Source organism: Klebsiella sp. K5-45, from assembly GCF_030128605.1.
Taxonomy (GTDB): domain Bacteria; phylum Pseudomonadota; class Gammaproteobacteria; order Enterobacterales; family Enterobacteriaceae; genus Klebsiella; species Klebsiella quasipneumoniae.
Window position 1 is genome coordinate 56536 of record NZ_JAKUZW010000010.1, and the last position, 218230, is coordinate 274765.

The 218230-nt window shown below is 59.1% G+C and carries 180 protein-coding genes, 1 tRNA gene, 1 other RNA gene, 4 pseudogenes and 1 riboswitch (1 of these 187 cut by a window edge); of the genes and pseudogenes, 76 read left to right on the plus strand and 110 right to left on the minus strand.

Annotated elements, in window-relative coordinates:
- On the plus strand, positions 1 to 301 hold the end of the coding sequence (gene feoB, locus MKS11_RS20685) for a Fe(2+) transporter permease subunit FeoB (protein WP_064178583.1). It extends 2018 nt beyond the left edge of the window; the window shows 301 of its 2319 coding nt (coding positions 2019-2319); its start codon lies beyond the left edge, outside the window; it ends in the stop codon at positions 299 to 301.
- A gap of 9 nt (positions 302 to 310) precedes the next feature.
- Complete coding sequence (gene feoC / locus MKS11_RS20690; protein WP_004202151.1) at positions 311 to 550, plus strand: [Fe-S]-dependent transcriptional repressor FeoC; 240 nt, start codon at positions 311 to 313, stop codon at positions 548 to 550.
- Between the two features lie 87 nt (positions 551 to 637).
- Here the strand turns inward: feoC and MKS11_RS20695 are convergent, their stop codons facing one another.
- Both MKS11_RS20695 and bioH read right to left on the minus strand, forming a co-directional pair.
- Positions 638 to 907 (minus strand): YdgH/BhsA/McbA-like domain containing protein, encoded by a 270-nt coding sequence (locus MKS11_RS20695; RefSeq protein WP_004202149.1) that lies wholly within the window; start codon positions 905 to 907, stop codon positions 638 to 640.
- A 120-nt stretch (positions 908 to 1027) separates the two neighbouring features.
- Entirely contained in the window at positions 1028 to 1801 is a 774-nt protein-coding gene (gene bioH, locus MKS11_RS20700) for a pimeloyl-ACP methyl ester esterase BioH (protein WP_004202147.1), read from the minus strand.
- Between the two features lie 39 nt (positions 1802 to 1840).
- On the opposite strand from bioH, the gene gntX reads away from it, so the two are divergent.
- The 3 genes from gntX (at position 1841) to gntT (ending at position 4802) form a co-directional block, all read left to right on the plus strand.
- Positions 1841 to 2515: a DNA utilization protein GntX gene (gntX, locus tag MKS11_RS20705; RefSeq protein ID WP_048295667.1), complete on the plus strand. Its 675-nt coding sequence runs from the start codon at positions 1841 to 1843 to the stop codon at positions 2513 to 2515.
- A 58-nt stretch (positions 2516 to 2573) separates the two neighbouring features.
- Positions 2574 to 3149 (plus strand): Fe-S biogenesis protein NfuA, encoded by a 576-nt coding sequence (nfuA, locus tag MKS11_RS20710; RefSeq protein ID WP_004202143.1) that lies wholly within the window; start codon positions 2574 to 2576, stop codon positions 3147 to 3149.
- A 336-nt stretch (positions 3150 to 3485) separates the two neighbouring features.
- Complete coding sequence (gntT, locus tag MKS11_RS20715; RefSeq protein ID WP_004202142.1) at positions 3486 to 4802, plus strand: gluconate transporter; 1317 nt, start codon at positions 3486 to 3488, stop codon at positions 4800 to 4802.
- A 102-nt stretch (positions 4803 to 4904) separates the two neighbouring features.
- Here gntT and malQ read toward each other — a convergent pair whose 3' ends face one another.
- Both malQ and malP read right to left on the minus strand, forming a co-directional pair.
- Positions 4905 to 6998 (minus strand): 4-alpha-glucanotransferase, encoded by a 2094-nt coding sequence (gene malQ / locus MKS11_RS20720; protein ID WP_049116360.1) that lies wholly within the window; start codon positions 6996 to 6998, stop codon positions 4905 to 4907.
- Positions 6999 to 7008: 10 nt separating this feature from the next.
- The gene (malP, locus tag MKS11_RS20725) at positions 7009 to 9399 is read right to left on the minus strand and encodes a maltodextrin phosphorylase (RefSeq protein WP_004202140.1); all 2391 of its coding nucleotides are present in this window, start codon (positions 9397 to 9399) and stop codon (positions 7009 to 7011) included.
- A 624-nt stretch (positions 9400 to 10023) separates the two neighbouring features.
- Between malP and malT the strand changes: the two genes are divergently transcribed.
- The gene (gene malT / locus MKS11_RS20730) at positions 10024 to 12729 is read left to right on the plus strand and encodes an HTH-type transcriptional regulator MalT (RefSeq protein ID WP_004202139.1); all 2706 of its coding nucleotides are present in this window, start codon (positions 10024 to 10026) and stop codon (positions 12727 to 12729) included.
- 15 nt (positions 12730 to 12744) lie between these two features.
- On the opposite strand, the gene MKS11_RS20735 is transcribed toward malT, so the two are convergent.
- The 3 genes from MKS11_RS20735 to glpE are packed head-to-tail and all read right to left on the minus strand — an operon-like array spanning position 12745 to position 14763.
- The gene (locus MKS11_RS20735) at positions 12745 to 13503 is read right to left on the minus strand and encodes a DeoR/GlpR family transcriptional regulator (RefSeq protein WP_032456686.1); all 759 of its coding nucleotides are present in this window, start codon (positions 13501 to 13503) and stop codon (positions 12745 to 12747) included.
- Positions 13504 to 13552: 49 nt separating this feature from the next.
- Positions 13553 to 14383 carry a rhomboid family intramembrane serine protease GlpG gene (glpG, locus tag MKS11_RS20740; protein WP_017899968.1) on the minus strand — a complete coding sequence of 277 codons (831 nt, stop codon included), beginning with the start codon at positions 14381 to 14383 and terminating at the stop codon, positions 13553 to 13555.
- A 50-nt stretch (positions 14384 to 14433) separates the two neighbouring features.
- The gene (gene glpE / locus MKS11_RS20745) at positions 14434 to 14763 is read right to left on the minus strand and encodes a thiosulfate sulfurtransferase GlpE (protein WP_004202138.1); all 330 of its coding nucleotides are present in this window, start codon (positions 14761 to 14763) and stop codon (positions 14434 to 14436) included.
- A gap of 204 nt (positions 14764 to 14967) precedes the next feature.
- On the opposite strand from glpE, the gene glpD reads away from it, so the two are divergent.
- The gene (gene glpD, locus MKS11_RS20750) at positions 14968 to 16476 is read left to right on the plus strand and encodes a glycerol-3-phosphate dehydrogenase (RefSeq protein WP_004202136.1); all 1509 of its coding nucleotides are present in this window, start codon (positions 14968 to 14970) and stop codon (positions 16474 to 16476) included.
- A gap of 89 nt (positions 16477 to 16565) precedes the next feature.
- Here the strand turns inward: glpD and glgP are convergent, their stop codons facing one another.
- The 6 genes from glgP to asd form a co-directional block, all read right to left on the minus strand.
- Positions 16566 to 19013: a glycogen phosphorylase gene (glgP, locus tag MKS11_RS20755; protein WP_284109679.1), complete on the minus strand. Its 2448-nt coding sequence runs from the start codon at positions 19011 to 19013 to the stop codon at positions 16566 to 16568.
- A 17-nt stretch (positions 19014 to 19030) separates the two neighbouring features.
- Positions 19031 to 20464, minus strand: a complete 1434-nt coding sequence (gene glgA / locus MKS11_RS20760; RefSeq protein ID WP_004202133.1) for a glycogen synthase GlgA — start codon at positions 20462 to 20464, stop codon at positions 19031 to 19033.
- Positions 20464 to 21759: a glucose-1-phosphate adenylyltransferase gene (gene glgC / locus MKS11_RS20765; protein WP_284109680.1), complete on the minus strand. Its 1296-nt coding sequence runs from the start codon at positions 21757 to 21759 to the stop codon at positions 20464 to 20466. Before glgC ends, glgA begins: the two co-directional genes overlap by 1 nt.
- A gap of 79 nt (positions 21760 to 21838) precedes the next feature.
- Positions 21839 to 23815 (minus strand): glycogen debranching protein GlgX, encoded by a 1977-nt coding sequence (gene glgX, locus MKS11_RS20770; protein ID WP_065697487.1) that lies wholly within the window; start codon positions 23813 to 23815, stop codon positions 21839 to 21841.
- Entirely contained in the window at positions 23812 to 25998 is a 2187-nt protein-coding gene (glgB, locus tag MKS11_RS20775) for a 1,4-alpha-glucan branching enzyme (RefSeq protein ID WP_004202131.1), read from the minus strand. Before glgB ends, glgX begins: the two co-directional genes overlap by 4 nt.
- 236 nt (positions 25999 to 26234) lie before the next feature.
- Positions 26235 to 27341: an aspartate-semialdehyde dehydrogenase gene (asd, locus tag MKS11_RS20780; RefSeq protein WP_049093784.1), complete on the minus strand. Its 1107-nt coding sequence runs from the start codon at positions 27339 to 27341 to the stop codon at positions 26235 to 26237.
- A 103-nt stretch (positions 27342 to 27444) separates the two neighbouring features.
- Here asd and MKS11_RS20785 point away from each other — a divergent pair.
- A pseudogene (locus MKS11_RS20785) lies at positions 27445 to 27807 on the plus strand (hypothetical protein).
- Here the strand turns inward: MKS11_RS20785 and gntU are convergent.
- The 5 genes from gntU to MKS11_RS20810 all read right to left on the minus strand — a co-directional run bounded on the left by gntU (position 27804) and on the right by MKS11_RS20810 (position 32944).
- Positions 27804 to 29144 (minus strand): gluconate transporter, encoded by a 1341-nt coding sequence (gene gntU / locus MKS11_RS20790; protein ID WP_032454241.1) that lies wholly within the window; start codon positions 29142 to 29144, stop codon positions 27804 to 27806. The pseudogene MKS11_RS20785 and the gene gntU overlap by 4 nt on opposite strands.
- Positions 29144 to 29674: a gluconokinase gene (gntK, locus tag MKS11_RS20795; RefSeq protein WP_004202126.1), complete on the minus strand. Its 531-nt coding sequence runs from the start codon at positions 29672 to 29674 to the stop codon at positions 29144 to 29146. Before gntK ends, gntU begins: the two co-directional genes overlap by 1 nt.
- A 180-nt stretch (positions 29675 to 29854) precedes the next feature.
- Entirely contained in the window at positions 29855 to 30850 is a 996-nt protein-coding gene (gene gntR, locus MKS11_RS20800; RefSeq protein ID WP_002920777.1) for a gluconate operon transcriptional repressor GntR, read from the minus strand.
- 239 nt (positions 30851 to 31089) lie between these two features.
- Positions 31090 to 31785, minus strand: coding sequence for a pirin family protein (locus MKS11_RS20805; protein ID WP_002920779.1), 696 nt, complete (start codon positions 31783 to 31785; stop codon positions 31090 to 31092).
- 121 nt (positions 31786 to 31906) lie between these two features.
- Positions 31907 to 32944, minus strand: a complete 1038-nt coding sequence (locus tag MKS11_RS20810; protein WP_049004487.1) for an oxidoreductase — start codon at positions 32942 to 32944, stop codon at positions 31907 to 31909.
- A gap of 264 nt (positions 32945 to 33208) precedes the next feature.
- Between MKS11_RS20810 and MKS11_RS20815 the strand changes: the two genes are divergently transcribed.
- Positions 33209 to 33850 (plus strand): polymer-forming cytoskeletal protein, encoded by a 642-nt coding sequence (locus tag MKS11_RS20815; RefSeq protein ID WP_101865664.1) that lies wholly within the window; start codon positions 33209 to 33211, stop codon positions 33848 to 33850.
- Positions 33851 to 34090: 240 nt separating this feature from the next.
- Positions 34091 to 34567, plus strand: coding sequence for an N-acetyltransferase (gene yhhY, locus MKS11_RS20820; protein WP_072140523.1), 477 nt, complete (start codon positions 34091 to 34093; stop codon positions 34565 to 34567).
- A gap of 89 nt (positions 34568 to 34656) precedes the next feature.
- Here yhhY and ggt read toward each other — a convergent pair whose 3' ends face one another.
- Positions 34657 to 36399: a gamma-glutamyltransferase gene (ggt, locus tag MKS11_RS20825; protein ID WP_087771808.1), complete on the minus strand. Its 1743-nt coding sequence runs from the start codon at positions 36397 to 36399 to the stop codon at positions 34657 to 34659.
- A gap of 123 nt (positions 36400 to 36522) precedes the next feature.
- Between ggt and MKS11_RS20830 the strand changes: the two genes are divergently transcribed.
- Positions 36523 to 36843 carry a DUF2756 family protein gene (locus MKS11_RS20830; RefSeq protein ID WP_004202118.1) on the plus strand — a complete coding sequence of 107 codons (321 nt, stop codon included), beginning with the start codon at positions 36523 to 36525 and terminating at the stop codon, positions 36841 to 36843.
- 24 nt (positions 36844 to 36867) lie between these two features.
- On the opposite strand, the gene ugpQ is transcribed toward MKS11_RS20830, so the two are convergent.
- The 12 genes from ugpQ to livK form a co-directional block, all read right to left on the minus strand.
- Positions 36868 to 37608 (minus strand): glycerophosphodiester phosphodiesterase, encoded by a 741-nt coding sequence (gene ugpQ / locus MKS11_RS20835; RefSeq protein WP_004202117.1) that lies wholly within the window; start codon positions 37606 to 37608, stop codon positions 36868 to 36870.
- On the minus strand, positions 37605 to 38675 hold the full coding sequence (locus MKS11_RS20840) for a sn-glycerol-3-phosphate import ATP-binding protein UgpC (protein ID WP_284109681.1): 1071 nt from the start codon (positions 38673 to 38675) through the stop codon (positions 37605 to 37607). The genes ugpQ and MKS11_RS20840 overlap by 4 nt, the downstream gene beginning before the upstream one ends.
- 1 nt (position 38676) lies before the next feature.
- The gene (gene ugpE / locus MKS11_RS20845; RefSeq protein WP_004202115.1) at positions 38677 to 39522 is read right to left on the minus strand and encodes a sn-glycerol-3-phosphate ABC transporter permease UgpE; all 846 of its coding nucleotides are present in this window, start codon (positions 39520 to 39522) and stop codon (positions 38677 to 38679) included.
- On the minus strand, positions 39519 to 40406 hold the full coding sequence (gene ugpA / locus MKS11_RS20850; RefSeq protein WP_004202113.1) for a sn-glycerol-3-phosphate ABC transporter permease UgpA: 888 nt from the start codon (positions 40404 to 40406) through the stop codon (positions 39519 to 39521). Before ugpA ends, ugpE begins: the two co-directional genes overlap by 4 nt.
- A 106-nt stretch (positions 40407 to 40512) precedes the next feature.
- The gene (gene ugpB, locus MKS11_RS20855) at positions 40513 to 41829 is read right to left on the minus strand and encodes a sn-glycerol-3-phosphate ABC transporter substrate-binding protein UgpB (protein WP_004174008.1); all 1317 of its coding nucleotides are present in this window, start codon (positions 41827 to 41829) and stop codon (positions 40513 to 40515) included.
- A gap of 291 nt (positions 41830 to 42120) precedes the next feature.
- A complete protein-coding gene (locus MKS11_RS20860) occupies positions 42121 to 42489 on the minus strand; it encodes a type II toxin-antitoxin system death-on-curing family toxin (protein WP_002920800.1) in 369 nt (122 codons plus the stop codon).
- On the minus strand, positions 42486 to 42707 hold the full coding sequence (locus MKS11_RS20865) for a type II toxin-antitoxin system Phd/YefM family antitoxin (RefSeq protein WP_048295677.1): 222 nt from the start codon (positions 42705 to 42707) through the stop codon (positions 42486 to 42488). The genes MKS11_RS20860 and MKS11_RS20865 overlap by 4 nt, the downstream gene beginning before the upstream one ends.
- 163 nt (positions 42708 to 42870) lie before the next feature.
- The gene (livF, locus tag MKS11_RS20870) at positions 42871 to 43584 is read right to left on the minus strand and encodes a high-affinity branched-chain amino acid ABC transporter ATP-binding protein LivF (protein ID WP_004145133.1); all 714 of its coding nucleotides are present in this window, start codon (positions 43582 to 43584) and stop codon (positions 42871 to 42873) included.
- A 1-nt stretch (position 43585) separates the two neighbouring features.
- A complete protein-coding gene (gene livG / locus MKS11_RS20875; RefSeq protein ID WP_008806972.1) occupies positions 43586 to 44353 on the minus strand; it encodes a high-affinity branched-chain amino acid ABC transporter ATP-binding protein LivG in 768 nt (255 codons plus the stop codon).
- Entirely contained in the window at positions 44350 to 45627 is a 1278-nt protein-coding gene (gene livM / locus MKS11_RS20880) for a branched chain amino acid ABC transporter permease LivM (protein ID WP_008806971.1), read from the minus strand. Before livM ends, livG begins: the two co-directional genes overlap by 4 nt.
- Positions 45624 to 46550 carry a high-affinity branched-chain amino acid ABC transporter permease LivH gene (gene livH, locus MKS11_RS20885; RefSeq protein ID WP_012540389.1) on the minus strand — a complete coding sequence of 309 codons (927 nt, stop codon included), beginning with the start codon at positions 46548 to 46550 and terminating at the stop codon, positions 45624 to 45626. The genes livM and livH overlap by 4 nt, the downstream gene beginning before the upstream one ends.
- A 61-nt stretch (positions 46551 to 46611) precedes the next feature.
- On the minus strand, positions 46612 to 47721 hold the full coding sequence (gene livK / locus MKS11_RS20890) for a high-affinity branched-chain amino acid ABC transporter substrate-binding protein LivK (RefSeq protein ID WP_002920808.1): 1110 nt from the start codon (positions 47719 to 47721) through the stop codon (positions 46612 to 46614).
- Positions 47722 to 48144: 423 nt separating this feature from the next.
- Here livK and panM point away from each other — a divergent pair, with 423 nt between their 5' ends.
- From panM to MKS11_RS20905, 3 genes are all read left to right on the plus strand, one after another.
- Entirely contained in the window at positions 48145 to 48528 is a 384-nt protein-coding gene (panM, locus tag MKS11_RS20895; protein WP_048295678.1) for an aspartate 1-decarboxylase autocleavage activator PanM, read from the plus strand.
- A gap of 312 nt (positions 48529 to 48840) precedes the next feature.
- Entirely contained in the window at positions 48841 to 49383 is a 543-nt protein-coding gene (locus tag MKS11_RS20900) for a LemA family protein (protein WP_043522571.1), read from the plus strand.
- 3 nt (positions 49384 to 49386) lie between these two features.
- Complete coding sequence (locus tag MKS11_RS20905; RefSeq protein ID WP_043522569.1) at positions 49387 to 51432, plus strand: DUF2207 domain-containing protein; 2046 nt, start codon at positions 49387 to 49389, stop codon at positions 51430 to 51432.
- Positions 51433 to 51872: 440 nt separating this feature from the next.
- On the opposite strand, the gene livJ is transcribed toward MKS11_RS20905, so the two are convergent.
- From livJ to MKS11_RS20920, 3 genes are all read right to left on the minus strand, one after another.
- Entirely contained in the window at positions 51873 to 52976 is a 1104-nt protein-coding gene (livJ, locus tag MKS11_RS20910) for a branched chain amino acid ABC transporter substrate-binding protein LivJ (protein WP_002920812.1), read from the minus strand.
- A gap of 257 nt (positions 52977 to 53233) precedes the next feature.
- Positions 53234 to 54478 (minus strand): aromatic amino acid transport family protein, encoded by a 1245-nt coding sequence (locus tag MKS11_RS20915; RefSeq protein WP_017899980.1) that lies wholly within the window; start codon positions 54476 to 54478, stop codon positions 53234 to 53236.
- 147 nt (positions 54479 to 54625) lie between these two features.
- Positions 54626 to 55891 (minus strand): 4-aminobutyrate--2-oxoglutarate transaminase, encoded by a 1266-nt coding sequence (locus MKS11_RS20920; RefSeq protein WP_004202103.1) that lies wholly within the window; start codon positions 55889 to 55891, stop codon positions 54626 to 54628.
- A 118-nt stretch (positions 55892 to 56009) separates the two neighbouring features.
- Between MKS11_RS20920 and MKS11_RS20925 the strand changes: the two genes are divergently transcribed.
- Complete coding sequence (locus MKS11_RS20925) at positions 56010 to 57533, plus strand: PLP-dependent aminotransferase family protein (protein ID WP_284109683.1); 1524 nt, start codon at positions 56010 to 56012, stop codon at positions 57531 to 57533.
- Positions 57534 to 57578: 45 nt separating this feature from the next.
- Here MKS11_RS20925 and rpoH read toward each other — a convergent pair whose 3' ends face one another.
- From rpoH to ftsY, 4 genes are all read right to left on the minus strand, one after another.
- The gene (gene rpoH, locus MKS11_RS20930; RefSeq protein ID WP_002920815.1) at positions 57579 to 58433 is read right to left on the minus strand and encodes an RNA polymerase sigma factor RpoH; all 855 of its coding nucleotides are present in this window, start codon (positions 58431 to 58433) and stop codon (positions 57579 to 57581) included.
- A 268-nt stretch (positions 58434 to 58701) separates the two neighbouring features.
- Entirely contained in the window at positions 58702 to 59754 is a 1053-nt protein-coding gene (gene ftsX, locus MKS11_RS20935) for a permease-like cell division protein FtsX (protein ID WP_040178039.1), read from the minus strand.
- Positions 59747 to 60415 carry a cell division ATP-binding protein FtsE gene (gene ftsE / locus MKS11_RS20940; protein ID WP_004202097.1) on the minus strand — a complete coding sequence of 223 codons (669 nt, stop codon included), beginning with the start codon at positions 60413 to 60415 and terminating at the stop codon, positions 59747 to 59749. The genes ftsX and ftsE overlap by 8 nt, the downstream gene beginning before the upstream one ends.
- Positions 60416 to 60417: 2 nt before the next feature.
- Complete coding sequence (gene ftsY, locus MKS11_RS20945) at positions 60418 to 61941, minus strand: signal recognition particle-docking protein FtsY (protein ID WP_101865612.1); 1524 nt, start codon at positions 61939 to 61941, stop codon at positions 60418 to 60420.
- A 182-nt stretch (positions 61942 to 62123) separates the two neighbouring features.
- On the opposite strand from ftsY, the gene rsmD reads away from it, so the two are divergent.
- Together rsmD and MKS11_RS20955 are read left to right on the plus strand one after the other, a co-directional pair.
- Entirely contained in the window at positions 62124 to 62720 is a 597-nt protein-coding gene (gene rsmD, locus MKS11_RS20950) for a 16S rRNA (guanine(966)-N(2))-methyltransferase (RefSeq protein ID WP_017899982.1), read from the plus strand.
- Complete coding sequence (locus tag MKS11_RS20955) at positions 62710 to 62985, plus strand: DUF1145 family protein (protein WP_004202092.1); 276 nt, start codon at positions 62710 to 62712, stop codon at positions 62983 to 62985. The genes rsmD and MKS11_RS20955 overlap by 11 nt, the downstream gene beginning before the upstream one ends.
- A 13-nt stretch (positions 62986 to 62998) precedes the next feature.
- Here MKS11_RS20955 and MKS11_RS20960 read toward each other — a convergent pair whose 3' ends face one another.
- On the minus strand, positions 62999 to 63349 hold the full coding sequence (locus tag MKS11_RS20960) for a DUF2500 domain-containing protein (RefSeq protein WP_023291234.1): 351 nt from the start codon (positions 63347 to 63349) through the stop codon (positions 62999 to 63001).
- 150 nt (positions 63350 to 63499) lie between these two features.
- Between MKS11_RS20960 and MKS11_RS20965 the strand changes: the two genes are divergently transcribed.
- Together MKS11_RS20965 and zntA are read left to right on the plus strand one after the other, a co-directional pair.
- Complete coding sequence (locus MKS11_RS20965) at positions 63500 to 64126, plus strand: lysoplasmalogenase (protein WP_004202090.1); 627 nt, start codon at positions 63500 to 63502, stop codon at positions 64124 to 64126.
- 78 nt (positions 64127 to 64204) lie between these two features.
- Complete coding sequence (zntA, locus tag MKS11_RS20970) at positions 64205 to 66415, plus strand: Zn(II)/Cd(II)/Pb(II) translocating P-type ATPase ZntA (RefSeq protein WP_032456694.1); 2211 nt, start codon at positions 64205 to 64207, stop codon at positions 66413 to 66415.
- A gap of 103 nt (positions 66416 to 66518) precedes the next feature.
- Here zntA and tusA read toward each other — a convergent pair whose 3' ends face one another.
- Positions 66519 to 66764, minus strand: a complete 246-nt coding sequence (gene tusA, locus MKS11_RS20975; RefSeq protein WP_002920858.1) for a sulfurtransferase TusA — start codon at positions 66762 to 66764, stop codon at positions 66519 to 66521.
- A 206-nt stretch (positions 66765 to 66970) separates the two neighbouring features.
- Between tusA and MKS11_RS20980 the strand changes: the two genes are divergently transcribed.
- Positions 66971 to 67636, plus strand: a complete 666-nt coding sequence (locus tag MKS11_RS20980; RefSeq protein ID WP_004202088.1) for a 7-cyano-7-deazaguanine/7-aminomethyl-7-deazaguanine transporter — start codon at positions 66971 to 66973, stop codon at positions 67634 to 67636.
- 73 nt (positions 67637 to 67709) lie between these two features.
- Positions 67710 to 68267, plus strand: coding sequence for a DcrB family lipoprotein (locus MKS11_RS20985; RefSeq protein ID WP_064187418.1), 558 nt, complete (start codon positions 67710 to 67712; stop codon positions 68265 to 68267).
- Here the strand turns inward: MKS11_RS20985 and MKS11_RS20990 are convergent, their stop codons facing one another.
- Positions 68268 to 69488 carry an MFS transporter gene (locus MKS11_RS20990; RefSeq protein ID WP_087771805.1) on the minus strand — a complete coding sequence of 407 codons (1221 nt, stop codon included), beginning with the start codon at positions 69486 to 69488 and terminating at the stop codon, positions 68268 to 68270.
- 133 nt (positions 69489 to 69621) lie between these two features.
- Here MKS11_RS20990 and MKS11_RS20995 point away from each other — a divergent pair, with 133 nt between their 5' ends.
- Positions 69622 to 70671, plus strand: a complete 1050-nt coding sequence (locus MKS11_RS20995; RefSeq protein ID WP_004202085.1) for an AI-2E family transporter — start codon at positions 69622 to 69624, stop codon at positions 70669 to 70671.
- Here the strand turns inward: MKS11_RS20995 and arnF are convergent.
- From arnF to MKS11_RS21035, 8 genes are all read right to left on the minus strand, one after another.
- Positions 70668 to 71048, minus strand: coding sequence for a 4-amino-4-deoxy-L-arabinose-phosphoundecaprenol flippase subunit ArnF (gene arnF, locus MKS11_RS21000; protein WP_004202084.1), 381 nt, complete (start codon positions 71046 to 71048; stop codon positions 70668 to 70670). The two genes, MKS11_RS20995 and arnF, sit on opposite strands and share 4 nt — an antisense overlap.
- On the minus strand, positions 71048 to 71386 hold the full coding sequence (gene arnE, locus MKS11_RS21005) for a 4-amino-4-deoxy-L-arabinose-phosphoundecaprenol flippase subunit ArnE (protein ID WP_004202083.1): 339 nt from the start codon (positions 71384 to 71386) through the stop codon (positions 71048 to 71050). The genes arnF and arnE overlap by 1 nt, the downstream gene beginning before the upstream one ends.
- Positions 71383 to 73038 carry a lipid IV(A) 4-amino-4-deoxy-L-arabinosyltransferase gene (gene arnT / locus MKS11_RS21010; protein ID WP_004202082.1) on the minus strand — a complete coding sequence of 552 codons (1656 nt, stop codon included), beginning with the start codon at positions 73036 to 73038 and terminating at the stop codon, positions 71383 to 71385. Before arnT ends, arnE begins: the two co-directional genes overlap by 4 nt.
- On the minus strand, positions 73038 to 73940 hold the full coding sequence (gene arnD, locus MKS11_RS21015; RefSeq protein ID WP_004202080.1) for a 4-deoxy-4-formamido-L-arabinose-phosphoundecaprenol deformylase: 903 nt from the start codon (positions 73938 to 73940) through the stop codon (positions 73038 to 73040). Before arnD ends, arnT begins: the two co-directional genes overlap by 1 nt.
- Positions 73937 to 75922 (minus strand): bifunctional UDP-4-amino-4-deoxy-L-arabinose formyltransferase/UDP-glucuronic acid oxidase ArnA, encoded by a 1986-nt coding sequence (gene arnA / locus MKS11_RS21020; RefSeq protein ID WP_284109684.1) that lies wholly within the window; start codon positions 75920 to 75922, stop codon positions 73937 to 73939. Before arnA ends, arnD begins: the two co-directional genes overlap by 4 nt.
- Positions 75919 to 76902: an undecaprenyl-phosphate 4-deoxy-4-formamido-L-arabinose transferase gene (arnC, locus tag MKS11_RS21025; protein ID WP_004202077.1), complete on the minus strand. Its 984-nt coding sequence runs from the start codon at positions 76900 to 76902 to the stop codon at positions 75919 to 75921. Before arnC ends, arnA begins: the two co-directional genes overlap by 4 nt.
- A gap of 1 nt (position 76903) precedes the next feature.
- Positions 76904 to 78043 carry a UDP-4-amino-4-deoxy-L-arabinose aminotransferase gene (gene arnB / locus MKS11_RS21030; protein WP_004202075.1) on the minus strand — a complete coding sequence of 380 codons (1140 nt, stop codon included), beginning with the start codon at positions 78041 to 78043 and terminating at the stop codon, positions 76904 to 76906.
- Positions 78044 to 78439: 396 nt separating this feature from the next.
- Positions 78440 to 78946 (minus strand): phenolic acid decarboxylase, encoded by a 507-nt coding sequence (locus MKS11_RS21035; protein WP_012540376.1) that lies wholly within the window; start codon positions 78944 to 78946, stop codon positions 78440 to 78442.
- Between the two features lie 97 nt (positions 78947 to 79043).
- On the opposite strand from MKS11_RS21035, the gene MKS11_RS21040 reads away from it, so the two are divergent.
- The 8 genes from MKS11_RS21040 to MKS11_RS21075 all read left to right on the plus strand — a co-directional run bounded on the left by MKS11_RS21040 (position 79044) and on the right by MKS11_RS21075 (position 86672).
- A complete protein-coding gene (locus tag MKS11_RS21040; RefSeq protein ID WP_017899988.1) occupies positions 79044 to 79904 on the plus strand; it encodes a LysR family transcriptional regulator in 861 nt (286 codons plus the stop codon).
- Between the two features lie 137 nt (positions 79905 to 80041).
- Positions 80042 to 81610, plus strand: a complete 1569-nt coding sequence (nikA, locus tag MKS11_RS21045; protein WP_032456700.1) for a nickel ABC transporter substrate-binding protein — start codon at positions 80042 to 80044, stop codon at positions 81608 to 81610.
- Positions 81610 to 82554, plus strand: coding sequence for a nickel ABC transporter permease subunit NikB (nikB, locus tag MKS11_RS21050; RefSeq protein WP_004202070.1), 945 nt, complete (start codon positions 81610 to 81612; stop codon positions 82552 to 82554). Before nikA ends, nikB begins: the two co-directional genes overlap by 1 nt.
- On the plus strand, positions 82551 to 83384 hold the full coding sequence (gene nikC, locus MKS11_RS21055) for a nickel ABC transporter permease subunit NikC (protein WP_004202068.1): 834 nt from the start codon (positions 82551 to 82553) through the stop codon (positions 83382 to 83384). Before nikB ends, nikC begins: the two co-directional genes overlap by 4 nt.
- Entirely contained in the window at positions 83384 to 84148 is a 765-nt protein-coding gene (nikD, locus tag MKS11_RS21060) for a nickel import ATP-binding protein NikD (protein ID WP_032456701.1), read from the plus strand. The genes nikC and nikD overlap by 1 nt, the downstream gene beginning before the upstream one ends.
- Positions 84145 to 84936, plus strand: coding sequence for a nickel import ATP-binding protein NikE (nikE, locus tag MKS11_RS21065; RefSeq protein ID WP_087771804.1), 792 nt, complete (start codon positions 84145 to 84147; stop codon positions 84934 to 84936). Before nikD ends, nikE begins: the two co-directional genes overlap by 4 nt.
- Complete coding sequence (nikR, locus tag MKS11_RS21070) at positions 84924 to 85322, plus strand: nickel-responsive transcriptional regulator NikR (protein ID WP_004202063.1); 399 nt, start codon at positions 84924 to 84926, stop codon at positions 85320 to 85322. The genes nikE and nikR overlap by 13 nt, the downstream gene beginning before the upstream one ends.
- Positions 85323 to 85420: 98 nt before the next feature.
- Positions 85421 to 85602: riboswitch (M-box (ykoK) riboswitch) on the plus strand.
- Between the two features lie 56 nt (positions 85603 to 85658).
- On the plus strand, positions 85659 to 86672 hold the full coding sequence (locus MKS11_RS21075; RefSeq protein ID WP_087771803.1) for a magnesium transporter: 1014 nt from the start codon (positions 85659 to 85661) through the stop codon (positions 86670 to 86672).
- A gap of 39 nt (positions 86673 to 86711) precedes the next feature.
- Here the strand turns inward: MKS11_RS21075 and MKS11_RS21080 are convergent, their stop codons facing one another.
- Complete coding sequence (locus tag MKS11_RS21080; RefSeq protein ID WP_004204939.1) at positions 86712 to 87905, minus strand: NAD(P)/FAD-dependent oxidoreductase; 1194 nt, start codon at positions 87903 to 87905, stop codon at positions 86712 to 86714.
- 229 nt (positions 87906 to 88134) lie between these two features.
- On the opposite strand from MKS11_RS21080, the gene pitA reads away from it, so the two are divergent.
- On the plus strand, positions 88135 to 89631 hold the full coding sequence (gene pitA, locus MKS11_RS21085) for an inorganic phosphate transporter PitA (RefSeq protein WP_004204940.1): 1497 nt from the start codon (positions 88135 to 88137) through the stop codon (positions 89629 to 89631).
- 58 nt (positions 89632 to 89689) lie between these two features.
- Here pitA and uspB read toward each other — a convergent pair whose 3' ends face one another.
- Entirely contained in the window at positions 89690 to 90025 is a 336-nt protein-coding gene (gene uspB, locus MKS11_RS21090) for a universal stress protein UspB (RefSeq protein ID WP_002921203.1), read from the minus strand.
- A gap of 382 nt (positions 90026 to 90407) precedes the next feature.
- Here uspB and uspA point away from each other — a divergent pair, with 382 nt between their 5' ends.
- Both uspA and dtpB read left to right on the plus strand, forming a co-directional pair.
- Positions 90408 to 90845, plus strand: coding sequence for a universal stress protein UspA (uspA, locus tag MKS11_RS21095; RefSeq protein ID WP_004145166.1), 438 nt, complete (start codon positions 90408 to 90410; stop codon positions 90843 to 90845).
- A gap of 255 nt (positions 90846 to 91100) precedes the next feature.
- Positions 91101 to 92573 (plus strand): dipeptide/tripeptide permease DtpB, encoded by a 1473-nt coding sequence (gene dtpB, locus MKS11_RS21100; protein WP_004204941.1) that lies wholly within the window; start codon positions 91101 to 91103, stop codon positions 92571 to 92573.
- A gap of 145 nt (positions 92574 to 92718) precedes the next feature.
- On the opposite strand, the gene rsmJ is transcribed toward dtpB, so the two are convergent.
- The 3 genes from rsmJ to MKS11_RS21115 form a co-directional block, all read right to left on the minus strand.
- The gene (rsmJ, locus tag MKS11_RS21105) at positions 92719 to 93471 is read right to left on the minus strand and encodes a 16S rRNA (guanine(1516)-N(2))-methyltransferase RsmJ (RefSeq protein ID WP_087771802.1); all 753 of its coding nucleotides are present in this window, start codon (positions 93469 to 93471) and stop codon (positions 92719 to 92721) included.
- 7 nt (positions 93472 to 93478) lie between these two features.
- The gene (gene prlC, locus MKS11_RS21110; protein WP_023291276.1) at positions 93479 to 95521 is read right to left on the minus strand and encodes an oligopeptidase A; all 2043 of its coding nucleotides are present in this window, start codon (positions 95519 to 95521) and stop codon (positions 93479 to 93481) included.
- Between the two features lie 182 nt (positions 95522 to 95703).
- A complete protein-coding gene (locus MKS11_RS21115; protein ID WP_087771800.1) occupies positions 95704 to 96975 on the minus strand; it encodes a phosphatase PAP2 family protein in 1272 nt (423 codons plus the stop codon).
- A gap of 193 nt (positions 96976 to 97168) precedes the next feature.
- On the opposite strand from MKS11_RS21115, the gene MKS11_RS21120 reads away from it, so the two are divergent.
- Together MKS11_RS21120 and gorA are read left to right on the plus strand one after the other, a co-directional pair.
- Positions 97169 to 98011 (plus strand): 23S rRNA (adenine(2030)-N(6))-methyltransferase RlmJ, encoded by an 843-nt coding sequence (locus tag MKS11_RS21120; RefSeq protein WP_004204945.1) that lies wholly within the window; start codon positions 97169 to 97171, stop codon positions 98009 to 98011.
- Between the two features lie 72 nt (positions 98012 to 98083).
- Positions 98084 to 99436: a glutathione-disulfide reductase gene (gene gorA, locus MKS11_RS21125; protein ID WP_057212748.1), complete on the plus strand. Its 1353-nt coding sequence runs from the start codon at positions 98084 to 98086 to the stop codon at positions 99434 to 99436.
- Positions 99437 to 99489: 53 nt separating this feature from the next.
- On the opposite strand, the gene MKS11_RS21130 is transcribed toward gorA, so the two are convergent.
- Entirely contained in the window at positions 99490 to 100113 is a 624-nt protein-coding gene (locus MKS11_RS21130; protein WP_048295868.1) for a glutathione S-transferase family protein, read from the minus strand.
- Between the two features lie 126 nt (positions 100114 to 100239).
- On the opposite strand from MKS11_RS21130, the gene MKS11_RS21135 reads away from it, so the two are divergent.
- The 3 genes from MKS11_RS21135 to MKS11_RS21145 all read left to right on the plus strand — a co-directional run bounded on the left by MKS11_RS21135 (position 100240) and on the right by MKS11_RS21145 (position 103880).
- On the plus strand, positions 100240 to 101388 hold the full coding sequence (locus MKS11_RS21135; RefSeq protein ID WP_064187411.1) for an iron-containing alcohol dehydrogenase: 1149 nt from the start codon (positions 100240 to 100242) through the stop codon (positions 101386 to 101388).
- A gap of 239 nt (positions 101389 to 101627) precedes the next feature.
- Positions 101628 to 103280, plus strand: coding sequence for an alpha,alpha-trehalase (locus tag MKS11_RS21140; RefSeq protein WP_017899998.1), 1653 nt, complete (start codon positions 101628 to 101630; stop codon positions 103278 to 103280).
- 66 nt (positions 103281 to 103346) lie between these two features.
- Complete coding sequence (locus MKS11_RS21145) at positions 103347 to 103880, plus strand: GNAT family N-acetyltransferase (protein ID WP_017899999.1); 534 nt, start codon at positions 103347 to 103349, stop codon at positions 103878 to 103880.
- 34 nt (positions 103881 to 103914) lie between these two features.
- Here MKS11_RS21145 and MKS11_RS21150 read toward each other — a convergent pair whose 3' ends face one another.
- A complete protein-coding gene (locus MKS11_RS21150; RefSeq protein WP_087771799.1) occupies positions 103915 to 104673 on the minus strand; it encodes an SDR family NAD(P)-dependent oxidoreductase in 759 nt (252 codons plus the stop codon).
- A gap of 119 nt (positions 104674 to 104792) precedes the next feature.
- Between MKS11_RS21150 and MKS11_RS21155 the strand changes: the two genes are divergently transcribed.
- From MKS11_RS21155 to MKS11_RS21165, 3 genes are all read left to right on the plus strand, one after another.
- Complete coding sequence (locus tag MKS11_RS21155) at positions 104793 to 105692, plus strand: LysR family transcriptional regulator (RefSeq protein WP_087771798.1); 900 nt, start codon at positions 104793 to 104795, stop codon at positions 105690 to 105692.
- A 106-nt stretch (positions 105693 to 105798) separates the two neighbouring features.
- Positions 105799 to 106830 (plus strand): inner membrane protein YhjD, encoded by a 1032-nt coding sequence (gene yhjD, locus MKS11_RS21160; protein ID WP_004204960.1) that lies wholly within the window; start codon positions 105799 to 105801, stop codon positions 106828 to 106830.
- Positions 106831 to 107101: 271 nt separating this feature from the next.
- Positions 107102 to 108424: an MFS transporter gene (locus tag MKS11_RS21165; RefSeq protein ID WP_284109685.1), complete on the plus strand. Its 1323-nt coding sequence runs from the start codon at positions 107102 to 107104 to the stop codon at positions 108422 to 108424.
- A gap of 37 nt (positions 108425 to 108461) precedes the next feature.
- Here MKS11_RS21165 and MKS11_RS21170 read toward each other — a convergent pair whose 3' ends face one another.
- Positions 108462 to 110513, minus strand: a complete 2052-nt coding sequence (locus tag MKS11_RS21170; protein WP_064151012.1) for an AsmA family protein — start codon at positions 110511 to 110513, stop codon at positions 108462 to 108464.
- 194 nt (positions 110514 to 110707) lie between these two features.
- Between MKS11_RS21170 and MKS11_RS21175 the strand changes: the two genes are divergently transcribed.
- Positions 110708 to 111637 carry a sugar kinase gene (locus tag MKS11_RS21175; RefSeq protein WP_049093435.1) on the plus strand — a complete coding sequence of 310 codons (930 nt, stop codon included), beginning with the start codon at positions 110708 to 110710 and terminating at the stop codon, positions 111635 to 111637.
- 54 nt (positions 111638 to 111691) lie between these two features.
- Here the strand turns inward: MKS11_RS21175 and MKS11_RS21180 are convergent, their stop codons facing one another.
- From MKS11_RS21180 to bcsR, 9 genes are all read right to left on the minus strand, one after another.
- Positions 111692 to 113203, minus strand: coding sequence for a pitrilysin family protein (locus MKS11_RS21180; protein WP_004204964.1), 1512 nt, complete (start codon positions 113201 to 113203; stop codon positions 111692 to 111694).
- A 219-nt stretch (positions 113204 to 113422) separates the two neighbouring features.
- Positions 113423 to 114709, minus strand: coding sequence for a dicarboxylate/amino acid:cation symporter (locus MKS11_RS21185; protein ID WP_004204966.1), 1287 nt, complete (start codon positions 114707 to 114709; stop codon positions 113423 to 113425).
- 156 nt (positions 114710 to 114865) lie between these two features.
- On the minus strand, positions 114866 to 116872 hold the full coding sequence (gene hmsP, locus MKS11_RS21190) for a biofilm formation regulator HmsP (RefSeq protein WP_017900004.1): 2007 nt from the start codon (positions 116870 to 116872) through the stop codon (positions 114866 to 114868).
- 243 nt (positions 116873 to 117115) lie between these two features.
- Positions 117116 to 120595, minus strand: a complete 3480-nt coding sequence (gene bcsC / locus MKS11_RS21195) for a cellulose synthase complex outer membrane protein BcsC (protein WP_087771797.1) — start codon at positions 120593 to 120595, stop codon at positions 117116 to 117118.
- A complete protein-coding gene (gene bcsZ, locus MKS11_RS21200) occupies positions 120577 to 121686 on the minus strand; it encodes a cellulose synthase complex periplasmic endoglucanase BcsZ (protein ID WP_065697474.1) in 1110 nt (369 codons plus the stop codon). The genes bcsC and bcsZ overlap by 19 nt, the downstream gene beginning before the upstream one ends.
- Positions 121687 to 121689: 3 nt before the next feature.
- Positions 121690 to 124035: a cellulose biosynthesis cyclic di-GMP-binding regulatory protein BcsB gene (gene bcsB / locus MKS11_RS21205; protein WP_087771815.1), complete on the minus strand. Its 2346-nt coding sequence runs from the start codon at positions 124033 to 124035 to the stop codon at positions 121690 to 121692.
- Between the two features lie 10 nt (positions 124036 to 124045).
- A complete protein-coding gene (gene bcsA, locus MKS11_RS21210; protein ID WP_004204973.1) occupies positions 124046 to 126664 on the minus strand; it encodes a UDP-forming cellulose synthase catalytic subunit in 2619 nt (872 codons plus the stop codon).
- The gene (bcsQ, locus tag MKS11_RS21215; protein ID WP_004204974.1) at positions 126661 to 127392 is read right to left on the minus strand and encodes a cellulose biosynthesis protein BcsQ; all 732 of its coding nucleotides are present in this window, start codon (positions 127390 to 127392) and stop codon (positions 126661 to 126663) included. Before bcsQ ends, bcsA (MKS11_RS21210) begins: the two co-directional genes overlap by 4 nt.
- An 11-nt stretch (positions 127393 to 127403) precedes the next feature.
- Positions 127404 to 127592 (minus strand): cellulose biosynthesis protein BcsR, encoded by a 189-nt coding sequence (gene bcsR, locus MKS11_RS21220; protein ID WP_002921513.1) that lies wholly within the window; start codon positions 127590 to 127592, stop codon positions 127404 to 127406.
- A 169-nt stretch (positions 127593 to 127761) separates the two neighbouring features.
- Between bcsR and bcsE the strand changes: the two genes are divergently transcribed.
- From bcsE to bcsG, 3 genes are read left to right on the plus strand one after another with little or no spacing between them, the layout of a single operon-like run.
- Positions 127762 to 129315 carry a cellulose biosynthesis protein BcsE gene (gene bcsE, locus MKS11_RS21225; protein ID WP_017900009.1) on the plus strand — a complete coding sequence of 518 codons (1554 nt, stop codon included), beginning with the start codon at positions 127762 to 127764 and terminating at the stop codon, positions 129313 to 129315.
- Positions 129315 to 129512, plus strand: coding sequence for a cellulose biosynthesis protein BcsF (gene bcsF, locus MKS11_RS21230; RefSeq protein WP_004204976.1), 198 nt, complete (start codon positions 129315 to 129317; stop codon positions 129510 to 129512). Before bcsE ends, bcsF begins: the two co-directional genes overlap by 1 nt.
- Positions 129509 to 131185: a cellulose biosynthesis protein BcsG gene (gene bcsG, locus MKS11_RS21235; protein WP_004204977.1), complete on the plus strand. Its 1677-nt coding sequence runs from the start codon at positions 129509 to 129511 to the stop codon at positions 131183 to 131185. Before bcsF ends, bcsG begins: the two co-directional genes overlap by 4 nt.
- A 105-nt stretch (positions 131186 to 131290) precedes the next feature.
- On the opposite strand, the gene MKS11_RS21240 is transcribed toward bcsG, so the two are convergent.
- From MKS11_RS21240 to MKS11_RS21330, 19 genes and pseudogenes are all read right to left on the minus strand, one after another.
- On the minus strand, positions 131291 to 132292 hold the full coding sequence (locus MKS11_RS21240) for a glycosyl hydrolase family 8 (RefSeq protein WP_017900010.1): 1002 nt from the start codon (positions 132290 to 132292) through the stop codon (positions 131291 to 131293).
- An 11-nt stretch (positions 132293 to 132303) separates the two neighbouring features.
- Positions 132304 to 132780, minus strand: coding sequence for a cellulose biosynthesis protein BcsD (gene bcsD, locus MKS11_RS21245; protein WP_004204979.1), 477 nt, complete (start codon positions 132778 to 132780; stop codon positions 132304 to 132306).
- Positions 132780 to 136702: pseudogene (locus MKS11_RS21250) on the minus strand (cellulose synthase subunit BcsC-related outer membrane protein). Before MKS11_RS21250 ends, bcsD begins: the two are co-directional and overlap by 1 nt.
- Positions 136699 to 139134 (minus strand): cellulose biosynthesis cyclic di-GMP-binding regulatory protein BcsB, encoded by a 2436-nt coding sequence (bcsB, locus tag MKS11_RS21255; RefSeq protein WP_017900012.1) that lies wholly within the window; start codon positions 139132 to 139134, stop codon positions 136699 to 136701. Before bcsB (MKS11_RS21255) ends, MKS11_RS21250 begins: the two are co-directional and overlap by 4 nt.
- Positions 139131 to 141242, minus strand: coding sequence for a UDP-forming cellulose synthase catalytic subunit (bcsA, locus tag MKS11_RS21260; RefSeq protein WP_004204982.1), 2112 nt, complete (start codon positions 141240 to 141242; stop codon positions 139131 to 139133). The genes bcsB (MKS11_RS21255) and bcsA (MKS11_RS21260) overlap by 4 nt, the downstream gene beginning before the upstream one ends.
- A 19-nt stretch (positions 141243 to 141261) precedes the next feature.
- Positions 141262 to 142054, minus strand: a pseudogene (locus MKS11_RS21265) (cellulose synthase operon protein YhjQ/BcsQ).
- Between the two features lies 1 nt (position 142055).
- Positions 142056 to 142580, minus strand: a complete 525-nt coding sequence (locus MKS11_RS21270; protein WP_043522504.1) for a cellulose biosynthesis protein BcsO — start codon at positions 142578 to 142580, stop codon at positions 142056 to 142058.
- Between the two features lie 316 nt (positions 142581 to 142896).
- Positions 142897 to 143076 (minus strand): annotated as a pseudogene (locus tag MKS11_RS21275) (hypothetical protein).
- Positions 143077 to 143094: 18 nt separating this feature from the next.
- Entirely contained in the window at positions 143095 to 144108 is a 1014-nt protein-coding gene (gene dppF, locus MKS11_RS21280; protein ID WP_004204985.1) for a dipeptide ABC transporter ATP-binding subunit DppF, read from the minus strand.
- Positions 144105 to 145088: a dipeptide ABC transporter ATP-binding protein gene (gene dppD / locus MKS11_RS21285; RefSeq protein WP_087771088.1), complete on the minus strand. Its 984-nt coding sequence runs from the start codon at positions 145086 to 145088 to the stop codon at positions 144105 to 144107. Before dppD ends, dppF begins: the two co-directional genes overlap by 4 nt.
- 10 nt (positions 145089 to 145098) lie before the next feature.
- Positions 145099 to 146001 carry a dipeptide ABC transporter permease DppC gene (gene dppC / locus MKS11_RS21290; RefSeq protein ID WP_004204988.1) on the minus strand — a complete coding sequence of 301 codons (903 nt, stop codon included), beginning with the start codon at positions 145999 to 146001 and terminating at the stop codon, positions 145099 to 145101.
- A 9-nt stretch (positions 146002 to 146010) separates the two neighbouring features.
- Positions 146011 to 147030 carry a dipeptide ABC transporter permease DppB gene (gene dppB, locus MKS11_RS21295; RefSeq protein ID WP_002921786.1) on the minus strand — a complete coding sequence of 340 codons (1020 nt, stop codon included), beginning with the start codon at positions 147028 to 147030 and terminating at the stop codon, positions 146011 to 146013.
- Between the two features lie 134 nt (positions 147031 to 147164).
- Positions 147165 to 148772: a dipeptide ABC transporter periplasmic-binding protein DppA gene (dppA, locus tag MKS11_RS21300; RefSeq protein WP_017900014.1), complete on the minus strand. Its 1608-nt coding sequence runs from the start codon at positions 148770 to 148772 to the stop codon at positions 147165 to 147167.
- An 828-nt stretch (positions 148773 to 149600) separates the two neighbouring features.
- Positions 149601 to 149733: non-coding RNA, RtT sRNA (locus MKS11_RS21305), on the minus strand.
- Between the two features lie 34 nt (positions 149734 to 149767).
- Positions 149768 to 149844: transfer RNA gene (locus tag MKS11_RS21310), tRNA-Pro, on the minus strand.
- Between the two features lie 119 nt (positions 149845 to 149963).
- The gene (locus MKS11_RS21315) at positions 149964 to 151358 is read right to left on the minus strand and encodes an ankyrin repeat domain-containing protein (protein WP_049093594.1); all 1395 of its coding nucleotides are present in this window, start codon (positions 151356 to 151358) and stop codon (positions 149964 to 149966) included.
- A 192-nt stretch (positions 151359 to 151550) separates the two neighbouring features.
- Complete coding sequence (gene eptB / locus MKS11_RS21320; protein ID WP_048295705.1) at positions 151551 to 153224, minus strand: kdo(2)-lipid A phosphoethanolamine 7''-transferase; 1674 nt, start codon at positions 153222 to 153224, stop codon at positions 151551 to 151553.
- 242 nt (positions 153225 to 153466) lie between these two features.
- Complete coding sequence (locus MKS11_RS21325) at positions 153467 to 154672, minus strand: MFS transporter (RefSeq protein ID WP_004204995.1); 1206 nt, start codon at positions 154670 to 154672, stop codon at positions 153467 to 153469.
- Between the two features lie 241 nt (positions 154673 to 154913).
- Positions 154914 to 155495, minus strand: coding sequence for an autotransporter outer membrane beta-barrel domain-containing protein (locus MKS11_RS21330; protein WP_072140522.1), 582 nt, complete (start codon positions 155493 to 155495; stop codon positions 154914 to 154916).
- A gap of 205 nt (positions 155496 to 155700) precedes the next feature.
- Between MKS11_RS21330 and tag the strand changes: the two genes are divergently transcribed.
- Together tag and MKS11_RS21340 are read left to right on the plus strand one after the other, a co-directional pair.
- Positions 155701 to 156282: a DNA-3-methyladenine glycosylase I gene (tag, locus tag MKS11_RS21335; protein WP_004204998.1), complete on the plus strand. Its 582-nt coding sequence runs from the start codon at positions 155701 to 155703 to the stop codon at positions 156280 to 156282.
- Positions 156260 to 156700 (plus strand): N-acetyltransferase, encoded by a 441-nt coding sequence (locus MKS11_RS21340; protein WP_087771087.1) that lies wholly within the window; start codon positions 156260 to 156262, stop codon positions 156698 to 156700. The genes tag and MKS11_RS21340 overlap by 23 nt, the downstream gene beginning before the upstream one ends.
- Here MKS11_RS21340 and MKS11_RS21345 read toward each other — a convergent pair.
- Positions 156669 to 158999 (minus strand): molybdopterin guanine dinucleotide-containing S/N-oxide reductase, encoded by a 2331-nt coding sequence (locus MKS11_RS21345; RefSeq protein ID WP_048326017.1) that lies wholly within the window; start codon positions 158997 to 158999, stop codon positions 156669 to 156671. The genes MKS11_RS21340 and MKS11_RS21345 overlap by 32 nt on opposite strands.
- Before the next feature lie 166 nt (positions 159000 to 159165).
- On the opposite strand from MKS11_RS21345, the gene MKS11_RS21350 reads away from it, so the two are divergent.
- The 6 genes from MKS11_RS21350 to ghrB all read left to right on the plus strand — a co-directional run bounded on the left by MKS11_RS21350 (position 159166) and on the right by ghrB (position 165129).
- The gene (locus MKS11_RS21350; RefSeq protein WP_002921917.1) at positions 159166 to 159828 is read left to right on the plus strand and encodes an OmpA family lipoprotein; all 663 of its coding nucleotides are present in this window, start codon (positions 159166 to 159168) and stop codon (positions 159826 to 159828) included.
- Between the two features lie 103 nt (positions 159829 to 159931).
- A complete protein-coding gene (locus tag MKS11_RS21355; RefSeq protein ID WP_004205002.1) occupies positions 159932 to 160948 on the plus strand; it encodes a LacI family DNA-binding transcriptional regulator in 1017 nt (338 codons plus the stop codon).
- 111 nt (positions 160949 to 161059) lie between these two features.
- Positions 161060 to 161809, plus strand: coding sequence for a sugar phosphate isomerase/epimerase (locus tag MKS11_RS21360; protein WP_087771086.1), 750 nt, complete (start codon positions 161060 to 161062; stop codon positions 161807 to 161809).
- 3 nt (positions 161810 to 161812) lie between these two features.
- A complete protein-coding gene (locus tag MKS11_RS21365; RefSeq protein WP_032456719.1) occupies positions 161813 to 162748 on the plus strand; it encodes a sugar kinase in 936 nt (311 codons plus the stop codon).
- A gap of 104 nt (positions 162749 to 162852) precedes the next feature.
- Positions 162853 to 164133, plus strand: coding sequence for an MFS transporter (locus MKS11_RS21370; RefSeq protein WP_004205006.1), 1281 nt, complete (start codon positions 162853 to 162855; stop codon positions 164131 to 164133).
- Between the two features lie 24 nt (positions 164134 to 164157).
- Positions 164158 to 165129: a glyoxylate/hydroxypyruvate reductase GhrB gene (ghrB, locus tag MKS11_RS21375; protein ID WP_017900020.1), complete on the plus strand. Its 972-nt coding sequence runs from the start codon at positions 164158 to 164160 to the stop codon at positions 165127 to 165129.
- Between the two features lie 109 nt (positions 165130 to 165238).
- On the opposite strand, the gene MKS11_RS21380 is transcribed toward ghrB, so the two are convergent.
- Positions 165239 to 165949, minus strand: a complete 711-nt coding sequence (locus MKS11_RS21380) for a DUF3053 domain-containing protein (protein WP_087771085.1) — start codon at positions 165947 to 165949, stop codon at positions 165239 to 165241.
- 440 nt (positions 165950 to 166389) lie between these two features.
- Here MKS11_RS21380 and MKS11_RS21385 point away from each other — a divergent pair, with 440 nt between their 5' ends.
- The 3 genes from MKS11_RS21385 (at position 166390) to cspA (ending at position 168744) form a co-directional block, all read left to right on the plus strand.
- Positions 166390 to 167745, plus strand: a complete 1356-nt coding sequence (locus MKS11_RS21385; protein WP_017900021.1) for an MFS transporter — start codon at positions 166390 to 166392, stop codon at positions 167743 to 167745.
- Positions 167746 to 167989: 244 nt separating this feature from the next.
- A complete protein-coding gene (locus MKS11_RS21390) occupies positions 167990 to 168280 on the plus strand; it encodes an HTH-type transcriptional regulator (RefSeq protein WP_004205010.1) in 291 nt (96 codons plus the stop codon).
- A 251-nt stretch (positions 168281 to 168531) separates the two neighbouring features.
- A complete protein-coding gene (gene cspA / locus MKS11_RS21395) occupies positions 168532 to 168744 on the plus strand; it encodes an RNA chaperone/antiterminator CspA (protein WP_000014594.1) in 213 nt (70 codons plus the stop codon).
- Between the two features lie 98 nt (positions 168745 to 168842).
- Here the strand turns inward: cspA and MKS11_RS21400 are convergent, their stop codons facing one another.
- The 5 genes from MKS11_RS21400 to MKS11_RS21420 all read right to left on the minus strand — a co-directional run bounded on the left by MKS11_RS21400 (position 168843) and on the right by MKS11_RS21420 (position 174659).
- The gene (locus MKS11_RS21400) at positions 168843 to 170462 is read right to left on the minus strand and encodes an ATP-binding cassette domain-containing protein (protein WP_087771084.1); all 1620 of its coding nucleotides are present in this window, start codon (positions 170460 to 170462) and stop codon (positions 168843 to 168845) included.
- 301 nt (positions 170463 to 170763) lie between these two features.
- Complete coding sequence (gene hokA / locus MKS11_RS21405) at positions 170764 to 170916, minus strand: type I toxin-antitoxin system toxin HokA (RefSeq protein ID WP_004205012.1); 153 nt, start codon at positions 170914 to 170916, stop codon at positions 170764 to 170766.
- 325 nt (positions 170917 to 171241) lie between these two features.
- A complete protein-coding gene (glyS, locus tag MKS11_RS21410) occupies positions 171242 to 173311 on the minus strand; it encodes a glycine--tRNA ligase subunit beta (RefSeq protein WP_004205013.1) in 2070 nt (689 codons plus the stop codon).
- Between the two features lie 9 nt (positions 173312 to 173320).
- The gene (glyQ, locus tag MKS11_RS21415; RefSeq protein WP_004205014.1) at positions 173321 to 174232 is read right to left on the minus strand and encodes a glycine--tRNA ligase subunit alpha; all 912 of its coding nucleotides are present in this window, start codon (positions 174230 to 174232) and stop codon (positions 173321 to 173323) included.
- Between the two features lie 127 nt (positions 174233 to 174359).
- Complete coding sequence (locus tag MKS11_RS21420) at positions 174360 to 174659, minus strand: YsaB family lipoprotein (RefSeq protein WP_025999219.1); 300 nt, start codon at positions 174657 to 174659, stop codon at positions 174360 to 174362.
- Between the two features lie 179 nt (positions 174660 to 174838).
- Between MKS11_RS21420 and MKS11_RS21425 the strand changes: the two genes are divergently transcribed.
- Positions 174839 to 175834 (plus strand): acyltransferase, encoded by a 996-nt coding sequence (locus MKS11_RS21425; RefSeq protein ID WP_004205016.1) that lies wholly within the window; start codon positions 174839 to 174841, stop codon positions 175832 to 175834.
- A gap of 28 nt (positions 175835 to 175862) precedes the next feature.
- Here MKS11_RS21425 and yiaB read toward each other — a convergent pair whose 3' ends face one another.
- The 3 genes from yiaB to xylA form a co-directional block, all read right to left on the minus strand.
- Complete coding sequence (gene yiaB, locus MKS11_RS21430; protein WP_004205017.1) at positions 175863 to 176234, minus strand: inner membrane protein YiaB; 372 nt, start codon at positions 176232 to 176234, stop codon at positions 175863 to 175865.
- Between the two features lie 166 nt (positions 176235 to 176400).
- Positions 176401 to 177855 carry a xylulokinase gene (xylB, locus tag MKS11_RS21435; RefSeq protein ID WP_004205018.1) on the minus strand — a complete coding sequence of 485 codons (1455 nt, stop codon included), beginning with the start codon at positions 177853 to 177855 and terminating at the stop codon, positions 176401 to 176403.
- A 92-nt stretch (positions 177856 to 177947) separates the two neighbouring features.
- Positions 177948 to 179270, minus strand: coding sequence for a xylose isomerase (gene xylA, locus MKS11_RS21440; protein ID WP_004205019.1), 1323 nt, complete (start codon positions 179268 to 179270; stop codon positions 177948 to 177950).
- Positions 179271 to 179765: 495 nt separating this feature from the next.
- On the opposite strand from xylA, the gene xylF reads away from it, so the two are divergent.
- The 4 genes from xylF (at position 179766) to xylR (ending at position 184937) form a co-directional block, all read left to right on the plus strand.
- Positions 179766 to 180761 carry a D-xylose ABC transporter substrate-binding protein gene (gene xylF, locus MKS11_RS21445; RefSeq protein WP_017900027.1) on the plus strand — a complete coding sequence of 332 codons (996 nt, stop codon included), beginning with the start codon at positions 179766 to 179768 and terminating at the stop codon, positions 180759 to 180761.
- A 63-nt stretch (positions 180762 to 180824) separates the two neighbouring features.
- Positions 180825 to 182366 (plus strand): xylose ABC transporter ATP-binding protein, encoded by a 1542-nt coding sequence (locus MKS11_RS21450; protein ID WP_087771083.1) that lies wholly within the window; start codon positions 180825 to 180827, stop codon positions 182364 to 182366.
- Positions 182344 to 183525, plus strand: coding sequence for a xylose ABC transporter permease XylH (gene xylH / locus MKS11_RS21455; RefSeq protein WP_048326030.1), 1182 nt, complete (start codon positions 182344 to 182346; stop codon positions 183523 to 183525). The genes MKS11_RS21450 and xylH overlap by 23 nt, the downstream gene beginning before the upstream one ends.
- 233 nt (positions 183526 to 183758) lie before the next feature.
- Complete coding sequence (gene xylR, locus MKS11_RS21460; protein WP_049004410.1) at positions 183759 to 184937, plus strand: D-xylose utilization transcriptional activator XylR; 1179 nt, start codon at positions 183759 to 183761, stop codon at positions 184935 to 184937.
- 61 nt (positions 184938 to 184998) lie between these two features.
- On the opposite strand, the gene MKS11_RS21465 is transcribed toward xylR, so the two are convergent.
- Entirely contained in the window at positions 184999 to 185817 is an 819-nt protein-coding gene (locus MKS11_RS21465; protein WP_017900030.1) for a protein bax, read from the minus strand.
- A gap of 313 nt (positions 185818 to 186130) precedes the next feature.
- Here MKS11_RS21465 and MKS11_RS21470 point away from each other — a divergent pair, with 313 nt between their 5' ends.
- Positions 186131 to 188164: an alpha-amylase gene (locus MKS11_RS21470; protein ID WP_017900031.1), complete on the plus strand. Its 2034-nt coding sequence runs from the start codon at positions 186131 to 186133 to the stop codon at positions 188162 to 188164.
- Positions 188165 to 188331: 167 nt separating this feature from the next.
- Positions 188332 to 189588 carry a valine--pyruvate transaminase gene (gene avtA / locus MKS11_RS21475; RefSeq protein ID WP_087771082.1) on the plus strand — a complete coding sequence of 419 codons (1257 nt, stop codon included), beginning with the start codon at positions 188332 to 188334 and terminating at the stop codon, positions 189586 to 189588.
- A gap of 42 nt (positions 189589 to 189630) precedes the next feature.
- On the opposite strand, the gene MKS11_RS21480 is transcribed toward avtA, so the two are convergent.
- Both MKS11_RS21480 and MKS11_RS21485 read right to left on the minus strand, forming a co-directional pair.
- Positions 189631 to 190116, minus strand: coding sequence for a 4Fe-4S dicluster domain-containing protein (locus MKS11_RS21480; protein ID WP_284109686.1), 486 nt, complete (start codon positions 190114 to 190116; stop codon positions 189631 to 189633).
- 110 nt (positions 190117 to 190226) lie between these two features.
- On the minus strand, positions 190227 to 191042 hold the full coding sequence (locus MKS11_RS21485; RefSeq protein ID WP_004205028.1) for a helix-turn-helix domain-containing protein: 816 nt from the start codon (positions 191040 to 191042) through the stop codon (positions 190227 to 190229).
- A 251-nt stretch (positions 191043 to 191293) separates the two neighbouring features.
- Here MKS11_RS21485 and MKS11_RS21490 point away from each other — a divergent pair, with 251 nt between their 5' ends.
- Positions 191294 to 192694: an MFS transporter gene (locus tag MKS11_RS21490; RefSeq protein WP_087771081.1), complete on the plus strand. Its 1401-nt coding sequence runs from the start codon at positions 191294 to 191296 to the stop codon at positions 192692 to 192694.
- Positions 192695 to 192703: 9 nt separating this feature from the next.
- Complete coding sequence (locus MKS11_RS21495) at positions 192704 to 194653, plus strand: glycoside hydrolase family 127 protein (RefSeq protein WP_049115155.1); 1950 nt, start codon at positions 192704 to 192706, stop codon at positions 194651 to 194653.
- A 74-nt stretch (positions 194654 to 194727) separates the two neighbouring features.
- On the opposite strand, the gene selB is transcribed toward MKS11_RS21495, so the two are convergent.
- From selB to MKS11_RS21520, 5 genes are all read right to left on the minus strand, one after another.
- On the minus strand, positions 194728 to 196569 hold the full coding sequence (selB, locus tag MKS11_RS21500) for a selenocysteine-specific translation elongation factor (RefSeq protein WP_087771080.1): 1842 nt from the start codon (positions 196567 to 196569) through the stop codon (positions 194728 to 194730).
- Positions 196566 to 197954 (minus strand): L-seryl-tRNA(Sec) selenium transferase, encoded by a 1389-nt coding sequence (gene selA, locus MKS11_RS21505; protein WP_053809871.1) that lies wholly within the window; start codon positions 197952 to 197954, stop codon positions 196566 to 196568. Before selA ends, selB begins: the two co-directional genes overlap by 4 nt.
- Positions 197955 to 198059: 105 nt before the next feature.
- On the minus strand, positions 198060 to 198668 hold the full coding sequence (locus MKS11_RS21510; RefSeq protein WP_017900037.1) for a glutathione S-transferase: 609 nt from the start codon (positions 198666 to 198668) through the stop codon (positions 198060 to 198062).
- A gap of 92 nt (positions 198669 to 198760) precedes the next feature.
- The gene (locus MKS11_RS21515; RefSeq protein WP_004205034.1) at positions 198761 to 199897 is read right to left on the minus strand and encodes an HlyD family secretion protein; all 1137 of its coding nucleotides are present in this window, start codon (positions 199895 to 199897) and stop codon (positions 198761 to 198763) included.
- Between the two features lie 3 nt (positions 199898 to 199900).
- Positions 199901 to 200269: a DUF3302 domain-containing protein gene (locus MKS11_RS21520; RefSeq protein ID WP_004205035.1), complete on the minus strand. Its 369-nt coding sequence runs from the start codon at positions 200267 to 200269 to the stop codon at positions 199901 to 199903.
- Positions 200270 to 200807: 538 nt separating this feature from the next.
- Here MKS11_RS21520 and mtlA point away from each other — a divergent pair.
- The 3 genes from mtlA to mtlR all read left to right on the plus strand — a co-directional run bounded on the left by mtlA (position 200808) and on the right by mtlR (position 204562).
- Positions 200808 to 202715: a PTS mannitol transporter subunit IICBA gene (mtlA, locus tag MKS11_RS21525; protein WP_017900038.1), complete on the plus strand. Its 1908-nt coding sequence runs from the start codon at positions 200808 to 200810 to the stop codon at positions 202713 to 202715.
- 102 nt (positions 202716 to 202817) lie between these two features.
- Positions 202818 to 203966, plus strand: a complete 1149-nt coding sequence (gene mtlD / locus MKS11_RS21530) for a mannitol-1-phosphate 5-dehydrogenase (protein WP_004205038.1) — start codon at positions 202818 to 202820, stop codon at positions 203964 to 203966.
- A complete protein-coding gene (gene mtlR / locus MKS11_RS21535) occupies positions 203966 to 204562 on the plus strand; it encodes a mannitol operon repressor MtlR (protein ID WP_025999221.1) in 597 nt (198 codons plus the stop codon). Before mtlD ends, mtlR begins: the two co-directional genes overlap by 1 nt.
- Here the strand turns inward: mtlR and MKS11_RS21540 are convergent.
- Positions 204551 to 204775 (minus strand): hypothetical protein, encoded by a 225-nt coding sequence (locus MKS11_RS21540; RefSeq protein ID WP_002922402.1) that lies wholly within the window; start codon positions 204773 to 204775, stop codon positions 204551 to 204553. The genes mtlR and MKS11_RS21540 overlap by 12 nt on opposite strands.
- A 272-nt stretch (positions 204776 to 205047) precedes the next feature.
- On the opposite strand from MKS11_RS21540, the gene MKS11_RS21545 reads away from it, so the two are divergent.
- The 5 genes from MKS11_RS21545 (at position 205048) to trmL (ending at position 210025) form a co-directional block, all read left to right on the plus strand.
- Positions 205048 to 205410 (plus strand): YibL family ribosome-associated protein, encoded by a 363-nt coding sequence (locus MKS11_RS21545; protein ID WP_002922410.1) that lies wholly within the window; start codon positions 205048 to 205050, stop codon positions 205408 to 205410.
- Positions 205411 to 205693: 283 nt separating this feature from the next.
- Positions 205694 to 207349: an L-lactate permease gene (gene lldP / locus MKS11_RS21550; RefSeq protein ID WP_004205040.1), complete on the plus strand. Its 1656-nt coding sequence runs from the start codon at positions 205694 to 205696 to the stop codon at positions 207347 to 207349.
- Entirely contained in the window at positions 207346 to 208119 is a 774-nt protein-coding gene (lldR, locus tag MKS11_RS21555) for a transcriptional regulator LldR (protein WP_004205041.1), read from the plus strand. Before lldP ends, lldR begins: the two co-directional genes overlap by 4 nt.
- Positions 208119 to 209303 carry an FMN-dependent L-lactate dehydrogenase LldD gene (gene lldD / locus MKS11_RS21560; protein ID WP_284109687.1) on the plus strand — a complete coding sequence of 395 codons (1185 nt, stop codon included), beginning with the start codon at positions 208119 to 208121 and terminating at the stop codon, positions 209301 to 209303. The genes lldR and lldD overlap by 1 nt, the downstream gene beginning before the upstream one ends.
- Before the next feature lie 248 nt (positions 209304 to 209551).
- Positions 209552 to 210025, plus strand: a complete 474-nt coding sequence (gene trmL, locus MKS11_RS21565; RefSeq protein ID WP_004205043.1) for a tRNA (uridine(34)/cytosine(34)/5-carboxymethylaminomethyluridine(34)-2'-O)-methyltransferase TrmL — start codon at positions 209552 to 209554, stop codon at positions 210023 to 210025.
- Positions 210026 to 210126: 101 nt separating this feature from the next.
- Here the strand turns inward: trmL and cysE are convergent, their stop codons facing one another.
- The 5 genes from cysE to MKS11_RS21590 form a co-directional block, all read right to left on the minus strand.
- Entirely contained in the window at positions 210127 to 210948 is an 822-nt protein-coding gene (cysE, locus tag MKS11_RS21570; protein WP_002922426.1) for a serine O-acetyltransferase, read from the minus strand.
- 73 nt (positions 210949 to 211021) lie between these two features.
- Positions 211022 to 212041 carry an NAD(P)H-dependent glycerol-3-phosphate dehydrogenase gene (gpsA, locus tag MKS11_RS21575; RefSeq protein WP_004205045.1) on the minus strand — a complete coding sequence of 340 codons (1020 nt, stop codon included), beginning with the start codon at positions 212039 to 212041 and terminating at the stop codon, positions 211022 to 211024.
- Positions 212041 to 212508 carry a protein-export chaperone SecB gene (secB, locus tag MKS11_RS21580; protein WP_002922428.1) on the minus strand — a complete coding sequence of 156 codons (468 nt, stop codon included), beginning with the start codon at positions 212506 to 212508 and terminating at the stop codon, positions 212041 to 212043. Before secB ends, gpsA begins: the two co-directional genes overlap by 1 nt.
- Before the next feature lie 60 nt (positions 212509 to 212568).
- Positions 212569 to 212820, minus strand: a complete 252-nt coding sequence (grxC, locus tag MKS11_RS21585; RefSeq protein ID WP_002922429.1) for a glutaredoxin 3 — start codon at positions 212818 to 212820, stop codon at positions 212569 to 212571.
- A 104-nt stretch (positions 212821 to 212924) separates the two neighbouring features.
- On the minus strand, positions 212925 to 213356 hold the full coding sequence (locus tag MKS11_RS21590; RefSeq protein ID WP_004205046.1) for a rhodanese-like domain-containing protein: 432 nt from the start codon (positions 213354 to 213356) through the stop codon (positions 212925 to 212927).
- Between the two features lie 245 nt (positions 213357 to 213601).
- On the opposite strand from MKS11_RS21590, the gene gpmM reads away from it, so the two are divergent.
- The 3 genes from gpmM to MKS11_RS21605 are packed head-to-tail and all read left to right on the plus strand — an operon-like array spanning position 213602 to position 217387.
- On the plus strand, positions 213602 to 215146 hold the full coding sequence (gpmM, locus tag MKS11_RS21595; protein WP_048293892.1) for a 2,3-bisphosphoglycerate-independent phosphoglycerate mutase: 1545 nt from the start codon (positions 213602 to 213604) through the stop codon (positions 215144 to 215146).
- A gap of 9 nt (positions 215147 to 215155) precedes the next feature.
- A complete protein-coding gene (envC, locus tag MKS11_RS21600) occupies positions 215156 to 216427 on the plus strand; it encodes a murein hydrolase activator EnvC (RefSeq protein ID WP_004205048.1) in 1272 nt (423 codons plus the stop codon).
- A gap of 3 nt (positions 216428 to 216430) precedes the next feature.
- Positions 216431 to 217387 carry a divergent polysaccharide deacetylase family protein gene (locus MKS11_RS21605; protein ID WP_087771079.1) on the plus strand — a complete coding sequence of 319 codons (957 nt, stop codon included), beginning with the start codon at positions 216431 to 216433 and terminating at the stop codon, positions 217385 to 217387.
- A gap of 5 nt (positions 217388 to 217392) precedes the next feature.
- Here the strand turns inward: MKS11_RS21605 and MKS11_RS21610 are convergent, their stop codons facing one another.
- Positions 217393 to 218130: a glycosyltransferase family 2 protein gene (locus MKS11_RS21610; protein ID WP_284109688.1), complete on the minus strand. Its 738-nt coding sequence runs from the start codon at positions 218128 to 218130 to the stop codon at positions 217393 to 217395.
- Between the last annotated feature and the right edge of the window lie 100 nt (positions 218131 to 218230).

Here is a 218230-nt window from a genome sequence, read left to right on the forward strand (position 1 = left end):
CTACATCCCCTGCATCTCGGTGATGGGCGCCATCGCCCGCGAATCGAGCCGCGGCTGGATGACCTTCTCCATTCTGTGGGGGCTGAATATCGCCTATTCGCTCTCGACGCTCTACTACCAGACCGTCAGCTTTAGCGACCATCCGCGCTACAGCCTGGCGTGTATCCTGGCGGTGGTATTGTTCAACGTAGTGCTCTTCGGTCTGCTGCGTCGGGCGCGCAGCCGGGTTGACGTCTCGCTGCTGGCCACCCGGAAAACGCCGACCTCCTGCTGTTCCAGCCCGGCTGGCGATTGCCACTAAGGAGGAGCGGTGGCGTCGTTAATGGAAGTCCGCGATATGCTGGCCCTGCAGGGCCGCATGGAGGCGAAACAGCTCAGCGCCCGCCTGCGGACGCCTCAGCCGCTGATTGACGCCATGCTCGAACGCATGGAAGCCATGGGCAAGGTGGTACGGATCAGCGAAACGAGCGAGGGCTGCCTCTCCGGCAGCTGTAAAAGCTGTCCTGAAGGGAAAGCGGCGTGCCAGCAGGAGTGGTGGGCGCTGCGATGAAGGGAGTAAGGCCAGCCAGCGCCATGAGGTAAAACGAGTGTGACAGCAGAGAAAAACGGGCCAACAGGCCCGTTTTTTATGACTGGATTATTTATACACGTCAGCGTTAGCGTGAACGGTTTTTTCGTTTTTCTGCCCGGCAATCACCACAAAGTATTTTCCACCCAGCTCATCAGCTTTTTTCGACAGATCGCGTCGGGCGTCCATCGGCGAGGTCGTCCTTGAGGTCGTGATGCTGCCGACCTTGGTCAGATTCATCTTCGCCACGTCCTCTTTTTGGATCTCTTTCGCTGCGAATGCGCCAAAAGACAGACAGCCAATCACCAGAGATGCAACCATTCCTGTAACAAGTTTCATAGCCTCTACTCTCCATTAGGTTGTTATTGTAGGTCACGATGGCGGAATGAAATAATCAACCACCGTAACAACCTAAGTATTGCTGTGAATGGCCCTTTTACCATGGCGCGGCAAAAAAAATTACCCCAGCCGTTTTTTCAGCGCCATCAGCGGCTCGCAAAAGGCCGCGGGATGGGAAACAAATGGCGCATGCGCTGCCTTGTCAAAGAGAATTGACTCGCTTTCCGGCCATAGCTTATCCAGCAGCGGGACAATCTTGCGCGGCACCAACCCGTCCAGTCGACCGTACAGCCGCAGAAACGGCATCGGCAGCCCGACCAGCGCCTGGCGCAGATCGACGGTTCTGAGGATCTCCAGACCGCCGTTCAGCGCCTCAGCGGAAGGCATCGGCAGCGAGAGCACCGCCTGCTTTAACGCCCGCGCATCCTGACGGGCGCTCTCCGTGCCCATGGTTTGCAATGCGAGGAACCGCTCGACGGTGCGCTGGAAATCCTCGCTCAGCTGCTGCTGAAATCCAGCCAGCACCTCCGGCTTGATGCCGGGCCAGTCCTCATGAGCCGCGAAACAGGGGGAAGAGGCAACCGTTACCAGCGCCTGCACCCGTTGCGGACGCATAATCGCGACCTGGCTGGCCACCAGCCCGCCCAGGCTCCAGCCCAGCCACACCGCCTGAGGCGGAGCCTGCTCCAGCACCCGCTGCGCCATCGCCTCCAGCGACATCGCCCCAAACCCGCCGCTACGGCCATAGCCAGGCAGGTCCACCAGGTGAAGGGTAAAATGCGAAGCCAGCTGCGGCGTGATGCAATCCCAGACCTGAGCGTTCAGTCCCCAACCGTGCAGCAGCACAAGATGACAATCACCTTCGCCGATTGTTTGCCACCAGATGTCGTTCATCCGTTACCGTTCTCTTTTTTACTGGACAGAAGGCCAAATATGCTAACAGCACACAGCTTATGCTGGCTATGCCAAATGCCGCTGGCGGTCGCCCGCTGGGGGATCTGCTCTCGCTGCAGCCGCGCCCTGCTCGCCTGCCCCCCGCTCTGCCCGCAGTGCGGCCTGCCGGCGGCAATGTCCCGGCATCCCTGCGGCCGCTGCCTGCAAAAGCCGCCGCCCTGGCATCGAATGGTGGCGGTCAATGACTATCGTTCGCCGCTGAGCGACCTGGTGCGGCAGCTGAAGTTTCACCATCGTCCGGAACTGGGCCCCGCCCTGGCGCGCCTGCTGCTGCTGCGCCTTAAACAGCGCGACGATTTGCCGCCGGTAGACGCGCTGGTCGGCGTGCCGCTGTGGCATCGCCGCCGCTGGCGCCGGGGTTATAATCAGTGCGATGAGCTGTGCCGACCGTTGGCCCGCTGGCGTGGGTGCGTCTGGCGTCGCGACGGCCTGACGCGCCAGCGAGCGGGCGCCGTGCAGCATTCGCTCAATGCCCGCCTGCGCAGGCAGAACCTGAAAAATGCCTTTCAGCTTGAATTTGCCGTCCAGGGACTCCATATCGCTCTGGTGGATGATGTCGTCACGACCGGCAGCACCGTCGCCGAGATATCCCGCCTGCTTTTGCGAAACGGCGCCGCGACGGTTCAGGTATGGTGTATATGCCGTACCTTGTAGACCCCCGCTGATGGGCGTATTATAACCCAGTAAAATAGTCAACTATTAGGCCAACGCTATGATCCGTATTTCCGATGCTGCACAAGCGCACTTTGCCAAACTGCTGGCAAATCAGGAAGAAGGGACGCAAATTCGCGTATTTGTGATTAATCCCGGCACCCCAAACGCTGAGTGCGGCGTATCCTACTGCCCACCGGATGCGGTGGAAGACACCGACACGGCGCTGAAATTTGAACAGCTGACCGCCTATGTCGATGAGCTCAGCGCGCCCTATCTGGAAGACGCTGAAATTGATTTCGTCACCGACCAGCTTGGCTCGCAGCTGACCCTGAAAGCGCCGAACGCCAAAATGCGCAAAGTCGCTGACGATGCCCCGCTGATGGAGCGCGTCGAGTATCTGCTGCAGTCGCAGATTAACCCGCAGCTGGCCGGCCACGGCGGTCGCGTGTCGCTGATGGAGATCACCGACGACGGTCTGGCTATCCTGCAGTTCGGCGGCGGATGCAATGGCTGCTCGATGGTCGACGTAACCCTGAAAGAAGGTATTGAAAAACAGCTGCTGAACGAGTTTCCGGAGCTGAAAGGGGTTCGCGATCTGACCGAGCACCAGCGCGGCGAGCACTCCTACTACTAAGCCTTTCCTCCGGCGGCACCCTGTCGCCGGCTCTCCTTGCTCCTTTCTGTGTTACCGCGCAACATCTCCCACTAAACGACCGGCAAAAACCGGGGAAAGAGTATGACTTAAGTCTCATATTTAACATTTTCCCCGGTCAGGTGATTCTCAACCCTCACATGTTACCCGTATCATCCACTTCAGGCACCACCGGCAAAAAAATAGCCAGCTATCCTTTCTCTGGGTAAGGATAATGCAAGCGTTTACGGTGCCAGACTATTTTGCTCCCTGACGGAGCGGATGCTCTACAGGTTCAAACTTTGACGTTACCCATAACAAATTAAGGCCAGGTAAATCATGCCATTAGTCATCGTTGCTATCGGGGTTGCCCTGTTATTGCTGTTAATGATCCGTTTCAAAATGAACGGCTTCATTGCGCTGGTTCTGGTGGCGCTCGCCGTCGGATTAATGCAGGGTATGCCACTGGATAAAGTGATCGTTTCCATCAAAAACGGCGTTGGCGGCACCCTTGGCAGCCTCGCGCTGATCATGGGCTTCGGCGCTATGCTCGGTAAGCTGCTGGCAGACTGCGGCGGCGCTCAGCGTATCGCCACCACGCTTATCAATAAGTTCGGTAAGAAGCATATTCAATGGGCGGTGGTCCTGACCGGCTTCACCGTCGGTTTCGCCCTGTTCTATGAAGTGGGCTTCGTACTGATGCTGCCGCTGGTGTTTACCATCGCCGCCTCGGCCCGTATTCCGCTGCTGTACGTCGGCGTACCGATGGCTGCCGCGCTCTCCGTCACCCATGGCTTCCTGCCGCCGCACCCGGGTCCGACCGCGATCGCCACCATCTTCCACGCCGATATGGGTAAAACGCTGCTCTACGGCACCATTCTGGCTATCCCGACGGTTATTCTCGCCGGCCCGGTTTTCGCCCGTTTCCTGAAAGGCATTGATAAGCCGATCCCGGAAGGCCTGCATAACCCGAAAGTGTTCACTGAAGAAGAGATGCCTGGCTTTGGCGTCAGCGTCTGGACCTCGCTGGTTCCGGTGATCCTGATGGCGATGCGCGCCGTGGCCGAGATGATCCTGCCGAAGGGCCACGCCTTCCTGCCGATTGCCGAATTCTTCGGCGACCCGGTCATGGCCACCCTGATTGCGGTACTGATCGCCCTGTTCACCTTCGGTTTGAACCGCGGCCGCTCCATGGAGCAGATCAACGACACCCTGACCTCTTCTATTAAAATCATCGCCATGATGCTGTTGATCATCGGCGGCGGCGGCGCCTTCAAACAGGTGCTGGTGGATAGCGGCATGGATAAATACATCGCTTCTATCATGCACGAATCGAATATGTCTCCGCTGTTTATGGCATGGTCCATCGCCGCGGTACTGCGTATCGCGCTGGGTTCGGCGACCGTTGCCGCCATCACCGCGGGCGGGATCGCCGCGCCGCTGATCGCCACCACCGGTGTCAGCCCGGAGCTGATGGTTATCGCGGTCGGCTCCGGCAGCGTTATCTTCTCCCACGTGAACGATCCGGGCTTCTGGCTGTTCAAAGAGTACTTTAACCTGACCATCGGCGAGACCATCAGGTCCTGGTCGGTACTGGAAACCATTATCTCTGTCTGCGGCCTGGTAGGCTGTCTGCTGCTGGGGATGGTGGTGTAAGGCCACTCCCGCTACAGAAAAAGGCCGGTCCGCATGATGCGGACCGGCCTTTTTTATCGGACATCCTCTTCGCCGCGCAGAGGAGCGCGCGGCGGGGTGTCATCAGGAGGCGGCTTTTTTGCTCGCCGCCTTGCGCCGTTTATCCAGATCCTTAATCAGCTTATTGACCTGTTCATCGGCAAACATCTGCTCAAGGGTGACGGAAAGCTTCCGGCGCCAGTTCGGGTACTCGGTGCTGGTGCCCGGAATATTGACCGGCGACGCCATCTCCAGCCAGTCTTCCGGCTGCAGGCCCAGCAGGGCGCTGTTGCTGTCGGCAATATAACGTTGCATCCCCCGGTTGAGGATCCCCGTCATGCTCATCAGGGAGGCCTTATGACCGGCACGCTTGGGCAGACAGCCGTACTTATGCAGCGCATCCAGCAGCCCTTGTTTCGCCAGCTCACGGTCCTGGTACAGCCCGCGCAGCACCACCTCATCAGGATAGAGACCCAGCGCTTTACCTAACGTCAGATCGCCGCTTTCCCAGTAGCCGCGGAGGGTGGGCAGGTCGTGCGTCGTCGCCACAGCCATTGATTGCTCCGGGTACAGCGCAGGCGCGCGGAACGTTTTCTCTGCATCGCTCTCAAAATAGAGCACCTTATAAGAATAGACGCCGCTGTTGCGTAACTTGCTGACGATCTCCACCGGTACCGTGCCCAGATCTTCGCCGATCACCATGCAGCGATGACGCTGGCTTTCCAGCGCCAGAAGCGACAGCAGATCGTCGACGGGATACTGAACGTAAGCGCCATGGTCGGCGGTTTCACCATAGGGGATCCACCACAGACGCAGCACCGACATCACGTGATCGATGCGCAACGCGCCGCAGTTCTGCATATTGGCGCGCAGCAGGTCGATAAACGGCTCATAGGCGCGAGCGGCAATAATATGCGGATCCATCGGCGGCAGGCCCCAGTTCTGGCCCAGCGGACCCAGAATATCCGGCGGCGCGCCCACGGACGCTTTCAGGCAGTACAGCTCACGGTCGCACCAGGTCTCCGAGCCGCCTTCGGCGACGCCCACCGCCAGATCGCGGTAGAGGCCGATCGGCATCCCATCGCGCTGGCTGGTTTCCCAGCAGGCGGCAAACTGGCTCCAGGCCAGCCACTGCAGCCAGAGATAGAAACTGACGTCGTCCTCATGCTCGACGCAGAAGGCTTTCACCTCCGGGCTGTCGATATCCTGAAAGGCCTTCGGCCAGGCCGGCCAGCCCCAACGCAGCGGGTCCTGTTGAACCTGCCAGGCGTGCAGCGCATCGAAAGCGGCCTGCCAGTAAAGGCTTTCCCCTTCACGCAGAACAAACTCGCGGAACGCCGTCATCTGCTCATCTTCACGACGAGAGAATCGTTTCCACGCCATACGCAGCGCGGTCATTTTCAGCGTGGTGACCGCGGTATAGTCCACATCATCCGTTTGCCGCGCCGCCTGCAAGGCCTGCTGCGTCGCTGCGGACTGCCACCACGCCTGCGCCTCTTCGCTATGCTGGAAATCGTCAACCGCATTGACGTCGATGTAGATAACGTTCAGCCAGCGACGTGAAGAAGGGCTATAGGGGCTGGCGCTCTCCGGGTTCGCCGGATAGAGGGCATGGATCGGGTTGAGACCAATAAACGACCCGCCGCGGCGGGCGATTTCCGGCAGCATGGCGCGCAGATCGCCAAAATCGCCGATCCCCCAGTTTTTCTCCGAACGCAGGGTATACAGCTGCACGCAGGTGCCCCACAGCTTTTTCCCCTCTTTCAGCGGCTGCGGCTCATAGCAGCGGGCCGGAGCGACGATGGTCCGGCAGTGCCAGCGCTCCCCCTCCTGGGTGAGCGTCAGGGAGTGATACCCCTCCGGCAGTTTGGCCGGCAGCGGCAGCGTCTCGCCGCCGCGGGTTTTACCCTGATACTGCTTACCGTCCTCAGTGGTCAGGATCCACTGATACTCACCGCGTCCTGCCACCGGCAGCGACATTTTTTTGCCGTGGGTGAAGATCTTCACGTTCGGCAGCGGGTTAACCGCCACTTTCGTGGCGGCGGTTGAGCGATGCATCGCATCCAGTAGACGCTGTTTGGTGACAGCCGCGATAGACTGCGGCTTGCCGTGCGCGTTGATATAGCTGGGGCTGATGCCCGCCGCCAGCGCGGCATTATCGAGGCGTTTACTCTCCATAGGCCTTCCTTTAGCGTTTCGCCTGCCAGATACGTTGCTGATAATCGCGGATCGAGCGGTCGGAGCTGAACATGCCGCAGCGCGCGGTGTTGAGAATTGTCGCGCGGGTCCAGGCCTCCTGGTCGCGATACAGCTCATCTACCCGTTTTTGCGCCGCCACGTAGGCTTCGAAATCGGCCAACACCAGATACGGGTCGCCGCCCTGCAGCAGGCTGTGCAGCATCTGGTCGAAGGCATGCTTGTCGCCGTTGCTATAGGTGCCGTTCTCCAGCTCCTTAAGCACCGCATCAAGCAGTTTGTCTTTTTTACGCCATTTCAGCGGATCGTAGCCTTTCGCTTTCAGGGCTTTCACTTCTTCTACCGTGTGGCCGAAGATAAAGATGTTCTCTTCACCGACCTGCTCGGCGATTTCCACGTTGGCGCCATCCAGCGTCCCGACGGTCAGCGCGCCATTCAGCGCCAGTTTCATGTTGCCGGTGCCAGAGGCTTCTTTGCCCGCGGTGGAGATCTGCTCGGAGATATCTGCCGCCGGGATCAGTTTTTCCGCAGCCGAAACACAGTAGTCCGGCAGGAAGACCACTTTCAGCTTATCGCCGACTTTCGGGTCGTTGTTGATCGCTTCCGCTACCTTGTTGATGGCGAAAATAATATTCTTCGCCAGATAGTAGCCCGGCGCCGCTTTCGCGCCGAACAGGAAGACGCGCGGTACGCGATCGGCCTGCGGGTTTTCGCGGATCTCTTTGTACAGCGCAAGGATATGCAGCAGGTTGAGGTGCTGACGCTTGTACTCGTGCAGACGTTTGATCTGAATGTCGAAAATCGCCTGCGGGTTGATCTCAATCCCGGTACGCTGCTTCACAAACTCGGCCAGATGAACTTTGTTGGCCTGCTTAATATCGCGATAGGTCTGACGGAATGCCGCATCGTCAGCGTATTTTTCCAGATTGATCAGCTGGTCAAGGTCATTGGCCCACTCTTTTTTCAGCGTCTCATCCAGCAGCGTGGCCAGCGCCGGGTTGCACTGCTTGATCCAGCGGCGCGGTGTGATGCCGTTGGTCACGTTATGGAATTTGTTCGGCCACAGCTGGTTATATTCCGGGAACAGATCTTTCACCACCAGGTCCGAGTGCAGCGCCGCTACGCCGTTGACGGCAAAACCGCCCACCACGCACATGTTGGCCATCCGCACCTGCTTGTTATGCACCACCGCCAGTTTCGCCCAGACCTGCTTATCGCCCGGCCAGGTTTTGTCCACCAGCAGTTTAAAGCGGTCGTTAATCTCTTTAATGATCTGCATATGGCGCGGCAGCAGCGCTTTCACCAGCTTCTCATCCCAGCACTCCAGCGCTTCCGGCATCAGGGTATGGTTGGTGTAAGCAAAGGTTTTGCTGGTGATCGCCCAGGCGTCATCCCAGCTCAGCTGGTGCTCGTCGATCAGCACGCGCAGCAGCTCCGGGATGGCGATGGTCGGGTGCGTATCGTTCAGCTGGATCACTTCGTAATCCGCCAGCTCGGCCAGCTTGCGGCCTGCCAGATGATGACGACGCAGGATATCGGCCACTGAGCAAGCGCACTGGAAGTACTGCTGCATCAGGCGCAGTTTTTTACCGGCCTGATGGTTGTCGTTCGGGTACAGCACCTTGGTCAGTTTTTCCGCGTCGATGCCCTGCTGCTCGGCGCGCAGGAAATCGCCGTCGTTGAATTTGGTCAGGTTAAACGGATGAGCATGTTTGGCCTGCCACAGACGCAGCGGCTGGGCGACGTTGTTGCGATAGCCTAGCACCGGCAGGTCCCAGGCTTCGCCGGTAATGACGAACGCCGGCTGCCACTCGCCGTTTTTACTGACTTTGCCGCCGATACCGACCTGGACATCCAGCGCGTCGTTATGGCGGAACCACGGGTAGCTGCTGCGGCCCCAGTCGTCCGGAGCTTCCTTCTGCTGGCCGTCGTCAAAGGACTGGCGGAACAGACCATACTGGTAATTGAGGCCGTAACCGGTCGCCGACTGCCCCACGGTCGCCATGGAGTCGAGGAAGCAGGCTGCCAGACGGCCCAGGCCGCCGTTACCCAGCGCCGGGTCGGTCTCTTCTTCCAGCAGATCGGTGAGGTTGACGTCATAGCCTTTCAGCGCGTCGCTCACGCCCTCGTACCAGCCCAGGTTGAGCAGGTTGTTGCCGGTCAGGCGGCCAATCAGAAACTCCATCGAGATGTAGTTAACGTGACGCTGTCCTTGCGCTGGTTTTGCCACCGGCTGCGCCGACAGAAGTTCCGCCAGCGCTCCGCTGACGGCGCGCCACCATTGACGCTGCGTCATCTCGGAAGCGGACTGTAAACCAAAACGCTGCCACTGACGCGTCAGTGCAGCCTGAAACTGAGCTTTGTTAAATGAAGTCTGTGACATAATGAGATCCGGGTCCTTTACTAAAACGATGGCGCTAGTGTGCCGACCTCCCGATTCATCGTCCTCATCCCGACGGGGATTAGACAGGGAGGAGTGCCGGGGATGAGCGAAAAGTGTGATCCTGACCACTATAGTGTGGGTGAGAAGGCCAAAATATGCTGTAAAAATCACCGCAGTATGACAGTCGAGATGCCATTTCTGCCGACCAAAAATTTGTTACAGGCCAATACGCGGCAAAAATTTTCCCGCCCTTCGCAGGGTTATTAAAAAAATAAATAGAGACCTCCGGGAAAATAAGCACATTTCATCACATTAACCCGCAAAAAAGATTACTTCTAAGAAATCACTGACAATAATTTAATAAAAACAAACAACTACTTCAGACATAAAATTAATCTCTCCCCGCTCCGCTCACCACCGGCTAAAAACCGCTGATGACGAGTCCTGCCTGCGATTTTTCCCCATTCGCAACCAATGTCGAAATTTGTGACATAGAGCAAATTCAAGAGCATAAACTTCGGACATAACTTGCAATAAATTTCATAATCACCGACCTTATTAGATATTAATTACGAAGCGCAAAAAAAATCGCAACCTCTCTCTTGCACAGCGAAATGTAGAACTATGTTGATTCCGTCCAAATTAAGTCGTCCGGTCCGCCTTGAACACACCGTGGTTCGTGAGCGTTTACTGGCGAAACTTTCCGGCGCGAACAATTATCGTCTCGTGCTGATCACCAGTCCTGCCGGGTACGGTAAAACAACGCTCATTTCTCAGTGGGCCGCAGGTAAAAACGATCTTGGGTGGTTTTCGCTGGACGAAGGCGACAACCAGCAGGAGCGTTTTGCCAGTTATCTGATCGCGGCGATCCAGCAGGCCACCGGCAACCACTGCGCGGCCAGTGAAGCGATGGTGCAAAAGCGCCAGTACGCCAGCCTCTCCTCTCTTTTTGCACAGCTGTTTATTGAACTCGCCGACTGGCAGCGCCCGCTGTACCTCGTCATTGATGATTACCATCTGATCAATAATCCGGTGATCCATGACGCGATGCGCTTTTTCCTCCGCCATCAGCCGGAGAATATGACCCTCGTGGTCCTGTCGCGGAACCTGCCGCAGCTGGGGATTGCCAACCTGCGCGTCCGCGATCAGCTGCTGGAGATTGGCAGCCAGCAGCTGGCCTTTACCCACCAGGAAGCGAAACAATTTTTCGACTGCCGTCTGACGTCGCCTATCGAAGCCGACGACAGCAGCCGGCTGTGCGACGACGTCGCCGGGTGGGCCACCGCGCTGCAGCTCATCGCCCTCTCCGCCCGCCAGAATAACTCCTCCGCCCAACACTCCGCCCGCCGACTCGCCGGGATTAACGCCAGCCATCTGTCGGATTATCTGGTGGATGAAGTGCTGGATAACGTCGACGCCCGCACGCGCAACTTTTTGCTGAAGAGTTCGCTGCTGCGCTCAATGAACGACGCGTTAATCGTTCGCGTCACCGGCGAAGAGAATGGCCAGATGCAGCTGGAGGAGATCGAACGTCAGGGGCTGTTCCTGCAGCGGATGGATGATTCCGGCGAATGGTTCCGCTATCACCCGCTGTTTGGCAGTTTCCTGCGCCAGCGCTGTCAGTGGGAGCTGGCGGTTGAACTGCCGGAGATCCACCGCGCCGCGGCGGAAAGCTGGATGGCGCAAGGCTTCCCCAGCGAGGCTATCCACCATGCGCTGGCGGCCGGCGATGCCAAAATGCTGCGCGATATCTTGCTCAATCACGCCTGGGGCATGTTTAACCATAGCGAACTGGGCCTGCTGGAGCAGTCGCTGTCGGCGCTGCCCTGGTCAAATCTGCTGGAAAATCCGCGCCTGATCCTGCTGCAGGCCTGGCTGATGCAGAGCCAGCATCGCTACAGCGAAGTCAACACCCTGCTGGCGCGCGCCGAGCAGGAGATGAGCGTCGAAATGGATACCGCGATGCATGGCGATTTCAACGCCCTGCGCGCGCAGGTGGCGATTAACGACGGCGACCAGGACGAGGCGGAACGTCTGTCGATGGTGGCCCTGGAAGAGCTGCCGCTGGCCAACTATTACAGCCGCATCGTCGCCACCTCGGTACATGGCGAAGTCCTCCACTGTAAGGGTAAACTGACCAAATCTCTCGCCGTGATGCAGCAGACCGAACAGATGGCCCGCCGTCACGACGTGTGGCATTACGCCCTGTGGAGCATCATTCAGCAAAGCGAAATTCTGTTCGCCCAGGGCTTCCTGCAGGCCGCCTGGGAGAGCCAGGAGAAAGCCTTCCAGCTGGTACGCGAACAGCATCTTGAGCAGCTGCCGATGCATGAGTTCCTGTTGCGCATCCGCTCTCAGCTGCTGTGGGCATGGGCGCGCCTCGACGAAGCTGAAGCCTGCGCCCGTCAGGGGATGGAGGTCCTCTCAACTTATCAACCACAGCAGCAGCTACAGTGCCTGGCGCTCATGGTGCAATGCTCGCTGGCGCGCGGCGATCTGGATAATGCCCGCAGCCACCTGAACCGACTGGAGAACCTGCTCGGTAATGGTCACTATCACAGCGACTGGGTCTCCAACGCCGACAAGGTGCGGGTGATCTACTGGCAGATGACCGGCGATAAAACCGCGGCGGCCAACTGGCTGCGCCAGACGCCGAAGCCGGAATTCGCCAATAACCACTTCCTGCAGAGCCAATGGCGCAATATTGCCCGCGCGCAGATCCTGCTGGGCGATTTCGAACCCGCGGAAATGGTGCTGGAAGAGCTGAACGAAAATGCGCGTTCGCTGCGTTTGATGAGCGATCTCAACCGCAACCTGCTGCTGCTCAACCAGCTGTACTGGCAGGCAGGACGCAAGAGCGAAGCGCAGAAAGCCCTGCTGGAAGCCCTGACGCTCGCCAACCGCACCGGCTTTATCAACCACTTTGTGATTGAAGGCGAGGCGATGGCCCAGCAGCTGCGCCAGCTGATCCAGCTGAACACCCTGCCGGAGCTGGAGCAACACCGCGCCCAGCGTATTCTGCGCGACATTAACCAACATCATCGCCACAAATTCGCCCACTTTGACGAAGGGTTCGTCGAGCGGCTGCTGAATCACCCGGAGGTGCCGGAGCTTATCCGCACCAGCCCGCTGACCCAGCGCGAATGGCAGGTGCTTGGCTTAATCTATTCCGGCTACAGCAACGAGCAGATTGCCGGCGAGCTTGACGTGGCGGCCACCACCATCAAGACCCACATTCGCAATCTGTATCAGAAACTGGGCGTCGCCCACCGTCAGGACGCGGTGCAGCATGCCCAGCAGCTGCTTAAGATGATGGGATACGGCGTCTGACGACGCCGTTGTCGTTTAGCACAGCTCGAGCTGGAGGTTGTTATCGGTAATGACCTTCAGCACGCCCGTCGGGGGCAGCACGTCGGTATAGACCGCATCGACCATGCTGATGCTTCCCATGTTGACCATCGCGTTACGGCCAAACTTAGTATGGTCCACCACCAGCATCACGTGGCGTGAATTCTCAATGATCGCGCGCTTGGTGCGCACTTCATGATAATCAAACTCCAGCAGCGAGCCATCGCTGTCGACGCCGCTGATGCCGAGAATGCCGAAGTCGAGACGGAACTGCGAGATAAAATCGAGGGTAGCTTCTCCGATGATCCCGCCGTCGCGGCTGCGCAGTTCGCCGCCGGCAAGAATAATGCGGAAGTCCTCTTTCACCATCAGCGTGTTGGCGACGTTAAGGTTATTGGTCACAATCCGCAGATCGTTGTGATCGAGCAGGGCGTGCGCCACCGCTTCCGGCGTGGTGCCGATATCGATAAACAGCGTCGCCCCGTCCGGGATCTCGCTGGCCACCCGCCGGGCGATACGCTCTTTCTCCGCCGTCTGGGTCGCTTTGCGATCGTGCCAGGAGGTGTTCACCGAGCTGGAGGGCAGCGCCGCGCCGCCGTGGTGGCGGAGGATCATTTTCTGTTCGGCTAAATCGTTCAGGTCGCGGCGGATGGTCTGCGGGCTGACCGCAAACTGCTCAACCAGCTCTTCCGTGCTGACGTAACCCTGTTTTTTTACCAGCTCGATAATGGCGTCATGACGTTGTGTTTGTTTCATGAAATATCCCTGGAAAAATGTCGCCTACCCGACCCCTGTCGGTAAGTCTTTATGCGCGTTTTCGCCCATGCAAGGTATCGACAAACGCCATCGCCAGACCGGTCGCCAGACCAGCCACGTGCGCGCCGTTGGCGATCGCCATGCCGAAAACATCAAACCAGCCAGCAATTAACCACACTAAAGAGAAGAGTATTAACCCGCGCTGCAGATAAATACCGCTCTGCGGATCGCGCTCGCCCCGCAGCCAGACATAGCCCATCAGCGCGTAGACCACGCCCGACAGGCCGCCAAACCACGGGCCGCTAAACTGGTGCTGCACAAAGCCGCTCAGTAGGGCGCTGATGACGGTGATCACCACCAGCTTGCCGCTGCCGATGCGCTTTTCCACCGCGCCGCCGAGATACCACCACCATAGCAGGTTGAAGAGAATATGCATCAGCGAGAAATGCATGAAAGCATGGCTGAAATAGCGCCAGGCTTCGAACTGCAGCGAAGGATCGTAGGGCCAGGCCAGCCAAATCATCACCGGCTGATCGCCCACCAGATTTTGCAGGATGAACACCGCGATGCAGATTAGCAGAATCGCCCAGGTGAACGGGCCGGCGTTATGCCGCAGCGTGGCAAAGAAAGGAAAGCGCTGATAGCGCAACCCGCTATTGGTCTGTCCGGACTGCCAGCTCGCCGCCAGATAGCGCGGGTCCGCCGGGTTTTCGAGAAAACGCGCCAGCTCAGCCCTGACGCGCCCGGCCTGGCTCTCATCAGCCAACCAGACGTCGCTCTGGGTGTGCTGCTGGATAGTCAGGATAATCCCCTGCGTCGCCATATAATCGACAAACGCCTGGGCCACGCGCGGGTTGGCAAAAGAGGTAATCATTAACATGCAGCGAATCGCTTATTCCACACAAAGGGAGATAGTATACCTGCCAGTCGTTAAAACGTCCCGTGCGCCACTTCCGCCGGGAAATGGCGATGCCAGGCGTCGAACCCGCCGTCAACGCTGTAGACCTTATCAAACCCCTGCTGCAGCAGATATTGCGCGGCGCCCTTGCTGCTGTTGCCGTGATAGCACATCACCATCACCGCCGTGTCAAAGTCGTGGTCACGCATAAACGCGCCCAGCGTATCGTTGGTCAGATGAAACGCGCCCGGCGTATGGCCCATCGCATAGCTTTGCGGATCGCGGATATCGACCAAAACCGCCGTCTGCTGATGCAGTTTCTGGTGCGCTTCTTCAACGTTGATACATTCAAACTGTTCCATGGTTCTCTTCTCTTACTCGTCATGACGGGCGATGGCCGGCCCAATTTTACCCTGTAGTGTACCGTCAGGCGGTAAAGAAACGCCAATATGTTACACCCATCACTCCAAAATGTTTTTTTGATGTTACCAAAAGCGCGTTTGTTTGCTATAGTGAGCGATATCGAGCATTTGTGAGCTTAAACGAAAGTGTGAGAGGGTAAGAACGTGGAAACCAAAGATCTGATTGTGATAGGCGGAGGCATCAACGGTGCCGGTATCGCGGCAGATGCCGCCGGGCGTGGTTTATCCGTACTGATGCTGGAAGCGCGCGATCTCGCCTGCGCCACCTCCAGCGCCAGTTCCAAACTGATCCACGGCGGGCTACGCTACCTCGAACACTATGAGTTCCGCCTGGTCAGCGAAGCGCTGGCCGAACGCGAAGTGCTGTTAAAAATGGCCCCGCATATCGCCTTCCCGATGCGCTTTCGTCTCCCGCATCGCCCGCATCTGCGTCCGGCATGGATGATCCGTATCGGCTTGTTTATGTACGATCATCTGGGCAAACGCACCAGCCTGCCGGGATCCACCGGTTTGCGTTTTGGCGCAGAATCGGTACTTAAGCCGGAAATTGTGCGCGGTTTCGAATATTCCGACTGCTGGGTCGACGATGCCCGCCTGGTGCTGGCCAACGCGCAGATGGTCGTCCGCAAAGGCGGCGAAGTACGCACCCGCACTCGCGCCATCTCGGCAAAACGAGAGAATGGCCTGTGGGTGGTGGAAGCGGAAGATATTGATAGCGGCGAGAAGTTTACCTGGAAGGCGCGCGGTCTGGTCAATGCCACCGGTCCATGGGTCAAACAGTTCTTCGACGAAGGGATGCATCTGCGCTCGCCTTACGGTATCCGCCTGATTAAGGGCAGCCACATCGTGGTGCCGCGGGTACATACCCAGAAGCAGGCCTACATTCTGCAAAACGAAGATAAACGTATTGTGTTTGTTATCCCGTGGATGGATGAGTTCTCCATCATCGGCACGACGGACGTCGAGTATAAGGGCGATCCGAAAGCGGTGGCCATTGATGATAAAGAGATTAACTACCTGCTGAACGTCTATAACGCGCACTTTAAAAAGACCCTCAGCCGGGACGATATCGTCTGGACCTACTCCGGCGTCCGTCCGCTGTGCGACGACGAGTCGGATTCGCCGCAGGCGATCACCCGCGACTACACGCTGGATATTCACGATGAGAACGGCCAGGCGCCGCTGCTCTCTGTCTTCGGCGGGAAGCTGACCACCTATCGCAAACTGGCAGAGCACGCGCTGGAAAAACTGACCCCCTATTACAAAGGGATCGGCCCGGCATGGACCAAAACCGCGGTGCTCCCCGGCGGCGATATTGGCGGCGACCGCGACGACTACGCGGCAAAACTGCGCCGTCGCTTCCCGTTCATCAGCGAATCACTGGCCCGCCATTATGCCCGCACCTACGGGAGCAACAGCGAGTGGATCCTGAAGGAAGCCAGCGCCCTGAGCGATCTGGGAGAAGATTTTGGCCATGAGTTTTATGAAGCCGAGCTGAAGTATCTGGTTGAGCATGAATGGGTGCGCAGCCTGGATGACGCTATCTGGCGCCGTACCAAACAGGGCATGTGGCTGAATGGCGAGCAGCAGGCGCGCATCAGCGAATGGCTGGCGCAGCATGCGGGAAAGTCTGAGCTGTCGTTAGCGTCGTAACGCTGCCCGGCGGAAACGCCTGAGGCCAGGTTCAACCGCAATAATGAAACAACGGGGCCAAATGGCCCCGTTGTGTTGCGTTGACTGGCTTACAGCCTTACCGGGTCGATATGCCAGATATATTTCGCGTACTCCTGGATCGTCCGGTCGGAAGAGAAGTAGCCCATGTTGGCAATATTCAGCATCGCCTTATAGGCCCACTCTTCCGGATGTTGATACAGCTCGTCGACGCGATCCTGGCAGTCCACATAGCTGCGATAGTCCGCCAGCACCTGGTAGTGGTCGCCAAAGTTAATCAGCGAATCCAGCAGGTCGCGGTAGCGCCCCGGTTCTGACGGGCTGAAAACGCCGGTACCGATCTGCGTCAGCGCCTGGTGAAGCTCTTCATCCTGTTCGTAGTATTCGCGTGGTTTATAGCCGCTGCGACGCAGCTCCTCCACCTCTTCCGCGGTGTTACCAAAGATAAAGATATTCTCTTCGCCCACGTGCTCCTGCATCTCCACGTTCGCCCCGTCGAGGGTGCCGATAGTCAGCGCGCCGTTAAGGGCAAACTTCATATTACTGGTGCCGGAAGCTTCCGTGCCTGCGAGGGAGATCTGTTCCGACAGGTCTGCTGCCGGAATGATCAGCTGCGCCAGGCTGACGCTGTAGTTGGGGATAAAGACCACCTTCAGCTTGTCGCCAATCTGCGGATCGTTATTGATTACCGCTGCCACATCGTTGATCAGGTGAATAATATGCTTGGCCATGTAGTAGGCTGAAGCCGCCTTACCGGCGAAAATATTCACCCGCGGCACCCACTCGGCCTGCGGATCGGCTTTGATCCGGTTATAGCGGGTAATAACGTGCAGCACATTCATCAGCTGGCGTTTGTACTCGTGAATGCGTTTGATCTGCACATCAAACAGCGCCTTCGGATTCACCACCACATTGAGCTGCTGCGCAATATAGCTGGCCAGCCGCTGTTTGTTTTCCAGTTTAGCCTGACGCACCGCCTGGTTGACCGTCGGATAGTCGATATGCTGCTTCAGCTCGTCAAGCTGGCTCAGATCGGTCCGCCAGGTGCGGCCGATATGCTCATCCAGCACTTTCGACAGCGGCGGGTTGGCCAGCGCCAGCCAGCGGCGCGGCGTGACGCCGTTGGTCACGTTGGTAAAGCGCATCGGGAAAATTTTAGCGAATTCGGCAAACAGCGACTCCACCATCAACCGGGAATGGAGCTCCGACACCCCGTTGACTTTGTGGCTGACCACCACCGCCAGCCAGGCCATCCGCACGCGACGGCCGTTGGACTCGTCAATGATCGAGGTACGGCTGAGCAGCGCGGTATCGTTGGGATACTGCTCCTGCAGAGTCTTGAGAAAGTAGTCGTTAATCTCAAAGATAATCTGCAGATGGCGCGGGAGAATTTTACCCAGCATATCCACCGGCCAGGTCTCGAGCGCTTCGCTCATCAGGGTATGGTTAGTATAGGAGAAGACCTGGCAGGTCACCTCGAACGCCTCGTCCCAGCTGAATTTATGCTCATCGATAAGCAGGCGCATCAGCTCCGGTATCGATAGCACCGGGTGGGTATCATTCAGATGAATGGCAATCTTGTCCGCCAGGTTGTCATAGGTCTTATGCAACATGTAATGGCGGCTCAGGATATCCTGCACCGTGGCCGAGACGAGGAAATACTCCTGGCGCAGGCGCAGCTCGCGGCCGGAGTAGGTTGAGTCGTCCGGATAGAGCACGCGGGAGACGTTTTCGGAGTGGTTCTTATCCTCGACCGCGGCGAAATAGTCACCCTGGTTGAACTTACCGAGGTTTATTTCGCTACTGGCCTGTGCGCTCCACAGACGCAGCGTGTTGGTGGCGTCAGTGTCAAAGCCGGGGATAATCTGGTCGTAGGCTTCAGCGATGATCTCTTCCGTCTCAATCCAACGGGTTTTCTTCCCCTCCTGCTGAATGCGGCCGCCGAAGCGCACTTTATAGCGGGTATTGTGGCGCTCAAACTCCCACGGGTTACCGTACTCCAGCCAATAGTCAGGGGACTCTTTTTGCCGGCCATCGACGATATTCTGTTTAAACATCCCGTAGTCGTAGCGGATCCCATAGCCGCGTCCCGGCAGGCCTAGCGCCGCCAGGGAGTCAAGGAAGCAGGCCGCCAGGCGGCCCAGACCGCCGTTGCCAAGCCCGGGGTCGTTCTCTTCATCGATCAGCTCTTCGAGATCGAGCCCCATCTCCGCCAGCGCGCTGCTCACATCGTCATAGATGCCGAGCGACAGCAGGGCATTCGAGAGGGTACGGCCGATCAGGAACTCCATCGACAGATAGTATACCTGGCGCACTTCCTGCGAGAGCTGCGCGCGGTTGGAGCACAGCCAGCGCTCCACCATGCGATCGCGAACGGCAAACAGCGTGGCGTTAAGCCATTCATGCTTGTTGGCGATGGCCGGATCTTTGCCGATGATAAACATCAGCTTATAGGCAATAGAATGCTTTAACGCCTCAACGCTCAGCGTCGGTGATGCATAGCTAAAGGGTACATTCATAACAATGACTCCAGTGGTTACATCAAGCGTTGATAAAGTTCGCGATAGGAGTTCGCGGCAACCTGCCAGCTAAAATCCATATTCATCGCCTGACGCTGCACATAGCGCCAGAGCGACGGGCGCGACCAGAGGACAAAGGCGCGACGAATAGCGCGCAGCAATGACAGCGCATTGCTGTCCTCAAAGACAAAACCTGTCGCCAGACCATCGGCAAGGTTCTCCAGCGAACTGTCTGAGACCGTGTCCGCCAGACCGCCGGTGCGGCGCACCAGCGGCAGCGTACCGTACTTCAGACCGTACAGCTGGGTCAGGCCGCAGGGTTCAAAGCGGCTCGGGACCAGAATGACGTCGGCGCCCCCCATAATGCGGTGGGAGAAGGCCTCATGGTAGCCAATCTGCACGCCCACTTTGCCTGGATGTTCGGCGGCGGCGGCGAGGAACCCTTCCTGCAGCACCGGATCGCCGGCGCCCAGCAGCGCCAGCTGGCCGCCCTGCTCAAGCAGGCCCGGCAGCGCTTCGAGCACCAGATCCAGCCCTTTCTGGCTGGTGAGACGGCTGACGACAGCAAACAGCGGCGCTTTATCATCGACCTTCAGGCCCATGGCGATCTGCAGCTGACGCTTGTTCTCCGCCTTCTCCTCCAGCGTGTCGCGATCGTAGCGCATCGGCAGCAGGAGGTCGTTTTGCGGGCTCCAGATACCGTCGTCAACGCCGTTGAGAATTCCCGACAGCCGTCCTTCATGATGGCGCTGACGCAGCAGCCCCTCCATGCCGTAGGCGTACTGCGGCTCGGTGATCTCGCGCGCGTAGGTCGGGCTCACCGCCGTAATATGATCGGCGTAGTAAAGACCGGCCTTCAGAAACGAGATCTGGCCGTTAAACTCGAGGCCATGCATGTTGTAAAACGACCACGGCAGTTCGATATCATTCATATGCCAGGAGTAAAACATCCCCTGATACGCCAGGTTATGCACGGTAAAGACCGATTTAGCCGGGCGGCCGCGCGCCGCCAGGTAGGCCGGCGTCAGGCCGGCGTGCCAGTCGTGGGCATGGACCACATCCGGACGCCAGAATGGATCCAGTCCGCTGGCCATTTCGCTTCCCACCCAGCCCAGCAGCGCGAAGCGCAGAACGTTGTCGGTATAAGCGTGCTGGTTGGTATCGTGGTAAGGGCTCCCCGGCCGGTCATAGAGATGCGGGGCGTCTATCAGATAGATCCCCACGCCGTTAAAGTGGCCGTACAGCAGCGTGATCCGCCCGGCGAACGTATCCCGGCGGGTCACCACCTGGGCATCCACCACGCCGCGGCGGATATCAGGAAACGCCGGCAACAGCACGCGCGTATCGATACCCTCCGCGATTTGCGCCGCCGGCAGCGCGCCGATGACGTCCGCCAGACCGCCCGTCTTTAACAGCGGGAACATCTCAGAACATACATGTAAGACCTGCATTAGCGCTCCTGTTTGTGCCCCAATTTCCGCAGCATGTCGCGGGTCACCAGCACGATACCTTCCTCTGAGCGATAGAAGCGGCGTGCATCCTCTTCCGCGTTCTCACCAATCACCATACCTTCCGGGATGACGCAGGCGCGGTCAATCACGCAGCGACGCAGGCGGCATGAGCGCCCCACCCAGACATCTGGCAACAAAACTGCCGAATCAATGTTACAGAATGAGTTCACCCGCACGCGCGGGAACAGCACCGACTGCACCACCACCGACCCGGAGATAATGCCCCCCCCGGAAACCAGCGAGTTCAGGGTCATGCCGTGGCTACCGGAGCGGTCCTGCACGAACTTCGCCGGCGGCAGCGATTCCATATGGGTACGGATCGGCCAGTTCTGGTCGTACATATCCAGCTCCGGCGTGACTGACGCCAGATCGAGGTTGGCCTTCCAGTAGGCTTCCAGCGTCCCCACGTCGCGCCAGTACGGCTCGGCGTTCGGGTCGGACTGCACGCAGGAGAGCGGGAAAGGATGTGCATAAGCCATGCCAGCTTCAGTGATCTTCGGAATGATGTCTTTGCCGAAATCATGGCTGGAGTTCTCGTTGCGATCGTCTTCTTCCAGCAGCTCATAAAGATAGGCGGCGTCAAAGACATAAATGCCCATGCTGGCCAGCGATTTGGTCGGGTCGGTCGGCATCGCCGGCGGGTTGGCGGGTTTCTCGACAAACTCAATGATCTTTTCGTTTTCGTCGACCGCCATGACGCCGAAGGCGGATGCCTCTTCAATGGGCACCGGCATGCAGGCCACGGTGCAACGCGCCCCTTTTTCGACATGGTCGATCAGCATGCGCGAGTAGTCCTGCTTATAAATATGGTCGCCCGCGAGGATCACCACGTACTCGGCCTTGTAGCGGCTGATGATATCCAGGTTCTGCGTCACCGCATCCGCCGTGCCGCGATACCAGTTTTCGCCGTGTACGCGCTGTTGAGCCGGCAGCAGATCGACAAACTCGTTAATCTCTTCGCTGAAGAAAGACCAGCCGCGCTGGATGTGCTGCACCAGCGTATGCGACTGATACTGGGTAATAACGCCGATGCGGCGGATCCCTGAGTTAATGCAGTTAGATAATGCGAAATCGATAATACGGAACTTGCCGCCGAAGTGAACGGCAGGTTTCGCACGCTTAATGGTGAGATCCTTAAGCCGGGTGCCACGGCCGCCCGCGAGGATCAACGCCACGGATTTGATGGGTAATTGACGCGCCAGCATCAGCGGATCGTTTTTTTCAAGCCTAACCATGATTAACTCCTTTTTACACCCCCGCTTTCCTGCTCATCCCGCCGCGCCGCCGCCACGGGTTTACCGGAAGCTTCAGGGCTTACGACCTTTGAAATACGCACACTCCGTGCGCGGGCCCATGCCAGACAGCCATGATGACCGGATTATCCTCTCCGGCGAATGGAGGAACGGCGCGCCATTCCCCCTCGGGTAAAACCATATCGACCACCTCTGCGGTGGCGTTCAGCGTGAGCAGCCAGCGATCCGACAACTGGATTTGCATACACGCTGCCCCCTGCTGCCACTCCCCGGCAGTCAGCGGCTGGGCATTGCGATTAAGCCAACGGACGCTGCCATCCCCCTCCTGCCACCAGCGGTTGCGGGTGAGCGCCGGAATGCGCCGGCGCAGGTGGATCAGCGCCGCGGTAAAGGCGGTTAATCCCGGGTTCGCCTGGCGCCAGTCCAGCCACGTCAGGGCATTGTCCTGGCAGTAAGCATTATTGTTGCCGTGCTGGCTGTGGCCTTGCTCATCGCCCGCCAGCAGCATCGGCGTCCCCTGAGCCAGCAGCAGCGTCGTCAGCAGCGCATGCACGCTGGCGCGTCGCCGTTCAATCACCGCAAAATTAGCTTCTAATCCTTCTATACCATGATTGTTGCTGTAGTTATTGTTAGTCCCATCGCGATTCTCCTCCCCGTTTGCCTCATTGTGTTTCTGATTGAAACAAACGCAGTCGCGCAGCGTGAATCCATCGTGGGCCGTCACCAGGTTGACCGTCGCCGATGGCGGCTTGCCATCACGGGCAAAGAGATCGCTGGAGGCCGCGAAGCGTTGCGCGAAATCCCCCAGGGAGACGTTTTGCTGCAGCCAGAAGCGGCGGGCGCTATCGCGAAAATGGTCGTTCCACTCGGCGAACAGCGGGGGAAAATTGCCCACCTGGTAGCCCCCCGGGCCGATATCCCAGGGTTCGGCGATCAGTTTCACCTGCGACAGCACGCTGTCGTGGCGGATAGCCTCGAACAGTGGCGCATCCTGGCGGAATTCCGGCGTCCGCCCCATCACTGAGGCGAGATCGAAGCGAAAACCGTCGACATGGCACTCATCCACCCAGAAGCGCAAACACTGGCGCGCCAGTTCCACTACCCCCGGGTGGCTGAGATTGAGCGTATTCCCGCACCCGGTCCAGTTGTGATAATCGCCATCTTCCCTTACCCAATAATAGCTACGGTTGTCGATTCCGCGCAGGGAGACGGTGGGACCTTCAAGATCGATTTCCGCGCTATGGTTGAGCACGATATCCAGAATCACTTCGATACCGGCGGCGTGCAGCGCTTTAACCGCATCGCGAAACTCATCCAGGGCGCGCGTCGGATCGCTGGCATAGCGCGGATCCAGCGCGAACCATGCCAGCGGGTTGTAGCCCCAGTAGTTACTCAACCCCATCCGCTGCAGTCGCGGCTCGCTGGCGAACTGCGCCACCGGCAACAGCTCAAGGGCGCTAATGCCCAGCGATTTGAAGTAAGCGATCATTACCGGGTGGCCCAGCGCCTTATAAGTTCCGCGAATGGCTTCCGGCAGCTGCGGATTAAGCAGGGTGAGCCCTTTCACGTGCGCCTCATAAATCACCGTTTCCCCCCACGGGGTACGCGGCGGTTGATCGCCCAGCCAGTCGTAATGCAGATCCACGACCTGCGATTTTGGCGCTATCGCGGCGCTGTCGCGATGATCCGGCTGCCACATTCCGCCGTGCAGGCGTTCGTCGTCCGGCAGCTCGCCTTCCACCCGGTGCGCGCAGGGATCGAGCAGCAGCTTGGCCGGGTTAAAGCGGTGTCCCTGCGCCGGATCCCAGGGACCATGCACCCGGTAGCCGTAGCGCAGGCCCGGCCCGACGCCAGCCAGCCAGCCGTGCCAGATATCGCCGCTGCGCGCCGGGAGATCGAAGCGTTGCTCGTTGCCCTGCTCGTCGAACACGCACAGCTCCACCCGCTCCGCGTGGGCGGAGAAGAGGGCGAAGTTCACCCCTTTGCCGTCATAGCTGGCGCCCAACGGCGCAGGTTTGCCTGCCGCGAGATTGGTCATTGCGCCTCCCGGACCAGCCAGATCGTCGCCAGCGGCGGCAGGGTCAGGGACAGCGAATGTTCGCGACCGTGGCTGGGGATAGCATCGCTTTCCACCACGCCGCCGTTGCCCTGGTTGCTGCCGTGATAGTGCATTGAGTCGGTATTCAACGCCTCGCGCCAGCGGCCCGGCTGGTTGATGCCGAAGCGGTAGTCGTGGCGCGGTACCGGCGTGAAGTTGCTGGCGACGATAATCTCGTTCCCGGCCCGGTCGCGGCGCACAAAGACAAACACCGAGCGCTCATGGTCGTCGACCACCAGCCATTCGAAGCCGTACGGGTCGAAATCCAGCTCGTGCAGCGCCTTATGGTGGCGATAGGTATGGTTCAGGTCGCGCACCAGCCGCTGGACGCCGTGGTGCCAGTTGTCGCCGCCCTCCAGCAGATGCCAGTCGAGGCTGGTGTCATGGTTCCACTCGCGGCCCTGAGCAAACTCATTGCCCATAAACAGCAGTTTTTTCCCCGGGAAAGCGAACAGCCAGCCGTAGTAGGCGCGCAGGTTAGCGAACTTCTGCCAGGCATCCCCCGGCATGCGGTCGAGAATCGATTTTTTGCCGTGCACCACTTCATCGTGGGAGAGCGGCAGCACAAAGTTCTCGGTGTAGTTGTAGAGCATGCCGAAGGTCATTTTGTCGTGATGGTAGCGGCGATGCACCGGATCGAGCTTCATGTAATCCAGGGTGTCATGCATCCAGCCGAGGTTCCATTTGAACCAGAAACCGAGGCCGCCGCCGGCTGGCGGACGGGTTACCCCGGCGAAATCGGTGGACTCTTCCGCCATGGTGACCGCGCCCGGCGTCTGTTCGCCAAGGATGCGGTTGGTGTTGCGCAGAAACTCAATGGCTTCCAGATTTTCCCGGCCGCCGTATTCGTTAGGGATCCACTCCCCCGCCTTGCGGCTGTAGTCGCGATAGATCATCGAGGCCACCGCGTCGACGCGCAGCGCATCGATGCCGAAGCGTTCGATCCAGTACAGCGCGTTACCCACCAGGTAGTTGCTGACTTCCCGACGTCCGTAGTTGTAGATCAGGGTATTCCAGTCCTGGTGATATCCCTCGCGCGGATCGCTGTGCTCATACAGCGAAGTGCCGTCAAACGAGGCAAGGGCAAAATCATCCGCCGGAAAGTGGCCGGGCACCCAGTCAAGAATGACGTTCAGCCCGGCGGCGTGCGCGGCGTTGATAAAGTAACGGAAATCGTCACGAGTGCCGAAACGGCGGGTCGGCGCATAGAGGCCGGTAGGTTGATAGCCCCAGCTGCCGTCGAACGGGTGTTCGTTAACCGGCAGCAGCTCGAGATGGGTGAAGCCCATCCATTTCGCGTAGGGGACCAGCTGGTCGGCCAGCTCGCGGTAGCTCAGCCAGAAATTATTGTCGGTATGGCGACGCCAGGAGCCGAGATGCACTTCATAGATAGAGATCGGGGCATCAAACTGGTTCGCCGCTCTGCGGTCCGCCGGCTGTTCCACTTTGGGCGGCAGGTCGCAGATAAGCGAGGCGCTTTCCGGACGCATTTGCGACTCAAAGGCATAAGGATCGGCTTTGACCCGCAGGTGGCCGTGGGCGTCAATCAGTTCGAATTTATACAGCTGGCCATTGTGCGCGCCGGGAACGAACAGCTCCCAGATCCCGGACTCTTTGCGGAATCGCATCGGGTGGCGTCGGCCGTCCCAGTAGTTAAACTGCCCCACCACCGAGACGCGGCGGGCGTTCGGCGCCCACACCGAGAAACGGGTGCCGGTAACGCCGTCCATGGTGGCGGCATGCGCGCCCAGCGTTTCGTAAGGGCGCAGGTGGGTCCCTTCCGACAGCAGCCAGACGTCAAGATCCTGCAGCAGCGGACCAAAGCGATAAGGGTCATCAATCAGATTCTGCTGTCCGTGCCAGGTGACGGCCAGCTGATAGCGAAAGGCGTTTTTACGCCGCGGCAGAACGCCGCTGAAAAAACCACGCGAGTCGAGGCATTCGAGCTTGCCGACTTTGCGTCCGGTTTTTGGTTCAATAACCCACACATCGGTGGCATCGGGTAATAATGCGCGCACTTCCAGCCCGGCGTCGGTACGGTGCATGCCGAGCACGGAAAAAGGGTCCGCGAAATGACCGGCGATTAGCGCATTAATCACGTCTCTATCGATATGATTAGACATGCTTTCATCCTGTTGTAAGTGTCGCTCATTCCTGTAACTGGCGACTTTTTTGACCTGAACGGCGCAGCGCTTTTTGCATCCTTCTGCTCCGTCCCACCTTCAGGTAAGGAATTCCTTACTTAAAGCATAGCCAAGGCTGAGTTACCTCCGTGGGGAAAAATCTAACATCCGCGTTTACTCCCGTATTACGCAAAAAAAAAGGGGGCTCGAAGACTCCCTTTCTGTTCATCCTGCGCTTACGCCAGCTGGCGAAGCATCCGGCGCAGCGGCTCGGCGGCGCCCCACAGCAACTGGTCGCCAACGGTAAAGGCCGACAGGTATTCCGGTCCCATATTCAGTTTACGCAGGCGTCCGACCGGGGTGGTCAGGGTGCCAGTCACCGCGGCTGGGGTCAGCTCGCGCATGGTAATGTCGCGATCGTTCGGTACCACTTTGGCCCACGGGTTGTGCGCGGCCAGAAGCTCCTCAACGGTCGGGATAGAGACATCTTTTTTCAGCTTGATGGTGAACGCCTGGCTGTGGCAGCGCAGCGCACCAACGCGGACGCACAGGCCGTCTACAGGGATAACGGACGAGGTGGCGAGGATCTTGTTGGTCTCCGCCTGACCTTTCCACTCTTCGCGGCTCTGGCCGTTATCCAGTTGTTTGTCGATCCACGGGATCAGGCTGCCCGCCAGCGGAACGCCGAAGTTATCCACCGGCAGCTCGCCGCTGCGGGTCAGCGACGTCACTTTGCGCTCGATATCCAGAATGGCGGAAGCCGGGTCCGCCAGCTCTGTCGCGACGTGGTTGTGCAGCTGGCCCATCTGGCTCAGCAGTTCGCGCATATGACGCGCGCCGCCGCCGGAGGCCGCCTGGTATGTCGCCACGCTGACCCACTCCACCAGATCCTGGGCAAACAGGCCGCCGAGGGACATCAGCATCAGGCTGACGGTACAGTTGCCGCCGACAAAGGTTTTTACGCCGTTGTTCAGGCCGGCGGTGATCACGTCCTGGTTAACCGGGTCGAGGATAATGATCGCATCGTCCTTCATGCGCAGCGAAGAGGCCGCGTCAATCCAGTAACCCTGCCAGCCGCTTTCGCGCAGCTTCGGGTAAATCTCGTTGGTGTAATCGCCGCCCTGGCACGTGACAATAATGTCCAGTGCCTTCAGCGCGTCCAGATCGAACGCATCCTGAAGCGTGCCACCGGTGCTACCGCCGAATGACGGCGCTGGCTGTCCCAGCTGGGAGGTAGAGAAGAACACCGGGCGAATGGCGTCGAAATCGCGCTCTTCAACCATGCGTTGCATGAGAACAGAGCCGACCATTCCGCGCCAGCCGATAAAACCAACATTTTTCATAACGTATTCCTGCGAGGTGTGTGCTGTTTGTGCCTGACCAGTTTCCAACTGGATTATCCCTCACCTTACAAAATGCAGCTAAAGTCGCAAGTGAAATTAATCAATGATTGCTGAACAATCAGAAAAGCAACTTATCCTGCGCATTGTCCACCGTCGCTGGTCGTCGTCAAAAGCGCAATGATTATCGGGGAAATCACCCAGGGAATGGAACATTTTCCGTTGCGATTTTATTGATCCTGATTATGGATTAAGCACGAAATCGGCTGATTTTCCCCTTGCCAAAAAGAAGCAACAAACCCAGGTGCAGCAAGGCTTGCCGAAGGATACGAGTATCGTCGTAGCGCTAATAAGGGCGAGGAGCCGGAAGAGAAAAGAGGGAAAAAGCGCGGCTTATTGCCGGGAAGCCAGGGTAAACGGCGTTACCCTGGCTTTTGGCCTCCCGCGAGCGGGTGACGAACAGACTTAGCTCAGAAGCTGGAAGGCAATCATGCCGACAATCGCCCCGGTGGTGCCGAGGATGGTTTCCATCATCGTCCAGGTTTTCAGCGTCTGGGCTTCGGTGGCGCCGGTAAATTTACCGAACAACCAGAAGCCGGCGTCGTTCACGTGGCTCACCACAATCGAGCCGCCGGCGATACAGATAGATAATGCCGCCATCTGCGCGCCGCTGTAGTTCAGCTGCTCAATCACCGGCATCACCAGGCCGACAGCCGTCAGGCACGCCACGGTGGCAGATCCCTGGATGATACGCACCGCCGCCGCCAGCACGAAGCAGGTAATGGCGATCGGCAGCCCCATACCGGTCAGCGCTTCACCAAGCGCCGGGCCGACGCCGGAGTCAACCAGCACCTGCTTGAAGACGCCGCCAGCCCCGATCACCAGCAGGATAATTCCCGCCGGCTGCAGCGCATGGCCGCAGATCTCCATTACCCGGTCTTTCGCCATCCCCTGACGTACCGCCAGGCCGTAGATCGCCACCAGGCAGGCCACCAGGATCGCGGTGAACGGGTGACCGATAAATTCGAACCATTCGTAAGCGGTAGACCCCACCGGTACAAAGCGCGCGGCGATGGTTTTCAGGCCTACCAGCACCAGCGGTAGCAGGATCAGCGACAGGCTGAAGCCGAAGGAGGGCATTTTGCCTTCGCCGAGATGCGGCTCGGTCACGTCTTCAGGAATATGCAGCTCAACGTAGCGGCTGATGAAGTTGCCCCACAGCGGCCCGGCGATAATCATCCCCGGAATTGCCGCGCACAGGCCAATCAGGATCATCCAGCCAAAGTCGGCGTGCATTTGCGACGCCAGCAGCATCGGCGCCGGTCCCGGCAGCAGGAACGCTGCGGCGGCGGCCACCCCGGCAAACAGCGGGATCACCAGCTTCACGAGGTTAGTGCCGGTATGGCGCGCCATCGAGAAGGCGACGCTGATCAGTAGTACGATCGCCACTTCGAAAAACAGCGGCAGCGCGCAGATGAGGCCGGCGAGACCAATCGCATAGTGCGCGCGATTGTGGCCGAAGGATTTGAGCATCTTGACGGCAATCTGATCGACCGCCCCCGTTTCATGCAGGATCTTACCGAACATCGCGCCCAGCGCGACGACGATCGCCAGGAAGCCCAGCGTACCGCCCATCCCCTTCTCCATCGTCGCCGCGATTTTATCCAGCGGCATGCCGGAGAAGAGACCTGCACCAATAGAAACCACCATCAAAGCCACGAAGGCGTGCATCCGCGCCTTCATGACTAAAAACAGCAGCAGCAATACCGAGCCGACAGCTGTTAAAACAAGCGTTAAAGTACTCACTAGTGACTGCCTTTGTTGATCACCTCAATGGTGCTGGCCACCACGCCTTCCAGCGGCTGGTCGATATCGACGATAAGCACATCGCTCTCGTCGGCGCCTGGTTCCTGCAGCGTTTCAAACTGCGTCACCAACATTTGGGTTTTGAAGAAGTGCCCTTTACGCGCCTTCAGACGGTTTTCGATCACCTCGAAGTCGCCTTTCAGGTAGATGAAGGAGAGGTTCGGGTTGCCCTTGCGCAGAATGTCGCGATAGCTCTTCTTCAGCGCCGAGCAGACGATCAGCGACACCTTATTGGTACGCTGCATGGCAAACGCGGCGTCATTTAACGCCTGCAGCCACGGGGTACGGTCGTCATCGTTGAGCGGCTCACCGGAAGCCATCTTGGTGATATTGCTGCGCGGATGCAGAAAGTCGCCGTCGAGAAACGCGGCATGCAGCTGATGCGCCACTTCGCTGGCGACAGCGGATTTTCCGCTGCCGGAAACGCCCATCAGAACGTAGACGTGGTGATCATGATTAGTCGTGCTCAAAGCATCCTCCCACCGGACAGGTACGCCGCGCCGTGGCTGACTCATTGAGCGCGAAGGCGGCATATCGGTTAATTGTTACGGGTAACTGTTATCGGTAACATTGTCATGCCGGACCTGTGGAGAAGCAATATCCATTCGTGCCAGATGTGAATATGTGTGATCTACTTCAAACTTGTCAGTTTAAATTGATCCGCCCGGTGACAATGTGAAACCTAAATCTAACATCTTAGGGGTAATCGCTTCGCCACGAATGCGCGCCAGCAGACGTTCGGCGCCGATGCGCCCCATCCGCTCACGCGGAGTCAGGACGCTGGCCAGCCGCGGCTCCATCACCTGGCCGATATCGTGGCCGTGGAAACCGGCAATTGCCATATCATCGGGGATCTTCAGCCCCAGGCGCTGGCACTCAAAGGCCGCGCCGACCGCGAGGTCATCGTTGGTGCAAAAGATGCCGTCAAGCTGCGGGTATTCGCGACGCGCCTGGCGCATCAGCTCAATCCCGGATGAATAGGACGAGGACTGCTCCACCATCACGCTGTAGGGCGTCATGCCGGCGTCGAGCATCGCCTGCTCGTACCCCTTCTGTTTGATGATAGTACGTTCATCAAGACGCGCCCCCAGATAGGCGACGTGGCGGTGGCCGCGGGCGATGATCGCCGCGGTCATCTGCCGGGCAGCTTCAAAGTTATCAAACCCGACCGCAATATCGAGGCATGGCGACCGGCTGTCCATCAGCTCCACCACCGGAATGCCGGCGACTTCAATCATCTTCAGGGTGCGGGGCGTATGGGTGCGTTCGGTGAGGATCAGGCCGTCAATGTTCCAGGAGAGCATTGATTCGAGGCGTTTCTCTTCCATTTCCGGCTTGTAGCCGTAGTGCGCCAGCATGGTTTGATAGCCGAAGGCGTCGGTGACGCTTTCAATACCGCGCAGCACTTCCGAGAACACCTGGTTGGTTAACGATGGCAGCAGCACGCCAATCGCGCGGCTGGTGGCGTTGGAGAGAATGTCAGGGGCGCGATTGGGAATATAACCCAGTTCATCGAGAGCAACGGCAATCTTGCCACGCAGCGCTTCGGAGACCTGCTCCGGGTTGCGTAAATAGCGACTGACCGTCATTTTGGTCACGCCGACAAGATCGGCTACATCCTGAAGTACGGGTCTTTTCTTTTTCATCGTCCTGACTGTGATCAACGGGGAAACATTTTCTCAGTTTATCACGGACAAAGCGCAACCTTCCCTCATGTTAGGGAAGGTTGCGCAATTTATTTATACCCATCATAGTTCAAGTTGCATGCACGTTGGCTTTCCTCGCTCACCCCAGTCACTTACTTATGTAAGCTCCTGGGGATTCGCTGCGTCGCCGCCTTCCTGCAACTCGCATTATTTTGGGTATAGACTACCTCAGATAACTATCAAACCGGCGGCAGATCGAACAGCAGGATTTCGCTATCGCTGTCGGCATGAACCGAAATCGCCTGCTCATCCCAGATGGCCAGACCATCGCTGGTGGTAGCTTTGGTACCGTTGATGGTCACTTCGCCTTTGACGACCTGGATCCAGACGCGGCGTTCCGCAGCAATCTGGTGAACCGACTGCTCATCTTTCAGCAGCGCCCAGCGATACAGTTCCATATCCTGGTACACCTTCAGCGAGCCATCTCGCGCATCCGGCGACAGCACCAGCTGTTTGCCCTGGGCGGCGTCGAAGCGGCGCTGCTCGTAGCGCGGGGTAATGCCGGTTTCTTCCGGAATAATCCAGATCTGGTACAGACGCAGACGATCGGTTTTGCTCGGATTGTACTCAGAGTGACGCACCCCGGTACCCGCGCTCATGATCTGAAACTCGCCCGCCGGCACCTGCTCTTTGTTGCCCATGCTGTCCTGGTGCTCCACCGCCCCTTCCAGCACATAGGTCAGGATCTCCATGTCTTTGTGCGGGTGGGTACCAAAGCCCTGACCGGCGTCGATGACATCATCGTTAATCACCCGCAGGGCGGAGAAGCCCATAAAGTTCGGGTCGTAATAGTTGGCGAAAGAGAAAGTATGCCAGGAATCCAGCCAGCCATGGTTAGCATGGCCACGTTCGTTCGCTTTGCGTAAGTAGATCATGTTGCACCCCCATATGTTTTCGATGGAGTCAGTGTGGACCCATTTCGCTAACGATCATAGAGGGTGAAAATTGACTCCTCTGTTCAAAAAATATGAACAAGCGCAGAGGAGCCGATTGGGCTTATTTCACCAGGGTAATAGTGGCCGGTGATGGCTGCTCAAAGCCGCGCTGCAGGATCTCCATATTGGTAAGAACGTCAGATTCCTTGACGTAATTTGGCTGGCCGTTGACGAGGGTATCGTACAGCGCGTCGTATACCCGGCCATAGTCGCCGCTCTCCAGCGGGACCGCTTCGCGCACTGTCTCCCCCGCGTCGTTGACATACACCAGCTCGCCGACGCTGTCATCCGCGCCAAAGCCCGGCTCGCCCGGCATGATATTGGCTTTCAGGCTGGTTTCCTGCTGGTCGATACCATATTTCACAAACGAGCCTTTATGGCCGTGGACGATGAATTTCGGGTAGTCGATCTGCACCAGATGGCTGGTCTTAACGATAGCCTTCAGATCGCCGTAGAACAGCTGGGCCTCAAAGGTATCGTCCGGGTTAGCTTTGTTGCGCAGCGAGCGCAGATCGTAAGCAACATGGTCCGGGCGGCCGAACAGCGAAATAATCTGGTCCAGGGTATGTACGCCAAGGCCATAGAACTCGCCGTTTTGCGGACCGCCAGGGTTGGTCTCCGCCAGCGGGCGGTAGTTGTCAAAATGGCTTTCGATCTCCACCAGTTCGCCAAGCTTGCCGCTCTCAATCACCTTCTTGGTGGTCAGGAAGCAGGAGTCGAAGCGGCGGTTCTGGTAGGGCGTCACCGTCAGGCCTTTGCTGTTCGCCAGCGCAAACAGGGTTTTGGCTTCCTCCAGCGTCGGGGTGAACGGCTTTTCCACCAGCACATTTTTCCCCGCCTCCAGCGCCTTTTTCGCATATTCAAAATGGCTGTCGGCATGGGTGCAGACCACCACCAGCCTGACCTGCGGGTCGTTTAATACTTCATCGAGATCGCTGGTGAAATGGATGTGGGAATACTGCGGCGCCTGCTCTTCGGGCTTCGCCCGACGGCGGTAGATGTGCGCCACCTGCCAGCGGTCCTGGCGGTGTAATACGTAAGGAAGATGGTAGCGGGTGGTGCTTTTGCCGAAGCCAATAAATGCGCAGTGCAGAGTCATAACGCTGTCCTTAGTGAATGAACTACCTTCAACCATAGCGCAAGCCGGGACATGACTTCATCCTCTCAGTCCGTTTTCCGTGAAGATTCGTAAAAAAAATAGGTAGTGCACTACTTATACGTAATTATTAATAACTACTTGATTAATAAGTGATTAAATCACCACTTTCCGGCTAAACCTCTTGATCTCAATGGCGAAACTGCGGATAAGTGGAGGGCAAACCAGGACGTTGCTGATGACTAACGGAGTAGCCAGCCGCTGCTAATGGACAAACAGTATATCGCCTTAAACGGCGCCCTTTTTTTCTGGCTTCTCGCGCTGATCGCCTGGTCTGTCAATGCGATCGTGCCGGCGCGCCTGGCGGCCGCCTGCGCGCTGGTTGCCTTCCTCCTCCATAGCCAACGGAACAAGATTAACCCAATGTTTATCAAGAAAAATAAAACGGAACCCCAGACTTCAGAAGTGGTCACGCCTCCGGCAAATAACCCAGAATCCCCAACGGTCGCCAGTAAAAAACAAGAGACCACGGTCATTGCCAGCGGGGTGCATTTCGTTGGCAATATTGTCGCCAGCGGCCATGTCTATATTCACGGCCAGCTTACCGGCAACATTGAGGCTAAAGAACATCTGATTAAGGTGATGCGTGAAGGCCAGGTGGAGGGCAACATCAGCTGCCGGGAGCTGATTATTGACGGCAAGGTGCAGGGCCAGTGCCGCGGCGACAGCATCACCATTGAGGAACACGGCAATCTGGATGGCACCCTCGCCTATCGCTCGCTGGCGATTAAAAAGGGCGGCCAGTTCACCGGCAGCGCCGAGGTGCTGGCCGCGGCGGAAAGCAAAAGTCATCTCATCGGCCTGGTTGCGGAAGACGGCGTGACGTCCGCCAGGCCGCAAAGCGCCTGAGGTTGCAGCAAAAAAAAAGCCAGCACCCGGCTGGCTAAAGTAATACTGGAAGCAATGTGAGCAATGTCGTGCTTTCAGGCTTTCCGCAAGGGTCTTCCTGAATGCAGGACAATAATAATCATTCTCATTCGCACTTGTCTATCTTTTTTTTGCAAAAAACGGCATTGACTCCCCGGCTGCCGTCAGAGATGGTGAAGGAGAATCAACCACCAAAAAGAGGACAAGGGAATGAGTGACATAGTGATACGCCATGCCGAACCGCGCGATGCTGAACCTTTACGTATGCTGATGGCGCACCCGGAGGTCTATCATGACACGCTACAGATCCCTTACCCCGCCATGGAAGCCTGGCAGGAGAAGCTACAGCCCAAACCCCATACCTTCCACCTGGTAGCGACGCTGGACGATCGGGTTACCGGGCATCTGTCGCTCCATGTCGAGCCGCGCCCTCGTCGCAGCCACGTTGCGACCTTTGGTATGGCGGTTTCAGCAGGCCATCAGGGCCGCGGTATCGGCAGCGCCCTGATGCGCGAGATGATCGACCTGTGCGATAACTGGCTGCGCGTTGACCGCATCGAGCTGACGGTATTCGCCGATAACGAGCCAGCGATTGCGGTGTACAAAAAACACGGATTTGAGATCGAAGGCACCGGCAAGCGTTACGCGCTGCGCAACGGTGAGTATGTGGATGCGTATTATATGGCGAGAATGAAGTAGCTTATTGCCGGGTGGCGGCTTCGCCTTACCCGGCCTACTTTCGTGCCGTGGTTGGCCCGGTAAGCGCAACAGCGCCACCGGGCAACATATCAATACCCCGCCGTTAAATCATCCGGCGAACGCGGATCGGAGGCACCATACAGCATCCCGTCCGGCCCCACCATAATGCTCTGGGTACTGCCCATCGCCTCTTTCAGCGCCACTTTCTGCCCCTTCGCCTCCAGCAGCTTCAGGGTATCCGGGCTAAAGCCTTTCTCTACCCGCAGCTCATCCGGCAGCCATTGATGGTGAAAACGCGGGGCGTTGGTGGCTTCTGCGACGTTCATCCCGAAATCGATGGTATTGACCACCATCTGCAGTACGGTGGTGATGATCCGGCTGCCCCCGGGACTGCCCGTCACCAGCCAGGTTTTGCCGTCTTTCACCACAATGGTCGGCGACATCGACGACAGCGGGCGTTTTTTTGGCTCCACCGCATTGGCGTCGCCGCCCACCAGGCCATAGACGTTAGGCACGCCGGGCTTCGCCGAGAAATCATCCATCTGGTTATTCAGCAGAATGCCGGAGTCGCCGGCCACAATGCCGGTACCGAAGGTGGTATTCAGCGTATAGGTCACCGCCACCGCATTGCCCTCTTTATCCACCACCGAGAAATGGGTGGTCTGGTTGCTTTCATAGGGCGCCAGTTTGCCCGGGCGGATCTGGCTGGAAGGCTTCGCCTTATTGACGTCGATCTCAGCGGCGATCGCTTTGGCGTAGGCTTTGCTGGTCAGCGCCTGCCACGGCACTTTGACGAAGTCAGGGTCGCCGAGATATTCAGAGCGGTCGGCATAGGCGTGTTTCTCCGCCTCCGCCATCACCTGCATGGTGTCGGCGCTGCCAAAGCCATATTTCTGCAGATCGAAGTTTTCGAGGATATTGAGGATTTGCACGATGTGGATCCCGCCGGAAGACGGCGGCGGCATGGAATAAACCTCATACCCGCGATATTCGCCGCTAATCGGCGTGCGCTCCACCGCTTTATAGTTAACGAGGTCAGCTTTGGTGATAAGCCCGCCGTGCTTTTTCATCTCCTCAGCAATCTGGTCGGCGATAGCGCCTTTATAGAAGGCATCCGGACCGTGCTCGGCAATCAGCTCGAGGCTTTTCCCCAGATTCTTCTGTACCAGCCGGTCGCCCTTCTTTAGCGGCTCGCCGTTCTTCCAGAAGATCGCTTTGCTGTTTTCGTGCTGCGGGATCACTTCGCTGCCGTAGGTCTTCAGATCGTCCGCCAACGCATCGTTAACGATAAAGCCCTCTTCCGCCAGCTTAATCGCCGGGCGGATCACTTTGTTCAGCGGCATGGTGCCGTATTTCTCCAGGGCAAGAGAGAAACCGGCGACGCTGCCTGGCGTGCCGGAGGCGAGATGCGAGGTGAGCGATTTTTTACTGTCCGGGTTACCCTGATCGTCAAGGAACATGTCGCGCGTAGCCTGCTCCGGCGCCATTTCGCGGAAATCGATCGCCGTAGTCTTGCCGTCTTTCGTCCGCAGCAGCATAAAACCGCCGCCGCCGATATTCCCCGCCTGCGGATGAGTGACCGCCAGCGCGTAGCCAACCGCCACCGCCGCATCGACGGCGTTGCCGCCCTGGCGCAGAATATCCACCCCGACGCGGGTGGCAAGCGCATCCACCGAGGCCACCATCCCCTGTCGGGCGCGAACCGGGTGGAACACATCCTCCTCTACGCCATAAGAGACCGGCGGCGGTGGCGGACTGGCGGCTACGGTAAAACTCCCGCCCGCCAGCAACGCAGCGATGACCACCTGACGCCAGATTGTTGTTTTTATCATTGTCTTACTCCTGATAGGTAGGTTTCATTCCCCGCTTAAGCCTGGTTGATAACTCCTAAAAAATCATTGTTATGGCGGATTCGAGGTACACTTAAGTGATCCCACGCACGGGAGGAGAAAACCATGAAAGCGATGTTATTTCTGGCGGCGCTGATGCCGCTCGGCGTTTTAGCCCAGCCAATCAATATTGATAACAACCCCAATCAGCCGGGTTACGTGGTCCCCAGCCAGCAGCGCATGCAAAATGAGATGAAGGTGCAGCAACAGCAGCAGCAGAGCATGCTGAAGCAGAATCTGAACAATCAGACTCGCTCCCAGCAGCAGCATCTGCAAAACCAGCTGCAGACCAATCAGCAGCGTGCCGCACAGGGCGGGAATATCAATCCGCCGCAGCAGGTACTGCCGAACAATAATGGAGGGATGCTGCGGCAGACCAACCCGTAAAGGCCAGCCGCCGCGCAGTGGATATTAAGGCTGGAAATCCGGCCCGATGACGTCAATGGCATCGGTGCAGATGCAGTCTACGCCCCAGCGCAGCAGCTCGGCGGCGCGCTGGGGTTTGTTAACGGTATACACCAGGATATGCAGGCCGGCCTGTTTCAGGCTTGCCACCCGCCCGGCGTCCAGCAGCTTGTGGTTGAGGTGAATGGACACGCAGCCCAGCCGGGTGGTCAACTCCCGCCAGTCATCGCGCCACTCATCCAGCAGCAGCCCGCGCGGCAGCTCGGGAGCGGCTTCCTGCGCCGCCTCCAGGGCATCGATTTCAAACGACGACAGCAGCGGCGCGGTCATTCCCGCCCACAGCTCCCGTGCCGCCAGGGCCACCACGTTGCCGGTCTGCGGCCCAAGGCCAGTGGTCGGTTTAATTTCGATATTCGCCATCATGCCGTGACGGCGGCAGCGCTCCGCCACCTGGGAGAGCAGCGGCAGCGGCTCGCCCTTAAATTCACGGCTGAACCAGCTGCCGGCATCGACCTTCAGCAGATCGTCCCATGGCAGCTCCCCCGCCACGCCCCAGCCGTTGCTGGTGCGTTCGAGATTATCGTCATGCAGCAGAAAGATCTGCCCGTCCTTTGACAGCTTGGCGTCAAATTCAATCATCGTGTGCCCGTAGCGGGCGCCAACATCGATAGCCGCCAGGGTGTTCTCCGGCGCCAGTTTACCGCCGCCGCGATGGGCGACGATACGGGGATAAGGCCAGTTACTCATGCGCGTTGTCCTGTTTCACCATCAAAGAGGTGCAGATGTTCCAAAGGCAGATGCAGCCATAGCGTGCTGCCTGCCGCCGGACGCTGCTGGTGCGGCAGTCTGACCACCAGCTTCTGTTCGCCCCAGCGCCCGTGGGCGAGGTTATCGGCACCTAAAATTTCCAGGGTGTCCATCAGCAGCGGAATGCCGCCTTGCGCCTGCGAGCTTAAGATAAAATGCTCCGGGCGGATACCGAGCGTCATTTTACGCCCGGCGTGGCGCCGATGCTCATGATTCGTCGGCAGCTGCATGCCGCCCGCCAGCTCAAAGCGACCGCCGTCATCGCTGATGCGCCCTTCCAGCAGGTTCATGGCCGGGCTGCCGATAAAGCTCGCCACAAAGCGGCTGGCCGGTTTCTCATATACGTCGACCGGGGTGCCGATCTGCTCGGCAACGCCTTTGTTCATCACCATCACCCGCTGGGCGAGGGTCATCGCCTCCACCTGGTCATGGGTAACGTACAGCGAGGTGGTTTTCAGGCGGCGATGCAGCTGCTGCAGCTCAAGACGCATCTGCACGCGCAGCTTGGCGTCGAGGTTTGACAACGGTTCGTCGAAGAGGAATACCGCCGGGTCGCGCACGATGGCGCGGCCCATCGCCACGCGCTGGCGCTGGCCGCCGGAGAGCTCGCGCGGGCGGCGCTTGAGCAGGCCGTCCAGCTCAAGAATACGCGCCGCCTCCTGCACCCGTTCGGCGATCAATCCCTTACCTATGCCGCGGATCTTCAGCCCCCACGCCATGTTCTCTTCCACGCTCATATGCGGATAAAGGGCATAGTTCTGGAACACCATGGCGATACCGCGATCCTTCGGCTCCATCTCGGTCACCCGCTTGCGGTCGATCCAGATATCGCCGCTGGTCACCCGCTCCAGTCCGGCGACCATCCGCAGCAGCGTAGATTTCCCGCAGCCCGACGGGCCGACCATAACGATAAATTCCCCGTCCGCCACGTCCAGCGTCAGCGGTTGAATCACCTGGGTTTTGCCATCCCAGCTTTTGCTTACTGCCTGTAGTTTTAAACCAGCCATTTTATTTCTCACTATCGACCAGGCCACGCACAAACGCGCGCTGCATGGCTAAAACGATGACAACCGGCGGGATCAGGGTCAGCAGCATCGCCGCCATCACCTGATTCCACTGGGTAGTACCTTCGCCGGTGGCGATCATGCCTTTGATGCCGGCGACGGCGGTGCCAAGATTCACATCCTGAATAATCAGCAACGGCCACAGATACTGGTTCCAGCCGTAGATAAAGGTGATGACGAACAGCGCCGCGAGGTTGGTTTTCGACAGCGGCAGCACGATGTCGCGAAAAAAGCGCATCGGCGAAGCGCCATCGATACGCGCCGCTTCAATCAGCTCGTCCGGCAGGGTCATAAAGAACTGGCGGAACAGGAAGGTGGCGGTGGCCGAGGCCATTAGCGGCAGCGTAAGCCCGGCATAGCTGTCGAGCATGTTGAGATTGGCGATCACTTCCACCGTCGGGAAAATACGCACCTCGACCGGCAGCATGAGGGTGATAAAGATCAGCCAGAAGAACAGGTTACGCAGCGGAAAGCGGAACCAGACGATGGCGAACGCCGAAAGCATCGACACCACGATTTTGCCCACCGTAATGGCGAACGCCATGATGAAGCTGTTGAGCATCATCAGCCAGAACGGCGCGCTGTTGACGCCGACGCCGTTCACCCAGATGGTCTTCATGTTCTCCAGCAGATGTCCGCCGGGGATCAGCGTCATCGGCGTTTCGAACACCGATTGGTTATCCAGCGTCGCCGCCACGAAGGCAACATATAGCGGGAATAAAATGACGGCGATGCCCAAAATCAGCATGGTGTGGCTGAAAATCGTCAGCCCGCGACGGTTCTCAATCATTGATAACGCACCTTACTTTCAACGTAACGGAACTGCACCACCGTCAGGATAATGACGAGGAACATCAGCACCACCGACTGCGCGGCGGAAGCGGAAAGATCGAGCCCGGCGAAACCTTCGCGATAAATTTTGTAAATCAGGGTGGTGGTCGCCTGCACCGGGCCGCCGGCGGTGGCGGCATCGATCACCGGGAAGGTGTCGAAGAAGGCGTAAACCAGGTTGACCACCAGCAGGAAGAAACTCACCGGCGCAATCAGCGGCAGCGCCAGCTTGAAGAAGCGGCGAATCGGCCCGGCGCCGTCGATGGCGGCGGCCTCAACCAGCGAACGCGGGATCGACTGCAGCGCGGCGAAGAAAAACAGGAAGTTGTAGCTTATCTGCTTCCATACCGAGGCAAAGACCACCAGGAACATCGCCTGGCCGCTGTTCTGCGCGTGGTTCCAGTCGTAGCCCAGCTCGCCAAGGAAGTGAGTGATCAGCCCGCGCCCGGGGTTAAAGAGGAAGATCCACAGCACCGCCGCGACGGCGGGGGCCACGGCGTACGGCAGCAGCATCAGCGTTTGATAAAAGCGGCTGCCGCGCACCACATAGTCGACCAGCGCGGCAAAAAACAGCGAAATGAGCAGGCCGCTGACGGTCACCAGAGTGCTGAATTTTATAGTCGTCCAGAACGAGTCCAGGTAGTACGGATCGTGGAACAGCGCAACGAAGTTATCCAGGCCGACGAACTGGCTGGAAAGGCCAAAGGGATCGACGCTCTGTAGCGAATACCACAGCGCTTCGCCCGCGGGCCAGATAAAGAAAATCAGCGTGATAATCAGCTGCGGCGCGACCAGCACGTAGGGCAGCCAGCGCGAGCGGAATACCGGACGGGATGATGACATGTAGATTGGGTTCCTGAACAATGCCGGGTGGCGGCTACGCCTTACCCGGCCTACATAGGGCACATCGTAGGCCCGGTAAGCGCAGCGCCACCGGGCAAGTTACAGATTACGATTTGGTCGCTTGTTCGAAGCGGCGCAGCAGCTGATTCCCACGCTGAACGGCGGAATCCAGCGCCTGTTGCGGGGTTTTCTTGCCGGTCCACACGCTCTCCAGCTCTTCATCGACGATGGTGCGGATTTGCGGCATGTTGCCCAGGCGCAGGCCTTTGGTGAACGGCAACGGCGGCTTGTTCAGCATCTGGCGGGTGGCGATATCGGCGCCCGGGTTCTTATCATAGAAGCCCTGCTGACGGGTCAGATCGTAGGCCGCGGTGGTGATCGGCAGATAGCCGGTTTTCTGGTGCCACTCGGCGGCGTTTTCCGGTTTGGTCAGGAAGTCGAGGAACTTCGCCACGCCGGTGTAGGTCTCTTTGTCTTTGCCCTGCATCACCCACAGGCTGGCCCCGCCAATGATAGCGTTCTGCGGCGCGCCTTTCACATCGGCATCGTAAGGCATCATGCCGACGCCGTAGTTAAATTTGGCGTACTGGCGGATATCGGCCAGCGAGCCGGACGAGGCAGTGGTAATGGCACAATCGCCGTTATAGAACTTTTCAGTGGACTCGTCTTTACGCCCGAAGTAGCTGAAATCGCCCTTCTTGTTCATCTCTTCGAGCAGCGCGATATGCTTCACCTGCTCCGGCTTATTGAACTCAAGAACCGCGTCGGTGCCGTCAAAGCCATTATTTTTCGTCGCCACCGGCAGACCATGCCAGGCGCTGAAGTTCTCGATCTGGATCCAGCCCTGCCAGCCGCTGGCGTAGCCGCACTTCATCCCGGCAGCTTTCAGCTTCGCGGTGTAGGCCGCCAGATCCTGCCAGGTCTTCGGCGGCTGCTCTGGATCTAAACCGGCTTTTTTGAAGGCGTCTTTATTGTAGTACAGCACCGGGGTGGAGCTGTTAAACGGCTGGGAGAGCAGATGGCCGGTTTTCGAATCGGTGTAATACCCGGCGACCGTCGGCACAAACTGCGATTCATCAAACTTGATGCCCGCCTCGCTAAACACCTGGTAGACCGGCTTAATGGCTTTCGACGCCATCATGGTGGCGGTGCCCACTTCATACACCTGCAGGATCGCCGGCGCGTTGCCGGTACGGAAGGCGGCGATACCGGCGCTCAGGCTCTGTTCATAGTTGCCCTTGTATACCGGAACGATTTTGTAATCAGGATTGGCCGCGTTAAAGCGTTGCGCCAGAGAATCCACTTCTTTACCCAGTTCGCCTTCCATTGAGTGCCAGAACGGGATGGTGGTAACCGCCAGGGCCTGACCGGCAAAAGCCAGGCTCAGCGCCAGTCCTAAAGCTGTATGTCGTAACGATATCATCGGTTATCTCTCTTGTTGTGCCGGATGCGCGATTTCACGCGTTTTATGCTCGCGGGGTAACATGACATGTTCGAATTACAGAAAAATAACTTTTTTATTACAAAAAAAAGATAGTAACGGGTCAGAGAGATGACAAGCCGATGAAAGGACGGGGGAAGTAAAGTGGGAGCTGAGACACGGATAATAGTTGTGCGATCGGCTCCCGGGGTCGGCGCAAGCGCCTCGCCCGGGCTACAACGGCTTGGGTAGCCCGGCCAAGCGAAGCGCCGCCGGGTTGCTACGAGTTAACCGTCATCCGCGCAAGCGCGCGACAATCTGTTCCAGGGTAAGTTGCCCCGCTGCAGCCTCGACGGTCATGCCGACGAAGTCTGGATTCGCCGGCAATATAATTCCATTTCGCTTTAAAAAAAGCAGGGTGATAAACAGTGCCGTACGCTTATTACCATCATTAAATATATGACCGCGAGAAATCGCCAGCAGGTGCATCGCAGCGAGTCGCCACACGTCTGTCACACCTTCATATTCAATTTTGTTTAGCACCCTATACATTATCGCTTCGGCACGCCCCGGGTCGGGCATACCGGCAACGCCAGGCGTGACGCGGAGCAGCCTGTCATGAAACTGTATTATCTCTTCCGCTGAGATAATCTGCAGCGTCATTTATCCGCAAGCTCCCTGATCTCAACACCATGAACCGCCATGATAGCCGCGAACTCATCATCCATTCTGGCCGCCTGGTAGCGTTCAAACTCTTCTGCACTAATGATGACTGCAGATTTATGCCCACGACGGGTAATGGTCACAGGTACACCTGTCACTGCGCTTTCCAGCACATCGGCCAGATTTTGCCGGGCTTCGCTATAGTTAACCGTTCTCATAAAAACCTCCAAAGCTGTACTCTTTTATTGTACAACAGACATGTACAAAAAAAGAGCCAACAGGCTCTTTTAAATGTATTCGTGCGATCGGCTCCCGGGGTCGGCGCAAGCGCCTCGCCCGGGCTACAAACCGGCGAAGTGAACGACGCCGGGTTGCGATGAATTAACCGCCGAGATAGGCGCTGCGCACCGCCTCGTTGGCCAGCAGCGCGTCGCCGGTATCCTCCAGCACCACGTGACCGTTCTCCAGCACGTAGCCGCGGTCGGCCAGCTTCAGCGCCTGGTTGGCGTTCTGCTCGACGAGGAAGATAGTCATCCCCTGCTCGCGCAGTTGCTCAATGGTATCGAAGATCTGCTGAATAATGATCGGCGCCAGCCCTAATGACGGTTCATCCAGCAGCAGCAGACGCGGCTGGCTCATCAGAGCGCGACCGATCGCCAGCATCTGCTGTTCGCCGCCGGACATGGTGCCGGCGCGCTGGATACGGCGCTCGTGCAGACGCGGAAACAGCTCATACACCCATTTGATGCGGGTCTGGAACTGATCGCGGTCGGCAAAGAAACCGCCCATCGCCAGGTTCTCTTCCACCGTCATACGCGAAAAGACGCGCCGCCCTTCCGGGACGATCGCCACCGCCTCACGCATGATCTTCGCCGTCTGCCAGTCGGTAATATCCTTACCGTCAAAGACAATGCGCCCGCTGGAGGCGCGCGGATCGCCGCACAGCGTGCCGAGCAGGGTGGTTTTCCCCGCGCCGTTGGCGCCGATAAGCGTCACAATCTCGCCCTGTTTGATATGCAGGCTGACGTTGTGCAGCGCCTGAATCTTGCCGTAGTGGGCGCTGACGTTGTCAAAAGTTAACATCGCGTTTTCCATCTTATGCCTCACCAAGGTATGCGCGGATCACGTCCGGGTTATTACGAATCTCTTCCGGCGTCCCGTTGGCCAGCGGTGTCCCCTGGTTCACGACGTAGATGCGATCGGAAATGCCCATCACCAGCTTCATATCGTGTTCGATAAGCAGGATGGTGGTGTTGTGATGGTTACGCAGCTCGGCGATAAGCTCGTCCAGCTCTTTGGTCTCTTTCGGGTTCAGCCCCGCCGCGGGTTCATCGAGCATCAGAATTTCCGGCTGGGTCACCATGCAGCGGGCAATCTCCAGCCGGCGCTGGTCGCCATAGGCCAGGTTGCTGGCCTGGCGGTTAGCGTGCTCCAGCAGGCCGATACGCTCCAGCCAGGTAGCCGCGCGGTCCAGCGCTTCGCTCTGCGCCCGACGGAAGGCCGGCGTTTTCAGCAGACCGGAGAAGAGTCCGGTTTTCAGCTGCTGATGTTGCGCCACCAGCAGGTTTTCAATCACCGTCATTTCGCGGAACAGGCGCACGTGCTGGAAGGTCCGCACCACGCCCATCCGGGCAATCTGCTGGCCCGGCAGCCCTTCCAGATGCTGGTCGCGCAGCATAATGGTGCCGCCGGTGGGTTTATAAAAACCGGTCAGGCAGTTAAAGACAGTGGTCTTCCCGGCGCCGTTGGGGCCGATCAGCGAGACAATCTCGCGTTCTCTGAGCTCCAGCGACACATTGTTGACGGCCAGCAGACCGCCGAAACGCATCATCAGGCCGCTGACGGATAATAATGGCTGACTCATGCCTGCTCTCCTTTCGCCTGACCGTTTTTCAGCTTCAACTGCACGCGCGTCATCGGCAACAGCCCCTGCGGACGCCAAATCATCATCAGCACCATCAGGCCGCCGAGCATTAACATGCTGTATTCGTTGAAGTCACGCATCAGCTCGCGCGAGACCACCAGCAGAATAGCCGCGAGGATCACCGCGAACTGCGAGCCCATCCCGCCCAGCACAACGATCGCCAGTACGAAGGCCGACTCAGCGAAGGTGAAGGACTCCGGGCTGACAAAGCCCTGGCGCGCAGCGAACAGCGTCCCGGCGAAGCCAGCAAACGCGGCGCTGATGGTAAAGGCGGTCAGCTTGATGCGCGTCGGGCTCAGGCCCAGCGAACGACAGGCGATCTCATCTTCACGCAGCGCTTCCCACGCCCGCCCCAGCGGCATTCGCAGCAGGCGGTTGATGACGAACAGGCTGAGCACGACCAGCAGCAGCGCCACCAGGTAGAGGAAAATCACCCGATCGGAGGGATCGTATTTGACGCCGAAGAAATTGCTGAAGGTATCCCAGCCGCCTTCGCGGGCGGTACGGCTAAATTCAAGGCCGAAGAAAGTCGGTTTCGGGATCTGGCTGATGCCGTTCGGCCCGCCGGTGATCTCGGTATTGTTGAGCAGCAGAATACGCACAATTTCACCGAAGCCTAAGGTCACAATCGCCAGATAGTCGCCGCGCAGACGCAGCACCGGGAAGCCCAGCAGGAAGCCGGCCGCCGCGGAGACCAGGCCAGCCAGCGGCAGACAGGTCCAGAAGCCGAGACCGTAATAGTGGTTCAGCAGCGCGAAGGTATAGGCGCCGATGGCGTAGAACCCGCCGTAGCCCAGCACCAGCAGGCCGGAAAGGCCGACCACCACGTTCAGCCCGAGGCCGAGGATGATATAGATCATCGTCAGGGTGGCGATATCCACCGTACCGCGCGACACCATAAACGGCCAGGCCACGGCGATCACCAGCAGAGCAATCAGGAACAGCTTCTGTTTCACCGTTGAGCCGTCAATCGCCGGCATAATAAACTTCGGCCCGGAGACGTTCTTGACCGCTTTCTGAAACAGCGGCCGCAGCAGCTGGAAGAAAAAGACCACCGCAGTGCCGATAAAGATCCACTGCCAGCGAATATCGGCGGCGGTATCGACCACCAGTTTGGTGCCGTCCAGCTCCAGCTGCACGCCCATAAAGACGCCCGCCAGAATGAAGAACATCACGGCAGACAGCAGCGCCATTGCAATTTGCATCGGTTTCATACTTTTTCCACCTCCGGGCGGCCCAGAATGCCGGTCGGCATCACTAACAGCACCAGAATCAGCAGCGCGAAGGAAACGACGTCCTTATATTCGGTGCTGAGATAGGCAGAAGAGAGCGCCTCGGCAATACCCAGGATCAGGCCGCCGATCATCGCGCCCGGAATACTGCCGATACCGCCGAGCACGGCGGCGGTGAAGGCCTTCATCCCGGCCATAAAGCCGATGTAGGGGTTAATCACGCCGTAGAACTGGCCGAGCAGCACGCCGGCCACTGCCGCCATCGCTGCGCCGATGACAAAAGTCAGGGCGATGACGCGGTCGGTGTTAATCCCGAGCAGGCTGGCCATTTTCAGGTCTTCCGCACAGGCACGGCAGGCGCGCCCCATCCGCGAGTAGCGAATAAACAGCGTCAGGGCCAGCATGGCAATAAAGGTCACCACCCAGATCACCAGTTGCATGGTGGTGATTGTCGCGGAGAAGCTGTCGCTGTGGCCGACGATCCACTGGCCGTTAAACAGGCTCGGCAGCGCCACGTCGCGGGAGCCCTGGGTCAGGCTGACGTAGTTCTGCAGGAAGATAGACATCCCGATAGCGGAGATCAGCGCAATCAGACGCTTAGAGTTACGCACCGGCCGATAGGCCACGCGCTCAATGCTCCAGCCGTAGGCGCTGGCAATCACAATGGCGCCCACGAAACCGGCGGCGACCAGCAGCCAGCTGGTGTCGATGCCCATCATCATCAGCGCGGCGATGATCATGAAGGAAACATAGCTGCCAATCATGTAGACCTCGCCGTGGGCGAAGTTGATCATGCCGATAATGCCGTACACCATCGTATAGCCGATGGCGATCAGCGCGTAGGTACTGCCCAGCGTGACGCCGTTAAACATCTGCTGCAGAAAATAGAGAAACTGCTCGGACATAAGGTAACCTTTTTCAAACCGCCCGCGGCTCGCGGGCGGAGGGATAACTCGTCTTCAGCGCTTATTTCGCCGCGCTCGAAGAGCCGTCGGCGTGCCACTGGAAGACACCAAACTCAAATCCCTTCAGATCGCCTTTTTCATCCCAGGTCAGCGGCCCAATCACGGTTTTCGCCCCGTGCGCTTTCAAATCTTTGATTAAATCCAGCGGCTGCTGGCTGCCGGTTCTGTCCATCGCCTGCGCCAGCGACTGAACGGCGGCATAGGTGATCCAGACGTACGGCCCGCTCGGATCTTTCTTCTCCGCTTTCAGCGCGTTGACGATGGCGCTGTTAGCAGGGTCCTGATCGTAGCGTTTTGGCATCGTCACCAGCATCCCTTCCGCCGCGGCGCCCGCGATATTGGACAGCGAGGCGTTGCCGACCCCTTCCGGCCCCATAAACACGGTTTTCAGCCCGACGGAGCGCGCCTGGCGCAGCATCTGGCCCATTTCCGGGTAGTAGCCGCCGTAGTAGACGAAGTCGATGTTCTCTTTCTTCAGGCGCGCCAGCAGGGCGGAGAAATCTTTTTCCCCCGCGGTGATGCCGTCAAAAAAGACGATGTTGGCGCCGGCTTTTTTCAGGTTGTCCTGCACCGAACGCGCCAGCCCTTCGCCGTACTGCTGCTTGTCATGAATGATGGCGATACGCTGCGGTTTCACTTTCTCGACGATATATTTCGCCGCGGTCGGCCCCTGCGAGGAGTCGAGGCCGGCGGTACGCATGATGTACTGATAGCCGCGCTGGGTCAGCTCCGGGTTGGTCGCTCCCGGGGAGATCATCAGGATGCCTTCATCCTCATAGATATCGGAAGCCGGCTGGGTGGAAGAGGAGCACAGGTGGCCGATAACGTACTGAATACCGTCGTTGACGATTTTGTTGGCTACCGCGACCGCTTGCTTCGGATCGCAGGCGTCGTCGTATTCGACGGCCACCAGCTTGTCGCCCTTAATGCCGCCGCTGGCGTTGATGTCTTTAATCGCCTGACGCGCGCCATTGAACTCCATGTCGCCCCACTGGGCCACTGGGCCCGACATCGCGCCGACCACGGCGACCTTAATATCCTTGGCCATCGCCGCGTGCGACATCGCTAATGCGACAATGCCCGCGACGATGGTTTTCGCGTTCCTTTTCATGCTGCAGAACCCCGTTCGTGATGTGGTGTAAATGTTTTGTATTTTTATGGTTAAAAAGCATTCTGTGCTTTTATTAAACAACGCCATTTTTACCATTGAGTTTAATGGTTTAGCGCAGCTTTTCACTAAAAAACAGATTAAAATCTCTATTTTTCAGTCGATTAAGCAAAGATAATATTCTGTATTTTGCTGAAGATAAACAAAAAAAAGTCCATGCGGCAGCATAAAATAACGATACATAAGGCGGAATAAAACGCTGCACATTAGGTTAAAATTCTGCTTATTTTTCGATCCATGACGGATTGCGCTACCCCAACAACGCCAGGAAAACGAATCCCCTGATGTATGCGCAAAAAACAGCGCTCCGCCAGACAGCAATTTTGGGTACACTGGCGCCTCTGTTTTGCACTGGACTTGCCGCCCATGAAACTGACCATTATCCGTTTACAGCACTTCAGCGATCAGGATCGCATTGATCTGGGAAAAATCTGGCCGTCGCAGGATCTGTCGACGCTGACCCTTGATGAAAACCATCGTCTCTACGCCGCCCGCTTTAACGAGCGCCTGCTGGGCGCCGTGCGCGTTACCCTGCGCGGCGTTGAAGGTGAGCTCAGCGATCTGTGCGTGCGTGAAGTGACCCGCCGCCGCGGCGTCGGGCAATATTTAGTGGAAGAGACGTTGCGTGATAACCCGGCCATCAAAAGCTGGCGCGTCGCCGACCAAGGGGTGGAGGACCGCGGCGTGATGGCGGCCTTTATGCAGGCGCTCGGCTTTAGCGCCCAGCAGACCGGTTGGGAAAAGCATTAAGAAAAGCGTTCGTCAGGTAACACAGCGCTTGTTTGTTGCCTCCCGGCAACGGAATAAAGCCCAGCCGCGGGTGAACGGCTGGGCTTGTTTATTTCATACTGCGACGATAATGCCATGGTGCCCCGAACGTGAAACTGCGGATTGTCCTGTCAGATATCCGCCAGGACAAAGGCTCGCGTGATATTTCAGAATTTAATCTGCAAGCACAGTTTCTCCTGGCGTTTCACGTGCGGTAAGATTCGCTGACGCGTAAAATTGCGCAGAAAGTATTCAGCGCAACGCGATCATCAGCAGTCAACATGGAATAAACATATGGAAATGTATATCGGGCTGGCTATTGTCGCCGTGATCCTTATCTGGGCGATCTTCACCTATAACCGTTTTATCTCTCTACGCCGTTTCAAAGATGAAGCCTGGAGTGGCATTGCCGTCCAGCTCAAGCGCCGTCACGATCTGGCGCCCAATCTGTTCAGTCTGGTCAAACGCTATGCGCAGCACGAAAAAGAGCTGCTGGAAGAGATCGGCCGCCAGCGCAGCGTCCTGATCGGCAATCCCCGACAGGTGGCCGACAGCGAGCAGCAATATGCCGGAACGTTGAGTCGTATCTTCGCCCTGGCGGAAGCCTATCCGGAACTCAAAGCCAGCGAAAATTTCCTCTCGCTGCAGCAATCCCTTGGCGAAATAGAAGAACAGCTGCAAATGGCCCGCCGTTACTTCAACGCCACGGTCCGTGAGTTTAATATTCTGGTGGAGTCTTTCCCCAGCCTGCTGCTGGCCCGCCTGTTTAGCTTCAGGGCGGAACTGTTCTTTGAACTGGAGTCCCCTGAAGAAGCCAAATTGCCGCGGATGGAGTGACCTATGTCCACCTGGTCCATGCGGATACTGCGCAGTATTGGCCTGTTGCTGCTGCTGTTGAGCATCTCTGGCTTAGCCGTCAGCGACGATAACGCTATCACCGAGGCGTCGCCACTCCCGGCCAATGTCCGCCGGGTTCCCGCGTATGAACATATTCTCTTTTTCGATTCCCTGGCGCGTTTTCAGCCAAACGGCAGCATGGAGATGCGGGAAAATATCACCGTGCTGTCCCTCGGAAAGGAGATTCGTCGAGGCATTTTCCGCACGCTACCTCTCTCCTGGCACCGGCAGGACGGCAAAATTTTTAGCGTTGATTACGTCATCAAATCGGTCTCACGCAATGGACTCCCTGAACCCTACAGCCTCGATCGCACGACAAAAGCGCTGACCGTGCGCATTGGCAGCGCCGATCGCACCCTGAAGCCAGGTATTTATAACTATGAAATTCGCTATCAGGTTAGCAACCATTTCAGCCGCTTCCATGACTGGGATGAGCTGTACTGGAACGTGACGGGCAACGACTGGAGCTGGCCAATCGGGAAAGCCCGTTTCCAGCTTGTACTGCCTGACGCCGCCGGGCAGCTGAATGCGGATGGCAGAGATGCAAGGTTGCGCACCATTGATGTTTACACTGGTCGTCAGGGGGCGAAAGACCACCATGCGATCATCCTGCCTGATGGCAGCATACAAACTTCCCGCCCCCTTGCCACCGGCGAAGGGCTAACCGTGGTCTATACCTGGCCTCGAGATATTCTGGCAGGCGCCGCCGCGCCCGAAGCGGTCTGGCCGTTGGTCCATTTACTGGTGCCGACGCTGGCCACCAGTATTATCTGGCTTCCCCTGCTACTGCTTGTTGGCTACTACTGGCTGTGGTGGCGCAAAAACGTCATCGCGGCGGGGTTAAAAATGCCGCCGGTGACGCCGCTATTTTCGCTGCCCGCCGCGATGTCGCCAGGCTATCTGCGCTTTATTACGCAACGTAAGTATGATGATGTGGCATTCAGTAGCGATTTGCTGGGACTGGTTGCCAAACGAGCAATCAGATTAACGAGTAAAAAAAGCCAAACCAAAGGCGCGTGGTCTTCATCCCCTGTTGATGAGCAGTGGCTTTCCCGTCAGCCAGACGAAAAACATAAGCCGCTGAACCCCAATGAAAAGCAGTTGATGAGCCTGCTTTTCAGCGCTAAACGTAAGAACATCAATCTCAGTACGCCGCATCAAACGTTGATGCAAAACGCGCGCAGATGGCTGGAAAAATGTTGTGAAGAGCAGAAATCGCAGCTGTGCCGGACATGGGGTAAACCGCTGCGTCATTGTATTTATATTGCTCTGCTGATCCCGATCGTTTGCGGCATCGGATTTAGCCCGGCGGCGGCGGCGCTCACCGTTCCCTGTCTGCTGTTTGTATCGGTCGGCGGGGTGATGACGTATTTGTGCCTGAGGTTTTTACGCAATCCGATGAAAACCCTGCGTAGTTTGGGACCAGTGATGATCCTGATGGCGCTGGTATTTAGCCCTTTCGCCACCGTGGCGGGCGGTGTTTTCCTGCTTGGCATGCTACCCCTCACCCAACTTCCTGCCGGCTATCCTGGCGCCTTGTTAACCGCCATCGCACTGTGCGCGTTCGTCGCCTGGAAAACACCTCGCTATACGCAGAAGGGGTTAAACGATCTGGCCGTCGCCAAGGGCTTGAAGCTGTATATTAAAACCGCCGAAGAGAAGCGTTATCAGACACTTTATCCACCTGACCAGATGGTCGCTCACTTTGAAAGCCTGCTGCCGGTCGCTCTGGCGCTCGGCGTAGGAAAGACCCTGGCGAACACTTTTTCCCGATATTTAAGCAGCACCGGCGCGATGTCGGAAGTGTTAGCGCAGGCAGACTGGCAGGATATGCATCATTTCTACCAGAGCTGTCATTCCGCCGCCGGCGAGAAGCCGGTGCAGCGTTCAGAGGGTGACTCGTCAGGGTCGGGCTATAGCGGTTCCGGCTCTTCCGGTGGCGGATCGTCAGGCGGCGGTTCCGGTGGTGGTGGCGGCGGTGGCTGGTAAGAGAAGGCCGGATAGCATTTATCCGGCCAACACATCTGGGGCGTGAAAGGCGCCCCACCCATTTAACCCAGCATTTCGCGTGGCAAAAAGGCGTCAAGACCCGACATCCCCGGGAGCTTACATCAGTAAGTGACCGGGGTTGAGGGCCGCAGACAACGCATTTGCAGCGTGAAAGGCGCCCCGCCCATTTAACCCAGCATTTCGCGTGGCAAAAAGGCGTCAAGACCCGAAATCCCCGGGAGCTTACATCAGTAAGTGACCAGGGTTGAGGGTCGCAGACAATGCATTTGCAGCGTGAAAGGCGCCCCCGCCCATTTAACCCAGCATTTCGCGTGGCAAAAAGGCGTCAACACCCGAAATCCCCGGGAGCTTACATCAGTAAGTGACCGGGGTTGAGGGTCGCAGACAACGCATTTGCAGCATGAAAGGCGCCGGTTAAATTATTTGGCGTCGGTCGCCGTACCATTCGCATGCCAGGTAAAGACACCGAACTCAAAGCCTTTCAGGTCGCCTTTCTGATCCCACGACAGCGGGCCCATCACGGTGTCTACTGTCGCGCCTTTCAGGTATTTAGCGATTTCCGCCGGATCGTCAGACTGATTCAGGCCTGCCTGCAGCGACTGCAGCGCCGCGTAGGTGGTCCACACGAAGGCGCCGCTCGGATCCTGTTTCTTCGCCTTGATCGCATCCACGATCGGTTTGTTCGCCGGCACCTGGTCGTAGTTCTTCGGCTTGGTTACCAGCAGGCCTTCCGCCGACTCGCCGGCGATGTTAGACAGGGAGACGTTCGCTACGCCTTCCGGGCCCATAAACTGGGTTTTCAGACCGGCGGCGCGCGCCTGACGCAGGATCTGGCCCATTTCCGGGTGATAGCCGCCGTAGTAGACGAAATCGATATTCTCTTTCTTCAGGCGCGCTACCAGCGTGGAGAAATCTTTCTCACCGGCGGTGATCCCGTCGAAGAAGACCACGTTCGCCCCGCCTTTTTTCAGGCCATCCTGCACCGCACGGGCCAAACCTTCGCCATACTGCTGTTTGTCATGCACCACTGCGATACGCTGCGGCTTCACTTTGTCGAGAATGTATTTCGCCGCGGTTGGTCCCTGGTCGGAGTCCAGTCCGGTGGTGCGCAGGATCAGCTTATAGCCGCGCGCGGTCAGCTCCGGCGCGGTTGCTGCCGGGGTGATCATCAGAATGCCTTCGTCTTCATAGATATCAGACGCCGGCTGAGTGGAAGAGGAGCACAGGTGGCCGATAACGTATTTGATCCCGTCGTTGACCACTTTGTTGGCGACCGCTACCGCCTGTTTCGGGTCGCAAGCGTCATCATATTTTACGATCTGCAGCTTATTGCCCTTAATGCCGCCCTTAGCATTGATATCCGCTACCGCCTGCTCGGCGCCGGTAAATTCCTGATCGCCGTACTGGGCCACCGGGCCGGACATCGCCCCGACTACCGCGATTTTGATATCTTCCGCCAGCGCCGCGCTGCTCATAACCAAGGCAATACATCCTGCCAGTAACGCTTTACCCTTCATATTCATCCTGAGGCTCCCCATTATTATGGTTTTTGCATTTGTTGTGATGTTGTTTGTTAGCGCATTATTTTGTTTATATCGATAGGAAAAGCATATGATAGCTAATCTACCGGGGGCTGCTCGCGCTTTTGCAGCACACTATGCTAAACATACCGTCATTCTGAGGAATTTGAAACGACTAAATTGCGGGCTATGTAACAGATAAGTGACAAATAAAAAAACCGCGCCAGCATGAACCGGACGCGGTGCAAAACAGGCCCTAATTACCAGCCAGCGGGCAGGTAGCCTACCGCGGACGCTATCGCGTAGACGGCGCTGCAAAGATACAACAACACAATGAAGCATTGGATAAGCGGATGGGTCATCCAGGCCGGACAGGTCCAGCCCGGCGTCAGGTCGCCACGCTGGCGGGCGCCCTTGAGCATCAGGATCGGCATAATCGATAAAATAACGCCGCTGAACACCCCGGCAAAATAGAGCGCGTTGACGAAGGAGACCATGCCGCTGTAGGCCAGCGCGAACGGCGGGATCGCCACCACCAGCAGCACCATCAGGCGACGGGCGGGCTGTTCGTCATTCCCCAGGCGGAACTGATCGAAGATATTGGTCAGGAAGCTGCCGCCCAGTCCCCAGTAGGAGGTCAACATCGCGCACAGCGCAAACAGGTTGGCGGAGAAGAAGGCCCATTCGCCAAGCGCCCTGCCCCAGGAGATGGTGGCCACATCCGAAATATTCTCCAGGCCGTTAAGCGAGATCACCGACAGCGGCACCAGCGCCAGCAGGGTAAAGGTCAGCGCCATGCCGACCATAATGGCTTTAGGCAATTTTTCCGGTTTGTCGGCGAAGCCCCGCGCCATTTCCGGGACGATATACTGTGCCGAGAAGCAGAACGCCACGACGTTGAAGACCGGAACCATATACAGCCAGTTGCCGTCGAGCAGATAGCCCACGCGGGTGGTCTCTTTCAGCAGCGTGGCAATCACCAGCACCGAGATCATCACCACCATGCCGATGCTGATAAATTTCTCGCCGCGGCCGATCGCCTTCAGCCCCAGATAGAGCACCCCTGCCGCCGGGACGAAAAACAGCACGCTGCCCAGCGCCGGCGAGATGCCAAACAGCGAGTGCAGCAGCTTGCCGCTGCCGGTCATATAAGCCGTCAATGCCCCGACGCTGTTGACGCAGACGGAGAGGAACATCATTAGCGCGCCGAAGCCGCCGACGTAGCGCTTTGATAATCCGCTGAGCTGCAGATGTTTACGCGTGCGGAGCGTGGATTCCGCGACATAGAGCATGGTCACCGTGGTCAGACTACCCACCAGCACCAGCCAGAACAGCAGTGGTAAAAAGCCCGCTTTGCTTGACGCATAGGCGATAGAGAGGACACCCGCGCCAATATTGGTACCGACAATCATCGATACCCCTTCGACGAAGCTCAGAGATTTTGCAGGGACAGCCGTACGTTCCCGGCCGGTGAGGACGGGAGAAAAGGTGGAGTTTTCAGACATAATACTTTCCGTTTTACTCCGGCGGTTTTCACCGCCGGAAAAAAGGTGATATCAGGGTGATAAACCACTCACGCTGAGCATAAACAGCCGGCTGCGGCGTCCTGTTTCTGTTCGGCTTCCCTGCCGCCGCAGCCCGCCGGGGAGACGTTAGCTCTTCAGTACGCGCGCCAGAATATCCAGCGCTTTCGAGAACTGGGCGTCCGGAATCGTCAGCGGATAGAGGAAGCGGATCACGTTGCCGTAGACGCCGCAGCTCAGCAGCAGCAGGCCGTTCTCCTGCGCTTTCTGTTGCACCTGGCGGGTGAACTCCGGCGACGGCTCGCCAGTTTGCGGATCGTTAAACTCCACTGCCACCATCGACCCCCGGCCGCGGACATCGACAATCGCCGGACAGGTGGCGCGCGCCTGGTTGAGCACTTCCTGCAGATGGCTACCCAGCTGCTCAGCGCGCTGGCACAGCTGCTCTTCGGCAATCACATCCAGCACCGCGTGCGCCGCGGCCACCGCCAGCGGGTTACCGGCATAGGTCCCGCCCAGTCCGCCTGGCGCTGGGGCATCCATTACCTCGGCGCGACCAACGACGCCCGACAGCGGGAAACCGCCGGCGAGGCTTTTCGCCATCGTCATCAGATCCGGTTTCACATCATAATGCTGCATGGCGAACAGCTTGCCGGTACGAGCGAAACCGGTCTGCACTTCATCGGCGATCAGCAGAATGCCGTGGGTATCGCACAGGTCGCGCAGCGCCTGCATGAAATCGGCCGGCGCGACGTTAAAGCCGCCTTCCCCCTGGATCGGCTCGAGGATGATGGCCGCGACCTGATCCGGCGCAATATCCGCTTTGAAAATGCGCTCCAGGCTTTTCAGCGCATCCGCTGTGGTCACGCCATGCGCCGCATTCGGGTAGACACCGTGATACACCGAGCCCGGGAACGGCCCGAAGCCGATTTTGTAGGGTGCGACCTTACCGGTGAGGGCCATGGTCATAAAGGTACGGCCGTGGAAACCGCCGCCGAAAGTTATCAGCCCCGGACGACCGGTGTAAGCGCGGGCAATTTTCACCGCGTTCTCGACCGCTTCCGCGCCGGTGGTGAAGAAGGCCGTTTTTGCCGGCCCGTCAATCGGCGCCAGATCGTTGATACGTTCAGCCAGCGTGACATAGCTTTCGTACGGCACAATCTGATAGGCGGTGTGGGTGAACGCCTGCAGCTGGTCAGCGACCGCGGCAACCACCTTCGGATGACGGTGACCGGTATTTAACACGGCGATACCGGCGGCGAAATCGATCACCTCATTGCCTTCGATATCCCACAGCGTGGCGTTCTCCGCCTTCTCGACAAAGTAGTTACACATTACGCCTACGCCGCGCGGCGTCGCCTGCTGGCGACGTTGATTCAGTTCTGAGCTTTTCACCTGCGAATCTCCTGTCGTGTATGTCACGTTATCGCAACAAATTAGAAACGATGCCGTTTATTTACACAGGAGTTGGCCCTATAATCGAGTACCAATTTTGAATATCTGAGGGATCCAATTGCGTTCGCTGGTGGGTGACCTGGTGCTGGTCCGTCTGCAGGAAGAGCGCGACCCTCTTCTGCACAAACGCTTATACAACGCGCTTCGCCGCGCGATCCTTGACGGTTCGCTGGCACCGCAAAGCCGCCTGCCGCCGTCGCGGGACCTGGCGGGAGAACTCGGCGTATCAAGAAACACCATATTAACAACTTATGAACAATTACTGGCGGAAGGATATGTGGTTTCCCGTCGGGGAAGCGGAACATTCGTTGCCCAAACCGCCTCTGAAAGTTCCTTGACCGCTAAGGGTGAGCGGGAAAACAGCAGCATCGCGACATCGACGGCGCATCTTTCACGCCGCGGCCAGCACCTGCTCGGCCAGGTCAGCGCCAGCCCGCGCCAGTGGGGAGCGTTTATTCCCGGCGTACCGGACGTTAACGCCTTTCCCCATCCGCTGTTCAGCAAGATCCAGGCGCGCATCAGCCGTCGGCCAAAGCCCGAGCGGCTCAGCTACAGCTGCAACGGCGGTACCCCGGAGCTGCAGCAGGCGCTGGTGGATTATCTGCGGGTATCGCGCGGCGTCCACTGTCAGGCAGATCAAATTCTTATCACCGAGGGGATCCACCAGGCTATCGATCTGGTCACCCGCATGCTGTGCGACAGCGGCGATCTGGCGTGGGTGGAGGAGCCTTCCTACTGGGGCATTCGCCACCTGCTGGCGATGAACGACGTCCGGGCGGAGCCCCTGACCGTCGATGCCAACGGCCTGCGTCCGCCGGAAACGGTTGACGATGCGCCGCGGCTCATCTTTGTCACCCCTTCTCACCAGTATCCGCTGGGTGCAGTGATGAGCCTTGAACGTCGTCAGCGGCTGCTGGCGCTCGCCCGCCAGCAGGGGAGCTGGATCGTCGAAGATGATTATGACAGCGAGTTTCGCTTTTCCGGCCAGCCCATCCCCGCCCTGCAGGGGCTGGTGGCCGACGCGCCGGTGGTCTATATCGGCACCTTCAGTAAAACGCTCTATCCCGGCCTGCGTCTGGGCTATGTGGTGATCCCCCGTCCGCTGGTCAGCGATCTGAAGCACGCCCACGCCGAGCTTTACCGCGGCGGCCATTCGCTGATCCAGATGGCGCTGGCGGAGTTTATTACCGCTGGTCACTACTCGGCCCATATCCGCCGCATGCGCCTGCTCTACAGCCGTCGCCGCGCCTTTTTAACCGAGCTGATTCAGCGGCACTGTATGCCCGACGCCCTGTCGGACTTCAGCGATAATGCCGGGCTGCATTTGATCCTCAATTTACCGGAAGAGGCTGACGATGTGGCGATCGCCAGCGAGGCCAATGCGCGCCACATTCTGGTGCGGCCGCTCTCGCGCTACTACCTGACGGCGGCGCGTAAGAAAGGATTATTGATGGGATTTGCCAGCCAGCCCGAGGAGCAGATGGCGCCGGCATTCAGCGTGCTGATCGGCTGCCTGCGGACGCACTGTCCAGAGGTGCTGCGGCCCATGGATGGCGCAGAAAAACAAAACGCCCCAACCTGAGGCGGGGCGTTATCGGGTTGCCTGGCGTCAGGCAGGGGTTGCGTATCAGGCTTCGATCGCCGCACGCAGTTTTTTCATGGCGTTCTTTTCCAGCTGACGCACGCGCTCTGCGGAGACGCCGTAGCGGTCAGCCAGCTCCTGCAGCGTGGACTTGTTGTCTTCGTCCAGCCAGCGGGCGCGGATGATATCCTGGCTACGCTCGTCCAGGCCCTGCATCGCGTCAGTCAGCTTATTCGCCGCCTGCTCTTCCCAGTTATCGTCTTCGATGCCGTCGGCAAAGTTTGACGTTTTGTCCTGCAGATACAGGACCGGCGCCATCGGCTGGCTGTCGGACTCATCGTCGGACGACATGTCGAAGGTCATGTCCTGGGCCGCCATACGGGATTCCATCTCGCGGACGTCTTTGCTCGACACGCCCAGCTCACGGGCCACCATTTCCACTTCATCCTGGTTGAACCAACCCAGACGCTGTTTGGTTTTACGCAGGTTAAAGAACAGCTTACGCTGTGCTTTGGTGGTAGCGACCTTCACGATACGCCAGTTGCGCAGCACGTATTCGTGAATTTCGGCTTTAATCCAGTGCACGGCGAAGGAGACCAGGCGCACACCCACTTCCGGGTTGAAGCGACGCACGGCTTTCATCAGGCCGATATTGCCTTCCTGGATCAGATCCGCCTGCGGCAGGCCATAGCCCGAGTAGTTACGAGCAATGTGAACAACAAAGCGCAGGTGAGACAGAATCAGCTTTTTCGCTGCTTCCAGATCGCCCTGGTAATGCAGCTTTTCAGCAAGCTCCCGCTCTTCATCAGCCGACAGCATCGGCCAAGTGTTAGCGGCCCGGATATACGATTCCAGGTTACCAACGGGGGCTAAAGCTAAAGTTTGCATTTCTTTGGTCATTCAAATCCTCTCAATTGATATCTTCTGACGTGGTCTTGTCCCCATCAGGCAACAAGCATGCCAGCATTCATGAGCAACGAGAATATCACTCACATTAGTATCAGACAGTGATTTTATCCACAAGTTCCATGCAACGGTGTGAATAAATTACGCACAAAATGTGACACCACGATGAAAAAGTGAGGGCAGGAAAAGGAGAACAAGCTTGCGTATCTTTCCCTGCGAACAGGAACTCATTGCAGCAGGGAAAGATTATATCACGCTTTTTTTAATCGGGAGTAAAGTGACGTAAATGTTGCACTGTCGCCAGCCAGGCGGCTACCCAGCCGATCATCGAGCAGACGATCAGCATCAGCAGACACTCGTCAAAGCCTAAGCCGCTTAGCTCAAACTGGGTGCCGAACACCTTCGCCACTTCGGTCACTGCCGACGAGAGACGCATCACCAGAATCTCCGACAGGATCAGCGATAAAAACGCGCCGGAGAAGCCCAGCATCGCCCCGCCGTAGAGGAACGGACGCAGGATAAAGCCGTCGGTAGCGCCGATCAGTTTCTGCACGTTAATGGTATCGCGGCGGGCGAAGATGCTCAGGCGCACGCTGTTGCCGATCACCAGGAACACCGCCGCCACCATCAGCACGCCAATCATCGCCGACACGCGGCCCACCAGCCCGGTGAGCGAGGAGAGGCGGGCAAACCAGCTGTCGTCCATCCGCACCTCATCGACCCCCTGGATCCGCGATACCCGATCGCGCAGGGTGTTCAGCGCTTCCGTGCTCTGGAAATCCAGCTTCGGCACCACGATGGCGACCGCCGGCAGCGGGTTCTCTTCCAGCATATCCAGGGCGCCGCCAAAGCCGGACCAGTTACGGAATTCACCCAATGCCTCGTCACGTGACAAATAGTTCACCTTGTCGACGCCCTGCTCCGCCTGCAGCTGACCTACCACCCGCGCCGCGGCGTCGTCATCCAGCGTTTTTTCCAGATACACGGTGATCTGCGGCGAGGGATAGTACTGTGACGCCGCGCTGCTGACGTTTTTGTAGACCATGTAGCAGACGCTTGGCAGGGTCAACGAGATGGCGATAACCATCACCGTCAGGAATGTGGCCAGCGGTGTGCTTTTTAAATCCTGGAGCGCGCCGTGCCAGGCGTAGCGCACCTGCTCGTTGAACACGTTGCTCTTACGCGAGGCCGGGTTAGGCGCCGCTTTCGGCCGTTTTGGCGCATTGCGCCCGCCGCCGCCGCCCGCCGCGTTGCGCAGGCGATCGAACTTGCTGCCGAACTGGCGGATTTGGTTCATTGCGTCGCGCTTATTCACCCCGAATGCCTCCATGCAGATGGCCGTCGCTGAGCGTCAGCACGCGGTACGGACGGCTGGAGATAAGCCCCAGATCGTGCGTGGCCATCAGTACCGTCACCCCGACGCGGTTAAACTCTTCAAACAGACGTAAAATCCCCTCCGAGAGCGCCTCGTCGAGGTTACCTGTCGGTTCATCCGCCAGCAGTACCGCCGGCTTGTTGACCACCGCGCGAGCGATCCCCACGCGCTGCTGCTCACCGCCGGAGAGCTGAATCGGAAAGTTCTTCGCTTTGTCCAGCAGCCCGACCTTGTCCAGCGCCGCCGAGACGCGGCGACGAATGTCATCGCCGCTGGCGCCGGCGATAATCAGCGGGATCGCCACGTTGTCATACACGGTGCGATCCATCAGCAAATGGTGGTCCTGGAAAATCATGCCGATCTGGCGGCGCAGGAACGGCACCTCACGGCTCTTCAGGCGGCTGATTTCATGACCGCTGAAGAAGATTTTGCCGGCGCTGGGCCGTTCGATACCACAGATAAGCTTCAGCAGGGTACTTTTCCCTGCGCCGGAGTGGCCGGTCAGAAACGCCATCTCGCCCGGCTGCAGGTGGAAGTTCACCCCCTGCAGCGCTTGTCTCCCACCGAGATAGGCTTTGCTGACTTGTTCAAAGCGAATCATTCTTAATCCTCTCGGGCAAAAAGTGCCTCAATAAAGTCGCCCGCATTAAACGGACGCAGATCCTCAATACGCTCGCCGACGCCAATATAGCGAATCGGAATGCCGAACTGGTCGGCCACCGAGAAGATCACGCCGCCTTTGGCGGTGCCATCCAGCTTGGTCAGGGTGATCCCGGTCAAACCTACCGCCTCATGGAACAGTTTGGCCTGGCTAATGGCATTCTGCCCGGTGCTGGCGTCGATGGTTAACATCACCTCATGCGGCGCGTCGACGTCCAGCTTTTTCATCACCCGGACGATCTTCTTCAGCTCTTCCATCAGGTGCGATTTATTCTGCAGACGCCCGGCGGTATCGGCAATCAGCACATCAACATGGCGCGCCTTCGCCGCCTGAATGGCGTCGAAAATCACCGAAGCGGAATCGGCGCCGGTGTGCTGGGCGATCACCGGGATATTGTTACGCTGCCCCCAGACCTGCAACTGTTCTACCGCCGCCGCACGGAAGGTATCCCCCGCCGCCAGCATCACCGATTTGCCCTGCTGCTCAAACTGACGCGCCAGCTTGCCGATGGTGGTGGTTTTCCCCACCCCGTTCACGCCGACCATCAGAATAACAAATGGCGTTTTGCCTTCAACATTCAGCGGCGCATCCACTTTGGCGAGAATCTCACCCATCTCTTCTTTCAGCAGGCCGTACAGCGCCTCCGCATCGCGCAGCTGCTTACGGCTGGCGCCCTCAGTGAGGTTAGTAATGATCTTGCGGGTGGTCTCCACCCCGACATCAGCGATCAGCAGCTGCTCTTCCAGCTCTTCAAACAGATCGTCGTCGATCTTCTTACCGCGGAACAGGCTGATAAATCCGGAACCGAGATTTTCTTTTGTTTTCAAAAGGCTACGTTTTAGGCGGGCAAAAAAGCCTTCTTTCGTCGGTTTTTCCTGCTCCTGGGCCAGTTCTTCCACCGGCGCCTCGTCTTCTGGCGCCGGCACCACCACCGCCGCCTCTTCTGCCGCCTCGGCCGCCAGCGCCTGCGCTTCCAGCTCTTCATCGCTTAACGGCGCGTCCTCTTCCGGCGCTTCCGTCTCCTGCGGCTGGGCAACAGCATCCTCTACAGGCTGCTCAGCCACGACCTCCGCCGCCACCGGTTCGGCGATAACCTCTTCCGCCAGCGACTCAACCACCGCAGGCTGTTCAACCGGTTCGCTGACCGCGGGCTCCGGTTCAACAGCAGGCGCTTCTTCGGTCAGAGCAGGCGTTTCCACCCACTCTTCTTCCTGCGCGCTGGCAGGCTCCGCAAGGTGGGCCTTTTCGTTTTCGACCACCGTCTCGGTGACGTCGACGACCTCTTCGGCAAACGCCTCCGGGTCCGCTTTCGGCGCGCTCGGCTCGGCAGGGGTTTCCGCCGCCGGCGTCTCATCGGCAACCGCTTGTTGTTCTTCTACTTTTTGTTCAGTCTCGGTTTCCTGTGCCTGTTCTTTCTGTCCAAAGCCCAGCCAGGAAAAGAAGCCACGTTTTTTCTCTTTTGCCATTTGCGACCACACTCCTCGCTGTTTATTCATGGCGCAGCTTCATCAGAAGCTGAAAAAATGATGAAATTAGTTGGATAGTCTATCACTTAACTTAACTCGCAGCACCGCCCCCGGATTAAGGTTTCGTCAACCGCCGTCGATCGCTAGAATAGCAGGCCGGAAGTTGAGACTTGAGCAGAGAGATGAAAAAACCAAACCACGCGGGCAGCGGTCAGATCCGCATCATCGGCGGGCAATGGCGCGGCCGTAAATTACCGGTGCCGGAGAGCCCGGGCCTACGGCCGACCACCGACCGGGTTCGCGAAACCCTTTTTAACTGGCTGGCGCCGTCCATCGTTGACGCGCACTGCCTCGACTGCTTTGCCGGCAGCGGCGCGCTGGGGCTTGAGGCGCTGTCCCGCTATGCGGCCAGCACTACGCTACTGGAGATGGAGCGCGGCGTCGCTCAGCAGTTGCAAAAAAACCTGGCCACCCTGAAAGCGGATCGCGGCAAGGTGATCGCGACCAACACCCTCAGCTTCCTGAGTCAACCGGGCACGCCGCATGAGATCGTATTCGTCGACCCACCGTTCCGTCAGGGGCTGCTGGAGGAGACGCTGCGCCTGCTGGAAACGCAGGGCTGGCTGGCCGATGAGGCCCTGGTGTACGTCGAAAGCGAAGTCGAAAACGGTTTACCGCCGGTACCGGCAAACTGGCATCTGTATCGTGAAAAAGTGGCCGGACAGGTCGCGTACCGTCTTTACCAACGTGAGGCCCAAGGAGAGCACCATGCTGATTAATTTAGGCCGCCTGCTGATGCTGTGCGTCTGGGCCTTTCTGTTATTGAATCTGTTTCAGCCCTTCCCGAAGCCGCTGAATATCTTCGTCAACGTCGCGCTGATTTTTATGATCCTGATGCATGGTCTGCAGCTGACGCTGCTCAAGGCGACGCAGCCGAAAGATGCCCCGCCGCTGGGCCGCTTTGAGCAAATCCGCATTTTTATCTTCGGCGTGTTTGAGCTCGTCGCCTGGCAGAAAAAACTGAAGGCGACGCTGAAGAAATAGTCCTGACAAGGGCTCAGGGATCGGGCGTAAACGCCACGAACGCTGTGCCCTTATAACTCAACATCCCGCGATCGCCGACGCTCAGCGCATGATACTGCGGCGCGTCAAGGCGAAACACCACCTCCAGCCCGCCGTTCTCAGGGCGAAAGCTCGCTTCATAGCGCATCTCGCTGCCCGCAGGCGTCACCGTCTGCTGGCGCGAACGCCGATCGTTAATCACTTTTTCCCGCTTATTGCTGACGATCACCCGCTTTTGCAACACCGGCGCGGCGTCGTTCGCCAGTTTTTCGCGGCGCTGCTGCACATAGCGAAACGAAGCCGCCACCACAATCACCGCGACGACCAGAACAAAAAAGAGCGGCATTTTACTCATTAAGGTTACCCATAAAAAATATCAGGAATCAGCATACTGCGACTGGAATAACATTGTCATCTGCTGCGCCAAACCACTACACTGAGTGGTAGCTTCACGCATCCGTAACTTTCTTTATGATAACAGATACAGGGACTTACTATGCTTTGGTCATTTATTGCTGTCTGTTTCTCCGCATGGCTTTATGTCGATGCATCCTATCGCGGGCCGGCCTGGCGACGCTGGGTATTTAAACCTGTCACCCTGATTCTGTTGCTGTTGCTGGCCTGGCAGGCGCCGATGTTCAATGCCATCAGCTACCTGGTGCTGGCTGGCCTGTGCGCCTCGCTGCTCGGCGACGCCCTCACCCTGCTGCCGCGTCAGCGGGTGATGTACGCGGTGGGCGCCTTCTTCCTGTCGCATCTGCTGTATACCATCTGGTTTGCCAGCCAGCTGACGCTGTCGTTCTTCTGGCCGCTGCCGCTGGTGCTGCTGGTATTCGGCGCCCTGCTGATGGCGGTGATCTGGAGCCGCCTGGAAGAAATGAAAATGCCGGTGCTGACCTTTATCGGCATGACGCTGGTGATGGTCTGGCTGGCCGGTGAGCTATGGTTTGCCCGCCCTACCGACACCGCGCTGTCCGGTTTCGCCGGCGCCGCTCTGCTGCTGCTGAGCAATGCCGTGTGGCTGGTAAGTCACTATCGTCGCCGTTTCCGCGCCGATAACGCCATTGCCGCCGCGTTTTACTTTGCCGGCCACTTCCTCATCGTGCGCGCGCTGTACCTGTAATTTAGTCCTTGACTCTGGAGTCGACTCCAGAGTGTATCCTACGGCTAATGAGAAAATTATCATTTACCGGAGGGTGCCATGTCGACTCCAGACGCGCAGGATAAAAAAGTCCCACAATTCTCGTCATTCACCATGCGGCCAGCGCCCGCCCCGGCGGAGAGCTGCTGCACAGACCACGCCTGCGCCGCAGAGACCGCACCAGCTGCCGAAGCGCTTAGCGACGCCCGCTACAGCTGGCAGGTTGCCGGCATGGACTGCGCCGCCTGCGCCCGCAAGGTGGAAACGGCGGTTCGTCAGGTGCCCGGCGTCAGTCAGGTTCAGGTGCTGTTCGCCACGGAAAAATTATTGGTTAACGCTGAAGGCGACGTTCGCGCCCAGGTTGAGCAGGCGGTACGTCAGGCAGGCTATACGCTGCGCGATGCCGATGCCCCCGCGTCAGAGAAAACGCAGGGCTCGCGGCTGCGCGACAATTTACCGTTGCTGACGCTGGTCATTATGATGGCCCTGAGCTGGGGGCTGGAGCAGGCCAACCACCCTGCCGGTCAGTTAGCCTTTGTTGCCACCACCCTGGTCGGCCTGTGGCCGGTTGCCCGCCAGGCGCTGCGCCTGATCAAAAGCGGGAGCTGGTTCGCCATTGAAACGCTGATGAGCGTCGCCGCCATCGGAGCGCTGTTTATCGGCGCCACCGCAGAGGCGGCGATGGTCCTGCTACTGTTCCTGATCGGCGAGCGTCTCGAAGGCTGGGCCGCCAGCCGCGCGCGGCAGGGCGTGAGCGCGCTGATGGCGCTGAAGCCCGACACCGCCATCCGTCTGCGCAACGGCGTGCGGGAAACCGTCGCCCAGCGTGACCTGCGTCCCGGAGATGTGATTGAAGTGGCTGCCGGCGGGCGTCTGCCGGCGGATGGACAACTGCTGTCGCCGTTTGCCAGCTTTGATGAAAGCGCCCTGACCGGCGAGTCGGTGCCGGTGGAGCGCCAGGCCGGAGAACGGGTAGCGGCGGGCGCCACCAGCGTCGACCGCCTGGTGCAGCTGACCGTGATCTCCGAACCGGGCGACAGCGCCATCGACCGCATCCTGAAGCTGATTGAAGAGGCGGAGGAACGTCGGGCGCCGATCGAGCGTTTTATCGACCGCTTCAGCCGGATCTACACTCCGGCCATTATGGTGGTGGCCCTGTTGGTGGCCATTGTCCCGCCGCTGTTCTTCGCCAGCGCCTGGCTGCCATGGATCTATAAAGGCTTAACGCTGCTGTTGATCGGCTGCCCGTGCGCGCTGGTCATCTCCACCCCGGCGGCCATCACCTCCGGCCTGGCGGTCGCCGCCCGACGCGGGGCGCTGATCAAAGGCGGCGCGGCGCTGGAACAGCTGGGCCAGGTGCGCCAGGTGGCGTTCGATAAAACCGGCACTCTGACCGTCGGGCAGCCGCAGGTGACCTCGGTCATCGCCACGGCTGAGAATGACGACAACGCGCTGCTGGCGCTGGCGGCGGCGGTGGAGCAAGGCTCCAGCCATCCGTTGGCGCAGGCCATCGTCCGAGAAGCGCAGCGGCGCCAGCTGAGCATTCCGCTGGCCAGCGGCCAGCGGGCGTTGGCAGGTTCCGGTATCGAAGCCGAGGTCAACGGCAGCCGGATTTTAATCTGCGCGGCCAGCAAAGCCGCCCCGGCAGAGTATGAGGCGCAGATCCAGCAGCTGGAGAGCGCCGGGCAAACGGTGGTGCTGGTCATGCGCGGCGAGACGCTTCTCGGCATCCTGGCGCTGCGCGACACCCTGCGCGACGACGCACGTCAGGCAGTGGATGCCTTACACCAGTTGGGGGTGCAGGGGGTGATCCTCACCGGGGATAACCCGCGCGCCGCGGCGGCCATCGCCAGCGAACTGGGGCTGGAATTCCGCGCCGGCCTGCTGCCGGCGGACAAAGTCGAAGCGGTGATGGCGTTGAATGCCGATGCGCCGCTGGCGATGGTCGGGGACGGTATCAACGACGCCCCGGCGATGAAAGCGGCGACCATCGGCATCGCCATGGGCAGCGGTACCGACGTGGCGCTGGAGACTGCCGACGCCGCGCTGACCCACAACCGTCTGACCGGCCTGGCGCAGATGATTTCCCTGGCGCGGGCGACTCACGCCAATATCCGCCAGAACATCGCGATTGCCTTAGGGCTGAAGGGGATTTTCCTTGTCACCACCCTGCTCGGCCTGACCGGTCTGTGGCTGGCGGTGCTGGCGGATACCGGCGCCACCGTGCTGGTAACGGCTAACGCGCTGCGGTTATTGCGTAAGAAGTTGTAGCATAGATACCGGCTTCCCTGCTCGCGCTACGCTTAGCAGGGCTACGGTTCCAGACCGTCGGGTAGCCCGGATAAGGCGCTACCCGCCGCCATCCGGGAGAGGCTCAGTGGCTTTTGCGGATCAGGTAGCGGTACGGCAGGGCTTCGGTTTCCTGGGCCACCAGCTCATGCTCCATAAAGCGGCAGAATCCCGGAATATCGCGGGTGGTGGCCGGATCGTCAGCAATAATCAGCAGCGTCTCGCCCACCGGCATCGTCCGCACGGTTTTACGCACCATCATGACCGGCTCCGGGCAGCGGAGTCCCAGGGCATCCAGAGTGTGGTCAGGAGTGGAGAAAAGTTCGCTCATTTTAGTCTCACGTCAACAAAACGGCCCTAGTTTACCCCCTGCTCGCCAGTACGCAAGCCAGGTTAACGTTTGCGCGAAAAACAACCATTGCATTACGCCGGCAACGCAGTATCATGCAGCCGTTTTTAATTGGGTTCCCTCACCCCAACGTTCCGCTGCCGATTGCTCATTCACCTGAAGCATGACGGGCATAAAAAGGTCACAATATGAATCCGTTTACTACCGTACAGCGCAAAAAAGCGCTCGTCTGGCTTTCGCTATTTCATCTGCTGGTGATTACCTCCAGCAACTATCTGGTTCAGCTGCCGATCTCCATCTTTGGTTTCCATACCACCTGGGGCGCGTTCAGTTTTCCGTTTATCTTCCTCGCCACCGATCTGACGGTGCGAATTTTTGGCGCACCGCTGGCGCGACGCATTATTTTTGCGGTGATGGTCCCGGCGCTGGTCATCTCCTACGCCATCTCCGCCCTGTTTTACATGGGCGAGTGGCAGGGCTTCGCCGCGCTGGGCACCTTTAATCTCTTCGTCGCGCGCATCGCCATCGCCAGCTTTATGGCCTATGCGCTGGGGCAGATCCTTGACGTCCACGTCTTCAACCGCCTGCGGCAGAGCCGTCACTGGTGGCTGGCCCCCACCGCCTCGACGCTGTTCGGCAACATCAGCGATACCGTGGCGTTCTTCTTCATCGCCTTCTGGCGCAGCCCGGATCCGTTTATGGCCGCTCACTGGGGGGAAATCGCCCTCGTCGACTACAGCTTTAAAGTGCTTATCAGCATCATTTTCTTCCTGCCGATGTACGGCGTGCTGTTAAATATGCTGTTGAAAAGGCTGGCGGATAAATCTGATTTGTCGGCATTGCAGCCGAGTTAAAGGTACTCGCGGACTGATGTGTTAAGATAGCCGGATGAGCCATTAGTGGCCGTTTATCGAAAGGAAGATGTCAATGCGCAATTTGGTTAAATATGTCGGTATTGGCCTGCTGGTGATGGGGCTTGCCGCCTGCGATAACAGCGATTCAAAAGCGCCAACCGTTGGGGCAGCAGCGGAGAGCAACACCAGCGGCCAGGCGATCAGCCTGCTGGATGGCAAACTGAGCTTCACCCTGCCTGCGGGCATGGCCGACCAGAGCGGCAAACTGGGCACCCAGGCGAACAACATGCACGTCTATTCTGACGCCACCGGCCAGAAAGCGGTTATCGTCATCGTCGGCGACAGCACCAATGAAGACCTGGCGGTGCTGGCGAAACGCCTGGAAGATCAGCAGCGTAGCCGCGACCCGCAGCTGCAGGTGGTGAGCAATAAATCGCTGGAGATCAAAGGTCACACCCTGCAGCAGCTGGACAGCATCATCTCCGCCAAGGGGCAGACCGCCTGGTCTTCCGTGATCCTCGGCAAAGTGGATGACAAACTGCTGACCCTGCAGGTCACCCTGCCGGCGGACAACCAGCAGCAGGCGCAGACCGAAGCGGAAAGCATCATCAGCACCCTCGCCATCCAGTAATTACTGGCCTGGTGCGACGGCCTCCGGTTCACTGAGCGGGGGCCGTTTTTTTAGCCGCCAGCCCAACAGCAGCGCCGCCATCACCAGACCTGCCGCCGCCAGATATATCACCGGGATCCCGGTCCACGCCATCAGTAAGCCGGCCAGCGGCCCGGTGACGCCTAACGACAAATCCATAAACACGGTATAGGTGGCCAGCGCCGACCCCTGGTTGTGCGGCGGCACCGCTTTCACCGCCACCACGCCCAGCGCCGGAAAGACCAGCGAGAACCCGGCCCCGGTAAGCAAGGTGCCGATTTTCGCCAGCAGCGGCGTATCGGCAAAGCCGACCAGCAGCAGGCCGATGATCTCCACGCTAAAGCAGAGCATCGCCACGTTCAGCCCGCCGAGGCGGTTAATGGCGTTGGGAAACAGCAGCCGTGCGCCAACAAACGCGCAGCTGAACAGCGTCAGGGCGAAGGCCGCCCCGTCCCAGCCTTTGGCCTCATAAAACAGCGTGATAAAGGTGGCGATAACCCCGAAACCGGCGGAGGCCAGGGCCAGCGCCATGCCGTAGGGCCACACCCGCCCGAGCACCGCGCGAAACGACATCGCTTTGCCTTTCGCCGCCTTCACCGCTGCGCGGGGCAGCGCGCAGAGGATGGCCGCCAGCGCAACCGTCATAATGACCCCGGCCAGGCCGCTGAGGCCAATGTACGAATAGCACAGCACGCCGAGCGGGGCGCCCATCGCCATCGCTCCGTAGGTCACAATGCCGTTCCACGAGATCACCCGCCCGATATGCAGCGACCCAACAACGCCGACGCCCCACAGCGTCGAGCCGGTGCCGGCAAAGCTCTGGCCGATGCCGAGAATAACCCGCCCCATGCATAGCAGCAGCAGGCTAACCAGCGGCCAGCCGCTGCTCCAGGCGGCCAGCAGATAGCTCAGGCCGCTTAAAAAGCAGCCGCAGAGGCCGAAGACAACGATTTTTTTGGGCCCCAGCAGGTCAGCATAGCGCCCGGCGTGCGGGCGGCTAAGCAGCGTGGCGAAATATTGCAGACTAATCACCAGGCCGGCCCAGAAAGCGCTAAAGCCCATTACATCATGCACATAGCCGGGAAGCACCGCCAGCGGCAAGCCGATGGTGAGATAGCTGGCAAAGTTAAAAATGACGACGGAGACAATCCGCAGATTGAGGCGCAGTCCATTGAGCGCCGGTTCGGCGACGGGTTCGGGCATCAGGTTCCACCAGATTTCGACAACCAGCTTTCACTATTACCACGCTGGCGGCGGAAAAGCAGCTCGCCTTTCGGAATATTGGCAGTCGGCGAACCGCTACACTTATCAGGCGCGACTCACAAAAGGAATACCTATGTCCCCTCCGCAGGCTGATAAAGCCGGGCTCCATATTTTACTTAAGCTGGCGGCGCTGGTGATTATCCTCGCCGGGATCCACGCCGCCGCCGATATTCTGGTGCAGCTGCTGCTGGCGCTGTTTTTCGCTATCGTCCTCAACCCGCTGGTCACCTGGTTCATTCGCCGCGGGGTGCGGCGCCCGTTCGCCATTACCCTGGTGGTGACGGCAATGCTGGTGATGCTCACCGCGCTGCTTGGCGTGCTGGCGGCGTCGCTCAATGACTTTGTCGCCATGCTGCCTGATTTCAACCGCGCCCTGACGCGTAAGATCGTCCAGCTCCAGGAGTATCTCCCCTTTCTCAACCTGCATATCAATCCGGAGCGCATGCTGCGGCGTATGGATTCAGAACGGCTGATGACCTGGGCCACGACGCTGATGACCCAGCTTTCCGGGGCGATGGCCAGCATTGTGCTGCTGGTGATGACGGTGATCTTTATGCTGTTTGAGGTTCGCCACCTGCCCTACAAACTGCGTTTTGCCCTCAATAACCCTCGCCTGCATATCGCCGGGCTGCACCGGGCGCTGAAAGGCGTTACCCACTATCTGGCTTTGAAAACGCTGATCAGCCTGTGGACCGGGCTGATTGTCTGGCTGGGGCTGCTGGCGATGGGGGTGCAGTTCGCGCTGATGTGGGGGGTGCTGGCGTTCCTGCTGAACTATGTGCCGAATATCGGCTCCGCCATCTCCGCCATCCCACCCATGCTGCAGGCGCTGCTGTTCAGCGGCATCTATGAGTGCCTGCTGGTCGGGGCGCTGTTTCTGGTGGTGCATATGGTGCTGGGCAACATGGTGGAGCCGCGCATGATGGGCCACCGGCTGGGGATGTCGACCCTGGTGGTGTTCCTGTCGCTGCTGGTCTGGGGCTGGCTGCTGGGGCCGGTGGGAATGCTGCTCTCGGTGCCGTTAACCAGCGTCTGTAAAATCTGGATGGAGACCACCGTCGGGGGCAGCAAGCTGGCGATCCTGCTCGGCCCGGGGCGTCCCAAAAGCCGGCTCCCCGGCTAGCGGCGTTTCACCGGCCAGAAGATGGTCAATACGCCGGCGACGATAATCGCCACGCCCAGCAGCGATTGCCAGTAGAACGGCTCATGCCAGCCGGGCAGCCAGATGGCGGCAGCCCACACCAGGATATAGCTCAGGCTCAACAGCGCATACGCTTTTGATAACGGTAGACGGTGGAGGGCAAAGTACCAGCAGACCATTGACAACAGGTAGCCCAGCAGGCCGAAAAACAGGCCGAAGGTACCAGCCTCGAAATGCAGCAGATGCTGGAGAAAGGCCAGAATATCGGTCAGCGGCGGCAAGGCCACCATGGCGCTGCGCAGCAGCAGCTGCGCGGCGCTGACAAGGCCGACGCTGAATAATGCCCAGAGAAAGCCCATCAAACGCTGGTCCCCAGAATGACAATGCCCACGACGATCAACCCGACGCCAAACCAGTGGCGGCGAGCGACCGGCTCATGCCAGATGCCCCAGCCCGCAAGGGTGACCCAGACGAAGTTCAGGCTCAGCATCGGATAGGCGATGCTCACCGGAATAGACTGCAGGACGCTCAGCCACAGCAGCATGCCGCAGCCGAGGCATAGCAGCGCCATCCCCAGCCAGAAGAGTATATGGCGACTCCGCCGTCCGCGACGGGACGGGCGGGTCGCCTGTTTCTGGCACAGCTGTCCGGCGCAGCTCAGCAGGCTGGCGAACACCAGACAGATCCAGACGCTCATTGCGGCAGGTACTGAAGGAAGACCACCCGACCCAGCTCATAGGCGTTATCGGGTTTCGGTAACGGTAAGTCGACCATACTCTCTCCTTTATCCATCAACAGCACCAGCGAGACCGGCCCCTGCTGACGATGCGTGGCCAGCCAGTCGGCAAACCCGGCCTGGCTGACAAAGCTTCCCTGAGCGTCCGGCCAGTCGAGACCGTACTTCAGCTCACCCTGTTTGTCGAACATAATAATATCGCTTCGCTTCAGCTCCCAGGCCAGGCCGCCGGCAATCCCGACGTTGTTAGTCAGGACGTAACGGCTGGGCTGCAGGGATTCGCTGACGATGTCCACGAGGAACTGCGGCTGTTTGCTGTCGATAACCCGGTCCGGAATGGCGAAGCCCACCAGCAGCGCCAGGCCAAGCGGGCAAAGCGCCGCCAGGCTCCAACGGCGACCAGCGTCTTTCATCGCCAGCCAGCCCATCAGCGCCCAGACGGCGAAGGCGATGGCCGCCAGCAGACATTTATACAGCTCAATCTTGGTCCATACCGGCTTGTGCATCACGCCCCAGGGCGAGACCACCAGCACGGCGATCAGCCCCAGCAGGCCAAAGCCCAGGTTGATCATCCCGTTGATGCGCAGCGCTTTCGCGCCGGTCTTCGCCGCCTCCAGCGCGTAGCGGGCCATCAGGATCGACAGCGGCGCAAAGCACGGCAGGATATAGGTCGGCAGTTTGCCTTTAGCAATACTGAAGAACAGGAACGGCATCGCCACCCAACCGAGCAGATACAGCGCGCCGCGGGCCTCATCGCGCTCACGCCAGCCGCGCTTCAGCGCCCCTGGCAGCAGGGCCAGCCACGGCAAGCTGCCGGCGATCAGGAACGGGATGTAGTACCAGAACGGCGCTTTATGCTGGGCGTCTTTTTCGGCGAAACGCTGAATATGCTCGACCCAGAAGAAATAGCGCCAGAAGTCCGGCTCGCGCTGGGCGATAGCCAGCCCCCAGGGCAGCACCACCAGCGTACAGACGACCACCGCCAGCCAACCGTAGGTCAGCACTTCACGCCAGCGTTTACGGGCGATCACCCATGGCAGAACGCCCACCACCGGCACCGCCAGCGCAAGGAAACCTTTGGTCATCACCCCCATACCGCAGGCGACGCCCAACAGCACGTAACCCAGTATTTTGCCGCCGCGGCTCTGCGCCTGCGTCGCGCCCCAGAAGCTGCACATCGCCAGCGCCAGCCACAGGGTGATCATCGGGTCCAGCACCGCATAGGTACCAATCGCATACACCAGCATCGCGGTGAGAAAAATCACTGGCGACAGGACGGCTACCCGCTTATCGCGAAAGATGCGCCACGCCAGCCAGGCCACCAGCACGGCGGTCATGGTGATGGCGAAGACCGACCCGAAGCGTACGCCGAAGTTATTATGGCCAAACAGCCACTGGCCGACACTGTTGATCCAGTAACCGGCAATCGGCTTTTCGAAGTAGCGCAGCCCGAGAAAATGCGGCACCACCCAGTCGCCGGTGGCCAGCATTTCACGGCTGATCTCCGCATAGCGTGTTTCATCGGGTTGCCAGAGCAAACGGAAATTGAGCGGCAGCAGGTAATACAGCGCAAACAGCGCAATCAGAGAGACGCCATAGCGAATGCTTTTCATCAAACACCCGAAGTCAGTAATTGTTCACGTCCGAGCCAGCCTTCCCGGCCAGCCAGTTCACCCCGAACCACTTTGCCGGACGGCAGCTCGCTAAAGTCAGCGGGCAGCAGCTGGCTCAGTGGGCAAAACTGAATTTCTTCTTCCGCCGCCATGGTCAGCAGTTCATCGAACTGATCGGCATAGGCAATACCTTCCACTTCGGCGTGAATGGTATAGACCGGCACGCCAGGGTCGCGATGGATGCAGTCGAGGAGATAGCGGTTAAAGCCGGCGATATCCACCGCCGTGCCCACCGCCTCGTCCCAGGTCGGCAACGTGACCGGGATCTGCACCGTACCAGAGACGCCGCTGCCGAGCTGGGGCAGAAACGGCCGCGTGCCGCGACAGTCGCTGTTGTAGAGAAAATCGAAGGATTCTTTGGCTTTCACCACCCGCTGATCGGCGCGCCAGCCGGCAACGGCCGAACAGGTGACCGGGCGGCCGATGATGCGCTCGAGCTCCAGCAGGCCACGCTCGACCTCCAGCGTCAGCCGTTCCTGCGGCCAGACGCCGCTCCACGCCTGCCAGCTGTAGTGGTCCCAGGCGTGCAGGCCCACTTCATGAGACTCGGCGGTCGCACGGATCACCGCCTCGTTCCCCGCGCCGATGCGGCGTCCCGGCCACGCGGTGCCGGCCAGCAGAATATCCCAGCCGTACAGCGAAGCCGCTCTGGAACGCAGCATCTTCCACAGAAACTTCGGTTTTACCAGGCGCCACAGGTGACGCCCCATATTGTCCGGCCCGACGCTGAAGAAGAAGCTTGCCTGAATCCCGTGCTGGCCTAGCAGGTCCAGCAGCCGCGGAACACCGTCCCGCGTCCCGCGAAAAGTATCGACATCTATGCGTAAGCCGACCTGTTTCATGGATGTTTAGCGTCCACCAGTTCTACCGTGCGCAGGAAGAAGTCCAGCGTATGCTCAACGGTCTCTTCCATCTCCACCTTCGGCTCCCAGTTCAGGCAGCGTTTGGCGTTGCGGATGCTCGGTTTGCGATGCTCAACGTCCTGATAGCCCTTGCCGTAGTAGTCGCTGCTTTCCACTTCGCGGAAGCCGGCAAACGGCGGGAAGCGATCGCGCAGCGGATGGCGTTCGAAGCAGGCCAGCAGCATCTCCGCCAGCTCTTTGATGCTCGCTTCGTTATCCGGGTTACCGATGTTGATGATCTGCCCGTCGCAGCGGCCGTCTTTGTTCTCGATGATGCGGAACAGCGCTTCGATACCGTCGCTGATGTCAGTAAAGCAGCGCTTCTGCTTACCGCCTTCGATGAGCTTGATCGGCGAGCCTTCCACCAGGTTGAGGATCAGCTGGGTGATGGCGCGGGAGCTGCCGATACGCGCGGCGTTGAGGTTATCCAGACGCGGCCCCATCCAGTTGAACGGACGGAACAGGGTGAACTTCAGGCCATTCTTATCGCCGTAGGCCCAGATCACGCGGTCCAGCAGCTGCTTGGAGACCGAGTAGATCCAGCGCTGTTTGTTGATCGGCCCGACCACCAGGTTGGAAGTATCTTCGTCGAAGTTTTTGTCGGTGCACATGCCGTACACTTCAGAGGTCGACGGGAAGATGATGCGCTTATTGTATTTCACGCAATCGCGGATGATCTTCAGGTTCTCTTCGAAATCCAGCTCGAACACGCGCAGCGGGTTGCGGGTGTACTCGATAGGGGTGGCGATAGCTACCAGCGGCAGCACCACGTCGCATTTCTTAATGTGATATTCGATCCACTCGGAGTGAATGCTGATATCGCCTTCCACGAAGTGAAAACGCGGGCAGTCGAGGAAACGGCTGATGGCGTCGGAGCCGATATCCAGGCCGTAAATCTCATAGTTGTCGTCGTGCAGCAGGCGTTCGGTCAGATGGTTACCGATAAAGCCATTGACGCCGAGGATCAGCACCCGGGTACGACGCTTAACCGCCACCACCGGTTTGCTGCTGATCACCGCCCCGGACACCAGGCCCAGCGCCTGCGCCAGCTGGGCGCCCTGCATGTACACGCCGCGTTCGGTCTGGCCGGTGACAATCTCCAGCGCCCCTTCCTGGCACGCCACGATCAGCGGTGCAACGGAGATAACGGTGCCCGGTTTGGCTGCAGGTAGATCACTGCGTACACGGGATTTCCAGACAATAAATTTGTTCGCGCCAGCGTAGCCGAAGGCCCCCGGCCACGGATCGGAGACCGCGCGCACCAGATTGTGCAGCGTCTGCGCCGGCTGCTCCCAGTCGAGGCGGCCATCTTCCGGGGTGCGCCGTCCCACATAGGTCGCCTGGCTGTGATCCTGCGGACGTTCATCGGTGGTTCCGGCGAGGATCGCCGGCAACGCCTGGCTCAGCAGCTCAGTGGCGGCAGCGCACAGCTTGCGGTGCAGCGTCAGGGCGGCGTCATCCGGGCCAATCGCCACGGTTTGCTGAGCGACGATATCGCCGGCATCCGCGCGGTTCACCATCCGGTGCAGCGTCACGCCGGTTTCGCTTTCGCCATTGACCAGTACCCAGTTCAGCGGCGCGCGGCCGCGATATTTCGGCAGCAGCGAACCGTGTAGGTTAAACGCCCCTTTCGGCGCAAGACTGAGGATCTCATCGCCCAGCAGGTTGCGGTAGTAGAAGGAGAACAGCACGTCCGGCTTCATCTCGCGGATACGCTCAATCCACAGCGGATGGTTCACGTCTTCCGGCGCCCACACCGGAATGCCCTGCTCGGCGGCAAGGCGCGCCACGGAGCCAAAGAAATGGTTTTCGCCAGGGTTATCCGGGTGGGTGAAAATAGCAGCGATATCATATCCAGCGTCCAGCAGAGCCTGGATACCGGTGCAGCCCATATCGTGATAAGCGAAGACTACGGCTTTCATGAACGATCTTCCTCTTTAGATGCCGTTTCCGGCTGGCGAACAACACGTTGAATAAAGTAGCGGGGACGCGCGCGCACGTCGTTATAGATGCGTCCGATATACTCCCCGAGCAGGCCCATCCCGATAAACTGAGCGCCGATGAACATAAACAGCACGGCGAAGAGCATAAATACCCCTTCCGCCGCCCACTGCGGGCCAAAGGCCAGACGCAGCACCACCAGCATCAGGCCAAAGGCGAAGCCCAGCAGGGCTATCACGCTGCCGAAAATGCTGAGCAGACGCAGCGGCGTGGTGGTCAGACAGGTCACCAGGTCGTACATCAGGTTGATCAGGCGCATAAAGCTGTATTTGGAGTCGCCGAATTCGCGCTCGGCGTGCATCACCGGGATCTCCACCGCGCGCCGGGCGAAGGTATTCGCCAGGATCGGGATAAAGGTGCTACGCTCATGGCAGTTGAGCATGGCGTCGATGATATGGCGGCGGTAAGCGCGCAGCATGCAGCCGTAGTCGCCCATCGCTTTGCCGGTGGTGCGCTGGATCAGGCGGTTGATCATCTTCGACGCGGTTTTGCGGAAGATGCTGTCCTGACGGTTCTGGCGAACGGTGCCCACCACGTCGTAGCCTTCATCCGCCTTCTCTACCAACCGCGGGATCTCTTCCGGCGGGTTTTGCAGGTCGGCGTCAAGCGTAATGATTAAATCGCCGGTTACATGGCTGAAACCGGCCATGATCGCCGAGTGCTGCCCGTAGTTACGGTTTAACAGCACGGCGACGACGTGACTGCCTTCCGCCTCGGCAGCTTCGGTGAGCATGCGCGCGGAATCGTCGCTGCTGCCATCGTCGATCAGCAGAATTTCATATTGCCGCCCCAGCGTGGCGCAGGCGGTATCCGTACGACGAAGCAGCTCCGGCAGGCTATCCTGTTCGTTATAAACCGGAATAACCACCGAGACCTTCTTCACGGGAGGGTAAGTAAGCATATCAACGTCCTGACAGCTGGCGCAGTGCGGAAATGACGCGAGTGACATCGTCATCGGTCATGTCCGGGAACAACGGGAGAGAACAGATGCGGGCGCTGTTCCATTCGGTATTCGGCAGGGAAACCTCCGGGAAGCGCTCGCGGTAATATTTTTGCGTATGGGCCGCACGGAAGTGCAGACCGGTGCCGATACCCATCGCCTTTAGCTTTTCCATCAACGCGTCGCGGCTGATGCCGCAGGCAGCCTCATCGACGCGGATGATAAACAGATGCCAGGCGTGCTGGTGATCCCAGGCCGGGACGGTCAGGGGCGTAAACGGCGTGTCCGCCAGTTCGCGCAGATAGCGCTGGGCAATTTCCGCCCGCCGCTGGTTGGCGTGAGGCAGTTTTTCCAGCTGGACCAGCGCCAGCGCGGCGTTGATGTCGGCAAGATTGTATTTAAAGCCCGGAGCGATCACCTCCGCCTGCGGCGCGCGGCCATGGGTCTGGCGGTCATAGGCGTCCACGCCAAGGCCATGGAATTTCAGGCTGCGGATACGGGAGGCCAGCTCGTCGTCGTCGGTGACAATCAGGCCGCCTTCAGCGCAGGTCATGTTTTTGATCGCGTGGAACGAGAAAATCGCGGTCCCCTGCCAGCCTACGTGGCGGCCCTTATAGTGGGTCCCCGCCGCATGGGCGGCGTCTTCGATCACCGGAATGCCATGGCGCTCGCCCACCGCGCGAATGGCGTCGATATCGGCTGGCGCCCCCGCGTAGTGCACAGGAATAATCGCTTTGGTACGCGAGGTGATCGCCGCTGCCACCGCCTCAGGGGTGATCATCAGATTGTCGTTATCGACATCGATCATTACCGGCGTGGCGCCCAGCAGGCAGATCATATTGAGAGTGGAGACCCAGGTCTGGGACGGCGTAATGACTTCATCGCCAGGGCCAATACCCAGCGCCATCAGGGTCACATGCATCCCGCCGGTCGCTGAACTGACGGCAATCGCGTGGCGGTTGCCGGTCAACTGGCAAAATGCCGCTTCAAGTGCCTGATTCTTCGGTCCGGTGGTGATCCAGCCCGACGTTAAAACTTCACGCAGGGCTGCCAGCTCTGCGTCGCCCATTGACGGGCGCGAAAAAGGCAAAAAATCGCTCATCATCATCCTGTTCTGTAGATGACCCACGCACAAACCTGGGTCGTTAGAATAAAATATCCTGCGCCTGCGGACTTAAACGAAATTAAAATGAAGTGAGTTCAGCGCGGCATTCCATTTCAGGGTATTTCGACCACTATTAATGTAGTCGACCTTGCTTAGGATAATATTAAGAAATTAATCTTTTCTCAGCATAGCCAAATAAATCATTAAGAAACAGAATGATAGGTTTTATTTATGGCAGAATTTTGACAAAAAAGCGTTCCTGTCTGGAAAAGCAAACAGGAACGCTATCGCGGAAAGTAAACGGGGGTTAAACCAGATAACAATTAATGACGCTGTCTTTGTCACGCTTGATGACAAAAAGTTAGCGCAGATCACAAAGTTATTTCTGCTTAATTACAAATTTGCAGGAAAATCAGCTGGCAATTCACTTGCCGGGCAATTAATAACCTCGTCATTATCCGCGCCACAGTCGCGAATGAAGGTGATAGTAGCAAACTCGTCAATCACTTCCGTCGGGTAGGCCGGGCCGGCATCGCGGTACGAATTCATCAGAGGAATGTGATCGTTCTGGAAGCAGACGGTTTTTTCCGGGTTATTCATGATCCAGCGCGGGAAGAAAATGGTGCCGTGGAACAGTTTATCGCCCAGGTTGACGATCAGGCTGACGTCGGTACCGGTCGGTTCGGTCCATGAGATTTTGTAGATACTTTCCCCCACCCGCACGATGTACGCTTCCTGATCTTTCACCCAGCGATTGCCGACGATGCCGCTGTGAATACGGTAGTCGAGGGTGTGGCCGTTTTTGACGTAAATTTCGTAGTTCCAGCCGTTGTCGTAGGTGTAGACCAGATGTTTACCGATAAAGCCGCTGAGGTCATGTTTGTCGAAAGTGCTCATCATTTATTCTCCTCTGTGTTGTTGAGGACAGCATACGTCTTTAAAAATTGAATGAATAACGCTATGTTTGGATTAAATACATCCAAATTTTAGATTGATTATGCACAAGACAACCCTGGAGCAGTGGGCGTTACTCGAAAAGGTAGTGGAATTGGGGAGCTTTGCCAGAGCGGCGGAGGAGACCAATCGCAGCCAGTCTTCGGTGAGCTATAACCTCGCGCTGCTGCAGGAGCGTTTAGGGGTAGCGCTGCTGGCGCCGTCCGGGCGGCGGGCGGTGCTGACCCCGGCCGGCGAACTGCTGCTGAATCAGGTCAAACCGCTGCTACAGGCCTTCGCCTACGTTGAGACGCATGCCGCCACTCTGCGCAACGGGGCGCGCACCCGTCTGGATCTGGTGGTCGACAGCATTTTCCCGCGCCAGCGGTTGTTCGCCATTTTGCGCCAGTTTCAGCAGCGCTATCCGCAGACGCAGGTCAGACTCACCGAAGTGCTGGAAAATATGGATGACGAGGGCGCGGCGCGAACGGAAGCCGATGTCATGGTTCTGACCCGCCGCCAGGATATTACCGGCCGCGGAGAGTGGCTGATGAATATTGATTTTATCGCCGTCGCCCACCGCGACCATCCTCTCGCCGCGCTCGACGGTCCGCTGGAGGATAGCGCGCTGGCGCCATGGCCGCTGGTGCGCATTGCCGACCAGACCGGCGATGGCCAGGCGACGCGTGACGCCTGGACTTTCTCCACCATTGACGCCGCCATTGATGCGGTGATGTATCAGGTCGGCTTCGGCTGGCTGCCGGAAGAGCGCATTCGTTCCCATCTCGATCAGGGCGTGCTGAAGCGGCTGCCCCTCAGCCATGGCGCGCGCCGCGCGACGCCGCTGCATCTGATCGTCAAGCGGGATCTGGCGCCGATCGACGAACAGGTGGCCACGCTGCTGGGGTTGTTCCGGGCGCCCTGAGGGGTAAAGCGGCGCCTGCCCCTGCGCATAATCATACGGATTACTTATACTTTTCGGCGCAATATTGATCCAGGTTACTCCGAAAGTATGATGAATCACTAAAATCGTCATACTTTCCTGTCGTTGAGATTGCCGTCTTGTCTATTTTCCGCCTCACTCTGCTGGCGCTGATCGCCTGCGTCCCTCTGCTGGCTCAGGCCGCGCAGCACTCGCTCACCACCGCCTGGCCGGTGAACGTCGGCCCGCTGAATCCGCATCTTTATACCCCCAACCAGATGTTTGCCCAAAGCATGGTCTATGAGCCGCTGGTGAAGTATCAGGCTGACGGCAGCGTGCAGCCCTGGCTGGCGACCCGCTGGCGTCACTCCGACGATGGTAAAACCTGGTGGTTCACCCTGCGCGAGGATGTGACCTTCTCCAACGGCGAACCCTTTAACGCCCAGGCCGCAGCGGCGAATTTCCAGGCGGTGCTCGCCAACCGTCAACGCCACGCCTGGCTTGAGCTCGCCAATCAGATAACCGACGTGCGGGCGCTCAGCGCCAGCGAGCTGCAGATCACCCTGAAAAGCGCCTACGCCCCCTTGCTACAAGAGCTGGCCCTGCCCCGCCCGTTCCGCTTTATCGCCCCCTCGCAGTTTATCGATGGCGGCACCGCCAACGGCATCAAAGCCCCGATCGGCACCGGGCCGTGGCGACTGGCGAGCTCGCAGCTCAATCAGCGCGACGTGCTGGTACGCAACGAACAGTACTGGGGTAATAAACCCGCGCTGCAGCAAATCACCATCAAAGTGATCCCTGACGCCACCAGCCGCGCGGTGGCGTTCGAAACCGGGGAAATTGACATGCTCTACGGCGACGAAGGGCTGCTACCGCTGGATACCTTCGAACGCTTTCGTCATCACCCCGGCTACGTGGCTCGACTCTCCGCCCCGACGGAGACGGTGATGCTGGCGCTGAACGCCAGCCAGGGCCCGACCCGCGAGCAGGCGGTTCGCGAGGCGCTCAACTACGCCGTCGACAAGCAGACCCTCGTCGATAGCGTGCTCTACGGCACCCAGCAGGTTGCCGACACCCTGTTTGCGCCCTCGGTCCCCTACGCCCCGCAGGATCTGACGCCGCGCCGTTACGATCCGGCAAAAGCCCGCGCCCTGCTGGCGCAGGCCGGCTGGCAGCAGCCGGAAGGCCAGCCCTGGCGACAAAAAGCCGGGCAAGCGCTGGCGATTGAGCTGGCGTTTATCGGCACCGACGCGCTGGCTAAATCGATGGCCGAAATTATTCAGGCCAATCTGCGGGAGGTCGGCGTCCGCGTCACCCTGGTGGGCGAGGAGGAGAGCAGCATCTATGCGCGCCAGCGCGAAGGCCGGTTCGGCATGATCTTCAATCGCACCTGGGGCGCCCCCTACGATCCGCATGCCTTTTTAAGCTCGATGCGCGTGCCCTCGCATGCCGATTATCAGGCCCAGCGCGGCCTGCCCGACAAAGCGCTGATTGATAAAGAGATTAGCGAGGTGCTGACCACCAGCGACGAGGCGCAGCGGAAACGGCTGTACCACGATGTGCTGACCCGTCTGCATCAGGACGCGGTGTACCTACCCATCAGCTATGTCTCGCTGATGTCGGTTGCGCGCCAGGAGGTCGGCGAGATCCCGTTCGCGCCGGTGACCACCGAGATCCCGTTCGACCAGATTAAACCGGTAACACCATAATGCTACGCTATATTTTACGCCGCCTGCTGCTGCTGATCCCGCTGTTGCTCGCCGCCTCCGCCATCATCTTTCTGCTGCTGCGGCTCGGCACCGGCGACCCGGCGCTGGATTATCTGCGCCTGTCGAACTTGCCGCCCACGGAAGAGATGGTCGCCTCGACCCGCGAACTGCTGGGGCTCAACCAGCCGCTGGCGATGCAGTATCTGCACTGGCTGTGGCGGGCGCTGCACCTGGACTTCGGCCTCTCCTATGCCACCCGGCGGCCGGTGCTGGACGACCTGCTGCACTTCCTGCCGGCCACCCTGCTGCTCACCGGCGCGGCGCTGGCGCTGATCCTCGTCACCTCGCTGCCGCTGGGGATCTGGGCGGCGCGCCATCGCGATCGCCTGCCGGATTTTGCTGTACGGCTGATTGCCTTCCTCGGCGTGTCGATGCCGAACTTCTGGCTAGCCTTTCTGCTGGTGATGCTCTTTTCCGTGCATCTGCAGTGGCTCCCGGCGATGGGATACGGCGACTGGCAGCACCTGATATTGCCCGCCGTCTCCATCGCCTTTATGTCGCTGGCGATTAACGCCCGGCTGCTGCGCGCCAGCATGCTGGAGGTCTCCGGCCAGCGTCACGTGGTATGGGCGCGGCTGCGCGGGTTGAGCACGCGCCAGGTGGAGCGGCGGCATATCCTGCGCAACGCCACCCTGCCGGTGGTGACCGCCATGGGCATGCACATTGGTGAGCTGATCGGCGGCACGATGATTATCGAAAATATCTTTGCCTGGCCGGGGGTTGGCCGCTACGCGGTTTCCGCGATCTTCAATCGCGATTATCCAGTGATTCAGTGCTTTACCCTGATGATGGTCACGGTGTTCGTACTGGCTAACCTGGCGGTGGATGTGCTTAACGCGGCGCTCGACCCGCGCCTGCGCCGCCATGAGGAGGTGAGCGTATGAGATGGCTGCGAAACTTCCGCTGGCCGGTGAAACTGGCCCTGCTGGTTATCGCGCTGCTGGCGGTCATCGCCCTCGGCAGCGGCTGGTGGCTACCCTGGGATCCGGCGGCGATTAACCTGCAGCAGCGGCTGCTGCCGCCAGGGGGAGCGCACTGGCTGGGAACCGATCATCTTGGACGGGATATTTTCTCGCGCCTGCTGGCCGCCACCCGCGTCTCGCTGGGGGCGGTAATGGCCTGCCTGCTGCTGGTGCTGCTGATCGGTCTGGCGGTTGGCGGCAGCGCCGGGCTGCTGGGCGGCCGCGCCGACCGCGGCCTGATGCGCCTCGCCGAACTGTTTATGACCTTTCCGACCTCGATCCTGTCGTTCTTTATGGTGGGGGTGTTGGGAACCGGGCTGACCAACGTGATCCTCGCCATTGCGCTGTCGCACTGGGCCTGGTACGCCAGAATGGTGCGTAATCTGGTGGTCTCCCTGCGCCAGCGCGAATTTATCCTCGCCGCCCGCCTGAGCGGCGCCAGCCAGTGGCGGCTGTTCAGCGACCATCTGGCAGGGGCGGTGATCCCTTCGCTGCTGGTGCTCGCCTCGCTGGATATCGGTCATATGATGCTTCACGTGGCCGGCATGTCGTTCCTTGGCCTCGGCGTCAGCGCGCCGACGGCGGAATGGGGGGTGATGATCAACGACGCCCGGCAGTATATCTGGACCCAGCCGCTGCAGATGGTCTGGCCGGGGCTGGCGCTGTTCATCAGCGTGATGGCCTTTAACCTGCTGGGCGACGCGCTGCGCGATCGCCTCGATCCTCACCTGATCGCGGAGCATAGCCACTGATGCCGCAAAAGATCCAATTGCAACAGATCGCCCTTGCCGCCGACCGCCCGCTGGTCAGCGACGTCTCGCTTACCCTGCGCCGCGGCAAGGTGCTGGCGCTGCTCGGCAGCAGCGGCAGCGGGAAATCGCTCACCTGCGCCGCCGCGCTGGGCCTGCTGCCGCCCGGCGTCAACCAGACCGCCGGCCGGGTGTTGCTTGACGGCATGCCGGTGCACGGCGAACAGCTGCGCGGCGCGACTATCGCCACTATCATGCAGAACCCACGCAGCGCCTTTAATCCGCTGCATACCATGGCCGCCCACGCCCGGGAAACCTGCCGGGCGGCGGGCCGCGAAGCAAGTGACGCCGCCCTGCTGGCGGCAATGGAAGAGGTGGGTCTGGATAATCCGCGGGCGCTGCTGAAACGCTACCCCTTTGAGATGAGCGGCGGCATGCTGCAACGGATGATGGTCGCCCTCGCCCTGCTCAGCCGCGCGCCCTTTATCATCGCCGACGAACCGACCACCGACCTCGATGCCATCGCCCAGGCGCGGATCCTCAATCTGCTGGCGGATATTGTCGCCAGCCGCGGTCTGGGGCTGCTGCTGGTGACCCATGACATGGGCGTTGTGGCGCGGCTGGCGGATTACGTAGCGGTCATGGAGAACGGTCGCCTCGTTGAACAGTGCGATGTAAATACGCTGTTCAGCGCCCCACAGCACCCGCTGAGCCAACGCCTGTTGGCGGCGCATCTGGCGCTGTACGGACTGGAGAAAACAGCATGAATTTACTCAGCGTCACCGGGGTGAGCCACGATTACCCGCACCACGGCAGGGTCCTGCACGAGATCCAACTCGCCATCGCCTCTGGCGAAACGGTGGCCCTGCTCGGGCGCAGCGGCTGCGGCAAGAGCACCCTGGCGCGGATGCTGGTGGGCCTGGAAACGCCGCAGCACGGCGATATTGTCTGGCGCGGCACACCGCTGACCGCCCTGAAGGGCGAGGCCGTCGGCGCCTTCCGCCGCGATATTCAGCTGGTGTTTCAGGACGCCTTCAGCGCGGTGAATCCGCGCAAAACGGTGCGCGAGATCGTCAGCGAGCCGCTGCGCCATCTGTTGCGCTTGTCGCGCGAGGAACGCGCGCGCCAGGTGGAAGAGATGCTGCAGGCTGTCGACCTTTCCACGATGCTGCTCGATAAACGCCCGGCGCAGCTCAGCGGCGGACAGCTGCAGCGCGTCTGCCTGGCTCGCGCCCTCGCGGTACGGCCGCAGCTGTTGATTCTGGATGAAGCGGTCTCGAATCTCGATCTGCTGCTGCAGGCGGAGATTATCGCCCTGCTGAAGCGTCTGCAGGCCCAGTTTGGCACCGCCTGCCTGTTCATCACTCACGACCTGCGGCTGGTGGAGCGCTTTTGCCAGCGGGTGCTGGTGATGGAGCACGGACGCATCGTCGAAACCGCAGCGGTCAGTCTACCGCTGCGCCTGCGCTCCCCTGCCGGACAGGCGCTCCAGCAGGCGGTGCTGCCACCTTTTCCTGCCACTCTGCTTAACGAGGCCATGCCATGCAGCGCGTAACCCTGACTCTTGATGATGACCTGCTGGCCGCTCTCGATGCGCTCAGCGCCCGCCGCGGCTACCACAATCGTTCGGAGGCGGTACGCGATATTCTGCGAGACGCCCTCAACCAGGATCCCGCACCGTCGGAGCCGCGACGCGGTTATGCCGTCCTGTCATATGTGTACGAGCATGAAAAACGCGAACTGGCGAGCCGGCTGGTGGCCACCCAGCATCATCATCACGATCTCTCCGTCGCCACGCTGCATGTGCATATCAGTCATGACGACTGCCTGGAGATTGCGGTGCTGAAGGGAGACATGGTCGAGATACAGCATTTTGCCGACGACGTGATTGCCCAGCGCGGCGTGCGCCATGGGCATTTGCAGTGTTTAGCGGATGATTAACGATTTGAAAATTCTTGGGTGGTTTATCAACAGTTGATAAACCACATAAATTATACGCTTTGTGAATTATCCCGCTTCGCCAATAATGGCGCTTCATTTAACGATCTCGTTATGGCGAGGCTCCTGCATAAATACAAGTTACCGCCCTGTTGGTATCGAGAGAGACCACTCAGGGAAATACAGGCTTCCATCGAATCAAGGTGTTGCCAAGGTAACTTCTGGCGGTCATGACCGTTCAGATACGTTATGCAGTGCTAAAACCAGGACGTAGGGATCTGCCTGCGCTAACCCTGTCTTGTTCGCCCCTATGAGTGATTTTTTATAGGGATTTTAATCATGTCTTCCATTCAACTCTGCGCCGCCCATCAGGCGACCTCTGGCTTCAACGGCGATGCCATCGCCCAGTACATGCGTACCGACTTTATTACGCTGCAGGAACATCTCAGCGTCCATGAGGCGCGGGAGCACTTTATCTCGCAGCTCACCAGCGATGATATTCCCGGCCAGGTGTTTGTTGTCGCCGGTAAAAAGCTGCGCGGCAGCCTGTCGGTCAAAAAGCTACTGCAGGAAGGGGATGTCGGGCAGTCTATCCGCTACCTGATGGACAGCTGCCTGTTCCGCGTCAAACCTGACGATGAACGCCCGCAGGTCATTGCCGAGCTCAACGATCGCGGCCTCGAGCTGGTTCCCGTCGTCGATAAAGGCGAGCTGGTCGGCTGCCTGATGGAAAAGGAGATCGCCCATCTGCTGGAGGATGACGTCACCGAGGACGCTCAGCTGCAGGGGGCGACGCTGCCGCTGGAAAAACCGTATCTGGACATCAGCCCCTGGACGCTGTGGAAGAAACGCTCGGTGTGGCTGCTGCTGCTGTTCGTGGCCGAAGCCTACACCAGCAGCGTGCTGCAGCATTTCGAAGAAGCCCTGGAATCGGCCATCGCGCTGGCCTTCTTTATTCCGCTGCTCATCGGCACCGGCGGCAACAGCGGAACGCAGATCACCTCGACGCTGGTGCGCTCGATGGCGCTGGGGGAAGTGCGACTGCGCGATATGGGGCGGGTGATCCGCAAAGAGGTATCGACTTCGTTTCTGATTGCCCTGACCCTGGGCCTGGCGGGCTGCCTGCGCGCCTGGATGATGGGGATTGGCATGGAAATCACGCTCATCGTCAGCCTGACGCTGGTGTGCATTACCCTGTGGAGCGCGATTGTCTCCTCGGTCATTCCGATGGTGCTTAAGCGGATCGGCATTGACCCGGCGGTAGTTTCCGCGCCCTTTATCGCCACGCTGATTGATGGCACCGGGCTAATTATCTATTTCAAAATCGCTCAGTATTTTCTTGGGTTGAACTGATCATATACGTCCGGGCGCCAGGGCGCCCGGACGCTTAGATTACCCTTCCACCAGCGCCTGCGCGCAGGCCCAGGCGCTTGACCACGCCCACTGGAAGTTATAGCCGCCGAGCCAGCCGGTGACGTCCATCACTTCGCCGATAAAGTAGAGGCCCGGCGCCTTACGCGCCTCCATGGTACGCGACGAGAGCTCATTGGTGTCCACGCCGCCGAGGGTCACTTCCGCCGTCCGGTAGCCTTCGGTACCGTTCGGCTGCACGCGCCAGGCGGTCAGCGTCTCCACCAGCGCTTGCTGATCGCGAACGTTCAGCTGCTTCAGCGTGACATCAGGAATTTGCCCCAGCTGCTGCAGACACTCCACCAGCCGCTTCGGCAACTGCATCGCGAGGGTGTTTTTCAGGCTCTGGTTGGGATGCGCGCCGCGCTGCTCGTTAAGGAATTCCTCAAGATTGCAGTCCGGCAGCAGATTCACGGTGACGAACTCACCGGGCTGCCAGTAGCTGGAAATTTGCAGCACCGCCGGTCCGGAAAGGCCGCGATGGGTGAACAGCAGATTTTCGCGGAACAGGGTGCCGTTCTCGGCGGTGATGGTCGACGGCACCGAGACGCCGGAGAGAACCTGGAGCTGCTCAAGCAGCGGCTTGTGCAGGGTAAACGGCACCAGACCCGCACGGGTCGGCAGCACCTTCAGGCCAAACTGTTCGGCGATTTTATAGCCAAACGGCGAGGCGCCGAGGCCCGGCATCGACAAGCCGCCGGAGGCGATCACCAGCTTTTTGGTCGCCAGCGTTTCGCCGTTCACCTGAAGCCGATAGCCTTGCTCGTCGCGCTCCACGCTGAGAATTTCGCTGCGCAGGCGGATCTGCACGCCGCCCTTTTCGCATTCCGCCAGCAACAGAGTGACGATCTGTTCCGCCGAATCATCGCAAAACAGCTGACCGAGGGTTTTCTCATGCCAGGCGATGCCATATTTGCCGACCAGCTCGATAAAGTCCCACTGGGTGTAGCGCGCCAGGGCTGATTTGCAAAAATGCGGGTTTTGGCTCAAATAGGCCGCCGGCTCGACATACATATTGGTAAAGTTGCAGCGGCCGCCGCCGGACATCAGAATTTTTCGCCCCGGCTTTTTGCCGTTGTCGAGCAGCAGGACGCGACAGCCGAGCTGCCCCGCCTGCGCTGCGCAAAACATTCCCGCCGCTCCGGCGCCAACGACAATGGCATCAAACCTTTCCACACCGCATTCCTCGTTCCCCAATTGTCGGGTTTTGTAAATATTTCACTCTGGTCACACCAGCGGGAAAAATCCCGCATTAGATACATCATTGAAAGATATAGGATTACTCCCAACAGGGTAAAACCTAAACAGGAAGAAAATCAAAAAAAGTCTATATTTCACTTTGCCCGCGCCGCTAAAGTCACTGATAATGCGCCGCGTTCATGTCCTCAAAATGGCGTAACGTCCTATGCTACATTTATTTGCCGGTCTGGATTTACATACCGGACTATTATTATTGCTTGCTTTAGCTTTTGTACTGTTTTACGAAGCGATTAACGGTTTCCATGATACCGCAAACGCGGTGGCTACGGTTATCTACACTCGCGCTATGCGCTCACAGCTCGCTGTGGCGATGGCGGCGCTCTTCAACTTCTTCGGCGTTCTGCTGGGCGGTCTCAGCGTAGCCTATGCCATCGTGCATATGCTGCCGACCGATCTGCTGCTTAACATGGGTTCCGCGCATGGCCTCGCCATGGTGTTCTCTATGCTGCTGGCGGCGATCATCTGGAACCTCGGGACCTGGTACTTCGGTCTTCCGGCATCCAGTTCTCATACCCTGATTGGCGCCATCATCGGTATTGGTTTAACCAATGCGCTGATGACAGGCACCTCCGTGGTTGATGCGTTGAATATCCCGAAAGTCATCGGCATTTTTGGTTCGCTTATCATCTCGCCTATCGTTGGTCTGGTGATTGCGGGCGGCCTGATTTTCCTGCTGCGCCGCTACTGGAGCGGCACCAAAAAACGGGCGCGTATCCACCTGACTCCGGCGGAGCGTGAAAAGAAAGACGGCAAGAAAAAGCCGCCGTTCTGGACCCGTATCGCCCTGATCCTGTCCGCTATCGGCGTGTCGTTCTCTCACGGCGCTAACGATGGACAGAAAGGCATTGGTCTGGTGATGCTGGTCCTGATCGGCGTCGCCCCGGCGGGCTTCGTGGTGAATATGAACGCCTCCGGTTACGAAATCACCCGTACCCGCGATGCGGTCAACAATGTGGAAACTTTCTTCCAGCAGCGCCCTGACCTGCTGAAGAAAGCCACCGGCGTTGACCAGCTGGTTCCCTCTCCGGACACCAATACCGCGGCCAACGGCGAGTTTCATTGCCATCCGGCGAACACCATCAACGCCCTTGACCGCGTGAAGACCATGCTGACCGGCGTTGAGAACTACGAGTCGCTAAAACCGGAACAGCGCGGCCAGCTGCGTCGCATCATGCTCTGCATCTCAGACACTACCGACAAAGTGGCGAAACTGCCGGACGTGAGCGCTGACGACCAGCGTCTGCTGAAGAAACTGAAAACCGATATGCTGAGCACCATCGAGTACGCGCCAATCTGGATTATCATGGCGGTCGCGCTGGCGCTGGGTATTGGTACCATGATCGGCTGGCGCCGCGTGGCGACCACCATCGGTGAGAAGATCGGTAAGAAGGGCATGACCTACGCCCAGGGGATGTCGGCGCAGATGACCGCAGCGGTCTCAATCGGTCTGGCGAGCTACACCGGGATGCCAGTTTCCACCACCCACGTGCTCTCCTCCTCGGTAGCGGGGACGATGCTGGTGGATGGCGGTGGTCTGCAGAAAAAGACGGTAACCAGCATTCTGATGGCCTGGGTACTGACCCTGCCGGCAGCGATTATCCTTTCAGGCGTCCTTTACTGGCTCTCCCTGAAGCTGATTTAAGCGTTATTCGTTCAAAACGGGCCAGCTTGCTGGCCCGTTTTTTATTCTGAAAATATCGTTAGTGCCAGATCATCAGCGCAATCAGGCTCACCACCACCAGGCCGCACAGGGCGCTGGTCAGAATAAACTGGCGACGAACACGTTCGCAGCGACGAATAAATTCATCGTCATGATGGTCACGGTAGCGCTGGGCATAGATATACCAGACCAGCCGCATCTGTTTGCTGGGCTGCCCGTGCGAGGTAAAAAAGCCGCCGCCATCGACGTACTGATAGAGCAAGGGATCGCAACCACGTAGCACAACCAATAATGCACGCAACGATGAGAAGTAGCGTGCCATATTCACCACACAAACGACACACAGGGCCCAAAACAGCGCAATAGTGCTGATCATACCTCCTCCCCGGCGACCCGCCCACGGAGAAATCCTCCGCGGCTACCGCTCCCCAAATAACCGACGACAATACCGTAAAGAGTGCGATTCCGATCACATTTATTTTTCCGACCGGCTCATTAAATAGTGTAGGAGATCCATTAATTTTTTTACCACAAGGTTATTCGTTATCAATACGTAAGACGGATAAATTTGTTTAGCTTTTAGGTGAACCCAGTGCATTGACGGAGTGCGGGGGGCGCTATAAGGTAAGAAATATCTTCTACAATGAAGTCCTTAAAGGCTACCCTCCCGCGAATGTAGCACGCAGGACGCGGGCGAAACGGCAGCGCCAGCTGTCAGGTCCAATGGTCATCGACAAACTTATGGAAGGAGTAACACTATGGCTTACAAACATATTCTGATTGCAGTAGACCTGTCCCCGGAGAGTAAAGTACTGGTTGAAAAAGCCGTTTCTATGGCCCGCCCTTATAACGCGAAAGTCTCCCTGATCCACGTGGATGTAAATTACTCCGACCTCTACACCGGGCTGATTGACGTGAACCTCGGCGATATGCAAAAACGCATCTCCGAAGAGACCCATCACGCGCTGACCGAGCTCTCAACCAACGCCGGCTACCCGATCACCGAGACCCTGAGCGGCAGCGGCGACCTCGGTCAGGTGCTGGTCGATGCGATTAAAAAATACGATATGGACCTGGTGGTCTGCGGCCATCATCAGGACTTCTGGAGCAAGCTGATGTCCTCTGCCCGTCAGCTGATCAACACCGTCCATGTCGACATGCTGATCGTCCCGCTGCGCGACGAAGAAGACGAATAACCCTCCCGTTGTGTCATGCCAGACGCCCGCCGCTGCGGGCGTTTTTATTTTCGCTTCTGCCCCGCCAGACAACAGAGATTAACTCCATAAAAAAGCTATTCAATTAGTGTGATCAGCCAGTTATTCACTAAAACATCTATATAATAATCTACTCATTAAGCCAATAACCGCAGCATGGCGAGTTATCAGACATTTTCGGCGCGTTCTGGCATACGCGTTCATACTTTTTGGGAAAGTAATACAAGGCGAAGGAATATGAATACAACTGCACCTACGGGCTTGCTGCAGCAACCTCGTCCGTTCTTCATGATCTTCTTTGTGGAGCTCTGGGAACGTTTTGGCTATTACGGCGTTCAGGGGATCCTGGCGGTCTTCTTTGTTAAACAGTTGGGCTTCTCTCAGGAACAGGCCTTTATCACCTTCGGCGCCTTCGCGGCGCTGGTTTACGGGCTGATCTCGATCGGCGGCTACGTGGGCGACCATCTGCTGGGGACCAAACGTACCCTGGTGCTCGGCGCGGTTGTGCTGGCTATCGGCTACTTTATGACCGGGATGTCGCTGCTGAAACCGCAGCTGATCTTTATCGCCCTCGGCACCATCGCCGTCGGCAACGGTTTGTTTAAAGCCAACCCGGCGAGCCTGCTGTCAAAATGCTATCCGCCGAAGGATGCCCGTCTCGACGGGGCGTTCACCCTGTTTTATATGTCGATAAACATCGGTTCGCTGCTGTCGCTGTCGCTGGCGCCGGTGATCGCGGAAAAGTTTGGCTACGCGGTGACCTATAACCTGTGCGGCGCGGGGCTGATTATCGCGCTGCTGGTCTACTTCGCCTGCCGCGGGATGGTAAAAGATATTGGCTCCGAGCCCGATCACCGCCCCCTCAGCCTGCGCAATCTGGCGCTGGTGCTGGCCGGTACGGTGGTAATGATTTTTCTCTGCGCCTGGCTGATGCATAACGTGATGATCGCTAACCTGGTGCTGATTGTCCTGTCGGTCGTGGTCATTGCGTTCTTTTTCCGCGAGGCGTTTCGCCTTGATAAAACCGGGCGCAACAAAATGTTCGTCGCCTTTATCCTGATGATCGAGGCGGTGCTGTTTTACATTCTCTACGCCCAGATGCCGACCTCGCTGAACTTCTTCGCCATCAACAACGTCCATCATCAGATCCTGGGTTTTACCATCAACCCGGTCAGCTTCCAGGCGCTGAACCCCTTCTGGGTGGTGGTGGCCAGCCCGGTGCTGGCGGCGATTTACACCCATCTCGGTCATAAGGGTAAAGACCTGACCATGCCGGTGAAATTTACCCTCGGGATGTTCCTCTGCGCGCTGGGCTTCCTGACCGCCGCGGCCGCCGGGATGTGGTTCGCCGACGCCCAGGGATTAACCTCGCCGTGGTTTATTGTGCTGGTTTATCTGTTCCAGAGCCTGGGCGAGCTGCTGATCAGCGCCCTGGGGCTGGCGATGGTCGCCGCGCTGGTGCCGCAGCATCTGATGGGCTTTATTCTGGGGATGTGGTTCCTGACCCAGGCCGCCGCGTTCCTGCTCGGCGGCTATGTGGCGACCTTCACCGCGGTGCCGGAAAATATCACCGACCCGCTGCAGACGCTGCCGGTTTACACCAGCGTGTTCAGTAAAATTGGCCTGGTGACCCTGGGGGTCACGGTGGTGATGGCGCTGATGGTGCCTTGGCTGAACCGGATGATTAATACCCCGGCCAGCGCCGAGTAACCGTTTAAGATGGCCGATCCGCACTGGCGCCGTTTGTTCAAATATTACGGTTCCCGGCTTGCGCTACGCTGAGCCGGGCTACAATGCGGTAGCCCGGATAAGGCGCGTTGCGCCGCTATCCGGGAGATACCACCACGGCGTAATATTACTCCGGTGTGCCGGCGTAGATATCAAACCGATGCCCTTTGGTCACCACCGCGTTCGGCGTGGCGACTTCCGCCAGCGGCGGCGCGTAATCCGGGCGCTTTACCACCACCCGTTTGGTCGCCAGCTGGCGCGCCGGGGCCAGCAGGCCATCGGCGTCTAAATCAGGCCCCACCAGCGACTGAAAAACGCGCATCTCTTTCTTCACCAGCGCGCTTTTCTGCTTATGCGGGAACATCGGGTCGAGGTAGACCACCTGCGGACGCGGGGTGATATCGGTCAGCGCCGTCAGGCTGGAGGCGTGGATCATCTGCAGCCGCTCCTGCAGCCAGCCGCCGATTTCCGCATCGGCATAGCCGCGGGCCAGACCATCGTCGAGCAGCGCGGCGACCACCGGATTACGCTCCAGCATCCGCACGCGGCAGCCGACCGACGCCAGCACGAAGGCATCGCGCCCCAGGCCGGCGGTGGCGTCAACCACATCCGGCAGATAATCGCCTTTAATCCCCACCGCTTTGGCTACCGCTTCACCGCGGCCGCCGCCAAACTTGCGCCGGTGGGCCATCGCCCCGCCGACGAAATCGACGAAGATACCGCCAAGCTTAGGCTCATCGCGCTTACGCAGCTCCAGATGCTCAGCGGTCAACACCAGCGCCATCAGGTTATCGTCATCCTGCTCCAGCCCCCAGCGGGCGGCTAAAACAGATAAGGCGCCGTCTCCGGCGCCCGTTTCATCAATTAAGCAGATCTTCACGTAGCAATCAGCCTTTGATCCCGTAATGCTCAAGCATCGCGTCCAGCTGCGGCTCGCGCCCGCGGAAGCGTTTGAACAGCACCATCGGCTCTTCGGAACCGCCGCGGCTCAGGATATTGTCGAGGAACGACTGACCGGTTTCGCGGTTGAAAATCCCCTCTTCTTCGAAGCGTGAGAAGGCGTCTGCCGCCAGCACGTCGGCCCACAGATAGCTGTAGTAACCCGCCGCGTAACCGCCGGCGAAGATATGGCTGAAGGCGTGCGGGAAGCGGCCCCAGGTTGGGCCCGGCACCACGGCGACCTGCTTTTTAATCTCCGCCAGGGTCTCAAGGATTTTCGCCCCCTGCTCCGGCTTGTACTCCGCGTGCAGGCGGAAATCGAACAGGCCGAACTCCAGCTGGCGCAGAATAAACATCGCCGCCTGGTAGTTTTTCGCCGCCAGCATTTTCTCCAGCAGCGCCTGCGGCAGCGGTTCACCGGTTTCATAATGACCGGAGATAAAGGCCAGCGCTTCCGGCTCCCAGCACCAGTTTTCCATAAACTGGCTCGGCAGCTCGACCGCGTCCCACGGCACCCCGCTGATGCCGGAAACCCCGGCGGTATCGATGCGGGTCAGCATATGATGCAGACCGTGGCCGAACTCGTGGAACAGGGTGATCACTTCGTCGTGGGTGAACAGCGCCGGTTTGCCGTTGACCGGACGGTTGAAGTTACAGGTCAGGTAGGCGACCGGCTTCTGCAGGGAGCCATCCAGCTTACGCATCTGGCCGACGCAGTCGTCCATCCACGCCCCGCCGCGCTTGTGCTCGCGGGCATACAGGTCGAGATAGAAGCTGCCGCGCAGCTCGTTGTGTTCGTCATACAGCTCGAAGAAGCGCACTTCCGGATGCCACACATCGACATCGGTACGCTCTTTGGCGGTAATACCGTAAATGCGCTTCACCACTTCGAACAGACCGTTAACGGCTTTGTTTTCCGGGAAATAGGGGCGCAGCTGCTCATCGCTGATGCTGTAGAGATGCTGTTTCTGTTTTTCGCTGTAGTAAGCGATGTCCCACGGCTGCAGCTCTTCGACGCCGAACTCGGCTTTAGCGAAAGCGCGCAGCTGGGCCAGCTCTTTTTCGCCCTGCGGACGGGCGCGTTTTGCCAGGTCGGTGAGGAAGTCGAGCACCTGCTGCGGATCCTCCGCCATTTTGGTGGCGAGGGATTTAAAGGCGTAGCTGTCAAAGCCCAGCAGCTGCGCCAGCTCGTGGCGCAGAGCGAGGATCTCCGCCATCACCGGGCTGTTATCCCATTTCCCGGCGTTCGGCCCCTGATCGGAGGCGCGGGTGGAATAGGCGCGGTACATCTCTTCGCGCAGCGCCTGATTGTCGCAGTAGGTCATCACTGGCAGGTAGCTCGGGATATCCAGAGTCAGCAGATACCCTTCCTGCTCTTTGGCCTGGGCCTGCGCCTGAGCGGCGGCCAGCGCGCTTTCCGGCATACCGGCCAGATCGGCGACGTCGGTCACCAGCTTGTTCCAGCCCATGGTGGCGTCAAGAACGTTGTTGCTGTACTGGTTGCCCAGCTCAGAGAGGCGCGCGGCGATTTCACCGTAGCGTTTCTGTGCCTCCGGCGGCAGGCCAATACCGGATAATTCGAAATCGCGCAGCGCGTTATCAACCGCTTTTTTCTGCGCGGTATTCAGCGTGGCGTAGTTATCGCCATCGCGCAGGTCGCGGTAGGCTTTATACAGGCCTTCATGCTGGCCGACCCAGGTGCTGTACTCGGAGAGCAGCGGCAGCGTCTGTTCGTAGGCCTCGCGCAGTTCCGGGCTGTTTTTTACCGAATTGAGATGGCTGACAGGCGAGAAGATGCGTCCCAGCACATCGTCCACTTCCGCCAGCGGCTGGCAAAGATTTTCCCAGCTATACGGCGCGCCGTGCGCCACCGCGCTTTCCACTGCGGCCCGGCAATCCTCCAGCGCTTTGGTGACCGCGGGGACCACGTGCTCTGGTTTGATCGCAGAAAAAGGCGGCAGGGAAAAAGGCGTCAGTAATGGATTGGTCATATGCGCTGTCCTGTTGAAAAGGGTGAGTGAAGCGCGCGTCCGGCGCTTATGCATGAGATCTAGAATGGGGGATAGTTGGGGGAATTTCAATGACGGGCGGTGCGTCAGCCTGGGTATTGCTGCGATAAGTCCGCCCGTTGCCGGAAAAACGCGGCACGCGGTGCAGCGTGCCGGAAACCGCATTAATGCCCTTTTTGCGCCATTTCCCAGGCCGCCGACAGATTTACCCGCTGCCAGAACTGCTGCTCGGGGGTGGCGCCGGACAGCGGGTAGCCCGCCGGCAGCGCGGTATTGACCATCAGCGCCCGACGCTGGGCCGCAGACAGCTGCGGCAGGGCAGCCTCCAGCAGCACTTCCGCCCCCTTCGGCACCTGCAGGCGCGGCTGCGGCCCCGTCTGCCGCGGCAGGTCGTAGGTCATGGTGAAACGAGTGAAATCACGCATCGCCGGATCGCGCCAGGGATCGTCTTTCACGCTGCTCTTCGCGCACTCGGCAAGCGATGTGCCGCAGGCTTTCGCCAGCGCGGCGCGCAGCTGATCGCGGGCTTCGTTAAATAATACCCGGTAGCGCGGATCGTTAAGATAATGGGCCACGTTGCGCTCGGCCACCATCCGCGAGCCGATCACATCCAGGGGATAGTGGACACCCAGCACGATGCGCGAATAGCCATAGCGTGCGCCACGCGCCACCAGCGCGTCGTAGCGCTCCGGGATCATCGCCGCCAGCAGCAGCGCATCAGTATAGCCAGTGTTGGTGTGACCGCTGGGGAACGAGCCGCCGTCGGCGGTATAGGGCTGGTTATCCTTCACCACCACGTCGTCCGGCACCAGGTGAATGGTGTTGCCCTGCACCAGAAACGGCCGCGGATTGTTGTAGTGCTTTTTCGCCTCGCCGGTGCTGACCTCCGAGGCTTTGATCAGCGCCGCCGCTTTCCCCAGCGCGCCCTGGTCATAGGCGGTCAGAAACGCGTTGCCCAGCCGCGGCCCCAGCGCGTCGCTGAGGAAGTAGAGGTAGCTAATTCCTTCCGCATCGGCCAGCGCCTGACGGCGGGTGGTCTGTACGGCGTCGCGGTTAATGGCGGTCACCGTCGGCAGATTCTGCTGCACGACGGTCTCCGGCAGGCTGCTGAACGCCGACAGCAGCGCAATGCCCGCCTGCTGATTAGCCCGGGTCTGGAAGTCATAGCCGCTGGCCTTCAGCCAGGCGGTATCGGCCTGGGTTTTGTTTTGTTTCGCGTGCGCCAGCCGATCGCGTGTCAGCGCGGCGGCATCCCCCTGCAGAGCGTGGCGCAGCTGCGCCAGCGCCTGTTGCTCAAGATCGTCATACGCCTGGCTGGAGGCAGCCGGCGTCACGCTATTGGCGAGGGCCGCCGCCCTGTTCAGCGGGATGTCTTTAGCCAGAACCGGTTGCGCCAGCAGCAGCGCCACGGCCAGCAGCGAGAGTTGATTTTTCATTATTTTTCCTTTTATTCAAACAATTACCTTGCCTGTATCCGACGCTAGCGCGGCCGTTTGACGCTTTTATGACAGCGTTATGTTTTGCAACGCTTTTGGCAGAAATGAAACAGCGCGGCGGCGCAGCGGTAATCTCGGCCGATCTGCGGTAAACTATCGGTTAACTTGTTTATTTCCCGGAATCTCTGCATCCATGCTCAGTTATCGCCACAGCTTTCACGCAGGCAACCACGCCGACGTCCTCAAACACACCGTTCAGAGCCTGATCATCGAAGCGCTGAAAGAGAAAGAAAAACCGTTTCTCTACCTGGACACCCACGCCGGCGCGGGCCGCTATCAGCTGAGCGGCGAGCACGCCGAGCGTACCGGCGAGTATCTTGAAGGCATCGCCCGAATCTGGCAGCAGGACGACCTGCCGGCAGAGCTTGAGCCCTATATTTCGGTGGTCGAACACTTCAACCGTAACGGCCAGCTGCGCTACTACCCGGGCTCCCCGCTGATCGCCCGCCAACTGCTCCGCGAGCAGGACAGCCTGCAGATGACCGAGCTGCACCCGAGCGACTTCCCGCTGCTGCGCGCCGAGTTCCAGAAAGACAGCCGCGCGCGCGTCGATAAAGCCGATGGCTACCAGCAGCTGAAAGCTAAGCTGCCGCCGGTCTCGCGCCGCGGTCTGATTCTGATCGACCCGCCGTACGAAATTAAAACCGACTATCAGGCGGTGGTGACCGGGATTAACGAAGGCTATAAACGCTTCGCCACCGGCACCTACGCGCTGTGGTATCCGGTGGTGCTGCGCGCGCAAATAAAACGCATGATCAAAGACTTAGAAGCCACAGGTATCCGCAAAATTCTGCAAATCGAGCTGGCGGTACGTCCGGACAGCGACCAGCGCGGCATGACCGCCTCCGGGATGATCGTCATCAACCCGCCGTGGAAGCTGGAGCAGCAGATGAACAATGTGCTGCCGTGGCTACACAGCAAGCTGGTGCCGGCCGGTACCGGTCACACGACCGTCAGCTGGATCGTGCCGGAGTAATCGCAACCATCGGTGGAACCTTTTACGCCTCGCGCTACAATCGCGGCAATCAACGATTAAGGACATATGGGCATGAGCAAACATTATGATTACCTCGCCATCGGCGGCGGTAGCGGCGGTATCGCCTCGATTAACCGTGCGGCCATGTACGGCCAGAAGTGCGCGCTGATTGAAGCCAAAGCGCTGGGCGGCACCTGCGTCAACGTCGGCTGCGTGCCGAAAAAAGTGATGTGGCATGCGGCGCAGATCCGCGAAGCCATTCATCTTTACGGCCCGGACTACGGTTTCGATACCACCATCAACCATTTCGACTGGGAGAAGCTGGTCGCCAGCCGCAGCGCCTATATCGACCGCATTCATACCTCCTACGACAACGTGCTGGGTAAGAATAACGTCGACGTGATCAAAGGGTTTGCGCGCTTTGTCGATGCCCACACCGTGGAAGTGAACGGCGAGACCATTACCGCCGATCATATCCTGATCGCCACCGGCGGCCGTCCGAGCCACCCGAACATTCCGGGCGTGGAATACGGTATTGATTCCGACGGTTTCTTCGAACTGCCGGCGCTGCCGAAACGCGTGGCGGTGGTCGGCGCGGGCTACATCGCCGTTGAACTGGCGGGGGTGATTAACGGCCTCGGCGCTGAAACCCACCTGTTCGTGCGTAAGCACGCGCCGCTGCGCAGCTTCGATCCGCTGATCGTCGACACGCTGGTTGAAGTGATGAACGCCGAAGGTCCGCAGCTGCATACCAACGCCATCCCGAAAGCGGTGGTGAAGCATGCCGACGGCAGCCTGACCCTTGAGCTGGAAGATGGCCGCAGCCAGACCGTTGACTGCCTGATCTGGGCGATTGGCCGCGAACCGGCGACCGATAACTTCAACCTGGAGGCTACCGGCGTGAAAACCGACGATAAAGGCTACATCGTCGTCGATAAGTTCCAGAACACCAGCGTGCCGGGCATCTACGCCGTGGGCGATAACACTGGCGCCGTCGAACTGACCCCGGTGGCCGTGGCCGCAGGCCGTCGCCTCTCCGAACGCTTGTTTAACAACAAGCCAGAAGAGCATCTGGACTACAACAATATTCCGACCGTGGTCTTCAGCCACCCGCCTATCGGCACCGTCGGCTTAACCGAGCCGCAGGCGCGCGAGCAGTATGGCGACGACGCGGTGAAGGTCTACAAATCCTCCTTCACCGCGATGTACACCGCCGTCACCTCGCACCGCCAGCCGTGCCGCATGAAGCTGGTGTGCGTTGGCCCGGAAGAGAAGATTGTCGGCATCCACGGCATCGGCTTCGGAATGGATGAGATGCTGCAGGGCTTTGCGGTGGCGTTGAAGATGGGCGCTACCAAAAAAGACTTCGACAATACCGTCGCTATTCACCCGACGGCGGCAGAAGAGTTCGTCACCATGCGCTAACACGCGAGCGCCGGATGATAAAAAGAAGCCCTGAGGGGCTTCTTTTTTTATGCTCAGGCCACGCCGTTATTGCCATGGCGCATAAACGCCGGGCGCTGATTGAGCGCCATATACCAGCGCTCCACGGCCGGCATTTCCGGATGCGCAAAGGGCGTCATCTTCCAGCGATGCACCGACAGCCCCAGCACGATATCGGCCAGGGTGAAGCGCTCGCCGGCTATCCACGCCCCGGTACGCTGCAACTGCGCCTCGACAATGCGCACACAGTGGGTCCAGGTGGCAATGCTCTCTTTAATCGCCGCCGGATCCTGAAAGCGAGGATCTTTACGCACCAACCCCATAAAGGCATGGCGCCAGGCAGTATTGAACTCGGTCGCCTGCCAGTCCATCCAGTGCTCTACCTCGGCGGCGGGCTGCGGCTCAGCGGGCAGCAGATCCCAGCGCTCCGCTTTCCGCGCCAGATAGCGGCAGATGCTGTTCGACTCCCAGAGCACAAAGTCATCGTCCAGCAGCACCGGCACCAGGCTGTTAGGATTCAGGCGCTGAAATTCAGGGGTGTCCAGGGGCTTAAACCCGCTGCCGTAATCCTCCTGCTGGTACGCCAGCCCGATCTCCTCGCAGGTCCACAGCACTTTCCGTACATTGATTGAAGAGCGTTTGCCCAGAATTGTTAGCATCGTCAGCGATTCCTCAGCCATAAAAGACAGTTCATTCACTCTACTCTATTGCCAGCCAGCAACAAGGCAGAGCGCTGGATAATGTGTATAGTTGATTCCAGCCTGTTTGCCGAAAAGGAACCCGACATGTTGACCCCTTTTACCGTTTTGATGCCCGCCAATATTCGTTTTGGCCGCGGTCAGGCCCAGATCGCCGCCCCCTGGCTGGCGCAGCAGGGTGGTCCCATTCTGCTGGTGCATGGTGCCAGCCCGCAGCGGGCGGCGTTTCTCCGCCAGCAGCTGGAGGCGCTGCAGCTTGCGGTCACGACGCTGGCGATAAGTCGCGAACCCTGGCTTAGCGATATTGAGCAGGGCGTCCAGCTGGCGCGCGAGAAAGGGATCAGGGCGGTGGTCAGCCTCGGCGGCGGCGCGGTGATTGACGCCGGTAAGGCGATTGCGGCGCTGGCGCCCGCCACCGGCCCGGTGATCGACTATCTGGAGGTGGTGGGAACGGGCCGTCAGCTGGAAGCCAGTCCCCTGCCGTTCGTGGCGATCCCCACCACCGCCGGGACGGGCGCGGAGGTTACCAAAAATGCGGTGATCAACGTTCCGGAACAGCAGCGGAAGGTGAGCCTGCGCGACGACCGAATGCTGCCTGATCTGGCGATTGTCGACCCGGCGCTAACCGACAACGCGCCGCGGAGTATCACCCTGAGTTCCGGCCTTGACGCCCTGACCCAGGTGATAGAGCCCTGGCTCTGCAGCCGGGCCACCCCTTTCACCGACGCCCTCTGTCAACAGGCGATCCCGCGGGGTATCCGCGCGCTGAAGGTTCTGATGGAAAAAGAGTGCCCGGCCAGCCGCGACGAGATGGCCTGGGTCAGCCTGTGCGGCGGACTGGCGCTGGCGAACGCCGGGCTGGGGGTGATCCATGGCCTCGCCGGCCCGCTGGGCGGCCTGAGCCGCGCCTCGCATGGTGCCCTGTGCGGCAGCCTGCTGCCGTTTGGGCTGGCGCTGAATGAGTCGCAGATAAACGACCCCGCCCTGCGCCAGCGCTTCAACGACGTTCGCCGCTGGCTGGCCGACGGGCTGGAGGTTCCGGCGGATCGGGTCTGGGACAGTCTGCGGGAATGGAGCCTTCGCGCCGGTCTCGGCACCCTGCGCGACCTCGGCGTGGCGCGCGACGCGCTGGAGCCGGCGGCGCTGGCCGCCAGCACCTCCTCATCGATGAAGGCCAATCCGGTCAGCCTGAGCAGCGAACAGCTGCTGGAGATGCTGGAGGCGGCGTGGGAGTGAGCGCCCCGGGATAAAATTTTGTTGCATAATGAATGGTCCGAATTTTATCTTCGCCCAAGCGCGGACTTATTAATGATTTATCAAGGCGTTACTTAAAAATCACGGCGTCCCCTGCAGGCGGAAAAGCGTGATCTAACGCACAGTTTGCTTCACACTCACCGAAGCGACTGTCTACGCTTAAAAGACAAGGCCGGGTACGCCCGGCCGAGAACTCACGCTATCCGGAGGTCCGTATCGCTATGTTCAGCCAGAAATTACGCCACGTTGAAGACGACGAGTTAAGGATCGACATCGATCCCTGCTACGAAGCCGATCCGTACGAATTAAAGCTGGATGAGATGATTGACGCTGAACCGGAGCCTGAGGTGATCGAGGGGCTTCCGGCGTCTGACGCCCTCACCCCGGCGGATCGCTATCTTGAGCTGTTTACCAACGTGCAGAAATCACGCATTTTTGCCGACAGCAAAACGTTTCCCGACTGCGCGCCGAAGCACGACCCGCTGGACATCCTGCGGAACTACCGGAAGGTCAAACGTCAGCCCGATTTCGATCTACGACAGTTCGTTGAGGACAACTTCTGGCTGCCGGAGAGCCAGACCGACGTTTACACCTCCGACCCCAACCTGACGCTGAAAGAGCACATCGATAAGCTGTGGCCGGTGCTGACCCGCGAGCCTCAGGATCATATCCCCTGGTCGTCGCTGCTGGCGCTGCCGCAGGCCTATATCGTCCCCGGCGGCCGCTTTAGCGAAACCTATTACTGGGACTCTTATTTCACCATGCTGGGGCTGGCGGAGAGCGGCCGGGAAGATCTGCTGAAATGCATGGCCGATAACTTCGCCTGGCTGATTGAAACCTACGGTCATATTCCGAACGGCAACCGCACCTACTACCTCAGCCGCTCGCAGCCACCGGTGTTCGCCCTGATGGTCGAACTTTTTGAAGAGGACGGCGTGCGCGGCGCGAAGCGCTATCTGGATCATCTGAAGATGGAGCACGCCTTCTGGATGGACGGCGCCGAGTCGCTGATCCCGCATCAGGCGTATCGGCACGTGGTGCGCATGCCGGATGGCTCCTTGCTCAATCGCTACTGGGACGATCGGGACACGCCGCGGGATGAATCGTGGCGCGAGGACGTGGAGACCGCCCGCCACTCGGGACGGCCGGCTAATGAAGTCTACCGCGATCTGCGGGCGGGCGCCGCGTCCGGCTGGGACTACTCCAGCCGCTGGCTGCGGGATATCACGCGGCTGGCCAGTATCCGTACCACGCAGTTTATCCCCATCGACCTGAACGCCTTCCTGTTCAAGCTGGAGACGACCATCGCCAACCTCTCCGGGCTGAAGGGCGATCGCGAGACGGAAGCAGCCTTCCGCCAGAAGGCTCAGGATCGGCGGGCGGCGGTTAACCGCTACCTGTGGGACGATGAGAACGGCTGTTTTCGCGATTATGACTGGCGCCGCGAACAGCTGGCGCTGTTTTCCGCCGCCAGCATTGTCACCCTTTACGTCGGCCTGGCGACCCACGAACAGGCGGAACGCCTTGCCGATGCGGTGCGGGCCCGCCTGCTCACCCCCGGAGGGATCATGGCCACCGAATACGAAAGCGGCGAGCAGTGGGATAAACCCAACGGCTGGGCGCCGCTGCAGTGGATGGCGGTGCAGGGATTTAAACGCTACGGTCAGGATCCGTTGGGAGATGAGATCGCCTGGAGCTGGCTGCAGACGGTCAACCACTTCTACAAGCAGCACCACAAGCTGATTGAGAAATACCACATCGCCACCGGCGTGCCGCATGAGGGCGGCGGCGGGGAGTATCCCCTGCAGGATGGCTTCGGCTGGACCAACGGCGTGGTGCGCCGGCTGATTGGCCTGTACGGTGAGCCAACCTAGTCGGGCTGTTCCCGGCGGCCTTCTCCTGCTATGTTCAGGGGATTCGCCCTGCCCGGAATGACGCTTATGCCTGAACTTCTGACGCCGCGCCTGCGCTGCTCACCGCTGCAGCTGGACGACTGGTCGTTTTTTCTTTCCCTGCAGCAGGATCCGCAGGTCATGCTCTATGTGGCCGACCCCCGGCCGCAGGCGGCCATCCGCGAGGCGTTCGATTCGCGGCTGCCGCCGTGGACGCCCGGGGATGCACACTGGCTGTGCCTGGTGGTGCGCGACAGGCTGACCCATACCCCGCTCGGCCTCACCGGTTACCTACATCATCAGCGCGACATAGCCGAGGTCGGCTTTCTCTTCGCCCCGGCGGCGCAGGGCCGGGGCTACGGCTACGAATCGCTGCGCGCGCTGTGCGACTACGCCTTCACCACCGGCGGCGTCCGCCGCCTGACCGCCACCGTCACCGCCGGCAACGAGGCGTCTAAGCAGTTACTGCTCAAAGCCGGGTTCCGGCTGGAGGGGGAGCTGCGGGAGAACTACTGGCTCAACGGACGCTGGCACAACGACTGGCTGTTCGGTCGGCTGCGCGCGGAGGGCGATGCGCCCTAGCGCGCCGCCGCTCACGGTCTGATGACAGCGGGGTTCAGAGGAACATCCCTCCCGAGACTTCCACACGCTGCGCGTTCATCCACGCCAGCTCATCGCTGAGCAGGGCGGCGATGGCGTCGCCGATATCATCCGGTAGCCCGACGCGCCCCAGCGCGGTCTGGGCGGCGATATGCCGATTCACCTCGGCGTTATCACGCACCTCCCCGCCGCCAAAATCGGTCTCAATGGCCCCCGGCGCGATGATGTTCACCGATATCCCCCGTCCGCCCAGCTCTTTCGCCTGATAGCGGGTCAGGACCTCCATCGCCCCCTTCATCGCGGCGTAGGCCGCATAGCCCGGCAGGGCAAAGCGCGCCAGGCCGCTGGAGACATTAAGGATCCGCCCCCCGTCCTGCAGGAGGGGCAGCAGCCGCTGGGTCAGAAAAAACGGCCCTTTGAACTGGATGTTCATCAGCTCGTCAAACTGCGCTTCACTGGTCTCGGCGAAGGGGACGTTGAGGCCGATCCCGGCATTGTTCAGTAAATAATCAAAGGTAGTGCGTCCCCACTTCTGCGCCAGCACATGCGCCACCTCGCTGGCGAAGGCGTCGAATGTTGAGGAATCGCCGACGTTCAGCGCCAATGCTGCCGCCTTACCCCCTTTTTGCTCAATCTCCGCCACCAAATCGAGAGCCGCCTGGCGGTTGCTGTGATAGGTCAGAAGAATGTCGGTTCCCTTCGCCGCCAGCTTCAACGCGGCGTTTTTACCCAGGCCACGGCTGCCGCCGGTCACTAAAGCGATACGTTGTGTCATCAGAAGACCCCTTTCAGGTTGCGTTGTGATTGTGTTCTAGCTTATTAACTGCCAGTAAAACAATAAATACGCTACATTACGTTTTACTGTTTCATTCACAACAACAATAGGCCATGAGCATGGATAAAATTCATGCAATGCAGTTATTCATTCGCGTAGCGGATCTGGAGAGCTTCTCCCGCGCCGCCGAGACCCTGGCGCTGCCGAAAGGCAGCGTCTCGCGGCAGATTCAGGCCCTGGAAAGCCATCTTGGCGTGCGGCTCCTGCACCGTACCACCCGTCGGGTTCAGCTCACCCAGGATGGGATGGTCTACTACGAGCGGGCGAAGGATCTGCTGAGCAACCTCGACGAACTGGACGGGATGTTCCAGCACGATCCGGCGAGCATCAGCGGCCGGCTGCGGGTGGATATGCCGGTCGGTTTTGCCAAAAAGCTGGTTATCCCGCATCTGCCGACTTTTTTGCAGCAGTATCCGGGCATCGAACTGGAGCTGAGCAGCAGCGACCGGCTGGTGGACGTGATCCGCGAGGGGTTTGACTGCGTGGTGCGCGTCGGCGCGCTCAAAGACTCCGGGCTTATCGCCCGCCCGCTGGGCAAGCTGACGCAAATTAACTGCGCCAGCCCGGACTACCTGGCCCGTTTTGGCTACCCGCAATCCCTGGAGGATCTGGCGGATCATGCCCTGATCCACTACGCCAGCACTCTCGGGGTCCGTCCTTCCGGCTTCGAGGTGGTGATCGACGGCGCCGTGCGCTGGGTAAAAAGCGGCGGCATATTGACGGTCAACAGCACGGAAACCTATCAGGCGGCCTGTATCGCCGGGCTGGGAATTATTCAGGTGCCGCGCACCGGCGTGCGCGAGGCGTTACGCGCCGGCGACCTGATCGAGATCCTGCCCCAGTACCGCGCTGAGCCGCTGCCGGTCTCGCTTATCTACCCGCACCGGCGCAATCTCTCCCGCCGCGTGCATCTGTTTATGGAGTGGCTGGGCGGGCTGATGAAAGATTACGTCGATTGATCGGCGCGGAGGGTGAACGGGGGGCGGGCAGATGCGTTCCTGCAGGATACGGCATTTAAGGTATACTTTTTGCTGAATCTCGCGGTAAAAAAGGAAGAAATTACGTATGACGCCGGAAAACGACGATCGACGCCCACCACAGGAACCGGACACGCAGCCGGAGAAAAGCAAAAGCCCCCTCGACGCCCTCAATGACACGGCCGTCGGCCAAAAAGCCAGCCAGGCGCTGAAGACCGTCACCGGAACGGCGGCTAAAGTGCAGCGCAACCCGGTGATCGCCCACCTGCTACGCGCCGCAGAGCGCTTCAACGACCGGCTGGGAAATCAGTTCGGCGCGGCCATCACCTATTTCTCGTTCCTGTCGATGATCCCGATCCTGATGGTCTCATTTGCCGCCGCCGGCTTCGTTCTGGCCTGGCATCCGACCCTGCTGCAGGACATTTTCGACAAAATTCTGCAAAACGTCAGCGACCCGACGCTGGCGGCGACGCTGAAAAACACCATCAACACCGCGGTGCAGCAGCGTACCGCCGTCGGTGTGGTCGGCCTGCTGGTGGCGCTCTATTCCGGTATTAACTGGATGGGCAACCTGCGCGAAGCGATCCGCGCTCAGTCACGCGACGTCTGGGAGCGCCGGCCGCAGGACGAGGAGAAAATCTGGATAAAATACTTCCGCGATCTTATCTCGCTGATCGGTCTGCTGGTGGCGCTGATTATTACGCTGTCGATCACCTCTGTCGCCGGTTCCGCCCAGCAGTTGATTATCTCCGCGCTGTATCTGGACAATATTGAATGGCTGAAACCCGCCTGGCGGCTGATCGGTCTCGCCATCTCTATTTTTGCCAACTATCTGCTCTTTTTCTGGATCTTCTGGCGGCTGCCGCGCCATCGTCCGCGGCGCAAGGCCCTGTTTCGCGGCACGCTTATCGCGGCGATTGGCTTTGAAATCATCAAAATCGTCATGACCTGGACGCTGCCGGCGCTGGTGAAATCCCCCTCCGGGGCGGCGTTCGGATCGGTGCTCGGGCTGATGGCCTTTTTCTATTTCTTTGCCCGCCTGACGCTGTTCTGCGCTGCGTGGATCGCCACCGCGGAGTATAAAGACGACCGACGGATGCCGGGCAAAACCCACCGCTGACGTATTGCGAGGATGAATAAAAGAGGCAAAATTCATCCTCGCGCTTGATTTCAGCAGATAAATCCAGCGCGTAACTTTTATTTAACGAAAAACTGGTTTTATTCTCTATCCTTTTAATTGTGTGAAGCATTTCATAGAACTATTTTTTCTGGCGTAAAAATTATCCGCTTTTTGCCGCTTTTTTGCCCATTCTCCTCGTTTGTTACAGATTGAAATGTCCCTGTGGCTGTGGCTATATGGCTTTTCGTTCGCGCAAAAATAAGAAAGATCTATGCAAGCCACAGCCACCACACTCGAAAACACGCAGGAAACCGCCCCGGTCAACTCACGCAATAAAGTCGTTGTCGCCTCGCTCATTGGCACCGCCATTGAGTTTTTCGACTTCTACATTTATGCCACTGCCGCGGTCATCGTCTTCCCGCATATCTTCTTCCCGCAGGGCGATGCCGCCGCGGCCACCCTGCAATCGCTGGCCACCTTCGCCATCGCCTTCGTCGCCCGGCCAATCGGCTCCGCGCTGTTTGGCCACTTCGGCGATCGCGTCGGCCGCAAGGTTACCCTGGTGGCTTCGCTGTTAACCATGGGGATCTCCACCGTGGTGATCGGCCTGCTGCCCGGCTATGAAAGCATTGGCATTGTCGCGCCGATGCTGCTGGCGCTGGCGCGCTTCGGTCAGGGACTTGGCCTCGGAGGGGAATGGGGCGGCGCGGCGCTGCTGGCTACGGAAAACGCCCCGGCGCGCAAGCGCGCCCTGTACGGCTCCTTCCCGCAGCTGGGCGCGCCGATCGGCTTCTTCTTCGCCAACGGCACCTTCCTGCTGCTTTCCTGGCTGTTAACCGATCAGCAGTTTATGGAGTGGGGCTGGCGTGTGCCGTTTATCTTCTCCGCGGTGCTGGTGATCATCGGTCTTTATGTTCGCGTTTCGCTGCATGAGACCCCGGTCTTCGCTAAAGTGGCGGCGGCGAAAATACAGGTCAAAATCCCGCTGGGTACCCTGTTGACCAAACACGTTCGCGTGACGGTGCTGGGCACCTTCATCATGCTGGCAACCTATACCCTGTTCTACATCATGACCGTCTACTCGATGACCTTCAGCACCGGCGCGGCGCCGAATGGCCTGGGCCTGCCGCGTAACGAAGTGCTGTGGATGCTGATGATGGCAGTGATTGGCTTTGGCGTGATGGTGCCGATCGCCGGCCTGCTGGCGGATGCCTTTGGTCGTCGTAAGAGCATGATTATCATCACCACGATGATTATTTTGTTCGCCCTGTTCGCCTTTAAACCGCTGCTGGGCTCCGGCAATCCGCTGCTGGTCTTCGCCTTCCTGCTGCTGGGCTTAAGCCTGATGGGACTGACCTTTGGCCCGATGGGCGCGCTGCTGCCGGAGCTGTTCCCGACGGAAGTGCGTTACACCGGGGCATCGTTCTCCTATAACGTGTCGTCGATCCTCGGCGCCTCGGTGGCGCCGTACATTGCCGCCTGGCTGCAGGGCAACTATGGCCTCGCGGCGGTCGGCACCTATCTGGCGGCGATGGCGGCGCTGACGCTGATCGCCCTGCTGCTGACCCACGAGACCCGCCACCAGTCGTTATGATCCTTCGCCCTGACGCCGCTGGCGTCAGGGCGCTCTCCTACTTTTTCATCTGCGACAAAATGGTCCGGCACTGGTTGCTATCGCCCTCCGCCGGAGAAACCAGCGCCAGCAGCGCGGCAGCCGGGGTCACCAGGGTGGCCAGCGCCGCCGCTACCGCACCGCGGACAATCAGCGGCCCGGCCTTCACCCCCGCCTGCGGCGATTTAAAGGTGCCGCGAACATACAGCGGGGAACGCAGGGTGATCACCCGGAAGCCTTTGCTTTCCGGATCGATGGTCAGGTCCAGCTGCTCGGAGGCGAAGCTGGCGGTCCCGGTCACATTGATCAGCGCGTTTTCCGTATCGAAGGCAAAAATCTGCGGCCGGGCGACGCCGTTGGTCACGTCGATATTGGCCGCCGCGCAGTTCACCCGAACCTCCTCATCGCCAAAAATCTGGCCGATCAGGTAGTTGCCGACGTTAAGACCGAGAATTTCCATCAGGTTGCGACTGATCAGGCCGTCGTTCATCAGCAGCTTCAGGTTGCCGTTGCTGTTGCCGAGCAGGGCCGCCACCGAGTTGCCGCTGCCGCGCAGCTGAACGTCGCCATTCATCTCGCCGAGGGTTTTCTGCATCATCTCGACGTTCGGCATCAGCGCCTTCAGCTTCAGGCGCCGCGCCTGCAGATTGGCCTCACCCTGCAGCGGCTTTTTATCGCCCTGCAGGTGCACGCTGCCGGCAATCGACCCGTTGGCCAGGCCAAAACGCACCGGCTGCAGGCGCAGGTCGCCATCCTCCAGGATCACGTGGGTCGCCAGATCGCTGATCGGCAGCGTGCCGCCGTGCTCAATTCTCCGGCCCTTAAAGCGCACATCGGCATCCATCACCTGCCATTTATCGGTTTCAAAGCGGTCCGCTGGCAACACTTTACCCGCCGGCTGCGGTCGGTCGCCCGCCTGACGCGCAGCGCTTTTCTTCGTCCCTTTGCCGGAGTCGACGCCGATTAACGGCCCGAGATCCGCCAGCCGCAGCTGCTTCGACTCCATGTCGCCGCTGAGCTTCGGTCGCGGTTTGCCAGTGGTATAGGTCAGGGAGCCATGAATGTCGCTATCGCCGATCCGGCCGTTAAAATCCTGATAGTCAAAGCGCATGCGGTTTTTCTGCTTAAAGTCGGCGCGCAGGTGGCCGTCGGTGGAGAACGACGGCGTCTCCGGCAGCAGCACGCCGGTCAGGTCGTAGAGGTCGCGCAGCGAATCGCCGGCGAATTTCAGCCGCAGGTCAATGCCACCGACGTTGAGCGGGTCGCTGACCGTACCGCTAAACGCCACCCGCGTATTGCCGGAGCGGAAGTCGCCCTGCAGCGGGAAAGGCGTGCTTGCGCTGCGCAGGGCCAGCATACCGCCGATTTTACCGTTGCCGCTGACCGGCTGGCCCTTGTAGCGGCCCTTCAGCGACAGGCCAAAGACGTAGTCGCCTGGTTTCGCCGCGCTCTGCCGATCCTGCGTGCCGGTGACTTCGCTGAACGGCAGCGGTTTGCCGAGAGGATCGACGAGGATGGTGATATCGCTGCGGGTAATCTTGTCATCGATGGCGATAGTCCCGCGGTCGAAAAGAATATTATCGAGGCGGAAAGACCAGCTGGAGGGGGCGCTGTCCCCCGCGGCACGCCGATCGCCAGCCAGCTGAAAGGTCCAGTTATTGTTGTCTTCCGCCAGGCGGATCAGCCGCACGTCGGGCCGTTCCAGCTTGATCCACGGCAGATACACCGTTTTGCTCAGCAGCGCCAGCGGGGCGAGGGTCGCCTCCACCCGCGGCAGGTGGATCATGGTCACCTGGGGAATGGCCGGCGGATTGCCCAGCACGATATCCTCCGCGTGCACATGGGGCCACGGGATCCAGCTGCGCCAGCCGCGCTCCTCCGGCTGACGCTCCCAGACCACGCCGAGATCGCCGCGGATGGCGAACGGGCGGTTCAGCTCGGCAGACACTTTCTGATTGATCGTCGGCTTCAGCCGGTTCCAGTCAAAGGTGGCCAGCACGATAAAGAAGAGAACGATCAGCAACAGTATCGTTCCTGTGATGATTACCAACGTTTTACGGGTTCTGCTCATCCCTACTCCGCTCCTTTTGCATCACGTCAGTCCTGAATATAGTCAAAAAGCGGCGTTTCTCCTGGAAATGCGCTTTTCGTCACATTACGCGCGTCAGGTCAAAAAAATAATGGAACGATGTTTTAATATGATTGACCAGCAAAACAGCGCAGCGCACACTAGCGCTTATATCGATTCCATTGCAGGTTCTGGCTATGTCTAAAAAAATTGCCGTCATTGGCGAATGCATGATTGAGCTGTCAGAGAAGAACGGGGCCGTTAACCGCGGCTTTGGCGGCGATACCTTAAACACTTCGGTCTATATCGCGCGGCAGACAGATGCCAGCGCGCTGAGCGTCCACTACGTCACCGCGCTGGGAACCGATGCGTTCAGCCAGCAGATGCTCGACAGCTGGCAGCAGGAAAACGTCAACATCGATCTTATCCAGCGGATGGCTGACCGCCTGCCGGGGCTGTATTACATTGAAACCGATGACGCCGGCGAGCGCACCTTCTACTACTGGCGCAACGAGGCGGCGGCAAAATTCTGGCTGGAGAGCGATCGCGCAGCGGCGATTTGCGAAGAGCTGGCCACTTTCGACTATCTCTATCTGAGCGGTATCAGCCTCGCCATTCTCAGCCCGGTCAGTCGTGCAACGTTGTTCACGCTGCTGCGTGAGTGCCGCGCCAACGGCGGCAAGGTGATCTTCGACAACAACTATCGCCCGCGCCTGTGGGGCAGCCAGGCGGAGACGCAGCAGGTTTATCAGGAGATGCTCGCCTGCACCGATATCGCGTTTCTGACCCTCGACGATGAAGACGCGCTGTGGGGGGAAAAACCGGTCGCCGAGGTGATCGCCCGCACCCACGCCGCCGGCGTGGAAGAGGTGGTGGTGAAGCGCGGAGCGGATGCCTGCCTGGTCTCGGTTAGCGGGCAACCGCTGCGGGAAGTGCCGGCCGTCAAGCTGGCCAAAGAGAAGGTGGTGGATACCACCGCCGCCGGCGACTCCTTCAGCGCCGGCTATCTGGCCGTTCGCCTGACCGGCGGCGATGCTGAATCCGCCGCCAGACGCGGACATCTGACCGCCAGCACGGTGATCCAGTATCGCGGGGCGATCATCCCGCGGGAAGCGATGCCGCAATAATCCTCACCTGTAAGCGCTCTCCGGCCGCCGCTGGCGCGCCGGAGAGGCGTCAGGTTACTGCCCCGACGGGATGTCGCTGGCCTCGCTGTGGGCGTCAACCGTATCGGCGCTGCCGCTGGTCGCTGCGGCCGCCGGACTCGCCGGACTCGGCGCCATCAGTTTTTCCCACGTGGCCTGCAGCTCCTTCATGTTGTATTCCGGTTCGCCTTTCGGCTGCTGCAACACCAGCGCCATATCCTGAGAGAGTTGCTGACGCAGGTACTGGTTCAGCATGTCCACCGTCAGGGAGTTGAGGAACTCCTGACGCAGCTTCTGGTACTGCTCCGGCGCGATATCCACCACCTGATTTTGCAGGGAGCGCATGCGCTGGCTCATCAGAATGTCGGTATCGGTGCGCGCATAGGTGGCAAACAGCTTCTGCAGCTCGAGGCTTTTCTGGGCGATAAGCGCGTCAAACTCCTCCTGCGGCAGGCCGTTGTCGCGCACTTTCGCCAATTCGCGCGAAACCACGCTCAGGTTGTTATTCAGGCGCTCGCCCGGCGATTCGATATTGATGGCGCACTGCGCGCGCTGATAGAGCACCCGGCAGTCGAAACCAAGCCCAATATCCTTGACGTTATTTTTGCTCAGGCTCTGCTGCACGTGCCAGAACAGCGCTTCGCGGGCGAGGTCGTCGCGCCAGTAGCGCTGCAGCGCTGCGGAATCGCGGATTGGCTGCCAGGGGGCGTCCCACATGATGGACAGTTTGTCCTGGCGCACGGCGCTGGTCATGATGCTGACCGGCACGGTGGGCAGCGGCGATAAGGTCGGCACCGCCGCCGGCGTTTCCCGCTTACCCTTCAGATCGCCAAAGGTCTTGCTGATTTGCTCAGCGACGCTGCGGCTGTCGACGTTACCCACCACGATCAGCGTCATGGCGTCAGGGGTGTACCATTTTTGATAAAAGTCTTTCAGCTGCGCCACGTCGATCGGCTGCTTCAGCGGCGCGGCGGGATCGTGGCCCAGCATGGTGGAGCCCTTCAGGCGATAGCGCCACCAGCCCTCTTTGGTATCCAGCGGCCAGGTCGCCACCATGTCGCTGCCCTGCAGCGCGTGATTGATCGATTCAGGCGTAATGGTCAGTTTACCGCTGGCGTCCGCCAGCCAGCTCAGCGCCTCTTTCAGCAGATCGTTGCGGTTATTCGGCAGGCTGAGATTAAACATCGTGTAATCGTAGGAGACGATGGCCGGCGGCAGAGGACGCTTCGGGTCAATGCTCTGCTGCCACAGCGAGCGCGCCTGCATCGTCGGCAGGCTGCCGCTTTGCGTCAACGCCAGACGGGGAATAAAACGGCTGAAACCGCTCTGCTGAGTGCTTTCGCTCAGCGAGCCAATATTCACGGACAGACGGACTTCGATACGGTCGCTGGGACGCTGCGGCGTGGCCAGCACCTGCCACGACAACCCATTCGCTAAGGTCCCTTGTTGCCAGGCCGGATCAGGCTGGAGCGCTTCTGCCTGCACATAACCGGCCGCCGCTACCATCAGCAAACCGCCCGTTAAGAGTTTAATTGTTGTGCCCTGCATGTGAACCCCTGATGAACATTCCTGGTTACAACAGCATCCCACTGACGGGCTGCCGAAAAAAGTGAGAGTGAAATACGTCGGTTAGACCACACGGAGACGAAAATGTCGCATGACAACGTAAAATAATCATTTCGTGTCATTCCCGCCGGGCGGAAATGACCTCTAATTATGCGCAGGAGCCCGTACTCCAGCAAGGGAGTACGGGCCTAAGAGGAGGATTTAAGAGGATAATTCGTGCGTTTTGTTCGCGGGAACACGGTTATTCAGCACATCATCCATTTGTTTGGCATCGAGTTCTTTCACCCATTTTGCCACCACCACCGTGGCGACGCCGTTACCGACCAGGTTAGTCAAAGCGCGGGCTTCGGACATAAAGCGGTCGATACCGAGGATCAGCGCCAGGCCAGCGACCGGTAAATGCCCAACCGCCGAGATGGTCGCCGCCAGCACGATGAAGCCGCTCCCGGTCACTCCCGCCGCCCCTTTCGAGGAGAGCAGCAGCACCACCAGCAGGGTGATTTGATGGAAAATATCCATATGGCTGTTGGTCGCCTGGGCGATAAACACCGCCGCCATCGTCAGATAGATAGAGGTGCCGTCGAGGTTAAACGAATAGCCGGTCGGGATCACCAGGCCCACCACCGACTTACGACAGCCGAGCTTCTCCATCTTGTCGAGCATGCGCGGCAGCGCCGATTCGGATGAGGAGGTCCCCAGCACGATCAGCAGCTCTTCACGGATATAGCGGATAAATTTAAAGATGCTGAAGCCGGTGGCCCGGGCGATGCTCCCCAGCACCAGCACCACGAACAGGATACAGGTGATATAGAAGCAGATGATCAGCTGCCCCAGCTGCACCAGGGTGCCGACGCCATATTTACCGATGGTGAAGGCCATGGCCCCGAAGGCGCCGATCGGCGCCAGGCGCATGATCATATTGATGATGCCGAAGATGACCTGCGAGAAACTTTCAATGACGTTGAAAATCAGCTGGCCCTTGCTGCCCAGACGATGCAGGGCAAAGCCAAACAGAACGGCGAACAGCAGAACCTGCAGGATGTTGCCGCTGGCGAAGGCGCCAATGACGCTGCCCGGGATCACATCCAGTAAAAAGGCCACCACCCCCTGGTCTTTCGCCTGCTCAGCGTACACCGCCACCGCTTTCGCATCGAGCGTCGACGGGTCGACGTTCATCCCGGCCCCCGGCTGCACCACGTTGACGATAATCAGACCGATAATCAGCGCGATGGTGCTGACCACTTCGAAATAGAGTAGCGCTACCGCCCCGGTACGGCCAACGGCTTTCATGCTCTCCATCCCGGCGATCCCCGTCACGACGGTACAGAAGATAACCGGAGCAATCACCATTTTAATCAGCTTAACGAAGGCGTCGCCGAAGGGTTTCATTTGCGCGCCCAGTTCCGGGTAAAAATGGCCCAGCAGAATACCGATCGCTATGGCCGTCAGAACCTGGACATAGAGGCTTTTAAAGATAGAGGTTTTCATAGGGTGTCCTTTGGGAATAACCACAGAGCAAGAAGGGATATTTGACGTCTGTGGCTTAAAAATAACACCCTGGAAACATTTCAGAAATAACTAACGCCGAAAGTGCAACGCAATTGTTAAAATCTTTGAGCTGACTCGCACAAGTCAACAAAACATTTACAAATTTGCATCCTCCCGGACCGGGGAGAGATAGCGCGCGCTGAACGCCTCCTGCGGTAAAGCGCAACCGAACAGATGGCCCTGGAGCACCTCGACGCCGGCGGCTTGCAACCAGCGGTACTGGGCCTCGTTCTCCACCCCTTCCGCCACGATACGTAGCGACAGGCCGCGCGCGAGCTGGATCATCGCCGGCACCATGCTGACATCCTCCGGCAGCATATCGATGAATACCTTATCGATTTTCAGGATATCCACCGGCAGGGCCTTCATCTGCTGCAGCTGGTGCAACCCGGCGTAACCCATGCCAAAATCATCCAGCGCAATACGTACCCCGGCCTCGCGCAGAGGCCGCAACCGCGCCATCACGTCCTGCGGATCGTCCATCCGGCAGCTCTCCGTCACCTCGAGGATTAAGGTCCCCGGCGCGATGCGGTAGCGGGCGATCAGCTTCAGCATCTCCTCGCCGCGATCGTGCTCCAGCAGCTGAAGCAGCGAAACATTGACCGACAGCGGCAGCATAATCCCCTGGCTTTGCCAGGCCGCCAGCTGGCGGCAGGCCTCTTCCATCACCCAGTAGCCGACCGGGATAATCAGCCCGCAGGACTCAATGCGCTCAATCAGCGCCGGCGGTAGCGACCAGCTGCCATCCGCCTGCCGCTGACGCAGCAGCACCTCGGCGCCGCAGATCTCGCCGCTGGCGCAGGCCACCTGCGGCTGCAGCCAGATAGCGAACTGCTGGTTGTCGAGGGCGGTCATTATATCGTGCTCTTCCATCAAGCGACGCTGAGCCTTTTCCATCTGCTCGGGATCGAAGAACTCAATCTGGTTTTTACCTTTGCGTCTTGCGGTGACGGCGGCTGACACCGCGCGCCGGTAAAACTGTTCGGCGCTGAGGCCGGGGTGGAACATAGCGATCCCGACGCTGGCGTAGGGTCGCAGCTGCAGACCATGCAGCGGCAAACGTTCATTTATAATAGTGAGCACTTGCTTACTTAACGTCACCGCCTGCCAGGATTCGGCGAGGCCATCGGCGAGAATGGCGAAGTCATAGCCGCTCACCTGAGCCAGCACCATCTGCGGCGGGATCGCGGCGCGCAGCTTCTCCACCAGCGTCAGGAGCAGCATTTCGCGCTGGCTCTCCTTGAGCACGCCGGCGGCGTCCTGCAGGGTTTCACAGGCGACGACGATCAGCGCGGCGCTCTGCGGGCGGGCCACCGTCTGCTCCAGCATCGCCAGCAAAAAGGCTTTATTCGGCAGCTCGGAGACCGGGAAGCGGGTCGACTGGATGGACAGCTCATCATGCTGGCGCACCAGGCTCTGCTGGTTGCGGTTATAGCTGCGCACCAGCATGCCGATCTCGTCGTCATGGTGCAGGCGCGGGAGGGTCAGCTGATGCCCAAGACGCTCCTGCTGGGAGAGATCGTTCAGCTCGCGGGCGATACGCCGCAGAGGGCGAACCATCAGCCGGTTGATGCACCAGGTGAGCGCCACCGTCAACATCAGCACCAGAAGTAAGTAAGCAGTCACTAACGTGGCAAGGGCGCTCATGACGAATTTATACATGCGATAGGAATCGGCCTGCAGCACCAGATAGGCCAGCGGCTGCGGGTTGGCCGGCCGCTCCAGCGAATAAATGGGCAGCGAAATCTGCACCGGCAGCTCAAACAGCCGGGTGATGGTCACCGGCACCGACCGCTCGGGGATAAACCGCATCCGTAACGCCTGGAACTGGTTGGGCAAGACCACATCCGCCCGGCTGACGATGCCAGCAGGCTGGATACGGCTTAAAATAGCTTCCGCTTCCGGAATATCGGCTTTCAGAATAGCCGCCGACAGCGGTTCGCGAACGGATCGCGCGATACTTTCTAACTGCGTGGCCGTGGTAAAGCGACTCTGTTGCACAAAGTGAAACAGCAAAATAGTGCAAAAAACCAATACAAAGGCCATGGACACGCTCGCGACCATCGCCATCTGTTTGATTGTAAGTGAACGGCTGACGCGCAACGGTGTTCTCCACTGATACTGAATGCATACCCGGTATCAATCCTTCAATCCCGGTCGTTTCAGGCTGATTATATACTCAAATCCTTCGCCCACGCCCGCGAGGGATGAAGTGACGGGATATTTCCGCGCGGTGACGCAGACGCCGGAGAGACCTCCCCGGCGGCCGACGGTGGGCAACGCCTCACGAGTATACGCGAAGCGCGCCGTGGAGTGGCGCTCTGTGACGTAATTCAGCCTATTCTGCTACCAGTCGGCGTAAGGCACCAGCGGCTGGGGCGGCATATCCAGATCCCCCTGCCAGCCTGCCGCCGAGTAGCGGACGTAAAGCAGCGCATGGCTTGGGGTATAATCCTTCGCCTGCTGAATATCGACCGCGGCGCCAACGAACCAGTTGCTGGTCACCCGCCGCTCCACCAGCGCTCTGGCGGTGTAACCGAATCCCTGGCTGCTGCTGCCCTGCTCCGTCAGTTCGCTGGCGCGCTGCCGATAGTCGGACGGGATCAGGTTCAGCAGCGGATAGCGGGCCTGCGTTTGGGTACGCGAATGGGACCATGACACCGACCCGCCGAGTTCCCAGGACCAGTTCTCCGTGCGCTGACGCCAGGTCACCGGCACGGCGAAAGAGAGGTACTCCTGCGGGCTGTAATAGCCGCCCTGGCCGAGGGTGTAGCCGCTGAGATCTTTGTCGTAGTGCCAGATCATATTGTTGAGGCCGACGGTGACGCGACGATTATTCTCGTTAATCACCTTGTAGTAGTAGCCGGTCATCCAGCGCACGCGCCAGTTATCCGCCACGTTTTTACCGGTCAGCGAGTCGGCCCCCAGCGAGGACCAGATACCGTGCGCTTCGCCCCGGTCATAGCTGAGGCTCACACCGCCGCCGTCGGCGCGAACACCGCCCCAGGTGGTGCCGGTATGGCTGTTGCTGTCTTTCTGCCCGCCAAAGGAGAGCAGCGAGCTGGAGATGGGCCGCCGGTGGACGTTGACCGTGTACCCCACCGGCCCGACGTCGCTGCTGTAGCTCAGGCCGCCGACCACATCGACGACATTGAAGCCCATCGGCGTGGTGCCGATATCCCCGCTCCAGGTGTCGTTCTGCCAGCCGACCGCCACGCTGGCCCCGCTGTCGGTCTGATTTTTACTGCCGCTGGTGCAGGCGATCTCCCCGCAGGTGCCCCAGCTGGGCGAGTAGCTCCCGTCGCTGTGGGTGGAAAAGCTGCCGGCATCCATATTGACCAGGTCGGTGCGGAAGAACATCCGGCCATCCGCTAGCGGGGCATCCACCTGCAGCATGGTGGTATGCGCCTTCAGATCGGAATAGCCGCCGGTGCCGCTGGATCCCCAGAAGTCATGTTCCAGGGTGACGTTTAGATCCTGCTGGCGATAAAGATCGGCGGCATCGCTGCGGATCCCGCGCTTCAGCCAGTCATCCCGGCTGTCGTTGCGCGTCAGCCGGGTAAAGGTATCGTTATCCTGCGGCTGCGCGGGGGTGATGCCGGAGGCCACCATCGCCTCCCGGTAGTGAGTCAGCGCCTGCTGCGGCTCCCCGTTCCGGGTGGCAAAGCGCGCGGCATCGCGCAGCACCAGCGCGCTCTCCATCGAGGGCGGCTGCGCCTTCGCCTGCGGCACAATCTGGTTAAAAATCCGTTGGGCGTCAGCGGTATCGCCAAGGCCAGCTCGCGCCAGGGCGACCCGCCGCTGCATATTCATGGATTCGGCCTCTGCGCCTTTCAGCTGCATGACCTGCGCCCGGGCGGCCGGTTTATCCCCCTCGGCCAGGTAGACTTCCGCAAGGCCGAGGCGCGCATCGCCGTTGTCGGCTTCCTGACGCAGCACCCGCTGATAGTCGGCAATCGCCGTCTGGTTGTCGCCGCGCTGCTGCGCCCAGTCGGCCAGCGTCAGGTCATAGCGTACCGAGGCCGGCTGCTGTTTGATGAGGGCGATCGCCTGCGCTTCCTCGCCGCTGTCGCGCAATTGGTTCGCCTGGCGCAGCACCCGGTCGCTTTGCAGACGCGCCTCCAGTTCACGGATGTTATCCGTCCACGCGCTGCGCGGCAGGGTGGCGATTTGCGCCAGCGCCAGATCGTCCTGGTCGTTCCCCGACAGGTACAGCCCCGAGGCGTATATCCGTTCAGCATCCTGCGGCCGGCGGTTGACCATCGCCCGCATCAGCGCATCGGCTTGCTGGCGTTCGCCGGCGCTGACCAGATCCCGCGCCAGACGATAGGTGATCCACACGCTGTCCGGATCGAGCGCCAGGCGCCGACGCTGGACTTCCGCCGCCTGCGCCCAGTTGCCCTGGCTCTCCAGGGCCTGCGCCTGTTTCTCCAGCCGGTCGTTGGTCAGGCTGCGCTCGATATCATCAATACTGCGCCGCTGGGGAGCAGGAAGGCCGGCGATCCAGGCGCTGGCTTTCTCGGGCGATTCGGCGCGATAGAGGTTGGCCAGGCCGCGCACCGCCAGGTTATTGCCGCGATCCAGGCGCAACGCCTGCTGGTAATAGCGCTCCGCCGCCGCCGACTCTTTGCGCGCCGCCGCGACGTCGCCCAGCCCCAGCACGGCATAGCTGTCGGTCCGATCGACCCGCTGCGCCTGGGCATAATAATTCTGCGCCTGCGCAAGCTGACCGGCCTTCAGGGCGTTATCCCCCTGCTTGATCAGCAGCCAGTAGCGGTTGGTTTGCAGCAGGCTGTCCCATTTGCCGCGATTCGGGCTGTCGGGATCCATGGCAATCGCTTTATTGAGCTGGGCCACCGCCCGCGCGCGGTCGCCGCGCTGGGAATAGGCCTGGCCGAGGGCGCCCACCGCATCGCTGTCGCGGCTGTCGGCCTGAACGGCTTTCTGCAGATCCGCCACCGCCTGCGAGGTATTTCCGGATTTGACCGCCGCCAGCCCTTCCGAGCGGGCGCGGAACGTCGGATCCTGCAGCTGCGCCTGCTGCTGGTCGAGCAGGACGCGGGCGTTCGCCGCCACCGAGCCGGTAGGAAACTGCAGCAGGAATTGCTGCAACGCCTGCACGCTGGCCTTGCTCACCGGCATGCTTTTCACCTCGCTGTACCACATATCGGCGGCGATACCGCGTCCTGAGGCCGAGCGGGCCATTTCCGCCAGATAGGCGAACCCTTCCTGCGGTTTGTTATCGGCAAACATCTGCTTCGCCAGCGCCGTGAGCAGGCTGACGTTGCCCGGCGCGCTGGCGTTCAGTTTTTTCAGCTGGCTGACGCCTTCGCTATGACGGGCCGGCAGGCGCGCCACCAGCGTCCAGTATTCAATCGCGGCATCAACATCATCCGGCACGCCGCCGAACAGCTTTTCGTAGGCGGCGATGGCTTCATCGACCTTCCCGGCCACGCCCAGCAGTCGCGCCTGCTGCAGCGCCTGACGACCCTCGCCGGTGTTGCTTTTCATCTCATTGCGCGACGCCTTCAGCTCCGGGGAGTCCGGCGCCAGCTTCGTCAGTCGCTCCAGCTCTTTTTGCGCCCCGGCGGCATCCCCCTGGCGCAGCAGATAGCGCATCCGCGCGGCAATCAGGTCCGGGTTGTTGGGGTCAATCAGCTCCAGACGGTACAGCGACTGGCGCACCAGGTCTTCACGATTGCTGGCCTCGCCGAGGCGCACCTGCTCCAGCAGATGTTCCTGGGCGGGCGTCGTCGCCGCCTGCGCTAACGGCAGCAGCGCAACGCCGAGGGACAGCGTGAGTAAACTTAGTGAGAGCTTGCGCATTCCTGGTTCCAGTCAGGTTGTAATTCGCCACCCGCAGTGAAACGAAAACGGTGTTGATCCCAACCCTGGCCAAACAGCGTCAGGACCGCGCTGTAGTAGGCATCCGCGCCGGGATAGTTATCGGCGACGCGCTGCCGTTGCACCGACCGGGCCTCGTCGTTCTGTAAAAACGGCAGCATCACCGCGGAAAAGCCCACCGGCCCCTGGCCGCTGGTTTTGCCGGTGGCGATATTCACTTTCTCCGGCGGTACCCCCTGCTCCGCGGTCTGCGCCGCCATCGGCGCAAAGCGGGCCAGCAGACGCGCTTTCTGCTTATCGCCGTCATGAAGCATGCCCACCCACAGGTAGACGCGAATCGCGTCATAGCTGCCGATCGGCGGCTTCTCCGTTTTCAGCTGCCAGCCTTTCCCTTTCTCATAGCGCACCCAGTCCGGGGCAAAGCCTTTCGGTGCGGTCTCCAGCAGCAGACGCAGGTTAGTATCGCGCAGGGCAGGCCACGGCGCGCCAAAACGCACAAAATAGGTGGCCAGCTGCGGTGGAAGATAGCTGGGGTTAAACCGCCAGCCGCTGTCATCGGCAAAACCGACTTTTCCCGGCAGCAGCATCGTGCCAAGGCCCGGCACCGCCACCGTCTCTTCATCGACAATCCGCGCCAGCAGCGCTTTCCCGGTCTCGGTGTACTGCGGCTGCTGCCACAGGCGCCCCGCCTCCAGCAGCGCCCAGGCTATCCACAGATCTGAGTCGGATGCCGAATTGCTGTCCAGCAGCGTCCACTGCTCGTCGTCCTTTTTCCCCCACAGCCAGCCCGGCAGATGCTGCCGCAGGTCGCCCTCCGCCAGGTTGTTCTGCGTCCAGGTCAGCAGCTTGTCGAACCCCGCGCGATCGTTGGCCGCCAGGGCAAAGAACAGGCCATAGCTCTGTCCTTCGGAAGTGGAAATTTTGCGCGCATCGCTGGGGTCGATCACCCGCCCCTCGGGGCTGACGTAGGCTTGCTTAAACTGCTCCCAGGCGGGCCACTGGCAGGCGGCGCTCGCCTGGCCCGCCGCCAGCACCAGCGCGGAGAGCACCGCGCCGCAAAGTACTTTCATCATCGTTTACTCATCATCCAGGCTAAGGCGGCGGCGGCTGATAATGCGCAGCATGCGCCACAGCACCCACGCCAGCAGCACGATACTGACCGCGGCGAAGATCGCCAGCAGTATCGGGTGGTTAGAGAGCGCGAACCAGATGCGCTCGAACCAGGGCAGATGGCCGACATAGTAAACATCGCCCACCCGCAGGCTGTTGACGCCGGATTCGCGGATCACCGCCACCGAGCCAAACATCGCCGCCCGCTTACCACTGTCGTTGAGGGCGTTGGTTAGCAGTTCATTACCGCGTGGGCTGTCGGCCAGCAGGGCCACCACGCTGCGTTGATCGTTGTAGGGCGACTGGAAGCCAATCACCGCCGCCATCGGTCCGGAAGAAGTGATGTCGGTGCGGGTGTTGGGCATGCGGGCCTCATCATCGGGATAAATGCTCGCCAGGTCGTAATGACGCATCGGCATTTTCACCCAGCTTTTGGTCGCCTCGACCAGCAGGTTGATTTTGGTATCGTCCTTGAGGGACGAGGGGATCGCGCCGATCAGCAGCAGATCCGCATCTTTATTCTTGATCTGGTTGCCATCGTCAGTCATTTGCAGATTAATCGCCGCCAGGCCGGTCTGCGAACCGATGCCGCCCAGCGCCTGCAGCAGCGTCGCCACCTGGCCCTGGGTCGGCGCCTTCGGCACCACCACCAGGGTGTCGGCGAGGTCCGCCATACGGCTGTAAGGGAAGCCGGCATTGGCGAAGACGCGCAGGTCCGGTAGAGCAATAAAGTGATAATACTTCGAGAAGTCGATGGTCGAATCGTCGCCGATCACCACATGGTTCTGCACCGGCTGGAAGGTAATACAGTTGTCGATAGAGCCGCCGGGCATCGGGTTCATGTACTGGAAGTCAAAGCGCAGCTGGTTCACCGCCCCAAGACGCAGCGCGGGTATGGTAACCTCCGATTTGCCGTCCAGCAGCCCCTGCAGCACCGGCAGGCGCAGGATCAGTTTGTTCACATCCTGCGAGCTGTTAAGGCTGAACGACTGCAGGAACTGGTCGTTAAGGCTGATATCCATCCGCGAGCTATCCTTCACCGGCGGCATGGTATAGCGGTATTTCAGATCCATATCGATGCCGTTGGCCCGCAGCAGATAGAGATCCGGCGGCAGGTTAAGCGCCACGGTGATGGCATCCGGCACCAGCCCGCTGGACTGCAGCTGTTGCTCATAGGTTTTCAGCTCAGCAAAGGTGACCGAGCGGTCGGTGCGCACCCAGTTTGGCGCATCGTATGGCTGCCGCGGCTGCAGGGTTTTGATGCCGTCCACGGTGACGCTGCTGCCGCGGAACAGAATATTGCCCTGGGCAATCCCCTTCGCCGCCAGCAGCAGGTCTTTATCATCGCGGCCGAAAATAACCAGCAGCTTGACGTAAGGATCGTTCGGGTTGTCGATCATTTCGATGGTCGGCGCGTTGACCGGCGGATGATCGCGCAGGAAATCCGGACGCTTGTCGTTGGTGGCGAAGACAATGGCGTTACGATCCGGCAGTTCGTTGAAATAGACCGGGAACTGCTGGCCGCGCCAGCCGGCCTTGCTGCCGAACCATGAAGCGATAATCGCCGCCGCCTGCTGCTGGGCCACCGCCGGCGAGCCCGGGAAAATCATCGGCAGCGTCAGCGGGCGGTTGTCGCGCGGATCGTAGAACGGTACCGGGAAGTGCGACAGATCGTTATGCACCTTCAGCGACTGGTAGGTGAGATCCAGATAGCTTTCGCGCCCGACGTCCAGCCATAGCGTGCTGCTGGCCGGGTTTTCGCAGACATCGCGGTAGTGGCCGACAAACTCCAGCCGTATACGGTTGAAGTCGGTGATATACAGCGGGTCAATCGGCAGCTGCGCGCGGATCTTTTTCCCCAGCTGCTCTTTGGTGACGGGCAGGACGCCCATCAGCTCATCGTTGAGATAGACTTTCAGCTGCGACTGCACGGGCAGCAGCGAGGGCGACGGGGTGTATTCCAGATTGAGCAGCGCGTTAGCGACCAGCTCATCGCTACGCATGCCGAATTCAACCGAGGCGTCAGGCCGTGAGCCGCGCAGCACAATGCTGCCCGGAGGCGGCGCGATGGTGGCAAAGGTCAGCTTCACCTCCCGCTGCGGGACGTTCTCGGCGACCACCGCCGGAGCGGTCGGTTCGGCGAGGGTTGCCGTCGGCTCGCCTGTCGTCACCGGCGCGAGCGGGGAGGCCGCCTGCGGCTGAACGCCAGGGGCCGGATTCACCACGGTGGCCGGCGCCGCGTAAGAGGCCAGCGGATACCAGCTGCACATGCCCACCGCTACTGCACACATCCAGGAAAGTTTTCTTTTCATCGCATTATCATCATTGTTGAGCCATTGCCGGGTCTGCGGAGAGCGTCGGCGCGGCGCGTTCAGGGCGTCGGGGTACAAACGACACTATCCATGCCACCAGCGAGGTGAGCGCGCGGAAAACCACCTTCACCGACGGCGGCGAAAACTCCGCCAGGTGACGATAGCCACGGAACCCCAGCTTGAGGATATCCAGCAGGCTTTCCATCGGCTTGTCTTCCGGGAAGCTATCCTGCCAAAGCGCCCACGTATCGGCGCGGGCAAACGTACACTGCACAAAATCGATATGCTGCTGGTTGGTCAACGGCAGCAGCTGCAATCCCACTTCGCTGCCGTTGACCCGCGCGACCCGCACCGGGAAGGCATACTCCTGCTGTCCCCGTTTGAGCAGCAGCCTGGCGTTCTGCCCCTCCAACACCTGAGCGTCGCCGTGAATTTTGATCCCCAGCCCACCGTCGGAATAGTCGTGAACGGTGCAGGAGAACAGATGGCCATCTTCGCGGGCAATTGCCGCCGGCATGCTCATTTCGACACGATGCGACCGGCGGACCTGCTTGCTTTCGACCGAGACCGCCACCGCGCCGCCAAGAATAATCAGGTTGTAGAACACCCAGACAATACTCACCCAGACGGTGAGAATTTCGTTTTCCGGGCCGTACATAAAGCGCCAGATCCCCACCGCGACGCCGACCAGGTTGAGCAGCACGAGGTAGATATAGGGCCGGGAGATCACCCAGTCGACATACTCCTCTTCCACCAGTCCGCCCTTCGCGGTGACGTTGAATTTGCCTTTATGCGGATTAATCAGCGCCACAAAGGTGGGCGGCGCGATATACCAGGCGAGCACCGTCTCGTAGATTTCACTCCAGAACGAATGGCGATATTTGCCCTGAATCTTCGAGTTGGTCAGGCTGGCGTGGATCATATGCGGCAACACGAATAGCGCGATCATCAGCGCTGGCGCATAAATGATATAGGCATGGAGCAGCAAAAAGGCCAGCGGCGCCGTGAGGAAGATGAGGCGCGGAATACCGGAGAGAAAGTGAAGCATGGCGTTGGCGTAGCAGACGCGCTGTACCAGCTTCAGGCCTTTGCCAAACAGCGGATTATCGAGGCGGAATATCTGCACCATCCCGCGCGCCCAGCGGATGCGCTGGCCGATATGCGCGGATAAACTCTCCGTCGCCAACCCCGCCGCCTGCGGAATACGCATATAGGCGGAGGTGTAACCCCGCCGGTGCAGGCGCAGCGAGGTGTGGGCATCTTCGGTCACCGTTTCGACGGCGATTCCGCCGATCTCATCCAGCGGGCCACGGCGAATCACGGCGCAGGAGCCGCAGAAGAAGGTGGCGTCCCACATGTCGTTCCCGTCCTGCACCAGGCCGTAGAATAGCGTCCCTTCGTTCGGCGTTTTGCGAAAACGACCAAGGTTGCGCTCGAAGGGATCGGGCGAGAAGAAGTGGTGCGGGGTCTGCATCATCGCCAGCTCTTTCTCTTTCAGGAACCAGCCCATGGTCATCTGCAGAAACGAGCGCGTCGGCACATGGTCGCAATCAAAGATCGAGACGAACTCCCCTTTGGCGTATTTCAGCGCATTGTTGATGTTGCCGGCTTTGGCGTGCTCATGGCTGGTACGGGCGATATAGTGCACCCCGACATCTTTGGCAAACTGGCGAAACGCTTCCCGTCCGCCGTCGTCGAGGATCCAGATGTTAAGCTTGTCCTTCGGCCAGTCGATGCCCTGCGAGGCGTAGATGGTGTTTTTCACCACGTTGAGATCTTCGTTGTAGGTGGGGACGAAGATGTCCACCGTCGGCCACAGATCCATGTCCTCCGGCAGCGGCACCGGTTGGCGGTTCAACGGCCAGACCACCTGGAAATAGCCCAGCACCAGCACCACCCAGGCGTAGGTCTCAGCGAACAGCAAAATAATCCCGCACACCAGGCTTACCGGGTCGTTCCAGTTCAGCGTCGAGGTATAGCGCCACCAGATATAGCGGCACGAGACCGTCAGCGACAGCACGATCAGCATCAGCGCCGAGAAGCGGCCGGGGATGCGCCGCACCAGCAGCGCCACGCCCCACAGCAGCATCAGGAAGATAAACTGCGACAGCGGGTTAAAAGGCTGCGTAATACACATCAGCGCCAGCACCAGCGAGCAGCAGGTCACCCCCCCAAGGATCGCCCGGCGCAGTTTGGGATTGAGGTGCGCCAGCTCTTTCTGTTTATCCAGATGACCGGTGCGGGCGTTGACCTGCTCAGGCAATTTTTCCAGCCACTGCGTATAGCGACCGTGCACCCCTTCCAGCGCCGCCAGCGAACGCCAGTTGACCTTTTTCTCCGGCTCCGGCACGCGCGTTGTCAGTAACCACAGGGATTGCAGCAGGTAGCGCAGCGGATCCAGCGGACGTGGCCGATGCGGATTAATATGAGGGAAATAGGTGTCATGGTGCGCCAGAATCGCCTGCCATCGCGGCGTCTCCAGCGGCATTAGCGCCCAGACCAGCGATGCCCACAGGCAGCCAAGCGACGCCGACAGCCATGAGGCGCCATGCTGCCGGTAGTCGTCATAGCGCGCGCGCAGCCGTTCCCCCACCGGCGGGGCCAGCAGCAGCGTGCTGAGGCGGATCATGCCGGCCTCCCGCCGGCATAGTGGATCAGACACCAGTTCGCCAGGGTCAGTACCTCTTCCGCCGCCAGAGAGTCCTGGCGATACTCCCCAAGGGGCTGCTTCGCCGCCAGGCACTCGGCCATCGCCTCGTCGCGATGAATGGTCACCGGCAGGATGCGCGGCTGGCTCTCGAGCCACAGCTGGTAGAGATCTTCCTGCAGCTGGCTGCCGACCCGCAGATCGTTAATCAGAATATCGCTGTTGGCCGGAAAGGGCTGCTGGTGCAAACGGATATGGCTGTTGGCGTCGGGATGGACCACCACCAGCGAGCGGTCGCAGAGCGTCAGCAGCTCGCGGGTCAACGGCGAATAGCCCGCCGGCAGATCCAGCAGTAGCCAGCGGTACTGCCCCTGCAGCTGCAGTACGGCCTCCGTCATCGCCCCCAGGGTGGGCTGCAGCTGGTCGACGTTTTCTCTTTCGCCCGCGCTGAGCTGGCCAAACGGCAGCAGATCGATATGCTGCGTATAGCGCAGACCCGCGTCGCGCCAGTCCCGGCCATCGAGCAGCGCCCGCGCCCAGCCGTCCTGATGATGGATGTCGGTATTGAAGAAAAAACGCAGCATATTATCCGGGCTGGCGTCGATCGCCAGCACCGTTTCACCGAGCAATTGCAGCGCCCAGGCGAGTGCAGCCGTAATGGACGTGACGCCAGTCCCCCCTCGCACGCCCTGTAATCCCAGAATAGCCATCTCCGGCTTCCTTATTTTTTCTCTGCAAACTCTGCCAGCAGCGGCCAGCGCTTCAGCGCCGCGTTCAGCTGTTCGCGCCTGGAAATATCATGATAATCAATATCCGGCAGGGAAAATGCCCGGCTAAGCGCCAGAAAATCATTTTGAAAGGTGTACCCCAGCGTGGCGTCCGTGGGTACCGCAGGATCTTTTGCTGGCATATCTCTGTCCGTTCGAAATTTATTATTAAACCAGAGGACGTATACAGCGCATCCTTAAAAAGCAGGTGTACATGCTAAAACTGATGACCTTTAATTTCAATGTTAGGTTTACTCTGTCAGTTTCGCTAGTAAACTTATCCAGTGTGAATCAGGGCGCACGAGGGATGCCGTGGATAGTGTATTTACTTTGGGTATTTCATCATTATGGGATGAAGTGTGCCATATGCCGGTCGGCGGGGTATGGTGGCTCAACGTTGACCGTTATGCCGATGCCGTCAGTCTATTTAATCAGACGCTGGCCACGCAGGCGAAAAACAGCAAGGTTGCCGCGCTGGTGATGGGGAATAAACCAAATGATATCATTTCATTAGAACACATTCACGGCCCGGATAATATTGCACTGTTTACCCTGCCGAATCGTCCGGAGGCGCTGGAAGAAATACATCGCGACTTGGTCTGCTCCCTCGAACCTGGCAATTATTTATTTATTCTGCTATGTGCTGAAAATGCCTGGCAAAATATAAATAACGAAAAGTTATGCGCCTGGGTGGAAAAGACCAGCCGCTGGGCGCAATATCATCGCTGCGCATTCTTAGCGATCAATTCCGCGCAGGATATTGATCGGCAGCTGACTCCCTTATTACGTGAGTACCGCTCCCTTTCCGGACTGGCAAGTATTCGTTACCAGGGCGACCGGCATATCTTTGATATTGCCTGGTGGGGAAGCGATAAGGGTATCAGCGCCCAGCAGCAGCTGATGGTGCAACATGATGACGCCGGCTGGCGATTAGCGCAGGACGCTGAAACCAGCGTGCAGCCGCGCAGCGATGAAAAAGCGATCCTCAGCAATGTGCGCGTGCTGGAAGGTGCCCCGCCGCTGTCGGAATACTGGACGCTGTTTGACACCAACGACGAGGTCTTCAACGCCGGGCGCACCGCGCAAGCGGCGACGATCCTCTTCTCCATTACCCAGAACACGCAAATTGAACAGCTGGGCCGCTATATTCATACCCTGCGCCGTCAGCGCGGCACGGCGCTGAAAATTATTGTCCGCGAACAAACCCCCAGCCTGCGCGCGACTGATGAGCGGCTGCTGCTGAGCAGCGGCGCCAGCCTGGTGATCCCTAACAGCGCGTCGCTTTCCCGCTGCCTGACGCTGATTGAAAGCGTTCAGAACCAAAAGTTCTCCCGCCATATCCCGGAAGATTTTGCCACCCTGCTCACCTGGAGCCAGCCGTTAAAACTGCGCGGCTATCAGAAATGGGACGCCTTTTGCGAAGCGGTGCACAACGTGATGACCAATACCCTGCTGCCGGCCGACAGCAAAGGCGTGATGGTGGCCCTGCGCCCGGCGCCGGGGCTGCGCGTTGAGCAGGCGCTGACGTTATGCAAACCCAACCGGATGGGCGACATCATGACCATCGGCAATAACCGGCTGGTGCTGTTCTTGTCGTTTTGCCGGATCAATGACCTCGATACCGCGCTAAACCACATTTTCCCGCTGCCGACCGGCGATATTTTTTCTAACCGCATGGTGTGGTTTGAAGACAAACAGATTCTCTCGGAAATTGTGATCATGCGCGGCATCGAGCCGGCGCGCTGGAATACGCCGCTGCCTCTCACGGTCGGTAAAAACGAGACCATCAACGCCACCCATGATGGACGCCACTGGCGACGCTACCCCGAACCACACCGGTTAACCACCCGTGAGGAGCAAGCCTGATGATGTCTATCGCCGATATTCTGCAACTGGTGGTGCTCTGCGCCCTGCTGTTTTTTCCGCTGGGCTACCTGACGCGCCACTATCAGCGCCGGATCCGCACGACGTTAAGACTGATGTTCTTTAAACCCCGTTACGTGAAACCGGCAGGGGTATTACGCCGGGGAACAACGGTTAAGCAAGGCAAAGCGAACAAATGACAAATAAAAAAACGACCGCGGCACCGCTTCCGCTCTGGCAGTACTGGCGCGGCCTTGGCGGCTGGAACTTCTACTTTCTGGTCAAGTTTGCCCTGCTGTGGGCCGGGTATCTCAATTTTCACCCGATGCTTAACCTGGTGTTTCTCGCCTTTCTGCTGGTGCCAATCCCGCGCGAAAAGCTGCACCGCATCCGCCACTGGATCGCCATTCCGCTGGGATTCGCGCTGTTCTGGCACGATACCTGGCTGCCCGGGCCAGAGTCGATTTTTAGCCAGGGATCGCAAATCGCCGGCTTCAGCGCCAGCTATATCTGGGATCTGATTGTCCGCTTTATCAACTGGAGCATGGTCGGCGCCTTCTTTGTTTTACTGGTGCTGTGGCTGTTTATCAGCCAGTGGCTGCGCGTTACCGTGTTTGTCTCCGCGATGGTCGTCTGGCAGGCGGTCAGTCCGCTGCTGCCGGCCTTTACCATTTGGCCTGCCGGTCAGCCCACCACTGCCGCCGCCACCGCGCCGGCCAACGTCGGGACCAACGCTGCCGCTGGCGCCGCGTCCAGCCCGGCCAGCAGCGATATTCCGCCGCAGACCGAACCGCCGACCTCGGCCAACCTCACCAACTGGCTGAACGGTTTCTATGCCGCCGAGCAGAAGCGCAAGACACCGTTCCCGGACCAGCTGCCGGCGGATGCGCAGCCGTTTGACCTGCTGGTGATCAATATCTGCTCGCTCTCCTGGTCGGATATTGAAGCCGCCGGGCTGATGGACCACCCGCTGTGGAAGCATTTCGATATCGTCTTCAAAAACTTTAACTCAGCGACCTCCTACAGCGGACCTGCGGCGGTGCGTCTGCTGCGCGCCAGCTGCGGCCAGCTGTCGCATACCAACCTGTATCAGCCATCCGGCGCCGATTGCTACCTGTTTGAAAACCTGGCGAAACTCGGCTTCAACCAGCAGTTGATGCTCGGCCACAACGGCCTGTTCGGCGACTTCCTAAAAGAGCTGCGTTCGCTGGGCGGCATGCAGAGCCCGCTGATGGACCAGAGCGGTCTGCCGGTCAGCCTGCAGGCATTTGATGGCTCGCCAGTGTATGAGGATCTCGCGGTTCTCAACCGCTGGCTGAAGACCGAAGAGGCCAGCAGCAATCCGCGGAGCGCCACGTTCTATAACACCCTGCCGCTGCATGACGGCAATCACTTCCCGGGACAAAGCAAAACCGCGGACTACAAAGTGCGAGCGCAGAAGCTGTTTGACGACCTGGATAACTTCTTCACCGAACTGGAAAAATCGGGGCGTAAGGTGATGGTGGTAGTGGTGCCGGAACACGGCGGCGCGCTGAAGGGCGATAAGATGCAGGTGTCTGGCCTGCGGGATATCCCGAGCCCGTCGATCACTAACGTCCCGACGGCGGTGAAATTCTTCGGCATGAAGGCGCCGCATGAAGGCGCGCCAATTATCATCGATCAGCCCAGCAGCTACCTGGCGGTGTCGGAGCTGGTGGTGCGCGCCCTCGACGGCAAAATGTTCAGCGAAGACAGCGTCAACTGGCAGCAGTATGTCGCCAACCTGCCGCAGAGCGCGGCGGTGTCCGAAAACGCCAACGCCATCGTTATCCAGTATCAGGGCAAGCCTTATGTCCAGTTGAATGGCGGCAGTTGGGTGCCTTATCCGCAATAAGCGACAAGGCCGCCTATTCTGGCGGCCTTACATCGTGAGACGTTCCTGCTCTTTTCTCTCAGCCCGCAGGATACGGGCTGAGAAACCTGCAAAGCCATCACAGCGCTAGCGCTGATCCTGTTTCGCCAGCCAGACCAGCAGCTTGAGGCTGGCGGAGTAATAATCATCCTTGTCGTCAATCTGCGGCGCTTCCAGCGGTTCGCCAAGCGTTAAATCACGCACCGCCAGCAGGCCGCCGGCCATATTCCACGGAGCGACCTCGTTGGTGCTAACGTTGATCCACGCCGGAGTTTGCAGGCGCGGGTAACTCTGCATCCAGGCTTTCCACGGTGCGAGCAAGGCGCTGTGCGGATCGACCCACGAGATATACAGCGGGATACGGATCGCATCGAAACTCATCCGCGGCGGCCACTCTTTGGCCGGCAGCATCTTGCCATCCGCCCGCAGCGCCACCCAGTCGCTGGGCAGATGCGATTTCCCCCAGCCCATTTGCCCCAGCAGCGCCTGCCCGTCACTCTGCAATGTCCGCCAGGCGGTCAGGTGCGTCCGCTCCGCAAAGGCCCGCCAGGCCGGGAAGATGAAATAGGAGGGGTTAAGGTTCAGGTGGTCGTTGCGGTTAAACCCCTTCACGCCCGGGAGCATCACCTGGCGACCGGCGAAAGTCACCACCGTATATTTCAGCAGGGAGGCGGTGATGGCATCGGAGGCCATGGCGTAGCGCTTGTCCTGCCACTGCTTTTGCGCGCGCAGCAGCGCCCAGGCGATCAGGGTATCGCCATCGGTGGCGTTGTTTTTATCGGCGATCGGGTCCGGCGCCACCGGGTTATAGCGCCAGTAAAACAGCCCGTTAGACTTGTCGCGCAGGGTGCTGTCCGTCCACTGCCACAGCTTGTCGAACGCCGGGCGATCGTTATTCGCCACCGCCAGGAGCATGGCGAAGCCCTGGCCTTCCGTATGCGACACATTGCCATTGGCGGTATCAATGATACGGCCGTCCGGCATCATAAAACGGGCCTTATAACGCTCCCAGGCCGTATCCGCCCACGCCCGGGGCACCAGCATTACTGCCGTTGTCACTATCACCGCCACTAAAGCACGCAGGGGCATAAATTCACTCATTATGGATGGTAGTAAAGAAACTGAACGTCAGAGACAGAGAACACCCGCTCACGCTGCAATATTACGTGAGCGCTGCCTCCCTGACTCTGCAGCCAGCGAGAATATAACCCCTCGAGTATGGCACAGAACGCGTTGCACCAGCGCACGCGCCCCGCATCGTCGCGGCTGACCGGCAACGCCTGATGGCGCAAGCGCAGGCCATCCTCACCGACGTCGATGGTCACCACCCCCCAGTGGAAATGGGTCAGCAGCCGGTTGATATTCGCCTCCAGCTCCCCTACGGTCTCCGACGCCGGCAACGGATGGGTCTCCGCCAACGAGGCGCCCATCTGACGCAGGAAGGGCTGACTTTCCAGCTCGCCGGCATTATTTAACATACCTTCGACCATAATAATCAACAGATCGAACCATCCGGCAGGCGTTTGCTGCTGCTGAAACCAGGTCATCACCACCGGGTTATTGTTCTCCGTCATCATCAATGATCTCCTAACATATAGCGAATATAGAGCCCGGCGGTGCTTTCGTTATAATCCCCGAAGGTGTCATAGCCAATCTGGCCCCCCAGCGTCATCTGTTTGTTGACCTTGTAATCCGCCCCGGCGCGCAGGGTATAGCCGATGCCGCTCTTCGAGGTCGCAGAATAGTAGGCTTCCTTGGCAAACCCATTGCTCACCGCCGTCTCCAGGGTCTGCTGCCACTCCGAATTGGTCGGGAAATAGGCGCTCTTATCCTGGCTGTAAGACTGGTAGCCCACCGAGCCGCCGAGCTTCATGGTCCAGTTATCATATTTTTCCGTCAGACTGACCGGCAGCGACACGCTGACGTAGTTTTGCGGACTAAAGTAGCCCCCCTGGCCATAGGTGAAGTAGCTGAGGTTTTTGGAGTAATCCATATAGCTCATGCTCAACCCGGCCTGCAGCTGGCGGTATTCGTCATGATAGGGCCGCAGATAGACCCCGGCATTGGCGTTGATGCTGGTGTTGCTGGCGACGTTCTGCCCCAGGTAGCTGTAACCGCCGCCGCCAACGTAGAAGCCCGCGTCACCGTCGTCATAACTCAGCTGCAGGGTGCCGCCGTTTTTCGTCACCTGCCCCCAGGTTTTACCGGAATAGGCATCCTTCAGACCGACATACGAAAGCAGGCTGTCGGTGAGCGAGCGGCGTTCGCCGGTGAGGATCAGCGACAGATAGTTGGTCAGCTTGGGCGACCATTTCACCCCGCCGACAACGGTATTCAGATCCTGGCCCAGCGGCGTGCTGCCGATATCGACCCGGTAATCGTCACCGCTTAGCGCCAGCGCCAGTTCGACGCCGTTGGCCTTCTGCGAATCGGTCGAGCCGCTGGTCTGGTCAACGTTCGGCTTACGGCTGGACGAGGAAAGATAGCTGGCCACCTGCCCCGAATCATAGCTCCCGAGCTTCGCCAGGTTTTCCATCCCGCTGCTGGTGGTCGGATTGAAGTCCGCCGCGTTCAGGGTGCCCAGGCCGCTTAACGCCTCTGCCCCCGGATTGCTGGCAAAATAGGCCGTCCGCTCCGCCTCGGTCATCGAGGCGATCGCCGCCTGCTCGCTGGTGGCGGTACTCACCATATTGGAGACCGCGTTGGCCAGCGGGTTGGCGCCGTAGCGACGCCAGGCGTCGCCGCTGGCGGTCCCGGCGTTTAACGACACCGGGGTGACGGTAAAGTCAAAGCGCGAGTCGCCAAACGGCGAGGAGGACCAGGTCAGCGGCGTTCTGAGCTCCGTCAGCTTGCTGGTGCCCGATTCGCCGTCGCGTCCGCGCACGTCCATTCCCCCCTGCAGCCAGCTGCCGGTTTTCTCCTGCAGCGACTCCATCATGGTGTCCACCTGACGCAGCATCCGCGTCTGGGCGGTGTCCACCGGCAGATCGGTGCGCTGGATCCCCGGCAGTGAGGAGCCGGGCGCGGCGGCCGACTGGGCAACCTGCCACGGCATATACTGCCCGTAGGCGGAGGCCGTCCGCGTCGGCGCCGACGTTTGCGACACGCCGATGAAGGGGTTATCCGCCGCCAGCACCCCGCCGACGGTCGGCGTTTCGCTGCTGTTGGTGCTTTGCATGCCCAGCAGTTTGCCGTGGGCGCTGCGCAGGTAGGTCATCGCCTGCTGATGATGACCCTGGGCCTCCGCCACTCTCGCCAGCAGCAGCAGGCGATCCGGGGAGTTATCCTGACGCAAGCCGCCGGCCAGCTGTTCCGCGCGATCGTTGTTCCCCGCCGACAGCGCCACGTCAATAGCCCCGGCGCGCGCATCCTGGTTCGGCGTATCGCGCGTCATCAGATAGTCATAGACCACCCCGGCCTCTTTGTTCATTTTGCCGCTCTGGTACAGCCGCGCCATGGCGAACATCAGATCGGTATTCTGCGGATCGCTTTGCATGGCGCGGATCAGCTTGTCATACGCCGCGGCATAATTGCCCTGCTCGCGCAGGCGGTCGGCCTCGTTGATCACATAGCCATTGCGAATGCTCGCCAGCTGCGTCGGCGTACTGCTGGCCTGCAGCTGCGGATTGCTGATCAGGTTCTGCGCCTCGCCGGTCAGCCCGGCCTGGTTCAGGACGGCGATCTGATCGGCGTAATCCCCGGCGTTGCCGGACACCCCGCCGCTGATATTGTTGCGCACCAGCGATACCGCGGTGGTCAGGTCGCCGCTCTCGGCCAGCAGCCGCGCCAGCTTGCCGGCGTCCGCCGGGGCTTTCGGCGGCGTGGAGGCCATCGCCCGCAGGGTATTGCTGGCGGCGATGGTATTGCCCTGCGCCAGGTAGTTTTCGGCGGTCACCAGCTGCAGGTTGTAGTTCACCCGCTGGCGTAAATCGCGCATGTCGCTGGTCTGGCTGCCGCCGGGAATGCGCGCCAGCAGCGTCTGCGCCTGTTGCCAGGCGCCGTTTTCGCTGGCGAACAGCGCGGCGGCATACAGCGCGCTGTTGCTGGCGCCGGGGCGATAGGCCGCCGACATCAGCGAAGAGGCCTCGCTGGCGTTACCCGATTTTTGCAGCAGTCGGGCCAGATCGAGACGCAGCCAGGGATCGTCCGGATAGCGGGCAACGCCTTCGCGCAGGGTGGCTATTGCGCCGGCTGGGTTACCGCTGCTGACCTGCGCCTGGGCCTGACGACGCAGGGCGTCGCCTGGCATGCCGGCCACCACTCGCGGCTGCAGTTTTTGCTGTAGGCTCTGCGGCAGCGTCTGCAGCATCGCCTGCGCCTCGGCGGATTTATTCTGCTCGCGCAGCACGTAGTAGAGGTTTTCCCGCGCCGCCGCATTCTGCGGGTCGTCGTTTAACAGTGAGCGCAGCGTTTGCTCGGCCTGGGGTAAATCTTTGTTATGTCGCAGCACATCGGCACGAAACAGCTTCGCCGAGGCGCCCCGCGCCCCGCTCTGCTGCGCAAGCGGCGCGGAGAGCGCCAGCGCCTGGCTGATATTGCCCTGCTTATAGGCCTGCTGAGCCTGCGCCAGCTGGCCGTAGAACAGGGCATCAGCCGCCTGCTGACGGCGGGTCGCCGAGGCGTCGCCGCCGAGGTCCGCCGCCCGGCTCAGATATTGCGATGCGGCCTGGTAGTCGCCGCTGCGCTGCGCGATATAGCCCATGCCCGCCAACGCATCGGCATCCTGCGGGTTGGTCTGCAATACCTCTTCAAACTGCTGCTTCGCGGCAGCGGTATTGCCGCTGTTAAGATTGGCGTAGCCCTGGCCGCGCGCCTGGCCGCTGCGCCGTTCACGAAAGTAGTTCTGAACTTCGCTATCCTGCGGATGACGCTGCATCCAGGTGTCGTAATACTGCTCATCCCCGGCCTGCGGCCCCAGCCAGAGCAAGGCCTGACGCAAGCCGCTGTCCGCCTCTTTATTGCCGCTGGCCATCGGCTCGAGCAGGGCGATCCCTTCCCGACGGGTATCTTCCCGCCAGGTTAACGCTTTGCCCAACGCTACCCGCGGGGCGTTCTCCTGGGGATGCTGCGCCACGTACTGCCGCAGTTCGCTAATGGCCTGCGGATAGAGCGATTTGTCGCTGGCCATGGTCAGGTAATATTCCGCCGCCAGCCCGGCAGGCGGCGTATTGCCATTGAACATGCTGCGCCAGGTCGCCAGCGCGCCGGGGATATTGCCGCCGCCTGCATATCGCCGCCCTGCTGCGACCAGAGCGCCATCAGATACAGCGCCTGGGTGTTGTTGGCATCCACCGAGAGCACCTTCTGCAGGGACTCCATCGCCAGCTCGTCATGGGATTTCTCATGCCAGTAGTTGGCCTGGGCGAACAGCGCCTGCAGCGCCGCGTCGTTACCCGCCGCCAGCGCGCCGCCAGAAGCGCCGAGAGCCAGGGCGCCGGTGAGGCAGAATGTGGTGAGCCGCCGGGAGCTTTTCATCGTTATCGTTATCTTTCTTTTCATTGGTTATCCCCCGAACCCAGACGCTTACGGGCGTGACGTTTAAACATCGCGGTCAGCGCCAGTCCCATTATCGAGGTGGCAATCAGCCCCAGCAGAGCGAGGAAACCGGAGTGCTGGCTGGCATACCAGACCGCCATCATGTACCACGGCATCTGACCGCTGGGGAACGGCGTACTTACCTGGAAACTACGCACCCCGTTATCGCTGGTGATCACCGCGGTATCGCCACGGATCCCGGCATTGATGCGCGGTGAGTCCAGATCGTTTTTCAGTCGCGCCAGCTGGTCATCATTGCTGGCCATCGCCACCACCACCAGGCGGGCGGGATTCCACGGCGAACGATAGCTGATAAACCCGCGCCAGGCGCTGCTGGATGAGAAGTAGCGATCGGCATCGAGGCTGGCGGAGGTCCAGTCGCCGGTGAGTCGGCGCTGCGCTTTTTGCCACAGGTCGGGCTCGCGGACGCTCAGCACATTATCCACCGGGCGGTAGGGTGAGTCGGCCAGCAGGCTCTGGTTGAAGGCCTGCTGATCGAGAGCGGTGACCGCCAGCACATCACGTTCGCGCAGCGACTGCAAATCCCCGCCGCCGGTGGGCATCCCAAGCACGACGCGGTTATTCGCCAGCGCGGTGCCGGTCGCATTCCCGGAGCGCGCCGCCAGATTCAGAAGGGTTGCCACCTGGGTCTCAGACGGTTCCGCCGGCAGCAGGAGCGTCGTTTGCGAATAGTCCGCCAGCCGCGAGAAAGGGAAAGAGGCGCCGACGAAATAGGAGAGGTTTGGCAGCAGCGAGAAGTGTCGCGTTTTGCTCAAATCAATCCATGAGTCGTCAGTGATGCGGCTCTTGATATTGTTATTCAGCAGAACCGAGCACGGAACATCGTCCTTCGGCACCACATTGAAGTACATCGACAGCTGGTTATCGCCATAGATCAGGTAGGGTGCCAGCGGGATGGTAAAGCGCTCCTGGCGCGCATCGCCCCCGAGGTAGCGCCAGACTTTCTCCAGCGGCCCCTGCTTGTTCATCGGCAGGTTGTTGAGGAAGGTGCCGTTGAGCGTGACGCTCAGCAGGGACTTGTCTTCATTGATCCAACTCTCCGACGGGAAGCGGTAGCCAACCTGCAGCGGGATCGTCTCGCCATCCCACAGATAGAGGTCCGGCGCGGCGCGGAAGGCGATACGTAAAGGTTCGTGCCAGACGCCGCTGACGGTCGGGCTTTGATCCTTACGCAGCAGTTCGCTGAGTCTGACTGGACGATCGGTGGGGATCCAGCGCGGCGCATCGTACGCTTTGCCAACCGGGATGGTCTGTGGTTCAACATCCAGCGTCGCGGTTTGCGGCGCGAAGTTGCCGCGGGTCAGGCGCCAGGCGGCCATGCGCAGCGCGGTATCGTTTTTGCCGACAATCAACAGCAGCTTGTAGGCTGGATTGGCGGGGTTGGCGATGATGCGCAGCAGTGGCTTATCGGTTTCCGGCAGCGTCATGCCGCCCACCTGCTCGCCCGGGTGGCCAATCACGATACCGTGGCGTTCCGGCAGACGGTCGCGCAGCGCGCTGAAGGCGATGCCGCGATAGTCCGCCTGGATACCCAGCCAGGAAGAGACCAGCGCCGCGGCGCTGAAGACGTCGGCCGACGGCTTCGCTCCATAGGAAACGGCGATGTCCGCCGGCGTCATCTGCATGCTGTCGAAGAATGGACGCGGGAAGTGGCTCAGATCGTCGCTGATGTTCAACTGCTGGCTTTCCCAGCTGAAATGCGACGTGGGCAGCACCGTCACCCGCGACGAATCATGAATGTCACGCTGGCACTGCAGGGTATCGCCATCGTTGATCTTCACGCTCAGGTTATTACTGGAAACCATCAGCGCGGGCGGGATATCCAGTTGATAATGGGAGACATCCTCGCCATCGGCGCCCAACGGCAGGGTGCCGAGCGGTTGACCGTTGAGCATCAGCTGCAGGGTGGCGTTGCGGCTCGCCATTTCCGGCGATACGCGAACGGCAAGGCTAAGCTGCGAATGGATCACCACCTGATCGGAAGGCAGGGTAAAGCTGACGCCCCCCTGCCGCTGACCGCCGCTGAGAATAATGCCGTCCGGCATCCCCATCTGCGCCAGATTCAGATCGCCTCCCCAGACCGGGGCGACAGGAATGACCTCCGGCGCGGCCGACCCGCTCACCGGCGGGGGCAAGTCCGGCATATCCGGCGCAGGGGCCGTCGCCGTCGCATCGCCGGCGGTGGCGGGGGCTGTCGGGGAGGCGCTCTCCTCCGGCGAGGCGGCCGGGGGTTCGTCGCCTGGCTCGCTGTCCGCCGCGCCATTGAGCTGCGGAAAGCTCAGCGGCGCGGCGGCGCCGGAGCCCGGTTCTTCACTGTGCAGCGCAGGCGCAGAGAGCATCCCTGCCAGCAGCGCCAGCGTCGTTAATCGCTTCATAACGTGCCATCCTCCTGCGCCGTTTTCGCCACTGTTGCCCGATTGCGCTGGCTGCGACGGGTTTTCCACGTCAGCCAGAACAGTTCGAACACGCAGCGTAAAATGGTGAAGAAGGAGCGGAACGGGTTATCCTGCGGGCGCGGCGGATTAATCCACGCATCCGCACGGGCCAGCACCACGCGCACCAGCTCACGGCGGCGCGAAAGCGGAATATCTTCATCAAACTTGAGGCGCAGGAAGCGCTCGTCAGAGGTGACCAACTGGGCCGGGATGGAGATAGCCCCGGACTGCAGGATCAGCTCAACCTCTTCGATATCATCCTCCAGATGGCGCTTATCCGGCGCCACTACGCGGCAACCGCCCATCGATAGATCCTCGGTGTGGCTGCGGGACACGATGCCGCTGGCGTAATGGATCACTACCGGGATATCGACATCGATACGAATGGTTTTCCGCACCTGCCGCGTTTCACGCGCGACGGCAATCGCCGCCAGCAGGAAGATCAGGCTGTAGATACCCCACCCGACGTTCAGAGCGATAACGTTGGGGTCCGAGCCAAAGTAGTCATGGCCAATCGCCCGGACGATGCCGACGATCACCCCCAGCGCCAGCAGACAGGCCACCACCAGGTGCGGACGCACCACGGTGAAATCGAAGTAGCCGACGTCCAGCAGGCCGCCCTTATCGGTGACGTTGAATTTGCCGCGTTTGGGGAAAATCATCGTCACCAGGGTCGGCAGCACCAGGTGGAAAGCCAGCACAATGTCGTAGATTTCCCCCCAGAAGCTGTAGCGATAGCGGCCGTTCATTCGCGAACCGACGTAGATGGCGAGAAACAGGTGCGGCAGCGCATAGGAGACGATCAGGCTCGCTGACGAGTAAATGATATTGAGGTTAAACAGCAGATAAGCCAGCGGGGCGGTGACAAACACCACCCTCGGGAGCGCAAACTGGTAGTAGAGCATGGCGCTGAGGTAGCACAAGCGCTGCTGGAAGGTCAGCCCGCGGCCAAACAGCGGGTTATCGACGCGAAAAATCTGCGTCATCCCGCGCGCCCAGCGGGTACGCTGGATAACGTGCACCACCAGGCGCTCGGTGGCGAGACCAGCCGCCAGCGGGATATCGAGAAAGGCCGACTTCCAACCAAGGCGCTGGAACTTGAGCGCCGTATGGGCATCTTCGGTCACCGTTTCCACGGCGAAACCGCCGATCTGCGCCAGCGCCTCGCGGCGGATCACCGCGCAGGAGCCGCAGAAAAAGGTGGCGTTCCAGTTATCGTTGCCCTGCTGAATCGGGCCATAGAACAGCATCCCTTCGTTCGGGATGTTGCGTCCGACGGAGAGGTTGCGCTCGAACGGATCCGGGGAATAGAAGTAGTGCGGCGTCTGCACCAGAGCCAGCATCGGATCTTTCAGGAAGCCGCCGACGGTGGCCTGCAGAAACACGCGCGTGGCAACGTGGTCGCAGTCGAAAACACAGATAAGCTCCCCCTGGGTCAGGGTTAGGGCGTGGTTGAGGTTTCCCGCTTTAGCGTGTTTGTTATCGTTGCGGGTGATATAACCCACCCCGACGTCGGCGGCGAAGACGGCAAACTCGCTGCGCTTACCATCATCCAGAAGATAGATTTTCATTTTATCTTTTGGATAATCAATACATTGTGCCGCGAGGACGGTGTCACGCACCACCTCAAGCGGTTCGTTATAGCTCGGAATATAGATATCCACCGTCGGCCACTTGCTCATATCATCCGGCAGCGGAACAATACCGCGCTTCAGCGGCCACACGGTCTGCAGATAGTTAAGCAGCAGCATCACCCAGATATAGACTTCCGCCAGAAAGAGCCCCATGCCGAGGATAGTTTCAATAGCTGAGTTGAAGTGCAGGGTCTGCGTGAGGCGAAAATACATGTAACGGGTAGACATCAGCAGCGACGTGACGACCATAATGACCGATACGCTGCGGCGCTTGCTGAACCCCATCAGAAAGAGAATACCGATGCTCAGCAGACCAAAAATATACTGCTTCTGGCTGTCCATCGGCGTGATCACCACCAGCACGGCGACGGGTGACAGCACCAGCGCCAGCAACCAAAAAAGAGATTTTTTCATTCAGCAGCCCTGCAATAAGTTAAAGCCCTGACATGCGTGTCTGGCTGTGCACCGTGCCATCGCCAATATGGATACCCAACAGCGAAGATATTTTTTTAGCAATAATTTCAATATCGAAGGCCGCTGCCGAGGAAGCGTTAAAGTCCAGAATCGACTTCTGCGACGCATTGGCCTCCACCACGCTTTCATCACGATGGACGATGCCAAGCAGTCGCTCGCCCAGCTTCTCTTCCATCAGGCTGGTGACGTCCCGGCTGACCTGGCGACGGCTATCGCTTTGGTTAATGACGAAATAGTGCCCATGCTTGTGATTCAGCGCCGCGCCGGTCAGGCGCTGTTTTTCCACGTGCGCCAGGGTCGACATCGAGGCAGTATCCGCCAGCAGCGGGATCAGATGCAGGTCCGCCAGCCCCGTCAGCGCCTTTAGCGCCGGCGAAGGCCCTGGCGGCATATCAGCGATGGTGATAAGTCCGGGATAATTCAGCAGTGCGGACAGTCCGCGCTGGAGAAAATGGTCATTGTGGGTCAGCTGCTCATCAAACGCCTGACGCTGCGCTTCGCTCACTTCGCCATACGGCAGGACGAAAATGTTGCTGCCGGCGCTCAGCACGCACTGGCTCCAGTCGTGCAGCTCCAGCGCCTTCGCCACATAGCCGCGCTCATCGTTCAGCGGCACGCCAAAATGCAAACGCAGCGCGTTCTGGACATCAAAATCCAGCGCCAGCACTTTGCTGCCGGTCCGCGCCAGCGAATAGGCTAAATTGGCCGCCAGGGTCGTTTTCCCTACGCCACCTTTCGGTGAACAGACGCAAATCAACGGCATGTTGCGATCCTTTCCAGAAGTGATTTCAAAGGCTGGTCTTTATTTTTCGCCACCGGCTCTGCGCTTTTCGCCGCGAACAGGTGGGCATAGTTCTCGGCGGTGGGCGCGGGTCGAGGAGCCATTCTCGGCGGCGCCATTGCCGGTTCAGGCGCCGGGATTGAAGGCGCAGGGGTCACCGCAGGCTCCTGCCTGACTGGCTCCGGCGCGGCGGTGGCGGTCTCCACGGCCGGCTGCGGGGCCGGAGCGGCAGGCACAACGGAAGCGGAGGCTGGCGCCGCCGCTACGGCCGCTTCTATCTGGTGGAACAGATCCGCGGGCACTGACTGCGGCAGGGGCGCGGAAACCGAGCCTCCCAGCGCCAGGGAAGAGGGTTTCTCTGCGCCGGGATTTAGCTGATTGAGGATCGCCCAGTCGCCATGCTCGCGCGTGGCGGCTTGCGATGAAAGATCCTGAAATTTGAGGTTTTGCGTCCGCGTTTTTTCCTGAAAGCGCTGCAGATCATCATAATGGTTCATTGATAACCTCATGATTTTAAAAATTTCATATTAAGTTTGTTGTTATTTTCTAAGTATATTTAAAATATCGTTGCGTCTCTGGTATGGCAGAAAACGCGCCGTTGGAGACGTACCAATACATACGGTTGACAGGGTTATAATAGTTTAGAATTTGATTTCCGGTGTGATTCCACGGCAGAAGTATCGCTACACTAACATTTTCTTTTCAGAAGGATAGCCCCATTTTTTAGGTATGCGTCCATCCTTAAACCACGCTTCCACCGCGCTTCCCGTCCGTTTTTATATAAATGTATTAGGTAATGATAGAATCATAGCGTCAGATCAGCGAAAGAATAAACCTGAACCATTTTAATTTCTCTTTAATTCTATAAAAATGGACTGAAAGTCTTATTTTTTCGGATAATCGACGAAGAATGCGCCGAGGACGTGGCATTCACTGCGATAAAAGGCGATATCGCCGGGTTTTATCCCCGGCGGGAGAGAAGCCCCCGGTTATCGGACCGGGAGCGTGCCGTCAGGCGTGGGGCTTTTGCGGATTCTCATCCTGGTCGACGGCAAAGCAGGCCACCAGCTGGCCGCCGTAATCCTTCAGCTGCGGCTGAAGCTGGGTGCAGGGGCCGAAGCGCCGGCGGCAGCGCGCGTTGAAAGCGCAGCCCGGCGGCGGATTCAGCGGGCTCGGCAGCTCGCCGGTCAGCTTAATCCGCTCGCGACGGTCGTCCGGGTTCAGACGCGGCGTCGCCGACAACAGCGCCTGGGTGTACGGATGACGCGGATTGTTAAAGATCTGGTCCTTGGTGCCCTTCTCCACACAGCGGCCGAGATACATCACCATCACTTCATCAGCGATATGCTCGACGACCGACAGATCGTGGGAGATAAACACGTAGGACAGACCTAAATCCTGCTGCAGATCCATCATCAGGTTCAGCACCTGAGCGCGTACCGAAACGTCCAGCGCGGAGACCGGCTCATCGGCGATCACCACGTCCGGATCCAGCATCAGACCGCGGGCAATGGCGATACGCTGGCGCTGACCGCCGGAGAACATATGCGGGTAGCGATCGTAATGCTCTGTTTTCAGGCCCACTTTCGCCATCATCGCCAGCGCTTTTTCGCGGCGCTGCTCTTTGCTCAGGCTACTGTTAATCAGCAGCGGCTCTTCCAGAATCTGCCCCACTTTTTTACGCGGGTTCAGAGAACCGTAGGGGTTCTGGAACACAATCTGGATTTTTTGCCGCCGCAGCTTCTGCGCCTGTGGGTCGTGCTTAAGCAGATCCTGCCCCTGATAATAGAGCTCGCCGCCGGTGGGAATTTCAATCATCGTCAGCAGACGACCGAGGGTCGATTTACCGCAGCCCGACTCCCCCACCACCGCCAGCGTTTTACCGCGCTCAAGGGTAAAGGAGACGCCGTCCAGCGCCTTCACCAGCCGTTCCGGGGCGAATAACCCCTTCTTCACCGGGTAGTGTTTTTTCAGATCAATGGCCTGCAACAGCGGTTGTGGCGTGGCGGCCTTTTGCGTACTCATAATCCAGGCCTCCCGGCATCATCGAGTGGGTAGTGACATTTAGACTGGCGGCCGCCAGTGAGATCCGCGAGCGCCGGCTCTTCGCTACGACATTTATCCGTAGCATAGGGGCAGCGCGGGTTCAGCAGGCAGCCGTTGGGACGGTCATATTTCCCCGGCACCACGCCCGGCAGCGACGCCAGACGCGCTTTATCCTGGGCGAACTCCGGCAGCGCACGCAGCAGCGCCTGGGTGTATGGATGGCGCGGCGCGCGGAAAATATCCTTCGCATCGCCAGTCTCCACCACCTGACCGGCATACATAACGATAATTTTATGCGCGGCCTCGGCCACCAGCGCCAGGTCGTGGGTGATCAACACCAGCGCCATATTCTCCTGCTGCTGCAGTTCCAGCAGCAGCTCGATGATCTGCGCCTGAATGGTCACGTCCAGCGCGGTGGTCGGTTCATCGGCAATCAGCAGTTTTGGCCGACAGGCAATCGCCATCGCGATCATGACGCGCTGGCTCATCCCGCCGGAAAGCTGATGCGGGTAGACGTCCAGCCGCGACGCCGGATCGGGAATGCCGACCTGGTTCAGCAGGTCGATGGCCCGCTGGCGGCGGGTTTGCTTGTTGCCGCCCTGATGGACTTTTATCGCTTCCATAATCTGGAAGCCGACGGTAAAGCAGGGATTGAGGCTGGTCATCGGATCCTGGAAGATCATCGCCACCTCCGCCCCCACCAGCTGGCGCCGCTCTTTTTCAGAGATGCGCTGCAGGTCGCGGCCGTTAAACTCCAGTTTGTCCGCCATGACCCGGCCGGGGTAATCAATCAGACCCATAATCGCCAACGAGCTGACGGATTTACCGGATCCAGACTCCCCGACGATGCCGACCACTTCGCCCTGCTTCACGCTATAGCTGATGCGGTCCACGGCGCGGAACGGCGCGTTTTCATCGCCGAAATGCACCGATAATTTATCTACATTCAATAACGCCATCTCGAACCTCTTACTGCTTCAGTTTGGGATCGAGCGCGTCACGCAGACCGTCACCCATCAGGTTAAATGCCAGCACCGTCAGCAGGATCGCCACGCCCGGGAAGGTCACCACCCACCAGGCGCTCTGCGCGAACTGCAATACGTCGGAGAGCATGGTGCCCCACTCCGGCGTCGGCGGCTGCGCGCCCATGCCGAGGAACCCCAGCGCGGCCATGTCGAGAATGGCGTTAGAAAAGCCCAGCGACGCCTGAACGATCAGCGGCGCGAGACAGTTAGGCAGAATATTGACGAACATCTGGCGCATCGCCCCGGCGCCCGCCACGCGGGAAGCGGTCACGTAGTCGCGGTTGACCTCCACCAGCACCGCCGCGCGCGTCAGACGCACATAGTGCGGGAGCGCCACGAAGGTCAGCGCCAGCGAGGCGTTGACGATGGAGGGTCCGAAGATAGCCACCAGCACCAGCGCCAGAAGCAGACTCGGCAGCGCCAGCATAATATCGACGACGCGCATGATGATTGAGTCCACCACTCCGCCGAAATAGCCCGCCACCAGGCCGAGCACCACGCCGAGGATCAGCGACAGGACCACCACCAGGCAGCCCACCAGCAGCGACAGGCGCGCGCCATACATCAGGCGAGACAGAATATCGCGGCCCACGTCGTCGGTGCCGAGCAGATGCGCCAGGCTGCCGCCCTCCTGCCAGAACGGCGGCGCCAGCAGCGAATCACGGAACTGATCCGCCGGGTTATACGGGGCGAGAAAGTTGGCGAACACGGCGATTACGATCATCACCGCCACGTACACCAGACCGACCACCGCCCCTTTATTGCGTTTGAAATAGTGCCAGAACTCCTGCAGCGGGGTCATGGGCACCGGCGCAGTGATAACTTTATTTTCAGTAACTTGTGACATGATGACCCCTTACTTCTTATGCCGGATACGCGGGTTCACCACGCCGTACAGCAGGTCGACCAGCAGGTTGACGAGGATAATCATCGTCGCCACCAGCAGCACCCCGCCCTGCACCACCGGATAATCGCGACGCTGCAACGCGTCGATCAGCCAGCGGCCTAAACCAGGCCATGAGAAAATGGTTTCCGTCAGGATGGCGCCCGCCAGCAGCGTGCCCACCTGCAGGCCAATCACCGTGACCACCGGCAGCATCGCGTTACGCAGCGCGTGGATCACAATCACCCGCATCCGGGTCAGGCCTTTGGCGCGCGCGGTGCGGATGTAGTCTTCGCCGAGCACTTCCAGCATCGACGATCGGGTCATACGCACGATCACCGCCAGCGGAATGGTGCCCAGCACGATGGCGGGCAGGATCATATGCATTAAGGCGTCAATAAAGTCGCCCTGCTCGCCCCAGATGGCGGTGTCGATCAGCATAAAGCCGGTCAGCGGCAAGGTATCGTCAAGGAAGACCGTATCGCTGATACGCCCGGAGACCGGCGTCAGGTTCAGCTGCACCGAAACCAGCATAATCAACATCATGCCCCACCAGAAGATAGGCATCGAGTAGCCGGTCAGCGCCAGGCCCACCGCGGTGTGGTCAAAGATGGAGCCGCGTTTTACCGCAGCCAGCACGCCCACCGGAATGCCGACGGCGACGGCGAAGATCATCGCGCAGACGCCCAGCTCAAGGGTGGCTTTAAAGCGTGGGACAAACTCCTGCCACACGGGAATGCGGCTTTTCAGCGAGATGCCTAAATCGCCGTGCAGCACGCCCCAGATATAGTGGGCATATTGCTGCCACAGCGGCTTATCAAGGCCCATTTCGGCCAGCAGCTGCGCGTGACGTTCGGGGGAAATACCACGTTCGCCCGCCATAATCATCACCGGATCGCCGGGGATCATATGGACGAAGGCAAAGGTGAGAAGGGTGATACCGATAAATGTCGGGATGACAAGTCCCAGACGTCGGAGAATAAACTGCAACATAACCCGGATTCTCTCTAGTGACGCCCCGCCTGGCGACAGGGCGTCTGTATTGCTCACAAAAGCATTCCCCGGAATAGCGGGAATACGCCCCCCACCTCTCCCACGCGGGGAGAGGGGGTCAGGCATCGTGCTTATTATTCGACAGAGACGTTATCGAAGTGGTGTTTACCCAGCGGATCCACCACATAGCCTTTGACTTCTTTACGCACTGGCTCGTAAACGGTGGAGTGAGCGATGATCAGCGCCGGAGCCTGGTCATGCATCACTACCTGAGCCTGTTTGTACAGTTCAATACGCTTGTTGTGGTCGTCGGTGGCGCGGGCCGGCTGAATCAGATCTTCAAACGGCTTATAGCACCAGCGCGAGTAGTTGGAGCCGTCTTTCGCCGCGGCGCAGCTGAACAGGGTGGCGAAGAAGTTATCCGGATCCCCGTTGTCGCCGGTCCAGCCCATCATGACGCTCTGGTGCTCGCCCGCTTTCGCGCGTTTCAGATACTCGCCCCACTCGTAGGTGACGATTTTGGCCTGGACGCCAATCTTGGCCCAGTCGGCCTGGATCATCTCCGCCATACGGCGGGCGTTCGGGTTATACGGACGCTGTACCGGCATCGCCCACAGATCGATAGTGAAGCCTTTTTCCAGGCCCGCTTCTTTCAGCAGCTGCTTCGCCTTCTCCGGATCGTAGGTGTAGTCTTTAACGTCGTCGTTATAGCCCCACATGGTCGGCGGGATCAGGTTCTTCGCCGCCTGGCCTGCGCCCTGGTAAACGGCTTTGATGATCGCTTCTTTGTTAACCGCGTAGGTCAGCGCCTGACGAACTTTCACGTCGTCCAGCGGTTTCTTCTCGGTGTTGAAGGAGAGATAACCGACGTTCAGGCCCGGCTGTTCCAGCAGGGTAATGCTCTTATCTTCCTTCATGCGCGCGATGTCCGCCGGGTTCGGATACGGCATCACCTGGCACTCATTTTTCTGCAGCTTGGCATAGCGCACGGAGGCATCCGGAGTGATGGAGAAGACCAGACGATCGATCTTCGGCTTGGTGCCCCAATAGCCCGGGAAGGCTTTATACAGAATGCGGGAATCTTTCTGGTACTGCAGCAGCTGGAATGGACCGGTACCGATAGGATTGAGGTCTACTTTTTCCGGCGTGCCGGCTTTCAGCATGTTGTCGGCATACTCTTTAGAGAGAATAGAGGCGAAGTCCATGGCCAGGTCAGCGAGGAACGGCGCTTCCGGGCGGGTCAGGACGAACTGGACGGTTTTATCGTCCACTTTCTTCACTTCGCTAATCAGGTCGGGTAACCCCATCCCTTCAAAGTATTCATAGCTGCCGCCAGAAACTTTATGGTACGGGTTATTGGTATTCTTCTGACGATCGAAGGAGAACACCACGTCATCGGCGTTCAGGTCACGGGTTGGCTTAAAGTCTTTATTATCCTGCCATTTCACGCCCTGACGCAGGTGGAAAGTATAGGTTTTACCATCCGGGCTGACTTCCCATTTTTCAGCCAGTCCAGGAATAACTTCCGTGGTACCGGTTTTGAATTCGACCAGGCGATTGTAGATCGGTACGGAACTGGCGTCATAGGTGGTGCCAGAGGTGAAGAGCTGTGGGTTAAAGCCTTCCGGCGAGCCTTCTGAACAATAAACCAGGGTTTTCGCTTGCACGCTGGCAGCGACGGTCATGGCGACAAGGCTCAGACCAAGCTTCAGCATCCCTGATTTCTTCAAGGAAATACTCATTATTCTGCTCCAAAACTGTGATGTTGTTTGCATATATCCGCCGGACCTTTATTTATTTTTATTCGTCATATTCGAATGATGGATGCGTTGGCTGTGCTCAATAAGCCAGTCACATAGCCATCTATGCTCTGGGGATGCTCAAGCTTGCCGCCTTCCCGCAATTCGAACTATTTAGAATATACCCGGTCCAGTCGGTGGTGCCCGAAGGCGTTGAGAGAGATGGGGATTCCTTTCGCAAAAACGACTGAGTTGCAGTACGGATTCTCCATGAAATGCCCCTCATGCCCTACAATCTGTCAACAGAATGGGGAAACGTCAATACAGCCAGCCGGGTTTTACATCCAGCGTGAGAAACGACAGGCAAAGATTAAAAAAACTTCAAGACGCTATTTTCAGCAGAGAAATTTATGCTACTGGCTAATATGCAGAATAAAGACCTTATTAATTTGCGACACCCAGTGGGAAACAATGCCAGTAAATGAGAAAAATTTCTTGCTATGTGACCAATATGTGAGCGGTTAATAGCGTGAACGTTAAAACGCACAGCGGAAAATGCTGTATTCAGCCATAAGCTTCGCGAAAAAAGATCTGTTCATCGATAAAAAAATGCAATGGAAGATGTCACAAAATAGCGAACAGCTGGCTGGAAACGGGGGTAAAGATGTTTTTTGTGATTTTGATGCGGTTTTGGGCCGGGAGACTGCAGACGGTGCCCGGCGGCGCTGCGCTTGCACGGGCCTACGGGATCTGGAGCGAACCTTCGGGGTTCTCATCCTCACTGGCCGCAGAAGCAAAAAAAGCCTGCTCATTGAGCAGGCTTTTCGAATTTGGTCGGTGATAGAGGATGACTCGCCACTTTGTGGCTCGCCCTGCGGGCCGTTGCTGACGCAACGTTCTCTCGCTTCGCTCGAGTCGAACCTCCTGCCCCCGGAGGTTCTCATCCTCACTGGCCGCAGATGCAAAAAAGCCTGCTCATTGAGCAGGCTTTTCGAATTTGGTCGGTGATAGAGGATTCGAACCTCCGACCCCTTCGTCCCGAACGAAGTGCGCTACCAGGCTGCGCCAATCACCGAATGCGGGGCGCATCTTACTGCTGGGATGCCTACCCGTCAATGCCTTATTTTCAAAAAATCGTTCAACCGGCGAGAAACTCAGCACCCTGCGCAGCGAATCGCCGGTTGGTCCGCTTTTTTAGCGGCAGCTGACCTCAAACGCTTTGCGATGCTCGGCTACCTTACAGGTCACCGGCTCACCGAGATAAGTTGGGCCCGCCGGTTTGAATGTAAACTCTCCCAGCAGCATCGTCAGTTCCCCCAACCCCGGGCAGGTATGCTGATGACGCATAATGTCCGGGCGGGTATCGTTGTTTACCGCGCGGGCGATGTCGCTGTACGCCAGCTTGTCGGCAAACGCATTGGCGCAGAATTGCAGTTCGCTTTGCGCCATATGCGCGGCCTGCCCTTTCAGCTCGGCATGCTGCGCCAGCAGCAGCTGGCGAACCTCGCCGGCCCGGCTGTAGCCAATCGCCGTATACCCTGCCTTATTGCTGAGATTGACGCTGGCGCCGGCCTCGAGGAGTGCCTCGACATTGGCTTTATTATTCATTTTGACCGCCAGCATCAGCGGGCTGAGGTCGTTGGCGGAGAGCTGGTCCACCTTTGCGCCGCGCTGCACCAGCGCCGCGATCACCGCAGGCGACCCCTGACCCGCCGCCACCTGCAGCGCCGTGAGCCCTTCCCGGTTCGGCTTATCCACCTCCACGCCGGAGGCTGACAACGCCAGCACCAGATTGGGATCGTCCCCCGCCGCCGCCAGCATCAGCGGCGTGGTGCCGGATTTATCCGCCAGGCTGGTATCCGCCCCGGCGTTGGCCAGGGTCGTGATGGTTTCCGCCGAACGCGCGTGATCGACAGCGAGGAAAAAAACCGATTCCCCTGAAGCATTGACGGCCTTCACGTCCGCCCCATGCCCGATCAGCAACGCCACGATCTCGTCAACGTTCTTCTTAAACGCGCCGGGGGCCAGTTGTAACGCCATGTCTTCCGTCATCAGCGCGCGGCTGCCCGTCGCCAGCGATTTCGCCGCCGTTGCGCCGACAATCTTGTCCAGCGCACTCTGCTCCTCCACAGGCGCATCGGGTTTTTTCATCGCCAGAATATGCTGGTAGTCGCTTCTGACGTCCCCGCCGTCGGCAATGGCGGACATCAATGCCGTGCTCTTGTCGACGGTGGTCTGATTCACCGACGCGCCCGCCTGGAGAAGATCGCCGATAAGCGCCGCATCGCTGCCTCGCGCCGCCGCCAGCATCAGCGCCGTGACGCCCTGGCGCGTCTGGAGATTCGGCTGCGCCTGACGCTTAAGCAGGAGAGCTACCACCTCGCGACGATTTTCCGCGGCAGCGACCATCAGGCCGCTTAAGCCGGTTTTATCCTGACCATCCACATCGATGCCGTTATTCAGCATGGCTTCGATCGTCGCCGGCGCATCGTATTTACAGGCCAGCAGGAATTGGCGGGTTTCCTCTTCGGACTGACAGCCCGTTAGCATCAGCAGGCACAGCAGGGCCAACCCCTTTATTACCTTCATCCTTTCTCTCCGTGAAAAGTGGCTGCACAGGAGGAGCGGGAACACTGGAGGGTATTCAAAGAAGAAGAGGCAACCTGCCAGACACATCCGCTGTGCAAAAAAATCCCTCGCCCGGCGGACGCCGGCGAGGGATTAGCTTATCCTGGGCTCAGGAAAGGAAAACAGACCCGAGAATCTGAAAAATCCGCTGTCTTACTTTTTCCACCGACACCAGTTATTGTTCTCGTTGATCCCGCCATCCGGCGAGGTATAGCCGAGGCAGCCCATAATGGTGTCGTACAGCTCGACGTGGCGGCGCGGCACCTTCATCGCGGCCTGCTGCTGCAGATGGGCAAACGCAGCGGCATGATCCGGATTCTCCAGGTATTTATCCGACATCCAGACCATCATCGGCACACGGAACTGTTCCGGCGGCGCCATCTTGCGCGGCGTACCGTGCAGATGTTCACGCTCGTTAATAGACTCGCCATGGTCGGCGGCATAGAACACAATCGCTTTCTTATCCCGCAGCTGGTCGAGGACGCTGACGATAAAGTGATCGACATAGGTCACGCTGTTGTCGTAGGAGTTGATCAGCTCCGCTTTCGAGCACTTGTTATCAACACCGACGCACTCCGGCTTCCACTGGGCGAAGCTGCGCGGATAGCGTTGGGTGTAGTTAAAGTGCGAGCCTTTCGTGTGGAGGATGATCAGGTGCTTACCAGAGGCGTTGCCCTGCTCCATACCGCGCTTCATCTCATCCACCAGCAGCATATCGTCAACGCTCTTGCCGCGGTTGCGCGGCTCGGCGCCAATCTGCTCGCGATAGGCGATATTGTTGGCCATCGTGTTGCTGTAGAACCACATCTCACTCTGCATGGCGTACAGATTGCCGCTGAAGCCCAGCTGATGAAGCACCGCAAAGACGTTCTGCTCTTTGAGGGTCCGCTGCGGGTTATCCTCTGCCCCGCCCTGACGCACAAACATGCAGCGTAACGACAGCTTGGTGGCGGTATCGCACGAGTAGCCGCGGAAAGCGACCAGATTCTTCTCTTTCGCCAGCTCTGGCGTGGTGTTACGGCTATAGCCAAGGATGCCCATATGATCCCAGCGGGTGGTTTCGCCAATGATAAACACCACGTAGGTGTCATCGAGCCCTTCCGGGGCGACGTAGGTAAATTTCTTCGCCGGGTTAATCAGCGATTTGTTATCTGAGGATTCATCCACCTGCGCCCAGGCGTACAGCCCCAGCGCCGACAGCCAGTTCGACGGCAGGTAGGAGTTGGCGATCACCCCGCCGTAGCTCGGCATATCCACTTCCGAATGGCGCTCGACATCGTGTTGGCGCAGCTCAAGCAGGCGGATAGGTCCCCAGACGATGAGGCCGGCCAACACCACGATCAGCACGTTTTTAACCCGCTGGCCCGGGGTACGCAGTTGGCGCAGCAGCGTATGGCGGCAGCGGTTGCTCCAGATAAACAGCAGTGGCGGCGCGCTCACTGCCGCCAGCCAGAGGATCAGATGCCAGCCGATGACCTCTTTCGACAGGTCGATATCGGTGGTCAACACCGAGGCGATAATCCCGTAGCCAATCACCACGTTAAGGAACGTCATGTAGTAACTGGCGGCGGCGGAAAACAGAACAATCAGTGTCGCCAGAATGCGCCAGATACGGCGACCGAACAGCGACAGAAGACGTAACAGGAAGAAGGTGACAAAGACCGTGGCCACCAGTTCAACGACACCGGAAAGCCCTTTCCAGACAGTGAACTCTTGAGCATAACCATCGAAACGCCGAAAAAAAACGGCGACGTTCATAAACCAGCCGATGTACAGCGCCAGCCAAAAACTAAGCTTCTGCTGCGTCATCGTTCTAATATATTTCATGCAAGCAAACCTGGAAAAAGAAGAATAAAACACCGCCTGACGCTGTGGCATGAGTCAGTAGGCTAATAGGGTGCGTTAGGGTTGGTTATCAGAAACCTCTACAAAGCGCGATAAGTAGACCACAGGGAACGGGAAAAGTATCAGGAGGGAATGTGATCCAGCCAAACATTTACAAAATATTTGGCTGGATTGGCACTATTTGCTTAGGGTATTAATCAGGGGCACGTTTCACGCTGCAGGTTTCAGGCATGCGCCTCGCTATAGACACTGCCTTTCGGCTGACGAATGGTGGTGGAAAGCGCCAGCGAAATAATCAGCAGGGCGAATATCACGCAGAAGGTGACGTAGAAGCCCCCGAACAGCGAAGCGATGAGGGAACCGCAGATGCTGCCGATACCAAAACCCAGATAAATCACACCATAGTTTTTCGCCAGGTTGTTCAGACCGAAGAATTCACTGACCAGCGATGGGAAGACGGTGATGGTTCCGCCGAAGTTAAAAGCAACGCAGGCGATGGCGGCGAAAAAGGTCATGGCATTCAGCGGAGCGAACAGCAGCGCGGCCATCCCCACCAGCGACACCACCTGACCGATGGTGATCACGCGAATGCGGGAAATTTTATCGGACAGGATACCTAACACCAGGCGACCGCTAAGGTTAGCGATTGAGATAACCGTTACCGCATTGGCCGCCGTGGCGACATCCAGGTGGACCATTCCCTGCGCGATATCTTTCGCCACGCCAATCACATACAGACCACTCATGCAGGCCGTCAGGAACATCACCGCCAGCATCCAGTACTGCGGTTTACGCATCGATTCGGCGAGAGTGAAGTCGTTTTCCACGACGCCGTTGGCCGTGGTGGTCGCCGTATGATTTGGCGCATCTTTCATCAAGGTCGCGCCAAAGACGATCATCACCAGCACGATAGCGCCCCAGATAACGAAGGTTTTTTCCAGACCAACGGTGGCCAGCAGATGAGTATCAATGAATTTGAACCCCAGGCTGCCGAGGCCATAGGAACCAATGGAAAAGGCGGAGATCAGCCCTTTGCGTTCCGGGAACCACTTGACGCAGTTCGACAGGGTCAGCAGATAACCGGCCCCGTCCGCCAGCCCCACCAGCACGCCAGCGCTCAGCCACAGCATCATCAGGCTGCTGGAGTGGGCGGTCAGAAAGAAGCCCAGACCAAGCAGGATCCCGGAGGCCATGGTGACGCGCTTCACGCCAAAACGCTCCTGCAGCTTGCCGGCGACCGACGAAGAGAGCGCCAGCCCGAGGCTCAGCAGGCCAAAGGAGAAGGCGACCTGGCTGACCGGTTCGCCCAGTTTGTCAGACAGTGAACTGTTAAACAGGCTCCAGGTATAAACCGAACCGAGAGCGAATTGGGTGATGATGGTGCCGATAAGCGTAAGCCAGCGGGTCGATTGACGGTTTGCAGCGTTCATAGCAGTTGTCCTGATAAATTAACTGCCGCCACAATAGCGAAGGCCCCTCATCCAGTGGGGGAAAAAGGCATGAACTGCCATCAGCAGGGAATGAAATGCATTAATGGCGGAATGAATGACATTGCATGACATTCATTCCGCGAATTTCAGGGAAAAAGTTAGTGTGCGCTATCTCACAGAAATGCGCCATTACTGAGATTTAACAATAACCACATCGTTTCAAATGCGTAACAATCGTGGGTCAAAAGTTGGCGCTGACCCCCATCAGATAGAGCGTATTTTCCCCCGATGGGACGTTGTCCGCCTGTGACAGCGTGGCCCATGCCGCCACATGCGATCCCAGCGGCATATCGGCGCCCAGGGTGACATCACTCCAGCCGCCCTCTCTGGCGCGGGTGGTCGGCGACCAGGCATCGCTGGCGAGCGACTGGTTATAGCTCACCTGCGCCCAAGGGTGCACGCCCCACAGCGACTGATAATCCATACGCCAGCCGAGCGTGTTGACATATCCCGTCTCGCCCACGCTTTTCGTCGCCGGCGCGGTGTAGTCGCTGCGCAGGCTGGCCACCGGCCCGGAGGTCATGCCGTTTGCCAGCAGATAATTCCAGCCGACGCTCATCCCACGGCTGCTGTCCGGCGGCGCCAACCCCTGGTTTAACGCCAGTCCGCCCGGCGTTTCAGACGACTTCATCCGCTCGGCGAGGATATCTTCATAGCGTGGTTGGTGATCGCTATCCCATGTATAGCGTTCCGACGTATTACTTTTTGTATCGATAGCGATATATTCCTGTTGCCAGGCATTCGCTCCAGAGACACACGACACCCAGACGGATACGCACACCGGGAACAAGAACCCCCGGAGGCCATTGCATTTCTTTATTATCATTAATGCGACTCCAGAAAAGAGCCGAATCGGCATTATTGCTGTGTTTTTTTGGGGATACGATTTCCCTGTATTAACTATTATCTTTATCTTTCAGTCGTCAAGCCGGGGCGTCCACTTTTTTAGCGCAGAGGGAGAAATAGCTATGCAGCGTTGCGGATGGGTGAGTCAGGATCCGTTATATATCGAGTATCACGATACCGAATGGGGTGTCGCGCAAAAAGCATCCCAGCGGCTGTTTGAAATGATCTGCCTTGAGGGTCAGCAGGCCGGGTTATCATGGATCACGGTGTTAAAAAAACGGCAAAACTATCGCCAGGCTTTTCACCAGTTCGATCCGGTGCGGGTGGCGGCGATGGGGGATGAAGATGTCGAGCGGCTGCTGCAGGATGCCGGGATTATCCGCCATCGGGGAAAAATCCAGGCCATCATCGGCAACGCCCGGGCGTATCTGGCGATGGAGGAAAATGGCGAGTCGTTCACTGATTTTGTCTGGTCCTTCGTCGACAATGCGCCCCAGGTCACCCGCGCGGCGACGCTGGCGGAGATCCCGACCACGACGCCGGCCTCAGATGCGCTGTCTAAAGCGTTGAAAAAACGGGGTTTTAAGTTTGTCGGTTCGACAATCTGTTACTCTTTTATGCAGGCCTGCGGGCTGGTCAACGACCATGTCACCGGCTGCTTCTGTCACCCTGGAGGTCAGGATGATCCGCAAGTGGGACGCTAAAGATAACCTGCCGCTGCTGGACCTGTGGCTGGAAAGTACGATTCATGCCCATCCCTTTATCAGCGAAAGCTACTGGCGCGACAGCGTCGCGGTGGTACGGGATGTCTATCTTCCCGCCGCCAGCACCTGGGTCTGGGAGCACGGCGGGGAGCTAAAAGGCTTTGTCAGCGTGCTGGAGTCCCGTTTCGTCGGCGCGCTGTTCGTCGCGCCGGACGCTATTCGCCAGGGCATTGGCCGGGCGCTGCTGGATGAAGTCAAGCAGCACTACGCCTGGCTTAGCCTTGAGGTTTATCAGAAAAACGAATCAGCGGTCAGTTTCTACCATGCGCAAGGCTTCCGCATTGAAGATTGCGCATGGCAGGACGATACTCAGCACCCCACCTGGATTATGCGTTGGCCGGCGGATCAAATGCCGTAAGCGGCAGCGCCGGGCCGGTATATTTCTCCAGCCACGCCAGGGCGGTGTTACCGGCGCAGCCGTTGCCCAGGCGGGATGTTGGGATATCTTTAGTTAAGACGTTCACCGCCCCGTTTTTGCAGATGCCCGCCACCGGATCCAGGTCGGGCCACGCTCCTTCATGCAGGCATATCACCCCCGGGCGGATCCCCTCCGTCACCACCGCGCCGGCCAGCACCTGACCGCGGGCGTTCCACACCCGCACCAGATCGCCATCGGCAATCCCCCGCGCCCGGGCATCCTGCGGATGAATAGTCAACGGTTCGCGTCCGGCAACGGCATAGCGTTCGCGCAGCGCGGAGTAGTTCAGTTGACTGTGCAGCCGGTGGGCCGGATGGGCCGACAGCAGCTGCAGCTGCCCCGCCTCGGCGTTGCCATGCCACTCGTCGGGCTCCAGCCACATTGGGTGCGGCGGGCAGTCGGTGTAGCCAAAGGCGGCGATGGTCGGCGAGTGGATCTCAATTTTACCGCTCGCCGTTTTCAGCGGGTTGGCCTGGGGATCGTCGCGGAAGGCGGCAAAGCGGATGAAACGGGCATTCTCCGGCTCCTCCGGCATCTCAATCAGCTGGTTAGCCTGCCAGAATTCGGCAAACGGCGGCAGCGTCACCTGCTGCTGGGCGCCGCGCCGGGCGGCCATCTGATAGAAGGTCTCCAGCCACTGCAGATCGCTCTTCCCTTCGGTAAAGCGCTCGCGGCCGCCCGCCTCCCAGCGTTCGCTGAGGTCGGCAAAGACCGCGAAATCATCGCGCGCTTCACCCTGCGGGGCGACCACCTGCTTCATCGGCACCAGATGCTGATTGCTGTAGTCCCCGGTCATCGTCAGATCGTTGCGCTCAAACGAGGTGGTCGCCGGCAGGACGATATCGGCATGACGCGCGGCGGCGGTCCAAAAGCATTCGGAGATGACGATAAGCTCTGGTTTCTGCCAGGCCTGAATCAGGCGGTTGGTATCCTGATGATGGGTAAAGTTGGCGCCGCCGGCCCACCAGATAAAGCGAATATCGGGGAAGCGCCGCGCCATGCCGTTGTGCTGATACTCCGCCCCCGGGTTCTCCAGCGCCTCGACAATCCGCGCGACCGGGATCTTCTCCACGGCGTCCACGCCTCCGGCCACGCTCCCCTGCATCGAGCCCAGCACCGCCGCGCGGCGGGTCGGATTGCCGCCGTTGGCGAAATGGTAGGAAAGACCAAACCCGCCCCCCGGGGTGCCAATCTGCCCCAGCATCGCAGCCAGGGTGACCAGCATCCAGTGTTTCTGCTCGCCATACTGCTGGCGCTGCATGCCCCAGCCAGACATCAGCATAGTGGTGTTTTCGTGGAAAAGTTTCGCCAGTTCGCGGATCTTATCCGCTGCGACGCCGCAGATAGCCGCCGCCCAGTCGGCGGTTTTCGCCACGCCGTCGCTTTCGCCGGTCAGATAGCGGGCAAAAATCTCGTAGCCGCTGGCGCAGCGGGCAAGAAACTCGTCGTCCTGCCAGCCATTCTCCACCAGCGTATGGGCGATACCCAGCATCAGCGCGACGTCGGTGCCCATATGCGGCGCGATCCACTCCATCGAATCGCCAAAGAAATCGACAGTTTCCGATCGCATCGGATCGATGCAGATCAGGCGTTTTCCGCTCTGGCGCAGCCGGTCGAACCACGGGATACCCTGCTCGTCGGAGGCGTTCCAGGCAATTTTCAGCGTATTCAGCGGGTTGGCGCTCCACAGCACCACTACCTCGCTGTATTCCAGCACCAGCGGCCAGCTGGTCTGCTGCTGATATACCTCATTGCCGCCCACGACGTAAGGCATGATCGCCTGCGCCGCGCCGGTGGAGTAATCCCCGAGATGGCCGGTGTAGCCGCCCGCCAGGCTCATATAGCGCTGCAGCAGGGTGGCCGCCTTATGCAGGACGCCGTTAGAACGCCAGCCGTAGGAGCCGGCAAAAATAGAGGCCGGTCCGTAGCTTTCGCGGATCCGACGATGCTGGGCATCGATCAGATCCAGCGCCTGCTCCCAGCTCACCCGCACAAATTCATCCTGACCGCGGACCCCCTGGGGCTTGTCCGGAGAGGCAAGGAAACCTTTGCGCACCATCGGGTAGCGCACGCGGGTTTTACTGTGCACCTGGTCGCGCACCGCCGTTTGCAGCGAGTTGGCAAACGGTGTCGCCAGCGCGCCGCGGGAGGAGAGGACGTTTTCCCCGTCCGTTTCCACCAGCATCGGTCCCCAATGGGCGGCGGTTAAAATGGTTTTGGTTGCAGATGAGGTTGGCAAGGGCAGCTCCTGGTCAGCGAAAGCAGGTGTGGTGACGGTGCGATCGGCGCCGTTCAATGTTATTTACAAAATGAGATGGTGTTTGGGGAATTTTCTACGTATTCGCGCGTCATAATCAACCGTCACGTTCGCTGTGACAAAGAATAAAAAGGATTAAGGACATTAAATGAAAAAACGCGTACTTATGATTGCGGCGCTGGTCAGCGGCACCCTGGCGATTTCTGGCTGCACCACCAACCCCTATACCGGTGAGCGTGAAGCAGGTAAATCCGGTATTGGCGCAGGTATTGGCTCCTTAGTGGGCGCTGGCGTCGGCGCGCTCTCCTCTTCCAAACATGACCGCGGCAAAGGCGCGCTGATTGGCGCAGCGGCAGGCGCGGCGCTGGGCGGCGGCATAGGCTACTACATGGACGTGCAGGAAGCGAAGCTGCGCGACAAAATGCAGGGAACCGGGGTCAGCGTGACGCGAAATGGTGACAATATCGTGCTGAACATGCCGAATAACGTCACTTTCGACAGCAACAGCGCCAACCTGAAACCGGCCGGCGCCAACACCCTGACCGGCGTGGCCATGGTGCTGAAAGAGTATGAGAAAACCGCCGTTAACGTCGTCGGCTACACCGACAGCACCGGCAGTAAGGATCTGAATATGCGTCTGTCGCAGCAGCGTGCTGACAGCGTCGCCAGCGCACTGATCACCCAGGGCGTGGCGGCCAACCGCATTCGCACCACCGGCATGGGGCCGGCGAACCCGATCGCCAGCAACAGCACGGCGGAAGGTAAGGCGCAGAACCGTCGCGTGGAAATCACCCTCAGCCCGCTGCAATAAGCGCATCCTCATGTTGCCCGGCAGCGCCTCTGCCGGGCAAAATGCTTGATATCGCTATTTTTCGCGCTAAGGTGTTGGCAGATTTTCAGCAAAGGAAGCCATCATGGCGAAAGCGGCGCGTGCAACCATTAGCGATGTGGCGAAAGCCGCAAAGACCGGCAAAACCAGCATTTCACGGTATCTTAACGGCGAGAAGCACCTGCTTTCCGACGATCTGTTATCACGTATTGAAAAAGCCATTGCCGAACTCGACTACCGCCCCAGCCTGATGGCCCGCGGCCTCAAGCACGGCCGCACCCGCCTCATCGGCCTGATCATCGCCGATATCACCAACCCCTATTCGGTCAATGTCATGAGCGGCATTGAAGCGGCCTGCCGGGAAAAGGGCTTTACCCTGCTGGTGTGTAACACCAATAACGAGCTTGACCAGGAGCTGCACTATCTCGACCTGCTGCGCAGCTATCAGGTGGAAGGCATCGTCGTCAACGCGGTCGGCATGCGGGAGGATGGCCTGAACCGCCTGCAGCAGTCGGCCCTGCCGATGGTGCTGATTGACCGTAAAATCCCCGATTTCGCCTGCGATGTGGTCGGACTTGATAACGCTCAGGCCGCCACCACCGCCACCGAACACCTGGTGGAGAAAGGCTTTGAGGCCATCCTGTTTCTCAGCGAACCGCTGGGCTCGGTCAATACCCGCCGCGAGCGCCTGAGCGCCTTTCGCGCCACGCTCGCCCGCCACCACGGCGTGGTGGCCGAAAACGCCGAAGTACAGCTCAACGACGGCGCGATGATGGACAACGTCCTGCGCCAGTTCCACGCCCGCCACCGCGGGATGCGCAAAGCGGTGATCTCCGCCAACGGCGCGCTGACGCTGCAGGTGGCCCGCGCCCTGAAGCGCGTCGGCCTGATCTGGGGCAGCGATATCGGCCTGCTGGGCTTCGACGAACTGGAGTGGGCGGAGCTGGCCGGCGTCGGCATCACCACCCTCAAACAGCCGACGTGGCAGATCGGCTACGCGGCGGTGGAACAGGTGATTCGGCGCATTGCCGGCACTAACGACCCCATCTGCGAGCGGGTCTTTTCCGGCGAGCTTATCGTCCGCGGATCAACCTCCCGTTAACGATCCTTCGTGATGCCGATCATAAATTAAACATCTCGCCCTTTCTTATGGAACCGATACCATATAGCGTAATAAGGAGATTAAGCAACAAACGCCGGGAGTAAGAGCGCGATGGCCAGAAAAATTATTGTCGTTACCGCTGCCTATGGTAATGACCATGTTAAATCCTTAGGCGGCCAGGCCGCCGTCCTGCCGTTTATCGCCGACGCCGGCGCGGACGGCGTCGAAATCCGCCGCGAGCTGTTCAGCGCCGAAGAGCTCAACGCCCTACCGGCGCAGGCAGCCGCCATCGAGCGCCACGGCCTGCTGGCTTGCTACTCCGCGCCCCAGGCGCTGTTCGCCGACAACGGCGAGCTTAACCCGCATCTCCCGACGCTCCTCGCGGAAGCGCAGACCCTTAACGCCCTGTGGCTGAAGCTCTCCCTTGGCCATTTCCGCCACAACCAGCAGCTCGACGAGCTGCGCCATATCCTCAGCGACAGCGGCATGGCGCTGGTGGTGGAGAATGACCAGACCGACTGCGGCCAGCTGGCGCCGATGCAGCGCTTCAAAGCCGCCTGCCGGGTCCATCAGCTGCCGATCACCTTAACGTTTGATATGGGCAACTGGCTGTGGGTCGGCGATTCGCCGGAAGAGGCAGCCCGCCATCTTGCGCCGGCGGTCAGCTATATTCATGTGAAAGCGGCGGAGCCACATCAGGAGAAATTCCGCGCTGTGCCGCCGGATCAGGCCGCCGACCGCTGGCTGGCCCTGCTCGATAATCTTCCCGCCGACGCGCCGCGTGGAATCGAGTTTCCGCTGACTGGCCATGACCTGACGGCCGTGACCCGCCGCTACGTCAACCTGTTACGCGAGGAATAAGCCGTGGAAAATTTAGATGTCATCACCATCGGCGAAGCTATGGCCATGTTTGTCGCCACCGAAACCGGCGATCTGGCCGAGGTGGAGCATTTTATGAAACGTGTCGCCGGCGCCGAGCTGAACGTCGCCACCGGTCTGGCGCGCCTGGGTCTGAAGGTCGGCTGGGTCAGCCGCGTCGGTAACGATAGCTTTGGCCGCTTCGTACTGCAATCGCTGGCGAAAGAGGGGATCGATAGCCATGCTGTCGCCATTGACAACCGCTTCGCTACCGGTTTCCAGATGAAATCGAAAGTCGAAAATGGAACCGATCCCATTGTGGAGTATTTCCGCAAAGGTTCTGCCGCCAGCCATCTGTCGCCTGACGATTTTCGCGCCGACTACTTCACCAGCGCCCGTCATTTGCACCTGAGCGGCGTGGCCGCCGCGCTCTCTGAAAGCTCATATGCGCTGCTGGAGCATGCGGCGAAGGTCATGAAAGCCGAGGGCAAAACCCTCTCTTTCGATCCCAATCTGCGTCCGGTGCTGTGGAAAAGCGAAGCCGAGATGGTGGAGAAACTCAACCGTCTCGCCTTCCAGGCTGACTGGGTTTTGCCAGGCTTAAAAGAGGGCGTGATTCTCACCGGCCAGCAGACTCCGGAGGGGATCGCCGATTTCTATCTCTCGCGCGGCGTCAAGGCGGTGGTCATTAAAACTGGCTGCGACGGCGCCTGGTTCAAGAGCGCCAACGGCGAACAGGGAACGGTTGATGCCATTAAAGTCGAAAACGTCGTCGATACCGTCGGCGCCGGCGACGGCTTTGCCGTCGGGGTGATTAGCGCCCTGCTGGAAGGCAAAACCCTGCGTCAGGCGGTGAACCGCGGCAATAAAATCGGTTCGCTGGCGATTCAGGTCCAGGGCGACAGCGAGGGGCTGCCCACCCGCGACGCGCTGGGCGAATAACATTTATACGCAACAATAACAGCCGTCCTGTACCCTACCTGCAGCGCGGCACAGCAGCGTCCGTTTCGACGGACGTATGTCACCTCATTGACAGAGGCAAGCCTATGAATAGCTCAACAAATGCAACGAAACGCTGGTGGTACATCATGCCTATCGTGTTTATCACGTATAGCCTGGCGTACCTCGACCGCGCCAACTTCAGCTTCGCCTCCGCGGCAGGCATTACCGAAGACCTGGGCATCACCAAAGGGATCTCTTCCCTGCTGGGGGCGCTGTTCTTCCTTGGCTACTTCTTCTTTCAGATCCCCGGCGCTATTTATGCAGAGCGCCGCAGCGTTCGCAAACTGATCTTTATCTGCCTGATCCTGTGGGGCGGCTGCGCCTCCCTGACCGGGATTGTGCATAATATCCCGGCGCTGGCGGCCATTCGCTTTATTCTCGGCGTCGTCGAAGCGGCGGTGATGCCGGCGATGCTGATCTATATCAGCAACTGGTTCACCAAATCCGAGCGCTCGCGGGCCAATACCTTCCTGATCCTCGGCAACCCGGTGACGGTCCTGTGGATGTCGGTGGTCTCCGGCTACCTGATTCAGGCCTTCGGCTGGCGGGAAATGTTTATCATCGAAGGGGTGCCGGCGGTGATCTGGGCCTTCTGTTGGTGGGTGCTGGTGAAAGATAAACCGTCGCAGGTATCCTGGCTGGCGGAGAGTGAAAAAGCCGCGCTGCAGGAACAATTGGATCGTGAGCAGCAGGGCATCAAAGCGGTGCGTAACTATGGCGAGGCCTTCCGCTCCCGCAACGTGATCCTGCTCTGCGCCCAGTACTTTGCCTGGAGCATCGGCGTGTACGGCTTTGTACTGTGGCTGCCGTCGATTATCCGCAGCGGCGGCGAAAATATGGGGATGGTGGAAGTGGGCTGGCTCTCCTCGGTCCCATACCTGGCGGCGACTATCGCCATGATCGTGGTCTCCTGGGCTTCCGATAAAATGCAGAACCGTAAGCTGTTCGTCTGGCCGCTGCTGCTGATTGGCGGACTGGCCTTCATCGGCTCCTGGGCGGTCGGCGCCAACCACTTCTGGGTCTCTTACACCTTGCTGGTAGTGGCTGGTGCGGCAATGTATGCGCCTTACGGCCCCTTCTTCGCCATTATTCCGGAAATGCTGCCACGCAACGTCGCCGGTGGCGCCATGGCGCTGATCAACAGCATGGGCGCCCTGGGATCCTTCTGCGGCTCGTGGTTTGTCGGCTACCTGAACGGTGCCACCGGCAGCCCAGCAGCTTCCTATATTTTTATGGGGGTGGCGCTTTTCGCCTCAGTATGGCTGACTTTGATTGTTAAGCCTGCTAATAATCAAAACCTTCCACTTGGCGCTCATCACGCCTGAACGACTCACACTACGGAGATTCGCATGAAGCCGTCTGTCATTCTCTATAAAACGCTTCCCGACGACCTGCTACAGCGTCTGGAGGAGCACTTTTCCGTCACTCAGGTGAAAAACCTGCGGCCGGAGACCGTTTCGCAGCACGCTGAGGCCTTTGCCCAGGCTGAAGGCCTGCTGGGCTCCAGCGAAAAGGTTGACGCCGCGCTGCTGGAGAAGATGCCGAAGCTGCGTGCGACCTCCACCGTATCCGTTGGTTATGACAACTTCGACGTCGAGGCGCTGAACGCCCGCCGGGTGCTGCTGATGCATACCCCGACCGTGCTGACCGAAACCGTCGCCGACACGATCATGGCGCTGGTGCTGAGCACCGCCCGCCGGGTGGTGGAAGTGGCGGAGCGCGTTAAAGCGGGCGAATGGACGAAGAGCATTGGGCCAGACTGGTTCGGTACCGACGTACACCATAAAACCTTAGGTATCGTCGGCATGGGCCGCATCGGCATGGCGCTGGCGCAGCGTGCCCACTTCGGGTTCGGCATGCCGATCCTGTATAACGCGCGCCGCCAGCATCCGCAGGCGGAGGAACGTTTCAACGCACGCTATTGCGATCTTGATACCCTGCTGCAGGAAGCCGATTTTGTCTGCCTGATCCTGCCCCTGAGCGAAGAGACCCATCATCTGTTCGGCCAGGCGCAGTTCGCCAAAATGAAATCTTCCGCCATCTTTATTAACGCCGGGCGCGGCCCGGTGGTCGACGAGCAGGCGCTGATCGCCGCCCTGCAGGCGGGTGACATTCACGCTGCCGGCCTTGATGTCTTCGAGCACGAGCCGCTGGCTAAAGATTCGCCGCTGCTGAGCCTGCCGAACGTCGTCGCGCTGCCGCATATCGGCTCCGCCACCCATGAGACGCGCTACAACATGGCGGCCTGCGCGGTGGATAACCTGATCGACGCCCTGAACGGCAAGGTCGAAAAAAACTGCGTCAATCCGCAGGTAAAATAAGCCATAAAAAAACCCGGGTAGCGGCGGCCATCGCCCTCCCCGGGTTCTTTTTTGCATTCTGTCCGTTATCCAGCCCGTTCGCCGCAGCTCACGTCAGCCAGACAGGGCATTAGCGGGTCGCGTTCACCGCCGCCGTCCATGCCTGATTAAACACCTGATGCTGCGCCGCCAGCGGCCCAATCAGCGCATTGTACTGACTAGCCTGCTGGGAAGTCGGGAATTGAATGCCGTTGGCCACAAAGCTCACCTGGGTTCCCTGCTGGGCGACAAAATCCCCCACCTGAACCAGCTGCTGGGTAAAGATCTGCGCGGCCGGGATCAGCGGCTGCAGCGCGTCGGCTGGCGCCGTCACCACCTTGGCGTAAACCTGATCGAAGACCGGCTTGAGATCGTCCGCCTGCTTCAGCGCGCCATGCGCGGCATCGGCCTGCATTTTGGCATTCTGCAGCTGCTGGCTGAGCACGCCCAGCGCGCCGTTCGCCTGACGCAGCGGCTCGCGCTGGGTCATATAGTCCTGCGGAACGCGGATCGCATTGACGCTGTCCACTACCGGGCGCAGACCAGCGTCCATCGCCTGGCTCACCTGCTGCGAGTAGCCGTAGATCACCGCGTAGTCAGAGACAAACGGCCCAAACTGTTTTTTCTGATCGGCGGTCAGCGTCGGCAGTCGTTCACCGCTACGCATCGCCGTATTCTGCAGGAAGTCGATAAACGCTTTGCGCTGATCGCCTTCTTTATCAAAACACCCACTCAGGCTAACCACCATTAATAAGGCCGCCATAGCCGCAAACCAGCGAGAGCAGGACTTTCCTGTCGCCATTTTTTTACTCCTTTCAGCCAAAAAAAGCGCACAAAGACACACACGTGCCAGACGCTGACAAGGATAGTCCAGCTCGGCCTCGCAGGATACCCTTTACTGCTAATCTTACGCAGGAAAAACGCCATTCCGCACGCCGCTGCCGTCGCCTGGCGCGTCTGTTATGCGCATCACAAATATGCGCTTCAAATTAGACCGATGAATATCAATTAACTGATTGTTATTTTTGAAATTTATAATCCACTGCCCAACGCCGCGCCCTGAAGCGGACGATAATCGCACGCTTTGGCGCCCACCCGGATTGCCTGGTCAGCGCTTCAATGATTTGATAAATGAGCGATTAACGGCGATGCGTTCGATTATCGCACAAATCAATCTCAACGACGCGAAGGCGACGATAATAACAAACCTCTGTCCCTCGCTCAGTCTGCCAGGAAAGCCGTATGACTAAGACAACCATCGACATTCAGGCCTTTATCAACGAGCACCCCTTCACCCGCTACCAGTGGATGATCCTCGCGCTCTGCTTCATCACCGTCGCGATGGACGGGTTCGACACCGCGATCATCGGATTCATCGCCTCCGACCTGGTCCAGGAATGGGGCGTGGAAAAATCAGCCCTCGGCCCGGTGATGAGCGCCGCGCTGGTTGGCCTGGCGGTCGGCGCGTTAACCGCGGGACCACTGGCTGACCGTATCGGCCGCAAGAAAGTGCTGATTATGTCGATCGTGGTGTTCGGAGGATTCAGCCTGCTCACCGCCTTTGCCACCAGCCTTAACCAGCTGACGCTGCTGCGCTTCCTGACCGGCCTGGGCCTCGGCGCGGCGATGCCCAATGCCGCGACGCTAATGAGCGAATATGCGCCGGAGCGCCGTCGGGCGCTGCTGGTGAACCTGATGTTTGTCGGCTTTCCGATGGGCTCGTCGCTGGGCGGCTTTTTATCCGCCTGGATGATCCCGCACTATGGCTGGCAGAGCGTGCTGGTGCTGGGCGGCGTGATGCCTCTCCTGCTGGCGGTAGCATTAATTTTCCTGCTGCCGGAGTCCGCCCGCTATCTGGTGGTGAAGCGTCAGCCGGCGCAGCGCATTGCCGCCATCCTGCGGCGTATCGCGCCGCTGCCGGAGACGGTGGAGTTTGAGCTGCACGAAGCAGGCCAGGTGAAAGAGAAGTCGGCCATAGGCGTCATTTTCTCCCCACGCTACGCGGTGGGCACCGTGATGCTGTGCCTGACCTACTTTATGGGCCTGCTGATTTTCTATCTACTGACCAGCTGGCTGCCGCTGCTAATCCGCGAGACCGGCGCATCGATGAGTCAGGCCTCTATTATCACCGCATTGTTCCCACTCGGCGGTGGAATTGGCGTGCTGATCCTCGGCGCTCTGATGGACAAGATCAATCCCAATAAGGTGGTGGCCGTCGGCTGGCTGCTGACCGGCGTTTTCGTCTGTCTGGTGGGCTTCTCTACCAGCAGCCTGGCGCTGATGGGGGTGATGGTGTTTATCGCCGGCAGTATTATGAACGGCGCGCAGTCGTCGATGCCGGCGCTGGCGGCAGGCTTCTACCCGACACAAGGGCGCGCCACCGGCGTGGCCTGGATGCTGGGCATTGGCCGCTTCGGCGGGATCCTTGGCGCGTTCAGCGGCGCCTTCCTGATGCAAGCCCAGCTCTCGTTTGAGACCATTTTCACCCTGCTGGCTATCCCGGCATTCCTGTCAGCCATCGCGCTGCTGATTAAATATCGGGTCAGTAAATCAGCGCCGGCGGCGACAGAGGACGCGAGAGGTCTGCAGAAAGCCTGATCGACAAGCCGGCGTCCCGCGCCGGCTTTGCCGCTTTTTTCTTATCCGTTTACAAAAATTTTCGAAGCCACTCCATCGTATTAGTAATCATGCTCTTAGGCACCGCTGCCGTTCGGCTATTGGGGCTGATTCGATAACCTGCTGGCAAATAATCACGGGCGTTACCATCCTTGATGCTTTTTTCTGACTATTCTTAAAGAGCTTTAGAAAAATCTCTTCCGCTGTGTGATAAAAGGAGTTCTCAATGGAATATAAAGATCCCGTGTTTGAACTGCTGAGCAGCCTGGAACACATCGTTTTTAAGGACGATAATCAGACACTTACCTCAAACCGTAAGTCCACTGTGTTTAGTGAATTTGAACAGCTGCGTAAAGGCACTGGACTTAAGATTGACGACTTCGCCAACGCCATGGGCGTGAGCGTCGCTATGGTAAGAGAGTGGGAATCGAGACGGGTAAGACCGTCCCCCACTGAGCTAAAATTAATGCGCCTGATTCAGGCCAACCCGCAGCTTTCAAGGCAGTTACTCGATTAATCCCGAGCGCAGCGGTAAGGGCCAGCAAGGGAGCTTTTACCGCTGCACCGTAAAAAAAGTTTGCTATCAGGTGCTGAACGTGCGTTAATGCTCGCAGGTTTGATGTACAGACCACAGAGCAGTCGAATAGAGCAGTCCTTCTAAGGTTATCCAAAGATACCCCCGTAGTGAACTTTCCCTTTATCGCTTTAAATCTGTAGTCCAGACCGCTACGCCGCAAGGCTCACTTATTTTTTTAAAGGTAATTCACTATGTCCGGTAAAATGACTGGTATCGTAAAATGGTTCAACGCTGACAAAGGCTTCGGCTTCATCACTCCTGACGATGGCTCTAAAGACGTGTTCGTACACTTCTCTGCTATCCAGAACGATGGCTACAAATCCCTGGATGAAGGTCAGAAAGTCTCCTTCACCATCGAAAGCGGCGCTAAAGGCCCGGCAGCTGGCAACGTAACTTCTCTGTAAGTTCAAGCCGCTAAGAATCAAGAATCCCTGCCTGATGGCGGGGATTTTTTTTATCTGTCGCCAACAGCCGCCAGCATACGATGGCGGCTGTTGGGCATTCAGAGCCGGGTATAGCGCCAGCCCGTTTCCTCCCATGCCAGACTATGGGTCAGCCTCAGACCTTGTAAAAACGCCTCATCATGCGACACCACCAGCATCGCGCCGGGAAACGCCGCCAGCGCGCTTTCAATAGCCTGCGTCGATGCTAAATCGAGATGGTTGGTCGGCTCATCCAACAACAGCAGCTGGGCAGGCTCGCGTCGCCAGAGCACGCACGCCAGGGCCGCTTTCAGGCGTTCGCCGCCGCTGAGCGCCGACAGCGGCAGAGTGACCTTATCCGCGCCCAGCTGCAGCTGCGCCAGGCGGGTGCGCAGGAGGCCCTCATCCAGCGGGGTATCTTCCAGGCTCAGGTGCGCCATGACCGACAGGGATAAATCCAGCTGCGTCAGATGTTGATCGAGGTAAGCGGCGCTCACCGACAGCCGGACATCGCCTGAGGCGGCCTGCTCCAGCCCCAGCAGCGTTTTCAGCAAAGTGGTTTTGCCACAGCCGTTCGGCCCCCGCAGCGCGATGCGCATCGGACCATCCACGCGCCAGTCCAGCGGCGCAGCCGGTGCATGGTCGAGCTGTAATGACTCCACCACCAGCACCTGCTTGCCGGCGACCACTTCGCTGCCCGGCAGGGTGAACATCACCGGCGTATCCTCTTCCACCCGCTCTCGCGCCTGCTGCACGGCGCCATTCAGACTGCTGTTCTGTTCACGATGCTGACGGCGCAGCGTTCCCGGACGCTCTTTTGCCGCGCCTTTGTACTTCACACGTTCAAAAGAGGCGATATTCAGGGTATCAACGGTACGCAGCGTCTGCGCCGAGCGCCGCTGGGCGGCGTCATGCTCCTTTTGCATTCGCGCGCGGGTGCGCCGTCGTTCGGTCACAGCATGCTCCAGCGCCGCGCGTGCGGCCTGCTGCTCTGCCTCACGCTGCCGCTGATATTCAGCATAGTTGCCGCCGTAGCTGCGCAGCGCCGTCGGCGTCAGCTCAATAATCCTCGGCATCCGCGTCAGCAGCTCGCGGTCGTGGCTGGCGATCAGCGCCCCGCCCTGCCAGCTTTCCAGCTGGTGATAGAGCCACTCCCGCCCCTGGCGGTCCAGATGGTTGGTAGGCTCATCCAGCAGCAGATAATCGGCGCCGGAGACAAAGGCGCCGCACAGCAGAGCCTTCATCCGCTCGCCGCCGCTGAGTGAAAAAGCGGGGCGATCGGCAGAGAACGGCGGGAGATCGGCTTCACGGAAAGCTAAACTCAGGCGATCGGTGAGATCCCAGTGGCCATCCAATAGCTCGAAATCGTCGGCCAGTCCATTACCCTGTTCAAGGCGGAACAAGGCGTCAAATATCGGCGCATAGCCGAGCAGCGCGGCGAGGGTGGTCTCCGGCGTGAGCGTCGGCTGCTGCGCCACCCAGGCCACGGCGGCGGCGCGCTCGACATGGCCGCCGGCAGGAGACTCAAAGCCCGCCAGCAGGCGCAGCAGGCGCGTCTTGCCGACGCCGTTCCGGCCGACCAGACCGCAAAGGGACGGTTCCAGCGAGACGCTGAGCGGACCAAACAGGGTCTGTCCCGTCGCAAACTGACAGGTGACCTGATGTAAAACAAAAGCGGGGATGTGGGCGCAATGAGCCATAAGCACTCCTGAATGAAATCAATACTCCCCTACCCGCAACGTCTGCGAGGTAAGGCGTGAAATTCATCAGTCGTGTTTGTTCATTTGTGGGGCGCGCTCCGGTGAGACGAGGGATTCGTCGGGACATAGGATAGCCACACTCCGCTATGAATTTCAAGCCCGTTTAATTCAACGGCCGTGTAAAAATAAAAAGGCCTCCTGATATCAGGAGGCAAAGGATTTATTTGGTGAACAATGAAAGGGTGCATTGAGAATGCCTGACACCGCAAGCATGGTGGGGATAGATCCCCACCAGATGCTCTTACTGTTTAATATCACAGGCTAAGAATGCCACCAGCTCAATATTTCCCTGCCTGATCTGTAATTCACATAGCGAATCACGAACCATCCAGGTCAATAATAAAATAGTGAAGCAAATCACTACTAAGCCAAACAACAGATACTTTTGCGGCATTCCTCGCCTCCCGTGTTGATTTTCAACAAGTAAGAGGCTACTCTTATGGTGTTCATGCATAGGGGAGCCTCACTTTGATTACTATCAGGTGGGGCTTTTCTCTGTCTGCCTCCCGCTGAATACCTGAGACACACAGTCTCAAGCACCCGCCGCCATTCTAGCGTAAATACCTCGCGGAATTATGTTTATATATTCCTAAACATTTCTTATCGATGAATGAAAATAATGAAGATATCAATGACAGAATTATTAGCGGTTCACCTATTTATATTTCACGTATAAAAAAACCTGCCCTGAGGCAGGTCTTTTATTATTTCCGATACGCTTACTGCAGCAGAGAAATATCCGCTACCTGCAGGAACAGCTCGCGCAGTTTGGACAGCAGCGTCAGACGGTTGATGCGAACATCTTTGTCTTCAGCGTTAACCATCACGTTCTCGAAGAACTCATCCACCGGCTCGCGCAGGGCGGCCAGCTCAATCAGCGCATCCTGATAGCGGCCTGCGGCGAAGTACGGCTGCAGCTTGTCGCGCAGCACCACCAGATTGCCCGCCAGCTTAATTTCCGCCGCTTCTTTCAGCACCGAAGCGTGAACGATGTCGTTCAGCGTTTCGTCGGATTTCGCCAGGATGTTGGAGACACGCTTGTTCGCCGCCGCCAGCGCGGAGGACTCTTCCAGAGTACGGAAGTGCGATACCGCCTTCATACGCGCATCGAAATCCGCCGGGCGGGTTGGACGACGCGCCAGTACCGCCTGGATAGTGTCGACACCGTAGCCTTCGTCCTGATACCAGGCGCGGAAACGGCCCAGCATAAAGTCGATCACGTCATCGACCACGTTGGCGTTGGTCAGCTTCTCACCGTACAGACGCACCGCCTCTTCAGTCAGCGTTTGCAGATCGAGATTCAGGTTCTTCTCGACGATAATACGCAGGACGCCCAGCGCGGCGCGGCGCAGCGCAAACGGGTCTTTATCGCCTTTCGGGTGCTGGCCGATACCGAAGATACCCGCCAGGGTGTCCATCTTATCGGCAATCGCCACCGCGCAGGCCACCGGGTTAGACGGCAGCGCGTCGCCGGCAAAGCGCGGCTGATACTGTTCGTTCAGCGCCACGGCCACATCTTCCGCTTCGCCATCATGGCGCGCGTAGTGCATCCCCATCACGCCCTGGGTGTCGGTGAACTCGAAGACCATGTTGGTCATCAGGTCGCACTTGGACAGCAGGCCCGCGCGGGTCGCGTGGTTCACGTCAGCGCCAATCTGCTCGGCAATCCAGCCCGCCAGCGCCTGAATGCGATCGGTCTTGTCGCGCAACGTCCCCAGCTGCTGCTGGAACAGCACGGTTTCCAGACGCGGCAGGTTGTCTTCCAGACGTTTTTTACGGTCGGTGTTGAAGAAGAACTCGGCATCGGCCAGACGCGGACGGACTACCTTCTCGTTACCGGAGATGATCTGCTGCGGATCTTTCGACTCGATGTTAGCGACGAAGATAAAGTTCGGCAGCAGCTTACCGGCGTTGTCGTAGACAGGGAAGTACTTCTGGTCGCCCTTCATGGTGTAAACCAGCGCTTCAGACGGCACCGCGAGGAATTTTTCTTCGAACTTCGCCGTCAGTACCACCGGCCATTCCACCAGCGAGGTGACTTCTTCCAACAGGCTTTCGCTCAGATCGGCTTTACCGCCAATCTTACGCGCCGCCTCTTCCGCATCGGCTTTGATTTTGGCTTTACGCTGTTCGTAATCGGCGATGACTTTACCGCGCTCCAGCAGGATCTGCGGATACTGGTCGGCATGGTCGATGGTGAATTCCGGCTCGCCCATAAAGCGATGGCCGCGGATCACGCGATCGGACGGAATACCGAGGATAGTAGCCGGGATCACTTTGTCACCCAGCAGCAGCGTGACGGTGTGAACCGGGCGCACGAAGTGGACGTCAGACGCGCCCCAGCGCATCAGTTTCGGGATCGGCAGCTTCGCCAGCGAGCTGGCAATCATGTTCGGCAGCAGGGCTTCAGTGCTTTCGCCCTTCACATGGGCGCGATACAGCAGCCACTCGCCTTTGTCCGTGGTCAGACGTTCGGCCTGATCGACGGTGATACCGCAGCCGCGCGCCCAGCCTTCGGCCGCTTTGCTTGGCTTGCCTTCGGCATCGAACGCCTGGGCAACGGCCGGGCCGCGTTTTTCCACTTCGCGATCGGCCTGCGCCGCCGCCAGGTTGGCTACCTTCAGCGCCAGACGTCGCGGAGCGGCAAACCATTCCACTTTACCGTGCGCGAGGCCGGCGTTATCCAGCTCTGCGGTCACGTTCGCAGCAAAAGATTCCGCCAGGCTGCGCAGCGCTTTTGGTGGCAGCTCTTCAGTGCCGATTTCCACCAGAAAAGTATTCTCAGACATGGCCGCCTCTTATTTATTCTTGTTGCACATCGGGAAGCCGAGCGCTTCACGGGAAGCGTAGTACGCTTCCGCCACTGCTTTCGTCAGGGTGCGAATGCGCAGGATATAGCGCTGACGCTCGGTGACGGAGATGGCTTTACGCGCATCCAGCAGGTTGAAGCTGTGAGCCGCTTTCAGAATACGCTCGTAGGCCGGCAGCGGCAGCGGGGTCTCCAGCGCCAGCAGCTGCTGGGCCTCTTTCTCATACTGCTCGAAGCAGGAGAAGAGGAAATCGACGTCGGCGTATTCGAAGTTATAGGTGGACTGCTCCACTTCGTTCTGGTGGAACACGTCGCCGTAGGTGGTTTTCCCCAGCGGGCCGTCGCTCCAGACCAGGTCGTAGACGCTGTCGACGCCCTGGATGTACATCGCCAGACGCTCCAGACCGTAGGTGATCTCGCCGGTCACCGGCTTACACTCCAGGCCGCCCACCTGCTGGAAGTAGGTGAACTGCGTCACTTCCATGCCGTTGAGCCACACTTCCCAACCCAGACCCCAGGCTCCCAGCGTCGGGTTTTCCCAGTTGTCTTCGACGAAGCGAATGTCGTGAATGGTCGGGTCCATACCCAGCTCTTTCAGCGACCCGAGGTACAGCTCCTGGATGTTGTCCGGAGAAGGCTTAATCACCACCTGGAACTGATAGTAATGCTGTAAACGGTTCGGGTTTTCGCCATAGCGGCCATCGGTTGGACGACGGGAAGGCTGTACGTAGGCGGTCGCCATCGGCTCCGGCCCTAACGCGCGCAGGCAGGTCATCGGGTGAGAGGTGCCGGCGCCGACTTCCATGTCCAGTGGTTGAACAATGGTGCAGCCCTGACGAGCCCAGTAATCCTGTAAGGTCAGGATCAGGCCCTGGAAGGTCCTGGTATCAAACTTTTGCATATGATTTCGTGCTGGATACGTGTGGATTTAAAGGAAGGAGTCAGTATACCCGCTGGCTGCGAGATATACAGCACGAAACGGCGTAGTTTCAGGAAAACGGACGAAATTTACGCCAGGCGGGGTCGATTCAGCGCATCGAAAGATGCATAAACTGGCCGTCCGGGTCAAAGGAACAGATGAAACGTTCATTCTTGCCGGTACGGCCCGAAAGCTCATAGCTTGCCTGGAATTGTTCAAAATGGTTCACGTCAACTAACTGCGTTTGCGTGTTATAGCGGATAGCGGCCTGGTCCTTGCAAAGCTGCGCCATATTGAGCGTGGTTTGCGGGGTAATACGCGCGCGCTGCGCTTTTTGCGCCGGCGGGGAAACGGTCTCGCTGCAGCCCGCAAGGAGCAGCACCAGCATTATGGAAACGACACCTTTCACCACGTTCTCCTCCACCGCCTTGTTAGCAAGTTGTTATCGTAAATATTCAGTATTACAGGTATTTTGCGAATATCATGAAACATCGACAAGCCTGTGACCAAAAACTCAGACTAATCTCGTGCGACACCGGGGCATAAGGCGGGTCAGACCTTATTTCGCCAGTAGACTTTGAGGGACGGATGCAAGAAAAGATTCACTGGATCACCAACCTGCGCGGCATTGCCTGCATGATGGTGGTGATGATCCACAGTACCAGCTGGTATATCACTCATCCGCATGCGATTACGCTGCTGCAATGGGATATCGCCAATCTGCTCAATTCCGCCTCCCGCGTCAGCGTGCCGCTGTTTTTTATGATCTCGGGCTACCTCTTTTTTGGGGAACGCAGCGCCCAGCCGCGCCACTTCTGGCGGATTGGCCTGTGCATTGCGTTCTATAGCGCGCTTTCTCTGCTGTATATCGCGCTGTTTACCCATATCAACGTCGAGCTGTCGTTAAAGAATGTGCTGCAGAAGCCTGTCTTCTACCACCTGTGGTTTTTCTTTGCTATCACCGTTATCTATCTGCTCTCGCCGCTTATTCAGGTTAAGTCCGTCAGCGGCAAAATGCTGCTGACGCTGATGGCGATCCTCGGCATTCTGGCCAACCCCAATATGGTCGGCGTCAAAGCCGCCGGGATTGAGTGGTTGCCGGTCAACCTCTATATCAATGGCGACACCTTTTATTACGTGCTCTACGGCGTGCTGGGCAGGGCCATTGGCACCCTGAACACGGATAAAAAATGGCTGACCCCGCTCTGCGCCGCGCTGTTCCTCGCCGCCGTGTGGGTCATCTCCCGCGGCACGCTGCATGAGCTGCGCTGGCGCGGGGACTTCGGCGACACCTGGTATCTCTACTGCGGACCGGCGGTGTTCGTTTGCGCGGTCACCCTGCTGACGCTCGCCAAAAACTGGCTTAACGCGCGTCCCCTGCCCGGTATCGAATGTATTGCGCGTCATTCTCTGGGGATTTACGGCTTCCATGCCCTGATTGTACATGCGCTGCGCGCCAGCCATCTGGAACTGAGCCGCTGGCCGCTGCTGGATATTGTGTGGATTTTCAGCGCCGCCCTGCTCGGCAGTCTGCTGCTGTCCGGCCTGGTGCAGCGGGTTGATCGCCGCCGGCTGGTCAGCTAACGGCCCGGCGCACCGGACAACCGGGCGCCTATTCCGTTTTTTGCACCGCGCGGGCGACGCGGGCCCGTTCGGGGGTCGCAGATGCGCCGTATAAGCAGACAAACCACGCCGCGATATAGACGGCTTTTTCATACCAGTCTGCCGGCACATGCCAGGCGCCCACCAGCAGCAGGCCCGCCGACAGCAGCAACACCAGCCGGCATAACGCGATAAATCCGTCGTCTTGCCCCTGCCACCGTCTGGCGCGCTGATGGGCGAGGACGGCAAACATCCCCATCACCAGTACGCCAAGAAAATAACCTTTACCGCTAAACAGCGGGCAGGTCCGCCAGATACCCAGCAGATAAACCAGCGACCCTGCTGCCATCATCCCTCTGGCAATACTGCGTTTTATATTCATCGCTCCTCCCTGTCGACACGCGCTGATTATGACCGAACCGCCCGGCGATGGCGCAGGCCAGGTGCAGCAAAGCTGACATTTCGGAATTAATAAATACGTGTTTTGGATGAATGCAGACTGGACATTCAGGGGAGTAATCCGCCCGGCGCTGCCGGACGGACTGAGGCTATGACATCAGCGGTTTCAGCTGCTGATAAATCTGGCGGAAGGTTTCCCGCTGCGGCGCATAGTGGGCCACTCGGCGATCGTCCGGGCGATGCGCTTGCTCAAGCGGCAGCGGCGTCAACAGCCCGGCGCGGTCGGCTTCGCCGTGCACCGCCAGCTGCGCCAGCCTGGCCGCCCCCAGCGCCGGGCCGACGTCGCCCCCGGTACGGTAATCGAGCTGCTGGCCGCTGATATCCGCCAGCATTTGTCGCCAGTAAGCGCTACGCGCCCCGCCGCCGATAAGGGTGATGCTCTGCGGTTTGATGCCGCAGGCGTGTACCACGTCCATACCGTCCGCCAGCGCATAGCCCACCCCCTCCAGTACTGCCCGCGCCAGCTCTGCCGGCCCATGCTGATGCGTCAGGCCGAAGAAGACGCCCTTGGCCTGCGGGTTGTTGTGCGGCGTGCGTTCGCCCGACAGATAGGGCAGGAACCACACCGGACCGGCGCTCTCGTCGGCTGACTGTGCCGCCGCAATCAGCGCCGGCACGCTGGCGAGACCGGTTAATTTCGCCGCCCAGTCCAGACAGGAGGCCGCGCTGAGCATCACCGACATCAAATGCCAGCGGCCCGGTAGCGCATGACAAAAGCTATGCACCGCGCTTTCAGGCTTGCTGAGGAATCCTTCGCTGACCGCGAAATACACACCTGAAGTGCCCAGCGACAGCATCGCCTGACCGGCATCGGCCATGCCAACCCCGACCGCGCCAGCGGCGTTGTCGCCGCCGCCCCCCACCACCAGCGCCTGTGGCATATTCCACGCCTGCGCCACCTCCGGGCGCAGCTGCCCGGTGACGTCGCTGCCTTCAAACAGGGCCGGCATCGCGTCCCGGCTGAGATCGCAGGCGGCGAGCATCTCATCGCTCCAGTCGCGTCGGGCGACGTCCATCCACAGGGTACCGGCGGCGTCAGACATATCGCTGGCAAGCTCGCCGGTCATCCGCAGACGCAGATAATCCTTCGGCAGCAGCACTTTATCGACCTGGCTGAACACCGCCGCCTCGTGGCGCTGCACCCACAAGAGCTTCGGCGCCGTAAAGCCCGGCATCATCAGGTTGCCGGTGATCTGCCGGGAAGCGCTGACTTTTTCCTCCAGCAGCTGGCACTCTTCGCCGCAGCGGCCGTCATTCCATAAAATGGCAGGACGCAGCACCTGTAACGATTTATCCAGCAGGGTGGCGCCGTGCATCTGCCCGGCGATCCCCAGCGCCTTCACGTCGCGCAGACTATGCTGCGCGCCCAGGGCTTTCATCGCCGTGTCCGTCGCCTGCCACCACTGCTCGGGATCTTGTTCCGACCACAGCGGATGCGGACGCGAGACGGTAAGCTTTTCGGTATGCGATGCCACCACATCACCCTGCTCATTGAGCAGAATGGCTTTGACGCCCGATGTCCCCAGATCGATGCCGATATACATACTCCCTCTCCTTAAACGCGCGCCACGGCTGAGCGTGGCGCGAACAGAGCATCCTGGTGGCGACCCCGGTCACGCCGGGCGCCGCCGCATGATTACTTGTCAAACAGATAATGGTTGACCAGGTTTTCCAGTTGTTCCTGCTGGCCGCTGCGATGCTGCGGCGCCAGCTGATGCTGAACGGCATACTGGGCAATGTCGCTGAGGGTCATCTGCCCGTTCAGGATCTGCTGCCCCAGCTCGCCGTTCCAGCCGGCGTAGCGTTTGGCCACGCGTTTATCCAGCTCACCGTCCTCGATCATCCGCGCCGCGACCTTCAGCGACAGCGCCATGGTATCCATCGCGCCGATATGGCCATAGAACAGATCGTATTTGTCGGTGCTCTGACGGCGCACTTTCGCATCAAAATTGAGGCCGCCGGTGGTGAAGCCGCCCGCTTTGAGAATTTCATACATCACCAGCGCGTTCTCTTCGACGCTGTTCGGGAACTGGTCGGTATCCCAGCCCAGCTGCGGATCGCCGCGGTTGGCGTCGACGGAACCGAACAGCCCCAGCGCGATGGCCGTCGCGATCTCATGATGGAACGAGTGGCCGGCGAGGGTCGCATGGTTGGCTTCAATGTTCAGTTTAATCTCTTTTTCCAGGCCAAACTGCTTGAGGAAGCCGTAAACGGTAGAGGCATCATAATCATACTGATGCTTGGTAGGCTCCTGCGGTTTGGGCTCGATCAGCAGCGTGCCTTTAAAGCCGATTTTGTGCTTATGCTCCACCACCAGCTGCATAAAGCGGCCAATCTGTTCACGCTCCTGGCGCAGGTCGGTATTCAGCAGGGTTTCATAGCCCTCGCGACCGCCCCACAGAACATAGTTTTCGCCGCCCAGCTGATGGGTGGCATTCATGGCGGTGACCACCTGGGTGGCCGCCCAGCTGAACACTTCCGGGTCCGGGTTGGTGGCCGCGCCAGCGCCGTAGCGCGGGTTGGTGAAGCAGTTTGCGGTCCCCCACAGAAGCTTGACGCCGCTCTGCTGCTGCTTCTCCGCCAGTACCTCGACCATCCGGGCGAAGTTATTGCTGTACTCCTTGAGCGAACTCCCTTCCGGCGAGACGTCAACGTCGTGGAAGCAGTAGTAAGGCACGTTGAGTTTATGGAAAAATTCGAACGCCACATCGGCTTTGCGTTTGGCCATCTCCAGGGCGTCGCCAGGCTGCTGCCATGGGCGATCGAAGGAGCCCACGCCAAACATATCGGCGCCATTCCAGCAGAAAGTGTGCCAGTAACAGGCCGCAAAACGCAGATGATCTTCCATCCGTTTGCCCAGCACCAGTTCATCCGGGTTGTAATGACGGAAAGCCAGCGGGTTAGTGGATTTCGGGCCTTCGTAACGAACGCGATCGAGTTGATCGAAATAGGTCTGCATAGAGAACTCCATATTCAGAGATGCGGCGAATAACCAATCAGGTACCCTAAATAATTCGAGTTGCAGGAAGGCGGCAGGAGCGCGAGTCCCCGATAACCAGGGGGCGAAGCAACGAATGTCACCAACACACCTACAACTTGAAGTATGACGGGTTTAAGCCAATATAGAATTTCGCTTTCATTTTCCTCAATTACGTTATTTCACACCGCCATTGAGAGAATCCACAAACGTGCGCTAGCTCGCAAAAAATAATATCTGCTCGTTCTTCTGCCGTCCTGTCAGAGAAGTCCAGTGCAATAATAAGAGTGTGCATGAATAAAATACGATCGCCGTCATAATTTACGCATTAAACGAAATTTCATAACCGCAAAATAAAAACCGGTAATTGCCAGCCCTGCTTTCCGCGTTAAGAATCTGTAACGTATCCGCAACCTCATGTATCAAACATTATTTTCCGTTCGTCTTACCTACCCTTACAAAAAAGGTATCGTTATTATGAAGATAAAGAACCTTTGCCTTACGCTTTGCGCCAGCTCCCTCCTGCTCGCCAGCATGGCGGGGATGGCGAAAGAAGTGAAGATTGGCATGGCCATCGACGATCTGCGTCTGGAGCGCTGGCAGAAAGACCGCGATATTTTCGTCAATAAAGCGGAATCCTTAGGCGCCAAAGTTTTTGTTCAGTCCGCCAATGGCAATGAAGAAACGCAAATGTCGCAAATTGAAAACATGATCAACCGCGGCGTCGATGTCTTAGTCATTATTCCTTATAACGGTCAGGTGCTCAGCAACGTTATTAAAGAGGCCAAACAGGAAGGTATTAAAGTCCTGGCCTATGATCGCATGATTAATAATGCTGATATTGATTTTTATATTTCTTTCGACAATGAAAAAGTCGGTGAAATGCAGGCGCAAAGCCTGGTCGACAAAGTGCCGCAGGGTAATTATTTCCTGATGGGCGGTTCGCCGGTGGATAATAATGCCAAACTGTTCCGCGCCGGGCAGATGAAGGTTCTCAAGCCGTATGTCGATGAGGGCAAAATTAAGATTGTCGGCGATCAGTGGGTTGACGGCTGGCTGCCGGAAAACGCGCTGAAAATAATGGAAAACGCGTTGACGGCGAATAATAACAAAATCGACGCCGTGGTTGCCTCCAATGACGCCACCGCCGGCGGCGCCATCCAGGCCTTAACCGCCCAGGGGCTGGCCGGCAAAGTGGCGATCTCCGGTCAGGATGCTGACCTGGCGGGCGTGAAGCGCATTATTTCCGGTACCCAGACGATGACCGTCTATAAACCGATTACCACCCTGGCCACCAACGCCGCCGAAATCGCCGTTGAGCTGGGCAACGATAAGCAGCCGAAGTCTGACACTACGCTGAATAACGGTTTAAAAGATGTCCCTTCGCGCCTGTTAACGCCAATTGAAGTGAATAAAGAGAATATCGACGCCACGGTGATTAAAGACGGTTTCCATAAAAAGAGTGAACTGTAATGGCTGACGCCCCGCTGCGGGGCGTCATTTTCATCCCGCCGGATATCACTTTTCGGAGTCTTTATGGCCTGGCTACTCGAAATGAAGAACATCACCAAAACCTTCGGCGCCGTTAAGGCCGTGGATAATGTCAGCCTGCGCCTGAACGCTGGCGAGGTGGTCTCGTTATGCGGTGAAAATGGTTCGGGAAAATCGACGCTGATGAAAGTGCTGTGCGGTATCTATCCGCACGGAAGCTATGAGGGGGAGATTATTTTTGCCGGCGAAACGCTGCAGGTAAACCATATTCGCGATACCGAACGCAAAGGCATCGCCATTATTCATCAGGAGCTGGCGCTGGTGAAACATCTCACCGTGCTGGAGAACATTTTCCTCGGCGCCGAGATCTCCCGCCACGGTCTGCTGGATTATGAAACCATGACGCTGCGCTGCCAGAAGCTGCTGGCGCAGGTCAATCTGCCCATTTCGCCCGACACCCGCGTCGGCGACCTCGGCCTCGGTCAGCAGCAGCTGGTGGAGATCGCCAAGGCGCTGAATAAACAGGTTCGCCTGCTGATCCTCGACGAACCGACCGCCTCCTTAACCGAACAAGAGACCGCGACGCTGCTGGCGATCGTTCGCGATCTGCAAAACCACGATATCGCCTGCATCTATATTTCGCACAAGCTCAATGAGGTCAAAGCGATCTCCGATACAATCTGCGTGATCCGCGACGGCCAGCACATCGGCACTCGCGACGCCAGCGGCATGAGCGAAGACGACATCATCACCATGATGGTTGGCCGGGAGCTCACCGCGCTCTATCCCAGCGAACCGCACGCCCACGGCGAGGAGATCCTGCGGGTCGAACACTTGACCGCCTGGCACCCGGTAAACCGTCATATTAAACGGGTCAACGACGTCTCGTTTTCCCTGCGTCGCGGGGAAATCCTCGGCATCGCTGGGCTGGTCGGCGCCGGACGGACCGAGGCGGTGCAGTGCCTGTTCGGCGTCTGGCCGGGGCGCTGGCAGGGGGAGATTTTCATTGATGGCCAGCCGGTTAGCATCACTAACTGTCAGCAGGCCATTGGCCACGGCATCGCCATGGTGCCGGAAGACCGCAAAAAAGACGGTATCGTGCCGGTAATGGCGGTAGGTAAGAACATTACCCTGGCAGCGCTCAGCCAGTTCACCGGCGCGATGAGCAGCCTGGACGACGCCGCCGAGCAGCACTGTATTGAGCAGTCCATTCAGCGATTGAAAATTAAAACCTCCTCGCCGGAGCTGGCGATTGGCCGCCTGAGCGGTGGCAACCAGCAAAAGGCGATTCTGGCCCGCTGTCTGCTGCTTAATCCGCGCATTCTGATCCTCGACGAACCCACCCGCGGCATCGATATCGGGGCGAAGTATGAAATTTATAAACTGATTAACCAGCTGGTGCAGCAGGGCATCGCGGTCATTGTCATTTCATCCGAACTGCCCGAGGTGCTTGGTCTTAGCGATCGGGTGCTGGTCATGCACGAAGGCAGGCTAAAAGCCAATTTGGTTAATCAACATCTGACCCAGGAACAGGTGATGGAAGCCGCGCTGAGGAGCGAACGCCATGTCGAAGAACACGTCGTCTGAAATCAAACTTACTCCAACCGCCCCTACCGCCCTGCCGGCGCTGAAGGGGCTTAACCTCCAGGTCTTCGTGATGATCGCCGCGATCGTCGTCATTATGCTGTTTTTCACCTGGGTTACCGATGGTGCCTACCTGAGCGCGCGCAATATCTCCAACCTGCTGCGCCAGACGGCCATCACCGGCATCCTCGCCGTCGGCATGGTGTTTGTGATTATTTCGGCAGAAATCGACCTGTCCGTCGGCTCGATGATGGGGCTTCTCGGCGGCGCCGCGGCGATCTTTGACGTCTGGCTCGGCTGGCCGCTGCCGCTCACCATTCTGGTGACGCTGGTGATGGGCCTGCTGCTCGGCGCGTGGAACGGATGGTGGGTGGCCTATCGTAAGGTTCCCTCGTTTATCGTCACCCTCGCCGGGATGCTGGCGTTTCGCGGCATTCTGATCGGCATCACCAACGGGACCACCGTCTCGCCCACCAGCCCGGCGATGGCGCAGATCGGCCAAAGCTACCTGCCAGATGGCATTGGCTTTGGCATCGGCGTTGTCGGCATGGCGGCGTTCATTATCTGGCAGTGGCGCGGACGGGTGCGCCGGCAGGCGTTAGGTCTGGCGACCGCGTCCTCCACCGCCGCTGTTGGCCGCCAGGCCATTACCGCGGTGATTGTGCTGGGCGCAATCTGGCTGCTCAATGACTATCGCGGTGTGCCGACGCCGGTATTGATCCTCGCCGCCCTGCTGCTGGCAGGGCTGTTCATGGCCACTCGTACCGCCTTTGGCCGCCGCATCTACGCCATCGGCGGCAACCTGGAGGCGGCACGCCTGTCCGGGATTAACGTTGAGCGCACCAAGCTGGCGGTGTTTGCCATTAACGGCCTGATGGTCGCCATTGCCGGACTGATCCTCAGCTCGCGCCTCGGCGCGGGGTCGCCCTCGGCGGGCAACATCGCCGAACTGGACGCCATCGCCGCCTGCGTTATCGGCGGCACCAGCCTGGCGGGCGGGATCGGCAGCGTCGCCGGGGCGGTAATGGGGGCGTTTATTATGTCGGCCCTGGATAACGGCATGAGCATGATGGACGTCGCCACCTTCTGGCAATATATCGTCAAAGGCGCCATTTTGCTGCTGGCGGTGTGGATGGACTCCGCCACCAAGCGGCGCGCGTAAGGAAGCGCTCTCTGAAGAATGTCTGAATTCTTTGCGCTACCGCCAAACTTCGCCATAAGGCGCTTGAAATATCTCGGGCATTAGCCGGTAGTGTATACCCAACAGCATTCGGGTTGCAGACGGCGCATCCCGGCCGCGTATCACGTACGTGGCCGGGGTGAATGAGAAAGCCAGGCCATCGGCAACATCATGAATGAAGGGGTATGACCGGGGTTAGAGCAGGAACATCATCTATGTTTGAAAAGCGTCACCGTATTACGCTGTTATTCAACGCCAACAAAGCTTATGACCGCCAGGTGGTTGAGGGTGTCGGCGAGTATCTGCAGGCCTCCCAACTGGAGTGGGATATCTTTATTGAAGAGGATTTTCGGGCACGAATCGAAAACATCAAAGAGTGGTTAGGCGATGGCGTTATCGCCGACTATGACGATCCCGAAATCGAAAAGCTACTGGCCGATGTCAACGTCCCCATCGTCGGCGTCGGCGGCTCTTATCATCAGCCAGAGCAGTACCCGCCGGTCCACTATATCGCCACGGACAACGCCGCGCTGGTGGAAAGCGCCTTTCTTCATCTGAAGGAAAAAGGGGTACACCGCTTCGCGTTTTACGGACTCCCCAACTCCAGCGGTAAACGCTGGGCAGTAGAGCGCGAGTATGCCTTCTGCCAGTTGGTGGCGAAGGAGAAGTATCGCGGCGTGGTCTACCAGGGGCTGGAGACGGCGCCGGAAAACTGGCAGCACGCGCAAAACCGGCTCGCCGACTGGCTGCAAACGCTGCCGCCGCAAACCGGCATCATCGCCGTCACCGACGCCCGCGCCCGCCACGTCCTGCAGGCCTGCGAGCTGCTGCATATCCCGGTGCCAGAGAAACTGTGCGTTATTGGCATCGATAACGAAGAGCTGACCCGCTATCTCTCTCGCGTCGCCCTCTCCTCCGTCGCCCAGGGCACCCGCCAGATGGGTTATCAGGCGGCAAAATTACTCCACCGGCTGCTGAATAACGAGGCGCTCCCGCTGCAGCGCCAGCTGATCCCGCCGATGCGCGTCGTTGAGCGACGCTCCACCGACTACCGGTCGTTAAACGATCCCTCCGTGATTCAGGCGATGCATTACATTCGCAACAACGCCTGCAAAGGCATCAAGGTGGAGCAGGTGCTCGACGCCGTCGGCATTTCACGCTCCAACCTGGAGAAACGCTTTAAAGAGGAAGTGGGGGAGACCATCCACACGGTGATCCACAGCGAGAAACTGGAAAAGGCGCGCAGCCTGCTGGTGTCCACCAGCCTGTCGATCAATGAGATTTCGCAGATGTGCGGCTACCCGTCGCTGCAATATTTCTATTCGGTGTTTAAGAAGGAGTACGACGTGACGCCGAAAGAGTACCGTGACCGGCACAGTGAAGTCATGATGTAGAGAGCAAAGAAAAATGCCCGGGCTTGCGCGCCGGGCATTAATAATGACGTAGATAAGCACATTACATGTGCGCGGCAATTAACCGCTGGTTATCCTGATACATCGCGAAGAGATAGTTGTTGTAGCTCGACCCTTTGGTCGAATACCCCTTCAGCTTATGAATCATGGTGCTGGCCGTTACTTCCTGATCCGCCTTACGCAGCTGCAGGCGCGATTTGCGGAAAGAGGAATAGGCCGGGTGGGTGTTCAGGTTGGTGACGTAAGCCTGTACCGACTGCTCCACCGACTCAAACTGCGAGTAGCCTTTCATCGCGCCGCGGCAGCGACCAGCGCCGCACTTCATGCCGAACAGATTGTTGTTCTCACGCGCCAGCTTAGAGGTACCCCAGCCACTTTCCGCCGCCGCCATGGTCGCAACCATGCTGTTCGGAATAATGTCGACACGCTCAAGCAGCGCGTTCCATGGCACATGACGCGTATTGCCTGACCACTTCACCTTGTAACGCGTCGCGATATCTTTCAGGCGCGCCTTTTCGCTCGGCGACCAGCGAGCATCGTACTGCTTGGAAACAAGCCAGTTACGATCCGCAGTAATCGCCTGATTCTGCTTGGTAATATAAGGCATGACCGTCCGGAGAAACGCTTTTTTCCTTGGTGTTCCGGAAGGGTATTTTCGCAAGTCAGGAAGTGAACTGCTCTTTACACTATTGCGAGAATACTCTTGTTTACTGCTTACCTTAGTACTACTGATCTTCTTAACCGTTGGGGCTTTATGACTCTTTGTTGCTGTGTGCGTTGTTGCCAACACACTACCTGAAAAGACGCAGGTTAGTAACATAAGTATGGCGGCCCCATATCGTCGTATGGGATTCGATATCATCAGGTCTCCTGGTCGGATATATGCATTCCAACACCTTGTTTTTCACAAAAAAACGATAGCTGAATCGCTAATAGTATCAAAAATACGCACTGAGGGCATCAACAGAAATAGTCCAATTCCGAATTGCTGTCATCTGAAATCGGTTTCTGCGCCGCATCGCCAGCGCGAAAATGCTAGCTTCGTCTCATTTTTAGCCTATTTTTTGAGCGGTGTCACTCACCCCTTTTCATCCTCCTGGCAAAACGTCCGCCGGGAGGAGTTCACCCTTGCGGCAACAAGGCACACTAGATAAAAACCGCTCAAGGATCCCGCAATGAAACTCGCTGCGCTTGCCACGTTATTCGTGCCTGGGATGGCCTTTGCCGCCTGGACCACCGCCGACTTCCCTGCTTTCACCGAAGAAGGGACGGGCCGCTTCATCAGCCAGAAAGTGGTTGAGAAGGGTACACGTCCCCTGCAGCTAAATTTTGACCAACAGTGCTGGCAGCCTTCCGGCGGCATTAAGCTCAACCAGATGCTCTCCATGGAACCCTGTCGCGGCACGCCGCCGCAATGGCGCATCTTCCGCCAGGGCCTGTATACCCTGGAGGTGGATACCCGCTCCGGCACGCCGACGATGATGATTTCGCTGGAGGAAAAAGAGGCCAGCGCCGCGGCGCCGCAGATCCGCCAGTGTCCGAAGTGGGATGGAAAACCTCTGACCATCGACGTTAGCAAAACCTTCGCCGAGGGCAGTAAGGTTCGCGATTTTTACAGCGGCAATGTCGCGACCGTCAGCGGCGGCAAAATCACTCTGCAGCCCGCCTTCGGCAGCAATGGCCTGCTGCTGCTTGAACGCGCCGAGACGGCCGCGCCGGCGCCGTTCGACTGGCACAACGCCACCGTCTACTTCGTCCTGACCGACCGCTTCGTGAACGGTAACCCGGCCAACGACAATAGCTATGGCCGACATAAAGACGGCATGCAGGAGATAGGTACCTTCCACGGCGGCGACCTGCAGGGATTAACCAGCAAGCTGGATTATCTGCAGCAGATGGGGGTCAATGCCCTGTGGATCAGCTCCCCGCTCGAGCAGATCCACGGCTGGGTCGGCGGCGGGACGAAAGGCGATTTCCCGCACTACGCCTACCACGGCTATTACACTCAGGACTGGTCGAAACTGGACGCCAACATGGGGACCGAAGCGGATCTCCGCCGGCTGGTGGATGAAGCGCATAAGCGCGGAATACGTATTCTGTTCGACGTGGTGATGAACCATACCGGTTACGCCACCCTGGCCGACATGCAGGAGTTCCAGTTCGGCTCCCTGTATCTGCAAGGGGATGAGCTGAAAAAAACCCTCGGCGAGCGCTGGACGGACTGGAAGCCCGGCGCGGGCCAGACCTGGCACAGCTTTAACGACTATATCAACTTCAGCGACAAGGCCGGTTGGGAGAAATGGTGGGGTAAGAAGTGGATCCGCACCGATATCGGCGATTACGACAACCCGGGCTATGACGACCTCACCATGTCGCTGGCCTTCCTGCCGGACCTGAAAACCGAATCGAAGGAGGCGTCGGGCCTGCCGAACTTCTATAGCCATAAACCGGACACTGCGGCGAAGGCGATCCCGGGCTATACGCCGCGCGACTACCTGACGCACTGGCTGAGCCAGTGGGTGCGCGACTACGGCATCGACGGCTTCCGCGTCGATACCGCTAAACATGTGGAGATGGATGCCTGGCAGCAGTTAAAAACCCAAGCCACCGCCGCGCTGGCGGAGTGGAAAAAAGCCAATCCGGATAAAGCGCTGGATGCGGCGCCGTTCTGGATGACCGGGGAAGCCTGGGGACACGGGGTGATGGAGAGCGATTACTATCGCCACGGTTTTGATGCGATGATCAATTTCGACTATCAGGACCAGGCGGCGAAAGCGGCGACCTGCATGGCCAACATTGACCTCACCTGGCAGCAAATGGCGGACAAGCTGCAGAGCTTCAACGTGCTGAGCTACCTCTCCTCACACGATACGCGCCTGTTCCGCGAAGGTGGCACCACGGCGGCAGAGCTGCTGCTGCTGGCCCCTGGCGCCGTGCAGATCTTCTATGGTGACGAGTCGTCGCGCCCGCTCGGCCCCACCGGCTCGGACCCGCTGCAGGGCACCCGTTCAGAGATGAACTGGCAGGATGTTAACGGTAAAGCGGCCCGCAGCGTTACCCACTGGCAGAAGATTGGCCAGTTCCGCGCGCGCCATCCGGCGATCGGCATGGGCAAACAGACAACGCTGTCGATGCCGCGGGGTTACGGATTCGTGCGCGAGAGCGGTGAAGACAAAGTGATGGTCATCTGGGCCGGACAACAGCAGTAATACAGGAGTGGCTCCCTGCCCGGCGGGGAGCCATTCAGAACAATACGCTGATAAAATATCGATTCACAGGATAAAAACAAAAATACCCCTCTTCCCTTCGATTTGCACCACGCTGGCGCTGGCGTTATGGTTAGCCACTTTCCAGAACCACCGACAGACGATTCGCGATGACATTTTCCCTTTTCGGCGACAAATTCACCCGTCATTCAGGCATTACCCGCCTGATGGAAGACCTTAATGACGGTCTGCGCACGCCGGGCGCTATTATGCTGGGCGGCGGCAACCCCGCTCAGATCCCGGAGATGAATGACTACTTCCAGCAGTTGCTCTCCGACATGCTGGATAATGGCAAAGCCCTTGATGCGCTTTGTAATTATGATGGTCCGCAGGGCAAGAGCGAGCTGCTGAGCCTGCTGGCGAAGATGCTGCGCGACGAACTGGGCTGGGAGATAGAACCACAGAATATTGCGCTAACAAACGGCAGTCAGAGCGCATTTTTCTACTTATTTAATCTGTTCGCAGGGCGTCGGGCAGATGGCACCCCCCGCAAGGTGCTGTTCCCGCTGACGCCGGAATATATCGGCTATGCCGATGCCGGCCTGGAAGAGGATCTGTTCGTTGCCACCCGGCCGAATATCGAACTGCTGCCGGAAGGCCAGTTCAAGTACCACGTTGATTTTGAGCATCTGCAGGTGACGGAGGAGACCGGGATGATCTGCGTCTCGCGTCCCACCAACCCGACCGGCAACGTCATCACTGATGAAGAGCTGATCAAACTGGATGCGCTGGCGAATCAGCACGGGGTCCCGCTGGTGATTGATAACGCCTACGGCGTGCCGTTCCCGGGCATAATCTTCAGCAACGCCCGACCGCTGTGGAATCCGAACATCGTGCTGTGTATGAGCCTGTCCAAGCTGGGCCTGCCGGGCAGCCGCTGCGGGATTATCATCGCCAACGAGAAAATCATTACCGCCATCAGCAACATGAACGGCATTATCAGCCTCGCGCCCGGCGGTATCGGGCCGGCAATGATGTGTGAAATGATTAAACGTCAGGATCTGCTGCGCCTGTCAGAGACAGTGATCAAACCCTTCTATTACCAGCGGGTGCAGGAGACCATCGCCATTATTCGCCGCTATCTGCCGGAGGAGCGCTGCCTTATTCACAAACCGGAGGGGGCGATCTTCCTCTGGCTGTGGTTTAAGGATCTGCCGATCTCCACCGAGCTGCTGTATCAGCGGCTGAAAAAGCGCGGCGTGCTGATGGTGCCGGGGGATTACTTCTTCCCGGGACTCGATAAACCGTGGCCGCATACCCACCAGTGCATGCGCATGAACTATGTGCCGGACCCGCAAAAAATCGAGGCCGGGGTGAAAATTCTCGCCGAAGAGGTTGAATTCGCCTGGCGCGAACAGGAAGCGTAATTCCTGACGCTGCTGACGGGTAACGTCCGTCGGCGGACCCGCTCACGCCAGCGCCAGCCGCTGGCGTTTTTGCGCGCATAGCGCCTCCAGCTCCGCGGGAGCCATCACCCGCAGCGCCTGCGTCGGGCAGGCGGCTACGCAGGCCGGCCCCTCGGCGCGGTGGTGGCATAAATCGCATTTCAGCGCCTGCGCCTGCTGGTTCACCACCGTGACGGTCATCGCGCCGTACGGGCAGGCCACCATGCAGCTTTTACAGCCGATGCAGCGGCGCTGATCGACCCACCAGACGTCCTCCTCCAGACGAATCGCCCCCTGCGGGCAGACGCTGGCGCAGGGCGCATCCTCGCACTGCCGACAGGCCGTCGCCGTTGATATCTCGCCGCTTTTCACCACCCGGATCCGCGGCGCGAAATGGCTTGTCGACAGCATGGACACATCCTGCGTCTGCTGGTGCGCCACCGCGCAGGCCACTTCACAGGTACGACAGCCAATACACTGTTGGGCATTAGCAATAAGAAACCGGTTCATCCTCTGCTCCCTGGGGATAAAACCGCAGGGTGCCAGAATAGTCCCTGCCCGCGCTTTGATCCTGAATGGAATCAGCGCTGTTTTTAGTCACTAGCACAACTGATTTTTCATTACGCTGAATTAATGTGCTCCTTACAGTAGCGGCGCTTCCAGGCGGCAGGCGTGAGGCTGGTGTGCTTACGAAAGATCTTGCGAAAATAACCGACGTCATTAAAGCCACACTGACCCGCGACTTCGGTCAACGACAGTGAATCGCTGATCAACAGCTTTTCCGCCGCTCTGACCCGCTGACGATGGATCGCTTCGGTCAACGTCACGCGGAAAACGTGACGATACACGCGTCCTAAATAGTCCGCATTACAGTGCAGCTCTTTCGCCAGCGTCGAGGCTGAAACAGGCAAGTGGTAACGGGTATGGATGATCTGCTGCGCTTTCCAGGCCAGCGCAGCGCCGGGACTGTCGTCCGGTTTTTCGCTTGCCGCCGCAGCAATCTGCTGCAGTATCAGCAATAACAGGAGCTCCAGCGCCAGGCTGCGGTGAATGTTCTCCTGTTCACGAAGAAACTGGCGAAACAGCGAAATAATGTATTGTGGATCGCTGACGCGGGTATGTTGCGGAACGTTAAGCAGCGCTGGCGGCAGAGACCGGACACTCTCCGTCAGTACTTCAAAATGCAGCCAATAAAATTTCAGGTCGGCGGGAAATTCCCCCACCCCAACATGAGAACGTTCTGGCCACAGCAATAAACTTTCCCCTGCATTAACGTTAAATATTTCATCCTCTTCGCAAATCGTTAACGTTCCCTTTTCGACAAAAATAATTTCCCAGGATTGCAGTTTACGCGCCGGATGGCTGCCGACACCACGGGAAATAAATAAGCCGCCATTTTGTACGCGAATCGGAAGAGACATGGATAATTCAAGCATATATATTTAATTTTCCGCTAACGAAACGATAAAACATCTCTTTCCAACTGATTATTAATCATAAATTAACGCCTTTCCGGATCGGAATCACATTTTTATGACAAAGTCGGAATCGTTCTCTTTTTATACTTTTCCCTTCCCTTGTTGCCTCGTTTATTCGGTGCAAAATAATTAATGTATTTGCAAAAGACAAAAAATGTCCGCCGGCCAGACAGCGGAATAATTCTGAACATTCTCTTCGGGAGTTATTTATGACTACGGCTCCGATTACGACAAGCGACCTCACGAAGCACATGCAGGACGACAAATTATCTCTCCGTGAAAAAATAGGCTATGGTCTGGGCGACGCCGGTGGAACGGTCATCACCTGCCTGATCATGAACTTTCTCACTTTTTTCTATACTGACGTCTTTGGGCTCACCCCGGCGCTGGTCGGTACTCTGTTCCTTGCGCTGCGCGTGTTTGATGCTATTTCCGATCCGATCATGGGCGTCCTCGCCGATCGGACCCAAAGCCGATGGGGACGTTTTCGCCCCTGGCAGCTATGGATTGCGGTTCCGATTGCAGCGATCGGCGTGCTGACCTTTACCGTGCCGGATGCCGGCATGGGGGTAAAAATCGCCTGGGCCTTCGGCACTTACCTGCTGCTTTCAGTCAGCTATACCGCGATTAACGTCCCTTACTGCGCGCTCATTAATACGATGACCACTCGCCATAGCGAGGTGATCTCCTGCCAGGCATGGCGCTTTATACTATGCGGTGTGGCAGGATTCCTGGTCTCCGTGGGCCTGCCGTGGTTGGTAAAAGCGCTCGGTCAGGGGAATACCGCCCAGGGTTATCAGTATGGTGTCGGCGTACTGTGCGCCATCGCGGCGGTGATGTTTCTGTGCTGCTTTTTCTGGGTACGAGAGCGTGTTTCCCTGGAGATGCTCGGCAAATTCACCCTGCGCGAACATATCGCCGGTCTGCGTAAAAACGATCAGCTGTTACTCATGCTGGCGATGTCATTCCTGTTGATCAACGTGTTTAACATTCGCGATGGCGGCTACATGTACTTCATTACCTATGTACTCGGCGGCTCTACTGGCTATACATCGCTGTTTTTCACCATGGTCACCTTTTCCTCGATTCTGGGCGCCGCGATCGTCAATTGGCTGTCGCGCCACGTTGATACCGTCAAGCTCTATTACTACACCAATGTGGTACTGGCCTTACTGGCGGTCGGAATGTGGTTCCTGCCCACCGGTCCGTCCTGGCAAACGCTGTGGCTGGCGGTCATTCTCGGCAATGGCATCATCCTGGGCTTTACCCTACCGCTGCATTTTTCGTTGATGGCCTTCTCTGATGATTATGGCGAATGGAAGACGGGTGTCCGTTCGTCGGGGATGAACTTTGCTTTCAACCTGTTCTTTATCAAGCTGGCATGGGCCTCCAGTGCGGGCATTATCAGCCTGGTATTTATCTACGTCGCTTATCAACCCGGCGCCAGCAACCAGACTCCATCCTCACTATCGGGGATCACGGCGATGGAAACCCTGCTGCCCGCGCTGTTCCATCTGTTGCTGGCCTTCGCTATCCGCGCCTGCAAGCTCAACAATCCCATGATGTCGCGTATTGCAGCCGATCTGCGCGCACGTCACGTTCAGTCTTAAGGAGAAATCATGGAAGTCGATCTGCATAAACTGAAAGTTAACGATCCGTTTCTGGGTCAGTATCAGCAACTGGTGCGTGATGTCGTCATTCCCTACCAGTGGGAGGCCCTCAATGACCGGATCGCCGAGGCTGAGCCCAGCCATGCGATAGAAAACTTCCGTATCGCCGCAGGTCAGCAGGCAGGAGAATTCTACGGAATGGTGTTCCAGGATAGCGATGTGGCGAAATGGCTCGAGGCCGTCGCCTGGTCATTGTGCCAGAAGCCAGATGCGGAACTGGAAAAAACCGCCGACGAGGTGATTGAGCTGATTGCCGCCGCGCAATGTGAAGATGGTTATCTGAACACCTATTTTACGGTGAAAGCGCCCGGGGAACGCTGGACCAATCTCGCCGAATGCCATGAATTGTACTGTGCCGGTCACCTGATTGAAGCTGGGGTGGCATTCTTCCAGGCGACCAGTAAACGCCGCCTGCTGGAGGTGGCATGTCGCCTCGCCGATCATATCGACAGCGTGTTTGGTCCCGACGACAATCAGCTGCACGGCTACCCGGGACACCCTGAAATAGAGCTGGCGTTAATGCGTTTGTACGATGTGACTCAGGAACCACGCTATATGGCGCTGGCTAATTACTTCGTTGAACAGCGTGGGACACAGCCGCATTTCTATGACATCGAGTATGAAAAACGCGGCAAAACTTCCTTCTGGAATACCTATGGGCCGGCGTGGATGGTGATGGATAAACCCTACAGCCAGGCGCATTTGCCGCTTGCCGAACAGACCACCGCTGTGGGTCACGCGGTTCGCTTTGTTTATTTAATGGCCGGCGTAGCGCACCTTGCGCGCCTGAGCAAGAACGAAGGCAAACGCCAGGATTGCCTGCGGTTATGGAAAAACATGGTCCAGCGTCAGCTGTATATTACGGGCGGCATTGGCTCACAGAGCAGCGGGGAAGCCTTCAGCAGCGATTACGACCTGCCGAATGATACCGTTTATGCGGAAAGCTGCGCCTCTATCGGGCTGATGATGTTCGCGCGCCGCATGCTGGAACTGGAAGCCGACAGCCAATATGCTGATGTAATGGAGCGCGCGCTGTACAATACCGTTCTGGGCGGTATGGCGCTGGACGGTAAACATTTCTTTTACGTCAACCCCTTGGAAGTGCAGCCTAAGTCTTTAAAATTCAATCATATTTATGACCATGTTAAGCCTGTTCGTCAGCGTTGGTTCGGCTGTGCCTGCTGCCCACCGAATATCGCTCGTCTTCTGACCTCACTGGGGCATTATATCTACACGCCACGCGAGGAGGCGTTGTATATCAATCTCTATGTCGGCAATCAGGTCGAGATCCCGGTTGGGGAAAAGACGTTACGCCTGCGTATCAGCGGTGACTATCCCTGGCGGGAACAGGTCAAAATTGTCATCGAATCACCGTCAACAGTGAACCATACGCTGGCGCTGCGTCTACCTGACTGGTGCGAGGGTCCGCACATCACCCTGAACGGCGCGCCGGTCACGCAGGATATTCGCCAGGGCTATCTGCATATCCATCATCTCTGGCAGGAAGGTGACACCCTGATGCTTACCTTGCCGATGCCGGTTCGCCGGGTATATGGCAATCCGCTTGTTCGTCACCAGGCAGGCCAGGTCGCGCTGCAGCGCGGTCCACTGGTCTATTGTCTCGAACAAGCTGATAACGGCGAAGCGCTGCATAACCTGCTGCTGCCACGCGATGCCAGGTTTACGGTGTTTGAAGGAAAGGGGCTGTTTGCTCGCAACATGTTGATTCAGGCTCCAGGCTACAGAAAACATGCAGAAAACGCCGACGCGCAGAATCTCTGGAGCTACGATCACCCGCTGGCCACCCCCCATTCACAGACGCTGACCTTTATTCCCTGGTTTAGCTGGGCAAACCGCGGAGAAGGCGAAATGCGTATCTGGGTACGGGAAGCCGAATAAGGCCCGGCACAGCGCGACCTCCTCTTCCCCGGCAACACAGCGTTCGCTGTCCGCCGGGGAGCAGGCGTTAATGATTACAGAAACAACGCCTTATCGCGCAGGATATGATCGTTGCCGCGACGGCGGGTGAAGCCAATCCGATCGAAATACTCCAGGATCTGGATCGCCAGCTTCCGCCCTACGTTTAAGGTATCGCGAAAATCCGCCGCGCAGGTTGACCCGCGCAGTTGATCCAGCTCGCGCACCCGCTGGGCGAACTGCACAATGCGATCGTTGCGGTAGTAACGATCCTTGACGATCGCGGTAATTATCCCCTGCTGCGCCGCCTGGCGCAGCACCGCGCGCATCAGGGACTCTTCAACATGGACTTCGCGCGCGAGATCGCGCACCCACCAGGGATCATCGCCGAACAGGGTCTCCACCTTCTGCCAGACCGCCTGCTGCTCGTCGGTAAACCCGGCTTTATGCTCGGGCAGATGCAGCCAGCCGTGATGGCTGCGGACTAAGCCGCTCTCGCGCATCTGCTCAATCAGCAGCAGCACCAGCGCTTCATCTTCCATCGGCAGCGCGATGCGGCGCAGGCGCTCCCGGCCAGGGCCGGGCTCGTCGCGATGCTGTTCATGGTAGCGCGCCAGGGCATCCAACAATTTTCGCTGCCAGCGGGCGGCAAGCGGCGCGCTAAGCAAGCGCTGTCCGGCCTGCAGATAGTCAGGCCGCTGGATCAAGGCCGCCATTCCGGTTTCACTCAGCTGCCGAGCCCAGGCGAAGCGCTCAAGCCGGACGGCGTCCCGCTGCAGATGCAGCTCCAGGGCCTGCGCATCGTCAGCGCCAACCGCCGCCAGGGCGTGCAACCACTGCAAATACTCCGGTTTACGCTTGCCGCGGCGCGGGGGATCCAGCGTCACCACTCGTGCGCCGGCCAACGTCAAGCGAGCGGAGATATCGCGTAGTACCAGCCGGTCGTTATCCGCCAGCCACAGCGGGGTATCCAGCACCAGCTCCGCCAGGTCGCCCTCAAGGAGCGACACCCGGCCGGTGATGTGGCTGGCAGCGTGGTGAATATGCAGCGGCTGCCACTGGCTGAGCGGCGTATGGCACTGCAGTTCGACAATCACCCGCTCTGCAGGCTCCGGCGGCGGGGAAGAGAGCAGCCAGTCGCCGCGGTGCAATGCCTCTTTCTGCGCATCGCCGACAATATTCAGCGCAATGCGCTGCCCGGCGTGCGCCTGCTCAAGCGCTTGATTCTGGGCATGCAGACCGCGGACGCGCATCGGCGTGTTGACGCCGGTAAGCCACAGGGTATCCCCGACCCGTACTTCGCCGGAGAGCGCCGTCCCGGTGACCACCAGCCCCGCCCCTTTGACGGTGAAAGCGCGATCCAGCGCCAGGCGAAAACGCCGCTGCTGCGGATGGGGGCGCTCCGCAAGCTGCAGCAGATGGCTGCGCAGTTCGGCAATACCGAGGTTTTCCACCGCCGCGGTGGGGAAGAAAGCGGCGGCGTCAAAGCCAAGTTCGCGCAGGGCCTGCTCGACCTCCGCCTGAACCTCCGCCACCCGGGCGGCCGTCACGCGGTCCGTCTTGGTGAGCGCCACGGTCAGCGTCGGCTTTCCGGTCAGCTGCAGGATCGCCAGGTGTTCGCGGGTTTGCGCCATCACCCCGTCATCGCAGGCCACCACCAGCAGCGCATGGTCGATCCCACCCACCCCCGCCAGCATGTTGGACAAAAACTTTTCGTGCCCGGGCACGTCAATAAACCCCAGCACCCGCCCGTCCGGCTGCGGCCAGTAGGCATAGCCGAGATCGATCGTCATTCCCCGCGCTTTCTCTTCCGGCAGACGATCGGCATTCACGCCGGTTATCGCCTGCAGCAGCGTCGTTTTGCCGTGGTCAACATGTCCAGCGGTGGCAATAATCATCGTAACAACATCTCCATAAACCGGGTTTCATCTTCCAGACAGCGCAGATCCAGCCAGAGCCGGCCGTCATAAATGCGGCCAATCACCGGGCATGGCAGCCTGCGCCAGCGGGCCGCCAAAGCCTCCAGCCGGCTGCCGCGGCCGTCATGGGGGGTAAAGGTCAACGCCGCGCCAGGCAGACGGTCGACGGGTAACGAGCCGCTGCCAATCTGCGACTGGCAGGCTGCCACGTTGACGGCAAAATCAGCATAGTGTGCCGCCAGGGCAGGCTGCAGGCGTTCAGCCTGCCGGCGGATCTCGTCCGCCGGGCGGGTGAGCAGGCGCAGCGTCGGTAAGGTTTCCCGCAGCGCTTCCGGATGCTGATAGAGGCGCAGCGTGGCTTCCAGCGCCGCGAGAGTCATTTTATCCGCGCGCAGGGCCCGCTTCAGCGGATGGCTCTGCAGGCGGGCAATCAGCGCGCGTTTGCCAACGATAATTCCGGCCTGCGGGCCGCCGAGCAGCTTGTCGCCAGAGAAACTGACCAGGCTCACCCCGGCGGCGATCATCTCTTGCGGCATCGGCTCTTTCGGCAGGCCATACTGACTGAGATCCATCAGCGACCCGCTGCCCAGGTCGGCCACTACCGGGACGTCCAGCTCGCGGCCGATGACCGCCAGCTCCGCTTCGTCGACGGCTTTGGTAAAGCCTTCAATGCTGTAGTTGCTGGTGTGGACCTTCATCAGCAGGGCGGTATTGTCATTCACCGCCTGGCGATAGTCTTTGGCGTGGGTGCGGTTGGTGGTGCCTACTTCGTGCAGCTGACAACCTGCCTGACGCATCACGTCGGGAATGCGGAACGCCCCGCCGATCTCCACCAGCTCGCCGCGGGAGACCACCACCTCCCTGCCGCTGGCGGTGGCCGCCAGCATCAGCAGCACGGCCGCCGCGTTGTTGTTCACGATACAGGCATCTTCCGCGCCGGTGATCTGGCACAGCAGATCGGCAATAGCGCGATCGCGATGGCCGCGCCCGGCGTCGTCGAGATCATATTCGAGCGTCACCGGCGCGCGCATCGCGCTGACGACCGCCTCCACCGCCGCCTCAGCCTGGATGGCGCGCCCGAGATTGGTGTGCAGCACCGTACCGGTGAGATTAAACACCGGACGCAGGGCGCTCTGCCGGCTGGCGGTCAGCCGCTGCGCGCAGGCACTCAGCCAGTCATGGCTCCAGTCAGGCAGTGTCTGACACTGGCGGATCTGTTCCCGCGCCTCGTCCAGCATCTGGCGCAGCTGCGTCACCACCTGCGAATGGCCGTGCTGCGCCAGCAGGGAGGAAAAAGCGGGGTCGCGGAGTAAGCGGTCAATGGCCGGAAGCCGGGTATAAAGCGCACGAATTTCGGTAGTCATGAATGGGCCTGGCAGTAAGTTATTTTCCCCCCTCCCGACGGGAGAGGGAGTCAACAATCAGCGGCGATTGTAACGCCTCCTTGCGCAAACTGTTACCTGCCTGGGTCAAGTCCGCGGCGGTTCGGTGCGCGCAAAGCTGGCGCGCTGGAACAGCGCATCCACCAACTTCACCAACTGCGGCCGGGTGGCGCACCAGCCCGGCGCCACCCGGCGAAAGTTCAGGTAGGCAATGGCGCAGGCCGTAGAGATGGTCGCCAGATTGACCTCGTCACCGCGTAGCGTTCCGTCCGCCGCGCAGGCTTCCAGCCTGTCGAGGCCGCGCGCCACTTTCTCCCGCTGGCGGAGCAGCTCTTGCTCTGACTGTTGGGCCGCAGGGCGAGCTTTTTCGCGCACCAGCGCCTGGGCGGCCTCCATCACCCCATCTGCCAGCGCCTCAAGCTGGCGCATCCTGAGAGCGGCTCTGGGATCGGCGGGAATCATCGGCGGCGCCACGCCCAGCAGCTCGAGATACTGCGCGATAACCGGAGAATCAAACCAGCATTCGCCGTCATCTGTCACCAGCGCCGGCACTTTGCCCAGCGGGTTATAGCGCGACACGCCGTTGCTTTCGCTGTAGGGGGATTCGTTGACAAATTCAAAAGGGATGCGCTTTTCCAGCAGGATCACCGATATTTTGCGCACAAAGGGACTGGTGTAGCTGCCGATCAGTTTCATAGCCTGCTCCTTATCGCCAACAAAGATATGAGTATGGCTCAGGGCGAGGTAAAAGGCAGGTGAGCATCCCGCTCAACCTGCCGCCGATCGCATTAATGGTCGAGATAGAGGTAGTGCATCCAACTGGTCATGCGCAGCAGCACTTTACGCATCACCGAAACGTGGGCGAAATGGTCGGAGTAGACCGCCACCTGCGCATAGATGCCATCGGGTAGTGCATCGATTTCGGCATTCGGATCGAGCTCAATGGTCGCCAGCACGCCATCGCTGCCCGGCGTCACGGTCAGCGACTGCAACGCCCCCTGCGCCTGATAGGTTCCCCCCGGCACCACCGGTAAAATGCTCACCAGTTTGCCGTGGAATACCTGTCCGGGCAGGGCATTAAACACCGCTTCCGCGTCGTCGCCCTTCTCCAGCCTTAACAGCGAATTTTGCCTGAACTGGGCGACGATCAGCCTTTTTTGCTCAGGGATAAACACCATCACCGGCCGCAGCGGCAGCGAGGCAGCGTAGGTCCCCGGACGGATCAACACTTGAGTGATATACCCATCGCTGGGCGCCCGCACGGTAGTCTGGTCGAGATTGTACTTCGCCTCCGCCAGCTGGGCGCGCAGGCTAACCACCTGCGACTGCTCGCCGTTGATCATGCTATCCAGCTGGCTCTGGATCTGCGCCTGTTCCGCCACCGACGCCTTGACCAGCGCGTCCTGGGCCAGATAATTCTGCCGGGCGTTATCGATGTCGCTTTCTGAGAACGGATTCACCCGGGCCTGGCTCCCTTTCAGGTAACGTTGATAGTCTTTATATAAGCGATCGCGTTCCGCCGATACGCGGGTGGTGTTGGCCTGGGCTTCAGAGAGCTGCGCCTTGAGGGTGTTAATACTGTGCAGCGCTGTCACCAGGTCGGCCTGCAGACGGTCGACCCGCGCCTGATAGCGCGCCGGGTCAATAGTAAAAAGCACCTCGCCCTTTTTGACGCGCTGATTCGCTTTGTCGGTGACGCTGTCAACTACTCCGGTAACCTGCGGCGTGATAGGAATAGATATCACCGCCTTTTGCGCCAGAAAGGTGTAAGGGTGGTTATAATTCATTAATAAAATAAGCGCGCTAACAATAAATACGCCCCCCAGCGCCGCGGTGGGAACTGTCCATTTATTTACCGGTATTTTGAAAATTTTAAATATCGACCAGGCGATAGCCACGTAGGTCAAAATTATCAACAGATCCATAGTTTATTTCTCCGCCGCAGAGGTGGACTGTGGCCGCTGGATGGCCGCCACCTGATGCTCAAGGTCGCTCAGTCGTTGGCGAAGCTGTTGTATATCGCTTTCTTTTTCAGGTTCGTCGGGGTCCGTATTCGCCTTATGCTGCATGCCCCAGCCGCGCTCAGGTTGGTACAGCGTGGCCCATATCCATAAAAACGGCCAGATGACATGGAGAGTAAAAAGACTGACCCATCCGGCGACATGAATAGCATCGGAATGGGGGTGGTTGCGTTTTTTGGCAATCAAATAAGGAATATCGTGAATAACGATAATCCCATAAAAAATGACCAGAAAAACGAAGATCAGAACACCCAGCGCAAAATAATTGAGAAACATAATTCCCTCGGCTTTACGCTAATAATTTATATAAATTTTATTCACGCCCCACTGACATCCGGGCCGCTGATTTGAGCATAATTCACCCCTTTCATTTTTGCCATCCGGTGGAAAAAAGTTATTTAACCAACATGGTTGCTTAGTTACACAGCCACCTCGCCCTGGCCGCAAAACCGGGCCGAGATCACAGCGGCGAAAATCCACCGCGAAATTCTTTGTGATCAAAATCACAAACAAACAACAAAAACACGAAACAAAATTGTGACAAATATCACACAAAATCGCAGATTAGCGGCAAAAACGACGGTCTGTTGTTTTTTTACACAGCAATTATGTGATCACAATCACTACAAAACCCACCGCGCACCCTATATTCATGTGATCTACATCACATAAAAAGGCGTTGGCTGGACAGCTAAACGATTCAGTGCCAGATTTCGCACTATCAATCAGGGCCCGGCTACCTCTGCCGCCACATTAACAACAAACCTCGGGCTTTTAGCCTGCGCGATACGCAAAACAGAAGAAGGGGTGTTTTATGTCATCCGATATCAAGATCAAAGTGCAAAGCTTTGGTCGTTTTCTCAGCAATATGGTGATGCCGAATATCGGCGCGTTTATCGCGTGGGGTATCATCACCGCGCTTTTCATTCCGACAGGGTGGTTGCCAAACGAAACGCTGGCGAAGCTGGTCGGTCCGATGATCACCTACCTGCTGCCGCTGCTGATCGGTTACACCGGCGGTAAATTAGTCGGCGGCGAACGTGGCGGCGTGGTCGGGGCGATCACCACCATGGGCGTTATCGTCGGCGCGGATATGCCGATGTTCCTCGGCTCCATGATTGCCGGCCCGCTGGGCGGCTACTGCATCAAGAAGTTCGATAACTGGGTCGACGGTAAGATCAAATCCGGTTTTGAAATGCTGGTGAATAACTTCTCCGCCGGCATCATCGGGATGATCCTCGCTATTCTTGCCTTCCTCGGCATCGGCCCGGCGGTAGAAGTTCTGTCGAAAATTCTGGCGGCTGGCGTTAACTTCATGGTGGCGCACGACATGCTGCCGCTGGCGTCTATCTTCGTGGAACCGGCGAAAATCCTGTTCCTTAACAACGCCATCAACCACGGTATCTTCTCGCCGCTGGGTATTCAGCAGTCCCACGAGCTGGGTAAATCCATCTTCTTCCTGATTGAAGCGAACCCGGGTCCGGGGATGGGCGTTCTGCTGGCGTACATGTTCTTTGGCCGCGGCAGCGCTAAACAGTCTGCAGGCGGGGCGGCTATCATCCACTTCCTGGGTGGTATCCATGAAATCTATTTCCCGTACGTGCTGATGAACCCGCGTCTGATCCTGGCCGTTATCCTCGGCGGGATGACCGGTGTCTTCACCCTGACCATCCTCAACGGCGGTCTGGTCTCTCCGGCTTCCCCGGGCTCTATCCTGGCGGTGCTGGCGATGACGCCGAAAGGAGCCTACTTCGCGAACATCGCAGCCATTATCGCCGCGATGGCGGTCTCCTTCGTGGTCTCTGCGGTTCTGCTGAAGACCAGCAAAGTCAAAGAAGAAGACGATATCGAAGCGGCAACCCGTCGTATGCATGACATGAAGGCGCAATCAAAAGGCGCCAACCCGCTGGCGGCAGGCAATGTCACCAACGACCTGAGCCATGTGCGGAAAATCATCGTCGCTTGCGACGCCGGGATGGGTTCCAGCGCCATGGGCGCCGGGGTACTACGCAAGAAAGTGCAGGATGCCGGCCTGAGCAACATCTCGGTCACCAACAGCGCGATCAATAATCTGCCGCCGGATGTTGACCTGGTGATCACCCACCGCGACCTGACCGAGCGCGCCATGCGCCAGGTACCGCAGGCGCAGCATATTTCGCTGACCAACTTCCTCGACAGCGGTCTCTACACCAGCCTGACCGAGCGTCTGGTGGCGGCCCAGCGCCACATCGACAACGAAGTCAAAGTCACTGATAGCCTGAAAGACAGCTTTGATGATACTGACAAAAACCTGTTCAAGCTGGGTGCGGATAACATCTTCCTCGGTCGCAAAGCGGCCACAAAAGAAGAAGCCATCCGCTTCGCCGGCGAGCAACTGGTGAAAGGCGGCTACGTTGAGCCGGAATATGTGCAGGCGATGCTGGACCGCGAAAAACTGACCTCGACCTATCTTGGCGAGTCCATCGCGGTGCCGCACGGCACCATCGAAGCGAAAGACCGCGTGCTGAAAACCGGCGTCGTCTTCTGCCAGTACCCGGAAGGGGTGCGCTTTGGGGAAGATGAAGACGATGTTGCCCGCCTGGTGATCGGCATCGCCGCCCGCAACAACGAGCACATTCAGGTGATTACCAGCCTGACCAACGCGCTGGATGACGAAACGGTGATTGAGCGACTGGCGAACACCACCAGCGTCGACGACGTACTGGCGCTGCTGAATAAATAAACAGACCGGTCCATTCCCTCTCCTTTTTGGAGAGGGTTTGGGTGAGGGGAAAAGCCTCACCCCAGCCCTCTCAGGTAAAAACATTAATTGAAGGTTACTACTATGAAAGCATTACATTTTGGCGCAGGTAATATCGGACGTGGCTTTATCGGTAAACTGCTGGCCGACGCGGGCATCGAACTGACGTTTGCCGATGTTAATCAGACCGTACTTGATGCCCTGAATGCCCGTCATAGCTACCAGGTTCACGTCGTTGGCGAAAATGAGCAGGTGGATACCGTCTCCGGCGTGAATGCCGTCAGCAGCATTGGCGACGAGGTCGTGGATCTGATCGCCAGCGTCGACCTGGTGACCACTGCCGTCGGTCCCGTGGTCCTTGAGCGCATCGCCCCGGCCATCGCCAAAGGGCTGGCGAAGCGCAAAGCGCAGGGCACCGAACGCCCGCTGAACATTATCGCCTGCGAAAATATGGTGCGCGGCACAACGCAGTTAAAAGGCCACGTATTTAACGCCCTGGCGGAGGAAGATAAGGCCTGGGTGGAAACCCATATCGGCTTCGTCGACTCCGCCGTTGACCGTATCGTGCCGCCATCGGCGTCCGCTACCCATGACCCGCTGGAAGTCACCGTGGAAACCTTCAGCGAATGGATCGTCGATAAAACCCAGTTCAAGGGCGAACTGCCGACCATCCCGGGAATGGAATTAACTGATAACCTGATGGCATTTGTCGAGCGCAAGCTCTTCACCTTGAACACCGGGCATGCTATAACCGCCTACCTCGGAAAACTGGCGGGCCACCAGACGATTCGCGATGCGATCCTCGACGAGAAAATTCGGGCCGTCGTGCAGGGCGCGATGGAGGAGAGCGGCGCGGTGCTGATCAAACGCTACGCCTTTGACCCGCAGAAGCACGCGGCTTATATCCAGAAAATTCTTGGCCGTTTCGAGAACCCGTACCTGAAAGACGATGTTGAGCGCGTTGGCCGTCAGCCGCTGCGCAAACTGAGCGCCGGCGACCGTTTAATTAAGCCGCTGCTGGGTACACTGGAATACGGCCTGCCGCACCGCAACCTGGTGAAAGGGATCGCGGCGGCGATGCATTTCCGTAGCGAAGACGATCCGCAGGCTCAGGAGCTGGCGGCGCTGATCGCCGACAAGGGGCCGCAGGCCGCGCTGGCCCAGATTTCCGGCCTTGACGCGGCAAGCGATGTCGTCGCGGAGGCCGTTAACGACTACAACGCGGTAAAATGATGCACAACCTGGCGCGACAGACGTCGCGCCCATTACGACTCCTGTCAGATATGCAGGCAATGATGGAAGAAACACAAGCATTTGAAAACCGTGTGCTTGAGCGTCTGAATGCTGGCAAAACCGTGCGAAGCTTCCTGATCGCCACCGTCGAGCTGTTAACGGAAGCGGTCAATATTCTGGTGCTTCAGGTGTTCCGTAAAGACGACTACGCGGTGAAATACGCCGTTGAGCCCTTGCTGGAGGGCAGCGGGCCGCTCGGCGATCTCTCTGTACGCCTGAAGCTGATTTATGGCCTTGGGGTGATAAGTCGTGCCGAATATGAAGACGCCGAGCTGCTGATGGCCCTGCGCGAGGAGCTTAATCACGACGGCAATGAGTACAGCTTTACCGACGACGAAATTATCGGTCCGTTCGGCGAACTGCACTGCGTCGCCGCCCTGCCGCCAACGCCGCAGTTTGATGACAGCGACGCCGAACTGCTGGCAATGCAGAAACTGCGTTACCAGCAGATGGTGCGTTCAACGATGGTGTTGTCCCTGACTGAGCTGATTTCACGAATCAGCTTAAAAAAAGCCTTCCAGAAATCAACGCTCTGATTCCGGCTCCGTCTGGTCGCAGGTCGGCCGGTAAAGCTGACGATAATATTCCAGACGCTGCAGAAACAACGCTTCCTTATCCTGCGGGATATCTCGCGGTACATGCTGCAGCCGCGGAGACTTTTTCAAATACTCCATAAACGCCTGACTGGAAGCCATAAAATCAACCGCTTTGTCGATTAAACGTGGTACGCCGTCGCCGATCTTTGCCATCACGTCCTCCTTTTGGGAATAATCTGATTAAGCATTAGCCAATTCACCGGCGTGGGTTAAGGAAAACGTGCTTATCTGCCGACCGGCTTCACAGAAATGAAATTAGAGCGGGTATCAGAAAGAATATTAATAAAATTCAAATTATTAGCAGGTTCAGGTATCGTATTCTGACGGCGATTAACGGCGAATTTTTGATAAATAGCTATCAACAATAGCGGTCACGGCACATACTATAGGCGAATGAAGCCCCTTTATTAACAGATCAAATCACCATGAAAGAAGTCGAAAAGAATGAAATCAAACGTCTGAGCGATCGTCTCGACGCCATCCGCCACCAGCAGGCCGAGCTGTCGCTGGTGGAAGCCGCCGATAAATACGCTGAGCTGGAAAAAGAAAAAGCCACTCTGGAAACGGAGATTGAACGTCTGCGTTCCGTCCAGAGCCAGAAGCTGAGCAAAGAGGCGCAAAAGCTGATGAGCCTGCCGTTCCGTCGCGCGATTACCAAAAAAGAGCAGGCCGATATGGGCAAGCTGAAGAAAAGCGTCCGCGGCCTGGTGGTCGTCCATCCGATGACCGCCCTGGGCCGGGAAATGGGTCTGAAAGAGATGACCGGTTTCGCCCGCAGCGAATTCTAATCCCCAGCCCTCTCCGTCCGGAGAGGGTTATTCTGACCTACCGCCACCCTTTTTCGTCCCCTGCCGGCAGATTGGTCCAACCAATAAATTCATCTACCCCCCAGCAGTTCACAAATCCATCAAAATGCATCACAAACCCGTTGCCTAAGAGTAACATCTGGTTAACCATTCGTTGTCATCAACCCTGCTATCCCTAATTGGCCGGGCCAATTTTACCTAAGACGGATTCGGCAATGAGCGCAGACTCAGCCCACACGTCCTGGCGGCCCGATGGAGACCCTGCATGAATCTCTGGCAACAAAACTACGATCCCGCCGGTAATATCTGGTTATCCAGTCTTATCGCATCGCTACCGATTCTGTTTTTCTTTTTTGCGCTGATTAAGCTCAAACTGAAAGGCTATCTCGCCGCTACCTGGACCGTTGCGATCGCCCTGGCCGTCGCATTGCTGTTCTATAAAATGCCGGTGGACCGCGCCCTGGCCTCGGTAGTGTATGGCTTCTTCTACGGACTGTGGCCCATCGCGTGGATTATTATCGCCGCGGTCTTTGTCTATAAAATCTCGGTGAAGACCGGACAGTTCGACATTATCCGCTCGTCGATCCTGTCAATTACGCCTGACCAACGCCTGCAGATGCTGATCGTCGGATTCTCGTTCGGCGCCTTTCTCGAAGGGGCAGCGGGGTTTGGCGCGCCGGTGGCGATTACCGCGGCGCTGCTGGTCGGCCTCGGGTTTAACCCGCTGTATGCGGCTGGCCTGTGCCTGATCGTCAACACCGCGCCGGTGGCCTTCGGCGCGATGGGCATCCCAATCCTGGTGGCCGGCCAGGTAACCGGTATCGACAGCTTCGCCATCGGCCAGATGGTGGGCCGCCAGCTGCCGTTCCTGACCATTATCGTGCTGTTCTGGATCATGGCCATCATGGATGGCTGGCGGGGCATCAAAGAGACCTGGCCGGCGGTGATGGTCGCAGGCGGCTCGTTCGCTATCGCCCAGTACCTCAGCTCTAACTTCCTTGGCCCGGAGCTGCCGGACATCATCTCATCGCTGGTCTCCCTGGTCTGCCTGACCCTGTTCCTCAAACGCTGGCAACCGGTGCGCATCTTCCGCTTTGGCGACATCGGCGCCTCGCAGGTGGATATGACGCTGGCCCGCACGCGCTACACCGCAGGACAAGTGATCCGCGCCTGGTCGCCGTTCCTGTTCCTGACCGCCACCGTAACCCTGTGGAGCGTGCCGCCGTTCAAAGCGCTGTTCGCGCCGGGCGGCGCGATGTATGACTTCGTCATCAATTTTTCGGTGCCGTTCCTCGACAAAATGGTCGCCCGCATGCCGCCGGTGGTCAGCGCCGCGACGCCTTACGCCGCCATCTATAAGTTTGACTGGCTGTCGGCAACCGGCACCGCCATTCTGTTCGCCGCCCTGCTGTCCATCGTCTGGCTGCGTATGAAGCCGAAAGACGCGCTGACCACCTTCGCCGGGACGCTGAAGGACCTGGCGCTGCCGATCTACTCTATCGGCATGGTGCTGGCGTTCGCTTTTATCTCCAACTACTCCGGGCTGTCGTCAACCCTGGCCCTGGCGCTTGCCCATACCGGCCACGCGTTTACCTTCTTCTCGCCGTTCCTGGGCTGGCTGGGGGTATTCCTGACCGGTTCGGACACCTCGTCTAACGCCCTGTTCGCCGCGCTGCAGGCAACGGCGGCACAGCAGATTGGCGTCTCCGATATCCTGCTGGTCGCGGCCAATACCACCGGCGGCGTCACCGGCAAGATGATTTCCCCACAGTCGATCGCCATCGCCTGCGCCGCGGTTGGCCTGGTGGGTAAAGAGTCGGATCTGTTCCGCTTTACCGTCAAACACAGCCTGATCTTCACCTGTATGGTGGGCCTGATCACCACGCTGCAGGCCTACGTTTTAACCTGGATGATCCCGTGATAGTGATGCCTAAACGCCTGGCCGACGATGTAGCCCGTCGCGTCCGGGCGCTGATTGAAGAACAACAGCTGGAGGCGGGCATGCGACTGCCCGCCGAGCGTCAGCTCGCCGCTCAGCTCGGCGTCTCGCGCAATTCCCTGCGCGAAGCGCTGGCGATGCTGGTCAATGAAGGGGTACTGCTGAGCCGTCGAGGCGGCGGCACTTTCGTCCGCTTTCAGCATGAGCCGTGGTCGGAGCAAAACATCGTCCAGCCGCTGAAGACGCTACTAGCCGATGACCCTGACTACAGCTTCGACATCCTCGAGGCCCGCCACGCCATCGAAGCCAGCACCGCGTGGCACGCGGCGATGCGGGCCACCGACGCTGATAAAGAAAAAATTCGCCTGTGCTTTGAAGCGACCCAGAGTGAAGACCCGGATATCGCCTCGCAGGCGGACGTCCGCTTCCATCTGGCCATCGCCGAAGCCTCGCATAACGTGGTGCTCCTGCAAACCATGCGCGGCTTTTTCGACCTGCTGCACTCCTCCGTCAAGCAGAGCCGTCAGCGTATGTATCTGGTGCCGCCGGTATTTGCCCGCCTGACCGAACAGCACCAGGCCGTCATGGAGGCGATTGTCGCCGGCGACGCCGAGGCGGCGCGCCAGGCGATGATGGCCCACTTAGGCTTTGTCCACGCCACCATTAAACGTTTTGATGAAGACCAGGCCCGCCAGGCGCGAATTACCCGCCTGCCCGGCGATGCTATTGATAATTCCAGGGAGAATTCGTGATGATTATTTCCGCCGCCAGCGACTATCGCGCCGCCGCCCAGCGTATCCTGCCGCCTTTCCTGTTCCACTATATCGACGGCGGGGCTTACGCCGAACATACCCTGCGCCGCAACGTGGAAGATCTCTCCGACGTGGCGTTACGCCAGCGTATTCTGCGCAATATGTCGGACCTGAGCCTCGAGACCACCCTCTTCAACGAGAAGCTGGCGATGCCGACGGCGCTGGCGCCGGTGGGGCTGTGCGGGATGTACGCCCGCCGCGGCGAAGTGCAGGCCGCCGGCGCAGCGGATGACAAAGGTATTCCGTTTACCCTCTCCACCGTTTCCGTCTGCCCAATCGAAGAGGTCGCCCCGACCATCAAGCGGCCGATGTGGTTCCAGCTGTACGTTCTGCGCGACCGCGGCTTTATGCGCAATGCGCTGGAGCGCGCTAAGGCGGCGGGTTGTTCAACGCTGGTCTTTACCGTCGATATGCCGACCCCCGGTGCCCGTTACCGCGACGCCCATTCCGGCATGAGCGGCCCGAACGCCGCCCTGCGCCGCTACTGGCAGGCGGTCACCCATCCGCAGTGGGCATGGGACGTTGGCCTCAACGGCCGTCCGCACGATCTGGGGAATATCTCCGCCTATCTCGGCCAGCCGACCGGCCTGGAGGATTACATCGGCTGGCTGGCGAATAACTTCGATCCATCGATTTCATGGAAAGACCTCGAGTGGATCCGTGATTTCTGGGACGGTCCGATGGTGATCAAAGGGATCCTCGACCCGGAGGACGCCCGCGACGCGGTGCGCTTTGGCGCCGACGGTATTGTGGTCTCCAACCACGGCGGCCGCCAGCTTGACGGCGTGCTCTCCTCCGCTCGCGCCCTGCCGGCAATTGCCGACGCCGTGAAAGGCGACATTACCATTCTCGCCGACAGCGGCATCCGCAACGGTCTCGACGTCGTGCGGATGATCGCCCTGGGCGCCGACAGCGTACTGCTGGGCCGCGCTTACCTGTACGCCCTGGCGACCCATGGCAAGCAGGGGGTGGCAAATCTGCTGAATCTAATCGAGAAAGAGATGAAGGTGGCGATGACCCTGACCGGCGCGAAAACCATCGCGGACATTAGCCGTGATTCGCTGGTGCAGAACGCGGAGGGGCTGCAGACCTTCGATGCGCTGAAGCAGCATAACGCGGCATAAGCTGCGCCGTTGTGCTCTCTCTCCTCACCCTCTCCGTCAGGGAGAGGGAACCGTCCGGCAGCCAGGCTAGCGGTAGCGTTCGCCTTAACCTCCGTCCAGGTAAAGTACCGAAGGTTGGGTGAGTCCTTTTACCCGCGTCCTCCGGCCCACCGGCCGGCGCCGGTTTTCCCCCTCTCCCTCAGGGAGAGGGCCGGGGTGAGGGTTGACCAAATATCTGCTATTCTGCCCCCCGCAATTAAGGGGGCAGTATGCTGAACATCGTGTTATTCGAACCAGAGATCCCGCCGAACACCGGGAATATTATCCGCCTGTGCGCCAACACGGGCTTCAGTCTGCATATCATTGAGCCCATGGGCTTCACCTGGGACGATAAGCGCCTGAGACGCGCCGGACTGGACTATCACGAGTTCACCGCCGTGCAGCGCCACGCCGATTACGCGGCGTTTCTCGCCAGCGCACAGCCGCAGCGCCTGTTCGCCCTGACGACCAAAGGAACCCCGGCGCACAGCGCGGTGAGCTATCAGGATGGCGATTTCTTGATGTTTGGTCCGGAAACCCGCGGTCTGCCGGCGAGCATCCTTGATGCCCTGCCGCCGGAGCAGAAAATTCGGATTCCGATGATGCCGGACAGCCGCAGCATGAACCTGTCAAACGCGGTGTCGGTGGTGGTGTATGAAGCCTGGCGCCAGCTGGGCTATCCCGGCGCTGTGCTGCGCAGCTAACCTGAGCGATTCCGGATTGCAGCGCACGGCGCCTTATCCGGGCGACAGGCTGGCGGGATGAGATCGTAGGCCCGGTAAGCGCAGCGCCACCGGGCAAGACGTTAAATCCCGTCGCCGTACTCGAAAGTGTGGTGAATACCGTTGAAATGCTGATCCATATCCATCGCCGGCTTATCGCTCTCCGGCTTGCCGACGATGCGCGCAGGAACACCTGCGGCGGTGGTATGCGGCGGCACCGGCTGCAGCACCACTGAGCCTGCGCCGATTTTTGCCCCACGCCCGACTTCGATATTGCCGAGGATCTTCGCTCCGGCGCCAATCATCACGCCTTCGCGAATTTTCGGGTGACGGTCGCCGCTGGTTTTACCGGTACCGCCGAGGGTGACCGACTGCAGAATAGAGACGTCATCCTCAATCACCGCCGTTTCACCAACCACAATACCGGTGGCGTGGTCGAGCATGATCCCGCGGCCGATTTTCGCCGCCGGGTGGATATCCACCTGGAAAGAGACGGAGACCTGGTTTTGCAGGAAAATCGCCAGCGCGCGCCGGCCCTGCGTCCACAGCCAGTGGCCGATACGATAGGCCTGCAGAGCATGGAAACCCTTCAGATAGAGCAGCGGCGTGGAGTATTTATCCACCGCCGGGTCACGCGTGCGCACCGCCTGAATATCGCAGGCGGCGGAGGCGATCATTTCCGGGTCGGCGGCGTAGGCTTCTTCCACCACTTCGCGAATGGCGATCGCCGGCATAATCGGGGAAGCCAGCTTGTTGGCCAACATATAGCTCAGTGCGCTGCCCAGATTTTCATGCTTGAGTAACGTTGCGTGGTAAAAACTGGCGAGCATTGGCTCACAGTCAGCCAGAGCCCGGGCTTCGGCTTTAATATTATTCCAGACGATATCCAGTTCTTCACACGGCATTGCATACTCCAGGCGATATGGTAATGACCTGCCAGTTCTGCGCTGGCAGGGTCATTCAGGTGACAAAGGAAAGCTAATTGCTGCTGCGCTCGTCCTTGCGGGCGCGACCCAATAAGGTCAATGCTGCCTCGCGCGCAATTTTTCCGCAATACAATACCTGATAAATTTCCTCGGTTATTGGCATTTCGACACCTAAACGCTGTGCCAGAACGCGAACTTCCTTGGTATTGCGGTAGCCTTCAACCACCTGGCCAATCTTTTCCTGGGCGCTTTGCACGTCCATCCCCTGGCCGAGCATCATGCCGAAGCGACGGTTACGGGACTGGTTGTCGGTGCAGGTGAGCACCAGGTCACCGAGGCCGGCCATCCCCATAAAGGTTTCCGGGTCGGCGCCCAGCGCCGCGCCAAGGCGAGACATTTCCACCAGGCCACGGGTAATCAGCGCCGTCCGCGCATTGGCGCCGAAGCCGATGCCGTCCGACATCCCCGCCCCGATGGCGATGACGTTTTTCACCGCGCCGCCGAGTTGTACGCCGATAAAGTCCGGGTTGATGTAGACGCGGAAGCTCTTGCCGCAGTGCAGCAGGTGCTGCAGATCCTCGGCAAACTGCGGATCCGTCGCCGCCAGCGAAATCGCCGTCGGCAGGCCGGCGGCCAGCTCTTTGGCGAAGGTTGGCCCGGAGATCACCGCCAGCGGGATATCATCGCCCAGCGCTTCACGCGCCACGTCCTGCAGCAGACGACCGGTTTCGGCCTCAAGGCCTTTGGTCGCCCACACCAGACGCGCGTCAGGACGCATCAGCGGTTTAATCTGGCGTAACACCTGACCAAACACATGGCTTGGCACCACCACCAGAATATCGCGGCTGGCGGCCAGCGCGGTGGCCAGGTCGCTTTCAAGATGCAGCGTATCCGGGAAAGGCACATCGGGAAGGAACGCGGCGTTGCAGCGATCGTGTTGCAGCGTCGCGATATGTTTCGGGTCATGGCCCCAGAGCACAACGTGGTGGCCATTTCTTGCCAGGGTGATGGCAAGAGCGGTGCCGTAAGAGCCGGCACCGATCACAGTCATTGCAGCATTAAGTGCGTTCATCAGGCATCCTGATGTTGTTCAGCACCTTCGCCAGCCTGCTGCTGCAGATAGTTCATAAACAGCGCGTCGAAGTTCACTGGCGCAAGGTTAAGTTGCGGGAAGGTACCGCGGGAAACCAGGCTGGTGATGCACTCGCGCGCGTACGGGAACAGAATGTTCGGGCAGTATGCGCCAAGGCAGTGCGCCATCTGGGTGCCTTCGATGCCGTCGATGGAGAAAATACCGCCCTGCTGTACTTCGCAGAGGAACGCGGTCTCTTCGCCCAGAGCGGCGGTCACGGTTACACGCAGCACCACTTCATAAACGCCTTCAGCCAGCTGGGTGGAGGCGGTATCCAGATCAAGTTTAACTTCCGGCTGCCAGTCTTTCTGGAAAACTTGCGGCGCGTTCGGCGCTTCAAAAGAGATATCTTTGGTATAGATACGCTGGATCTGGAAGGTCATTTCGGTGCTGTTTTGTTCTGACATAGTAAAACCCTTTCGTGTTGTCCTTAAATACGCGCTTCCGGCAGGGAAAGCGCGCAAAAATTAGCGCAAGAGGGGATCAAGTCCACCACGTGAATCAAGCGCATACAAGTCGTCACAGCCGCCAATGTGCTGCGCATCAATAAAAATCTGCGGAACCGTCGTCCGTCCGCTGCGCTGGATCATCTCCTCACGCTTCGCGGCATCGCCATCGATCGGCAACTCATGGAACGTTACGCCTTTGCTGTTCAGCAGCGCTTTCGCGCGGATGCAGAACGGGCAGGTCGCTTTGGTGTAGATCTCAATATTGGCCATGACTTCACTCCTGTTATTACCCTGAGGGTTTTACGCCGCAGCCTGTGTTCCCCTCACGTCAGGCGCGACGGGGAAAACGCGGCGGCATCACCACGCGGGGTAAGTTATTTGCCACGTACCAGAGGGAGGTTTTCGCCGCTCCAGCCAGCAATGCCCTCTTTCAGTACAAAGACTTTTTCAAACCCGGCTTTGTTCAGCGCGTTGGCTGGCTCTTGCGCCTGCATGCCGGAACCGTCTACCACAATAATGGGTTGCGATTTGTGTTTTTCCAACTCGCCGACGTTATTCGCTTTGATATCGCTGGGCAGCAGGTTGATGGCGCCGGCAATATGGCCTTTACGGAAATCGTCACGCTGACGCAGGTCGACCACTACCGCGTCTTCTTTATTGATAAGACGCGTCGCTTCACCACGGGTGATGACTTTAACTTTCGACATCAGGCCCTTGAAGGTGGTGAACAGCACCGCCCCCAGCAGCGCGATCCACGCGATGCTCAGAACAGGGTGACGGCCGATGAATTGCATAATTTCTTGCATGGGGGGTTACAACTCCCGACTAAGTGAGAAAAAAACCAGGAAAGGAGTATACCTGTGCCTTGCGGCAATTACAGCCAGTGAGCGCGATGTAATGTATTTTCTGCGGGCGGCGGCGAAAAAAAGCCGTTCTCGCTGACGCGCCGCGGACTGGCCGCTCCCTTTCTTTGATCTTTCACGGGGATTTAAACGATTCAGCTGTAGTAAAATTACGCAAAATTTCTGTCTTTGAGCATGAGGTTGTCGCAATGTCGGTTACTAAAAAACCTATGGTACTGGTGATTCTGGATGGCTACGGCTATCGCGAAGACCAACAGGATAACGCCATTTACAGCGCTAAAACGCCGGTAATGGACGCCCTGTGGGCCAAACGTCCGCATACCCTGATCGATGCATCCGGCCTGGAAGTTGGCCTGCCGGACCGTCAGATGGGGAACTCCGAAGTGGGTCACGTCAACCTGGGCGCCGGTCGTATCGTCTATCAGGACCTGACCCGTCTCGATGTGGAAATTAAAGAACGCACCTTCTTCGCCAACCCGGTACTGACCGCCGCGGTCGATAAAGCGGTTGCCGCCGGCAAAGCGGTACATATCATGGGTCTGATGTCGCCAGGCGGCGTCCACAGCCACGAAGATCACATCATGGCGATGGTGGAGCTAGCGGCAGAGCGCGGCGCTGAGAAGATCTACCTGCACGCCTTCCTCGACGGCCGTGATACGCCGCCGCGCAGCGCGGAAAAAACGCTGGCGACATTCGAAGCCAAATTTGCCGCGCTGGGCAAAGGCCGCATCGCGTCGCTCATCGGCCGCTACTACGCCATGGACCGCGACAACCGCTGGGATCGCGTTGAGCAGGCCTATGACCTGATGACCCTGGCGAAAGGCGAATTCCAGGCCGATACCGCCGTCGCCGGTCTGCAGGCTGCCTACGCCCGTGACGAAAACGACGAGTTCGTGAAAGCGACCGTGATCCGCGCCGCCGGCCAGGCCGATGCGGCGATGGAAGATGGCGATGCGCTGATCTTCATGAACTTCCGTGCTGACCGCGCGCGCGAAATCACCCGCGCCTTCGTCAACGCCGACTTCGACGGCTTTGCGCGTAAGAAAGTGGTTAACCTCGACTTCGTGATGCTCACCGAATATGCCGCCGACATCAAAGTCGCCTGCGCCTACCCGCCCGCCTCGCTGGCCAATACCTTCGGCGAGTGGATGGCCAAGCACGATAAAACCCAGCTGCGCATCTCCGAAACTGAAAAATACGCCCACGTCACCTTCTTCTTCAACGGCGGCGTAGAAGAGCCGTTCAAAGGCGAAGAGCGGATTCTGATTAATTCGCCGAAAGTAGCGACCTACGATCTGCAGCCGGAAATGAGCTCCGCCGAGCTGACCGAGAAACTGGTCGCGGCCATCAAAGGCGGCCAGTACGACACTATCATCTGTAACTACCCGAACGGCGATATGGTTGGCCATACCGGGGTGATGGAAGCCGCCGTAAAAGCCGTTGAAGCGCTGGATCACTGCATCGATCAGGTGGCGCAGGCGGTGGAATCCGTTGGCGGTCAGCTGCTGATCACCGCCGACCACGGTAACGCCGAGCAGATGCGCGACCCGGCCACCGGTCAGGCGCATACCGCCCACACCAACCTGCCGGTTCCGCTGATCTACGTCGGTAACAAAGCGGTTAAAGCGGTCAATGGCGGCAAACTTTCCGACATCGCCCCAACCATGCTGTCGCTGATGGGAATAGAAATCCCGCAAGAGATGACTGGCAAGCCGCTGTTCATCGTGGAATAATCCTTCCCCATGAGGGGAAAGGCGACGTATTCAACTACATGGATCGCAACGGCAGTTCGATCCGTCCTTTACGCCAGCGCGCTCAGCGCTGGCGTATTACTGTGCGCGTCATCTGCGCACGCCGACGATCGCGATCAGCTTAAGTCCATCCAGGCCGACATCGCCGCCAGGCAGCGGGCGATTAAGCAGCAGCAGCAGCAGCGCGCAAGCCTGCTCGCCCAGCTCAAAGCGCAGGAAGAAGCGATCGCCGCCGCGGCCCGCAAACTGCGCGAAACCCAGGACAACCTGAACCAGCTCAATAAGCAGATTGACGAAATGAACGCCTCTCTCGCCAAGCTGGAGCGCCAGCGCGCGTCTCAGGAGCGTAACCTCGCCGCGCAGCTTGACGCCGCGTTCCGCCAGGGGCCGCATACCGGCATCCAGATGGTGCTGAGCGGTGAAGAGGGCCAGCGCAATCAGCGGATGCAGGTCTACTTCAGCTATTTCAACCAGGCCCGTCAGGAAACCATCGCGGAACTGAAGAAAACGCGCGAAGAGATGGCGGTGCAAAAGTCGATGCTCGAAGAGAAGCAGAGCCAGCAGCAGACGCTGGTCTACGAGCAAAAAGCTCAGCAGGCGAAGCTGGAGCAGGCGCGTAACGAACGGAAAAAGACCCTTTCCGGACTGGAATCCTCCATTCAGCAAGGTCAGCAACAGTTAAGTGAATTGCGGGCTAACGAATCGCGCCTACGCGGTCGTATCGCCCAGGCGGAGGCTGCCGCCAAAGCCCGAGCCGATCGGGAAGCACGCGATGCGCAGGCGGTGCGCGACCGCCAGCAGGAAGCATCGCGCAAAGGCACCACCTATAAACCAACGGAAAGCGAGCGTTCGCTGATGTCACGCACCGGCGGACTGGGCTCGCCGCGCGGTCAGGCGTTCTGGCCGGTTCGCGGTCCGCTCCTTCATCGATATGGCGAACAGCTGCAAGGTGAACTACGTTGGAAAGGGATGGTTATCGCCGCGTCTGAAGGCACCGAAGTCAGAGCCATTGCCGATGGTCGGGTCATTCTGGCCGACTGGCTGCAGGGCTATGGTCTGGTGGTGGTGGTCGAGCATGGCAAAGGCGACATGAGCCTGTATGGCTATAACCAAAGCGCGCTGGTCAGCGTCGGTACGCAGGTGCGTGCCGGTCAGCCTATCGCGCTCGTAGGCAGCAGCGGCGGTCAGGGCCGTCCGTCGCTCTATTTCGAAATTCGCCGCCAGGGTCAGGCGGTCAATCCACAGCCGTGGTTGGGAAGATAAGTTTTGCTTCAATTTCGCGCAATTGCTCTTGCCGTAGCCGGTTCGCTGGCTCTGGCGGCGCCAGCGTTCGCTGGCAAACTCTCCATCGTTATTGACGATTTTGGCTACCGCCCGCAGACCGAAAATCAGGTGCTGGCGCTGCCGTCCACTATCTCCGTCGCCGTGCTGCCGAACGCGCCGCACGCCCGGGAAATGGCCACGAAAGCGCATAATCTGGGCCATGAAGTGCTCATCCACCTGCCGATGGCGCCGCTCAGCAAACAGCCGCTGGAAAAAGACACCCTGCGTCCCGAAATGAGCAGCGAGGAGATCGAGCGCATCATTCGCGAGGCTTACGGCAAAGTCCCCTACGCCGTCGGGCTGAATAACCATATGGGCAGCGCGATGACCTCCAACCTGTTTGGCATGCAGAAGGTGATGCAGGCCCTGGAGCGCTACAATCTCTATTTTCTCGACAGCGTGACCATCGGCAATACCCAGGCCATGCGCGCCGCGCAGGGCACCGGGGTGAAGGTGATTAAGCGCAAGGTGTTTCTTGACGATACGCAGAATGAAGCCGATATCCGCACCCAGTTCAACCGCGCCATCGCCCTGGCGCGGCGTAACGGTTCGGCGATAGCCATTGGCCATCCGCATCCGACGACGGTGCGGGTGCTGCAGCAGATGGTCTATAATCTGCCGCCGGATATCACGCTGGTGCGCCCGAGCAGCCTGCTCAACGTGCCGCAGGTCGACAATTCGACGCCAAACTACGCTCAGCCGCCCGCGCAACAAACGGCGCCGCAGCAGCAGAAGCCGCGTAATCCGTTCCACGGCGTGAAGTATTGCAAGCCGAAGCGCCCGCTGGAGCCCGTGAACGCCAGCCGCTTCTTCACTATCCTCAGCGACAGCATCAGCCAGAGCGCGCTGGTCCAGTACTATCGCCTCAAATGGCAGGGCTGGGACAATCCCGGCAACTAGACCACTCAGGGGTCCGTTCGCTTTTGCGCGACGGGCGCCTGGTTATCTTCGTGGGCGTACCACGCCTTAAAATATTTGAGAAAGCTGTAAAACGTGGCGTACAGGCCGGTGACCACGCCGACTTTGCCATAGCGCCACGCTCCGCTGAACAGATACCATTTAAAGAAAGCGCCAATGGCGCTGACGATCCCCCGCGCCAGCGAAGGTTTGATCTGCTGGTGCTTCACCAGCCGGGTGGTATAGCTGTTCAGCTTATTAAACACTTCATGCAGCGAATAAAAGGTGTCATGGCGTACAAAGCCCGGCAGCCTGACGGATCGCGCGTGTCCAACCACCTGGTCATCCACCGGCCGGTCGTTAAATCGCGCCTGCTGGCGGTTAAAGAGGCGCACCGGGTAATCCGGCGAGGAAATGGGGTAGATCGTCCGCACCTGCTTGCCGAGGACAAACCAGTAGCGCGGCAAACGCCAGGCGCATGCCGGGTCAGGCTCCTCCCCCGCTTTTAACGCCTGAATGGCCGACACGACGTCGTTATCAAGAATTTCATCGCTGTCCATGCACAGCACCCAGTCATGGCTGGCCAGCCCAATGGCATAGTTCATCTGCGCGCCGTGGGCTTTATAGGCATGGTGATGGACGGTGAGACCAAACTGCTGACAAATAGAGACCGTTTCGTCGGTGCTACCGGAGTCGACGACAATACACTCATCGGCCACCTGACCTGCCCCCACGATTAGATACAACACTCAGTTAGTAACGTCGGAATCTTCATTCTCAGAATGACCCTTTCTCCAGCCCGCTGCAAATTCAGACGGTGTCTGATAATTCAGCGTGGAGTGCGGG

Coding starts and splice junctions, on each gene's coding strand:
- MKS11_RS20695 (WP_004202149.1), bottom strand. CDS start 907: ATGAAACTTGTTACAGGAATGGTTGCATCTCTGGTGATTGGCTGTCTG.
- bioH (WP_004202147.1), bottom strand. CDS start 1,801: ATGAACGACATCTGGTGGCAAACAATCGGCGAAGGTGATTGTCATCTT.
- gntX (WP_048295667.1), top strand. CDS start 1,841: ATGCTAACAGCACACAGCTTATGCTGGCTATGCCAAATGCCGCTGGCG.
- nfuA (WP_004202143.1), top strand. CDS start 2,574: ATGATCCGTATTTCCGATGCTGCACAAGCGCACTTTGCCAAACTGCTG.
- gntT (WP_004202142.1), top strand. CDS start 3,486: ATGCCATTAGTCATCGTTGCTATCGGGGTTGCCCTGTTATTGCTGTTA.
- malQ (WP_049116360.1), bottom strand. CDS start 6,998: ATGGAGAGTAAACGCCTCGATAATGCCGCGCTGGCGGCGGGCATCAGC.
- malP (WP_004202140.1), bottom strand. CDS start 9,399: ATGTCACAGACTTCATTTAACAAAGCTCAGTTTCAGGCTGCACTGACG.
- malT (WP_004202139.1), top strand. CDS start 10,024: ATGTTGATTCCGTCCAAATTAAGTCGTCCGGTCCGCCTTGAACACACC.
- MKS11_RS20735 (WP_032456686.1), bottom strand. CDS start 13,503: ATGAAACAAACACAACGTCATGACGCCATTATCGAGCTGGTAAAAAAA.
- glpG (WP_017899968.1), bottom strand. CDS start 14,383: ATGTTAATGATTACCTCTTTTGCCAACCCGCGCGTGGCCCAGGCGTTT.
- glpE (WP_004202138.1), bottom strand. CDS start 14,763: ATGGAACAGTTTGAATGTATCAACGTTGAAGAAGCGCACCAGAAACTG.
- glgP (WP_284109679.1), bottom strand. CDS start 19,013: ATGAATGTACCCTTTAGCTATGCATCACCGACGCTGAGCGTTGAGGCG.
- glgA (WP_004202133.1), bottom strand. CDS start 20,464: ATGCAGGTCTTACATGTATGTTCTGAGATGTTCCCGCTGTTAAAGACG.
- glgC (WP_284109680.1), bottom strand. CDS start 21,759: ATGGTTAGGCTTGAAAAAAACGATCCGCTGATGCTGGCGCGTCAATTA.
- glgX (WP_065697487.1), bottom strand. CDS start 23,815: ATGACCAATCTCGCGGCAGGCAAACCTGCGCCGTTGGGCGCCAGCTAT.
- glgB (WP_004202131.1), bottom strand. CDS start 25,998: ATGTCTAATCATATCGATAGAGACGTGATTAATGCGCTAATCGCCGGT.
- asd (WP_049093784.1), bottom strand. CDS start 27,341: ATGAAAAATGTTGGTTTTATCGGCTGGCGCGGAATGGTCGGCTCTGTT.
- gntR (WP_002920777.1), bottom strand. CDS start 30,850: ATGAAAAAGAAAAGACCCGTACTTCAGGATGTAGCCGATCTTGTCGGC.
- MKS11_RS20805 (WP_002920779.1), bottom strand. CDS start 31,785: ATGATCTACTTACGCAAAGCGAACGAACGTGGCCATGCTAACCATGGC.
- MKS11_RS20810 (WP_049004487.1), bottom strand. CDS start 32,944: ATGACTCTGCACTGCGCATTTATTGGCTTCGGCAAAAGCACCACCCGC.
- MKS11_RS20815 (WP_101865664.1), top strand. CDS start 33,209: ATGGACAAACAGTATATCGCCTTAAACGGCGCCCTTTTTTTCTGGCTT.
- ggt (WP_087771808.1), bottom strand. CDS start 36,399: ATGATAAAAACAACAATCTGGCGTCAGGTGGTCATCGCTGCGTTGCTG.
- MKS11_RS20830 (WP_004202118.1), top strand. CDS start 36,523: ATGAAAGCGATGTTATTTCTGGCGGCGCTGATGCCGCTCGGCGTTTTA.
- ugpQ (WP_004202117.1), bottom strand. CDS start 37,608: ATGAGTAACTGGCCTTATCCCCGTATCGTCGCCCATCGCGGCGGCGGT.
- MKS11_RS20840 (WP_284109681.1), bottom strand. CDS start 38,675: ATGGCTGGTTTAAAACTACAGGCAGTAAGCAAAAGCTGGGATGGCAAA.
- ugpE (WP_004202115.1), bottom strand. CDS start 39,522: ATGATTGAGAACCGTCGCGGGCTGACGATTTTCAGCCACACCATGCTG.
- ugpA (WP_004202113.1), bottom strand. CDS start 40,406: ATGTCATCATCCCGTCCGGTATTCCGCTCGCGCTGGCTGCCCTACGTG.
- ugpB (WP_004174008.1), bottom strand. CDS start 41,829: ATGATATCGTTACGACATACAGCTTTAGGACTGGCGCTGAGCCTGGCT.
- MKS11_RS20860 (WP_002920800.1), bottom strand. CDS start 42,489: ATGACGCTGCAGATTATCTCAGCGGAAGAGATAATACAGTTTCATGAC.
- MKS11_RS20865 (WP_048295677.1), bottom strand. CDS start 42,707: ATGAGAACGGTTAACTATAGCGAAGCCCGGCAAAATCTGGCCGATGTG.
- livF (WP_004145133.1), bottom strand. CDS start 43,584: ATGGAAAACGCGATGTTAACTTTTGACAACGTCAGCGCCCACTACGGC.
- livG (WP_008806972.1), bottom strand. CDS start 44,353: ATGAGTCAGCCATTATTATCCGTCAGCGGCCTGATGATGCGTTTCGGC.
- livM (WP_008806971.1), bottom strand. CDS start 45,627: ATGAAACCGATGCAAATTGCAATGGCGCTGCTGTCTGCCGTGATGTTC.
- livH (WP_012540389.1), bottom strand. CDS start 46,550: ATGTCCGAGCAGTTTCTCTATTTTCTGCAGCAGATGTTTAACGGCGTC.
- livK (WP_002920808.1), bottom strand. CDS start 47,721: ATGAAAAGGAACGCGAAAACCATCGTCGCGGGCATTGTCGCATTAGCG.
- panM (WP_048295678.1), top strand. CDS start 48,145: ATGAAACTGACCATTATCCGTTTACAGCACTTCAGCGATCAGGATCGC.
- MKS11_RS20900 (WP_043522571.1), top strand. CDS start 48,841: ATGGAAATGTATATCGGGCTGGCTATTGTCGCCGTGATCCTTATCTGG.
- MKS11_RS20905 (WP_043522569.1), top strand. CDS start 49,387: ATGTCCACCTGGTCCATGCGGATACTGCGCAGTATTGGCCTGTTGCTG.
- livJ (WP_002920812.1), bottom strand. CDS start 52,976: ATGAATATGAAGGGTAAAGCGTTACTGGCAGGATGTATTGCCTTGGTT.
- MKS11_RS20915 (WP_017899980.1), bottom strand. CDS start 54,478: ATGTCTGAAAACTCCACCTTTTCTCCCGTCCTCACCGGCCGGGAACGT.
- rpoH (WP_002920815.1), bottom strand. CDS start 58,433: ATGACCAAAGAAATGCAAACTTTAGCTTTAGCCCCCGTTGGTAACCTG.
- ftsE (WP_004202097.1), bottom strand. CDS start 60,415: ATGATTCGCTTTGAACAAGTCAGCAAAGCCTATCTCGGTGGGAGACAA.
- ftsY (WP_101865612.1), bottom strand. CDS start 61,941: ATGGCAAAAGAGAAAAAACGTGGCTTCTTTTCCTGGCTGGGCTTTGGA.
- rsmD (WP_017899982.1), top strand. CDS start 62,124: ATGAAAAAACCAAACCACGCGGGCAGCGGTCAGATCCGCATCATCGGC.
- MKS11_RS20955 (WP_004202092.1), top strand. CDS start 62,710: ATGCTGATTAATTTAGGCCGCCTGCTGATGCTGTGCGTCTGGGCCTTT.
- MKS11_RS20960 (WP_023291234.1), bottom strand. CDS start 63,349: ATGCCGCTCTTTTTTGTTCTGGTCGTCGCGGTGATTGTGGTGGCGGCT.
- MKS11_RS20965 (WP_004202090.1), top strand. CDS start 63,500: ATGCTTTGGTCATTTATTGCTGTCTGTTTCTCCGCATGGCTTTATGTC.
- zntA (WP_032456694.1), top strand. CDS start 64,205: ATGTCGACTCCAGACGCGCAGGATAAAAAAGTCCCACAATTCTCGTCA.
- tusA (WP_002920858.1), bottom strand. CDS start 66,764: ATGAGCGAACTTTTCTCCACTCCTGACCACACTCTGGATGCCCTGGGA.
- MKS11_RS20980 (WP_004202088.1), top strand. CDS start 66,971: ATGAATCCGTTTACTACCGTACAGCGCAAAAAAGCGCTCGTCTGGCTT.
- MKS11_RS20985 (WP_064187418.1), top strand. CDS start 67,710: ATGCGCAATTTGGTTAAATATGTCGGTATTGGCCTGCTGGTGATGGGG.
- MKS11_RS20990 (WP_087771805.1), bottom strand. CDS start 69,488: ATGCCCGAACCCGTCGCCGAACCGGCGCTCAATGGACTGCGCCTCAAT.
- MKS11_RS20995 (WP_004202085.1), top strand. CDS start 69,622: ATGTCCCCTCCGCAGGCTGATAAAGCCGGGCTCCATATTTTACTTAAG.
- arnF (WP_004202084.1), bottom strand. CDS start 71,048: ATGGGCTTTCTCTGGGCATTATTCAGCGTCGGCCTTGTCAGCGCCGCG.
- arnE (WP_004202083.1), bottom strand. CDS start 71,386: ATGAGCGTCTGGATCTGTCTGGTGTTCGCCAGCCTGCTGAGCTGCGCC.
- arnT (WP_004202082.1), bottom strand. CDS start 73,038: ATGAAAAGCATTCGCTATGGCGTCTCTCTGATTGCGCTGTTTGCGCTG.
- arnD (WP_004202080.1), bottom strand. CDS start 73,940: ATGAAACAGGTCGGCTTACGCATAGATGTCGATACTTTTCGCGGGACG.
- arnA (WP_284109684.1), bottom strand. CDS start 75,922: ATGAAAGCCGTAGTCTTCGCTTATCACGATATGGGCTGCACCGGTATC.
- arnC (WP_004202077.1), bottom strand. CDS start 76,902: ATGCTTACTTACCCTCCCGTGAAGAAGGTCTCGGTGGTTATTCCGGTT.
- arnB (WP_004202075.1), bottom strand. CDS start 78,043: ATGAGCGATTTTTTGCCTTTTTCGCGCCCGTCAATGGGCGACGCAGAG.
- MKS11_RS21035 (WP_012540376.1), bottom strand. CDS start 78,946: ATGATGAGCACTTTCGACAAACATGACCTCAGCGGCTTTATCGGTAAA.
- MKS11_RS21040 (WP_017899988.1), top strand. CDS start 79,044: ATGCACAAGACAACCCTGGAGCAGTGGGCGTTACTCGAAAAGGTAGTG.
- nikB (WP_004202070.1), top strand. CDS start 81,610: ATGCTACGCTATATTTTACGCCGCCTGCTGCTGCTGATCCCGCTGTTG.
- nikC (WP_004202068.1), top strand. CDS start 82,551: ATGAGATGGCTGCGAAACTTCCGCTGGCCGGTGAAACTGGCCCTGCTG.
- nikD (WP_032456701.1), top strand. CDS start 83,384: ATGCCGCAAAAGATCCAATTGCAACAGATCGCCCTTGCCGCCGACCGC.
- nikE (WP_087771804.1), top strand. CDS start 84,145: ATGAATTTACTCAGCGTCACCGGGGTGAGCCACGATTACCCGCACCAC.
- nikR (WP_004202063.1), top strand. CDS start 84,924: ATGCAGCGCGTAACCCTGACTCTTGATGATGACCTGCTGGCCGCTCTC.
- MKS11_RS21075 (WP_087771803.1), top strand. CDS start 85,659: ATGTCTTCCATTCAACTCTGCGCCGCCCATCAGGCGACCTCTGGCTTC.
- pitA (WP_004204940.1), top strand. CDS start 88,135: ATGCTACATTTATTTGCCGGTCTGGATTTACATACCGGACTATTATTA.
- uspB (WP_002921203.1), bottom strand. CDS start 90,025: ATGATCAGCACTATTGCGCTGTTTTGGGCCCTGTGTGTCGTTTGTGTG.
- uspA (WP_004145166.1), top strand. CDS start 90,408: ATGGCTTACAAACATATTCTGATTGCAGTAGACCTGTCCCCGGAGAGT.
- dtpB (WP_004204941.1), top strand. CDS start 91,101: ATGAATACAACTGCACCTACGGGCTTGCTGCAGCAACCTCGTCCGTTC.
- prlC (WP_023291276.1), bottom strand. CDS start 95,521: ATGACCAATCCATTACTGACGCCTTTTTCCCTGCCGCCTTTTTCTGCG.
- MKS11_RS21115 (WP_087771800.1), bottom strand. CDS start 96,975: ATGAAAAATCAACTCTCGCTGCTGGCCGTGGCGCTGCTGCTGGCGCAA.
- MKS11_RS21120 (WP_004204945.1), top strand. CDS start 97,169: ATGCTCAGTTATCGCCACAGCTTTCACGCAGGCAACCACGCCGACGTC.
- gorA (WP_057212748.1), top strand. CDS start 98,084: ATGAGCAAACATTATGATTACCTCGCCATCGGCGGCGGTAGCGGCGGT.
- MKS11_RS21130 (WP_048295868.1), bottom strand. CDS start 100,113: ATGCTAACAATTCTGGGCAAACGCTCTTCAATCAATGTACGGAAAGTG.
- MKS11_RS21135 (WP_064187411.1), top strand. CDS start 100,240: ATGTTGACCCCTTTTACCGTTTTGATGCCCGCCAATATTCGTTTTGGC.
- MKS11_RS21140 (WP_017899998.1), top strand. CDS start 101,628: ATGTTCAGCCAGAAATTACGCCACGTTGAAGACGACGAGTTAAGGATC.
- MKS11_RS21145 (WP_017899999.1), top strand. CDS start 103,347: ATGCCTGAACTTCTGACGCCGCGCCTGCGCTGCTCACCGCTGCAGCTG.
- MKS11_RS21150 (WP_087771799.1), bottom strand. CDS start 104,673: ATGACACAACGTATCGCTTTAGTGACCGGCGGCAGCCGTGGCCTGGGT.
- MKS11_RS21155 (WP_087771798.1), top strand. CDS start 104,793: ATGGATAAAATTCATGCAATGCAGTTATTCATTCGCGTAGCGGATCTG.
- yhjD (WP_004204960.1), top strand. CDS start 105,799: ATGACGCCGGAAAACGACGATCGACGCCCACCACAGGAACCGGACACG.
- MKS11_RS21165 (WP_284109685.1), top strand. CDS start 107,102: ATGCAAGCCACAGCCACCACACTCGAAAACACGCAGGAAACCGCCCCG.
- MKS11_RS21170 (WP_064151012.1), bottom strand. CDS start 110,513: ATGAGCAGAACCCGTAAAACGTTGGTAATCATCACAGGAACGATACTG.
- MKS11_RS21175 (WP_049093435.1), top strand. CDS start 110,708: ATGTCTAAAAAAATTGCCGTCATTGGCGAATGCATGATTGAGCTGTCA.
- MKS11_RS21180 (WP_004204964.1), bottom strand. CDS start 113,203: ATGCAGGGCACAACAATTAAACTCTTAACGGGCGGTTTGCTGATGGTA.
- MKS11_RS21185 (WP_004204966.1), bottom strand. CDS start 114,709: ATGAAAACCTCTATCTTTAAAAGCCTCTATGTCCAGGTTCTGACGGCC.
- bcsC (WP_087771797.1), bottom strand. CDS start 120,595: ATGCGCAAGCTCTCACTAAGTTTACTCACGCTGTCCCTCGGCGTTGCG.
- bcsZ (WP_065697474.1), bottom strand. CDS start 121,686: ATGATGAAAGTACTTTGCGGCGCGGTGCTCTCCGCGCTGGTGCTGGCG.
- bcsB (WP_087771815.1), bottom strand. CDS start 124,035: ATGAAAAGAAAACTTTCCTGGATGTGTGCAGTAGCGGTGGGCATGTGC.
- bcsA (WP_004204973.1), bottom strand. CDS start 126,664: ATGATCCGCCTCAGCACGCTGCTGCTGGCCCCGCCGGTGGGGGAACGG.
- bcsQ (WP_004204974.1), bottom strand. CDS start 127,392: ATGGCTATTCTGGGATTACAGGGCGTGCGAGGGGGGACTGGCGTCACG.
- bcsR (WP_002921513.1), bottom strand. CDS start 127,592: ATGCCAGCAAAAGATCCTGCGGTACCCACGGACGCCACGCTGGGGTAC.
- bcsF (WP_004204976.1), top strand. CDS start 129,315: ATGATGTCTATCGCCGATATTCTGCAACTGGTGGTGCTCTGCGCCCTG.
- bcsG (WP_004204977.1), top strand. CDS start 129,509: ATGACAAATAAAAAAACGACCGCGGCACCGCTTCCGCTCTGGCAGTAC.
- MKS11_RS21240 (WP_017900010.1), bottom strand. CDS start 132,292: ATGCCCCTGCGTGCTTTAGTGGCGGTGATAGTGACAACGGCAGTAATG.
- bcsD (WP_004204979.1), bottom strand. CDS start 132,780: ATGATGACGGAGAACAATAACCCGGTGGTGATGACCTGGTTTCAGCAG.
- bcsB (WP_017900012.1), bottom strand. CDS start 139,134: ATGAAGCGATTAACGACGCTGGCGCTGCTGGCAGGGATGCTCTCTGCG.
- bcsA (WP_004204982.1), bottom strand. CDS start 141,242: ATGAAAAAATCTCTTTTTTGGTTGCTGGCGCTGGTGCTGTCACCCGTC.
- MKS11_RS21270 (WP_043522504.1), bottom strand. CDS start 142,580: ATGAACCATTATGATGATCTGCAGCGCTTTCAGGAAAAAACGCGGACG.
- dppF (WP_004204985.1), bottom strand. CDS start 144,108: ATGAGTACGCAAAAGGCCGCCACGCCACAACCGCTGTTGCAGGCCATT.
- dppD (WP_087771088.1), bottom strand. CDS start 145,088: ATGGCGTTATTGAATGTAGATAAATTATCGGTGCATTTCGGCGATGAA.
- dppC (WP_004204988.1), bottom strand. CDS start 146,001: ATGTCACAAGTTACTGAAAATAAAGTTATCACTGCGCCGGTGCCCATG.
- dppB (WP_002921786.1), bottom strand. CDS start 147,030: ATGTTGCAGTTTATTCTCCGACGTCTGGGACTTGTCATCCCGACATTT.
- dppA (WP_017900014.1), bottom strand. CDS start 148,772: ATGAGTATTTCCTTGAAGAAATCAGGGATGCTGAAGCTTGGTCTGAGC.
- MKS11_RS21315 (WP_049093594.1), bottom strand. CDS start 151,358: ATGAAGGTAATAAAGGGGTTGGCCCTGCTGTGCCTGCTGATGCTAACG.
- eptB (WP_048295705.1), bottom strand. CDS start 153,224: ATGAAATATATTAGAACGATGACGCAGCAGAAGCTTAGTTTTTGGCTG.
- MKS11_RS21325 (WP_004204995.1), bottom strand. CDS start 154,672: ATGAACGCTGCAAACCGTCAATCGACCCGCTGGCTTACGCTTATCGGC.
- tag (WP_004204998.1), top strand. CDS start 155,701: ATGCAGCGTTGCGGATGGGTGAGTCAGGATCCGTTATATATCGAGTAT.
- MKS11_RS21340 (WP_087771087.1), top strand. CDS start 156,260: ATGATCCGCAAGTGGGACGCTAAAGATAACCTGCCGCTGCTGGACCTG.
- MKS11_RS21350 (WP_002921917.1), top strand. CDS start 159,166: ATGAAAAAACGCGTACTTATGATTGCGGCGCTGGTCAGCGGCACCCTG.
- MKS11_RS21355 (WP_004205002.1), top strand. CDS start 159,932: ATGGCGAAAGCGGCGCGTGCAACCATTAGCGATGTGGCGAAAGCCGCA.
- MKS11_RS21360 (WP_087771086.1), top strand. CDS start 161,060: ATGGCCAGAAAAATTATTGTCGTTACCGCTGCCTATGGTAATGACCAT.
- MKS11_RS21370 (WP_004205006.1), top strand. CDS start 162,853: ATGAATAGCTCAACAAATGCAACGAAACGCTGGTGGTACATCATGCCT.
- ghrB (WP_017900020.1), top strand. CDS start 164,158: ATGAAGCCGTCTGTCATTCTCTATAAAACGCTTCCCGACGACCTGCTA.
- MKS11_RS21380 (WP_087771085.1), bottom strand. CDS start 165,949: ATGGCGACAGGAAAGTCCTGCTCTCGCTGGTTTGCGGCTATGGCGGCC.
- MKS11_RS21385 (WP_017900021.1), top strand. CDS start 166,390: ATGACTAAGACAACCATCGACATTCAGGCCTTTATCAACGAGCACCCC.
- MKS11_RS21390 (WP_004205010.1), top strand. CDS start 167,990: ATGGAATATAAAGATCCCGTGTTTGAACTGCTGAGCAGCCTGGAACAC.
- cspA (WP_000014594.1), top strand. CDS start 168,532: ATGTCCGGTAAAATGACTGGTATCGTAAAATGGTTCAACGCTGACAAA.
- MKS11_RS21400 (WP_087771084.1), bottom strand. CDS start 170,462: ATGGCTCATTGCGCCCACATCCCCGCTTTTGTTTTACATCAGGTCACC.
- hokA (WP_004205012.1), bottom strand. CDS start 170,916: ATGCCGCAAAAGTATCTGTTGTTTGGCTTAGTAGTGATTTGCTTCACT.
- glyS (WP_004205013.1), bottom strand. CDS start 173,311: ATGTCTGAGAATACTTTTCTGGTGGAAATCGGCACTGAAGAGCTGCCA.
- glyQ (WP_004205014.1), bottom strand. CDS start 174,232: ATGCAAAAGTTTGATACCAGGACCTTCCAGGGCCTGATCCTGACCTTA.
- MKS11_RS21425 (WP_004205016.1), top strand. CDS start 174,839: ATGCAAGAAAAGATTCACTGGATCACCAACCTGCGCGGCATTGCCTGC.
- yiaB (WP_004205017.1), bottom strand. CDS start 176,234: ATGAATATAAAACGCAGTATTGCCAGAGGGATGATGGCAGCAGGGTCG.
- xylB (WP_004205018.1), bottom strand. CDS start 177,855: ATGTATATCGGCATCGATCTGGGGACATCGGGCGTCAAAGCCATTCTG.
- xylA (WP_004205019.1), bottom strand. CDS start 179,270: ATGCAGACCTATTTCGATCAACTCGATCGCGTTCGTTACGAAGGCCCG.
- xylF (WP_017900027.1), top strand. CDS start 179,766: ATGAAGATAAAGAACCTTTGCCTTACGCTTTGCGCCAGCTCCCTCCTG.
- MKS11_RS21450 (WP_087771083.1), top strand. CDS start 180,825: ATGGCCTGGCTACTCGAAATGAAGAACATCACCAAAACCTTCGGCGCC.
- xylH (WP_048326030.1), top strand. CDS start 182,344: ATGTCGAAGAACACGTCGTCTGAAATCAAACTTACTCCAACCGCCCCT.
- xylR (WP_049004410.1), top strand. CDS start 183,759: ATGTTTGAAAAGCGTCACCGTATTACGCTGTTATTCAACGCCAACAAA.
- MKS11_RS21465 (WP_017900030.1), bottom strand. CDS start 185,817: ATGATATCGAATCCCATACGACGATATGGGGCCGCCATACTTATGTTA.
- MKS11_RS21470 (WP_017900031.1), top strand. CDS start 186,131: ATGAAACTCGCTGCGCTTGCCACGTTATTCGTGCCTGGGATGGCCTTT.
- avtA (WP_087771082.1), top strand. CDS start 188,332: ATGACATTTTCCCTTTTCGGCGACAAATTCACCCGTCATTCAGGCATT.
- MKS11_RS21480 (WP_284109686.1), bottom strand. CDS start 190,116: ATGAACCGGTTTCTTATTGCTAATGCCCAACAGTGTATTGGCTGTCGT.
- MKS11_RS21485 (WP_004205028.1), bottom strand. CDS start 191,042: ATGCTTGAATTATCCATGTCTCTTCCGATTCGCGTACAAAATGGCGGC.
- MKS11_RS21490 (WP_087771081.1), top strand. CDS start 191,294: ATGACTACGGCTCCGATTACGACAAGCGACCTCACGAAGCACATGCAG.
- MKS11_RS21495 (WP_049115155.1), top strand. CDS start 192,704: ATGGAAGTCGATCTGCATAAACTGAAAGTTAACGATCCGTTTCTGGGT.
- selB (WP_087771080.1), bottom strand. CDS start 196,569: ATGATTATTGCCACCGCTGGACATGTTGACCACGGCAAAACGACGCTG.
- selA (WP_053809871.1), bottom strand. CDS start 197,954: ATGACTACCGAAATTCGTGCGCTTTATACCCGGCTTCCGGCCATTGAC.
- MKS11_RS21510 (WP_017900037.1), bottom strand. CDS start 198,668: ATGAAACTGATCGGCAGCTACACCAGTCCCTTTGTGCGCAAAATATCG.
- MKS11_RS21515 (WP_004205034.1), bottom strand. CDS start 199,897: ATGGATCTGTTGATAATTTTGACCTACGTGGCTATCGCCTGGTCGATA.
- MKS11_RS21520 (WP_004205035.1), bottom strand. CDS start 200,269: ATGTTTCTCAATTATTTTGCGCTGGGTGTTCTGATCTTCGTTTTTCTG.
- mtlA (WP_017900038.1), top strand. CDS start 200,808: ATGTCATCCGATATCAAGATCAAAGTGCAAAGCTTTGGTCGTTTTCTC.
- mtlD (WP_004205038.1), top strand. CDS start 202,818: ATGAAAGCATTACATTTTGGCGCAGGTAATATCGGACGTGGCTTTATC.
- mtlR (WP_025999221.1), top strand. CDS start 203,966: ATGCACAACCTGGCGCGACAGACGTCGCGCCCATTACGACTCCTGTCA.
- MKS11_RS21540 (WP_002922402.1), bottom strand. CDS start 204,775: ATGGCAAAGATCGGCGACGGCGTACCACGTTTAATCGACAAAGCGGTT.
- MKS11_RS21545 (WP_002922410.1), top strand. CDS start 205,048: ATGAAAGAAGTCGAAAAGAATGAAATCAAACGTCTGAGCGATCGTCTC.
- lldP (WP_004205040.1), top strand. CDS start 205,694: ATGAATCTCTGGCAACAAAACTACGATCCCGCCGGTAATATCTGGTTA.
- lldD (WP_284109687.1), top strand. CDS start 208,119: ATGATTATTTCCGCCGCCAGCGACTATCGCGCCGCCGCCCAGCGTATC.
- trmL (WP_004205043.1), top strand. CDS start 209,552: ATGCTGAACATCGTGTTATTCGAACCAGAGATCCCGCCGAACACCGGG.
- cysE (WP_002922426.1), bottom strand. CDS start 210,948: ATGCCGTGTGAAGAACTGGATATCGTCTGGAATAATATTAAAGCCGAA.
- gpsA (WP_004205045.1), bottom strand. CDS start 212,041: ATGAACGCACTTAATGCTGCAATGACTGTGATCGGTGCCGGCTCTTAC.
- secB (WP_002922428.1), bottom strand. CDS start 212,508: ATGTCAGAACAAAACAGCACCGAAATGACCTTCCAGATCCAGCGTATC.
- grxC (WP_002922429.1), bottom strand. CDS start 212,820: ATGGCCAATATTGAGATCTACACCAAAGCGACCTGCCCGTTCTGCATC.
- MKS11_RS21590 (WP_004205046.1), bottom strand. CDS start 213,356: ATGCAAGAAATTATGCAATTCATCGGCCGTCACCCTGTTCTGAGCATC.
- gpmM (WP_048293892.1), top strand. CDS start 213,602: ATGTCGGTTACTAAAAAACCTATGGTACTGGTGATTCTGGATGGCTAC.
- envC (WP_004205048.1), top strand. CDS start 215,156: ATGAGGGGAAAGGCGACGTATTCAACTACATGGATCGCAACGGCAGTT.